Source organism: Acinetobacter sp. FDAARGOS_558 (genome assembly GCF_003937785.1).
GTDB classification, from domain to species: Bacteria; Pseudomonadota; Gammaproteobacteria; order Pseudomonadales; family Moraxellaceae; genus Acinetobacter; species Acinetobacter baumannii.
This window is the reverse complement of record NZ_RKJH01000001.1, coordinates 57,672-288,357: the sequence shown is the minus strand read 5'-3', so window position 1 is coordinate 288,357 and position 230,686 is coordinate 57,672. Positions and strand designations below refer to the sequence as shown.

The following is a 230,686-nucleotide window of genomic DNA, read 5'->3' as shown; positions in this document are numbered from 1 at the left end:
ATAATGAGTGAATTGTCTCTAATAAAAGATAGATCCTGCATGCATAACTCCTAACTTAGCCACCACCGACAGCATGAATAATTTCAATACGGTCAAATTCAGATATATTTGTACATTCCAATTTACTTTTTGGAATAATTCTTGAATTAAATTCAATAGCGTAACGTTTATTTTCCAATGCAAGATATTGAATTAGTTCAAGTAAATTTTTACAATCAGTAGGCGTAATTTGCCCATTTAAATAAATTTTCATAAGTTTATCTCGAGACTTTTATATATTTTTAACTATTCAATATCTTTAATGCTTGTTCATGTAGCAACTGAGAACTAGCAGCGACGATTGTTCCACCTTTGTGTGCTGAAGATCCATCAAGTGTTGAAATCACTCCTCCAGCATTTTCTATAATTGGTATCAATGCGGCTATATCGTATGGCTGTAAACTAAACTCAAAACAAATATCAATATACCCAGCTGCCAACATTGCAAAGGCATAACATTCAGCGCCATAACGTGTCATTAAAACCTGTTCAGATAATTCAGTGAAGTTGATATGCGGGTATAGATTTGATGAACGAGGATGATTGATATGTAATATCGCTTCACTTATTTTTTTATTCCTTTGAATTTTTAATTTTTTTTGCACTTTATTGTATTGGTGAAATGAACTTTCTCCATCAGACCAAAACCGCTCATTGGTAAAAGGTTGGCTTAACATACCTAAGCACATTTTATCATTATGCTCTAATCCAATTAAAGTTCCCCAAACTGGAATACCAAGTAGGTAGGGTCTAGTACCATCAATGGGATCCAAAATCCATCTTATTTCTCCGTTTTCAATCGCTCCAAATTCTTCTCCCATGATTGAATGATCAGGATAATATTCTGTAATCATTTTTCTCATGGCATATTCGGCAGCTTTATCCGCAATAGTTACAGGATCAAAACTCACATTCTTTTTTAGCTTTGTTTGAATTTCTAAATCTATATGAGACCTGAATCTAGGTAATGTCTCTGCATCTGCCACATCAGCCAATTTATGTAAAAAATAAATGTCCGGAAAAATATTAGTCATTTTTAATTCCTATTCATTAGTATGTAGCATCCACCTTATTAATTTATAAGGTGGATGCCTTCTTCTAATTCGCGTTTTGAAGTTTGACAAATTTATTTTTCTTTTTCTCTTTCATTATAATAGGTGTGATGATTACGAAAATTATCATTAGAGCTATAGGGAAATAAAGTAATCTTTCAATACCAAACTGACTTACTATAGTTGAAAGTATTGCAGGAGCTAAAAGCATACCAGAGTACCCAATTCCATTAACGATACTAATATTACGCCCTGCATTTTTAGGGTCTTTCCTACCTGCACTTGATAGCATAATCGGAGCTAAACAGGATAAACCTAAACCAAATAAAGCGTATCCGCAAAAAACAAGCTGTACACTTCCTCCAAATGTTTGTAAAAGTAAACCTAAAATAGCTAATATTCCGCTGCAAAAAACAATTTTTGGAGCACCAAATTTTTCCGTTAAACGATCACCAAATAGTCTTCCAATAAATTGCGCACCTGAGAAGAAACTAATCGCCATACCAGCTACAGCTGTAGTCGTACCCAAAGTACGATGCATATATTCTTGTCCCCAATCACCTACAGCATTTTCCCCAAACATACTTGCAAGCAATAAGATCCCAAAACCAATCATGAGCAGTACAATATAGCCATTAGAGTAATTATTTAATTTATCATCAGAATTTTCAGTATGATTTTCCTGCCAATCATCTTCAACAATCTCATGCTTATCTAATAAGAATCTAGATAAAATAAAGCTAACAATAAGTAACACACCTCCCAATATAGTAAATGGAATTGTGGCGCTATTTGGGCTTATACCTGCAAAATAACTACCTAACATACCAAATATAAATCCCCCTAAAGGATAACAGGCGTGAAAACCTGACATAATTGGTCGTTTATAAAAGCGTTCAACCTGAACTCCATGTGCATTTAATGCTGAATCAGTTGCCCCTCTTAACAATCCCATTACTACACCAGCGGCAAATGCAAACCAAAACTCTGGAATATACCCCATCGCTATGATAGAAATTGGATATAAAATCAGTGTGCACCCTACTACACTTTTTGCTCCAAATAAGTCGATAAATCGCCCAATTATTAGAGCACCAACAGCAGATCCAACCCCTATACCTAACGCAATGATACCGAAACTTGCATCACCTTCAGCTCCATTTAATCCTAGATAATGCCGATAAGCACTAACACTAGTTGACCAAACATAAATCATTGCGCCTATTAGCATGAAGCCACCAAAAGTAGCTAATCTTGCTAAGCGAATTCTTTGTGTAATAAGAGAATTATCACGTTTTTTCATACTTAAATCCCTTTAAAGTAAAGTTAGATACACACCACAAATAGAAATTAAAATATTCATTAACTCATAAAGCACCATCTGAAAAATTGGCACTCTTGAGTTAAATACCATCGGTGCAATAGATTTGTTTTACAAATCAAACGCATTACCGTTAACTGCTTTAAATGTATGTTTAAAAAGTTTGTTTAATGGCTGCTCCTGCTTTAAGTGCTAAAGCCGCTATTGTTAAAGCAGGGTTTACTGCAGCAGACGTTGGCAAAACTGATGCATCAGTAATGTAAAGGTTTGAAATATCATGAGACTGGCAATTCGGTGAGACCACAGATGTTTTAGGATCATTTCCCAGTCTGGCTGTGCCACACTGATGAGAAGTAGTTTTTCGCCCAAATGTGTGTGTCAGTACAATAGGAAAACCTGCTTTTTTCATGACAGCACGAGTACGTTTAATCAATTCATTGTGTGCTTTCATATTGGAACGTACCCAATGCATCACAATTTGGCCATCTCGTACCATAACGCGGCTTTCAGGATTAGGAAGATCCTCACTTGTAAGAAACCAACCATACGAGTAACGAGCAATTAAATTTGATAACCATAGAGGAAATAGTGAAGGCAAATTAGCCTTGAGTATATTTCCTGTAATATGACCAAGTAATTGAACATTTCCTAAAGGGAAACCTGTTTCTGGATCCTTGTTATAGAAGTCATTAAATGCAAGAGTCTTTTGATATACAGAAGTATTTTCTGCTCTTGGATCAATTGCAATCAAAGCGGTTGTATTGTGATTCATAAAATTTCTTCCAACCTGATCTGACCTATTCGCTAATCCTGTTGGATATATTTTATTTGCTGATCTTAGTAACAATGCTGCGGACTGTACCGCCCCCGCGGCAACTGCAAAGATATCAGCATGAATCTGGTACTCTTTGCCATCTTTAATATAAGTAGCTGAAGTTATCTTCTCTCCGCTGATATCAGTTTCAAGGCGTAAAACTCTTGCGTCTGTAATCAAAGAAACGTTTGGATACGTCAAAGCTCGAGCTAAAGGACCAACTTCCGCATCAATTTTCCCTAATCCTGTGTTAGGAAATGCATCCCAGCCTGTTGGGGCGCGATCAAGCCATTTTTCTATATCAATTGCCAAAGGTAAGGTAGTTGGATTCACACCTGCCTGTTTAAGCCGCATACGAACAGAAGCAATCGCTGGTTCATCAGGTACTGGATCATAACGATACGAGTTAGCTCGAGGTGGGTCTGTCTTATCCTCTCCTGCTTTTCCATGAACCTTAAATAGTTCCTCAGCCTGCTCATACCATGGTTCAATCTCTGAATAGGGAATTGGCCAACCGGGAGCACTTCCTTCCATATGTTTTCTTGGCTTAAAATCCTCTGCACGGTAGCGATACATGACCGCCCCATAGAATTTCGAATTTCCACCTACATAATAATAATTACCTGGTAGGAATTTCTCTCCATCAGTACCTTCCCACACTTCAGAGGATTTGTAGAAACCTTTTAAGAAAATTGAAGCATCATCACGAGCTTCGAAGGAATCTTTTAAATATTCGCCACGCTCCAATATCACGATTCGCTTACCAGAATCTGCTAGGCTGTAAGCTAAAGAGCTGCCTCCAATCCCTGATCCGATAATGACTATATCTGCTTCTTTTTCCATACAATATACTTGCTTTGAATTGGATGTTGCAGGTCCACAATAAATGCGAACCTTCCATTAATTCAGGTTTTAAACAACCATTAGTCATGTGATTAACATGTACAAGTGAAGATCTTTTCAAATCAAATTGAAAGATCTTCGACTTGTTTAGTCATTACTTTTAAATAGATTACAAATGCTGTTCAGATTGACGGAACTCATGGTATTCATCCTGACGCTCGTCAGTGATGTATTCCGGAATCGGGAAATCCCACCATCCCGGCACCCATGGACCTGCTGCATCACGGTCTGTCGGGATTTCAATTAATACCGGTTCATTACTATCTAAAGCTGCCTGTAAAACTGGCTCTAACTCTTCAGCACTCTCTACACGCCACGAACGTAAACCAAAGGATTCACCCATAAGCTTATAGTCAGGTGAGTATGGTTCTCCGTCAGGAGTATTAAACTCTGTACCTACATGGCGACTCATCAACTTACGCTGACCACCCCGGATCGACATATAACCTGCATTGTTCTGAATAATGAACACCACTGGAATATTATTGGTTTTACAGATTGCAATCTCTTGTGAGGTCATTAAGAAATCACCGTCACCTAAAATGCAGACTACAGGTTGATCCGGCGCTGCCAGTTTTGCACCAATTGCTGCTGGAACTGCCCAACCCATTGATGAGAAGCCACCAGAAGTTAAATGGGTACGCGGTTCATAAACAGGGAAAGTCTGTTTAACTGCACCTTGAGTGTTACCAGAACCAACAACTACAATCGTGTTGCGTGGGAAGATCTTACGTAATGCACCAAGTGGGCGTTGCGAAGTAAATGGGAAACGGTTCGAATCACGACGGGTTGCTAACTTGGATTCCCATTCATCTTGTGCTTCTTTCAAAGCCTGCATGTATTCACTACGTTCTACCGTATCTTCTTTCATATTCTCAAGAATATGAGCCAAGGCATAACGGGCATCCGATACAATTCCGACTGTCACCGGATAGTTCTTGCCAATCTCATGCGGATCAATATCAATATGAATCAGCTTAGATGGTGGAATAGCAAAGGTGACGCCTTTGGCATAGCTTGATGATGACCAGTCAGTGAAACGGCAACCAACAGCAATGATGACATCAGCAGTTGATGCGATTTTATTACCGCATAGGGTACCTGTTTGACCTACACTACCTGCAAAGAGTTTATGATCTTCAGGGAAACCACTTTTACCATTCCAGGTTGTTACAACAGGGATTTGCAGATGTTCAGCCAGTGCAAGAACTTCATTCCATGCTTCACCAGTAATTACACCGCCACCAATAACCATAACAGGACGTTTGGCATCACGTAATACATCTGCTGCAGCTGCAACAGCTTCCGGATCCGGATAAACTTTGCCGACAGGTAAACGCTCACTCAGTGGATGAAGCGCAACTTCAGCAGCTTCAGCCTGAACGTCCATTGGAATTTCAATATGAACCGGGCCAGGACGTCCGGTAGTCATCGCACTCCATGCACGATGCATGGCAAAAGGTAATTCTTCAACACGGGTGACAACCCAGTGACGTTTAGATACGGCTTCAGCGATTTTAGGGAAATCATTATCTGTATAACGTTCTAGCTCCTGAAGAAGGCCATGGCCACGCATGTGTGTTGGTGGTCCACCCGTAATTAGCATGACACTGGTTGAGTCAGTAAATGCTGTTGCCATACCAATAACTGTATTACTTGCCCCAGCACCGATTGAGGTAAACGCAGCCATTGGTTTACCAGCAACACGGTAATAACCGTCAGCCAAGTGCACGGCACTTTGTTCATGGAAAACCTGAATGAACTTGATTTTTGATTCTTCCTCAAGGAAAGCATCAGTTTGGGTCCAGATACCGTGTCCAGGAATACCGGCTACATATTCAACGCCATAATTCTTTAGGGTTTGGGCAACAATCTGACTACCCGTTAATCTCTTCTTCACAATTTAATCGTCCTTAAATTAAAATCAAAACTCTTCAAAATTTTATTTTTCACAAAACTTTTTTAGCCCAGTTTTAAACTGCAGCTTGACCAAAAGGAACGTCTTTCTTGCCATAACGACGAACACGTAGATTCGCTTGCTCAGCATGTGCAACAAAGCCTTCCATTAGACATAAGCGTGAGCAATATTCCCCAATTTGAGCTGATGCTTCATCTGTAAGTACACGTTGATAAGTACAAGTTTTAAGGTATTTACCAACCCATAGACCTCCCGTATAACGAGCTGCTTTATTTGTTGGTAAAGTATGGTTAGTACCAATAACCTTATCGCCATAAGAAACATTAGTTCTTGGTCCTACAAATAAGGCACCAAAATTCGTTAGATTTTTAAGAAAGTAATCATCATCATGCGTCATAATTTGGACATGTTCAGAAGCATAAAAATCTGATAGTTTCGCCATTTCTTCATTTGATTCACAAAGAATAATTTCACCAAAGTTTTCCCAAGCCGTACGGGCATAAACTGCAGTTGGAAGTAAATCTAATAAGCGATCGATTTCTTTTAATGTTTCTAATGCCAACTCACGAGAAGTCGTCAACATGACGGCTGGTGAATCAGGTCCATGTTCGGCTTGACCAAGGATATCTGTTGCACACATTTCTGCGTCAACACTATCATCAGTAATTAATAATGTTTCTGTAGGTCCAGCAAAAAGATCTATACCAACACGACCAAATAATTGACGTTTAGCTTCAGCAACATAGGCATTACCAGGCCCTACAATAATATCTACAGCAGGAATACTTTCAGTCCCAATCGCCATTGCACCTACGGCCTGTATTCCACCAAGTGAATAAATTGCATCAGCGCCAGCCATATGCTGCGCAGCGACAATATATGGAGCTGGTTTACCTTGAAATGGCGGAGCTGCAGTAATAATGTTGTTAACACCAGCAGCCTTTGCTGTACAAATAGACATATGTGCTGAAGCAAGTAATGGATATTTTCCACCTGGTACATAGCAACCAGCAGCATTTACAGGAATATGCTTATGCCCAAGCAAAACTCCAGGTATTGTTTCAATTTCGACATTTAACATTGACTGACGTTGAGCATCAGCAAAACGACGAACTTGGGTTTGTGCGAATTTAATATCTTCGTACTCACGCTCAGTTAATTGATCCATACATTGTTTGATTTCAGCATCAGTAAGTCGATAATCTTGACGCTCCCATTTATCGAATTTGACTGATAGCTCTCTTACAGCAACATCACCACGATTCTCAATATCTAGTAAAATTCGTGACACGTCTTCCTTTAACTTATCATTCTGCGCAACACGCTGATCTGTCGGTTGTGCTTTCTTAATCCACTCAGCCATACTCTACCCTTGAATTAGGATTAAATATTTGATTGATTTCAATCAAATATTTTCTTGAAGTAGACTCAATTTCACTTTAAATAGCAGGTACAAATCGACTCCTCTACTCTATCCATGAATTAAATTGAGTCACCATATTCATGCTAGAAAGTTTCACTTGAATATGATTTCCCTACAATTTCTCAAGGAAAAGAAAAGTGACGCAAATAGACGCAAATAAATAAAAGAACCAATGAATGTAAACGTTTACATTTATTAGCTCTTTTATTAGAATTTATCATCTTTTGAGTTTATCTAACTATGATCTCTATTCTTAAATCCATTGTACTAATGATTGTTATTGTTGTTTCAGTCCGTGAATTATCTTTAATTTTTATGAACTATTTTGGGCATCCAGAACTTAGTAATCTTGTAGGACTGTTCTTACTATTAATAAGTCTCGTTATATATAGAAAATTTAAAGGTATTCCCTCCTCCTTGATTACTGCTAATCAACTGATAATGAAAGAAAGTGTCTTTGCATTTTTACCCGTATGCGTTGGCTCTTTAATCATGCTTTTTCATCTTGAGGACAGCTTATATCTTTTCTTGAGTATTCTCGTCATAAGCACCCTTTTACCATTGTTACTATTTGCATTCGTTGCAGAAAGAGTACTTTAACATGTTGTTTATACTTTATTTTTTAATTACTGTATTAGGCTATTTAACGGCTAAGCTAATTTATTCATATATTCCTAGAATACCGATAATAGTCTACTCAATGTTCATTATTTTAATTTTACTTGTAATAAGTAAGGTTTCTTATAATGACTATATAGAGACAGTAAGTCCTCTATTTAATCGACTTTTAGGGTATGTCACCGTTGCGCTTGCAATTCCTTTAGCAACAATAAAGTATGAAGATTTTCCAATTTCAAAAATATCAGCTTTAGTTTTATGTGCTAGTACTCTTGCTGTTGGATTACCAGTAGGGCTTGCCTACTTATTACACTTATCAACATCCATGATTATTTCTTTTACAACTAGAGCCATCACTACACCTATCGCTCTAAATATTGCAGAAATTATTCATGCTCCCCCTGCTCTTGTTACCTTAATTGTAATTCTTTCAGGCGTTATAGGAGCAGCATTTTCACCCTTACTACTTAAAAATATTAATGATGAAAGAGCTGCAGGATTAGCTTTAGGTTTAGCAGCACATGCTATAGGCACGGCTCAAGCATGGCAAAGAAGCCCTGTTGCTGGACGCTATGCTGCATTTGGAATGGCGATTAATGGGGTTTTCACAGCTATCTGGTTACCACTCACAATTAAAATACTCATATAAAATGAGTGATAACCTTAACTTCATTCGTTTAATCTGGATTAGTTGACTCTCTAACAATCAGTTCGGTTTTTAACAAATATGACTTTAAAGGCTGTTGATTGTTTAAATTATCCAATACCGCTTTAGCGCTTAGAATGCCCATTTCCTCTGCTGGAATATTTAATGTAGTTAAAGGAGGAGTTAGGTATTCTGCAAATTCTAAATTATCGTAACCAATAACATTTAATTGTTCAGGTATTTTTATACCAAGTTCTTTTGCTCCAGCAAGAACACCAAAAGCAATTACATCACTATTACAGATGATGGCACTGACATTCGGATTAGATATGACTATTTCCTTAAGGATTTCTTTTCCACTCGCAATATTATATTGATTTTTACACTCCCAAACTGAATGCTCAGCTTGCTTAGATGTCATAAAATTTTTAAAAGATTCTACTCGAGCAATTTGTCGATCATTGCCTTTTAAAGGCCCACAGATCATTGCTATTTCTTTATGACCTAAAGAATAAAGGTATTCTACAATAGTGGTTGTTGAAGCGTAATTATCAAATCCAATAAATGGAAATTTAGAATCATGATGATATGAATAAGTACAAATTGTAGGTATTTTAAATTTTAATAAATACTTTTCTAAATTTTTATCAAGAATCTCTCCTACGATGAGTAAAGCCTCTGCTCCTCTTTCCAAAAGTAATGTGACCTTATCAAAGATATCACTTGCATCAAAACCACAAGTTAAGATGTATACAACATAACCTTGCTCAGATAGCTTCTTTTGAAAAGCATTAATCATGGTTGCATAAATCGAGTGATCTAAGGTTGGAATAATTGCACCAATCACTTTAGTCTTTTTTGATCTTAATGATTTTGCTGCAGAATTTGCGGTATATCCCATATTAGCAGCAATTTCTAAGATTTTTTCTCGAACTTCAGGTTTTACCATTTCTGGTTTATTAAAACTACGTGAAACTGTTGCAATAGAAACGTTAGCTGCTTTAGCAACATCAATTACACTTACTGAGTTCAACTTTTCCATAACATTATTATTTTGACCCATAATAAAACCGACTAAGATAAAATCGTACAATAAGAATTACTGCAATTATAACAAAGTAGCCATATTTATCTGTTTATTTTTAAGCCTTAATACATATAAAATGTAAACGTTTACAATAATTGAGGCTTTTTCATGAATATTTCTGAAGTTGAGGTAATTTATGAACAAAATAAATGTCTAACTCTTAAGCGCTTGTCTTTAGGTGAAACTCAAAGCGGTATTCTTTTATTACCTGAAATTTGGGGATTAAATAAACACATCTATGAAGTGGCAGAACAGTATCTTGTATTAGGCTATGAGGTCTTTATTCCAGATATTTATTGGAGACAGCAACAAAATGTATGTCTTGATTATGATGAGGAAAGTACAAAAATTGCTAGAAAACTATATGCAAATTTAGATTTCAATTTAACTGCCGAAGATTTAAACCAAGTTATTGATTTTATTTTTAAATTAGATAAAAACTATAAGTTAGGTGTATTAGGTTTTTGTATGGGAGGTACATTAACTTATCTTTTACATCATAAAAAAATTGCTGCGATTGTCAGTTATTATGGTAGCAAGGTAAGAGAGTACCTCAAGCAAATAGAATTAATTAACTGCCCTACTCTTTTTCATGTAGCGGATAATGATCATCTGATTACACTTCATGAAATTCAAGAACTTGAGCTGCTTAGCCTTAAAAATAATAAATTTAAGATATATCGCTATCCACTTGCTGGTCATGGATTCAACTGCCCTTACCGTCCAAATTTCTCTGCTGCACAGGCACGTCTAGCATTTGAACGTAGTAGTAACTTCTTTATCCAACATTTAAGTTAGAGGAATTTATGAGAATTCTCTCTGACATGTCAAAGTCAGTAAAGGCAGTATTTTTTGTTGTAATCGGTGTTTTATGTTTAGCCTTTCATGACCTTTTAGGTAAAAAGTTGAACCAAAATTATTCAATCATTTTAATTTTATGGTTTAGGTATCTTTTTCATTTTTTATTTGCAACTTTTCATAGTATCAAAATTAAAAAACTTTCTAGGTTTAAGCGCATTCACTTTTTAAGAGCCTTGTTAATGTCTTTGATTGGCTTAAGCTTTATTACTGGATTAAAGTACATCCCATTATCTGAAGCTACAGCAATCAATTTTTTAGCGCCAATCTTCGTTTTGATTTTCTCTTTTTTTATTCTAAAAGAGAAGGTTATTCAGGATGATTTAATAAAGATTATGATTGGTTTTTTCGGAATACTTATCATTGCTAGACCTGGGGGAGATATTTTTAAAATAGAAATTATCTTCCCAATGTGTGCTGCTCTATTTTTTGCTTTTTATCAAGTGCTTACAAAAATAACTAGTATGTATGAAAGCAGCCTTATATCTAACTATTATCTTGGATTCTATGCATTTTTTTTAACCTCCTTGGTACTACCTTTCTTTTGGGAAAAAATCGCTCCTAATGACCTCATATTTTTTCTTTTAGTAGGTGTATTTGGTACGTTCGCACATACCTTATTTAATAAAGCATACGTTCTTGAATCACCTGTAAAATTAGCACCTTACAGCTATATGCAAATTCTTTTTGCAACACTTTTAGGATTTATATTTTTTGGAACAATTCCAGACTTAACAACTTTTTTAGGTATTTTCATCATCTTCTGCTCAGGTCTAAATATTCGCTTGCACAAAAAGGAACAATAATGCTACATTTTAGTTAGAAGAAGTTCTGTTGTGGTGCAACAGTAACTAAATGGAATTTATTACGGTGAGCAAAAGATTTAGGAAATTAGCATTTTTACTTTTGCTTAAAGTGGCATAACAATTGCAATGTTTACTTAAGATTAAGCTGAATCAATCGATCAGTTTTTTTTAAAACATAAAATGTAAACGTTTACATTGCATATGTTTAGTTCACACACAACTGAGGACGCTTGTATTATGCGCGACATATACGGAAGAACAGTACAATCAGCATATGACTATGTTGTGGTTGGTTCAGGATCAGCAGGAAGCGTTATCGCTGCACGTTTAGCTGAAGATAAAGATGTCAAAGTCCTGCTCCTTGAAGCAGGTCCGGTTGACGATAGTTTATATATTCGCATGCCAGCTGCCTTGGGTTTCCCTCTTACAGATGACCGTTTCAACTGGTACATGCATTCTGAAGAAGAACCAGAGTTAAATAACCGTAAGATTTATGAAGCCCGCGGTCGAGTACTCGGTGGTTCTTCATCAATCAACGGCATGAACTGGGTTCGTGGTAATCCATGGGATTACGATAACTGGGAAGCTTTAGGTGCTAAAGGCTGGAGCTATAAAGACTGCCTCCCTTATTTCAAAAAAGCTGAATCTTTCGATAAAGGCGGTGATGAATACCGTGGTGATTCAGGTCCAATGAAAATTGAAACCTGTAAAGCAAATAACCCACTGTATCAAGCCTTTCTTGAAGCGGGTGTACAGGCAGGTTATGAACGTGTAGATGACCATAATGGTTACAAGCAAGAAGGCGTTCATATTACCCAACGTAATATCCATAAAGGTTTACGCTGGAATACATCACGTGCTTATATCCATGAAAATAAGGATATCAGCCGTTTGCATGTGTGTGACAAGTCACAAGTGACCCGTATTGAGTTCGATAAGAAGAAAGCTGTACGTATCCATTTCCATTGGCATGGTATGCCTCAGGTCATTGAGATTAAACGTGAGATTATTTTATCTGCTGGTGCCTTGCATACTCCACACATCCTGATGCTTTCAGGTATTGGTGACAAAGCCCATTTGAAAGAACATGGAATTGAATGTGTTGCTGACTTACCTGGCGTAGGCCAAGGACTTAAAGACCATGTGGCTGCGCCGGTTCAATACCGTGCAACCCAAAATGTTTCGATTGCCAAAGAACTCACCTTGTTTGGTAAAGCAAAGCTGGGTGCCCAGTGGCAGTTCTTTAAGAAAGGTTTGGGTGCAACTAACTTCTTTGAAGTGGGTGCATTTATTCGAACTCGAGATGACATTAAAGTGCCTAACGTTCAGTTTGAGTTCATTCCATTATTAGGTGAATTCCAGCACGGTAGCGTCCAACTGGAAAATGGCTTCCAGTATTTCTTTAGTCTTATGCGTCCGACGAGTACCGGCCGAGTATGGTTAGGAAGTGCCGATCCGTTTGCAGCACCGAAATTCCGATTTAACTTTTTAAGTACAGAAGAAGACAGACGTGATGCCATTGATGCGGTTAAGGCGATCCGTAATGTTGTATCGCAAAAGGCATGGGATCACTTACGTGGTGAAGAGGTTACACCGGGACCGAATGTACAGACAGATGAAGAAATTCTGGCAATGCTAAGAGACAATGCAGGTACCAACTATCATCCGTGCTGTACATGCCGTATGGGGCACGATGAAATGAGTGTGGTTGATGAGTTTGGTCGTGTTCACACCTTAGACAATGTGCGGATTGTGGATGCATCGATCATGCCTGAGATCCCGAGTGGTAATTTGAATGCACCGATCATTATGATGGCCGAAAAAATGGCCGATATCATAAAAGGTACTAAATCTTTAATATCAGATACTGATTATTTTAAAGTGGCATAAATTTCAAGGAGAGAAAAATGCTATATAAAAGTTTACTTTTAAGAGCAAGGTTAGCTACATCCCTTATGTTTTTTATTAATGGTGTTGTACTTGCTATCTGGGCTACCAATATTCCAGAACTTAAACGAAATCTTGCATTAACTGACCAACAGCTTGGTTTTGCACTAAGTGGTTTTGCCGCCGGTACAATGATTACTATGTACATAGCTGGTATCTTGGCCACTAAAATTGGTACACGGAATACTTTGGTGTTAGGAGGGATTCTTTTATCTTTCACTATTCCTTTATGTGCATATGCACCATCGTATACGACTTTTGTTGCTAGTATTTTACTGCTTGGCGTTATAAACAGTATCTATGATGTAGCAATGAATAGTCATGCATGTGTAATCGAGATTGAAAGAAAAAAAGTACTTATGCCCTCTTTCCATGCTTTATTTAGCATAGGTGGATTAATTGGTGCTTCGACTGTTGCTGTTTTACTTTCAGATAAATTAGGGGCAACTTACTGTTTAACCTTAGCTGGAGTGCTCGTATTCGTTGCAACTATAATCTCAGCCTTTTTCTTAGTAGATATTCGTCCTGAAGTCCAAGCTAATGAAGGAAAAGTGAAATTTAGATTACCAAATCGTACTCTACTCTATCTTGCATTTTTAACTTTCCTCGCCTTATTTATTGAACGAACTCTAATTGATTGGAGCTCATTATATTTGACAGATATCAGTCATGTTTCAACGAATATTGCTGCCCTAGGTTTTGCTGGTTTTAGTTTGGCTATGGCACTTACACGTTTATCTGGCGATTACTTTATTAATAAATTTGGTGAATCAAAGGTTCTTATTACTTCAGGTCTTGCGGGTGCAATTGGTTTACTATTAGCAATTATCTTCCCTACTCCTACAGTTTCTATTTTAGGATTCTTAGTAGTAGGTCTAGGTTTGGGTAATATGATTCCTGTATTTTATAGTCGAGCAGGTAAAGTATTCCCGGAATCACCTGCTGTTGGTTATGCTCTAAATGGTACATTAGGTTATACAGGATTTTTAATTGCCCCTATCATTATTGGATCTGTTTCTACAGACTATTCGCTACGCATAGCGATGGTACTTCCAGTACTTGCATTTATATTCTTAACGATAGTGCATATGAAACCAAAACAAGTGAGCATTACTACTCCACATGCGCGCTAAAATTTAGGTAAAAATGTAAACGTTTACATAATAAGGATTAAGGAGCCGACCATGGCAGAGAATACTGAAGATAAAGGTGTGGTGTATTACTTCAACCGCCAGACAGAGAAAAGCTACTGGCAGCCAAAACCAGCAAACGGTTTCGTCACTGTAGCTATCTCACCAGAATTTGCTCAGATGAAACGTGACTTCTCAATGGGAACACAAACTGTTCCTGTCGGTGGACGAGTTCGTGAACATGCTCATCCTGATCATGAAGAGGTACTGCACTTCATTTCAGGACGCGGCAAAGCAATTATTGACGGGAAAGAATACGTATTAGAACCAGGTGTAACCGTATTTCTAGGTACACATAACTCTCATACATTTATTAATGATGGTGAGGAAGACCTGCATTGGGCTTGGTTCATGCAACCAAGTGGGCTTGAGTACTTTTTCCGGGACATCGGTCGTCCACGTAAAGAGGGAGATCCAACTCCAGAGCCATTTGAACGACCTGAAAATATTGAACAAATTGAAGGAACTGATAAAGGAGTATTTGCGTATACGAAAAATTGAATTAATTCCAAAACGACAGACCTCTTAGAAATTTAAGTTTCTACCCATTTATTAAATTTCTAAGATCGATCTAAGTAGCTAGTATCGGATATGATGGGAAATATTCATACATAAGTTACTTAGATCATTTTTTTAAATACGTTATTAGAGGTAATAAGCTATGATCTATGAACTAAGACATTATAAATTCACACCTGAAAATTGGTCGAAATACTTAAAACTATTTAATGATAAATGCTTACCAATCCGTTTAGATAATTATGGGATTCTTAAAGGTAAATGGAATATTGAGCAAGATGGATATATTCACTTTTATCATTTATGGCAATATGAATCATTAGAACATAGACACCTATTAAGGCAAGAATTGGCTAAAATACAGAGCTGGCAAGAAGATTTCATTCAATATGCTGCACCACTTATTCACGAACAAGATTTAAAAGTTTTAAACCTTACTGATCGAAATAATAACTTTAATTTCCAAAGAAATCTCAACATTTATGAAATCGACTGCAAAGTAAGTACATTAAAAAATGTAATTAACAGTGTTGCAGAAAACAACAAGGATAATATTCAATTGAATATAGTTGAGTTTCCTAATCCGAATGAGATTATTTTATTTTCAGAAAGCCAAAAAAATATAGAAAATTTAAATATAAAGAATATTAAACATACAACATTAAAAATGATATAAAAAAAGGCTCTTATGAGCCTTTCTTCTTAGCTATTACCACCAATACTCTACTTGCAATCCGAAATTGCTGCCATTACGTGATGTACCAAAATTACCCGTTGACGATAATGTAGAACCTGCATTGTTCAAATTAGCACGCTCTTGGGCTTCCTTGTTCCAAATCGCATAGGTGTAATACAAACGGAATTCTGGTCTATCCCAAAACCCTTTTCCTTTTGGTGACCATGTAGGTGCAAAGGTTAATTTAGTTAAAGTCGCGGTCTTATCACGTTTAACGGCATCAAAACCCAACTCTCCTACCAGCTTAAATTGATCATTCAATGCATATACCGGTCGTACACCAGCTGAATACCATTCTTGTTCATTTGAGGCTTCTTCACGTTCATCTTTCTGGTAAATCAACTCCGCTTGGGCGCTAAAGTTTTCAGTAATTTGCCCATCAATAAATTCGACTACACGCCAGCTTTTATCCTTACTCGATAAGCTTGTATCACCGGTATAACTTAAGCCAGTTCCTGGACCATAACCATATTGAAAGGCCAAGGTATTGTTGAGTTTACCTAGCTTTTGTTTATGCTGAACGCTAAATGAAGTACCTGAATGGCTATCTGGTTCATCTATTTTTGGGATATAGCTTACCCCTACACTTAGTGTTCCATTTGGGTTGGTATTAAATCCACTTACAGTAATATCATGGCGGTTTACTGGTTTATCCTGAAAGACGTCATCCTTACGAGAGAAAACATATGAATAGTACAAGTCGTTATATTTAAAATTATCTATACCAAATCCTGTCGCACTCTGATTCCAGTAATAAAAGTCTGAAATATGAATATCATTACGGTTGTAGAAACGACGACCTGCCCAAACATTTGCACCATTTAAGTAGCTGATATTATTCCACATGAGATAGGCTTCAGCCCATTTGGCATAATTATTTCCAGAAAAATCTTTATCATCACCAAAATCTTGTAATAACGCCAATGTACCCTTTAGGGCCACTGTAGAATTATCTTTAAATTTATATAATTCCTGAGTACCAGTTAACTCTACATACTGTTCACACTCGTTACCCAAACGGTATTTGCTTTTTGCACCGTCCAGAAAAAAACAGCTTTGTGTATCCCCTTTTTCACTAAAACCAACGCCTGATCTTATATAACCATTAAAATCAAATGCATTTGCTTGAGATATCCCTATTAATGCCATTGGTAATAATGACAATTTACTTAATACTTTCATGTATACGCTCCTATGTAAACGTTTACATAATATTAGCAATAGTTATACCAAGTCAATAAATAAACAATTTTTTATTAAAATTTAAAATAACTTATAATAATCTATTAAAATGATTTAAATTTTATGATTAATATTAAAAACAATATCAATTTTATTTAAAGAGAAAAAATATTTAAAATATTTAATGATAAAAAAAGGAGCATAATGCTCCATTTTTTATCACTTAAACTATCGAGCAGTATATCCACCATCAATAGTAAACATAGCACCTGTTGAGAATGTAGATTCATCTGATGCTAAAAATAGAATCATATTAGCAATATCAATCGGTTCACCCATTTTATTTAAAGGAGAACGTGCTTCTAAGCCTTTTTTAAATGCAACAGGATCTTCAACTTCTTTAAACATTTTATCGTAGTAGCTTGAATTGATAACACCAGGAGCAACGCTATTCACTCGAATACCTTCATTTGCATGATCCAATGCCATAGCACGGGTTAATGCCGCCACACCACCTTTCGCTGCTACATATGCAGCACGATCTGGAATACCAACTACTGAAATAGTAGAAGCTAGATTCACAATAGATCCACCACCGCGTCGAATTAATTCAGGAATTGCGAATTTTGAACAGAGGAATACACCTTTCAAGTTAACATCTATGACGCTATCCCAAAGATCTTCTTCAAGTGTAACAACTGTACCTAAAGTACCAAACCCTGCATTATTAACTAAAATATCCAAACCACCAAAATGCTCTGCTCCAGCTTTAACCATAGCTTTAACATCAGAACTTTTGGCTACATCTACTGCTACAGCAAAAGCATTTTCACCAATTTGATCAGCAACTTTTTTTGCATTTTCAAAGTCTCTATCAGCGACAATAACTTTTGCACCTTCTTTTGCAAAAAGTAAAGCTGTTGCTTCGCCAATCCCTGCGCCTGCACCTGTAATAAGTGCAATTTTGCCTTCAAGTCTCATATTATTTCCTAGAATGTCAAACTATGCAGTTGTTTAGTAACTGCTTCTTCAATACTTAATGCTGCTAACCATGAGGTGCGTGGATTTTCAGGTAATGGGTTATTACTCAAACTGATATCTAAGTTCCCAAAAGATCCTATTGCTGAAACCTCATGAATATTCTTTTCGATAGTCGGATCTGCAATGAGCTCAACCGATGTATCATCAAATCCCAAACCTGATAACGCGACCGCTGCTGTCACATTGGCATTTTTAGGGAACTTAATTGCCGCTTCAGCAGCAGTACCCTTAAAAATACAAGTTGGTTCTTTAATCTGATCTAAATCAAACTCTTGCTCTGCTGGTGACCCTTTCCAAGCTTTTGGAGGTTTTCTACCGCGATATTCAACCGTATTTAATCCCGCAGATTTAGCAGAACGTAATGCATCCAGACCGCCTACGGCACCAGAAACTAAAATTAATCTGGCATCACCTTGCTTAGCAGCGGACTGTAATTGGTCATTAATCACCGTATCTGCTAGAACACCAATTGATGCGATTACAACATCAATTCCTGCTTCTAAGAGTGATGGAACGTGATGAATAACTGCTGAATGCCCTGCACATTCAATAACAAGGTCGGGTTGCCACTGAATTAAATCTTGAACATCAGTTTCAATGTTTATTGGATTAAATTCAGTCAATACATCATTGTCAGGAGTTGAATTCAGCAGTAAACATAATTCAAGATTTTCTGAATGTGTTTGTAGTGAATGGACAACATATTTACCCATTGCGCCAAAGCCAATAACACCAACACGTTTTATGTGACTCATACTCATTACATAGACTCCCAGAACTTATTTACAATCTCAGCATAAGCAGCAGGTTTAACCTTTGGTGTGAAGTGACCACCACTTAGCTCAACTAATTGAGCATTGCTAATTGCTTGAAAAAGTTGCTTTGAATGTAAAAATGGAATGACATAATCATCATTCGCGCCAATGACTAAAGCTGAATGTTGTATTGAATTGAGTTCCTCTAGTCTTGAATAAGACAACAACATATCAATACGCTTTAAAATCATTTCTTTATTAGGGGAATCAGTTGATACCACACCACTTTCCTTTTTAAAGTGATATTCGTAGTATTCCGATGGATATGCGATATAACGAGTTAGCTCGTTATAGGCATGTTCCCCCATTACAGCTAAGGTTTCTTTTCGATAAGTAAAGAAATCAATAAATCGTTGGTCTGGTTTTGCCCAACCACTACTTAAAACTATACTCTTTACTCGATCTGCATAATCCAGAGCTAGGCACTGAGTAACCAAGCTTCCGGTAGAATGTCCTAAAATATGAGCCGAAGGAATTTTGTAATGATCTAAAATCTCTATCACTGCTTCTGCAATTCCAGAAATATTAGGATCACCAATAATTGGGCTTTGACCAACACCCGGATGATCAAGAGTAATGATTTGGTAACGCCCTAATAACTCTTTTTTTACTTCATCCCAAAATGAAGCACGGCCGCCCAAACCAGAAATTAGAACTACTGGTTTGCCACTACCTTCAATGGTATGAAATACATTAATAGTCATATTCTCTACTCACGTATTTTTAGTGTATGCAAATACTCCTTTATCAGTTCCTTCAATTTGTTCAATATTTTCAGGTCGTTCAAATGGCTCTGGAGTTGGATCTCCCTCTTTACGTGGACGACCGATGTCCCGGAAAAAGTACTCAAGCCCACTTGGTTGCATGAACCAAGCCCAATGCAGGTCTTCCTCACCATCATTAATAAATGTATGAGAGTTATGTGTACCTAGAAATACGGTTACACCTGGTTCTAATACGTATTCTTTCCCGTCAATAATTGCTTTGCCGCGTCCTGAAATGAAGTGCAGTACCTCTTCATGATCAGGATGAGCATGTTCACGAACTCGTCCACCGACAGGAACAGTTTGTGTTCCCATTGAGAAGTCACGTTTCATCTGAGCAAATTCTGGTGAGATAGCTACAGTGACGAAACCGTTTGCTGGTTTTGGCTGCCAGTAGCTTTTCTCTGTCTGGCGGTTGAAGTAATACACCACACCTTTATCTTCAGTATTCTCTGCCATGGTCGGCTCCTTAATCCTTATTATGTAAACGTTTACATTTTTGCTTAAATAAAACAAAAAATCAATTCGGTTTGTAATAATCTACAGGTTGATTCAGTGTCAAAGGCTTAACTCCTTTAACAATATCGGCCATTTTTTCGGCCATCATAATGATCGGTGCATTCAAATTACCACTCGGGATCTCAGGCATGATCGATGCATCCACAATCCGCACATTGTCTAAGGTATGAACACGGCCAAACTCATCAACCACACTCATTTCATCGTGCCCCATACGGCATGTACAGCACGGATGATAGTTGGTACCTGCATTGTCTCTTAGCATTGCCAGAATTTCTTCATCTGTCTGTACATTCGGTCCCGGTGTAACCTCTTCACCACGTAAGTGATCCCATGCCTTTTGTGATACAACATTACGGATTGCCTTAACCGCATCAATGGCATCACGTCTGTCTTCTTCTGTGCTTAAGAAGTTAAATCGGAATTTCGGTGCTGCAAACGGATCGGCACTTCCTAACCATACTCGGCCGGTACTCGTCGGACGCATAAGGCTAAAGAAGTACTGGAAGCCATTTTCCAGTTGGACGCTACCGTGCTGGAATTCACCTAATAATGGAATGAACTCAAACTGCACGTTAGGCACTTTAATGTCATCTCGAGTTCGAATAAATGCACCCACTTCAAAGAAGTTAGTTGCACCCAAACCTTTCTTAAAGAACTGCCACTGAGCGCCCAGCTTTGCTTTACCAAACAAGGTGAGTTCTTTGGCAATCGAAACATTTTGGGTTGCACGGTATTGAACCGGTGCAGCCACATGGTCTTTAAGTCCTTGGCCTACGCCAGGTAAGTCAGCAACACATTCAATTCCATGTTCTTTCAAATGGGCTTTGTCACCAATACCTGAAAGCATCAGGATGTGTGGAGTATGCAAGGCACCGGCAGATAAAATAATCTCACGTTTAATCTCAATGACCTGAGGCATACCATGCCAATGGAAATGGATGCGTACAGCTTTCCTCTTATCGAACTCAATACGGGTCACTTGTGACTTGTCACACACATGCAAACGGCTGATATCCTTATTTTCATGGATATAAGCACGTGATGTATTCCAGCGTAAACCTTTATGGATATTACGTTGGGTAATATGAACGCCTTCTTGCTTGTAACCATTATGGTCATCTACACGTTCATAACCTGCCTGTACACCCGCTTCAAGAAAGGCTTGATACAGTGGGTTATTTGCTTTACAGGTTTCAATTTTCATTGGACCTGAGTCACCACGGTATTCATTGCCGCCTTTATCGAAAGATTCAGCTTTTTTGAAATAAGGTAGGCAGTCTTTATAGCTCCAGCCTTTAGCACCTAAAGCTTCCCAGTTATCGTAATCCCATGGATTACCACGAACCCAGTTCATGCCGTTGATTGATGAAGAACCACCGAGTACTCGACCGCGGGCTTCATAAATCTTACGGTTATTTAACTCTGGTTCTTCTTCAGAATGCATGTACCAGTTGAAACGGTCATCTGTAAGAGGGAAACCCAAGGCAGCTGGCATGCGAATATATAAACTATCGTCAACCGGACCTGCTTCAAGGAGCAGGACTTTGACATCTTTGTCTTCAGCTAAACGTGCAGCGATAACGCTTCCTGCTGATCCTGAACCAACCACAACATAGTCATATGCTGATTGTACTGTTCTTCCGTATATGTCGCGCATTTTAAACATCCATATCAATTAATTACGTTCTTTCTTCCATGTATCCCCAAGAGTAAAACCTTCCGGGAATGGATCACTTGCATCCAATACATGTTGATAAAAACCTGTAATCCAAGCGCTACCTGTGATTGATGGAGTAATACTCGTTTGGCCAGCAATAGAACCAATTTCTTCAATAATTCCAGTAAATTTACTGCCAATTACAGACTCATGAACAAACTTTTCATTTAAGCCAATTTGTCCTCTTGCATGCATTACAGCTAATCTAGCACTTGTCCCTGTACCACATGGTGAACGATCTAAACGTCCTGGTGATACAATCACTGCATTCTTTGCAGTTTTTAAACCTTCATTATTTGTCGAAATTGAACCGGCAAATAATGTCTGATTAATAGTATGAATTAACGGTTGCTCTGGATGAATAGCAGGAACTTGTTGTGCTGCCGCTTTTTTAATTCGCTCACCCACTTCAACTAAATCTGCAGCTTCGTCAGGAGTAAGGCTAAAGCCAACTGATTGTGCATCTACGATGGCATATATCATTCCACCATATGAAACATCAACTTTAACTGTGCCTAAACCTTCAACCTCAACGAATTTATCGAGACCAAAAACAAAGCATGGAACATTTTTAAATTTAACATCAATACATTTACCATTTTCACAACGAGCTTCGATTCCCACGAGCCCACCCGGTGCTTCCAAAGTAAACCTTGTAATTGGCTCAACCATCGGAATCATGCCAGTCTCAAGAAGCACTGTTACAGTACAAATGGTATTTGTGCCCGACATCGGAACGTAATATTCCGATTCCATAATCACAAAGCCAGCATCTGCATTAGGATGATTAGACGGTAAAACCAAATTAACGCACTGAGTTACATTACCACGAGGCTCTTGCAGAATGAGTTTACGAATTTCGTCCTTCTGCTCTTGTAAGTATGTCATTTTGTCAAACATTGTTTGACCTGGCACGTCGAGCACACCACCAGTAATCACATCATTACGCTCACCGCCTGCATGAGCACCTACAACATTAATCATTCGTTTAAAGTTCATGTAATACCTGCTATCCCAGTTTTAAAGCAATGAACGTCCCTGTTCATTAAAACAATTACAATGTATTTGGTAAAACTGGTGTACGTGCGCCAAGTTTAATAAATGTAGATTTTACTTCCATATATTCAAGTAAAGCGTCTACACCATTCTCACGACCATAACCACTTTGTTTATATCCACCAAATGGTAATTGTGCAGCTCCTTCTAAGTAAGTATTTACATACACAGTACCACTTTGAAGTTGCTTAGAAACATTGATAGCTTTATCAATATCTTTAGTCCAAAGACCATTACCCAAGCCATATTCAACATCATTAGCCAGATCAACAGCTTCTTCAATTGAATTAAATGTTGTTACGGTAAGTACTGGTCCAAAAATTTCTTCTTGGAAAATTCGATCTGTACGTTTTACATTGGTAAAAATTGTTGGCCCAACATAATAACCATCATTAAGATTTTCACCTTCAGGTTTAGAGCCATCTAATACAAGCTTAGCGCCTTCTTTTTTGCCAATTTCGATGTATTCAAGTACTTTGTTAAAGTGCTGTTGATGAATTAATGGGCCAATTTGAGTATTTTCATCAAGTGGATGACCAATGGTAAGTTTTTTCGCGCGTTCTACTAATTTTTCAACAAAAGAATCTGCGATAGATTCCTCAATGATTAGACGCGTACCAGCAACACATTCTTCACCTTGATTTAGCATTACACCAAATAAAACACCATCTAGAGCTGCATCAAAATCAGCATCCGCAAACACGACATTAGCCGCTTTCCCGCCTAGTTCAAGTGCTACACGAGTCATGTCATCTGCTGCCAAACGTGCGATTGTTTTACCAACACCAGTAGAGCCAGTAAATGAAATCATTTTTACATCTGGATGACGGGTTAAAGCATCGCCAATAATAGAACCACGACCACAAACAATATTAATCAAACCATCAGGCAAGCCTGCTTCTTTAGCAAGTTTTGCAACTTCTAAAGCTGTTCCCGATGTAAATTCAGAAGGTTTGATAACAACTGGACATCCTGCTGCTAATGCATATGGAAGTTTTTGAAAAAGGCATACTAATGGGAAGTTCCAAGGAACAATAAGACCTACTACACCACGAGCTTCACGTGTAACTAAACCTAGTTTGTTTTCACCTAAATGTGTGTGTGCCTCACCTGGAATTTGCCATGCTAAAGAAGCAGCGAACTTAACTAATTCAGCAGCCCATAGAATTTCGCCTCTGGCATAAAATATTGGCTTCCCTACTTCTTCAGCTTCAATTTTTGCCAAACTTTCAGAATTCTTTTCAATTAAATCTGCGAATTTATTAAGTAGTTTTGCACGCTCTGAGGCTGCTAAATTTGACCATTGACCAGAAAGATGTAATTCCTGAGCTTTAGCTACTGCAATATCGACATCCTCTTGTCCACTACGTGGAAACTTAGCTAAAGCAGTACCATCTGCTGGAGAAGTTCTCACGATATATTCAGAAGTTGATGGCGCAGAAGATTGTCCATTAATCCAGTTTTGATACTCACGCATCTTGATACACTCCAAATGTAAACGTTTACATTAAGTACCAATCAAGATAAAAAGTCAATAAAAATTACATTCAGTATGGTGAATAAATATACAGATTATAACCTTTACGTTGATCCACCATAGTCGGATTAGACTCATGTTCGGTCTTATGGTGCATCACATTCTTAGACAAATTTAGTCTCTTCTTAAGAGCTTTTTTAGTAGGAAAATATGTACTCAGAGCTAGGTTCATGAACTAAATATTTTAAAGCTATCAATTTAGCACTCTAAGTTATTCAATTTAATTGATATAAATACATGAATTCTTATGAATCAAACTTTAGGTAAACATAAGTTAAATAAAAGATTTGGAAACCTACCATATATAAGGCTTTGCTACTCTATATATTAGTATGACACTTGATCTTCACTGTGATAAGCATAGTTTGGTTAAGTGTCCTAGGCATACTTAACAAGCAGAGCCTTACACAATGCTGTTCACTGCCATTGTATAAGGCTTTATCGACCCTTCTTAAAACCAATATCCAAACTTCAAACCATAAGCAATTGCATGGTTATTTTTGAAATTTGCCTGTTCTGCGTATGGCTTGATTCCCTCTATTGGCAAGTAATAAGTCCCATCTTCAGTTTTAGTATCACCTAGCCAAAAATATTTTAAACTACCAGTTATAAAGTAGTTTTTAGCTGGGTTAAACTGGACGCCTAAACCAAGTGACCATGAACCTTTTATAGGTCCCATCGTTGATGCAGGATTACCTGTACCTGAATCCCAACTTACATCTGTTGAAGTACTCCATTTTTCTGTAAATTGGTGTGCAATTCCTAAAGTTGCACTATATTGATCGTTTTGGTAAGAATCGAGCTTGAATCCTTGAATATATTCGCCATTGGTTAATTCTTTCATTAAAATTTCAGAAAGAGCTCCATATTGTGGAGGACGAGTTTCAAACTCTTTCCAATTCACCCATCTTAAATTCATATAAACAAGTGATTTTTCAGAAATACCTGTTTGAAAATCAATATTTAATGATGCTGGAGTCTCTAATTGGGTTTTCTCATTTTCAACAAGTTTTAATGGTTCACCAAAAATATCTTCTTCCACTTGAAATTGATATTTGATTTTAGAGCGATATGTAATTGCTGCTTTTAATGCTATATCAGGTAGTTGATAGCTCCCTCCCAACAACCAACCAACTTCACCTTGTTGTTTAAACTTAGCATTATAGCCATTAAAAGCCTGAGTATAGGCATTACCTCTAAGCGCTACATTTGCTTTTACAGTTTGATAAACAGGTCCACCATAAATTTGAAAATGCTGATATGGAGAATATCCGAATAATAAACTTAAATTTTGAGTATCAGCTTTTACTGATGTACCTTCATGGCTAATATCATTATCAAAATAACTATTATTACTCTGTACACGACAAATTTCACAGAACCCTTATCCTATCAGGATTCTGCTTTCTTAAAATTGCCAAAATTTCCTTAAACTCTTCTTTTTTCCCAAAACCAATTAAACGCTGAATCGCCATTTGAACATAGTCTAAACCATAGCGAAATAAACTCATTGAGAGTCGTCCATGCTTCTTTATTTTTATCGCTTTTTTTTGATTATGTTGCCATTCACCCGTTAAGTAACACCAACAGAAGCTTATAGCTAACACCGCAATCAATTTTTTCACTCGTCTAGGGTCTGTCAAGCGCGTATTTTCAAGATTAAACCCGCGTCCTTTGAGACAACTGAATAAGGTTTCAATTTCCCAGCGTAATGCATAATCCTGAATAGCATTGGCATTAAACTGAGGAGAAACGACGAGTAAAAGCTCTCCATTTTCTAACTGTAGTGCACTTATATATAGTTTCACCCGACCAACCAAAATCCGTCGTTTACGACATTCAATTTGACCAACTTTAAGATGGCGAAATAAATCACTAATTTTATGATTCTTTCCTAAATGATTGGTGACAATGAAGTTTTTTTAACACGAATGCAGAAGTTGATGTCTTGTTCAATTAACCATGTAAACCACTGCTCACCGATAAACTCTCTGTCTGCGAACACATTCACAATACGGTCTTTACCAAAAATGGCTATAAAGCGTTGAATCAAAGCAATACGCTCTTTCGTATCTGAATTTCCACGTTTATTAAGCAATGTCCAAAGGATAGGTATCGCTATTCCACGATAAACGATTGCGAGCATCAGGATATTAATATTTCGTTTTCCCCATTTCCAATTGGTTCTATCTAAAGTCAGTTGCACTTGGTCGAATGAAAACATATTGAAAATCAACTGAGAAATTTGACGATAATCAAAATACTGACCTGCAAAGAAGCGCTGCATACGTCGATAAAATGATTGTGGTAAACACTTGATGGGCAAGGCTTTAGATGCAGAAGAAAGATTACATGTTTGCTTTAAAATAATCACAAGCATGATGAGCGCAAAGCACTTTAAATGTGACTTGTTCCATTTTAGAGATTTGTTTAAGATAAGATATAACTCATTGAGATGTGTCATAGTATTCGTCGTTAGAAAACAATTATTGTGACATTATTTCAATGAGTTATCTATTTTTGTCGTGTACAGAGCTATTATTAAAACGTGCCGGATATTTGATGTCTGCTGAAAAAGGTTGATCATATAGCACACCAAAACCTAAACGATCTGTGAGTTGTAACTTTATTGCAGCTGTATAAAATTGCGTACTTTCTGCGATATCACCTGTATCTCGACTTTGATGATCTCTTACAAGATCGGCTCTATCATTGACTATGCCAGAAACAGATGCATCAACTGCAAATAAATTTGCTTCTGCATAATTTCCATTTTCAAGAAATGGCAAGATAGATTGGCCCGATTGTTCAAGTGCTGAAGCGTGACTGATATTGCTAACGAATACACCAAGTACGCCTAATAAAATCGGATTTGCCTTTTTAGTTGTTATCTCATTCATACCTATATCCTTTTTGGTTGTTATTTCCCTAAATCCTTAGGATAGTTTTTTATTCTTAGAGCCATATTTCATCATATGGCTCTAAAATTCTTTACATCTATCTTTGTAATAAACTCAAACCGAAAATACCTAACCAAACTACTTGCACTGGTAATAAGAACAGTTCAAGGAATAAAGCCGCTTGAGAAAAGCCTGAGAAAAGAAGCACAGCAAATCCAACATATCCCAAGCCAACCAGAACCAGTGGGAAACCTAATACGGATTTATTTTTTCTCAAAAGTAGTCCATTGACTATTGCCCAAAAACCTATTGTCGGTCCTTCCATTGGCCATAAACCATTTTGAGAGCCTTGCGAAATAGTGGCCCAAACTGTGCCCGCTGCCTGCTTAGCTATTTCATTTCCAGACATATATGTTTCAGCAAGTGGTCCTAACACGGAGGCTTGTAAAGCAGCCCCTGTTATACCTAACATTGTTGAAATCACAAGGAATAAAATAGCTATATCCGACAATAATCCACCTGAAGGACGTAGCTTTCTCCACAGATATACACCTACAGCCAGAAAAGGAAGATAAAACCCAAAACAATCAGAAATCATTGAGGTTCTGAAAAGAGCTTGGTCTTTTGCCGACAAAGTTAATGCAAATTCAGGTTTAAATATTTGGTGCAAATCAAAGCCAGTAACTGCAAGAAAACAAAGCAGGCATGTCGCAGCCATTACTGTGCCGATTAATGCAACCCACGCTGTAAATACGTGCCCATCATCATATTGTTTAATCGAGTCCAAGGCGTCTTCTCCTAGAAAGTGCTGATACTCGTTCGTATTCGAAATAAGTACGTAGCGCAGCGATGAGACCCGGAATTAATGGGAAACGTTTAAATTTAGCGTGTCCTTTTTCTCCATTGGCAACAAACCAATGCTCGGTAAGCTCCGTTTTACGTTGCAATGCAAGATCAGCTAAAATTCGGCCATAATTTTGTGACATCATTACGCCTGCACCACTGTATCCATAGGCATAAGAAATACGACCATTATGGAGTGTGCCCACTTGAGACCTTACGTCAAAAGGAATAGAACAAGCACCACTCCAACGTTGAGCAATTTTTAATTTCTGAAATGCAGGAAATACCTTTTTATACATTCGCTCAGCGGCATCATAAAATTGCACTTTCTGTGCTTCATCCATAGAACGCCCTTCTCCTACATAGATATCACATAGGTTAAATTGCAATCTTCCATCTACAGTCGTTCTACAGGTTGGAGGACAATAGGTTGTTTTGTCATAAAACTGACCACGATGTTTCCATCCAAGCGCTTTCCAATCTTCATCAGTTAAAGGTTCGGTAATTAACTGATATACAAACATTGGAAGTTGGGCGCGTTTTAGCCCCAATTCTGGTGGCAATAAATGAGTAAAACCATTGGTACCTAATACAATATGTTTAGCTCTAACCTCTCCTTCTGGAGTTTTGAGAATAAAGAACGTTTCCTTATCTTCTATATCCAATACTGGCGTTTGCTCAAAAATTTGTGCACCAGCCTGTTCTGCAATTCGCTTTAGTTCTCGAGAATGCTTTACAGGGTTGACTTGCCCAGAATGTGGCATTCGGCATCCACCAGAAAATGCATCACTATTTAGAGCTTGGCTTACTGTAGCTCTATCCATATAGACGCTGTCTTTAGAGCGAGGTTGATCTTGCCAATATTTAGTAAAGTGCTCTAATCTTTTTTCATGGCCGCGAAGTGTAGTAAATGTCACACCAGGCATTTCAAAATCGCTATCCATATTTTCGCGTTTGATTAAGTCCTGCACATAGTCCAGACCATTCCATGCGAAATTTTGAAGTTCAGTTAATCTTTCTTTTCCATAAAGTACTTTTGCAGTAGTGGGATCAAGTACTGGAACTGGCACAACCCAGCCAGAGGTACGGCCTGAAGCACCAAATGCTACACATTCGCCTTCAAGAACAGCCACTGTTGCAGCAGAATCCACTTTTCTTATGTGATAAGCAGTAGATAATCCAGTAAACCCTCCTCCAATAATCACCACATCTATATCAATGCTACCTCTAAGAGGTGGTGATGGAATATATTCGCCTGAGTGGGCTAGCCAGAATGACTTATTTGCATGTGGAATATTATTCATCTAATGTTCCTTCCTTTGATATTTGATATTGCTCAGCCCACGTACCCACACTTTCGCCTATTAATTTTTTCCAAAAAAAGGCTATCGCATACTCAGTACATAATTTCTTCCCTGAAAAAATGTTGAGTGCTTTATAGCAATGCGTACGAAATCGTAGAGCTGAATATATATTGCTTTAACAATTACACTATGTCAATGACACTGTGTAATTTTAGATTGAAATTTAGTTTGTATTTAAGAGATTGAGAAAGGATGAAAAATATTTTTAAAAATTATCTTAAATATTAAATATATATTTTAATTATAAAAATGAATGAGCAATTCCTTTTGAGCATTCATCAAGTTATAGCTAATATTTTTAATTAGTACGATAAAGTGTAGAAATCCAAATATTATGCAAGACCTGTACAACAACTATAGGATCAGCTTGAGGTGTACGGCCAAATGCTTCTGATAAATAGCGTTCTTCTAACCATACTAATGCACGAGCAGTTTCATCTACATTCAGTTCTAAGCTAATACGCCCATTTTCCTGTTCTTCACATATATGGCGTGCTGTAGCTGTAATAAAATCTTGTATTAAAGATCGATAAATTTGCTCAACCCGCTCATCCGCTCCTGCTGCATCTGATAAAGCTCGTAAAACAGCACCATGCTTCTGATAAACATTGACTATTCCTTGTAATGCCTGAAGAGAATCTTCCGGAAAATTATTTCCCTTTAACCAATGATTGGCTAATGTAAATAATTCCTGACCAATGTCCTGAACAACACGTAAAGCTAAGTCATATTTATCACGAAAATGTACATAAAAAGCTGGACGCTTAAGTCCAGTAAGCTTCATCACTTCATCTACATTTAGTTCACGAAATGGTCGTTCACTTAAAAATTTTTCTGCAGCATTTAAAATTTCCCTTTCAGATTCTTTCGGGTCATGTTTAGGACGTCGGCGATTCACAGTCATAATTACGAGTTACTTTTTAATTTATTGACACTATGTAAGTGTAGAACAATCCTTCTTCCCTGAACAAGCGGGTAAGTGAAAAACCAAACTGGATTCTAATAAAACTTTTTAAATAACTAAATTTTTAAAGTATTCCTTAAATTTATTATTTTCTATTCAATCAATTGATTTTATTAGATAAAAATAATTTTTAATTCTATGATTCAAAAATTAAAACAAGTATAACCTACTGAATTTAATTAAATTTCAATAATTACAATGTGTCATTGACATAGTGTAATTATTGGATTAAAAATAATTAACGGCGTTTCCTTTCACTAAGTCATCTCAGCAAAGTGAGACGTCATAAACATTCGTTCCAGGGAACTTTGGAACTATGGAAATAAATAAAAATCATAATCGGCATGGGTTGCCGATTCTAAGGAGAATTTATATGAGTCGCCGTATTATATTTATTGGCGCAGCAGGTGAAATGTGTCGTTTAGCGATCGAGCGTTTTGCTAAAGCCAAAGGTGATTGGGAACTTGTACTATGTGACATTCGTCCTGAATTACTTTCAAATCTTGTTGAAAAACTCCCTCAAGGGCTAGCAACTACACAGCATTTAGATTTGTATGACAAAGAAAGTTTACAAGCTGTGGTTAATGGTGCTGATTTAGTTGTACTTGGAGCAGGCCCATACATTCGAACTTCAGCGCCTGTCATTGAAGCATGTTTAGAAGCAAAAGTTCCTTACTTAGATTTTGATGATGACGTTGAAAGTACTGAACATGCGTTATCTTTACATGAAAAAGCAAAAGAAGCAGGTATTCCAATCTATGTAGGTTGTGGTGCCTCACCAGGTATGGCAAATGTGTTAGTGGTAGATGCCGCAAATGAGCTAGATACCGTTGAAAATATTGATTGTTGCTGGATGGTTGGTGACGAACGCCCAGGTATTGGTCGTGCCGTACTTGAACATTTCTTACATATCACGGCGGGTGATTGTCTTACTTGGGAAAATGGCAAACGTGTTAATCACGAAACTTTTGTCGAAACAGGCACTGCACCGATGGGAGGTGGGTTGGGTGAAATATTAATGTATGAAACAGCTCATCCAGAACCAGTTACTTTGCCACGCAAATATCCAACTGCTCAACGTATCCGTTGTTTAGGTGGTTTACACCCTGCCCCATTTAATGGACTAGGACGTGGAGTTGGCTTAGCTGTTCATCATGGTGAAATGACAGTAAAAGAAGGTGTGGACTTCCTTGAAGATCTACTTAATAACAAATTAGGTTCAGCTAAAGGCTGGAAAGCTGCAATCAGTGGCATGATCGGCCAAGTTAAACGTAAAGAATCCTCATTCTCTGCCATGGTCGAGTTTTTGACAAAATCTGCTATAGGAAAAACCTATCCATATAAAGGCGGTTTATTAGCTCGAGTCTACGGAACTAAAAATGGTAGACCAGCAGTTGCAATCAGAAGAACTGTTAAATCAGGTGAAGATTCCTATTTAATGCGCGATATGGCCGCTATTACAGGGACGGCTTGTGCTGCATTCATGGTATTAGCGCTCGATGAAACAGGTAAACGTAGCGGAACTTTCGCCCCAGAAGACTGGGCTGAACCAGAAGCTTTCTACACTGCCCTTGAACGTGTAGGAACACCTCGTGCTGAGATTGTGGAGAGTGTGCTATGAAAAAGTATGATTATGATATAGCAGTAATTGGCGCTGGATGTGCAGGTGTTGTTGCAGCACGGGATTTAAGTAATGCAGGTCATAAGGTTGTTTTATTAGAGGCACGTGACCGTATTGGTGGCCGAACCTATACAGGTGAAGCATTTGGCCGACAAGTTGAATTTGGTGGTGGTTACTCACACTGGACTCAACCTTATATTTGGAGAGAACTACAACGCTACGGAATTGGCTTAAATCCTCCTACAGAAGTTGATAAAACGGTTTGGTTTGCAGACGGGAAACTACACACGGGAACTCAAGCTGAATATGCTGCTATTGCTGAACCATTATTAACAGCTTTCTTTAATGACGCTCGTCAGTGGTTCCCTCTTCCTTATGATGTAAATGCTATCGATACGAGTGATATTGAAAAACAAACATTAAGAGATCGTCTTGATACCTTAAATTTATCAACTTATGAACGTGACGTTTTAGACGGCCTATTATCAACACTTGTTCACTCTTGGGATGAGCAAGGAGTCGCACAGCTCTTATTCTGGGCAGCTACCTATTTTGGAAATTGGGGTGCGTTCTTTGAAGTAGCAGGGTCTTGGCCAATTGCCGGTGGAACACAAAAACTCGTAAGAGCTATTTATAATGATTCAGGTGCTGAATTACGACTTACAACTCCAGTTGCAGCCATTGATGATCAAGGTGAACAGGTTGTTATTACGACTCAATCTGGTGAAAAGATTTTGACAAAAAAAGCCCTTGTTGCTGTTCCATTAAATGTTTTATCTGACATCAAAATTACACCTGAGGTTAATAAACCTGCTCGGGATATGATTGTTGCAAAACATCCAATGCGTACTGCTAAATTATGGGCACGTGTACGTGGAAAAATCGAGCCATTTATTGCATTTGTGCCAGTTGAGCAAAACCCAATCAATACCGTTCGAGTTGAATATGAACATGGAGATGACTCAATTTTAGTCTGTTTTATTTCTGACGAGTCAACTATAGATGTGAACGATATTGAAGGTGTTCAAAAAGCTTTACAGATGTTTAAGCCCGACATTGAAGTGCTTGACATCGCATCACATAACTGGGCTAAAGATCCTTATGCACAAGGCACATGGGTACACTATCGCCCTGGGCATTTGTCCGATGCTGCTCCACTCATGCGTAAACCTCATGGGAATATCTATTTCGCAGGAGGAGATATTGCAACAATGAGCATGGGCGGTATCGAAGGTGCTCTAGAGTCTGGTATTGAAACTGCTGCAAGCATCACACATGCATTAGCTCAAAAATTAGCAGGGTGAATATCATGAATAGAAAAACGGATTTTACTCAATCTTTGGATGCAGAAGTTCTTATTATTGGCGCTGGGATTGCTGGTATCAGCGCAGCCTACCATTTAAAGAAATATAGACCCAATTCAACCTTTATTATTCTTGAAGGTCGTGATGATATTGGCGGGACTTGGAGTCTATTTCGCTATCCAGGGATTCGCTCAGATTCAGATATGCAGTCTTTTGCCTTTGGCTTTAAGCCATGGACGCAAAAAAAGACTTTCGGTAGCGCACAAATGATCTGTGATTATTTGCATGAAACTGTTACAGAAAATGGTATTGACCAGTATATTCAATTTGGCAGCTATGTAACCAGTGCAGAATTCTCATCGAATGAAGGAATCTGGACCGTTAAAGTCAAACAGAAAGATCAAAAAAGTTTAGTTACCTTACGTTCTCGCTTCTTACTCATGGGTACAGGTTATTATGACTATAACAATGGATATACCCCTGACTTTAAGGGCACAGAAGAATTCAAAGGACAAATTGTCCACCCACAACATTGGCCGGAAAATCTAGATTATTCAGGTAAAAAAGTAGTCGTCATTGGTAGTGGTGCTACAGCAGTGACATTAATCCCAGCTATGGCAAAAGACGTTGAGCATATTACTATGCTTCAAAGATCACCTGGCTATGTCGTTGCTATGCCGAGTGTCGATCCTATTGCAGTTGCTTTAAATACAGTTTTATCACCGCAACGAGCGTATGAAATTATACGACGTAAAAATATTGCCATTAGCCGCGGGATTTACAAACTATGCCACCGCTTTCCAAAGGTAATGCGTCATCTACTCATTGCAGATGTACGGCGCAGATTACCTAAAGATTTTGATGTATCAACGCATTTCTCACCCAAATATAATCCTTGGGATGAGCGTTTGTGTGTGGTACCAGATGGAGATATGTTTAAAGCGATTTCATCTGGTAAAGCATCAGTAGTGACTGATCATATTGACCGTTTTATCAAAGAAGGCATATTGCTGAAGTCAGGAAAAGTACTAGAAGCAGATATTATTATTACCGCAACCGGCTTAAACATGCTGGCATTTAGTAAGATTCAACTCACCGTTGACGGTAAGAAAATTAATTATCCAGACACGACAATATTTAAATCTATGATGCTGTCAGATATACCTAATTTTGCCTTTGCATTTGGTTATACCAATATTGCATGGACCTTAAAAGTAGATCTGGTATGGCAACATTTCTGTCGTCTCCTTGACTATATGGATGAGAATAAATACGGAACATTTATACCGGTTATTCATAATAAAACCATGAAACGGGTTCCTTTTGTTGATTTGAGCCCAGGTTATGTTCAACGTGGTTTGGCACAATTCCCAATGGCAGGGACCGAAGGTCCTTGGACACTACAACATGATTATAAGGTTGACTTTGAGCGGCTCAATAAAGGGCCTGTGTGTGATAAGGAATTAAAGTTCACTGCATTGGTTCCCAAGAAAAAGTTAGCTGTCGTTACGGAACCATCTTCAGAAGAATTGATGGTCAACGCTTAATCTCCTTTAATCAGCATTTTAGTCTCTTATTTATCGGATCTGGAGCCTAAATAAGGGACTAAATACATGAGCACAATATTATGGAAAATATTAAATTTATCAGTAAAGGGATTACATGCTCGGCATGGTATATTCCTGCCACAACAGATAAGTATATGAACTCTCGTGGGCGGCCCTGTGTAGTCATGGCAAATGGCTTCGGAGGCACCAAAGATACCGGTTTATTAAATTTCGCAGAACCATTGAGTAAAGCGGGTTTTGATACATTTATATTTGATTATCGTGGTTTTGGAGAATCTGGTGGTTTTCCAAGACAGAATGTTTCCTATAAAAATCAGCGAGAAGATTACCATGCAGCAATCGCAGCAGTACGAAGTTTGCCAAATATTGACCGAAACCGTATAGCGCTTTGGGGGACGTCTTATTCTGGAGGGCATGTTCTGGTCGCTGCGGCCCAAGATCAGAAAATATCTGCAGTAATCTCTATGAACCCGGCTACGGATGGTTTAGCTGCCCTCTCACAAATCTGCCGTTACGGTGGTCTAAAACAATTAACCGTTGCAGTCGCTCATGGACTAAAAGATTTAGCTTATTCTCTTTTAGGCCAAAAAGCGCATCTTATTCCAATCGTGGGTCAACCGGGCACGGCGGCCATCATTAGTACACCTGGCTCGGAGATCTCCTATAAAGCCATGGCTGGGCCAACATGGAGGAATGAAGTATGTGCACGAACTGCTTTAGAGGTTGCAAGAAACCGGCCCATTAATTTCGCCCATCAAATAAAGTGTCCTTTATTGGTACAAGTGGGTTCAAATGATCAAGTTACTCCTCCTGAAGCTGCTCGCAAGTCGGCAAGCTTAGCAAATGGAGAAGTTAAATTACTTGAATATCCGATTGATCATTTTGATTTTTATAATGAACCGTGGCAAATAAAAATTTTAGAGGACCAAATTAATTTTTTAACTCAAGCCTTGGCTCGTCCCCGTGTTAGATAACATGATTTCATAGCAATATTAGACCATCTAAAGCAAAAATAAGCTGATTTGGAATACCTCTATCAGCTTATTTTTTTAAGAGTGAAACTTTATTAGACTTTTGATGTTCCTCCTCCTAAAACTTTATAGAGTTCAATCTGGTTATTTAATTGCATTTGCTCAAGCGCAAGCAAGCCTTGCTGTGCTGCGTAAGCAGAACGTTGGGCATCTAAAACCGTAAAATAGCTATCCACGCCCGCTCTGTAGCGCGCCATAGATAGTTTATAGGTTGCAGCAGTCGCAGAGACTAAGCGACGCTGAGCGTCTAATCGTTCACCAATATGCGCATGTGTAGCAAGCGCATCATTAACTTCACGAAAAGCTGATTGAATGGCTTTTTCATATTTAGCTAAAGCAATTTTCTGGTCAGTTTCTGCAATTTTAATATTAGTTTTTCTTGTTCCCCAATCAAAAATTGGTAGATCGATATTAGGTCCAATCGACCATGCAAAATTGCCTGTTTTAAATAAATCTTTCAGTTCAGACGATGCATAACCCGTCGAGCCTGTCAGGCTTATGGTTGGGAACATCCGTGCTTTAGCAGCACCAATATTTGCTCCTGCAACACGTAACTCATATTCGGCAGCTTTAAGGTCTGGACGATGATTTAATAAATCACTTGGTAAACCGGCTGCAAAATTCTTCTCAAGGGTAATGTTTTTAATTGCATCATTTGGAAGTAAGTTTTGAGGAATAGGAGAACCTGCCAATAAATCTAGTAAATTTTTTGCTTGTAAGATCTGAGTTTTATAATTTGCAACATCATTTCTAGCAGTCTCTACCGAAATTTGTGCTTGTTTTAATGGCACTTCACTGTCGATACCGACATCAAAGCGCTTCTTATTTAGATTATAAGCATCGACTTGTGCTTTTAAGGTTTGCTCGGCAAGGTTTAAATTGGCTTGTGCAAAAGCATAATTTAACCAGACTTGTGTGATGTTACTGATTAAACTAATTTGCACAGCCTCTTTCGCGCTTTGAGTTGCAAGATAGTTATTTAATGCAGCATCTTTTAAATTTTGAACACGGCCCCAAAAATCTAGCTCATAAGCAGTCATTCCCAAGCCAACTTGAAATGTAGAAACTGGGTTATTGGGGTTAATCGATGGGCTAACCTGCCGCACTGCATTTCCCGTTACGCCAATGGTTGGGAGCTGGCTATTCTTTGTGATTTAGTATTCTTGCTGTACACGTTCAATATTAAGCGTAGCAGTCCGTAAATCACGGTTGTTATTTAAACTGATTTCAATGACCTGTACTAATTTCGGATCAGAAATAAATTCTTTATAACTTTTTTCTGCAATCGTTTTTCCAGAATGATTTTGACTAAAATTTTGAGGAATATGAGATGTAATTGCAGGCTGTGGCGCTTGCATATTGACACATGCAACGAGTGCAATTGAGAGTGTAGAAAGAATGAGTCCACGAGATACGATTGTCGATTTAGACATAGTATTCTCCAAATAAAGTAAATTTTGAGCATATGAAGCATCAGAGGAAATTGGTATTTCCCCTGATGCATTGAACTTAAGATGAGATTTTTTTCTTAGAGGAAAATAGCTTTTCTACTGCACCCAAAATGAAGATAAAAAACACGGGAACAAAGAAAATAGCCAGAATGGTGGCTGAAATCATGCCGCCAAAAACCCCTGTGCCTAAAGCATGTTGAGTTTCTGAACTTGCACCTGAGGCAATCACCAAAGGAATTACACCACACGTAAATGCAAGTGATGTCATCAGAATTGGCCGTAAGCGAAGTTTGGCTGCGGCAACAGTGGCTTCAATCAAACTCATGCCTTCTTCTTTCAGCATTTTCGCAAATTCAACAATCAAAATTGCATTCTTTGCCGATAGACCAATAATGGTAATTAGCCCGATTTTGAAGAACACATCATTCATTAACCCTCTAGACATAATGGCAATGATTGCTCCAAAAATACCGAGTGGCACAACCAGCATCACAGAAAGTGGAATTGCCCAGCTTTCATAGAGTGCAGCCAAGACAAGGAAGACCACGAGCATTGATAAACCAAGTAAAAAGGCCATTTGTGATTCAGACTGCTTTTCCTGTAAGGAAATACCTGTCCACTCGTAGCCAATACCTTTTGGTAATTTCGCAATCAGTTGTTCCATTTCACGCATTGCTTCACCCGATGACGTATCGAAGTTAGGAATACCAGCAATACTCAAAGATGGTCGTCCGTTATAACGATTATATTGTTGTGGTGCCTTATTCCATTGTGGCGTTACAACTTCTGATAACGAGACTAATTGACCGCTTGAACCCATGACTTTCAGATTCAAGATATCTTTCAATTGCATACGTGATTTAGCCTCAACTTGTACAATGACTTGTTGCATACGTCCTTGATTAGGGAAGTCATTGATATACATTGAACCCATTGATGTAGAAATGATGTCTGAAACATCAGAAAACTTAACACCAAGTGCACTAAGCTTTTCACGGTCAATTTTTAAAGAAATATTGTCACCTTGTGGCAACCCTTCATTCCAAACCATATAGAACTTTTTATTCTTGGCTGCCATTGCCATAAGTTCATCTTGAGCAGCCAGTAAAGCAGGCATACCTAAGTTAGCGCGGTCTTGTAAACGTAAACTGAAACCTGAAAAAGTACCTAACTCATCAATAGCGGGTGGTAATACGGCCATGGTCTCACCTTCCGTACTGTTCGCCATAGAAGTATTAACGGCGCTTGTCATCTTAGATGCAGAGCTAGTCCGCTCTTTGAAATCTTTAAGTGTCGTAAAAGCCACAGCTACGTTTTGTCCTGCGCCACTAAAACCCCATCCCAAAATGGTGGTATTACTTTTTACATCGGGATTATCTTTCAAATTATTTTCAAATTGATTGACTACATTCCGAGTACGCTCTGCGGTTGCATCTGAAGGTAGCTGGAACGAAGTCATGAACCAGCCTTGATCTTCCTCTGGCATAAATGCTGTTGGCCAATATTTCATTCCGGCAAAGGTAATACCGGTAATTACTAAAAAGATCACCATCATTGGAACTGTATGTTTGATGATTTTAAGCAGCATCAATTCATACTTTTTAGTGACTTTATCGAAACTACGGTCAAACCATGCAAAGAAGCCCTTCTTCTGATGATGCCCATCGATTGGCTTTAAGATCGTGGCACAAAGTGCCGGTGTTAAAATGAGTGCCAATAGCGCTGAAAATAAAATAGATACCGACATGGTCAAGGTAAACTGTTTATAGATTACCCCTACAGAACCACTCGCAAATGCCATAGGTAAAAATACTGCCGCCAATACCAGCGTAATACCAATAATCGGGCTGGTAATCTCTTTCATTGCTTTAGAGGTTGCATCTTTAGGCGATAATCCTTCAGTCGCCATAATCCTTTCGACGTTTTCAACTACGACAATGGCATCGTCGACAATAATCCCGATGGCAAGCACCATACCGAACATGGTGAGTACGTTAATTGAAAAGCCGGCAAGCAACATCACGGTAAAAGTACCGAGTAAGGCAATAGGCGCCACAATTGCTGGAATAAGCGTATAGCGGACATTATGTAAAAACAGATACATCACAATGAAAACCAGAACCATGGCTTCAAGTAATGTATGAATTACCTTTTCAATTGAAATTTTGACAAACGGCGCGGTGTCGTAAGGAATACTAAACTCCATGCCTTCCGGTAAATTTAGCTTCAATTCTTCAATTTTTGCTCGAACACCTTCGGCAGTTTTCACGGCGTTAGCACCCGGGCTTAATTGAATTGCTGCCGCGGTAGCAGGCTTACCATTTTCCAAAATGGCAAAGTTATATGCTTGTGAACCTATTTCTACATTGGCAACATCAGATAACTTAATTACGCTACCGTTAGTTTTACTTTTTAAGCTGATATTTTTAAATTGCTCGAGACTAGACAATTGCCCTTGAGCCGACAACGGAATAGTAATGAGCTGGCCTTTTTCAGCTGGTAAATCACCAAGTCGGCCGGGTGCAATTTCGACATTATTTTCACGAATGGCATTATTCACATCACTAATCGATAAACCGTAAGAAACAAGCTTATTCGGGTCAACCCAAATACGCATAGCTTTCTCGGCACCGAAAGATTGAACCTTCCCTACACCTTCGACACGTTTTAGCTCTTCTACAACATTTCGAACCAAATAATCACTCAAATCAACTTCGGAATATTGATTATTTGGAGAGTTAATCCCGACCAGCATTAAAAATCCGGACGATGAAGCCTCAACCTGTAAACCTTGCTGACGTACAACTTGCGGTAAGCGAGCTTCTACAGCCTTGATTTTATTTTGAACGTCGACCTGAGCCATTTCCACATCTGTGCCCGGTTTAAACGTAGCGGTAATCTCTGCTGTACCGGAAGTATCTGTTGTCGCACTATAGTAGAGTAGATTTTTTACACCCGATAATTCGCGCTCAATTAAGGTTACAACGCTATCGTTAATGGTTTTAGCTGTAGCACCAGGATAAGTCGCACTAATATTCACCTGTGGCGGGGCCACACTTGGAAAACGTGCAATTGGCAGTTTAGGAATACTCAGCAATCCAAATATAATAATAAAGATCGCGATAACCCAAGCAAAAACGGGACGACGAATAAAAAATTGTGACATCATGGTTGCGCCCCCTCAGCTATAGAAGTTTTGGTTTCTACACTTGAAGCATGATTTGCGACGGTTGGTGCTTTCCATGCTGCCAATGCCAATTTTTGATTTGGCTTAATACGCTCAATACCTTCAACAACGACTTTGTCACCGACTTTCAAGCCTTTGTTAGCGATATAGAACTGCTCATATTGCTGTCCAATTTCGATAGGACGAATTTCCGCTGTACCTTGGGCATTGATGACATATACCTGAGGCTCGCCACTGATATTACGTTGGATCGCTTGCGCCGGAACCAATAGCGCTTGAGGAATAGAAGCACGGTCAATATTGACACGCACATACATACCCGGAAGTAATTTTCGTTCAGTGTTATTAACTTCAATACGGAATGTGACATCGCCTGTTTCCGGGTCAACATTAATATCTTCAAACAACATTTTTGCTGTGACGTTATAAGGTTGCCCGTGGCTATTGGTAATACGAACGGTTTTATCACTATTTGCTGATAATTCACCGCTTTGTAGCGCAGCTTGTAGGCGCTCATACTCACTAACTGATTGCTTTACATCAACATAGACTTTATCAATCTGTTGAATAGTTGCCATCGTATTGGTATCGCCCTGACCGACCAATGCACCTTCAGTGACAAAAGATTGCCCAATACGCCCAGAAATAGGCGCTCGAACTGTTGCATATTGCAGATTCAAGTTTTGTCTGGCCAGCAATGCTTTCATTTGAGCGACATCGGCTAGAGCCTGACGATATTGAGCTTGAGCATTACTTACTTCTTGCTTACTAATTGCATTACTTGGTAACAGCTGCTCATAACGTTCTAGCTGAACTTTGAGTCTTGCTACCTCAGCTTCAGCTTTATTGAGAGAAGCTCTATTGCTATTTACATCTGCCTCAAAAGTCTCGGAATTAATTTTATATAAAGCTTGTCCTGCTCTAACTTCACTACCCTGTTTAAATAAAACCTTTTCAATGATACCTCCGACTTGCGGACGGATTTCCGCCGTACGGAATGCATGTACACGTGCAGGAAGATTTTCACTAAAATTTACCGATTGCGGTTGAATGCTTAATACACTGACTTTAGCCGGTGGTGGCTCAGCTTGAGCGACTTCTTTTGAATCACACCCCTGTAATATCAGCCCAATAGATAAAAATAAAGGAAGTAAAAGATGCTTTTGCATACTGTCCAAACCTAGTGACTTTTTGATGTTCGTATTATTTTTGATGAGTGTGTAGGGATAATCACTAAAGTGTGGAGTAAGTGTGGAGAAATACGGATAATTTAGCGTATGATGAGTTGAAGCACTTTCTATAGCCAGATTTTCTATGTTTGATCATTCTTTTTCTTTTGATTGCCAAGATAAAGTTATTCTTGTGGTAGAAGATGACTACGATATTGGCGACATTATTGAAAATTATTTAAAACGTGAAGGCATGAGTGTTATTCGGGCCATGAATGGAAAGCAAGCAATTGAATTGCACGCTAGCCAACCCATCGATTTAATCTTACTTGATATTAAATTACCCGAATTAAACGGTTGGGAAGTGTTAAATAAAATACGCCAAAAAGCTCAGACTCCCGTGATCATGTTGACGGCGCTAGATCAAGATATTGATAAAGTTATGGCATTACGCATAGGTGCAGATGACTTTGTGGTGAAGCCTTTTAACCCAAATGAAGTCATCGCTAGAGTTCAGGCAGTCTTAAGACGTACTCAGTTTGCAAACAAAGCAACTAATAAGAATAAAATCTATAAAAATATTGAAATTGATACCGACACTCATAGCGTTTATATACACTCTGAGAATAAGAAAATCTTGCTTAATCTGACGCTAACTGAATATAAGATTATTTCATTCATGATTGACCAACCTCATAAAGTTTTTACGCGCGGAGAACTTATGAATCACTGCATGAATGATAGCGATGCACTAGAGCGAACCGTAGATAGCCATGTAAGTAAGCTGAGAAAAAAACTAGAAGAACAAGGCATATTTCAAATGTTAATTAATGTGCGTGGCGTGGGATATAGGCTAGATAATCCCCTAGCTGTAAAAGATGACGCCTAAATAATATTAAAAAATAGCTAGGGAATATTTTATGAAAAGTAAGTTAGGAATTAGTAAGCAACTTTTTATTGCCTTAACTATTGTAAATTTAAGCGTTACGCTATTTTCTGTAGTACTGGGTTATGTCATTTATAACTATGCGATTGAAAAAGGCTGGATTAGTTTAAGCTCATTTCAACAAGAAGATTGGACCAGTTTTCATTTTGTAGACTGGATCTGGTTAGCCACTGTTATCTTTTGCGGCTGTATTATTTCGTTAGTGATTGGCATGCGCCTTGCAAAGCGTTTTATTGTGCCAATTAACTTCTTAGCCGAAGCAGCAAAAAAAATTAGTCACGGCGACCTCTCTGCTAGAGCTTACGATAACCGAATTCACTCCGCCGAAATGTCGGAGCTTTTATATAAATTTAATGATATGGCTCAAAAGCTAGAGGTTTCCGTCAAAAATGCGCAGGTTTGGAATGCAGCCATCGCACATGAGTTAAGAACGCCTATAACGATCTTACAAGGCCGTTTACAAGGCATCATCGACGGCGTTTTTAAACCTGATGAAGTTCTATTTAAAAGTCTTTTAAATCAAGTTGAAGGTTTATCTCACTTAGTCGAAGACTTACGGACTTTAAGCTTAGTAGAGAACCAGCAACTCCGGTTAAATTATGAATTGTTTGACTTTAAGGCGGTAGTTGAAAAAGTTCTTAAAGCATTTGAAGATCGTTTGGATCAAGCTAAGCTAGTACCAGAACTTGACCTAACGTCCACTCCTGTATATTGCGACCGCCGTCGTATTGAGCAAGTTTTAATTGCTTTAATTGATAATGCTATACGCTATTCAAATGCAGGCAAACTTAAAATTTCCTCGGAAGTGGTATCACAAAACTGGATATTAAAAATTGAGGATGAAGGCCCCGGCATTGCAACCGAGTTCCAAGACGATTTATTTAAGCCTTTCTTTAGATTAGAAGAATCAAGGAATAAAGAATTTGGCGGCACAGGTTTAGGTCTTGCTGTTGTACATGCAATTGTTGTGGCACTGAAAAGTACTATTCAATATAGCAATCAAGGCTCGAAAAGTATTTTCACCATAAAAATTTCTATGAATAACTAAATGACTTCCTGATCCCAAGCTGTCTTTTGACTTTTTACCTTAAAATTTTTATTGAAATGCCATATCTAACCTTACCAAGATTTATAAAATAATTTTTATAATTTAAATAATGGATAACTAGATATGGATCGTTTTAAGGCTATTTTACTTATTACAAGTACATGTTTAACAACAACTCTTTATGCCAAACAACAAGTCGTCTGTGTGTTTGACCCCATTGGTAAATCGGGAGACGCTTTCGCTTTAGCCAAAGATTATGCACTTGAAGCAAAAAATTGGGGAGCTGATCTATCTTTAAAAGCATATGTTGATGAACGTGTAGCTGCCGAAGATTTGAAAGTTGGAAAATGTGATGGCGCTATTATTAGCGGTTTACGTGGCCGTCAATTTAATAAATATACAGGATCTTTAGATGCAGTTGGTGCATTAACAAATATGAAAACGGCAATTAATGCCTATAAGCTGTTGTCTTCACCTATGGCAGCAAAAAACATGGTGGTAGGTCCTTATGAAATTGCAGGTTTAGGCACAATTGGTCCTGCCTATTTATTTGTAAATGATCGAAGTATAAATACTCTCGCCAAAGCTGCCGGTAAAAAAATTGGGGTATTTAAATACGATGAAGCCCAACCAAAGCTTGTTCAACATGTCGGGGGTCAGGCTGTATCGGTAGACGTTACCAATGCCGGTGCAAAATTTAATAACCATGAAATTGATATTGTGCCCGCTCCTATTGTGGCGTTTAAACCTTTTGAACTCTACAAAGGTTTAGGTGAGAAAGGAGCAATTGTTCGTTTCCCTCTGACTCAAATTTCAGCAAACTTCATTATTCGTAAAGACCAATTCCCTGCGGGTTTTGGGCAAAAGTCTCGAACTTGGGTAGCCAGCCAACTCAATAGAACGTTTGGCATTATTGCCAAATATGAAAGTGATATTCCTTCAAAATATTGGATGGATATTCCTAAAAATGAACAATTAAACTATATGAAAATGATGCGCGAGGCTCGTATACAGCTAACCAAAGCAGGTATCTACGACCCAAAAATGATGAACTTTTTGAAAAAAGTAAGATGTAAAGAAAACCCAAGTAATTTTGAATGTGCATTAAACGATGAATGAACACTCAAAACATCTGCATATCTTTTTTAAAGCATTTGTATAGACTTAAAAGGTAGAACTTATAGTATGAAAGTTCTACCTTAACTCATTCATTTCTTCTCTAGCTTGTTGTGGTGTTTTACCCGACCACTCTTTATAAGCCCGTGTAAATGGACTGTGCTCGGCATAACCTAACAGTAAGGCTATTTCTACAATTTGTAGCCTTAGATCTTTTAAATACGATTTTGCTAATTCGTAACGGACAGTATTTAATTCTTTCCGAAAATTCGTACCTGCCTCGGTTAAACGGCGTTGCAAGGTTCTACGTGAATAATTTAATCGCTCTGCAAGCTGTTCAATAGTTGGTTCGCCTTGATGAAGTAAGTAAGCAATCTGTTTACGAACTTGATCTGTAATTTCATCAATATGTGGCAGACTTGCCAGTAACTTGTCAGCATGTTTTTCTAGTATGGCAACTAAGGCCGCGTCGGAGTTTTTAAGCGGTAGACTTAAGATTTCCTTATCGAAACGCATCAATGCCACGGGTTGCTCAAAAAGCACAGGACAACCAAAATACTCTTCATAAGGCTGAACATTTTCAGGCTGTTCATGAATGAAATGTATTTCTTTAAGTCTTTCTTTTCCTCTAATGAGACTACGGCAAAATTGAACTATAACGGTACGGCCAGTTTCATCAGATAAGCCCCCGACTGTTTGATCATCGGTTGTATCCCACGAAAGCTCAACATACTCTGGGTAAATATGTACAGATGCGGGCACCACGTCATATACAAGTCTTTGGTAACGCTCAAATCTTTCTAAAACCGCTCCCAAATTTTCACACGCAAGAAATACAGAACCTAAAACACCCAGATGCTGAGCTGTAATAGTTTGGCCCACATGTAAGCCAATGAAGGGATCATTTAAATAATCTTTAGCGATAACAAGAAGACTTTCCCAATGATCAATATCTACGCCTTCCAAATGATTTGAATCTGTTTTAGGCCACGGTTCACCAAGAACCTTTTCTGGGTCATGTCCTAGTTTTTCGAGATATTCAAACAATAACTGAACATAGGTTTCAGGAATCCTTCTTCTATACAACGGCTTATTCAATCCATTCATTTCGTATAGTTCTAATTTGGCGTTAAATATCAAGTAGTGTACTTAAAGCTTTTAAGCAAAAGCAAATGACTAAAGCACCTGCCCAATCCAAATTTTGGCGCAAAGTGTCAAGCAATATGGCGGCTATCATCAAGCCTTATCTCATTATTTTTTAGATCATAGCGTCATAGCAAATATTGAGAGAAACATGATGAATAAAAATTTAAAGAATGTGCCACAAACGCCACTAGATATTCAGTTTGATTCAAATGGCGTGAAATGCAGTGCCTATTTATATCGTCCTACGACCGAGGCCGCTACTCCAATGATTGTGATGGCGCATGGTTTGGGTGGTACTCGAAGAATGCGTTTAACAGCTTTTGCAGACCGTTTTGTGGCAGAGGGTTATGCTTGTTTAGTGTTTGATTATCGCTATTTTGGGGATAGCGAAGGTCAACCTCGACAATTACTAGATATAAAAAGTCAGCTCGAAGACTGGAAAGCCGCTATTGCATATGCTCGTAGCCTATCAAATATTGATAAAAACAAGATTATTTTATGGGGAAGTTCTTTTTCTGGCGGACATGTGTTGGCTACTGCCGCTCAGGATGCCAACATTTGCGCAGTAGTTTCACAATGTCCATTTACCGATGGCCTTTCTTCTAGTTTAGCCATGAGTCCTATAACTTCAGTAAAACTTACGGCTTTGGCTGTGCGTGACCGTATAGGGGCTGCGCTGAATAAAGAACCACTTATGGTTAAACTTGCAGGACTAGAGCATGAAACGGCGTTAATGACTGCTCCAGATGCCTATTCGGGAATTATGTCCATAATTAAAGATGAACCTAACTACAAAAACTACGTGGCAGCACGGTTTGCATTGGACATTATCCGTTATTATCCGGGACGTAAGACTCCAAAAATTAAAGCTCCAGTTCTATTTTGTATCTGTGAAACGGATACTGTTGCTCCTGCAAAAGCCACGCTGCGTCATGCCAAGCGTACCCCTCATAAAGAAATAAAAACCTATTCATACGGTCATTTTGACATTTACACAGGTCAAGCCTTTGAACATGTGGTGAAAGATCAAATTGATTTTCTTAAACGTACTGTTCCAGTAGCTCAAGCTTAAGTTAAAGGATTTTGAAAATGGCGAAGTATGAATTAAAAGATAAAGTTGTGGTAATTACAGGCTCAACGGGTGGCCTAGGTCTTGCGATTGGTCAGGCATTACAGGCCAAAGGTGCAAAACTCGCACTACTAGATTTAGACCTGAGCAAAGTTGAAAGTCAGGCAAAACAGCTAGGTGGAAAAAGCATTGCCGCAGGTTGGGTAACCGATGTCCGTTCTTTGGAAAGCCTAGAAACTGCTATGGCAAATGCAGCTCAACACTTCGGTAAAATTGATGTGGTAATTGCAAATGCAGGCATAGGCTCAACGGAAGCACTAGAACATATGGCTCCTGAAACCTTTGAGCGAACCATCGATATTAACCTGACTGGAGTATTTCGTACTTTCCGCGCAGCTATACCGTATGTAAAACAAACTCAGGGGTATTTACTGGCAGTATCTTCAATGGCGGCTTTCGTCCACTCCCCGTTAAACACTCACTATACTTCGAGTAAAGCAGGCGTTTGGGCTTTATGTGATAGCCTTCGTCTAGAATTAAAATATTTAAATATAGGCGTTGGTAGCCTTCATCCGACCTTCTTTAAGACCCCAATGATGGACAGTATTCAAAATGACCCAGCAGGTAAAGCTGTGTGGAAAGGCAACTCGGGTATTTGGAAATATATAACTATTGATGAAGTTGTCTCGGGTGTAGTTGAAAGTATAGAACGGCGTAAAGATATGACTGTTGTACCTAAAATAAATACCCCGATTGCGAAAGCACCCGCATTGTTTAGAAATGTGATTGAGTTTCTAGGTTTTAATCGTAAACAGCTTAAACAAACCATGCTCTTGGCAGAGAAAAAGCATCATTCATTTTAGGTCTTTTCGGACACGGATGTTATTGGAATATCCGTGTTTATTTAACTAGTAGCAAAACTCTAATCCTTGGCTCCAACCATAAGTCTTATGAGCAGCTACTTTTTATTAAAATTTTCTTTTAACGCATCAATTAAGATATTTAATAAAGGTGCTTGTTCTCGTCTATGGGGATAATACAGGTGATAAGGTTCATAACTGTGTCGCCAGTCCTTCAACGTTTCTTCCAGTTCACCACTTTCAATATAAGGCTGAACCATATCAATAGGTAGATAAGCGATTCCTACACCGCTCCTTGCGGCTTGAAGCACTGGAGATAAGGTTGTAAAAACGATTTTAGCATTAACAGTAATTATTTGTGTCTTACCTTGTTTGGTAAATTGCCAACGGTAGAGTTCACCATGTGTGGGTAATCTTAAATTAATACACTGGTATTCCACTAGATCTTTTGGATGCTTTGGGTGACCATAACGAGCTAAAAACTCTTTGGTTGCAACCGTTAGCATTTGTATTGGCTTACTCACCTGTAAAGCGATCATGTCTTTAGAAACTAAACCGCCTCTTCGAAGTCCTGCATCAAAACGCCCTTCTACAATATCAACAAGACCATAATCAGATATGATCTCTACTGAAATTTTTGGAAATTGTTGTATGACTTTTTCAACTGCTGGCCATAAAACACTTTGTATTCCATATTCATCGGCACTGATACGTAGTGTTCCTGCTGGATCATTTTTTAAAGCACTAATTTGATTTATGCCATTTTCTATTTCTTCTATTGCAGGTTGAAGCAAATTTAATAGATATTCGCCTGCTTCTGTAGGTGCCACACTTCGTGTTGTTCTTGATAATAGTTTTATGCCAATTCGGTCTTCTAAATTACGGAGTGTTTGACTAATGGCTGACTGTGAAGTTCTGAGTTTTGCGGCTGCGCGGGTAAAGCTCCGTTCTTGAGCAACGACCATAAAAGTGTGTAAATCATTTAAATTTTCTTTCATTATTTATAAGTATTCAATATAAGTGCTATCTGATTATAGTGGATTATCATAATAAATCACCACGGTTATATTAATTTCATCGACCTAGTTCCTCTTTCGGAGAGAATATGATGAAAACTGTAACTTTCAAAATTAAAAACATCGATGTTTCTGCAACTATTCGTTTTCCAAAAGATTTTGATGAAAACAAAACATATGCAGCCATTGTATGTGCGCATCCAATTAGTAGCTGTAAAGAACAAACTGCCGGCGCAATCTATGGTGAAAAACTCACTGAAGCTGGGTTTATTACTTTAGCATTTGATGCATCGTATCAAGGTGCTAGCGGTGGAGAACCTCGCTTTCTTGAAGACCCTGCAACACGTGTAGAAGATTTCCGCTGTGCAGCCGACTATTTAACAACGCTTAGTTATGTTGATGAAAACCGTATTGGTGTATTAGGCGTATGTGGTGGCGGTGGTTATGCTGTTAATGCTGCTATGACTGAACGCCGTTTTAAAGCAGTCGCAACTGTGGTTGCGGCAAACTATGGCCGTTTAATGCGTGAAGGTGACCAAACACCTGAAGCTGCCATTAAAACTTTAGAAGCCATTGCAGCACAGCGTACTGCCGAAGCGCGTGGTGCTGAACCATTTATTACCCAGTATATTCCAAACTCACAGCAAGAGCGTGAACAAGCTGGAATCAATGATATTGATATCAAAGAAGCGATTGATTACTACAAAACCCCGCGCGGTCAGGCAGAAGGTTCACCAAATAAACTTCGCTTTTCAGGTTTAGCCGCTGCTGTTGGGTTCGATGCATTTCATTTGGCAGAACACTTGCTCACTCAACCCTTACAAATTGTGATTGGTGATATAGCGGGTGGATTCGGTTCTTATCGCGATGGTTATGAGTTATATAGCAAAGCTGCTTCTAAAGATAAGAACCTTTTTGTGGTTAAAGGCGCTAGCCACTATGACTTATATGACCAACCTGAGTCTGTTGCTCAAGCTTTAGAAAAAATTATTCCGTTCTTTCAAAAACATCTTTAAGCCAAATATTGGAAAGTTTCTCAATTGGGGGGAGCTTTCCAAATAGATACGTTTTAGTGGTAATCAAACGAGCTTTTTATAATAAATCGCGGTGCCGTTGTAGTTCCCAGATGTTGTCGAGATATCTGTGTTTATTTAATTAAGAGCAAAATTCTAATCATTTCTAATTCATTCTTACTCATACATTCATAAAAATTTAAAATAATGCGGCAAGTAAAAAACCAAACTCTATCAAAACAAAAAAAATAAGAAGACTAACCCTTGTATACATAACAAGGTCGTCACTATCTTCTTTAACTTCGGGAATAAGTGGAAATCTATAATTCTTTAACAATAGAAAAATATTTAAATAGCCGCAAACAGCCCCAATCGCAAAATCAATTTCAAGTTCCCCTTTAAAAAAGATAGCTATCATAAAAGCAATAATAATTAGCCCCACAGTTAATAAAACATATCTTTTTATCAAGGAGTCATATATAAGAAATGACTTCATTCTTACCAACCATCCTCATAAAGTTAATCGAATAAACATTTAATCTCTAAGGAGAATGACATAAAAAATTCTTCAAAAGAATCTTCATGCCTATCTTTTTAAATCACATTATTATTGGTCGTATGAGCTGTGCATCCTGATAAATAAAACTATACAGCACTGTCTACCCCTCTTTGCTATCATTCCACCACTTCATGAAAATAAGAAGGAATAGTTTTGGCGACACCATATATAACTATAGGCTGCCCTACTACTGGCGGTGGTCAAGTAATCTCAGGGAATAGTATGTTCCTGATTGACGGAATTCCCGTTGCCTGTGTTGGCGACAAAGCAACTTGCCCAACTCATAAAGTCGTTGCAACTATTGTCTCCGGTGATCCAAACATGCAGATCTTCGGCAAAGCCGCTGCTCGTGTTAATGATTCACTCTCTTGTGGTTGCAAATTACTGCCTCAACAAAACTTAGTTGTTCAAGACAATGGTGGTGGTGCGGCATCATCAGCTTCAAAATCATCATCAGCTCCAATTTCACAAAAACAGCAGACTACTGATAGTTTTAGAGAAGAAAAATATGAAAACTATTACATTGAGCAGTATAAAACTGATGTCTACATTAGCCATAAGGCTGTTCTTTTAGGTGATGAAGGTGTAACACCTCTGGATGGAGCTGTAAGCTATTTTCTAAACTACAAAGTTCAAGGCAAGGAACTATTTTTAAGTGTCGTTATTAATGCAGCTCCATTAAGCCACAAGGGAACTGTTTACCCTTTTGGGACCGCAATTGTTTCACGGGAAGGTAAAGAGATTGCCAGAACCAAGTTAAAAAGTGATCAAGGATATTGGCCAACAGATAAAAATAAGGCCCCTTTGGGAAGTTGTACTATCAAGTTGCCAGAACCAAATTTACAGCTCGTTGATGTAGAACTTGAATTAGGATATACCGCAGTAATTTCGGATACCGTGGGTTCTGTACATCCCATGCCTCCTATTAAAAAATATAAGTTTTCCTTAAACTCTGCGGCGCGCAAGGTGTAAAAAGTTATGAATAAATTATTAACGATTCTATTATTAAGTGCCTTGGTTGCTGCATGTAATAACCCTAATAGCACAACCAAAATCACCCAAGTGCAGAGTGAACAATCTAATAACCAAAAAGAAGCGTTAAAATCACTTGTGGCAGAGTTCAATGAAATTATGAACTCTCTTCAGACAGAAGCTGACATTACATCCACACAAGCAAAGTTGGAAAAACTTTTAAAGAAATTTCCAAATGACAATGATTCAAGCATAGAAGTGCAAAAGTTGAAATTAAAAGTACTACTGCAACTAGGTTATTTAAATGAAGCCGATATTTTGGCAACAAAAATTCTTGCTTTAGATAGCACAGCAAGCATTCAAGAAACCCAATGTTTAATTCAAAGAAAATTACAAAAGCCAACCAACCAAATTAATAGCTGTTATGAAAAAGCAGCTAAGTTATATCAGGCACAATACGAAAAATTAAGTAATGATAATCCACAAAAGCAATATGCTCTCTGGTCGAGTTACGCTGCCATGTACCAAGCTGGTCATACTGAATATAAGCAAAAGTTGAAAGCTATTGTTAATGCTCAAACCACTGAAGATGAGAAACATACTTTCAACACTATGTATGAAAACGTAGTGGACCCAGCTGTTATTAAAGAAATTCTTGAATCTATGCCATATAAGAAATAACCTCATTGAAGATCATTTCTTATATAGATATGTCTTGAATAGCCCTAATTATTTAGGGCTTTTTCATAGTGCTTTAACTAAATAGAAGCATCTGATTTAAACACTCTAAGCTGGCTATATATTTTGTTATTAAACCATAACCTTCAGCAACATCACTGGCATCGTAGACTTGATTTTTCCCAAACCCTTGTACCATACTGTTCAATGTTAACACTCCTTGTGTTAGCAATCCAAAGCCCTTTGATTCCGCCAAGAATTCTCTGAAGGGCTTTTTTATTGCCTAAATTATGCATTATTGTTTCCTAGAAGCTTTGAAAGCTTGGTTAAACCCTTTGGTGTTACTCTTACCTGCTCCGTGATTTTGATCGTCCCATCAGGCAGCTGAATATCCTTTACTTTATGTTCTAAATATCCCGCTTTAATTTTCTCTTGATAAGCAACCCAACATTTGCTGCCATGACGTTTGTAAATCCAGCCATTCATGTGAAGCCACTTATTAAATTTTTGCGGTTCTTGTTGTAGAGCTTTAGCAGCATCAGTTAGGCACATACTTCCCTCGGCTGTAGCAATACGGTCAAATGCTTCCATGGTAGGTTGCATAACTTCAACTTTGTGCTCTAGCTCAATCACTTTTTCTGAATAAGTCAGTAAAGCATTACGTAAAAAATTTGGATCTGCTAGTAATTGCATTGGATCGGTCAGTTGAATTTTCCCTGTTGCTACCGTGTCATCAGAAAAATAATTTATTAATGAATCATTTTTTAAAACTGTAATACTCATAAAAAAGCCTCATCGTGGTGATAAGACTATTAAAACAAAAGATATGAGGTGTCATACAAGTGCCACCTCATAAAAAAATAGTGACACCTTGTGGTGTCACCTTAATTAAGATTTTGATTTATTAATATTTTTAGGATTAGTGATTGCTGCAATTCTGTCTTGTAATCTTTTAACTGTAAAACCAGATTTAGATAAAAAAGCTTTTATTGCTGGGCTATGTTCTTGATGTGGATATTGCTTGTGAATATATTTTGACTCCCATGCATGTATAGCCAGAAGTAACTCTGGAGCATGATGCTTATTTTTCGGATCTAAAGCTGGATGCATGTCTGTTCTACTTTCTAATTCTTTTATTCTTATTTCAAGATCGGACTTCTCGTCCTCAAGCCACATCATTCTATTGCTTAATCCATAATTTATATATTCCAGCCCCGAACTTTTTTCATTGATTTCATCTGTTAGCTGGTTAAACTCTTCTAGCTTATTCTTTAATTCTTCAATAAATAAATCTTGATCACGTACAAGATTTTCTAGATCACAAATTTTCTTTAATAATAGTTTAATGTCGTCTATAGAATTAAAATCATCCTCTTTAACCAAATCATTATAATTTAAACTTTCTAAATCACATGATCTCAAAAAAACCTCAAATTCATAATAAAAATCTGACTTTTGAAGAGCATAATTATTAAAAATACTACTATCATCTAAATATAAGTCCCCTCTCGCGATTTCTAATAATGTATAGTCAAAATCATTATTTCTATCACTAGGATTTTTCTCAAATAAGCGCATAGGCTTGCCATTATCTAATTGATATTGATTATAAGCATGACATTTTTTAGCTATTGGTATTAACAGCTCAGCTATCTCGAAATCCTTTTTGAGATCTGTCTTTTCTCTTATTTCTTCAAATATTCTCCGCATTGAAATAAATTCACTATTTTCATTTATTTTATCTTTTAATTTAATAGAAACCATAATATCACTTGCAATCAAAGAAGTTACTATCTAAAAGGTGAACTATACCTCAACTTGAGGCATTTGTGGGGGTGGAAATTACAAGTAAGGTTCTGTATTATTTAAAAATCACGACTTACTTACACTCTATTTTTAAATTCCTCTAGAAAAAAATATGAAAACAAAAGTGGATCTAATATGTGAAATGATAGTTCTTTATGGAATTATTCTTATTGTATGTATCTTTATATATCTGATATTTCAATCATTAGTTAGCTTAAACTTATTTGATAAACCTTCTGATTGGTCATCAGTTTTGACAGGATTACTCTCATGGTCAGCAACCATCTATACTCCCATTGTAGCCTACTTGTTGTTTACTGATTGGCGTGAACAAGAACATAAAAAATTGATACGTGATCAAGCAATAGAGTCTATTAAAAATTTACAAAGATATATAACAATTAACCTTCATCTATCTCATAAAGAAGAAATAACAGTCAATGAATTCGAAGAATTACAATCAGTATATTATGCAGCTTACCTCTCAGTGAATATGCTTCATAAGCTTACAAAAAGTGAGGATTTTCTAGTGTATCAAGAAAAAATACAGGGATCTTTTAAGACAGTATTGAGTTACAGAGAATTGATTATGAGTGGAGAAGTTGATTTTCTTGTAGGTAAAGAAATTATTAGGTCGGCTGTAAATTCCACTTCAACTATATACAATAAAATAAGTGATTACATGGATATAAATAAAATTTAATTTATACTTCCGAATATTTTTATGTTTTAACTAACAACCTTTGTCCGATCTATTCCTTACTTCTTTTTATATTGAAGCTAACGTAGACTCAGAGAACATCGCTTCAAATAAAATAGCTGAGAAATTAGTAGGAAATAAAGAGGTTGTAAAAGATAAAAATAGCGTAGAATATTATAGTTATCTAAAGGAATATAAAAAATAGTAAAGAATTTATACTTTGGTTTGTAGGGTTCACCATTGAATAACGGTGGACTATTTTTATATTAGGATAGATAGTCTATTAAGAATTTTTCGACACCTTTTATCATATCTTTCACTTCATCAGAATCGAAATTTTCTGGTTTTCCATGAGCAGCATTATTTCGAATATCTGCATAATAGGTTATTTTTTTCTGTTGTGTTAGTGGGTAAATACCTGCTTTAGTTAACTCTTCATTTAGTTTTTCTAATTTTTTCTCCCTTTTTCCATCAGGAAGATAAATATCTATTCCATTATTGGTACAAAGCTCTTTAATAGCTGTTTCTAATACAACCCCTGCAATTACAGCAGCAGCATTTTTATATCCATTTTCAAGTAGCGATTTAGCTTGCTCAAGTTCACTATCAAAAACTTCAGCCTGTACTATCTGCTTGAAAGATATTAAAAAACCGCCTTTAAGATCATCATATGCTGCTAAAATTACTGGTATAGAGTTCTGTAACTTAATGGGAGCATATAATCCATTTTCTTTTTCTCGTAAAAAAGTTTGATAATGTACTGAGTCCTCCCCACATGCAACACGTAAAAGATTTTCGGTTTTAACCTTCCATGTTAAATATAATTCATTTATTGGCTCTTCAAAATAATCTACTGATTTAGAAATGCCAGCTCTCTGAACTGTTTTATTTCTTTTATGTTGAGCAATAGATTTGGCTTCTTTAATTAGCTCTTCAAACCGATTTAAAATTTTCTGACTCATTCATAGATACTCAAATATTAATTATTAAGAAATTATCTTTTATACATCTAACTTAACATACGCTTAAGCTTTTCAAAAACACCTCAACCATTCTTTCATTCACTTCATCGGAACTTAAACGCTGAATAATGGCGCCTTCGATCATATATAAAAATAATTTGGCATCGGTAAAAGAAGCATCGGGTTTAAGTACTCTAAGTTGGCTATAGATTTCATTCATTAACCATGTTCTATATCTCACGGCGGTTGTATATGCGTTTGGGTAGGTATTTTTGATTTCAAAAATGACTTTAAATAATAGGTAATACAGCCCGTCTACATCGGTATGTAAAACATAGAGTTTCTTGAGTTTGTCGATTGCGTTTGTGTCGTGGTCGTATTCGACCATAGCAACCACTTTTTCTTGGAGTCGCTCTTTTTGCACCATCAGGCAAATTTCAATTAACCGTTCTTTAGAGTGAAAGTAGTTATAAAAAGTTGCTTTGGTAATTTCGGATTCTTTTACAAGTCTGTCGACGCCCACAATATGAAAACCGCGGCGGTGAAATAACTCAATTGATGTATTTACAACTTTTAATGCACGTGTTGGGAGAACTAAATTTGGCATATTTTTACCGTTATAAATTAAATTTTTGTTGTATATAAATGAGATATAAAAACCGCTGGCTTTTTTGGGAGAAAAAAAGGCATAGCAAAGCCGTAAAGACTGTGCCCAGCACATCTCAAGTTTTAGTTGTTGCGAAGTTTTAAGTAATAACGAGCTAAAGCCTGAAATAGCCTTACGGCAATCAAGCTGCATTAAATGTTTTAAGCTGTGTTGTTATAGCTTTTGGCAAGGGTTGCCAAGAAATGATGGATGTGCAAAGCCAACTCCTTATTTATGGAGTTCTGCCAAAGCATAAGATTTATGGTGGCAGAACGGAAGCGGGTTGACAGACTGGTAGGACTCCAGCACACATAAAGTGTCCCTCTCCCGTCCTACCGCTACGGGAGGGAACGAGAAGTACACACAAAACTATTCCTCGGAAGGAATAATCCCGATGCGGTCCTATAGCAGTCTGTCAAAACTGCCTGGCAATGTAGGCCAGAAGCCAAATGTTAATCTCCAATATTTGAAGTGTCAATGTGAAATTGGCTAGAAAATATTTAAATAATTATTATTTTTCATTTAATTACATAATTAAGGATATTCTTAAGTAATATTTACAATCTGCTTTTATATCATTAAGTTAAATTTTAAAGTTGCAAAAAGTTCTTATAAATACCTAACAAAAAATATTTATTAGAAAAATAATGATTTCCTTATAAAAATACGCCCTTCAGGGCGTATTTTTAGGACTGATTCACACACTTTAACTTATCTTGCAAATTGAGTATTTGCTGTTGATATTCTTTAGCTATTACTTCGTTATCTGCTCTGATTTCTTGATCTGTCTTGTTATCAAAAACTGACCTTGCATGACCGTTTCTAGCATTTTGTTTCTTTAATTCAAGATTACTGATTTTTTGGAGAATATCAGCATTTTCCTGATAGTTTTTAAGATGTGCCAGCAACTTTCGGTTATCAGCATAGGCTTGGTCTAATTTTAGGTTCAAAGTTTCTTTTTCATTATTCAATTCTTGAATTTTGTTGTTTAAATTCTGCACATTGTAATGATTTACTGTTAGCTCACTATTACTCTTATTTAAGTTAGTAGTTAGAATATCTTTTGTCTCATCTAAGCTTTTGGACTCACTTTTTTTATCTTCATAGTTTTTTTGCAATAGATTATAGGAAGTTTGCAAACTTGCATTAGCCAATTTTAACGATTCAACTTGAGGAGCACTCACATATTGATTCACAAGGAATAAGCAAGCTGGGAAAGAGACAGCAAATGAAGCAATAAAGGCCGATAAGTTTTTTTTGACAAGTTCAAAAATTTCCATAAATTTTCCAGAATATTTCTAAATTATAGTGTTAACAAATTGTTTTAAAGTTCTAAATGTTGATGAACTAGTACGATATTTTATCATTAGCTACGTCTATTTTGTCTTCTAAAAAAGGCTTTACAGGAATTTTTTATTAGGCTTTAGAAAACTTTATTCTGTTTATAAATCCCATTTATTGTTAATTTTTCTATTAATTAAAATAAGTAAATATTTTCTAAAAAGACTTTTTGCGCATTAATTACTTACGGCGAACCTATCTCAGGTTTAAATACGACCAACCTCTAGGTATTGAACCAGGTTTTTATCAAAATTCGATCATGGGTAACCTTTAAAACGAGTATGCCTACCTTAAGTATTCAGTATAAAATTATTATTTAAGCGGCCCATCTCACCAATTAGGCTGCGTTATATACTCAAAGTAATAAGAGCAAAAAATGACTCAAAATAAAGTTGAATTAGCAGAGAAATTGTCAAAAGAATCTCATCAAGGTCAGAAGTATGGTCCTCATGATTACTTTGATTACCATATTAAAGGTGTGGTCAACTCATTAATTGAGCACCAATTTTCAGAAGTCTATATTATTACAGCCCTTCTCCACGATAGTGTTGAAGACACCCCTCTTACCCTAGCCAAAATCGAAAGCTTATTTGGAAAAGAAGTTCGTGATGCGGTTGATGCATTAACTAAACGAGAAACTGAAACACGCGAAGAATATTTAATTCGTTGTAGTTCAAATCCGATCGCTCGAGTCGTGAAACTTCATGATGCAGCCTTTAATGCGCACAACTCACATAAAGAAAATAATCAATCACGTATCGATTATTACCTTCAAACCATGTTAATTGTTTCAACGGCGCAAGATAAGTTGAGATAAAAGACAACGAAATAAATCCGTTGTCTTTTTATTTTTAAGATTGTGCAAATGCCCAAATGTCTTTTGATGCAATCGTGTCAGATACAAGTCTAAAACTCATAGGTTCTAGGTCTTCATCTACCACAACATAACCTTTCGAGTTATTTTTTAGCGCATCACACTTATTATCGGTCAGTTGATAGTTTGCGGTATTGGCTAATGCACTTTCAGTAATCACACCCGTAAACACACAATTTGAATCTTTCGAGACAATTTTGCCTTGTGCATTCACCTCGGCATTTACCGTCGTTCCATCCGGAAACGATAAATCGTAGGTGCCGACCAATTGATTAAGCAAAAGTTTTTGATCAGCAATTTTTTCATAATGCGCTAATTCGACTGTCATCGCCTGATTAGACTGGTTGCTTCGCCAAGCTTTTGTTTTTGCATCATAGCTCATCACAATCTTGGCACGGTTTTCGTCATCATCTAAAACCAATAATTTAGTCCCATCTGCACCAGAATAGTATTTACCCGCCATAGGTAATTCTTGATCAGTTTCGGTACTAATAATATAAGTTCCGGCATCTAAGCTCGGTGCTAGTGCAGGTTTTTCAGTCGAGACTTGGGCATCATGATCATTGTCATTACAAGCCGCCAATCCAAGCCCAAGGAGTAAAACCAATAAACAACGTTTCATGGTCTTTCTCCTTACTTGTTAAATAAGCTTTTTAAACGGATTTTAAGCCATTCTTGACCTGCTGGTCGTTGGTCATAAGCAACTTGCATTGCAGTCACAGCAATTTTGCTTTGCATTACAGCGCTTTCATCCGACATTTGAGCGGCAGTTGGGGCCGATGGTGCCGCATCGATTCCTAGACCAAACTGGTTATTGCCTTTATTGTCTTTAGTCACTTGGAATTTCAGCTTATATAAGTCATAAGACCCAATTTTTGAAAATGCAAACGGCGTACTGGTTGTTAAATTTTTAGGAAAATTCACATTGAGGGTAATGCCTTTTGGCAACAATTGGCCCTTGCCTGCCTTAGCTTGTAATTCTTTTAATAACACTACAGTTTGCTTTGCCACAATTGCAGAGTTAGGGTTGTTTAAAGTTTTGTCATCTACCGTGTTGGTATCGGCGCTTAATGCAATAGACGGAATGCCACGTCCTGCCGAAAACTGTACATTGCCAATCGTACCAGAGTGTACAACGACTTTTCCGACATTTTGGCCTTCATTCGGGCCAGATAAAACTAGGTCTGGTGCTTTACCCCAGCGTTTTGGTGCAACTACATCTAGTCCATAAACTGTTGCCATGACTGGTGTGCCATGCGTGTAGTTCCAGTCGCCATTGGTATAACCTGCTTTGGTAAAGGTTCCAACCGCAGGTGCACCAATTGGTGCTGCGCCATTGTGACAACCATTTTCAGCCGCAATTTGCTTATCATTATCCGCGGTAATCGTTGTTGAGCTGTACATCACAATCGCGCCACCGCGACCACTTTGTGGTGAACACGGTACAGACACAAGCACGTTATGACCATTTGCTTTTAATTCGTCATAAAGTGCTTTGATATTGCTGGTTAGGCCGTCATCGTTAACCAATAAAATATTTAGCGCAAAAGCTGGAGTTGTACACAAAGACAGAATAAGGCCGCCCAATAAACTCTTTTTCATCACTTAACTACCATGTTATTAAATTTCGGTTTGTATGGTAGTGGTGGTATATGTATGTTTAGTGACTAAGCATAAATATATCAAAAACCCACTTTCGTGGGCTTCATTAAAATTACTTCAAGTTTTAAGTTAAATACGTCCAACCTCTAAGTATGGAATCAGCTTTTTATCAAAACTTGGCCGAGGGTCACCTTCAAAGCTAATAAAACCATGCATACCCGTTAAACGTTCACCTTTATAAAACTGGTTTAACTGATATCGCGGGTCTTTATGGGAAAGCGTAAAACTTACCACACCAACGCCCTGCTGTTTTGACTTGTTATAGGCATCTTCGAGCATTTTATGGTGTAAAGCCAAATCTTCAGGATGGCACATAAGCGTATGTAGCACATGGTACTGAATTGAATCACCCAGCTTAGGCAAACGCATGCCTTTGGTCATTGGCGTCAAAAAGTTATAGACGGGTCTAAGCACAGCTATGGCCGAGCTGTAATTTAAAATTTTGGTTTGTTTAATACTATGCTGATTCCACAAACCAAACATGCCCACCAGTTTTTCACCTTTAAAGTAAAGTGAAAAGTCCGAGAGTGTCATCCCTGAAAAATACCGATGCCCTTGGGCCAGTTCTTCAAAGTTATAGGCAGGAATAAAGTTATAAAACTCTGCCATGTCGCTAATAAACTGGTTCATGGCTGGCACATGTTCTGCTTTCGCTGTACAAGTACGAATCTCTTGAAGATGACTTTGCTGAGAAGTCTGCTTTAGAAAAGCCGTAATTTTCCGTTTTGTGCCAGTGCTCGTCAGACTGAGTGTCTCTATAAGCCCTTCATCATAATAATCAGGCATTCCCGTTTTGCCTGTTTGGATGGCAGCACGCGCCGCGTGGTTATCATCAAAAATAATCATTTGGCTATAGTTTGGTTCATGCATAGTCTGTTTTACATGCTTGCCTAAGACCTTCACCAGTGATTTACCCCGATAGCTGTGATCTACCCGTAAGTCCCCAGCATAGCGTAAGTTTTGAATGTTCCGATTGATATAACACGGACGGTAACCATTGCTATAACAGGCCACTTTCTTTTGACTCTCGGTATCTTCAATCACGACATGCAGTTTATGCCGATAGACGATGTCAGACGCCCTAAAATAACTCGGTTCACGCTGAAAGCTGATTTGTATGCCTTTGGTGGTCATGGGCACCGCAATTAACTCTCGTAAAGCCTCGTCATCTGCCAAAGTCGCTTCACGGGTAATGAGAGTGTTAGCAAGTGGTGTATTTGTTTTATTCATTATTCACCTGTTGTGCGGTCTGCATAGGAACCAAATTGTTTAAACGCCCCATTTGGTCGAGTAGCTGATAAACAAACACCACTTCGTCTTGGTCATTTACGGTTTTCTGGGTTTGCGCATCGAGTAACTTCTGCTCGGTATTAAGCAAATCAAAGGTAGTTTTGGTGCCCACATCGAACTCTTTACGGGTATAGACAAAGGCAATAGACGCTGCCTCTATGGCATTTGCCAATGCATCTTTATTTTGTCGAATGGTTTGAAGCTGCGCATAGGTGGTACGGGTACGCTTGTTCAAGTCTAGCTCAAGACTTCGAATTTTTTGCGTAGCCAAATCTATATCGGCCTGTGCTTTTTTGACATTGGCCCGATTTAAACCATCGTCATAAAGCGGTACATTGAGCTGCACCCCAACCATATAGTTATTACTTTCAGAACCAATATAACTCGCTTCATCTTGCTTTCCGGCACGGCTGGTCAGCATGACCGTTGGCCAAAGTTCGCGTTTAGTTAAAGCATATTGTTTTTCGGCGGCTTGCTTTTCATATTTAGCCCGCATTAACGCTGGATGATTCTTGGTTTGAGCCAATATTTCATCTAGGTTAGCGGGAATAGTAGGTAATTGATTGATTGGAACAAGGTTGTCAGGTGTTGTACCTGTCACTTGATAAAACTGTGCTTCGCTTACGGTCAAGTTAGATTGTGCCTGTGTAATATCGGCTTGACCTTGTGCAACTTGTGCCAACACCTGAGCCAAGTCTGCACGGGTAATCATACCTACATCAAAACGGCGCTTTGATTCATACAAAGACCGTTGCAGATTTGCCATAGTCTTTTGTCTAAGCTCTAAAATGGCTTTCTTTTTTAATACGTCGGTATAGACCATCACGGTATTTAAAATCGTTTCCGATCTTTGATCTGATAAGCCTTGGTTTTGGGCAGAAAGCTGACTTTCGGCAATATCTATCCCTAAACGGTGTCGCCCAGAGGTATAAATCGGATAATCTGCCTGCAATTGCAAACTTCGGCCTTTACGGTTTCCTTCGGTTGGAAACAAGACGTGTGAAGGCGTATTTATTCTTTCATAGTCAAGTTGCCCGACTAAATTAACTTTGAGTCCATCACGTTGCTTGGCCTGTTCAAGCATAGCGGTGGACTGGTTCACACTTAAACGGCTGACTTCGAGCTGACTTTCATGTCTTAAACTGGCTGACAAAGCCTCATCTAAAGTCATGGCATGTGTATTCGACACCAACAACACGCCTAAATACAAGGCGTGTCGAAGTGTTAAAAACCGAGTATTAAATGGCTTCATCCCTTTCATAGTTGTTCCAAACTATTCAGGGTGACTTTTTTGAGTGGCTCAGGTTTGATATTGCCTTCGATAATGCCATCAAACATGACTAGTTTCTTGTACGCATTCCAGCCATTATTGGCTTGGCGAATTTGAGGCTGGTCGAGCTGCCCTAAGTTTCGTGCAAGTTCATAATGGAAGTTTTGACGTAAGATACTGTCGATATATTCATTGTTAATACTGTGATGAATTTCACCTTCAAAAAGCACACAATAAAATGGTTTTACTTGTTGTTGGGTATCAATCGCCAGTAAAGAAATCGCTTTTGACTCGGTTTCGTTTAACTGAGACAACAATTGTTGAGCAGTTTCAGGTGCTAGTTTTTCACCGACCAGATCTACCCCAAAACGACGGCCTTGAAACTCAAAACACGGAATTTGCTCTATAAAGCCAGTCACTTTTAAGCAATCATCCAGACAGTAACGCAGTAAGCCATTACCCGAAGTAATCAGTGGGCTGACCACATCACCTTGTTTAAGCTGCCATGAAGGAACGATTTGACCTTGTTTCTCACCCTCTAAATATTCAAATTCATAGAAGTGACTTTGGTATGCGAGCGGGTATTGATCATTATAGGGAATGGTGACTACACCTTCCGTCGCCCATAAGCCTTTACCTTCAAACTGAACACTGGGCAATTTCTCTTTTAATTTTTCGGCCCACGCTTTTGAACCTGCAGTATCCCAACTCGACACCAGACTTAACTTTGGCCAAAGTTTTTTAAAGTCGATCTGTTCGCCGTTTGAACTTGCAATTAAGGCTTGAGCACTTTCAGGGCTATGCGGTGCAGTGACTTCTTTTAATGAAGCTTGACGGTTGCCCCATTTACCACTTTGTAAAACCTCAACCACGTCTTTTTGCAATGCCTCTAAACGTTCAAGTAATTGCAGCGCAAACGTTGGACTCCATACCGAAATCATGGCTAAGTTACGGTTTGCGACCAAATAACAAATGGTGGCAAACAGTGCATCGTCAGCATTGGCCGCAAATGCAACGTTACTTGGAACCGCTTGGGTAAACTTGGATAAAATTCGCTTACCTACACCGAGTAGCGCACTGTCATCATTTAGGTTTTTGTCTTTTAAAACTTCACGCTGACTTTCAGGTAACCATGACACTGACCAGTAATGTGTACCCGAACTAAGCTCTGGACATTTACGGTATAAACTCGCCATCCACGGTGCAATCGCATGGTCAAGTTCATCTAAAAACAGCTTGGTATATGGAATAAACTTGATTTGTTCACTCGAACCACTGGTCGGCTGGAAACGAACCAGTTTACTGCTCGAGAGTGAAAGCTTTTGTTCACGGTAACGCTGAATGTCTTCTCGCCAAGCGCTATAGCGAGTTGCAGGAAATGCTTTTACAAACTGCTCATAGTTTTGAACTTGTTTATCTTTGGCCAAAGTAGAGGTCTGTAAAATCGAATGCAAAATTTGACGTTGCGTGGTCTCTAAAGCATTAAACTGTTTTTGGAAATTACGGTCAGATGCATCACACCATTTTTTTAAAATAAGATGCGAACCGAGAGTCAACCATTGATTAGATTTCATTGGATAGCCTCTCTACGTTTTGTTTTATGGCTTAACTGCGCTTCAAATTTTCCTTTGCTTGTCGGCTTCGTCATCAGTTTTACAGGGAAACGGGCAATATCTTTCCAACCAAGTCGACCAATACATGGCAGTTCTGTACCGGCTCTCCAAGTTGGATTTTTCTGTTCAAAGAAATGAATATTTGGGTTCTTTTCTCTCATTTCGGCAGTAATCGGTGCGACTTCGCCTTTTAATGGTTGATAGTCATCACCAAAGTTGAGTAAGCCGGCTTCTTTGTCGTAGTATTCGCCAAAGAATTTTTCACAGTAATGTTCAACAACTTCCGAAAGATGTTGGTTTTCATCTTTAATGTTTGGGTAATACACATAATAGTTATTGGCAAGTAAGAGATAAGTCTTATAGCCTTTAGAAATGAGAAGCCAATAAAGTTCGTTAAAAGGATATTTAATTCGAAGCTTGATCATGAGTTTGAGCATGGTACTTTGCAAGGTACGCGTGCCCCAAAACTTTTTCAAAATGACCGTATCACCGCTAAAGAGCACGGTGTAATCTTTACCGTTTAAGTAGAAATGCTGCACAACTACCGTCGAGAAACCGACAATCTCATCTGTTTCTGAGTCAAAAATTAAGATCGCACCGCTTTTATTTTTAAAATCATCTACGAAAATAGAAAATCTGGTATTTTCGTAATACTGCTCGTAAATAGAATACATCACTTTCAATCGTTCAGTATCGATTTGCTCTTTTTCAAAATATTGCCCATAAGTTGCGTTTTTCAGGTTCAATTTTGAAATCAGTTTATATGTTGTATTAATCATAATACTTTAATCTCCCACATCCAGATCTGTGAGTTCCCCTATCTCATACAGCGATATTCGAAACTCATATCAATGTTCTTTTTCTATGAAGGGATATGTTTTGATATGCCCTATTGTTTTCATTCTTTGAAAGCTGCCTTTTATTTTTAAATCGCTACATATTCATTTTCTTCCCCCGATCCATAAATATGGTTAAAAAGGCGGTCACAAACATGATGATTGCGAGCATGCGTAATAAGTCATTGAAACTCGATGTCAGTGCTTGAAAATGAATGTCACGATAGATCACGCTGAGCGCGATTTGCTGGGCATTTGCACCGACTTCTTGATATTGCACCGTAAGCTGGTCGAGTCTTTCTGTAAATATCCAGTTTTGTGGTGTCATCGACTGATTAATCTGGGTAACATGCATGGCGGTTAGCCAATCTAAGGATGAATTGATAAGTGCTAACCCCACTGCGCCGCCAATATTGCGCATCAGGTTATAAATACCGCTGGCATCGGCAACTTTACTGAGTGGCAATGTACTCATAGCCAAATGCGAGACCACAATCAGGCAAATCATGAGGCCAATACCACGGTAAATTTGCGGCCAAAACATAAAGTCATAATCACTATGAATGCTCAAATGTGAATTGAGCCAGACACCAAAGCCCGCCAAAATCATTCCGACAAATACAGTTTTGCGGGTATCGAAATTGGGAATGAGCCACGCAAGAAACGGCGCAAAGCAGAACATGACAATACCTGTCACCATCATGACGTGGCCAATTTGGCTACTGTTCATTTCACGGACTTGCCCAAGAAACACGGGAATCATGTAACCCAAGCCATACAGCGCCATACCAATCACAAACGTTGTAATGGCACTTAAGGTAAAGTTTTTATTTTTAAATACCGATAAATCGAGCAAAGGTTTAGGCTGAGTAAAACTTCGAGAGAAGAAAATCATGCCGCCTACAACGCAGACCATAAAAGCAATACGAACTCCTGTGTCTGCAAGCCAGTCATGTCGTGCGCCTTCATCGAGGAAATATTCAAGCCCACCTAAAAACATCGCCATACCAATGAGGCTAAACCAGTCCATACTTTTGATGAGTGAATAGTTGGCACGGTCGATATTTGGACCTGAGTAAATGACTGTGGCAATGATAATGCCCGGAATAATATTGATCAGGAACATCCAATGCCATGAGAAATTATTGGTAAGCCAACCACCAATGGTGGGGCCAATCGCTGGGCCTAATGTACTGATCATGCCAAACATGACCAAAGGTAATGAGCGTTTTGCTTCTGGAAAAAGTAAGTACAACGCCGTCATGGAAGTCGGAATCATACCGCCGCCCATAAAGCCTTGAATGCCACGGAACACCAGTAAACTTTCCAGGTTCCATGACAAAGCACAAAGTAAAGAACTCACCGTAAAGCCGATTGCACACATGGTGTAATACACCCGTGTTGAAAGCACTCGCGAGACAATACTCGACATTGGAATTGCAATAATTTCGGCAATTAAATAAACCGTTTGTACCCAAGTGACTTCATAACGACTTGCACTCATACCAGCTTGAACTTCGTTTAGAGAACTTGCCACAATCTGAATATCAAGAATCGCCATGAAGTTACCAAAAATCATGGCAGCAAAAATTGCCCATGCAGTTTTTGCGGGAAACCTCCACTCGGCTTCAACATGCTTATTCATTTATGATTACCCAAAATTTTATTATTAAGTTCTTAGGTCAACGGTGGCGCTCACCGACATTCCAGGTTTTATCAAATCAATATGTGGGCTTGAATCTATGGCGATACGTACAGGAATACGCTGTACAACCTTGTTAAAGTTGTCTGTGGCATTGTCTGGTGGCATAAGTGAGAAAGTCGCACCTGAAGCGGGAGAAAAGCTCTCAATTTTTCCGGTAAAGTTGAGGCTCGGATAAGCATCAAGTTTTAATTTAACTTTCTGACCAATATGCATTTTTTCAATTTGAGTTTCTTTGAAGTTCGCTTGTACATACAAACTATTTTCAGGAATGATCGCCATTAAGCGGGTTTGTGGAGAAACACGTGAGCCTTTTTGAATTGCCAGACTACCGATTTTACCGCTTACAGGACTAACCACTTTTGATGAAGCCAAATCGACCTGATACAGGTTTAAGTTTGCATTGGCACTTTGAATATCTGCTAAAAGCTGCGCTCGACTGGCTTGTAAACTCCCCAACTGAGCTTCTGCTGCATTTACGGCGGCTTGCGCTTTGCTGAGCTGTGCCTGAGCCGTTAAAAATTGAGACTGGATCCCTTCAAAATTTTGTCGGGTAATTACGCCATCTTTTAATAAATCTTGATAACGCTCGAACTCTTTTTTCAAACGCACTAGGTCTGCTTGTGCTGCCACTACACCACTATTTGCTTCAATAATTGACGACCGTGCAGACTTTTCATTTTGTTGTTGTACACCAAGCGCTGCTTCTTTTAAGCTGACCACAGAACGGGCTTGGTCATAACGAGCTTGGTAGTCACGATGGTCTAATACCGCTAAAGTTTCCCCTTTTTTTACAAACTGATTATCGTTAATTAATAACTCCATCACTTCGCCTGAAATCTTTGGCATCACCCAAGTGACATCGGCTTGTACATAAGCATTATCAGTAGATTGATAGAATCGGTATACAAAAAAATAATATAAGATGCCAGCAACTAAAAATAACAGCAGGACACTAAAAACACCCCAAGTTATTTTCTTTCGGCTTTGGAAATTAGTATCAGTTTCTAGCTGAGCTACGTTATCCATAATCATTCCGCTTATTTGTAATATTCGATTTTTTATTTAAGCCAATAAAATTATTGGTTTCTTTTTTACGTAACTTTTCACTTGGTTTTATTCAATGAATCGTGACAGCGTAAAATTTGGTGCAAATTATGGTTCTTAAGTGAATTAAATATCATTGACCTCTTTGACATATATTTTTTCTATTTATGTCAATTAATCATATTATATAAACTATGTTTAAAAATTATGTAATTCGAATTTGTCTAAATTTTCGATATAAATTTATTTTAAAGAATTAAATATAAATAATTGTTTTACAAATAAATTACTATTTAGTAGACATAGTTTTTTTAAATTTACTAAATAGCCTTTTATTGCAGTATTATTAAATATAAGTTTAATTATGTAATATTTAAGTATTATTAATTAAAATAATATGTAATTTAAAAATTGATTAACAATCTAAATTGTTATAGTTATACGAATAAGATATATAAGTTATAAATATTATATTTCTTTAAATTAACAACAGTAAAACTGATAGAATGTTTAATCTTATAAGTAATGATTGTTTAATAAATAAGCTACTACAATAAGTAAAATAGCTTATTATTTTTAGATAAAACAAACTTACAAATAAGTTTAAACTTACTATTAAAAGGCGAACAAACCTTTAAAAATAGTAATTTAAGTGATTTTGTTTATTAATTAAACTCTTAAAAATTTCTTCTAAAGTTATTCCAAATGAAACCCACTCATTGAGTGGGCTTTTTTATTGCTAACCGTTTTGCCTGAGGTGGTCTTGGAACTCTTGGTCGTGTATTTTGTTGTAATTAACAGGGTCGTAGACACATCCAGTTAAAACAACAATTACAGTAAGTACAGCAACCAACTTTTTCATTGAGACAGCCTTTCTTTTAACGCAAAAGATTTGCTTTAAGTATACTCCTAGGTGATCACTTTGATTGGACATAATTAAGGCAAACGATTGTTATTTTTAAATTATTACCCTGCTTTAGCATATAAATTGTTTTTTTAACAAAATCAAATCACGGATTAGTACAAAACTTAAGCCTCAATCGCTAAATACCAGTTTTTCCAAGAACTGGTTCCTCTCGTTTCAAGAGGCACCGTTGGAATCAGTTTCTCTTTTAATATTTCGGTTTGTTTAACCGCTTTGGCTAGTCTTGCTTTGACAGAATGAATACATTCACGGTCACCAAATTCACAGCGGTCTAAAGTTGTTCCACCGCAAGGACCATTGGCTAAGCCTTTGGGACATGTTTCAGGGCAAATATATAAAGTGTCACCTAAACGGCACTGACCACAGCTTTCACAGCCGACTAGACTATGTTTACTCAATACTTCTGTTTTGAGTAATGCTTTAGCGACCACAGAATTTTCCCAAAAAGACGCTTTAAAAATAAACCGCCCAACGCCTTTGGCAATTTTGGATCCGAAAAGGGCCTCATGCATCACATGCAGTTGGCGATATTTAATGATTTGTTTAGATGTTGGCTGACGTGAAAAACGAGCAATTTCAGGGGTAAACTCTTTGCCTGTCGTGACTTGCCAAAGTGAACTCCAAAGCTCTTCTAAGGTCTTAAGGTTAAGATGTCTGTATTGCTCGATGTAACTTTCAAGCAGCATTTGCTCTTCTGGCTTATGACAAGCAGATAAATGAATACCCGCAAATCCTAAGTGTTTACATATTAAAATTTGTAAAGCGCAGCGTAAATAAACACGGTCTGTATGTCCTGCCTGTTTTTCTTCTGCCAAGACTTTTAGCATGTGTGGAGTAATCACAATACCCGCAACTTTATGCTTTACCATGAAGTTGGCACGGCCTAAAGTCAGTGGCATGACGCAAGCTAGTATTTGCTGCGAATAATCATGCTTGGTTAAAAATGATTTGGCTTGTTTTAAGGCTTCAATGTCATAGCCCAATTGGGTAATGATAAAGTCAGCACCTGCTTTAATCTTCTTATGCAGTTTTAAATACTGTGCATCACGCTCAGCTTCGACATATTTAAACGGATTAAAAGCAACGCCAATACGAAAACCACCATGTTGCTTAGCTGCCATTACGGCGTTTACCGACTCTAGGTAACGACTACGAGGCTGCCCATCTCGTCCATTATGATGTTCTTTGAGTTTGTCGCCTGTAAGCAATAACAAGTTTTGAATATTGGCAGACTTGGCTTGTTCTAAAAAGCGCTCAAAGTCTTGTATGTCTCTCGCTTTACCTGAAAAGTGTAAGACTTTCTCTATTGAGTCAGGGTAACTTTTGCTGGCTTCCAGCGGCGCGATATCATGATCTGAATGTACACGATCTGCCAATGTCATTGCAGCCGGATATCCTGCAAACTCATGTCTTACAGGATAAATTTCATGTAGTGAAGTGAGGTACTCCACCAACACAAAAAACTGGTTTTGCTGGAAGCAGGGAGAAACGTGTGACATAGGCAAAGTGCTGATCAAAACATGACATCAATCATAAGCGCGGCATTATAAATCAAAAGTGCATCAAGATGCGCTAGTCAGAAAGCTCATTGTTTTGCTTATCTTCACCCTCTTTATTTCTAGGTAATTCGAGTGAACGAGGAAATATAAAATCAAAAGAATCGAGTGCATAGCGGTAAAGCTGAGCTGGCCGTTTGCCTACAATTTTACTGTGGTTGGTTTCTTCAACTGCGCCCGCTTCTATCATACGGCGTCTAAACGCTTTTTTATCTAAAGATTGCCCAAGAATAATTTCATAAATAGTTTGTAGCTCGGTTAGCGTAAATAACTCGGGCATTAGACTAGCTGGCAATGCGGTATAGCGAGTTTTACTGGTTAAACGCTCTAAAGCCAAGCTGAGCAATTCATTATGATCAAACGCCAATGCTAAATCCTGAGCTTTTGCTACAGGTATCCATTCGCTGTATTCAGCCAAGGCTTGGTGTTGATAGGCATTAAAATCGATTAATGCAAAATACAAAATGGTTACTGCCCAGCCACGCGGGTCACGTTTGGCATTGCCCACAGAGGCAACTTGTTCCAAATAAGGTGAACTAATTCCTGTTTTTTCGACAAGCTTACGATAAGCCGTAGCCATCAAATCTTGATCATGGGTTAAATCGGCAAAACCACCCGGTAAGGCCCATTGGTCTTTGGCTGGAAAGTTGGGCCGCTTAATGAGTAATACCTGCAACTGACCATTAAATACCGAGAAAATAGCCATATCTACAGTGAGTAAAGGTGCGTCATAATCTCGGCGATCATAACTGGCAAGGAATTCTTGTTCAGTTTGAATAGTCACGTTCAGTCTCTCAATGAAAATGATGAGCCGATACACATGCAACGGCTCATCTAAACTCAGTTATGCGATGGATAAACGCTCACGTATTTGATCCAAAGTACACTCATACTGAAGTTTACCATTTTCAAAGACGGTTTTAAGTGCTCCGCCTTGTTCTTGTTCGGCTGTTTGCTCATCAAACAAAGTAAAGCCATTTTCACTTTCTTCAATGCGTAATAGACCTTTCGCAGATTTTTTTACGCCGGAGTCAGTAATGGGGTCTTTAAACAACTCTCGGCCTACCCCATTTACTTGCCCCCAAGTCGCTTTCACAGCAAACCCAAAGGTGTCGCGAGTTAAGTAGTTATAGGTAAAACTGCCTATACCAAACACCAAGTTATTTGAAGCGAAACCTTTGGCTTCTAGCCCTTCTAAAATACGCTGTGCACGGTCTAGAGTAATCGAGTCACCGTAAATTAAACCGATACGTTCATTCAGTACTTTATAGCCTTGATCAGTTGTTGTACCACCAAACACTTCCCATAAACATTCAACAGCGCCTTTATATGCTGGGCTGCCGACTTCGGCGTTTGTGTCACCACAAATAATTTTAACTGGGTCACCAGAGTCAGGACGGAAAACCAATTTAGCCAAGCCTAAAGCATTAGGTTGTCTTGCCAGAATTTTAGGTTTTAAAGCCACCGTAAATTCTGTAATGACTCGCCAAAAGTCCCAAGTATCAGACACAATACTGACAACACCCGACGGATAAAGCTCGCAAATTAAACGTTTAAATGTTTCTAGCTCACTGTCTTCTGTACCCATACACATCACACTGTGTTCGGTCGCTGGTACAGATACCCCAATCACACCTGTGGCATTGTAATATTCTTCTGCGTAGTCAATTGAAGCAACCGAGTCTGTTCCAATAAAACTGGTTAAGTGGCCTACTCCTGATTGTGCAGCATCATACATTCCACTCATGCCACGGCTACTAAAATCATGTCCTTGCACAGGTACAAAATCGAGTGGTGCGCCAGTTTTTACGGCATATTGAGTTAATAAACGTTTGTACTCATAGGCAATTGTGGCCGTAGTACAGCTTTTCCAAAGTTCAGCACTTAATACAGTTTCAATATAGTTGGTTAGCCAAAAGAAACGCGGGTCGGTATTAATTACGGTAAGCACGGGTACACGCATATTGACGCGACTGCCTTCTGGCAAAGCTTTAATGCGTAATGGTAAATAGCCCAAGTCATGTAATGCTTCAATGTGATCGACTGGTACAGCACCTTCACCTAATGAACTATCCATACGGCGTTTATAAGCAGCCACGACTTTGTCTTTAGGTTGCTTAAAAAAGCCTTCATTCCATGTATCAATTAAAAAGTGTTTGATAAAACCCTGAAGACCAAAGAACACAACTTTATCGTCGAAGTCAGGCAACATTTTAGCAAGTCGAGATGAACGCGGCGTAAAGTTTGCGTACACGTACTCTGTACCTGCTGGATACTGACGTCTGTGATCCGCTTTATAAAAATCGATAGCGTTTAATGGATTAAGTTTAATCGTCATCTTTGTTCTCTTTATTCTGCTGCAAAAGCAATTACTGAAATTTTGTCTGATGGTTGTTGTGGAAAGCTGTCTGAGGTAAACAGTTGATCTAACAGTCCATCAAAAACCTCTGTTCCTTTACTGAAAATACCGTGGGTCACATATAGAACGACCTTATGGCAATTGAGGCGACGCAGTTCTTTGGCAATACCAATAAAGGTTGCACCGCCGTCGCAAATGTCATCGGTAATGACCGCTGTGAGGCCTGATAAATCAGTCGCATGTACATGTGTACCTAAAATTTTGCCAGTCACCGGATCACGTTTTTTATCGCACTGAATAATAGTGATTGGTTGTTTGCGCTTAGAATTAAAAGCATCTGCGACCATTTGTGTACGCGATTTTGCGCCTTTGTCTGGGCAAACCAGCACTGTTTTTTCATCTTTTAACAATGTGCTTAGCGCTTCACTCTTTGCGATGATGTCTACTGAACTGATGTTTACAACTTCGCTAAAAGAAGTATTGGCAGCAAGTAATGCTGTCGTTACTTCACTATGACAGTCCCAAACAGTGATCTTGCCTTGTTTGCCCGCTTTTTTGTCAGCATTGATGTTGAGTAACTTGGTCATCACATCAAGCGAGAACGCTTGGCCTACTGCACAAATACGGTCCTGACGTGCATATGGAAAATACGGAACTTCTAGGTCAATGGTTAAACCCTGAGTCAGCAATATATTTTCAAGTAACAAATAGTCCATCACATCGTGACTTGAGGCCATCTTTGCACGAACCAATACCTTGCCAGATAGTGAACCTAAGGTTGTCTCATCAATTTGGACATGACGCTCGCCACCAGAAAACTGCGTAAATTTCACTGGAATCTCATTTCTTGCCGCATCTAAAAGCTGGATAGCCATATCATCCTCTTTTTGTCTGATGACCTTCGATGAATATATAGTGGCACAAAGCCACTATATATTTCAAGTCTAATTTTTAAACTTTTTTCAAAGCCCTTTAAGACATAAAATTTGCAGTTTTAGAGCATTTAGAAATTCGATATTTAAAAGAGATTATTCTTCAATTAATTGAAATAAAAAGTTAATTTACAAAAAGCATGATGAGTAGAACTATTATTAAAAGTAGTGGATACAACTTTGCACGCCATAAATCAGGGAGTTTTGAAATAAATTTTTCTGAAAAATATAGCCCGATCCATGTTCCTGCAACCAAGAATAAAGCAGCTTCAAACCAGATTAGACCGATAAATCCGTTGGGTGTCCATGTAGATTGCCAAAGTGACAATACGCAATAGGTCAGCGTTGCAGTGAAAGACAAAGGCAGTGTGAGAATATTTGCGATAGCCGCGGCCTCTGCCATAGAACTACCCCGCCGCCGTAATAAAGGAACCGTCATTACACTTCCTCCAACACCTAAAAGTGCTGCAACCCAACCAATAATGCCCCCTTTAATGAGTTCACTGTTTTGTCCATAGTGTTGCTTTTGCTTTGAGGTCACCATAAAGCCTGGTCGGTAATAACAATCTAGAATGGTTATGAACACATAGCCCATAAATATCCAGCGAAGCCAATTTCCATTAAACAATGAGGCCATTACCGCACCGACAATTCCACCAAGTGCAATACCACCCCATAAAAAGCGGATTTGTTGCCAATCTATATGTCCAGAACGATAGTGCCGAAAGGTTGCAAAACTTGCCGAGCAGAGCATGACAAACGCTGATGTGGCTACGGCGATTTGCATAGCATGTATGCCGATATTACTTTCATTACTCCACTTTTGAATAATGACTGTATAAAGCAAAGGTACAGCCACAAAACCGCCGCCAAAACCAAATAACCAAGTGGTTATGCCTGACAGTAGTCCAAATAAAAATAGCTCATATAGCATCATCATCTTCCTCACGTTTATAGAGGCATGATATAAAATAGCTCTATGGCAAACTAACGTAGAAAAGCCATATTTTTATTTGTTTCAGCCAAAAATATATGCGTAATATTCCAATTAACGATGTAGACCATCTACCACAAGCAGTTCTAGCGTTAGGGTCAGATTATCCTGCTGATACCTTGTTAGATACGCATAGCCATCGCCGTGCACAGTTCTTATATGCACCCGAAGGCCTCATGAAAGTTGAAACTGAAGATGGACAATGGCTCGTATTACCGTACAGCGGTGTATGGATACCGGCAGGCAAACCACATCAGGTATGGTTATCTAAAGTCAGTACTTATAGTTTGTATATAGAAGTGAGTAATGCCCCAAGACAAGCAAACTATTGCGAGGTTATACAAGTCTCGCCTTTGTTACATCAATTGCTCATTCAGGCAAATCAGCTACCTATTGAATACCAACGTGCAGGCCGTGACGGCGCTCTTATCGATTTATTGTTATATGAGTTAGAAGTTGCACCAGCCCTACCTCTGTTTATTCCTCTGCCTCACAATACATTGTTATCTAAACAGTGTGCTGAGTTTATGGAGCATCCTGATATTCATAGTAGCCCTAAAGATTGGGCACATGACCACAATAAAAGTGAACGGACTTTTCATCGTTGGTTTAAGTCAGAAACGGGGATGTCCTTTCAGGCTTGGCGTAATCGAGTCTGCATCATCTATGCTTTAAATGCCTTAAAAGAAAATATCTCAATTACGGAAATTGCTTTTAATTTGGGCTATGAACACTCGGCAGCTTTTACAGCAATGTTCAGTAAAATTATGGGTTATCCACCTACCCATTTTCAAAAAAGATTTCATGCGCATGATAAAACGCTATAAAGATTTACTCATATGAATCGTGTCATACGTATCAATCCATTCCCGTTGAATAACCTCAAAACCTTGTAGAGTCCAAAATTCTTCAGCCGCCGGTAAAAATGGATGAGTATGCAAATACAAACTAGTAATAGCATGGTTTTTGGCATGGCTAAACAACATGTTGCATAGCTGAGTTGCGATGCCATTACGGCGGTATTCAGGCAATACAAACAACTTAACCACCTCAACTGTATTGAACGGTAAATTTAAATCAAAACGATGGTCATACGCTCGATAAGCAATGGTGCCAATAATACGGTTTTGGTCTTTTACCGTAATGAAGCAGCCCAGTGGATCATGGACATAATGCTGCTCAAAATTTTGTAAATCTTTGGGGACTTGCCCATGATAAATTTCTGGGAATAAGAGCTGTCTTGTATAAAGCGCAAATTCTACCGCAGACACATAGTCTGATTTGTCTATTAACTGATAATTCAACATATTCATAGCCAAGAATGATCAGGTATCACAATGGTTTTGTCTTGAATCATGGCTTCATGAAACTCAACATCATAGACACTTTTTAAAAACTTAGGATCGGTTATTCGTGTTTTAGACTCAGGCTTAACCACTTCGTGTTGGCGCATAAAAAACAAATGGTCTGCAAATAAAAAAGCTAAATTGGGATCATGCATAATTGCAATCACCGTAAAATTTTGCCGCGACAACTGACGCAACTTTTTCATTAAATAAGACTGGTAATAAACATCGAGATGATTGGTTGGCTCATCGAGCAAAATGACTTTCGGTGCTTGCACTAAAATACGCGCAATCATAACCAATTGCCGTTCGCCACCCGATAGCTCGGTATAAGGACGGTCACGCAAATGCTCGATGTCTAAATCAAACAAAGCTTGGTCTACACGTTCCCAGTCTGACTTTGAAGGACGATATCGACTAAAAGCAGCACGCCCCGTAATCACCACATCTTTAACCAAAAATGGAAATACGGTTTTATGAAACTGCGGTAAAAAACCGAGTAATGCAGCACGATCTTTCCCTTTAAAGTCCGATAGTGGTTTTCCAGAGTAACGAATCAAGCCATCTTTTACAGGTTCTAGGCCAGCCATCAATTTAAACAGTGTCGATTTTCCGCAGCCATTACGCCCTAAAATCACTGAAAACTGATTTTCGGGAAACTCTAGATGAATATTTTTAAGAACCTGTTTGTGCCCATAGGCATAATTTAACTGATCAATTTGAATCATGCCCAATGAGTCCTCTGTGTTTTCATTAATAATAAGAAAAATGGCGCACCAAGTAACATGGTAAAAATACCAATCGGTATTTCGAATGTCAGTAAAACCCGAGAAAAGTTATCAATCAACAGTAGAAAACTGCCGCCCAACACCATATTGGCAGGAATACTGTAGCGATGATCTGGTCCAACCAACATTCTCACAATATGTGGCATAAACAGCCCATATAAACTAATAATGCCTGCCGCAGCCACAGAAGTTGACGTACATACAGTCACCAGAGCAATTAAAAGAAGTTGTTCCCACCTTGGATTAACACCAACAGCCTGTGCTTCTTCGGCACCAAGTGCCATTAAGTTTAAGCGCCAACGCATCGCAAATAATCCGGCAAGACCAATACAGATCGGTAGTACGGCGTATTGAACCTTTTGCCAAGACGCCTGATGTAAGTTGCCCATCGTCCATTGCACAATCGCTTGTAATTTAAATGGATCACTTAAATATTGAATAATCGTGAGACCTGCTAAAAACAGCCCCGAAACAATCATGCCCGATAAAATTACCATGACTAAAGACGTCTGGCTTTCATGTTTTTGATGCGCAAACAAATATGTTAAGCCAACAGCACAAACACCAAAAATAAAGGCTGATAGGTTTGGTGAAAGCCAACTTAAAGAAAGTGCCAAGGCTGCACCGAACGCAGCGCCAGATGAAATACCAAGTACATAAGAATCAACCAAGGGATTACGAAACAATGCCTGCAAGCCATTACCCGCGGTTGCTAATGCGGCTCCCACCATAAAGGTCAGTAAAATTCTAGGCAGCCTGACATTTACTAAAATGTTTTGCATCAGCCTAAATTGTTCAGCGTCAAAATATGGTGTACCAAAGACCGCTTGTACACCCCAAAACAAATAATCCCATGCACTTAACGTTTGAGTTGGCCCAATAAGCAGCGAGATAAAAATCATGATGACTGGTAACGGGTAAAACCAGTAATACTTCAGTTTTTCCATATTCATTGCATCAACACTTTAGCAAGCTGCTCACCATACAACTTGGTTAAAATACGCTGTTGTAAAGCACTTACTGGTAAATCAGACTGTTCAGGATAAATACTGTGATTTAGATAAATCGCCGTAATAATGATTTTGATGGTGTGCGGGTTATATATAAATGCAGGACTCAAATTAAATACCTTTCGGTTTTGTACAGCGCTTAAACCCTGTAATTCTTTTCGTTCATAAATCAGTTTTGGGTTGGTATTCCAAAGCACAATATTGTCAGGGTTCCATTCAATGAGAGTCTCGGGGTTTACGTTGGGTTGGTTAGCAGCGGTCTGAACAATATTGTAAGCACCCGCTAGCTCAATAAAATCATTGGTAATCGACTGACGTCCCGAGGTAGAAAAAATTCGGCCACCAGACCAAGCATAGTAAATCGATTGTTTATTTGGCTGACGTGCTGTTTTGGCTGCGACTTCTGCCACAATTTCATCAGAGAAATTTAAAATTTCTTGAGCTCGCTTTTGGGCGCCGCTCAGAATAGCAATTTTAGACAGCTCTTCTTTCACTTGCTGGTAGGTACTGGACTCCATTACATATACAGCGATGCCAAACTGCCGTAACAGTTCAATCGTTTGAGTCTGCCCGCTTCCTACAATCACTAGATCTGGTTTTAGCAACACGAGACTTTCAATATTGGTTGCATTGGCTCCTTGCGAAGGTGCTGCAAGCTGCTTATTGGCAATGCGTTTATCTATTTTTGAATAGGCATTAAATAATAAAGGTTGAATGTATACTTCTGCAGGTATACCAATTACTTTGTCGCCTTGCCCTAGCATATAGAGGCCATCTAAACCCGACTCAAACAAAGAGACAATTCTTTGGGCAGGTTTGGCTACACAGACTTTTGTATTTGTACTATCAAAGACACATATTGAAGGAGAGGTTGAGTTTTCTTGAGTTTTTCTATGGTGCTCAGATGAGGAACATCCACATAGAATGAGTAAAGTGAGTAATGAAGCCAATAACTTCATTATGACACCCCGTGCACAAATAGAGTGCACAATAAAAAGATGTGTTTATTTAGTGCATTTTTCATGTGAAAAAAACACCATAAGAGAGCAAGACGGTTTGAATCATCATTTATACAACAATCAAATTAAGTATGTTAGATAACGCCTTAGATAGTAAGCAAAAAAAACGCCAAATTTACCAACTAATAAAAACTATTTAATGATTGGGCAAAAAGTCTATAAAAGCGAGTCAAATAATTTAATCATGTTTATAGCGGTGAGTCTCGTGTTAGGACTCAGCTTACCTGTTTTTGGATTTAGTATTTTATTTAAGCTACTTATCTTTGCTATGCGTAAATATATACCTTCTAAATCATAGCGCTCGCATCAATTAACCTGATGGGCTGTGCACACATAGCTATAGTATGCACAGCTCAAATAATGTCTGAATTAATCTTCAGATAGAGTTTTCATATCAATCACAAAACGATACTTCACGTCGCTCTTTAGCATACGTTCAAAAGCTTCATTAATGTTTTGCATATTAATCATCTCTACTTCAGAAACGATATTATGCTCACCACAAAAATCGAGTAGTTCTTGTGTTTCTTTAATTCCACCAATAACCGAGCCTGCAATTGATTTTCTACCTAAAATCATAGGTACTGAATTTGCGCTAATTTCACCTAAATATCCAACTAATACAATGGTTCCATTTAAAGCTAAAGTTGGAATATAAGGCTTCAAATCATGGTTATAAGGCACAGTATCAACAATTAAATCAAATTGATTTAATACCGACTTCATTTGATTCTCATCTGTTGATAACACTACATGATGTGCGCCAAGTTGTTTTGCATCTTGTTCTTTGTTTGCTGAGCGAGTAAATAGTGTCACTTCAGCGCCTAGAGCATTGGCAAGTTTAATCGCCATGTGTCCTAAACCACCTAAACCAACGACAGCAACTTTACTGCCCTTTCCAACATTCCAGTGACGTAGCGGCGACCATGTGGTAATACCCGCACAAAGTAGTGGTGGTACAGCTTGAGCATCCAGATTTTCAGGTACTTTTAATACAAAATCTTGACTACAGGTAATGCTTTGTGAATATCCACCATAAGTTGGGCGTTGGTCATGGCGATCTACGCCGCCATAAGTCTGGATGTTACCTTCTTCACAATATTGCTCGAGTCCTGAATGACAAGCAGAACAAGTACGGCACGAATCGACCATACAGCCAATGCCCACTAAATCACCAACTTTATACTTTGTGACTTTAGGACCGATTGAGGTAACACGTCCAACAATTTCATGGCCCGGAACTAATGGATAAGCACTAAATCCCCAATCGTTTTTAGCTTGATGTAGATCAGAGTGACAAACACCACAATACTCAATTTGAATGACAACATCATCTTCACGTGGGGTTCTACGTTCAAATTTAAACGGAACTAAAGGAGTTTCTGATGACAGCGCGGCATAACCTAAAACTTCAGTTGTCATATTTTTCTCTCATGTTTAATGTAAATAAAGACGATTTTTTCGCTGGGAGCTCATTTAGAGCGATTGATTGTGAAAACTGGTCAATACATTTTGGAACCTTTGACCCACTTGCAGACTTACTTTTTCAGCAAGTATTTTCTGTATATTTTCAAATTGATGAGAACTAACACCTTGAGTCTTTGCAATATTAAGATGGGATTGAAGTTGGCTATCTACACCTTCTAGAGCCGAAAGCATGCTCAAAGTAGCAATCTCACGATCTTGCCAATTCAGCACATCCCTTGAAAAAATATCGCCAAAAAGATGAGCCTTTAAATACTCATCTATAGCTGGAGCAAACTCAAAAAGTGCACCTTTTACAGGTTGACCCACCAACTGAGTTTGATTCTGAGTACCTTGTAAAAGTGCCTGATAATCTTTCGGTAGAGTGCTGTTAGTCTTACCCTCTATGTCACGAATACCGTTTTCTTTACGCTGCTCTAGCACCTGCATAAATGTTGTAAGGGCATTCAAACTTCGAGGAAAACCTGCATAGGCATAGGTTTGAACTAAAACTTCCTTAATTTCTGCAATGGTTAACCCTAAATCTAAACCATCTTTTAATGATTGACTGAGTTTAGCTAGGTCACCATTTGCAGCATAGGCAGCAATCGGTATGATTGCCTGTTGCTGTTCGGATAAAGAATTTTGCATTTGCGTTATTTCCTTCTTTTGAGATAAAGGAAGCTGGACCATATGGGTAGCTGCATAAATCTGTTGATTCAGCGCCAACAAAATGAGGGATGCAGGATTAAGCGTTGTTTAAACAGTATAAAAATGAAAGTTGTAAGGTGTTGTTCTATTCCTCTCACAGATTTGCCTAATCCTCCGAATTGTTGCACTTCTCACTATTTTTCTTATTTGAAATGCCTACAATAAAAATACAGAGGGTAATCGGTAGAATCTGAATGGCGAATAGGTCTAACCATAATCAAGAATTGGCTCAACTTGTCGATCAATGGACACGAGAAAAAGGCACATTCGAAACAGCTATTACGGGACTGACTTTATATCGTGCAGAGACATTGACCAAACCAAGTAGCAGCATGATGGATGCGAGTCTATGTATGATTGCTCAAGGCAAAAAACAGGTGATTCTTAGCGAAGAAACTTATACTTATGACTCTAACCATTTTCTTTTTACTGCAATTGACCTACCTGTAATTGCTCAAGTGCTTGAAGCTTCTGTTGAACAACCCTATCTCTCAATTGTGCTAAGGCTAGACCCATATTTACTTGCTCAAATCATGCTTGAGGCGCATATTCCCTTTAAAGATGTAAATACTGAGAAAAAAGGAATGGCTGTTGGAGTAGTCAATTCAGAGCTGAATGATGCATTTATACGGTTAATAAAACTACTAGATACGCCACAAGACATTCCCATCTTGTCTCCTCTTATTATTAAGGAAATTTTTTATCGTTTATTGATGAGCCCGCAAGGCGATCGACTTAAACGTATTGTAGCGGCAGGCACTACAGGTCATCGAATTGTGAAGGCGATTGAATGGCTGAAAACAAATTTTGCGAAACCATTTAGTATTGAAGAACTGGCAAGCACAATGGGGATGAGTGCATCAAGTTTTCATCAACATTTTAGGGACATAACCTCAATGAGTCCCTTACAGTATCAAAAGAGAATGAGATTGACCGAAGCACGGCGTTTGCTAATGACCGAAGAATACGATATTTCATCTACCAGCATGCAAGTCGGTTATGAAAGCTTGTCCCAATTTTCCAGAGAATATAAACGCTTTTTTGGGGTTTCTCCGTCAGTAGATATTAAGAATATATAAAAGCGACACGTACGGACCATTAAGGTTATTTCAAGGTATTAGCATCAAGCATAAAAAAAGCGGTACCTGATTATGTCTATCATCAAATACCGCTAAATTTAAAATCAAAGTAACATCACACTGGATTCATTCGCTCAAGTTCACGAATTAAACCAGAATGATCCAACTCACCATCTCCGGCAGCAAGCATATTTTCAAATAACTGACTCACTTGTTGGGCGACGGGTAAATTCAATTCAAGCGATTTTGCATAGCTAACGGCTGTATGAATATCTTTATGCTGATTTCGAGCAGTGCCTCCTGGTTTAAAATCTCGATTTAACATACGTTCGCCATGTTGCTGTAAAATTGGAGAATCTGCAAAACCTCCTGTGAGTGCTTGTTTGAGCTTAATAGGATCAGCTCCAGCTTTACTGGCAAGCAATAAGCCCTCGCTTACAGTTGCAATGGTAGTTGCGACTATCATTTGATTGACGAGTTTTGCCAACATTCCACAGCCGGCATCTCCGACTAAAACTGGTCGCCCCATGGCAGATAGAACATGTTCAGCATGTGAAAATGTTTGAGCATCGCCGCCAACCATAATTGCCAGACTTGCATTTTGAGCACCTTTTTCACCGCCAGAAACAGGTGCATCTAAATATCTAAGTCCTCTTTCTTTACATTTTTCACTTTGTGTTTTTGCAACTTCAACAGGTATCGAACTCATCACTATGACCGTGCTTTCGGGTTTTAGCTGTGAGATTGCACCACGTTCTTGAAATAAAATTTCATTACAGGTTTTTCCATCACTGAGCATACAAATCAGAAACTCTACATCTTTTCCGACTTGTTCAAGTTCACTACAAACATATACACCCGCCTCTTTTAAACTTTCTGCTTTAGATGAAGTTCGATTCCAGACCTTAACTTGATGACCAGCTTTTAATAAGTTCATGGCCATTGGCATTCCCATAATGCCAGTTCCAACAAAACCAATCCGAGCCATTATTTCATCTCCGTAGCAGTCCGCACTTTAAGTCGCTGTTGTTCTACTTTTAGGCTATCAGACTTTAACTTTGCCAAAAGCAGTAACCCTAAACCGCCCATGGCGACAAATCCTGCAATAGCAAGGAACGCTACTGTATAGGTGCCCGTGGTGGTATATAAATAGCCAGTTAAATATGGACCAGTAAAACCACTTAAATTACCTACAGAGTTAATTAAGCCAATACCGGCTGCGGCGCCCACTCCTGTTAAAGTTTGCCCAGGGATAGTCCAGAAAATGTTAATTGCACTAAATACACCAATCGCGAGCAGAATAAAGCCCACAATAATTGCCCAAGGCTGATTCACAATAAGTGCAATCGCAATGGCTAACGCCGCCATAAGTGCAGCACAAGCACCGTGTTTATAACGTTCTTGTTTACGGTCAGAACGGCGGCTCCATAAAACCATACCAACTGCCGCAAATGCATATGGAATTGCTGTAAGTAAACCATTTTGAATAAGGCTAATCTGCATACCAAATGTGTTACGGAATGACTCTAAAACACTTGGTAAGAAGAAGAACATTGCATTTGAACCGGAAGTAATTCCAAAATAGACAATTGCCATAATCCACACTAAAGGATTTTTAAACACTTGTTTAATGAGTTCACCTTTTGTTAAAGCAGCATCGGCAGATTGCTGTTTTTCTCGTTCTTCACGCTCCAGCGTATTCATGAGCCATTGGCGCTGCTCAGCTGTTAACCATTGTGCTTCTTTTGGGTTATTGGTTAAATATTTTAGGCAAACCAGTCCTAAAATAATGGAAGGAATCCCTTCTAAAATATACATTAAACGCCAGCCTTCATAGCCAATGGTATTGCCCCATTGCATAAGACCGACCGAAATTGGCGCTCCAATAATTTGGGCAATTGGTAACCCTAAATAGAAGGTCGCGAAGACACGGGCACGATATTTAGTAGGAAACCATAAGGTTAAATAAAAAATAACCCCCGGAAAGAAACCCGCTTCTGCAATACCCAGTAAAAACCGTAAAATAATAAATTGAGTCCCACTATGGATAAACCCCATAAGCCCGGCAATAATTCCCCAAGTAATCATGATTCGGGCAATCCAGATCCGTGCACCAAACCGATGAAGTAAAACATTGCTCGGTACTTCTGCAATAAAGTAACCCAAGAAAAATACACCCGCACCTAAGCCAAAAATAGTTTGGGTAATTCCAATTGCATCATTCATATGTAGCGCAGCAAAACCAATATTGGTTCTGTCTAGAAAGGCCATAATGAATAAAATAATAAGAAACGGGATGATTCGACTCGAAATACGCTTAATTGTCTGCTCTTCGAGAGCAGTGACATTTTTGATATCTTCCATAATAACTCTCACATGAATTGGCGATCACTGCCATTAATTTTGGGTATCTTCTATATGTGCCTGAATGATGCTTTCAAAATTCTCATCTGCTTGGAAACCTAAAGATTCGGCATATTCAGCTTTCACTTGAACCGGCCAACTTTGAACAATCCTTTGAATCGTTTTATCTTCTTGCCACTGCACTAAATCAGTTGCTTGTTTACCAGCAACTTTTTCAAGAGCCTCAAGCATTTGCTTAACGGTAACGGTCAATCCCGGTAAAGGAATAATTCGGTTATCTTGGAGTGCATCTGAAGAAACTGATGCAGCCTTAATCATTGACTCAACACAACGTCGTGGTGAAGTAATAAAAACCGGAGTATCTGGCGGGACTGGACAAACTGCCGTTTCACCTTTTAAAGGCTCGCGGATAATTGAGCTAAAAAATGTAGATGCGGCTTTATTAGGCTTACCCGGACGAACCACAATAGTCGGTAATCTTAAAACACGGCCATCAATAAAGCCTTTACGTGAATAATCTGAAACGAGCAATTCTCCTACTGCTTTTTGCATACCGTAAGAGGACTTTGGTGTAACCACCGTATCATCTGTTACAACTTCTGGTAATTGACCACCAAATACAGCGCAGCCACTCGCAAAAATGACTCGAGGCGTGGTTTGTTTTTTTCTTAATTCTTCTAATAAATTTAAAAGGCCATAAAGGTTTACATCCATTCCCAAGTCAAAATCGGCCTCTGCTGCCGAACTCACCACGGCGGCTAAGTGCCAAACAACATCAATTTTTTCTGTAATATTTGCCACTATGGTTTTGTCGGTAATATCGCCAATCACCACTTCAATTTTTGGGTCTTGCGGTAAATCATCACCAGCAAACGCATCAAACAAAATAATTTTATCGATGGGCTTAGCTTGTTTACCGTCTAAAGTCAGGCTTCCGGTTTTTAAAATCTCTTTGGCGATTTGCTTTCCAATAAAACCCGTGCCACCAGTAATTAACACATTCATACAGGGATCCTTTCCTAATTCTTATTCACTTAAAGATTTTTAATCATCATGAATTAAACGATAAGGAGTCCCTGCAATAATTTCCAATGAATAATTTCTAAATATTGATAACTTTTTAATATCAGTTTTATGATGAAACTTTGACTAAATTAAATAGGCTTTCTTTTAATTTAAAAGCCCCAAGTCTTCTATGACTTGAGGCTGAGGACTTTACTTACGTTTTGCATTTTTAAGTAAAATATTAATAAATGCTGCGGCTATATCAGACACTGGTTCATCTTTACGTGTCAAAATTCCATAATCTTGGGCATCTAAAATCAGGTCTGTTTCTAAAATCTGTAGTTGTCCTTCTTTCACCTGATCAATCACCATTGCTTCTGGCAACATGCCCACCATAGGTGCCCCTTTTAAGATCTGTAAAAAGGTCTGCATCGACATGGTATTTACCGTATTTAAAGGAATTTTGACTTTAGCTCGGGCAAATGCACCTTCCATACGCTCTCGAATCGGTGTGCCTTTAGGATAAAGTACCCACGGCCATTTTAATAATTCTTCTAATGTACAAAACTTTTTCTGGGCACATGGGTGCGCATTATTGACAACAATACAGAAGGGTTCAGGGCCTAACGGCTGGAAATCGAAAAACTGACTTTGCGTCACATCGGTAAAGCGACCTATGGCTAAATCTAGAGTATGTTCACTCAACATTTCCATTAAATGGTCACTGGTCTGTTCAACAACATCGATAGAAAGTAGCGGCCATTGTTTCTTAATTTCGATAATTGAGTTTGGAATTACCACGGCGGTTGCTGCAAATATTCCCCCTACTTTTAAAAATCCATGTCCACCCAACCGTAAAATCTCGATGTCTTCGACAAAATGCTTTGCGTCATTCAAAACACGCTGGGCATAACGAATAACATGTTCACCCAATGCCGTTACGGGCATATTTCGGGGCAAACGCTCAAAGACCTGAAACCCAAGAAGGCCCTCAATTTCCTTTAGCATTTTACTTACGGCAGGTTGACTTAAATTCATCTGCTCGGCAGCCAAATGCATGTTATTGGTTCGAGCTAACGTCTCTAACAAAACCAAGTGCTTGAATTTAAGCCAGTTATTTAAACTTGAGTAAGTCAAATCTGCCATTTTTAAAATTCCTTTTTGATAACCACTGGTTATTAATAATTAAATTATTACGATTGGTGTTTATTAAATAAGAAACATATCATGATTTCAAATAAAAGAAGGAAGCTTTAAATGAACTTTACGTTAAATTCCCAGAACTCATTACCAGATGATGCAACTCAAGGATGCTTAATTGGCCGTGCGTGGATTCCAAGTCAAATTTCGGGTCCATCCCCTATTATTTTAAGAGGCAATCAAGTTTTTGATATCTCGGAAAAATTTCATACTATTTCCGAGTTACTTGAAAGCACTGATCCTTTAAAAGCTTTATCTGAAATTGAAGGAAGACAAGTTGGTTCAATTGATGAATTATTTGCCAATACTGTCGCCGAGCCAGATAAAAACAAGGCATATTTTTTAGCCCCAATTGATTTACAAGTGATTAAAGCGGCAGGTGTTACCTTTGCTGCAAGCATGTTAGAACGAGTGATTGAAGAGCAAGCCGGTGGCGATGCACAAAAAGCTCAATCGATTCGTGAAGTTGTACAAGGCGTAATCGGTGATAATTTAAAAACAATCGAACCCGGTTCTGAAAAAGCGCTACAACTCAAAGAATATTTAATCGAACAAAAAATGTGGTCTCAATATCTTGAGGTGGGTATTGGTACAGATGCCGAGATTTTTACTAAAGCCCCTGTTTTAGCAGCTGTAGGCACAGGACAAAATATTGGTATTCACCCAAAGTCTGAGTGGAATAATCCAGAGCCGGAAGTCGTATTAGTTGCCAACAGCCAAGGTAAAATTTTAGGCGCGACTTTAGGTAACGATGTGAATTTACGGGACTTTGAAGGACGTAGCGCTTTACTGTTGAGTAAAGCGAAAGATAACAATGCATCTTGTGCGATTGGCCCATTTATTCGCCTTTTTGACCATACTTTTACTTTAAATGATATTCGTACTTGCGATGTTGAACTGCAAATTCAAGGTACAGATAACTTTGTGTTAAATGGGGTAAGTTCTATGTCGCAAATTAGCCGAGATCCTGAAGATTTAATTCAACAAACTCTTAATGAAAACCATCAATATCCAGACGGTTTTGTTTTGTTCTTGGGTACTTTATTTGCACCGACTCAAGATCGAGAACAAGCTGGGGCTGGCTTTACCCATAAAGTCGGAGATGTCGTCCGTATTCATTCACCTAAACTTGGTACTTTGTACAACACGGTTATGACCAGTGATAAAGCAACACCGTGGAATTTTGGAATAAATGCTTTGATGCGTAATTTGAAGCAGCGTGAATTACTATAATTTTCACGTATTATCGATCGGTTGAATTGCAAGATTCATCCCGTAAATAAACTAAATTTCAAAAAGTATGAGTGAAAGGATCAAAAAATGAATGATCAAAATAAACGGATTTTTTTACGTAGCCAAGAATGGTTTGATGATCCTGAACATGCCGACATGACCGCTTTATATGTTGAGCGCTACATGAACTATGGTTTAACCCGTGCCGAGTTACAATCAGGTCGCCCGATTATTGGAATTGCACAAACCGGTAGTGATTTGACCCCATGTAACCGTCATCACAAAGAACTTGCTGAACGCGTTAAAGCGGGTATTCGAGACGCGGGTGGTATTCCAATGGAATTCCCCGTCCACCCGATTGCAGAACAAACCCGTCGTCCAACTGCTGCACTTGACCGCAACTTGGCCTATTTAGGTTTGGTTGAAATCTTGCATGGTTATCCGCTTGATGGTGTAGTGCTGACCACTGGTTGTGACAAAACTACTCCTGCATGTTTAATGGCAGCAGCCACAACAGATATACCTGCAATTGTGTTGTCTGGTGGGCCAATGCTAGATGGCCATTTTAAAGGTGAATTAATTGGCTCCGGCACTGTGCTTTGGCATGCGCGTAATTTACTTGCGACTGGTGAAATTGACTATGAAGGGTTCATGGAAATGACCACCTCTGCTTCACCTTCAGTCGGGCATTGCAACACCATGGGCACTGCACTTTCCATGAATGCTTTAGCAGAAGCGTTGGGTATGTCTTTACCAACATGTGCAAGTATTCCGGCACCATATCGTGAACGTGGGCAAATGGCCTATATGACCGGCAAAAGAATATGTGAAATGGTTTTAGAAGATTTACGTCCTTCTAAAATTATGACCAAACAATCTTTTGAAAATGCAATTGCAGTAGCCTCAGCTTTAGGTGCATCGAGTAACTGTCCTCCTCACCTCATTGCAATTGCCCGTCATATGGGTATTGAGCTGAGTTTAGAAGACTGGCAACGTGTGGGTGAAAACATTCCGCTGATTGTGAACTGTATGCCGGCGGGTAAATATTTGGGTGAAGGTTTCCACCGTGCGGGTGGTGTTCCTGCCGTTTTACACGAATTACAAAAAGCTGGTGTATTACACGAAGATTGTGCATCGGTTAGCGGTAAAACAATTGGGGAAATTGCCAAAAATGCAAAAACCTCAAATGCAGATGTCATTTTCCCTTATGAACAACCTCTTAAACATGGTGCCGGTTTCATTGTGCTCAGCGGCAATTTTTTTGACAGTGCCATTATGAAAATGTCTGTAGTGGGCGAAGCATTTAAAAAAACCTATTTATCAGATCCAAACAATGAAAATAGTTTCGAAGCACGTGCAATCGTTTTTGAAGGTCCCGAAGACTATCACGCACGTATCAATGACCCTGCCTTAAACATTGATGAACATTGTATTTTAGTCATTCGTGGCGCAGGTACAGTGGGTTATCCGGGCAGTGCTGAAGTCGTCAATATGGCTCCACCAGCAGAGTTAATTAAAAAAGGGATTAATTCACTGCCTTGCTTAGGAGATGGTCGCCAAAGTGGAACTTCTGCCAGCCCATCTATTCTCAATATGTCACCCGAAGCGGCTGTAGGCGGCGGCATTGCTTTATTAAAAACCAATGACCGTTTACGTATTGATTTAAATAAACGTTCTGTCAACGTGCTCATTTCTGACGAAGAGTTAGAACAACGCCGCCGTGAATGGAAACCGACGGTATCTCCATCTCAAACACCTTGGCAAGAAATGTATCGCAACATGGTAGGTCAATTATCTACTGGTGGTTGTTTGGAACCCGCAACTTTATATATGCGAGTCGTAAACCAAGACAACCTTCCAAGACACTCTCATTAATTGCAGGATATTTGTTATGACCATTATCGGACACAACTTTATTGGCGGTTCACGCAGCGCACAAAGCACAACCTTATTAAAAAGCATTCATGCTACGACTGGTGAAACTTTGCCTTATGAGTTTCACCATGCAACCGAGCAAGAAGTGAATCAGGCCTGTGAAGCAGCCAGTCAAGCGTTTAAGACTTACCGCCATACGTCTCCTGAACAGCGTGCTGTTTTTTTAGAAAACATTGCAGATGAACTCGATGCTTTAGGTACAGATTTTCTTGAAATTGTGTCACAGGAAACCGCTTTGCCACTTGCACGCTTACAAGGTGAACGTGCCCGGACCAGTGGGCAAATGCGTTTATTTGCCAAAGTGCTGCGCCGTGGTGATTTTTTAGGTGCCCGTATTGATACCGCTTTGCTTGAGCGCCAGCCTTTACCTCGCCCAGACCTGCGCCAGGTTAAAATCGGTGTAGGCCCTGTTGCAGTCTTTGGGGCAAGTAACTTTCCTTTAGCATTCTCAACTGCGGGTGGTGACACTGCTTCGGCACTGGCGGCTGGATGTTCGGTGGTAGTAAAAGCCCATAGTGGGCATATGGCGACAGCAGACTTTGTAGCGCAGGCTATTGAGCGTGCCGTAGAAAAATCAAATATGCCAAAAGGTACATTTAACATGATCTACGGTAATGGCGTGGGTGAACCACTGGTTAAGCATCCTTTAATTCAGGCAGTTGGTTTTACCGGTTCATTACGTGGGGGTCGTGCTTTATGTGATATGGCGGCAGCCCGTCCACAACCGATTCCGGTGTTTGCTGAAATGAGCAGTATTAACCCGATGTTGATGTTGCCCGAAGCCTTAAAAAACCGTGGTGACAAAATTGCACAGGACTTGGCTGATTCAGTGGTTTTAGGCTGTGGTCAGTTCTGTACCAATCCGGGTTTAATTTTAGGTATTAAATCAGCTGAATTTAGTCAGCTCATTAACAACCTGACTGAAATTATGGGGGCTAAGCCTGCACAAACCATGCTCAATGCTGGCACCTTAAAAAGCTATACCGCTGGTCTTGAGCACTTAACCGAGCATCAAGGTATTAAGCATTTGGCAGGCCAAACTCAACAAGGCAATCAGGCGCAGCCACAACTGTTTAAAGCTGATGTTGAATTATTGCTGGCAGGTGATCAGCTTTTACAAGAAGAAATCTTTGGGCCAACCACGGTCATCATTGAAGTTGAAGATAAAGCCCAACTCATTCAGGCCTTACAAAGCATGAATGGACAACTGACAGCGACTTTAATTGCCGATGAAGCTGACTTAACCGAGTTTGCAGATGTGGTTCCTGTATTAGAAGAGAAAGCCGGTCGATTACTTATAAATGGCTACCCAACAGGTGTTGAGGTGTGTGATGCGATGGTACATGGTGGGCCATACCCAGCCACTTCAGATGCACGAGGTACTTCAGTTGGAACCTTGGCCATTGACCGTTACTTGCGCCCTGTGTGTTACCAGAACTATCCACAGAGTTTATTGCCGGAAGCCTTAAAAGACAGCAACCCGTTGCAAATTTTAAGATTGGTGAATGGTGAGATGACTAGAAACACGATCTAAAAAATAAAAAGAGACCACAAGTTGGTCTCTTTTTTATTGATATTCATCTTTATAAAAAAGCTAAACTAATCTCTTGCTTTAATTCAACTTAATTTTTGAAAGATCCTTTAATAGTTCCAATAAATGTTTCATCTTCTCTTCACCATATTGTTCTTGGATTTTTTGATAAGAAGCTTCCATTTTCACTGCTTGAGTTTTAAAACATTCAAGGCCACTTTCAGTAAGACTAATTAAACTAATTCTTTGGTCATCATAATCTTTACGCTTTTGAATCAGTTTTTGCTCAACCATCCGGTTTAAAATTCCGGTTAAGCTTGGTTTTAAAATACACGCCAGTTCTGCTAATTGATTACTCTCTAGTTCTTCATATTGATATAAAATTCGGATAATACGCCATTGTTGTTCAGTCAATCCTACCTCATTGAGTGCTGGACGAAAATGAGACATGATTGCTTCACGAGCTTCCAATAGCGCTAATGTTAAAGATGGACGGATGGGTTTCATTCTGTTCCAAAAAGACAAGTTTGTGAATATATTAACTTATTTTCAAGTAGTGTTAAATCGTTGTCCAGTAGCGGTCATCTGAATTCATGATTAAAAAACTAAAATAATAATTCAATAAAAAATGAAGGGTGTCACCCCTTCATTTTAGTAAGTTTTTTTGTTTTTAAATACCAATCAGATCCTTGAGCATATTTTTAAACAGCTTGCGCTCATCAACCGTATATTTTGCAAAGACTTCTTCTTGGTGGCTTTCTGCAATTTTATACAGCATATGCGCACATGCATTACCTTGTTCAGTTAACTCATAGTGTTGACCGTTATCAATTAATAAACCTTTTTCAGATAAAATTTTAGTCGCTTCTTCAATTTCACGAATTGGCATTGCTACTTCACGTTGCAAATCGCACTTACTAGAAGCTGTTTTGCTTTCTAAAACTAGTAATAAACGTGCTTCACTTGTACGAAAACCACTTGCTAATTGTTTAGGTTGATAATCGTTTTGATAAGCACGTACAGCCTGAGTTAGCAAATAGTACATATTGTCATATAAACGTCCTGGGAATACACCTTCAGCCGTTTCAGACTTCATATTCAGGCTTGGATGAGGTAATACTGCCGAATATGCACCTTGGTGATATAAAAGTGGAGAACGTCCATGATCATGGAACTTCACTACACGACCAATAATAATCCAATGGTCACCGCCTTCGACAATATTATACCGCTCACATTCAAAAGCTGCAGAACAGTTTTTGAAAAGTGGTATGTTGCCCACACCTAAGTCAAAATCAATATTTGCAAATTTATCTTCGCTTCGGCGTGCAAATCGATTAGATAATTCAATTTGAGCAGCAGATAAAATATTCACACCAAAATGGGTGGCTTCTTCGAAAATCCGATAACTAGAAGATTTTTTATCAATACTCCATAAAACTAAAGCTGGATCTAGTGAAACCGAATTAAAACTATTTGCTGTTACACCTACACGCTCACCCGATGAAGTTTGAGCAGTCATAATGGTAACACCTGTTGCGAAATTACCTAAAGCACGGCGAAACGCCATAGGGTCAATCACTTCTTTTTCTACAATAGCTGTATTTAATTGATTCATTGCGTTCATATTCCTTTATCCCTGCACTTAAACCATGGTTGGGTCTGGTTCCATACCCATTAATTCACGCCCCAGAATTTGTGCACATACGTCATAATCTGTGTATGCATGAGCACCAGTCATATGAGCATCACGGAAGAGACGTTGTAGTTCACTGTTGTCCATAAAACTTGTTGCACCAGCAGCAGCCATTAAACGATCAACAGCTTCAATACACATTTTGACAGCATACGCCTGATTTGTTCGCCAAAAAGCCAGTGTTTCCTTATTTGGATATTGATGATTTAATCCGTGAATACGATGGTCTTCCCATGTTTTTTCAAGTAATGCGCGTGCAGCAGCAACTTGATGTGTCGATTCTGCAATACGCATTAATGCAGGTGTAGCCAAACCTACATTAGCACCTGTATAAGCACGAACACGATTTCGTTGTTTTTCTTTAAAGGCTTCGATCATACGTTCTGCGATACCTAAACTCACTGCAGAAAAACCACTTGCGAAGTAAGGACGGTATGGTGTGTAAAAAATTTTTGAATCAGGATATAAACCAAAACCAGCCGACTTTCCTTCCATCATATCTTTAGCTTTGGAAATGCGGTATTCAGGGATAAATACATTCACAAGCTTTAGCATTTTTGAGCCACTACTTTTAATCGCTTGTGCATACCAGTTATCTACAATTTCGTAGTCACTACGCGGAATCACACCAAAACTATAAATCTTATTGCCATCAGCATCAAAACGGTTAAAACCGACAATGGCATATTCAGCATGATCACAACCGCTACTCCAGCCATAATCACCGTTTAAAATAATTCCACCGTCAACTTCTTCTACCTTACCAAAAGGAGCAATAGAACTACTTGCGGTTGCATCCGGATCTTTTAACCAGATTTCATCTTGCAACTGTTTACTAAACATCGCAATTTGATGGCTATGAGTACAAAGAAGACTAAATGCCCAAGCCGTTCCCGCACATGCGCCTGCTAAAGTCACAATACAGTTGGCAAAACCCGGCAAGCTCATTTCTAGACCGCCATAAACCTTTGGTTGGAACGCTCGGTGTAGTCCAATTTCTTTAAGAAGTTTTATATTTTCATCAGGTACACGGCGTAATTGCTCGGCACTTTCTGCATTTTTTGCAATTTGAGGTAAAATTTGTTGAATTTTCTCAAGCATTGAAACTCCAGAAACATCTGGCGTTTGAGCGTGAGTGTATACAAGTCGTATTGGCTGAAAGATTGCTTCGCAAGCATGAATCACATCAGAATCCAGATTTAAAACTGTATTTTCCATAATATTGTTTCCATTCAATTAAAAATCATTCCACTATAGACTTCATTGTCTACATACGATGTTTGATACTCTTAAAGCCATTATTAAGAAATTCACCTCAATGATTAATGCACTTTTAAAAGTTAAAACTGTACTTTTCATAGTTTCAAAAGAAGAATATCTATCCTTTATTTTTCTTATGGCCAAACAAATAAAGCACCAATAGAAATTGATGCTTATTTTTTAATATTCATTGTTTTTTATTTATCGTGATGCCATATCACAGGAGATTTTGATTGTTCCTTTTCATAATCCGGTCCTAAAGGTATACCTGTTCGGTCTTTTAAAGAGACGGTTGAAAGAAAAGCAATACAAGTCATTAATGATAAATAAGCCGTAACGGCTAATGTTGATCCAGTGATATCAATAAGCCAAGCTCCAATCATCGGGGCAAATGCGCCTCCTAAAATTGCACCAAGTGCATATGAAATTGAAATTCCTGAAAACCGGATAGAAGCAGGGAAAAGTTCAGAATAAAAAGCAGACTGCACACCGTAAGTCAGGCCAATTCCCAATGCAAGAAAACATAAAGCTAGAGCGATTAATGGGATTGAAGCTGTATTAACTAATGGAAATAAAGTTAGAACAGCAATGAATTGAACACCCCATCCCACAATATATGTTTTCTTTCGGCCAATACTGTCAGACAAAAAGCCTGAAAACCATGTTGAAATTAACCACACGACAGATGCCAAGGTTACACTGATTAAAATAGGGGTTCTTGATAAAGCTAGAGGTCCTTCGGGATTTGTTGCATAATTTTGAATAAAGCCGCCAGTAGTCATGTAACCACACGCACTATTACCTGCAAAAACAAGAGCAGCTAAAATAACGAGAAGAGCATGATTTTTAAATAGATCACGAATAGGGGTAGCCGAGGTACTTTTACGTTGTTTTATTTCTTCGAAAACTGGGCTTTCTTCAACCGTACGTCGTATCCAATGCCCTACAAATAATAAAACGATACTAAATAAAAAAGGAATTCGCCAACCCCATTCTATAAATGCATCTCCAGGAGAGATAACCCCTGTCATTAGCGCAAACATAACTGAGGCTAAAATAAGGCCCAAAGGTACACCTATTTGGGGAAATGCTCCAAAACGTCCTCTTTTATGTGAAGGTGCATGTTCTACCGCCATTAATACAGCTCCACCCCACTCACCACCTGCGGCTAGCCCCTGTAATATCCTTAAAATGAGTAATAAAATGGGCGCCCAAATACCGATAGACTCATAAGTTGGCAGCAAACCAATACTTGTGGTTGCTAGTCCCATCAGAACTAACGTCATCACAAGCACAAAACGACGGCCATAACGATCCCCCAAATAGCCTGCTAAAAAAGCGCCTAATGGACGAAACAGAAAACTTAATCCAACTGTTGCAAAGGTAAGTATGGTCCCTAAAGAGCTACCAGCAGGTGTAAAGAAAAGATCTTTAAAAATTAATCCAGCGGCTGCCGCATAAATGAAAAAATCATACCATTCGACTGTTGTGCCGATAATTGTAGCGAAAGCAACTTTTCTTTCTTCCGCACTTAAATTTTCCTTTTCAATAGCCGTTATCGTGTCATTCATTGCTTACTCCTTGCATGATGAAATCTTATTGCTATAATTTTATTTCAAATAGTTAATATGTTAACTATTTAATTAATAATATTGCTGTGTCTAAAAAATATTTTGATTACCAGAATTATTAATATATTAACAATTCTGGCATAATACACGTGATTTTTTTAAATCTGTTAGGATTAAATTCCCATACACATATATTTGAGTTCTTGATAGTCTTCTAAACCATATTTTGACCCTTCTCGACCCGTACTAGACTCTTTGATACCACCAAAAGGAGCAACTTCAGTTGAGATAATACCTTCATTAACTCCAACCATACCATATTCCAATGCCTCGCCCACTCGCCAAGCTCGGCTTAGATTTTGTGTATAAATATAGGAAGCTAATCCAAACTCAGTATCATTGGCCATAGCAATGGCTTGCTCTTCTGTTTCAAATTTAAATACTGGTGCTAAAGGCCCAAAGGTTTCATCATTAGCAACTAGCATGTCAGTAGTTACATTGGCTAAAACTGTCGGTTCAAAAAAAGTCTGGCCTAAAGCGTGTCGATGCCCACCATAAATAATTTTTGCACCTTTCGAAGTGGCATCTAAAATATGTTCTTGAATTTTTTCAACCGCCTTTTCATTGATGAGAGGCCCCTGTTCTGCTCCATTTTCGAAAGCTGGTGCCACTTTGAGTTTTGCAACTGCAATGCTTAATTTTTCAATAAATACGTCGTAAACAGAAGCCTGAACTAATAAGCGGTTGGTGCATACACATGTTTGTCCACTATTGCGGAATTTAGATGCAATCGCACCTTCCACTGTACGATCAAGATCAGCATCTTCAAACACAATAAATGGTGCATTACCACCAAGTTCCATACTGACTTTTTTCATTGTTGAAGAGCATTGTTCCATCAACAACTTGCCAATTTGAGTAGAACCAGTAAAAGATACTTTCCGTACTGATGGGTGTTTAGTCAGTACTGCACCAATCATTCGTGCACTACCAGTCACCACATTAATAACACCTTTAGGAATACCTGCACGCTCAGCCAATACAGCTAGGGCAAATGCTGATAGTGGCGTTTCCGATGCCGGCTTTATAATTACCGTACAACCAGCAGCTAAAGCTGGACCAACCTTACGAGTAATCATGGCATTGGGGAAATTCCAAGGGGTAATGGCTGCTACAACACCTACAGGTTGGCGGATAACAACTAAACGCCGACCTTGCTTATCATGGGGAATGATATCGCCATATGCACGTTTGGCTTCTTCAGCGAACCACTCAATAAAACTTGCACCATAGAGAATTTCCCCACGGCTTTCAGTCAATGGTTTACCTTGTTCAAGGCTAAGTAATATTGCAAGATCTTCCTGATTTTCAATAATCAACTGATACCATTTTTTTAACAAAAGTGATCGCTCTTTTGCTGTAGTCAGCTTCCATGTAACCAAAGCCTGTTCAGCTGCTTTGACTGCATGTTCTACCTGCTGTTCTGTTGCGGAAGCAACATTGGCAATAGTTTCACCAGTGGCAGGGTTTGTAACAGTAAATGTTTGTTGATCTGCAGCCGCCAGCCATTCACCATTAATAAAAACCTGTTGTTTTAATAATGATGTATCTTTTAATTGCATGATTCTTTATTCCTTTAATAGACACTTGGTGATGTCGATACTGGTCCATCAACATTTTTGAATTTTGAGAGCAGTTGCTTCATCGATTTCATGAGTAAGCTGGTGTCTACTCCAACAGCAACAAATTCAGTCCCAAGTTCAAGATATTGTTTTGCCAGTTTTTCATCAGCAGATAAAATGCCAGCCGCCTTGCCTGCTGCTCGGATTTTCTGAATGGTCTGTACAATAATATTTTGGACAAATTCATGACCCGGATTACCTCGATAGCCAAGCGCTGCCGACAAGTCCGCGGGGCCAATAAAGATGCCATCAACACCATCAACATTTAATATTTCATCAAGATTATCTAAGCCTTTTTTAGATTCAACTTGAACCAAAAGACAGATTTGTTCATCCGCAGTTTGTAAATAGTCTGAAATATTATTCCAACGTGAAGCTCTAGCAAGCGCAGCTCCAACTCCTCGGATCCCTTCTGGTGGATAACGGGTTGCTTTCACCATCAATTCAGCCTGTTCAGCAGATTCAACCATTGGAATAAGTAGAGTTTGTGCACCAATATCTAGTAATTGCTTAATAAGCGGTACATCACCTGAAACCGGCCGCACGACCGCTTGGCTTGGATAAGCTGCGATACTTTGTAGTTGGGCTAAAATACTGCGCACATCATTCGGAGCATGCTCTCCGTCAATGAGCAACCAGTCATAGCCAGCATTTGCCGCAATTTCTGCACAGTAACCATCAGCTAAGCCCACCCACATGCCTATCTGTTGCTCGGTTTTAAGCTTTTGTTTAAAGTAATTGACCGTATTCACCATGATCATGCTCCTTTATACAAAGCGAAAAGCAATTGAACCAAGTTGATCATAATCAATATGGAATGTATCACCTGCACGAGCTGCTACAGGACGGGTAAATGAGCCACCCAAAATAATTTGTCCTGGCTGCAATGTAACACCATGTGGATGCAGTTTATTGGCAAGCCAAGCAACACCTTTTGCCGGATGATTAAGTACGGCCGCTGCAACACCGGACTCTTCAATGACGCCATTACGGTATAAAACTGCTGAAACCCGGCGTAAGTCGAGATCATTCGGTTTGATTGGTCGTCCACCCATAACAATGCCAGCATTGGCAGCATTATCTGAAATGGTGTCAAAAACTTTACGGGTGATTTGAGTTTCCGGATCAACATTGTGTAAACGTGCATCAATGATTTCAATCGTCGGGATCACGTAACGAGTCGCATCCAGTACATCGAAAATAGTGCAGTTTGGTCCAGATAACGGTTTGTCTAAAATAAAGGCTAATTCAACTTCAACACGAGGCACAATAAAACGTGACATTGGAATATCTGAGCCTTCTTCAAATACCATATCATCTAGCAATGCCCCATAATCAGGTTCTGTAATATTTGAAGAAACCTGCATGGCACGTGAAGTGAGCCCAATTTTATGACCAACTAATTTTCGCCCTTCAGCAATTTTATGCTCTACCCATGCTTTTTGAATGGCATATGCATCATCAATGGTAATCTCAGGATATTGCAGTGAAAACTGGCGTATTTGCTGACCAGTTTTTTCAGCTTCATCGAGTTGAATTGCTAACTCTTGAATTTTGGCTTTATCTAACATACGACTTCCCTGCCTCAAGCCTGATTTTTTAAAAACTGATGGATATTGTTCGATTTAAAATTAAGAACGGGATCAAGTTCTGTCATTTCAAATGAAATTGCCAAAAGTCGCTGCTCTTTCAAAGGTTGGAAAAATTGTTCAATCAGGCCAAAGAGTTCAATAGCAACTTTTTGTCTGGTTTCTAAATCACGCCCTGCTCCTACTTTTAAACTCATGTGTACAAATGCATAGTCATGCTGGCCATCTGCTACACGATATTTCTCTAGACGAATAGCACGGCTGCGTATTCCACCTAAAGGAAAGACACCTGTATTTCCTAAAAAGTCATTTACGGTTTTAAACAAGTCCTGAAAATCTACAGAGTTTTCAAGGTTGGCACTGTACTCAGCAATAAAGTGTGGCATCTTTCACTCCTTGATTATGTATTGGGCATTAATGGAAAAATTGCATTAATTTGCCCTGTTCCTGAACTAGGAAAAGCTGGTGTAATAATTTCAGCAGGTTGGTTATATTTATCCCAGCCTAAAGCGCCTAAAAGCATTGCTGTATCATGCATACCACCCTCACCGAAACAATACTCGGCATATTCTGGCAACATTGCGCAAAACTCTGCCCATTCAGCGTTTTCCCACATTTTCACGACATGTTTATCGACTTGACGATCCCATTCACGTGTATAGGTATCCATTCCACGTTGCGCTTCCCAATCCCAAATGAAGCGATGTGATAGTGAGCCACTGGCGAAAATTGCAACATTGCCATCGTAACGTTCAATTGCTTTGATAAGACCTTCACCGAATTTACGGCTATCTTGTAATGAATGAGATGTACAGAAAGCTGAGACTGAAACCACTTTAAAACGACGGTCTTGATTCATATAACGCATCGGGACTAAAGTGCCATATTCCAGCTCGAGACTTTTAATGTTATGCGCCTGAACACGGACGCCTGTTTTTGCAATTTCCTCTTGCATCAACTGGCCTAAAACCGGGTTGCCATCATATTCAAATTCCATATCTTTAATAAAATGTGGAAGTTCATTACTGGTGTAAATTCCTTTGAAATGTTCACCACAGTTAATGTGAAACGCACTATTCACTAACCAGTGGCTATCGAACACAACAATAGTATCTACATCCAAATCACGACAACGCTGCCCAATTTCCTTATGCCCATCAATAGCTGCTTGGCGGCAACCTTGGTGAGGACCAGGTAGTTCAGACAAATACATAGATGGAACATGTGTAATTTTTGCTGCAAGCACTAACTTACCCATAATATTTCTTCCCTAAACTATATTTATAAATTACACGCCCCAACGCGGAATATGATGTGAACCCATTGAAATACAAACATTTTTAACTTCTGTAAATACTTCAAAACTGTATTCGCCACCTTCACGGCCTGTACCGGATGCCTTCACGCCACCAAATGGCTGACGTAAATCACGTACGTTTTGGCTATTAATAAAGACCATGCCAGACTCAATACCTGCCGCAAGGCGATGTGCCTTACCAATATCTTGAGTCCAGATATATGAAGCCAATCCATATTCAACATCATTTGCAAGACGTAATGCTTCTGCTTCATCTTTGAATTTTAACAAGCACACCACTGGCCCAAAGATTTCTTCTTGGGCAATACGCATACGGTTATCAACATCGGCAAATACTGTTGGCTGAATGAATTGACCATTTTTTAAATGCTCAGGTAAGTTTGCTGGGCGCTCTAAACCACCTGCAACTAGATTTGCACCTTCTTCAATCCCGATTTTGATGTAGCCCGTGACTTTGTTGTAATGCGCTTGGGTAATCATTGAGCCGACTTGGGTATTTGGATCTTGAGGATCTCCAACAATGATATTTTTTGCACGGCGTGCAAACTCAGCTACAAATTCATCGTATACAGATTCTTGAATAAAGATACGACTACCTGCAGTGCAACGTTCACCATTTAACGAGAAGATCGTAAACAATGCTGCATCTAAAGCACGTTCTAAATCGGCGTCAGCAAAAATAACAACTGGAGATTTGCCACCAAGTTCCATTGAATATTTTTTCAAACCTGCATTGGCCATGATTTTACGACCAGTAGCAGTACCACCGGTAAATGAAATTGCACGAATGTCAGGATGTTTTACCAGTGCATCCCCAGCATTTGCTCCATAACCCTGAACTACGTTGAACACACCTTCTGGAATACCAGCTTCTAAAGCTAAACGCCCAAGTTCATTCGCGGTTAGAGGTGATAACTCCGACATTTTTAATACCGCAGTATTACCCAAAGCTAGACATGGTGCTGTTTTCCATGTCGCCGTCATAAACGGTACATTCCAAGGTGAAACTAGTGCACATACACCTACGGGTTGGTGTAACGTATAGTTCAGCATTTGGTCATCAACCGGATATGTATGGCCATCCATGCGGGTACACACTTCAGCAAAGAAATTGAAGTTGTGTGATGCACGTGGAATTAAAACATTTTTCGTCTGATGTATCGGCAGGCCTGTATCTAAAGTTTCTAGCTCTGCGATTTTTCCGACATTTTGATCGATGAGTTCGCCTAAACGACGCATTAGTCGTGCACGTTCTTTTGCTGGTGTTTTGGACCACTTTGGAAATGCTTTTTTCGCAGCAGCAACTGCTAAATCAATTTCTCTTTGGCTGCCACTTGCTACTTCACCAATGGCTTGGTTAGTAGCTGGGTTATAGTTTGTAAATGTCTCGTCACTAGCGACTTCTTTACCATCAATCCAATGCTTAATCATGGAAAATTCCTTTATTTCACAGTATTAAAAAATTCAGTTTCTGAAACGATATAGTTCCGTAGCTTGCCTATACCTTCAATTTCAACGACAACTTCATCTCCCGGAACCACATCAGATAAGCCTTCTGGTGTTCCAGTTGCGATCATGTCACCTGGTTGTAAGGTCATAAATGATGAGATGTACTCAATGAGGAATGGCACATTAAAAATCATGTCTGCTGTAGTGCCTTCTTGACGAAGTTCTCCATTAACCCATGTTTTCAATACAAGGTTATTTGGCTCAGGAACTTGTGCACGGTCGATAATGTATGGTCCAACAGGTGTGGTTGCCTGACGGTTTTTAACGCGTAAGTTTGGACGGTAATAATTTTCCAGATAATCTCGAATCGCGTAGTCATTGCATAAGGTATAGCCTTGTACATATTCCAAGGCATTTTCACGTTTTACATTTTTGGCAGTCTTACCAATTACAGCAACAAGCTCACACTCATAATGCATATATTCAACATGGTCTGGACGCCAGGTTTGTTTGTTATGCCCTATATAAGTATTATTGGCTTTAATAAAAATCAACGGTTCTTTTGGTGGCTCAAAAGCCAGTTCACGTGCGTGATCTGCATAGTTCAAACCAAGTGCAAACATGGTGCCATTTGCAGGTGGTAACCATTCAACTTGCTCTTCCTTAAGAGTTTGGCCAGAAGGTAACTTAACGCTTAAGTCATCATTTACCTGAACATCAAAAATTTGTCCTTCATATTTAATTTTAGCTGTCTTCATAACTATGCTCCCTGTTCCTGAACAGTGTTTGTGACTTTGCCGATTTGTTCAATTTCAACAGTAACGGTATCTCCATCATGAAGATCAGCTCGGCCCAGTGGGGTACCTGTCAAAAGAATATCCCCTTCATTGAGCGTCATATATTCACTAATTTCCTGAATAAGCTGTTCCGGTGTGCGAACCCAATTTGCAGTTGTCCCTTCCTGTACAACTTCATTGTTCACATACACGCGCAGGGTTAATGCATTGACATTTTGTACTTGATCTTTCGCTACGACAGGACCTATAGCGCAAAAACCGTCACGGCATTTCGCTTTGATTGCTGGTCGATAATAACTATCTTCAGGAAGGCTAAATTCATTGATAACGACATAACCCGCAATATAGTCAGCAGCTTCACTTTCCTTTACTCGACTGGTACTTTTCCCAATAACCACACCTAGCGCAGGACCAGCTTGTAAAGTTTCATGCTGCGGTTTTACAACCACCCCACCATTACTATTTCGAGTATTTGGCGTTTTAATAAATAAAACAGGTTTAACCGGCTCTTTTACATAGGGTTTTTCATTAAAACTTTTTTGGAGTGTTTGATATAAACACTTATAATTCAAAGCAATACCAAAAATATTACCATCCAATTTGATCTCTTTTGAGTGATCCATCAGGTACTTACTCCATATTTCTTCTGTTTCATCGGAAATAGACTTTCTAACAATTAGTTAATATGTTAACTTTATAGTTAATATGTTAACTAATTTCAAGTGTTTTTTCATGTATTCTTAAAAAGCATACTTTCCAAGGAACTAATAGTATGAAAAATGGAATGATTCCTAATTTAAAGATGGGTGAGGTCTATGACCAACGCTATGCGGATGCTGAAATTCATTATGAAGCACTAAGCAAGCTTGCTCTGTTTTTTGGAATGCAAATGCCAGCACATCGGCATGACCGTTTTTTTCAAATACATTTTTTAACTAAAGGCACTGTCCGAATTTTTCTAGATGACGTGAAATATGTATGTCAGGCACCTGTTTTCTTTTTTACCCCACCTTCTGTTGCTCATTCATTTATTACCGATCCTAACTGCGAAGGCCATGTACTCACGGTACAGCAAAATATTATTTGGTCGCTCTTAGAAGATGGTTTTCAAATACAAAATTTTATCCCAATTTGTTTACAAAGAAATAATTTAGAACCCATGCTCCAGCAAAGTATGGACCAAATTGAAAGATATTTATATCAGCTCAAACTGGAATTCGAGGCAAATCGGGATGGTAAGGACTTAGCTCTAAAAAGCTTGATCAATCTAATTTTTCTCAATGTATTACGGCTCAGCAATGCTGCTCCACTGCGTGTGAAAAACTGTAAGAATGAATTATCTATTTTTAGAAAATTTAATGAATTGATTGAAGACCATTTTATGGAACATTGGTCATTAGCCCAGTACGCAAGCCACTTGGCAATTACAGAAGCTAGACTGAATGAAATTTGCAAACGTTTAGCTGATATTTCTTCTAAAAAACTTATCTTTGATCGTCAAATGCAAGAAGCTAAAAGGCTATTAATTTTCACAGATGACTCAATCAACGAAATTTGTTATCAGCTTGGTTTTAAAGATCCAGCATATTTTAGTCGTTTCTTCCAAAGACATGCAGGAATTCGTCCATCAGATTTTCGTAATCAGCATATTCAACAGTAATTAATATGAAATCGAAAAATTATGCATTAATCGGACTGTTGGGAGCTTTAGTTGCATTCGGTCCCCTATCAATTGACATGTATCTCTCAAGCCTTCCCCAAATGTCTGTAGATTTAGCGAGTTCTGCCCAGCAGATTCAAAAAACCATTACGGTGTTTTTGGTTGGTTTTAGTATTGGCATGCTATTTTATGGGCCTTTATCGGATATATATGGTCGAAAGAAAATACTAATTATAGGTATTTCGATTTATATCTTTGCCTCCATAGGCTGTACCTTATCTGAATCGGTTGAGCAATTGACTCTTTTCCGTTTTTTACAGGCTCTTGGCGGGGCTAGCGCCTCTGTCATTTCGAGGGCTTTGGTCAAAGATTTATTTGAACAGAATCATATCCCCAAAGTCTTGTCTTTAATGCATATCATTACCATGATTGCCACTCTTATTGCCCCAACTCTAGGTGGTCTGTTAACACAATATTTTGGTTGGAATGCGATTTTTAAACTTTTATCCCTGTTTTCGGCAAGTATTTTATTAGGTGTTTTTCTTAGTATTCCAAATGAATTCCCAAAAAATAGCAGACCTCATTTTATAAAAAATTATATTGCAGTAATTAAAGATAGCAGAGCATGGAGTTTTATTTTTGCTTTAAGCGGAACATTTGCCGGAATGTTTGCATATATCACAGCATCTTCATTTATATTTGTAGATCAAATAGGCTTTAGCCAATTACAGTATGCATTTTTATTCGGATTTAATATTACTGGAATTATTATATTCACGATTTTAAACACTTATTTTTTAAGAAAATACTCATCTTACAAACTTCTTAAGGCATTTACGTTAGTCGCCTGTATTTCAGGTTTTTATTTATTACTAATTAGCTTATTAAATTTTCACCATCCCTTTTATCTCATCATTGGATTACTCATGTTTGTAGGAGTAACAGGAGCTATTGGAGCAAATGCAATCGCAAATTTATTAAATATTTTTTCTCAAGCAGCAGGTACAGTTTCCGGACTCGCGGTATCTTTCCAATTTGGCTTCGGTGCCTTAGCCAGTTATTTTACAGTATTACTTTATCGCCCAGACTCTTCACTAGCCATGACACTCATTATGGCAATTTGTGGATTTATAAGTTTCTTAAGTTTGAGAATAAATAAGCAGCTCAAAAATTATTTATAGTGATATTTAAAATAGATAGAGTGAAGCAATTGTAATTACTGAACAATTGCTTCACATATAATATTAGATACTACTAAGCATTAATCTACAAAAGTAACCTTTGCAATTGCCTTTTTACTACTTTGTATAATGAAAGTCCCATTCTTTTTTACAGAATATGTGGAATCTACTTTTTCCCAGTCAACTTTTACAGCACCGCTACTCAAAGCATCTTTAGCTTGAGCTGCATTTGTAGTTAAACGAGCTTTACGTAAAATAGAAGTAATAAATACTTCACCTCCAAATTCGCTACGTGAGATGAAGACTTCTGAAATATCTGCCGGGATTTCTCCATGAGTAATAATATTACCTGTGCTTTTATTTGCAGTTGCAGCAGCTTCGGGACCATGAAAACGCTCTACCAATTCCAAGGCAAGAATACGTTTAACTTCTTGCGGATTACGGCCTTCAGACATCTCTTGAAGTATGACTTTAATTTCATCTATTGTTTTAAAACTAAGCAAATCAAAATAGCGTTCAATTAATAAATCGGGAAGTGAAAGAATTTTTTGGTACATTGTACCCGGTGTGTCAAATACCCCAATATAATTTCCTAAAGATTTAGACATTTTATTCACCCCATCTAAACCTTCTAAAAGAGGAACAGTAATGCACACTTGTGGTGTTTGCTGATAACGTTCCTGTAATGTACGTCCCATTAACAAATTGAAGGTCTGATCAGTCCCGCCCATCTCAACATCAGCCTCAAGCGCAATCGAGTCATAACCTTGAATTAATGGATATAAAAATTCATGAATTGCGATAGGCTGGTGTTGTTTATAACGTTTATTGAAATCATCACGTTCTATCATACGTGCAACAGTGTGTTGTGAAGCCAATTGAATAAGATCAGCAGCCGTTTTTTGAGAAAACCACTCGGAATTAAAAACAATTTTGGTTTTTGACGGATCAAGAATTTTAAAAACCTGTTCTTGATAAGTCTTTGCATTTTCGAGAACCTGTTCACGTGATAATGGAGGTCGTGTTGTGTTTTTACCAGAAGGGTCTCCAATTCTAGCGGTATAATCGCCAATAAGAAAAAATACCTGATGACCTAAATCTTGGAATACCTTAAGTTTATTAAGAAGAACCGTATGACCAAAATGCAAATCTGGAGCGGTCGGATCAAATCCGGCCTTAATTCTTAACGGGCGATTTTCTCTTAACTTTTTTAGAAGATCATCCTTTGAAATGATCTCATGTGTACCACGCTGTATGAGTGTAAGTTGTTCTTCAGGAGCCAAGAAATTCATCATTCAAATATCCACATCATTCATTAAATAAAGGGTTGTTCAACAACCCTGCTTACTTCCCAAGGAAACTTAAATTCACTAATTTTTAAAATGAGAGATTTAAAACCAGTTGTGCATAAAGATTGGTTTTATCATCTCCATTTTGTAAACCGTTATGTGCCAAATCATATTTCGGTTTATAAATTCCCAATAATGGAGATACTGTGAGGTTGGGTTTCACAAACCATAAAGCATATAAATCAAGCTCTTGGCCCGATAAATCAGTATTATTTTCTTTCTTTAAAGTATCAAAATCATAGGCTTGCAATCCTAATGTTACTTTTTCATGAGGACTGACACTAAAACCGAAATTTGAAATTTGTGTATTGGCATTAAATGGTCCTGAATAGTTATATGCCACTTCTCCCTGAAACCATTTTCCATATTCCAACGCACCAACGAACAAGTTGTCCCATTTTTCTGAAAAACGGCTATATCTCAGCGTAAAAGAAGGCTTCCAAGCGGTATTGAAGGTATAGCCAGTTTTTATATACCAAGCATTTTCAGTATTGGCATCGCGTTTGTCTTGAACCGCATATTCAAAACCAAAAAGTGTATTTTCTATCTCTGTACACGACAAATTTCACAGAACCCTTATCCTATCAGGATTCTGCTTTCTTAAAATTGCCAAAATTTCCTTAAACTCTTCTTTTTCCCCAAAACCAATTAAACGCTGAATCGCCATTTGAACATAGTCTAAACCATAGCGAAATAAACTCATTGAGAGTCGTCCATGCTTCTTTATTTTTATCGCTTTTTTTTGATTATGTTGCCATTCACCCGTTAAGTAACACCAACAGAAGCTTATAGCTAACACCGCAATCAATTTTTCACTCGTCTAGGGTCTGTCAAGCGCGTATTTTCAAGATTAAACCCGCGTCCTTTGAGACAACTGAATAAGGTTTCAATTTCCCAGCGTAATGCATAATCCTGAATAGCATTGGCATTAAACTGAGGAGAAACGACGAGTAAAAGCTCTCCATTTTCTAACTGTAGTGCACTTATATATAGTTTCACCCGACCAACCAAAATCCGTCGTTTACGACATTCAATTTGACCAACTTTAAGATGGCGAAATAAATCACTAATTTTATGATTCTTTCCTAAATGATTGGTGACAATGAAGTTTTTTAACACGAATGCAGAAGTTGATGTCTTGTTCAATTAACCATGTAAACCACTGCTCACCGATAAACTCTCTGTCTGCGAACACATTCACAATACGGTCTTTACCAAAAATGGCTATAAAGCGTTGAATCAAAGCAATACGCTCTTTCGTATCTGAATTTCCACGTTTATTAAGCAATGTCCAAAGGATAGGTATCGCTATTCCACGATAAACGATTGCGAGCATCAGGATATTAATATTTCGTTTTCCCCATTTCCAATTGGTTCTATCTAAAGTCAGTTGCACTTGGTCGAATGAAAACATATTGAAAATCAACTGAGAAATTTGACGATAATCAAAATACTGACCTGCAAAGAAGCGCTGCATACGTCGATAAAATGATTGTGGTAAACACTTGATGGGCAAGGCTTTAGATGCAGAAGAAAGATTACATGTTTGCTTTAAAATAATCACAAGCATGATGAGCGCAAAGCACTTTAAATGTGACTTGTTCCATTTTAGAGATTTGTTTAAGATAAGATATAACTCATTGAGATGTGTCATAGTATTCGTCGTTAGAAAACAATTATTGTGACATTATTTCAATGAGTTATCTATTTTTGTCGTGTACAGAGATTTTCTATACCTAAGCTACCTAGACCACGTAAGCTATATACATTCATTCCTTCTCGGTCAGATAAAATTGATGAAACCTGTTTTGCAAAAGCCTGATCAATAGACTCATTATGTAAATAAGTAAAGCCTAGAGTTCCTTTTTTAGTATCAGTGTAATCTAAGGTAGCCGCATAAAACTTTGAATAGGCTTGAATTGCATTATTTGATTTAAAAGTAGAGAGGCTACCGTGTAAGCCCTCTTGATTTCCAAGTTTAACCACGACGGTATCTTTAAAATTTCGATGCCCTGCCAAGTAATAGGTTCCACCACCTTTACGGTTGAAAGCTTCACCTAAAAGGGGTGAATGGCCGACATTCGGTGCATCTGCACATATCAGAAAACCATCTCCAAAACAGATATTTTGCCGACCAAAAGAAATATCTAACCCATTATGTCCAAGCCATGGAATTAAATCGCCTGATTTCCAGCCAACAAAAGCATCTTCAATTTTTGTTGCCCGTTCACTACCATCAGTAAAACCTGCTGCATCACCATCTCCCCAAGTACCTGCGCTCACTAAGTTGGCTTTACCATATACAGAACCAAATTCCCCAATTTTTTGTTCTGCATTTAGACCATATTGCAGATACCCTTCTTGCCAGCTATAGCTTTCATTTTCAGCATTTGGAATATAATTTTTCTTACTATAAAAGGTCCCTATAGTTGCAATGATATTCGCTGAAATTTGTGTATCATCAGTTTTATAAAGTTCAATATCTGCATGTGTTTTACATGCAGCCATTAATATCCCTGAGAGTGTTATAAAACGGTATAAATTTTTATTCATCGCTCTTATGTCCTTATAAATGAATGGATAAATGCATCCGGAGTAATTATTTTTAGCAGAGCGAGGACAGTTAAATATTGTAAAAAAACGACTTATTAATAAATTATTTTAGTTTTTTCTATTCTTCATAGATGGAGCGATGCATAAGAGACTATACATCGCCTTTTTTATTAAACTCTTTTAACTAAACTATAAATATTATTATAAAGATCAATATGTTTTTTCTTTAGGAAAGCACCAGTCACTAACCCAGCAATAATACTTATAAATAAAACTATAGGCATAATATAAATAGTCGGACTATTACTACCACTCATGATATCTAAATTCTTAATCACAAGATAAAGAATAAAAGCCATTCCTATGCTTGAAATAGTTGGAGCAATTAAGCGGCTCCACATGCTAACTTTGAGGTCTTTATTTTTAATAAAATATGAAATAACCGCCAAGCTTACGCCAAATTGTAAAGCTAAAATTGCCATACTTCCAAAAGCCGAACACCATGAGAAGATATCAATCATCGGATCAAAATGCATAACTGCGAATACGACAATACACATCATTATGATAATGCCTTGAACAATACTGGCAATATATGGGGTTTGATGTTTAGCATGAGTTTTTGAAAGCTTTGACCAAAATAAGCCATCACGACTAATGGTATACATATATCGTGCAAGTGAATTATGAAAAGCCTGAGTAGCAGCAAATAGACTTGTTAATAATAAAACCGACATTACGTCTACTGACCATTTACCCAAAACAGCGGTAGCCACATCATACACATACATTCCCGGATCTTTGCTTGCTATTGCTACAATAGCTCCAGATGAGCTATAAAGGATAAAGCTCCAAGAGGTAAATACAAAAAATATAGCGATTAAACCTACAGCAATAAAAGTAGCTCTAGACACCACTTTTTTAGGATTTATACATTCTTCAGAATAAATTGCCGCTGCCTCAAATCCTATAAATGAACAGATGGCAAATACCATTGAAATACCAAAATGATTGGTAAAAATTGTACTTGGTTGAAATGAAGTAAATTCAAAATTTATGGGCTTCTGGAATATCGCAATATCTATTAGCAAAATAATACCCACTTCAAGAATCATTAAGAGGCCTAGAATTTTTCCTCCAATTTCAACTCTTGCAATACCCAGTAATATGACCACAATTTGCATAGCCAATGCATAAACCCACCAAGATATATCAATTCCCAAGTGAGAAACGACCAAGTGTTGAGTAAAGAAGCCAAACATGGCTGTCACTGATAGTTGAATTGCCGTATATGCCAAAATAGCAACACTTAAACCCGAAATGCCTGGTCCAACACCTAAACCTTGTACAATGTACGTATAAAAAGCCCCAGCATTGACGACATATTTACTCATAGCTATAAAACCAAAACTGAAAATAATCAGTAGTAAAGCAGCTACAATGAAAGAGCCGGGTACGCCTGCTCCATTTCCTAACATAAAATTTAAAGGCATTGCACCCACGACTCCAGTCAATGGAGATGCAGCTGCAACAACAAAAAATACGACCGTCCATAGTCCTAGACTGCCTTTTTTCAGATTATTTCCATTATTCATATAAGCTCCCCGCGAACGAGAATAAAACTATATAGCTCTGTCTATTTTGCTCTTCATTCTCTTAAAGATAAGATTTTCAAAATCGACCTGTCTTGTGCAGCAAATTTATGAACCCAGCAGAAAATTCTTGACTAGAATCTTAAGACTTAAAATTGCTGTCATCAGTTTTAAATTAAATGAAAACACTAAAGATCACTTGTAAAAAAACGACATTCTTAATATTTCAATAAGTAACTAATTTATATAAAAAAAGCCATTTAAAAAACTTAAATGGCGAAAGACACAACTGATGTATTTAAAAAATCAGGCTTCTGTTATATGAACTGATTGCTTATGGGTATATTGCAGCAGCCCCCCCATACCAAAAGAATACCCTAAACCAGAAAGCTTCCAGCCCCCAAAAGCTGCTTCCGGGGAAAGATCTGCATGGCTATTAATCCAGACCGTCCCTGTTTCCATTTTTTCGGCAATTTCCTGCGCTTTTTGCAAGTCTTTAGTCCAGACCGAACCACCTAGGCCAAATTCACTTTGATTTGTAGATTCAACGACTTTATCAATATCACTAAAGCGTAAAATAGGTAAAACAGGACCGAATTGTTCTTGTTCTACAATTGCTGTTTCTTCATTTACATCTACAACAAGAGTCGGGGCAATAAAATAACCTTTTTCAGGAAGTGATTGATGAGCACGGATTACTGTCGCACCTTGTTCAATTGCATCTTCAATCAAACGCTGCACTTTGTCGAACTGCATTTTATTTTGTACTGGGCCAAAAGTTGTCGAAGCTGCCAAACCATCCCCTAATACCTGAGCATTAATAATCTCGGTAAGTTTCTGGACTACCTGATCATAGATATTGTCATGCACATATAGTCTCTTCAGACATGCACAAGTCTGGCCAGCATTTAAAAAAGCGGACATAAATAGCTTCTGGCATGTAGTTTCAACATCTACATCATCCAAAACAATCCCAACATCATTTCCGCCTAATTCAAGTACAACACTTTTTAATGTGTTGATTGAATTTTGTAGTATACGTTGCCCCGTACTTGTTGAGCCTGTAAAAGTCACTTTTTCAACAACCGGATGTGCCGTAAGCGCACTACCGATTTGCCCATCACCCAATACCAGACTACATACACCGGCAGGTAAATGTTTATTGATAATCTCGACCAGCTTAATAGTACTCAACGGCGTAAATTCTGATGGCTTATTAATCACACAATTTTTAGTTTTTAGCGCAGGAAATAGATGCCAGGCAGCGATCATAAATGGCCAGTTCCACGGTGTAATAGATGCAATAACCCCAAGTGGTCGATTATAAACCGTAATCTTTTTGCCATTCGTCTCCTGATAATGCTCGACGGGAATCGTTAAACTTACAATATAATTGATCCACTGCGCTGTAAGCTCAACCTCTAACTGCGCCAAAAAAACGGGTTTGCCTTGTTCTTGAGTAATAAGAATAGCAAGCTCATTTTTTTGAGACAAAATATCTTCGGCAATTGCATGAAATGCCTGTACGATTTTTTGGTCATCTACATTTTTCCAGGTTGCAAAAGCTTGCTTTGCTTTGGCAATACAATCATCTAGCTGTTCTGGTGTCGTTGATGAGACAGTTGCTATTACATCCAATGTTGCCGGATTAATAACATCAATCGTTTTACCTGTCCCTAGTACTGTTTGACCATTTATATACATAGACGTATTCATACAATCTTCCTATGATCATGTATATAAAGCGACTAATTTTAGCTTTTAAAATTGTTCACTTTAATTGAAATAAAAGAATAAAAACATCAAATCAATGACATCTTTTTAATGGGAAAAAGCACACTGATTTGATGTTTAAACGGTTTAGACAACAGCAAAATAATGTTTGATAAAGAAGTCTGATTTGACTTCCCATACCGTTGAAGTTCCTTTTTCGACTACCCAAAAATCACCTGCTTTAAATGTTGTAGTCACCCCAGTTGATTCATCAGTAATAGCTACCTCACCAAAAATAATCACAGCCTGCTCACTGAATGGGTATACCAATCGGTATTTACCTTTTTCTGTACCAAAATAACCTGAGCTAATCGCATCTGTAGGGGCACCTAAAGACATTTTTCCGAAGACCTTTACATTTGGTGAACCATCTAATACTTCACCACCTAGATCTGTAATCTGTCCCCATGCATCTAAATGTTCAAGCTGGTTGAGTTTTCCGATACTTGTTAAAGCCATTTGCTTACCTCTACATTTATTTCAATTTACACATGAAAACTTTTTCAAAAATGCTGAATTCATGCCTGACGTGCTATTAATAACAAACTAAGATTTGCCAATCTTGTAAAAAAACGACATAGGTACACCTTATATATTTCAATCAATAACAATATGTTTTTCAGTACTCTAAAAGCTTTTCCCAACGCTCAAGTAGAGCGTCCCTTGCATATTTTTATTAGATGTATCAATCGTGGTATCAATCCATGATAATTCCGCGTCTAACCCTTTAAGTGTTGCGCGGACTCCTATTTTGTAATCGACGTAAGCTTTTTGAGTTCCCTCACCACCAAACACTTGTAGAAACTTTTCCTTATTTTCAAGTAAGGTATAACCGGCTGAACCAAATAAGTTAAATGTATTGTTTAAAGGGTAACTATATGAAATATTTGTATAATATTCTTTCCCAGAACTGGTTGTGTAATCTGGTGAAAAATAAAGTGCGGCACTAAGTTTATCCTTGGCCATGAACAAATTGACCCGGTTATAAATTAAATTGAACTCATTGAAGTCAGCATTCAATTCACTTGGTGAACCCACATAGTTAACATCTACAACTCCGATGTCTAAGTAGGAATGCTCACTTAAACTCCAGATGTAACCTAAAAAAATATCAGCCTCTATAGAGCTTTCAGGATAGACATTTTGATTTGACGCCCATAAATTCAAATAAGCTCCAGACTTATGAGAGAAATTAATCCCCCCTTGTATAGCTGGTTTCCTATTAGTCATAGATACACCGCGAAAGTTGTATTGATTTGCCAGAAGCACATTCCCAGTTATATGAATTGAGCTTAATTCTTCCATTTGAGATTGAGCATATGTCACGTTTGTCATTAAAAAACTAATTAAAAGAAAAGGCAGCCTTTTATAAATTTCCATCTCAAGCCTCCTTGTTGATATGGTTTGCCTAGCATTCTCTGCATAAGAATCATCCATGTTCTGTGTTCATAAAAAATCACCCGAATGGGTGATTTTTAAAAATTAATTTGCAGCTTAAATAATCAAACAATCTTTTAAATGGAATTAAAGATGTTGTTAGATAAAACGTTAAAGTGGACAGATGCTTTTGCTCTATCAATGAGTGTCTCAGGAGCAATTTTTGCGTCTTTCGGTTTTGCACTCGGATATTTAGGAGCATTTACCGCAATTTTTGTATGGGTTTTCGCAGCTTTAATTGGCAGTTTGCAAAATTGGTTCTTCTTAGAAGCAGCCACTATGTTTCCAGATAAATCGGGTGGCATTGCCCTCATCGCAACTGAAGGCTGGAAAAATAAATTTTCGTTGGCTGGTCCCATTGCATCTTTTGGTTATTGGATGGGATGGTCTGCAGTTCTATCAATTGTTGGTGTAAGTGCCGGTTCAATTATCAAAGAACAATGGTTCCCTAAAAGCCATTTCACTTTGTCATTAGGTTTTACTAGTCTGGAATTACCCCAAATATTTGCAATTGTAATCATCATTTTATTTTGGATCCTGAATCGACGAGGAATTGACCTTGCTGCAAAGGTCTCAAAAATTATGGGGATTTTTCTTTTAATTCCAGTCTCTGTTCTAGCTTTGGCCCCTTTTAGTAGTGATTGGCAATTAGAGCGATTATGGCAAAACTTTCATTTGGAGCACTTTACAACACTAAGTGGCTTTAAAGTTTTAGCTATCTGGTTATTTTTAGTCTGTTGGAGTTCATACGGTACCGAGATGTGCGCGAGTTTTGCACCTGAATATAAAACCACTCGGGATATGAAGCTTTCAATCATTAGTTCTGGTTTTTACACCGTGTTGGTTTTTCTATTTGTCGGTATTGGTATATCAGGACTAGTTGATGCCAAAACAGCTCTAGCTAATCCAAACGGTTTCTATATCGATATGTTTATAAAACTTACTGGTGAACGCTGGGCACCATTATTTAGTATTTCTCTACTCTTTGCGCTATTTATGGGTGTGAATGCAGGTATAGCTGATGGATCGCGTGCCTTATACGGTATGGCACAAGAAGGGCTCACCTTAAAACAATTCAGCAAGTTGAACAAACACAATATTCCAGAAAGATGCATTGTTGTTGCAGTAGTGATTAATGTACTTATGATTATTTTCCTTAAATCACCATTAGCAATCCTAATTGCAGCAAATTTGGGTTATGTACTTTCAATATTTTTTGCATTAACAGGTTATTGCTTATTAAAAAATAAATACAAACAACAAAATCGAGAAATAAAGCTTAGTCAAAAATGGATTCCTTTTGCTTACCTTCTCTCTATTTATACCCTCATTATTTTAATCATTGGTGTGATTTATACAGAAGAAGCTGGCTACGGCTCTATTAAAGAACTACTTAGCGCAGTACTTATTTTATTAACTTCACTCATCTTTTATTGGTTTCGGAAAACCTTTCAGAAATAAGGATATAGATCATGTTATCAGTTGAAATGCCAACAACCTATTATACGACCACAAAAAAATATGACTTACACTTTCCAAATTTGGAGGATGATATTGATGTAGATGTAGTCATTATTGGTGGTGGATTCTCTGGTGTGAATACCGGTCTTGAACTAATTGAACGCGGTATAAAAAGTATCGCCATTCTTGAAACTAATTATATTGGATTTGGGGGGTCAGGTCGTAATGGTGGCCATATTATGGCTGGAATTGGACATGATCTTGATCGTATTAAAAAATTTGTTGGACAAGATGGCTTAAACACAATTTTTGAAATCAGTGATTCCGGCTCGCGTATTATTAAAGAGCGTATCCAAAAATATAATATTGATGCAGATGTGGTATGGGGATACGGCTATCTCGGATTTAACAATCGTCAAGCTAAATTATTAAGACAATGGGAAAAAGAATACAAGAGTATTAACAATGATGTTGAAATTGAGTTTCTTGAAGGTGTTGAAGTAAAAAAAATAGTCGGTTCAGATAGCTATGCCTGTGCGTTAAAACATATGGGCAATGGTCACTTTCATTCTCTCAATATGCTCTTGGGGTCAGCGAAAGCTTTTACCGACCAAGGAGGACAAATTTACGAATACTCTCCTGCTATAGAAGTAACCTACGGTGAAACAATCAGAGTTAGAACACCGAAAGGTTCAGTTAAAGCGAAAAAATTATTGTGGTCATGTGGAGCTTTTTTAAATCGTTTAGAGCCTTATTTACATAAAAAGACCATCAATACTTATGCTTTTCAACTTATGACAGAGCCATTAAGTGATGAACTCATCCATCGCATAAGCCCTATTCGTGGAGCTTTTAGTGATATTCGCCCTGTAATTGACTATTACAGGATAACTAATGAAAACCGTTTGTTATTCGGTTCTGCGACAGCAATCACGGAATATATTCCATCTGACTTAAAGAAATGGAATAGACAATTAATGCTGAAAATCTTTCCTTATTTAGAAAATGTTCATATCGATTTAGCATGGGGTGGCCCTATGGAATGTTCAGCCACCCTCTTCCCACAGATTGGCAATCATCCTAAACATAAAAATGTTTTCTTTGTACAAGGATATTCTGGCTTTGGTGTAACACCGAGCCATGTCATCAGTCAGGTGGTCGCAGATGGAATGATGGAAGGCTCTAAATATTGGGACGTCATTAGCGCTATCCCTAAAGCAAGTGTTTGGGGTAAAGAACACTTCAAATCACTATTACTTACAACTGCGAAATTTATCCACCAATTGGAAGGCTATGCCAACGGGAGACGTTAAATCATGCCTAAAACAATTTTGAATACCAAATTGGAGCTCCTACAAACGCTTTGGAAGCAAAAAGATGTACAAGGAATCTTTGATCATCTTTATGTAGATAAAACCGAGATTAGTGGGCAAGGTACGACTGAGTTATATACAGGTAAAAATAAACTAATCAACTTACTAAAAGATCTTGTAGAGGGATCTTGTGATGTTAATCTTCGTATTTTTAAAAGCACTGAATTAAGCAAGCAATTAATACTCACATGGGTAAATTGGACAGTTTATACCGATGATAGAAATGATCATTTTACAATGAAAAGTCTCTTTTTATGGCAAGAAATTGATCAAGACTGGAAGATTATCGCTGATATGTATGCTGATGACGCAATAAATTAATGAATTAAGGACAATCTCTCAGATTTGGGAGATTGTTATTTTTTTATTATCGGGATAATTTTCTGATGCTTAAATTCTTATTATGTATTGCTATATTAATCGAAACAATTGCTACAACTTTTTTTAAAGCTTTCTGATGGCTTTACCAAACCTCTTTTTAGTTTCATTACAATCCTCGGTTATATAGTTTCCTTCTATTTGCTCTCTATAATCGTAAAAGAATTACCAATTGGAATTGTTTACGCAGTATGGTCTGGTATGGGTATCATCTTGGCAAGCTTTTATTGGCTATTTTTTGTTTAAGCAAAGCCTAAATATTTCAAGCCTAACTAGTATCACTTTTATCATTACAGGTGTAGTTATTGTTAATTTTTATTCGACATAATTCTAAATAAAATCATATAGATAAAATAAAAAATCAAGCTTAAAGTTAAATAATTTCAAACGAATATAGACAAAATTAGTTAACATGTTAATATTTATTCATTGCTGAAGGACTTAGCAAGTAGATGAATAAGGGACATACCAGTATTTCTTTAAGTAATTAATTCTTGAGTTTGGGAAAATTCCAATTTTAATAAGAAGTTAATTAAGAAATATAATGATCGCTCTGAATTCATCACGTAATTTAATATTACAGGATGACTGATTATGTTGAGCCGCTCAAACTATATGAAAGTTTTTAATGAGCTTGATGAGATTTATACCTCTAAATCTTTTGAACATCTCAGTCTTTTAACTTTTTTAAATAAAAATGTATATGAATCTCCAATGATTTATTGGAATATCAATACGAAAAATGAAATTAGCTATGACTGTTCACTAGGTATTGATGATAATTTTATAGAGCTTTATCATTTATATTATAAAGATTTAGATAATTTACATCCAAAAAAAATAGGAAATTACTTTTTAAATCATAGCAATATAGTATGCGAACTTGACTATATGAATAAATCTGATTATGAGAAATCGACTTTTTATAATGAATTTTTAAAGAAACAAGATGCTTATAATATTATACAATTACATCTAACTCATAAAAATAAAGCATTTGGAATAATTAATTTTTTAAAAAATAAAAATAAAAACAATGACTACCTGAGTTTAAGTTTTTTAACAAAAATTATTTCCAACCATGAATTTTATAAAAATAATTGCAAAACAATTAATCAATACGATCTCACAAAAAGAGAGTGTGAGGTTTTTAAATTATTAAAAGATGGTTTTTCATATAATGAAATTTCATCAAAACTATTTATTAGCTTGAATACAACGAAAACGCATTCAAAAAATATTTTTTCAAAACTTAATATTCAGTCACGTTATGATTTAAAAGACTTTTAAAAGGAATATCAAAAGATATTCCTTTTCTAGTATCCACTTTCTTCTAACGGCGTCCCTGCCCATAGCCTTTAATTTGGTGCAATACCTTACCTAACGTGCACATTGTTGCTCTCATTGAGTCTTTAAAAGGTATTTCTGGTTTAGAGACTGAACTCAGTAACTTAAAGTGCTCACTTCCCCCTAATATCCCTTGAGCAAGAATTTTGCAAATAATCTGACTTGGGGTGACACCAAAACCACAGTAACCTTGAACAAAAAAGACATTATCGTGGTCTTTTAAAGTACCAATTTGTGGAAATAAATTTTTAGTTGATGCCATTGGCCCACCCCAAGCAAGATCGATTTTTACATGCTCCAGATAAGGGAATACCTTAAGCATTAATTGGCGGTTCCACTCTTTTAAGTCTTGAGGAATATAATCTACTAGCGGTGTTGCAGCACCAAACAACAACCTGTTTTCTTTAGTTACACGGTAATAATCAATTACTGGGCGAATATCGCTATATGCCCCACGAATCGGACTTATCCTATTTATTAATTCATCACTTAAAGGCTCAGTCATTAGCTGAAATGCATATGTATTAATTGTTGTTTTATGTAATTCCGGTTCTAACTTGTTTAAAAAACTATCGCAGGCCCAAACCATTTTATTAGCCTTTACACAGCCTTTTGCTGTTCTCACTGTAATTTTTTTTCCATACGTCACTTCAACTGCTGGTGTATGTTCAAAGATTTTTACCCCATAAATTTCACTACATGCTTTAGCTTCGCCCAAAAGTAAATTTAATGAATGAACATGGCCTCCCCCCATATGGACAAGCGCACTGCCATAAACTTCAGAACCAATAACCCGTTGGACATCTTTTCCTTCAAGATAATAAATCTCGTCCCGGTTATTCATGGTCTTAAATTGCTTTTCCCAGCTTTTTAATGTCTTAGCTTGACGAGAGTTAAAACCTAAATATGTATAGCCATTGGTAAAATCAGCATCAATATTATATTTTTGAATACGCTCACGCATAATTTGTGGGCCAAGCTCACTAAGTTCAAATATTGTTTTCAGCCCTTCTTCACCTACTTCATGTTTAATATTATCGAGGTCATGGCCTATACCAGCCATAACCTGTCCACCATTACGACCTGAACCACCAAATCCTAAATAACGGCCTTCTAATACGACAATATTCTTTACCCCCTGTTCAGCTAACTCCAATGCCGTATGAATACCGGAAAAACCACCACCAATAATGACAACATCTGCATCAATATCCTGTTCAAGCTGTGGAAAATTCAAAAAGTACTTTTTAGTCGCTGTATAGTAAGTCGCTGTTTCATCTGTATGCATCGTCGTCTTCATCCATAATCAATTTATTTGTTCTCATTATTCGTAAATTGTAGATTTTAAGATTGTAAAAAAACGACATCCGATAAATAAATGATTTAATAGATTTTATTGAATTTAACAATTTAAATTTGCACTATTTCAGTTATTATTTGCCCTAATTCAAGGCACAAAACGATAGGTGGTGTTGTAAAAGACAGAAAAATAGTTAATATATTAACTAATAAAAGGACTTTACTTATTTGGCATGTAACTTGCTCAGCTAAGTTCAATGTAGTGTTATGAGATGACTTCAATGGATATGAGTTCTTGCACTAAAGCAGGCGAGCAGCTAGCTCGATTCTACTGTGAACAACCTTTTTTTAAGAAAAGGATACATAGTTATCAACGATGTGATGCTTTTTCACATATCATCTCCGAATTTTATCGGCTAGATATATCTAATATTGAATACCCTGTTTTAGCCGTTCCAGATGGATGTATTGATATTTTATTTGAGTGTAGCCCACAACAACCGCAGGCCCGTATTTGTGGTTCTACTCTTAATTCTCAGGTAGTGCCACTTAAAGAAAACACCCCTTATTTTGGTATCCGTTTTTTACCGGGCATTATCCCCAACTTTATTGAGGTATCTAGTGAAGAAATTTTAAATCAATGCCTTAATTTTAACGAACTTGTATCAAATAAAAACTGGCTTATTGAAAAAATTTCTTCTGAAGGATCTATTGATCAACAAATTAATCTATTTTTAAATACTTTTTCTGAAAGGCTCAGTAGAAAGTTCTCTACAACAACCCAAGAAGTTCTTCATTTTATTATTACCCAGAATAATGAAATAAAGATTAAAGACCTTGAAAGATTGACTGGTTATTGTAGCCGCCATATTCAAAGAATGTTTAAACATGATGTTGGAATGAGTATAAAAACCTTTGCTTGTATCATCCGTTTTCAATCGGCAATACAAGCTATGAATACATCAAAAAGTTTAAAACTATCTGATTTAACTTATGATTTAGGCTATAACGATCAAGCTCATTTTCATAAAGAGTTTAAAAAATTTAGTCAAATGTCTCCATCTGATTTTATAAAATATTTTAAGAATTAGTGTGAAGTCAATTTTGATAAGCTTATAATATGGGTGCCTTTACCTTAATTTTATGGCACCTACCTTCTCTTTCAGGTCATAATAAATAAACTGCCCAGAAATCAATCTAGTTTGTAATTAATATTTTTTAAAAATAAATCAACAGCGTATTCAACCCAAGTACTAATTTCATCAGCTGAGATTAAATAATCAGGATGAGTCAAACATTTTAGGTGGGCATCACTTCTTAAAAGCGATAAAAATATATTTGCTGCGACTTCCGAAGAAGATGTTAATTCAATTTCTCCTTGTTTAACCGACTTTTCAAGATAACCTGCAATAATATTTGCTAGACGTTGTGGTCCCACTTCAAAGAACTTTTCGGATAATTCCGGGAACCTTACAGCCTCTGCAATACAGACTCTAAAAAAAGCCAAACCTGAATGCGATAAGATAAAGCACAGATAAGTTTTCCCAATTTCGGTTAAAGCTGAACGTAAATTTTTGGCTTTTGTCTCGACCGACATAATTTGTTTTTGCATGTTGGTACATTGACGTTCAATGACCGCAGCAAACATCGCTTCTTTATTTTTAAAACAACCATACATAGTCGCTTTTGAAACGCCCGCTTCTTTTTGAATCATATCTGTGGTTGTCCCACTAAAACCATGGATCAGAAAAAACTTTGTTGCTGCATCCAGAATTTTTTGATCTTTCTCATTCGTTTTAGTGCAATCAGACATACAACCCTACAAACATATTTAGCAATTTCATTCTTAGTGTAACTCATCGAAAAGTTCAAAATCGAGAATTGACGTAAATTTAATAAGATAGTAGAGTACCGATCGGTACAGTTGAGCTTAATCACCGCTATAAGCATTAAGCTCATTTTTAAATTTAAGGTAAAAGATGAATATACGACCACTCATCGGTTTGGCAGGTGCAATTTTTGCAGCCATGACTGTCGAATTTAATAACCGAATTAGCAGCATTACCTTGGTCGATATTCGCGGTGAGATGGGTATTAGTGTCGACTCTGGTTATTGGGTCAGCAGTATTTATGCCAGTGCCATGATTATTGGGATGATCCTGTCCACCAGTTGGGCGGTTATTTTTTCTATGCGTCGGGTTCTTCTTTTTGCGATAGGACTTTGCCTCTTCTCTAGCGTTTTAATTCCTTTTAGCCCAAATATCGAAATATTTTATTTATTACGGGGCTTACAAGGACTCGCCAATGGTTTAACTATTCCTTTATTAATGGCATGTGCACTTAGATTCCTAGGACCTGAAATTCGTCTATGGGGCTTGGCCTGCTATGCATTAACAGCAACTTTTTTCCCAAACTTAAGCGCTGCGCTTGCTGCCTTTTATTTAGATGTGATTGGTTGGAAGATGATATTTTTCCAAACCATTCCTTTTTGTGCTTTAAGTGCTGCGTTAGTTTACTTCGGTATTCCGCAAGATCCGTTAAATTACTCAAGAATAAAAACTTACGATTGGACTGGCGCGATTCTAGCCATTATTGGTTTGGCAAGCCTTAGCACCATGCTTTTGCATGGCAATCATTTGGACTGGTTCCATTCAAAATTGATTTGTGTTTTGGCTTTAATGAGTGCCATTACCCTACCTTTATTTTTAATACATGAATGGCGCTATCCAACACCATTAATTAAACCGCAAATGCTCGAAATACGAAATTTTGGTTATGCTGTTATTGCATTGTTCTGCTTTGTTGTTATTGGTATGTCAACCAGTACATTACCCCTTAATTACTTAAGCGCTGTGCATGGTTATAAGCCTACTCAAACCATGTGGATTGGCTTACAAATTGCCGCATTACAATTTATCTATATCCCGATTGTTATTAAAGTTTTGAACCAAGCTTGGGTTGATAGCCGATATGTACATGGGTTTGGTTTGCTTTTGGTTATGGTTGGCTGCTTAGGTGCAAGTCAACTTGATACGACTTGGAACCAAGACCAATTCTATTTTTGGCATGCAATCTCATGTTTAGGCCAAACCTGTGTAGTGCTTTCGCTCCTCATGATGGGTACAAATAGTGTCCACCCAACTATGGCAATCTATGCTTCACCTATGATTAACACCCCGCGTGCTATTAGCGGCGTACTTGGTGTGTGCCTTTTAGACTGGGTCAATCGAGTACGTGGTGAATACCATTCAACACGGCTGATTGAAAATACCGCACAACATGTTTTTCAAAATATTCAAGGTCCTGTTATTAATCCTCTTACCCCGCCTGTGCTGAGTGCAGATGGTACCGAACGTGTCTCCGGTGGTTTATCTGCCTTAAATTCTGCGATTCAGGCACAGCAATCAGTGTTAGTCATTAGTGATCAATATCTGATTTTAGCGGGACTTACTGCACTTTTATTTATCGTTATGCTGATTTTGCCAGTTAGAACTTATCCACCACGCATTGCTCTCATTAAGTTAATGAATAGTCATAACTCAGGAAAATCTTTATGAGTACTCTCGAAGCCCAAGATCACTCCATGACCGAGTCACCCAAGTTAACAAAGATGCAATATCTTAAGAAACACTGGGTTATGGTTATTGCATTTATTATCGTTCTAGTTTCCATTTTATGGATTTTAAAAGTTATATTTTTACCTTCTTCCATTGTTAAAACTGACGATGCACGGGTAGATGTCGAGTACTCAACCATTGCTCCCAAAGTGTCAGGTAATATTGAAGAAATTTATATTAAAGATCACCAGACCGTAAAAAAAGGCCAGCTTTTGGCACGAATTGATGCACGTGATTATCAGGCGGCTTTAGCTGAAGCTGAATCTAATTATGCCAAAGCACAAGCTGACTTAAATGAAGCAATGCTGGCAGTAGAAAGACAACCAACTGTTATTCGAGAAACAGAGGCCCAGCTTAGAAAAGTAGAAGCCGGCATTAAACTCACTAAAGATAATACCGCACGCTATGAGCAATTACAGGCACTTGGCGCTGAATCTAGATTGATTACACAACAGTCAAAAACCACACTAACCGAGCAATATGCCGACTTAGACAGCAGTAAAGAAAAAGTCATTGATGCGCAGTATCAGCTCAACCAATATAAGATTCAGGTTCAAGCTAAACAAGCGGCTTTGAAACAAGCCCAAGCTGCGCTTGATAAAGCAAAACTGAATCTGAGCTATACAGAAATTCGAGCGCCTATTGATGGTATGATTGGGCAGAAGTCTGCAAATGTGGGCAACTTTGTTGGCGCAGGTAATCCACTCATGGTGGTTGTGCCTTTAGATCAAGTGTATGTAGAAGCAAACTTCCGTGAAATTGAGCTAAAACAAATTAAAATCGGCCAGCCTGTCACTGTTTATGTCGATGCTTATAACGTTGAGTTAAAAGGTGTAGTAGATAGTTTTTCACCATCGACTGGTGCATTCTTCTCGCCAATTTCAGCAACAAATGCGACGGGTAACTTTACTAAAATTGTTCAGCGTTTACCTTTACGCATCAAGCTCCTTGAGAACCAACCTGATATTAAATTGTTGCGTCCTGGTCTATCTGTTGTGGTTTCTGTAGATACGACTAAAAAATAAATTTGAGGATGCTAGTATAATTAAGAAAAAAGAGACCATTCACTGGTCTCTTTTTAATTAATCTAAATTCATGGCTTACCACCACGCCACCCAGTGGAATAGCGCCGTTGGTAATTTGTTTGGCAAAATTTAAAATATCTGGCGTGATATCAAAATATTCTGAAGCCGTCCATTTCCCCATTCGCCCAAAACCAGTAATGACTTCGTCAAAAATAAGTAAGATATCGTGTTGATCGCAGATTTCTCTTAAGCGTTTTAAATAACCAGTCGGCGGCACAATACATCCTGCCGAACCTGACACTGGCTCTACAATAACTGCGGCAATATTCGAAGCATCATGTAGCTCAATTAACTTAAGCATTTCATTGGCAAGCTCTACGCCACCTGTTTCAGCACAGCCTTTGGTAAAACTTAAATCGGGCTGCAAGGTATGCGGTAAGTGGTCTACATCCATAAGCTGACCAAATATTTTACGGTTGCCACCAATACCGCCTAAGCTTGTTCCCGTAACGTTTACACCATGATAGCCACGGGCACGACCAATCAATTTAGTCTTGCTTGGTTTACCTTTAATGCGCCAATAGGCACGCGCCATTTTAATTGCGGTGTCGGCAGACTCTAAACCTGAGTCGGTAAAGAACACATGCTGCAATTTTTCAGGCATAAGCTGAATAATTCGTTCAGCCAATTGAAACGACAATGGATGGCCAAACTGAAATGCCGGTGAGTAATCCAACTTTGCCAACTGAGTACTTACGGCTTGCTGAATTTCAGAAAGTGTATGCCCAGCACCACAAGTCCATAGACCTGATAATGAGTTGTAGACTTCACGACCAGTGCTATCAATTAAATATGATCCTTTAGCACCGACAATCATGCGCGGATCTTTATGGAAATTACGATTTGCAGAAAATGGCATCCAATGCGCTTGATAATTTAAGCTCATCTGAACATTTGATTGAACGGTTTCCGATTTTGATATTAAATTACTTAAAATATTTAAACCGGTTTGTGACTGTCACAGCTTTACGTCTGCCGAAAGTATTCTCGGCATTAGTCGTTCTGGAATTAGTTTACATATGAGCGATTTAGAAAATCGTTTAGGCATTCGGCTATGCCAACGTGGCCGCGCAGGGTTTGCACTAACTGATGAAAGTCGTGAAATTTTAGAATATATAGAAGTCCTCACCGCTTCTATCGAAGACTTTCGCTCCAAAGTCAATCAAATGCATAACCGTCTAAAGGGTGAGTTTAATATAGGTATTATTAATAACCTCGTGACCATGCCAAGTGGCTACATTACCAATACGCTGGCACAACTTGCCGAAGAACATTCTGAAGTGATCATTAATATTAGCATGAGTACACTTTCAGATATTGAGTGCCGTGTGCTAGACAACCGTTTACATGCGGGAGCAATTCCCCTTGTGACTCCGCTGTCTGGCCTAGACTATTTTGACTTAATATAGCGAAAGTTCATTTTTATATTACGGTAAAAACCATCCCTTTTTTAGCAAATGTAGCAAGATGGATTTAGATGAATTAAAAAAATGGAAAGCTGCACTTCCCAATTATGCAATCACACCTGAAGCAGCAAAGTTGCACCAGCTTTTAGACTGTAAAGCGACAGCAAGTGACCGTGAAGGAATTGCATTTCTAATTTTAACCGGAAAATTTTTAGGTTTTTTACCCGATTACTATACAAAGAAATGGGTTGAAGATGGTTTTATGCAAGCCATTTCAAAAGAAAAAATGCATTACAGCACACCCATTTGCTTAATTACTCACAAAGGCAAAAACCATAATATTATTTTAAAAACCTTTATGGAGATGCTTGAGAAGCGGATCGTTGCGAGTTAAAAATCTTTATATTAATAGAGCTGTTCTATTAATTCATGGATGTATAAAATAGTAACTTATTAAGAATAAGTTACTATTTTATAGGGCGAAGCCCATTTAAAATGGACTTCGTGTAATTAATTTTCTTTAAGTGTTTAGCTAAATATTTAAGAGTTTAACTCCAAGTGACGAGATTTTAAGTTAATATCGCCATCAAAATATTTACCAGACAATAATTTAATTTTGAAAAAAATCATAAGAATTGTAGATTTAACCTTTTAGCTTCAGCTTTATCACCATACCACCAGACCGTTTTGTTTTTTACTTTAGCTGACATCTCTTCATCAACCCCATAATATTCCTCTGGATATTTTGGAGCTGGACTACCATCTTCAAATCTAGTTAATGTCGTATTATTAACGAATAAATCATATGCCTGTTGATGACAATTTGGGCAGGGAGGTAATGAGCTTAAAAACCGTTTTAGTTTATTTTTATAGTACTCTCTGTAAATTGGTCCACTGTCAGGTATATTACTATCATCTTCATTCAAAATAGGATCATTACGACCTGTTATCCATACGATTGTATAGCAGTTTCCACATTGACCACCTGCCGGTTCTGCTTGTGAATCTCTTTGAGGCTGATATTGTAAACCATGTTGCTGATATTTATTTAAATAATAAGGTATCACTCCAATCATATTCGCTGCTACTTGATGTAAGGCTCTCATTGTCTCACTCCTTATTTCTTTAAAATCGGTTTATCTAGTACTGGTTTAATCTTTTCAGCATCATAACGTCCACCAAATAGAATCACTGCTCGATTATTGCTGGATCCAGTATTACGACTGCTATTATAAATAATACCAGAGTAACCTTTATCGTAAGCTTGATTAGCTATCTTGTTTGTATACGCATATACAAAATCTTGTTCAGTAGAGGTATTCACAATTTGAGTCAACTTCTTCTGATCAATACCCATTTGTTTTAATATTTTAGGGTCAGTTAAATCCAACATGTTCTTAACCTCTACCTGTCCCACAAATAAAGACTTACCATTGACAGCCTGTCTAACTTCGAAATAAGAGGTCGCAATATTTTCACCAAAATAGACATCCCCCCCAGTTTTTCTATGCGTAGGATCAGAGAATCTATAAGTTGCTCCAGGATTTGTACTCAATGGAGTAAATTGAGGGTCATAGATTTTATGACCATCTAAAGTAACTGGAATACCCTTATCGGAAATTATGATAGGATCTTTCAAGACTTTATAGCCTACTTTTGCGGCTACTTTTTCTGTTAGAATCACTCCACCTTTAGCAATACTAGCCCCACCAGCAAATAAACTCGCTACATCAGCTGTAAGTTTGCCTGCTTCTAAACCTGCATTATATGAACCTTTAATACCAGCTTTTTCATATTCTGATTCAAGCTTATTAATACGGTTCGTATAATCTTGTTTAATAGCATCACTAATATTACCTAGAGCGTTTTCACTATTGATAACTTCTTTGATCGCTTTATAGGTTTGTATTGGGCTAAGAGCCATTTTTGCCAAACCTACTACCGACTCAGCAACAGAGGTCGGAATACCTACTGCAAAGCCTGCTGCATAATTTGCATCTTGTCCTGCACTAATTGCAGCCCATTTAACAACGACTCCACCACAAGTAAGAACATTACAATCTTTAAGTTCTTGACTTTTTTGCTTCTCTTGCACATGGTTCAAATAATTATTGCTTACGGCTATATCCGCTGCATTTGCAGCAGCAGTCACATTATACCCCGCATAGGCAGCAACAACTCCAGTGGTAAGTTTAGTGATGTTGAGAATTTTTGATTTTTCCGCTTCCGTATATTCAATGCCATTCGCTGGTTTGAACATATTTTCCGCAATAACTTCCCCTAAAGCAGCTCCAAGAGCCCGTGATTTACATTCATTATCAACCACTCCTGTTGCACAACCCGCTGCAGCATGCGCAGCAATAGCAACAACTTTACTCACAAAGGCATTACTACTCATCCCTAATGTGTCACCAATTGCGCCTGCTAATGGTGCTTGCAATGAGTTTGCTAATCCTGCTAATAAAGCTTTTTCCAGGCCTTCGCTTAGGTCTCTACCATTAACCGCAGAATCTATCAACGTACTGCCAACGCCTTGTATCATTCCAGTTGCCATATTATTGGCAATGTCATTCACAATAGCATTACTACTAATATTTAAGTTTGTCGCCACCCCGTTCAACAATCCAGCAGTGACTACTGAAGCTGCTAAATTCTTAACCGAGTCTTTACTCCCTAAATCTTTTAGTGTTTTACCGATATCTCCACCGTTGTTAATCAATCCTACACTTGCTTGAGTTGCTAAACTTGTAATAGCAGCATTTGCCATAGCCCCAAGCGTAGAAACGCCTGTAATTGTTGTAACACCTCCAACTGTTGCTGTTGTAACACCAGCTGAGCCAATCATACTTGCACCCAAGCCTACAGTAGTTCCACTTGCTGCTGTTCCACCAGCAGCTCCTGCGGCTGCAGCAGTTCCTGAACCCATCGTAGCAATCGTTACAATAATGACAATAAGAGCAGCACCCGCAGCTGTTAACCCTTGTGACTTATAATCCCAATCCTTTTGAGCAAGAAGTACTTTCTGCCAATCAACATCTTTTCTATTAACTAATTCTTTGAGATAAGCATTACCTGGCTGATTTGCCAGTTTTAGGATTTCATCTCTCAATTCAACTTTATTAACATCTTTTTCACTGATTGGAACTTGCACACTCAAACCACCTGCCGCTTTAAAGGTAGGTAAAACTGGCCCATTAAAACTTGGTAGCTGAGCAGTTTCAGTAATTGAGCCTTTATCTTGCATTGACTGCCAAACTACAGAGTTTTTATCTCTTTTTAAAGTTTGTTCAACTATATTAGAAGCACTTTCAAGAGAAATTACACCACCAGCTTCAATAGTTGCTCCACTTAAATATTCAAATTCAGGACCTTTTAAACGTGTGTCTAAACCTGATTTAGTACCAATATAGTCTGCTTTCAACGTCGCAGGTAACTCAGCCTTAATATTACGTGTAGCTGTAGTCTTTGATTTATTAAGTTTCACCCCTAAAAAAGATGACTTTTTTGTTATATCATCGGTGTTTTGTTCAACATCAAGTGCAGTAAGAAAATTTAAATCTCCTCCAGCTTGAATGCTAATTTTTCCACCAGTTGCTGTAAATTGACTAGAATACATATCAATACTTGTACGGTTTTTCCCCGTCATTTCTTTTGTATTCTGTTCTTTACTCTTAATATTAATATTCTTTGCATTAATGTTTACAGAAACCCCTTCACTTTTATTTGAAGTATTTACCGTAGTTGTGGTGGTTTTTTTACCATACCATTTCTTTTTAGTTTCCGTCGTTGTACTCTTATCGTAACCACTTTCCACAGCCACATCAAAAATGATATTTTTATGGGCTTCGATATTAACATCACCTTCCGAACGAATATCTACTCCTTGTAATACTAAGTTGTCTGTAGTATTGGTTCCTGTAGCTTTAATCTTTACACCCTTTTTCCCATATATGCTTGGAGCATCTACAGGACTTCTCCAAGCATATGTTGTATCTGTTTCATTTCCAAATTCGTATGAATCTTGATTGGCATCAATAATAATACTGCTAGCTATAGCGCCTTGTTTAACACTATTTTCAGTGGCGCTATCATATTGACCTTGAATATTATAAATATTATTTGTTAATGTTCCTGCCGCTTCTATCCGGACTTCTCCTTGTTGAGCATTGACTTTTGAACCACTTAAACTCAAACCTTTGGCCGAAACTAAATTAATATTTCCATCAATTGATTTTATATTTACCGAAGCATGTTGTTGTCCTTTTAAGTTTTGCTCGTAAAAACTAATATTTGCCCCTGACTGATCAATATTTCGTTGCAATCCATTCAAGTTTGTAATTAAAGTTTTATATGTCTCGTTAACCTGAGCTAATTTTCTCTCACCCTCATCTTTCAGTCTTTTTGCTGTTAATGCAATTGATCCTTGTGCTGTTCTCATCCAATCTTCACCAGCTTTTATCTGATCATTTGCATCTTTTAGTGCTTGCTGATAATTTAGATATTCTTGGGTTGCTTTCAGCACATTAAGTTCTTGAATAAAATCAGTTTGTACTATTTTTTCTCTATTGGCCTTATCTGGAAATTTTATATTAGAGAAAGAATTTCTTACACCATCAATTAAAAGATCATCCTTAGTTGATACCACTTGAATATCTTTTTTTGCTATTAGTTGTGAACCTTGAATATCAACTTTAGTACCCTCTAAATTAATACCACCATTTGCTGTATCCAGCTTAACAACTTGTTCCGATCCATTTCCTTTAGCTCCTTCATAGCCTTTTAAAGTCAAAGTACCAGCTTTAGAAACGAGCTCGATATCACCAACAGCCTTTAAGCTGTAAACTTTTGGGTCAATCGTTAAGTTAGAATTTGTTTGAATAGTTAGGTCACCATTTAAACTATTTAACTTTGTATCATTCTTAAGTAAATCACTTCCGACTGCATTTAAGTTCAATCCAGTCTGGCCTGTAATAAAACCACCCGCTTCTAATAGAACAGCTCCGCCGGTTAAATTTGTATTTTGTAATACTTGGTTTCCTGTAGCCGTTACAGAGGTGACACCCTTAGATGTTAAGTTTGTTACTTTATTCGCAATCCATTTGGTCGCTGGCGTATACTCAGCATTGCTATAAACCGTACGGCCAGAGCTTACTGCCAGATGCTGGTCTGAAGTAGCATTCACGCCCTGTAAAGTCAGTAAATCTTTTGCAAAGAGTTCAGTATTACCTTTTGACGTTAATACGCTATCGATAATTGTACTCATGCCTGCTCTACTATTGATCGCAAGTTTACCAACCGTAGAGCCTAGATCTGTATTTTGGATTTTAATATCGGATTTGCTATTTTCTATCGAAACGGTTTGTCCCTTTAGAACATTATTGACTATTTTGGTATAACCAGTGTCTCCTTTCACAGAAACATCACTATTAGCCTTTAGATTGATTCCATTATTACTCGAAACTAATATATCACCCTGATTCGCATTAACTTGTACCGATTGCAAGTTAACAGTGCCATCACCAATCGAGCCAAGTGTTACGCCTTTTAAACCACTAATAACCGTCTGATCAGTTGCTAATTCATCTTTATCAGCTGAAGGCATCGCCTTGGTTGTTTGGGTCGAGTTTAAATTCAGATTTTTATTCGCGAGTATAGAAATCTTTCCAGCCGAAGATGTGGCCTTTAAGCTATTTGCAGTAACTCCACCAGCAAGTGCTGTAATATTAATATCATTTTGTGTATTTAAATTTTTTTCTAAAATTAGATCATCTTTTTTAGAGGTAATATTAATATTTTTTTGACTATCTAACTCAGAATCTAATTTAAGCTGACTTGCTTGTAAATCAATGCCATCTAATGCAATTAATTTCTTTCCACTTAATGTTAATTTCTCACCAGCTTCTGCTTGTATTTTACCCACGAATTGAGGCGGGGCTTTCGTTAAATAATCCCAAAGTAAGTTATTCTTGCTATACAGTTTAAAGTTTTTAATTTTACTATTACCATCATTTAAAGTTGTAATATCCAAATTTTTTAATAAAGTATTCCCCGAGCTATATAAACTTACATTACCTACCGCATTTAATATTGTTTCAGAAAGATTAATATTACCTAAATTTCCATCATCACTATTGCCTACAATATTAATATTTCCTTTATTTGCAACTAAGCTAGAATATGAAGAATCAATTTTTTGTGCAGAAACATCTAAATCATAAATTGATGTAATACTTGAATTATTTTTAAGTATTATACCATTTTTTGCAATAACAGAATTAGCACCATTACTGCTAATACTTGATTTATTCTCTAATTCAATATTATTAGCATTCAAATACATATTTGAACCTAATTTTAAATTAGATATAGATGCCCTTTCTGAAAGTTTGATATCTCCTTTAGCCTCTATTATTACAGGCACAGGTTTTATAGCGGTACTTTGAATTCGCCCACCATTAAGGTTAATACCACCATTAAGGTTAATATTATTGGATGATTTAATACTTAAAGGTCCTTTGCTAACAATTGCCCCACTGTTTAGAATATCGCCATCTGTAGCTACTCCTATTGTTTCTATATTTAACCAACTCTCTGTCGGGCTGGTTGATTCTAAAGTCCCCTTATTTTCAATTTTCCCGGCACTGGTAATCACCAGGTTGTTTACTGCCTGAATAGTCCCTGCGTTTGTCACGCCTAAGCCTTTTTCAGTTCCCATCAAATAAATATTGTTGGCATACATCCCACCCAGTGCTTTAACATCCACAGCCAATGTTGGTGCTGTTCCAGTACCTGTTTTAGCTGTAACATCCTGTAAATCTGCACTGATATTATTTGCCCCGGCAATCACCTGAATATCATTTTTGGCACGTAGTTCCGCACTGAGTTCTAATGCACGCGCATAGAGATCCACATAATTTGCATCGTTATTATTTCCACCCAAGCCAAATTTAGAATTAGGGTTTGCTGAAACCGTAATTTTTCCTTGGTCAACCGTAAACTGTTTGATGCTGCCATCGGCATTTAACTGAGGTTTACCTGTGGTAAAAATTGCCTTATTGGCATTAATAAAACCACCACCTTTAATATTAATACCGGATGGGTTGGCAATAATCACATCTGCCATTTGCCCGGCAACTTCCAAGTTCCCTTCAAAACGTGAGGCAGCGCTGGAATTTACTTCGTTGAGGATGACACGGGCTTCACCAGTCGCTAAAAACGGGTTTGCCCCCACGGCTCCTACCGTTTTAGTGGTAGCTCCTGTTCGGCTGTTATTTAAAACAGTACCTTCAGCCAACACATCAAACTGTTTATAAATATTATGGGATATACCATTTTTTGGAGTTTGAATATTAACTACCGGAACAACTGTACCTGCCGAGTTCTTACCAGCACCGATGACTGCTCTATTCGCAGCATTTGCGGCACTGTCCGCCACAATACCCGCATAGACAGGTGCTAAAGGCATCCACAAACTTATACTTGCAACCAGTGCTTTCACTTGCCAAAGTTGATGAAATGCCTGAGATTCATTGTTATCAATATTGTTCCGAGTACTTGCTTCACTTTGACCAGAAGTCTTGGTTTGGCTTCGTACATTTTCAGCCACAGCCACAAACATTTGACGTGCTTTGCTATAAATAATGCGATAACTATTCTTGTTCATGAATAAAGTCTTTTCTAAAGTAAATTAATAAGAAAGGTTGATACTAAAACCGGTAACCCAGTCTTTTTTTATGCTGTCAGGTGCAATCAGCCCCCGACCTGTAAAGGCATCCAGATAAAAACTATTTTGATAAGTGCGTAGCCCTAAAACACTTCCGAGTAAATAACGCTGACCCGGTATGCTATTGCGGCCATTGACCCAGCCCTGATCGACTGCCATATAAAACTGGGTATTAGGAATTGGTGCATTCAAGCTGATTTCTTGCTGTAGATACTGTCCGTTATCGCCAGAGAGCATGAGTTCACCATCAAAGCCACGCACGCTATAGCGTCCACCAATATAGAAGCGGTCATTGGGTACTAAAATTTTCGGTGCATATTGTCCACGCCAGTTAAAGCGATATTGAGCTGGCTTATCGAGCAAAAGGAACGGTGTAGTAAAACGCAGATCTGCACTCCACAGTGGAGCACGGGAGTAACCTTCAACAGGAAGATGGTTTCCATAAACATCCGTAATGTTTTCTTCAGGGGCAGTTCGGGCTTCCACCCCCATCCCACGACGGTAATCAATACTACCGTCTAATACCGCATTTCCTAAATATTGACGGTGTTGAACCCCTAAATTCCAGCCTGAGGTTTTACGGTGTAAGACATTAATTTCAATATCATTTAAAAAACTTTGGCTTTCTTTATGATAAAGCTTTCCATACACGCTGGTTTTATGTTGTCCGCTACGGCTAATCACACGAGATAAATTCAGGTTGGCTTGTTGGCTATTACCATGATAAATAACTGGATAGCCAGATTCAGGTGCTACAGTTCCTTGTCTATATTGATAATCGTTATAGCTAAAACCTAAATCATAATAACCAACAGGCAACTGATAACTAATGAAATAACTTCGGTTTAAACTTTCATGAAAGTCATCTAAAGAGTGACTCACATTTAACGATAAAATATCATTTAAATGAAATGGATTATTGACGCCTAAGCCGATATTTCCCATATAGGTGCCGGTGTCCTGATTACCCGAGTCATCTACACTTAAATTGAAATTAACTTTTTGTAGGGGTTGAAGTTTGAGTATTAAATCGCTATAGCCCGTTAATTCTTTATCTTGAGCAGTTGCGGGAGTAATTTGCATATCTACCGCATAGACACGTTTTAGATTTTCTAGACCCTGATCGAGCCTTTTTAGGTTCACAATGTCGCCCGCTTTAAAGGGCAAGCCTGTCTTAAGCTGTAATGAGGAAATTTTACCTTCCTGAATTATGATTTTATTCAGACGTCCAATTTGCACACTCAGGTTTAAATTACCCTGATTTAAGTCTTGCGGACTCACGACAATTTGACTGGTAATAAAACCCTTTTTTAAAAGTTCATTCTGGGCATAGTTCACAATGTTATGTAAGCTTTGGGTTCCAATACATTTGCCTAGAATATTTTGTGGGTGTTTTTTTATAGCCTTAACCACAAAGTTAAATTGCTGTAAGTCAGATTCCGACTGACCAATTAAAGGGATAAGACTAATTTCTTTAACCGCTACACAGGGGCTTTCTTTAACAGCTAAATACTTAAAGTCCTGTAATGGCTTGGTGTTTTGATAAGGAGTTTGCTGAGCAAGCTGGTCTTGTAATTGCTGGTTAAGCTCTTTTAAACGCTGATCTTGCAATACCTGACTGGGTAAAGAGACATCTTCAATCGCATAAACATATTGGTGAAAACCCGCAAAAAGAATAATAGAAGAATTTATAAAGTTCTTAGTTAACATCACATATACAGAATTGTACGTATAAAAACTTTATTTTACACAAAAAACACATTATTCAATTTTTCTTTATATTTGTATAAAATTAAATTTATCAAAATTAAGTAATCTTCCTCTATTTAAGTCATATCCATTAGAATTGATGAAGATCTTGTTAGTATCTCGATAATCTTAGATAGAAAAATTTCTACAATATTATTAATCCTCGCTACAATATAAATTATTTTAAAATCAATTACTTTAATTAATCTCTTATAAAAGATCCAAAAACCTCTAGCTTTTATTTAATTCATTTAAATATAAAGCTGAATTACTAAAAACTTTTATGGAGATGCTTGAGAAGCGGATCGTTGGGAGTTAGAAATTTTTGTTTTTTAATTTATTGAGCTCAAAAATCATATTCTTATATTCAAGGTATACCTTTTCACTGATTAGAATCACAGCATCTTTCTCTTTTCGTGTAATTCCAACGGCTAACTTAATATTAAGCATGGCCTCATTATTGGTAGGCTTTACGACTAACAATGAGACCTATATTAATTTCAATCTTAAGCTTGTATTACCCTTCTACCTTTTTATCCTTACTGCTTGAATAAATAAAATATAAAGCAATCCCTAAGCAAATTAGCGCCCCTAATCGATACAGTGAAAAAGGAAGCGTTTCGTTGCCAAACCAGCCAAAGTTATCAATTAAGATACTCATCAAAAGTTGCCCAAAAATCACAGCAACAGTAGCAACTGCAGCCCCAATTCTTTGTACAGCCAGTACCATAATGACAATATAAGGTACGCCACACATGGCGCCTAATAACTGCCATTTAGGAACATCTAATAACGTTAAGGTATGTTTAGGTTCAAAGTAAAAAATAAGGAGAGCCGTAATTAGAGCACCGACCGAGAAAGTCAAAAAAGCACTACGAAATACACCAACTTTTGCTCCAAGTTGCCCATTAATTGCAGCCTGTACACTCAGCAAAGCACCGCCAATGACGGCGAGAAGAATCATTAAAATTGTCATGGCTGTCTCCTACGCTTTTGACACAAGTACAAGTGCGACAACAATAAAGATGAGTGCCACTACCCGTTTACGGTCTACTTTTCGATGTGGAGTCCCCAGTAAACCATAGTGGTCGATAATCAGACTTTTAGATACCTGTCCCGCTAAAATGCCAATCATGGTCATTGCAATGCCAATAATTGGAGTGGTAATGGTCAAAATAATGACGTAAGCAGGGCCAAGAACACCACCCAGCAATTGCCAAGATGGAAGTGTAAAAAATGAAGGGCTATTGCGTGGGCTAAAAAACAACATGAGTAAAAAAGTAAGTGCTGCACCCACACCAAAAATACTAAAAGTGGCCCACAACTCACCTACTTCCTTTCCTAACGGCCCTAAAAGCCCAGCTTCGACCGATAGCCCCATTCCTCCTAAAATGGTTAGGAGTAGTAATAGAATTTGCATCTACATTGCCTCATCTGTATCTAGGCAACGAATACTAAGGTAGCCAATTCATCAGAAAAACAGCATAATTCATGAATCACTTTTGCAGAAATTGCACAAATGGATTTAACAAATTCGATTGATATCCGCACGCTTCGCTTCTTTATTAGTGTTTACAATGCTCAAAACTTCTCAAATGTAGCACGTAAAGAAGATGTGTCTGCCTCCATGATTTCTCGGACTATTCAACAACTTGAAGATGCGTTGGGGCAACAACTTTTCTACCGAAATACACGAGCAATCACACCGACCGAATCGGGTAAATTATTTTTTGAATATGCAAAAAGAATTACCGAACAATTTGATGAAGCTCAAAAGGCTTTACAAGATAAAACCATAGAACCATCTGGACTCGTCCGAATTAATGCCCCTGTGTTTTTTGGGCAACGGCATATTGCGCCGTGGTTGGCGGGTTTATCAGAGCGTTATCCAAGGCTTCTAATAGAACTAATTCAAACCGATGAATTTATAGACCCATTACGCGAAAGCACAGATTTAATATTTCGTATTGGAGCACTGACTGATTCATCATTTCATGCCCGTATTTTTGGTACACAAAAATATCATTTAGCCGCCTCTCCTCAATATATTGCCAAATACGGTACGCTCGACCACCCAACAGAACTTAATCAACACAAGTGCCTAGTCTATAAAGGTTTTGAAGGTCCTAACCGCTGGTTAGTGAGAAAGCCCAATGAAGAATGGGTACATTATCCAATTACCCCGTTACTTTCTTCAAACAATGCCGAGAGTTTAATGACAGCCGCGCTTCATGGCATGGGGATTGTTTTATTTCCTGATTGGCTGATCGGCGAAGCTTTAAAACAAGGTGACTTAATAAAGCTTTTACCTGAATATGAAGCCGCGATTAAATCGCACCCCCAGCATATCGCAGCCATTTATCCCAATGTCCGCCATCCACCACTTAATATTAGAGCAGTGATAGATTATTTTGCAGAAATCTATGGTGACACACCGTATTGGCAGAATTAATTTTCTTACCAAGGCCAGCAAAGTATTCCAATATCGACATACTTTGCTGGTGTCTCACCAGTGATGAAAATAAGACTAAAAACTTTAAATAAATAAGAATTTAATTTGCACTCAAACTTAAATTATCAACTTGTTCTGATTTTTCTTTTTTAATGAGATAACCCAATATAATTTGTAAAATCACGCCAATAAACGCGCAACATGACATTAAGAGAAAACACCAGATATACCCCTGATGACTATGCCAGCCACCAAAGCTCGTAAGCAAATATCCCATAATAATCGGTGCGACTGCCCCACCTACATACTGAGCAACTGTAATTAAACTATTTGCAGTTCCAATTGCTCCGGCTGGCGCATAATCTGATGCTGTCGCATAGAAAATAGGCCAAATTGCGTTGGCAGATAGACCAAAAAACAGTTGTATTGCAATGACGGAAACCACGCCTGAGGTTAAACAAAAACTTGCAATGCTGACCGCCATCCAACAACCACATAAAATCAATGTGAGTCGTCTGCCAATCTTATCGGACAAAGTCGGCCAAATAATTTGCCCCATCATGCCGGTAATTGTAAATACAGCGCTCAAGCCAGCCGATTTCGCCAGATCTAACCCGACAATATTGTATAAAAATGCAGGAAAGATAGTTAAAAAACCAATATAAACTACATGGGTAATTAAAGTACTGGCTGCGGTAAACACAATTCCTCGAGAACTTAGAGTTTGTTTTAAACGTTCCCATGTACTATGCGTACTTGTTTTTTCTTCTCCTTCATCGTGCACAAAATCTGTTGGTGGTGTGAATTGATTATCTACACAAGATTGGTGAAACTCTGAATAACGTTTACGGGTCGAATAAATCGCCCAAAAAGTTAATGCCGGTACAGCAAATATAATTCCAAGAAAAAAGGCATAGCGCCAATTCTGCGGACCAAAATAAGTAATGATGGTGGCCATTGCAACACCGCTAAGTAGCGCTCCAACCGGATAACCTGAGTGATGAGCGCCTATGGCAAAACCGCGATGTTCCTTGGGCCACCATTCAGCGGTATTACTCACCCCAACTGGCTCTGCCACCCCACAACCCAAAGAAACCATAATACGTAAGGTTACAAACTTATAGAAACTTGAACTTAAAGATGTAATACCTGAAAGCAACGAAATAAAAGTAAATCCGATTACTAAGGGCCACTGAAAAATTCCTCGCTTCCAACCGGACGCATGTTTATCACTTAAAGCAGCAACCGGAATACTAAGAACGGCCAAAGAAAGTGTAATTGCAGCAATGGTGTATCCCCATTGCGTTGGAGATAAATTAAATTCATTACAAATCATATTGGCTGCGCGGAAAATCAACTCTCGGTCGTATGCAACAACCACCCAGATAATCCAGCAAATCACTAATGATACCCAAGAGTGGCGATGAACTTTTTTTAGGCTCATTTCTAATTCCTTTTTAATTAAAATGCATCCACATGCTTTTACGTATAACGCTATGTCATTTGTCCACTCTTAAACTATCAAGTCGATTTAGAATTACTAATGATATTTCTACACCACGTAATAACTTATATTTATCAATTTAGTTTTAGCTATTTATCTCCATACATTTTTAATTCACAGGACTAATAACAATCCTTTATTAGGTAAAGAAAAATTTTCATTGGTTTTTATATTTAGCTTTCATTAATTTAGTTTCATCGATGAATGACTGAATAAAAGGACTAAAAAAGGAATTATGGAAATTAAAGTATTGGTAGATGTAAAAACAAAACTTGGAGAATGCCCAACTTGGGATGCTGTTCGCCAACGCCTATTTTGGGTAGATATTGTTGATGGACGATTATTCTGTTGTGATGAATTCGGTGGGAATATACGGGCGTGGGAAGTTCATAAAAAAATAGGTTCTTTTGCTTTACAAGAAAATTATAACGGCGCAATTGTTGCGCTCGAAGACGGGTTATATCAACTCGACTTTGAAACAGGCAATTTAAAATTTATTTGTAACCCTGAACCAGACCTACCCCAAAATAGATTAAATGATGGTCGTGTTGATCGGCAAGGTCGATTCGTTTTTGGCTCTATGAATCGCCTCGAAGATGGAAATACCGCATCTCTTTATCGATTAGATGCAGATTATAAAATAGAAAAATTAGAAAATAATATTAATACTTCAAATAGTATTTGCTGGAGTCCTGATGGTACTAAGCTCTATTTTGCAGACACATGGCAAGGTGAAATCTGGTCTTATGATTATGATCTTGAAACAGGCCAAATCTCAAATAAAACCATTTTTTGTAAGATAGATACATCAGACGGTGGTTCAGCAGACGGCTCGACAGTAGATCGTGAAGGTTATTTATGGAATGCAAAAGTATATTCGGGTCAGTTAGTACGTTATCGACCTGATGGAAAAATCGATCGTATTATTGAAATGCCTGTAAAAAAAATTACCAGTGCAGTTTTTGGCGGAAAAAATCTTGATGTCTTGTTTGTTACATCTATGTCACAACCGCCTCTTCCGAGGTTCCCTGATGACAACCAATTGCGAGGCAGTGTTTTTGCCATTTATGGGCTAGGCATTCAAGGAATAGCCGATGCTCGATTTATGGGGTAATGACTCACTTCCTACAAGAAATGCTTAACTATAAAAGATAGTGAACCAGCTCTGCAGCTCAATAAGGAAATCTTTATTAAGCTGCATAAAGAATTAATTAATTGTTATTTCATAATGAAAATTATCGGCCAAACCATAAGACTCACGGTATTCGACCGCTACACCTTCAAGATTTTTTGCAATACGGCATACCTTCACTAAAGGGTCTTCAAGGTGATTATTTAAATAGCTATCTTTGATATTTTTCTCAAAAGTTAACCGTTCTGTTGCAGAAGAAACAAATTGACCGCAATGCTGATAATAAAAAGGATAAAGTAAGTTACCAAACTCAGCGATTGGAATTTCTTCAAGATTTTTAAATAAGCGTTCAGGTAGCCAGATTCTCTCACTTAATACAACGACATCTTCATGCTTACGGACACGCTCGATATAAAGCAACTTGTCAGTGTGCCCAAGCCCTAACTCGGCGTTTACTTCCGGTATTGCATCACACACTTCAACTTTTTTGATTTGTCCTTGTGGCTGAATGAACTCGCCTTTTTTATTACGTAATCTAAAAAAACGAATAAGCGAATTTTCAAAATTAGGTTGTTTGAGGAAAGTTCCTTTTCCTTGCTGTTTAACTAATAAGCCATCTTCAACCAGCCCTTCAACCGCCTTTCTAACAGTTCCTACCGATACGCTATACATTTGCGCAAGCTCTTGTTCACTTGGAATAGGCTCTTCAACTGTCCATTTTGACTGGATCAGTAGTTTTTGAAGTTCCCAACGGACCTTTTCATATCTTGGCAATTTAAAATTTTTAAATGCAGTCTCATCAAGCATTTGCGTTAAACATTATGAAATCGATTTGACAATATTAGCATAGTTCTGTGTAATACAAAAAACCAAACATATATATGTTTAGATGTTTATATATTTATCAAGGAAGATAATATGACTGCATTGATGCTGATGGCTTTAGCCGTATCGATAGGTTTAGGTTATAAAACGAAAATTAATATCGGATTTTTTACGATAGCGTTTGCCTACCTGATTGGTTGCTTTGGCATGGGTCTTAAACCTTCCGAAGTTATTGAATTATGGCCTGTCAAAATTTTCTTTATTATTTTATCTGTCACTCTGTTTTATAACTTTGCTTTGGCAAATGGCGCACTAGAGAAGCTTGCCAGCCATCTTCTATATAAATGCCGTAAGTTTCCTCAGTTTTTACCTTTAGCGATTTTTTTCGCAGCAACCATTATTGCTGGCCTAGGTGCTGGTTTTTATACAGTACTTGCCTTTATGGCACCCATTACACTGCTGCTGTGTAAAAAAACCAATATGAATATGATTATTGGTGGGATGGCTGCAAATTACGGCGCTTTAGCTGGCGCAAATTTTATGACATCGCAAAGTGGCATTATTTTCCGAAGCTTAATGGAAAATACTGGCATTAGCTCACAAACAGCTTTTTCATATAGCAGTGGCATTTTTATCTTAACTTTAATTATTCCAATTGCGGTGCTGGGAATTTACACCCTGTGGAATAGAAAAAGTAATTCAATTGTAATTGAAGATCAAAAGCCTGAGCCATTCGACAAAAAACAGAAACAATCTATTTTCCTTATTATTTTAATGATGTCGATTGTTTTAGTTTTTCCAATCTTGCATCTTGTTTTTCCCGATGTAAAAACGATTAGCTTTTTAAACTCCAAAATTGATATTGCCTTCCTTGCCATTACCTTCTCGCTCATTAGTTTACTTATGAAACTTGCCGATGAGAAAAAGGTCATTGCACTTGTACCTTGGGGAACACTGATCATGATTTGCGGTGTTGGTATGCTCATCGCATTAGGTGTGAAACTTGGCATTATTACTACCCTATCTGAATGGTTAGCAAACAATGTTCCTGTGTGGGTCATTCCAGTATTGTTATGTCTGATCAGTGCCATTATGTCTGTATTTTCAAGCACTCTAGGCGTGGTTGCTCCTACCTTATTTCCAATTGTTCCTGCGCTTGCACTTACCTCTGGCCTAAACCCACTAGTGCTGTTCATTTGTATTGTGGTTGGCGCTCAGTCTACAGCGATTTCTCCTTTCTCGTCTGGCGGTAGCCTCATTATGGCTTCAGCACCAGCAGACATCGACAAAACCAAATTCTTTAATCAACTGTTATTTAAAGCAATTCCTGTAGGAGTCATTGCCGCTTTAATCGCTATTTTCGCTTTAAAATTTGTAATGTGAGATGAAAATGAACTTTATAGATACACATGCACATGTTTTTTCGACTCAGGACCACAGTATCGAAACAGCACGTTATGCTCCTGATTATGAGGCAACTGTACAAAGTTTTATCTCTCATCTTGATGAACACAATTTCACGCATGGTGTTTTGGTTCAACCCAGCTTTTTGGGTACCAATAACCAAGCGATGTTAAACGCAATTCAGCAATACCCTGACCGTTTAAAAGGGATCGCCGTTGTTCAACATACGACGACTTTTGATGAGCTAGTGAATCTCAAGGCACAAGGCATCGTTGGTGTTCGTTTAAATCTATTCGGTCTTAACCTTCCTGCGCTAAATACGCCTGACTGGCAAAAATTTTTACGAAATGTAGAAAGCCTCAACTGGCAAGTTGAATTACACGCACCGCCTAAATATCTGGTTCAGCTTTTACCACAATTAAATGAATACAGCTTTGATGTCGTAATTGACCATTTTGGCCGAGTTGACCCTGTTAAGGGGATTGAAGATCCGGATTATCAGAAGTTTTTAAACTTACTTAACGTAAAACAGCACTGGATTAAAGTGTCCGGTTTCTACCGTTTGGGCACTACTCCAAACAACATAAATACGGCACAACAGGCCTATAACATTTTTAAAGAAAAAGGCTTTTTACACAAACTCATTTGGGGAAGTGATTGGCCACATACCCAACATGAATCCTTAATAACTTATGAAGATGCGATTAAAGCTTTTAAACAGATTGTGTTTGATAAACACGAGCAATGTTTAATTTTAAATCAGAACCCTACCGAGCTGTTTGGTTTCTCACGTACATAAGGAGTATGTATGAAAAATGATATATCTATATCGGAAGTAGAAAAGACAACGATCCGTAAACTTTCTTTTCGTATTCTTCCTTTCCTCATTCTTTGTTATTTCATCGCATATATTGATCGAGTGAATATTGGTTTCGCCGCTTTAACCATGAACCAAGAAATTGGTTTAACTGCTACTGCCTTTGGTTTCGGTGCAACATTATTTTTTATTGCATATGTCATATTTGAAATTCCAAGTAACATGGCAATGGAAAAGCTAGGTGCACGTATCTGGATTGCCAGAATTATGATTACTTGGGGAATTGTGGGTTGCTGTACCGCCTTCATTACCGGCCCAATTTCATATGCAATTTCACGCTTTTTACTTGGTGCTGCCGAAGCCGGATTTTTCCCAGGCGTATTACTATATTTAACACTATGGTTCCCTAAACGATATATGGCTCGAATTGTTGCCGTATTTATGGTTGCCATTCCTTTATCTAACTTTATTGGTTCACCATTATCTGCCTTACTGTTGGGCTTACATGGTTTACTGGGTTTAAGTGGATGGCAAGTGCTTTTAATACTTGAAGCATTACCTGCAATCCTTCTTGGTTTGTTATGCCTTGTATGGCTGCCGAATACCGCGAACAATGTGAAATGGTTAAATCAAGAAGAAAAGGACTGGTTATCAAGCACTTTAACTTTTGAAAAAAATCAATTGTTGAACTCTGAAAAACAAAACAGTGCCGAACAGAAAAAGAGTAAGTTCAAGTTGCTGATTACCAATAAATATTTATGGTTCTTTGCAATTATTTATGCAGGAAGTTCAGCAACCAGCAATATTTTATCGTTATGGATGCCTCAGATTTTAAAAGCCTTCCATTTAACTGCCATGCAGACGGGACTTTTAAATATGATTCCGTTTGGTTTAGCTGCCGCTTTCATGATTGTTTGGGGCGTACATGCCGATAAAAGTGGCAATAAGAGTCTCAACACAGCCATTCCATTATTTGTAACCAGTTTTGGTTTGCTCCTTACTATTTTTACTTCATCTTTAACCTTGAGCTTACTTTTATTCTCACTTGTTTTGATGGGTAACTATGCTATTAAAGGTCCTTTCTGGGCGTTGGTTTCTGAGCGCTTACCGCCTACTTTAGTGGCTGTAGGTATTGCAGCAGTGAACACCATTGCGCATATCGGTACTGGGCTTATGAACTCTATTATGGGTATTGTAAAAGATTATTCGGGTAGCTTCCCTATTTCTCTTTTACCGTTATGTATGCTTACATTTACGGGTGCCATGATTGCGTTGTATTTAGGAAGAAAACCGACATTGCCAAAAGCGCAAAAGGTTCAAAAAGCAGTTTAGGTTTTAGAAATAAAAGATTTAATCAAAAGAGACCATTAATGGTCTCTTTTTGATTTATAACAAATCTTAAAGACTAAGATGTATCAATGTTTTCCTATTCTTATACGAAAACTATGCGGGCTTACATCCGTAATTTTAATCGTATATAGATATTTAAGCTGTCCTTGATCTTTTCTCATATCAATTTCAACTATTCCATCAGCTTTTTCACCAGTTATATCAACCTTATAAGAGTAAGCTGGTCGCTTAGGGCTAGAATAATGGTCCGATCCAAAACTACGAATACTATAACTTTTAATTTCTCCAAATTTCTCGCTTATCGTTTTATCGGTATATATTACTAATTCAACTTTTTGAATATTTCTCTTATTGTTAATAATGAAATATGCCCCACCAAAAATAAGAAAAATTACAATTAATAAAGCGATGTTTCGCTTTTTCTTCAAATCTTTAAATTCTATAAACATGTTATTTTATGGTTACTTAGAAGAATCAATTATACAAACTATAATGGTTTAATAGACCAACTAACAAATTTAATTTCAATTGGTAGATTTGGATTTTTCCAAAGAGATTGTACTTGATCAACCTTCTTTAAATTTTCAACAGTACTTTTTCCTTTAACTTCAACAACTATATTCCCATTTTTTTCATTGTAGCTAACAGTTTGAATGTTTTTAAAATAATTTTTTACAAGCTTTAGTACTTTATTTATCTGAACTCTAGCCTCTTCTCTAGTTTCTTTAGCCCCGTATTGAATATCAATAGGCAGATCATCTTTAGAAATTGCTTTTCCTACTACTATATTTCGCTTTTCATTCTGGCCATAACCTTTGACTCTGACCACAATTTTATATGTAGGCAAGTTTTCAATATAAATACCAGCGATACGTCCTTTAAATTCTTCTTCAATAGCATCTAATGCAGAGTCTCGGTTAGCTTCTAAAAATAATGCTTTGTTTGCTTCTGCTGTGCTAACCCCATGCAATAAAGAATAACTACGGACGTCCTGCTCAATTCCTTCATTTGATGCAGCAAATGTACAAGATGATGAAATTAAAATTGTTAACGCTAATCTTTTTTTCATTTTTTACCTTCTGGTCAAAAAAATAAGATTTAAATATAACGATATATTGTTTATTTAAAAATGAATCAATATATAAGCGTGAACTACTTATCCATAAGTATTTTTTCAAAACACCTTCATTAAATATAATATTTATAAGAGAAAATTAAAAAATTACAATTCATAAAACAAAATCTTATGAACCGTTCATTTTGTTTATTTTTAAGTTAGCCGCACATACTAGCTATTATGCGTTTTGTTTTTTGGATCGATAACTATAGTGACTCTGTCTGGGCGAAATTCTTCTGTAACTGGCTCCCCAACATAAGCACTTCGGTAAACTCTCGCATTAGTAATCGAAAGAACCTGTTTTTCGGTTAAGTCAGTAATGAATTCCGCTTAAATAATTTTGTAAGTTTTGTTCACCAGTTCGATAATTTTCTATCATTTTTACATAAGCTTCGATTTTCTCTTTTCCTAATTTTTCAGCATATAAGAAGCAAGTAGAGCTTGAACAAAACAAGATAAGGATAATCGAAGATAATTTCATTTTTATTGGACGTAAAAATTCTTTAGATTTAAATTATAAATCAAAAGCTCTAGTCTTAATAAATACTATTCCAAAAAAAGCCCATCTTCCGATGAGCTTTTTATTTAATTAAGATTATAAATGCATTAGGCTTTAAATTCTGCTAACACAAAGTTTTTTACTATTTCATCGAAATTTGGTTTTAGTAGAGTTGGCTTGCTATTTTTTATAGTTTTATACCAATAACTCGCTGCAACTCCCATGCTAACCAAAGCTAACAATTTCATAGCTCACCTCACTTATTGGGAAGAGTGGAGTTTAAAGTATCATTCGAGTTTGTAGCGTTCTAACTCGTTTTAAAGAGGTTTCTGTATATTTTTTAAGCAATGTGTAATAAAAAAGCCCACATCTTTGTGAGCTTTTAAGCTTCAGAATGAAAATATCTTTATATTAATTCGAATCATATTAACTGTGGATTCTATAAATAACATAACAGAAAATAGTTTATTTGTAAGTTCATCCTTTCTACAAAGAATATTCCCCTTCTATTTAAGTTAGTCTTTACACTTAACTTTCAAAATCGCTGCTTTTGTACTCACCGGAATAATCATTCCTGAATTATAGGCAGTATGATGGTTTACAATTTTGTTATTACTATCTAACTCATCAAAGCCTTTATTCTTACATACTTCTTCCGCCTTAGTGATGAGCTTTGATCGTAAAGCATCCCTTGAACCAAATGCATTGCTTTGAGCATGAAGTTGATAAATTCCAGGATTTATCTCGGCTACGGTAGGTGGAAACATTTGCAGACAACCTGACAACATGAATGCAACTATGCCCAGAATACTTATTAATTTAATCTTTTTCATTTAACTGATCTTCAAAAATAATTAAGCAAAAATAAAGTTTAAAAATGATAATATAATTTCAATACTGTAAAAATCTTTACTCTTTCAAGTAAGCTTTATCCTCATGAGTTTTCTACTCAAGAATAACGATGAGTCTAATCCTAAAAAGACTAGACTCGATTCAAATTAAATTATCAATTTTAGAAATGAAATAATCTGAAAATTAATTCACTAAGCTCTGATTAATCAATGATTCAATTTTTTGAGAAGCAACTGAATTATAGTAAGTACATTCATTCTTTGCTTCTTCAATTGCGCTTTGGAAAGAAATTACATCCTCATAATTATTAAATGAATCAAGTGATCTTTCATAACCTGCAACAATACTATCAATTGAAGTGTTAGGATTCTTTTGCCAATAACCTGAAGCTAATTTATTGTCTATATTCATATAAACTGAAATCGTATAATACTTTGGATCATTTGCCTCGGTATTTAAATAAGCCCACTGTACATTGCCCCATTTTCCAGTAACGGCATTACTTCCAGCTAAAGAAATATAATTTGAAAGGTTATTAACACTAACACCATTAATAAAAGCCAAGCTGTCCGTATTTGTAATTACATAATAAGGTACTGAATAACTTGTTCTTTCAACCTGAAAACATTTCGCTCCTGCTGGAAATGTATTTTTCTTGGTTAAAGCTAAAAAATCTTTAAACTGATCACCAATAAGTTTTGGATGAAAAAATACACTTGTAGGAATTTTCTCTGCAAGAAGATTCCAATATACAGCGGTTCTGTCACTTATCCTGACATTTTTTAAATCAATCCAGCGCCCTTTCTCCTCTATAACAATATTTTTTAGACCATCTTTGTTATAAGGGGTTTTTCTAAGTGTCGTTCCATCTTGCGAAGTCGATCTCAAAATATAACGTCTATAACCCAATAGATACTTCGTCTCATCTGGTCTATAAAGGCCATCTGTACTTAACATTAAGCGTCCTATATCTGGTTCTGTACCTTTATCTAACTTAGGATAATCAGCATACCAAATATTTCCATTTCTTGAATTCTTTGTAATCTCAACAAATGTTGTATCAAATTGAATAGATCCCCATTTGTAAGAAGTAGTATTATCAAACTCTGTATTAAGAATTTCATCTTTTGTTGTGGCAACAGTATCGCTACTTCCTCCACCACCACAGCCCACTATAAGAGCTGAAAGTAGAAAAAGAAAAATAGTTTTATTAAGTGTCATCAAATTTACTCTTTTTTATTGAATGGTATAAAATACTTTTAAATATAATAATTTAAAATTTTATTATATGAAATAATTAATTCTCAGCTTTAACTTATTTAATAGCAGACGTGATAATAAAAACTATTAACGGCCCAACCTGCCAAAAAACCCCTCCACCACCATATCCCTTTCTTCCAAACTCTTTGAGCTTAAAATCTGGAACATCAAGCCATCAATTAGGTTTAAAACCAAATTGGCATCGGGTTTTAATGCATGGGTTTCTAAACTAAAAATAAGGTCAAAAATCTCATGAAGTAGCCATTTCCTATACTCAACCGCCATACGGTAAGCGCTCGCATACATATGTTTAATTTCGAAAAAGGCTTTAAGCAAAAGGTAATACAGGCTATTAAAGTTAACATGTAAGTTTATAATTTCTTTGAGTTTGTCCTTTGAAGTGCGATAACGGTTTGAGTAAATAATGGCAAGTACTTCTTCTTTCAGCAGGCTTTTTTGAAAAGCAATGCACATTTCAATTAACCGTTCTTTTGAGTGAAAGTAATTATAAAAAGTCGCCTTGGTTATTTTGGCTTCTTTAATAATTAGGTCTACGCCCGTCGTGTGAAAACCGTAAGTAACAAATAGGCGTATGGCAGTATGAATAACCTGTAATTTTTTGGAAGAAGTTTTTAAATTTCGCATAGTTTTACCGTTATAAATTCTTGTTGTTTCTAAAAGAGATTAAAAAGCCTGTGCCTTTTCTGGGAGAAAAAAAGGCACAGCAAAGCCGTAAAGACTGTGCTTGGCACATCTCAAGTTTTATTGTTACTAAGTTTTAGACGTAATGATTTAAAGCCTGAAAAGCCTATGGCTCATCAAACTGCTTTAAAATTTTAAGTTGTGTCGAGATAGATTTTGACAGTGACTGCCGATAATTTATGAATGTGCATAGCCAACTCCTTCTTTTGGGAGTTCTGCCAAAGCATTATAAATTATGGTGGCAGAACGGAAGCAGGTTGACGGACTGGGTAAGACTCCAGCACACCCGAAGGTGTCCCACTCCCGTCCTACCGCTACGGGAGGGAACGGGGTGTGCACATATGAGTATCCCTCAGAAGGAATAGCTCTGATGTGGTCTTACAAACTCGGTCCGTCAAAACCGACTGGCAATGTAGGCCAGCCCGCAAATGGTAATCTTCAATATTTGAGCTGTCAATGTGAAATTGGCTAGAAATTATTTAATTAATTATTGTTTTTCATTGTATTAGGTACTTTATCTAAACATTATATAAAGTAATATTGAACACTGTTTTATAAGTACAAGCTTCCGCCTCTATTTTTTCAAATGTTGTATACGCCAAGTCCCCTTATACGCCTATAAGCTTAACTTAATAAAAATGATTAAGAAGTATTAGATAAATATTGCATTTTTTTTAATAAATAAGCTATTTTTATATGCATAAAGTTGTATATACATGTTAGGTTGTGACTATACATATAAACCATACATAGCCCTAACGCCAAATACGCTTTATCACAAAATTTAATATTGAGAACCGGGCATTTTGTCCGTTTGTTCTCTTCTAAATAAGAACTGACTATTGAGGCAAAACATGGATTGTTTATTTAATAAATCTTTCAAAAAGATGATAAAAGGATTTCAAAAACTGGTGTTGGTGACACCCCTAGTCATTACCACCCAGACAAGTTTTGCCGATTGGATTAAAGATTCTGTTTCTAAAAATGAATTAAAAACTATTCAAATTCGCCATTATATTCATGAGCATCCAGAACTTGGGAACATGGAGTTCAACACTTCAAAATTAGTGCAAAATGAGTTGAAGTCTTATGGGATCGAAGTTCGAAAAGGTTTTGCAAAAACTGGTGTTATTGGAATCTTAAAAGGCGATCTGCCTGGTCCCGTTATGGCATTAAGAGCAGACATGGATGCCTTGCCCATCGAAGAAAAAACAAATTTGAGCTATGCAAGCAAAGTAAAAGCACAATATCAGGGTGAGTTACAACCTGTTATGCATGCATGCGGTCATGACGCACATACGGCTATGCTATTAGGTGCAGCAAAAATACTTGCAGAAAACAAGAATAGACTCGCGGGCACTGTTGTTTTTGTTTTCCAACCTTCTGAAGAAGGAGCTGCTGATTTGGCTGGTTTTAGCCAAGGTGACCAAATCGGCTCAAGAAAGATGATTACAGACGGCGCACTTAAAAAGCCAGAACCTGAAGTCATGTTTGGTATCCATGTCGTTTCAGGTATTCCAAGTGGCAGCATTTTCTATAAAGATGAAGCTATGCTTAATAGTGCTGATGAATTCCGCATTAAACTGACTGGACAGCAAGTCCATGCTTCTATGCCATGGGCTGGACGAGATCCAATTGTGGCATCTGCTGCCATTATTAATAATATTCAAACGATGATCAGTCGCCGTTCTGATCTTACTAAAGGTATGGCCGTGATAACGGTAGGACATATTTCCGGCGGAACTGCGGCCAACATTATTCCGAAAGAAGTTGATATGGAAGGTACTATTCGCACCAATAACGAAGATATCCGTCAAAATATTCTTCAACAATTGCCTGAAATGGTCACTCATACTGCGCTTGCAAACAATGTAAAAGCTGATATTGAACTCTCGCCTTATGCACCTGTAACTTATAACAATAAAATGTTAACTCAATTAATTTTGCCTACATTAGAAAATACGGTTGGTAAAAATAATTTGCATCGTATGGAGACTAATGCAAGTGCAAGTGACGACTTCGCACACTATGGCAAGCTTATGCCCTCGCTTTATATTTCACTCGGAGCGACTCCTAAAAATCAAGATATGAGTAAAGCAGCTCCTAATCATAGTCCAGAATTTATTGTAGATGATGCAACCTTAAAAACAGGTGTTGAGTCTCATATACGTTTTGTTATGGATTATCCTGCTATCGCTAGTCAGGTACAAAAAGCTTGGAGAGATGATAAGAAATAATTTTTATTAGTTAATCGCTTCACTCATTTTATATGGGTGTGAGCGATTAATATAAAAATATTAGATTTCTATTTATGAATCATAATTAAAATTATAAAAACAATGCATAAAAACAATAAATTACAAGAAAAACAATATTAAATTGATTTTATCAAAACAGCTATATTCTATATGAATATATAGTAAAAAATTATACAATATTGATACCTGTTTTTTAATGTTATTAATTAATCTCTTAACTAATAAAATAGGTAAAATTGTAATGTATAAATTTTTAGCACTTTCTTTTTTTAGTATAGGTCTGGTTGCTTGCAATAAAACTAGTGAGGATTCTGCATTATCTATAAATAATCAGGAATATATGCCGAAACACCAACTAACAGCTAATAAATATATTTATGAATACAACAATATTATTTATAACTTACCTAACAATCATGATCAAAAATCAATCAATTTAAAATTAAAAAAGTTATTAAATACTATGCCATCTAATGAAGATAATTTAGCCATTTTAAAAACTAAAAGGAAAATTCTTATTCGTCTAGGTTGTCTTGAACAAGCATATGCCATTACAGAAAAAATGTTAACGAAAGCTAATAATTCCAAGCTTCAAGAAACGCAATGTATTTTCTTAAAACGGATGAAAAAAGATATATCACTTATAAAGCAATGTTATGAAAAAACTGCGTCTAGCTATTTAAACGAAATAAACCTAATTCCTAAAGCACAGTTATGGTACCAATATGCATTATGGGGAAATTATGCGGCAATGTACCACGCTGGTCATAAAGAATATAAGTTTAAGTTACTCGAACTTATTAACTATCATAATAATGAAGATCATCGTTTAACGTACCGACAAATGTATGAAAGCGTAGTGAATCCGTCAATTTTACAAAAAAGAATCGACCGGATTCCTTATAGCCCTGAGTGTCGTTAACAACTCTTTAACCTCCAGATTTTCACCTAAAAATTTTGGAGCGTTTACCCATCCATATTTTCATTATCCGAAGCATCATCTTTATTTAAAATACGCCCTTCCTGTTTTGGCCGAATTAATGGTGCTGTTGGTCTCGGATGATGTGCATGCGTATATTGCATACCCGCTCCGGCATATACATCATCGGCGGCAATTTCAGTTTCAAAACGCTCATTGTCCAAATCCCGAATTTCTTCGGTAATTCGCTCTACCTCGTCTTCATCTACACCTAGCTCTTGTAAAATAACGCCCCCAAATTTAATGGCAGACTCAAAAGTTTCACGAATCATGTAGTCTACTTTTTGTTTGACTAAATGTAATGAATGCTCACGATCATATGAACGAACTAATAATTTTGCTAACGGAAATTCATGAGTCACAAGTTCTACAATTCTATTGGTAGTTTCTTTACTATCTACACATACTACAATTGCTTGTGCGGTTGCGGCTCCAGACGCATGTAGAATATCTAAACGGCAACCATCGCCATAATAGATTTTAAAACCAAATCTTTCAGCATTTCGGATCATGTCGGTATTATTATCAATAATGGTGACATCTACTCCTCTTGCCAACAATAATTGACTGGTTACCTGCCCAAATCGCCCGAAACCGATCATTAGAACATTACCAGTTAAACCCTCGGCAATATTGATGTTTTCTAATGAAACATTCGCCTTAGATTGAGTAAAACGCTTAAAAATAATACCTACAATTGGGGTTAGCACCATTGAAAGTACAACAATAGCAGTTAGGTTTGATTTAATAGTACTATCAATGACTTGTGCACTTAATGCGGCAGAAAAAAGTACAAAGGCAAACTCGCCACCTTGAGCCATCAATAAGGCACGATCTAAGGCCTCAGTATGAGAACTTTTAGTTAATCGCGCGACCATATAAATCATGATGGCTTTAGCAAACATGAGAGCAATTACGCTACTTACAATAAGCTGCCAGTTTTGAGCAACCACTGATAAATCCAGTGACATGCCAACCCCAAGGAAAAAGAGGCCTAACAGGATTCCACGGAAAGGTTCAATATCAGCTTCAATTTGATGCCTAAAGGTAGATTCAGATAGCAACACACCAGCCAAGAAAGCGCCCATTGCCATAGTCAAACCGCTCACTTGCATGAGCAATGCCGCACCCAATACCACCAGCAAAGCGGCAGCTGTCATCACTTCTCTTGCTTTAGCGGCAGCCAAGATTCTAAATAATGGATTAAGTAACCAATGCCCTGCTGCAATAAGACCCGCAATGGCCAATAAACCAATTCCTATATTTTCTAAACGTACCGATGTGCTTTCGACCACATGATTCGGTGCCATAAAAGCAACAATAGCCAGCAATGGCACTATCAATAAATCTTCAAATAATAAGATGGCTACAATTTTTTGCCCGCGAGGCTGAGTTAAGTCACCACGATCGCCCAGTAGTTGCATCACAATAGCAGTCGATGTTAATACAAACCCTGCTGCGCCGATAAAAGCAACTTGCCACGTAAAACCAAATAGCAAACCTACGCCTGTTAATGCCACAGCACAGCTTATGATTTGTAGTGTTCCTAGCCCAAAAATTTCCCGTCGTAGACTCCATAAATGTGATGGCTGCATTTCGAGACCAATCACAAATAGGTACATCACAATGCCCAACTCAGCAATATGTAAGATTGCGGTGGAATCTTGGAAAAATGCAAAACCGAAAGGGCCAATAATCAGACCCGCAATGAGATAACCTAATACCGAACCTAAACCAATACGTTTAAAAATAGGGACTGCAATTACCGCGGCCGCCAATAAAACTACAGGGGCAATCAAGCTAATTGAATGTGCTTCTGAACTCATATACTACTCATCTTTTGATTTATCTTTTTGTATTTATTTAAATTCTCACCCTCTCCTTGCTGTAAATTAAACGTAATTTCCTATATAAAAAAGCACGCCTTTCATTCTTAGTAACTTATAAAAAGTACTTTTTAAATATTATTAGGCACCCTCTACAACTAGTTAAAAAGCCCGATAACCTTATATAGATATACAAAAGAATCTAAAGGAATACCTTTAGATTCTTGTCATTATTTTACTTAGCTTTATAGGTAAACTTAATTAAAGCCCCTGGGTTTTCCAACTGGTTTGTAACGGAACCATCATCTTTTTGAACATTACCTTCCGGATCAGTTAAGACATATAAAGTATTCCCTTCAGGGTTTGCAATAACATCACGATAGCGATTGTTACTCTTGAACATCGGAATAGCATCATCATAGGTCGTGCTATATGTCTGATCCATCTTAATACGGAAAATAACCCCACGTTTTAAAGATGGAACAAGCAAAGTATTTTCCCAACCAGGAATTGCTTTTTTACCGCCCGTATAAACATAAGCCGAAGATGGAGCTACCGTTGGCCAGCAGATATAAGTCATATCGCCACACATCGGGTCGTTATAGTTATAAGTATCCTGAACGGTAAATAAGGTCTTCAAAGGTGCAATAAAGTTTTTACCAGTCCATTCAGACTCTTTTGTTACTGGAACACCCGCTGCTACTTTTATGCCGTTTTGTCCTAAGTCTTTAATTTGAGATTTATTGGTTGCGGCTGAATAGTTTGCATAGGCATAACCACTGTCATCTTTATAGCCTGCCACATTAGGCCAACCGTAGTTCCCGCCCTTAACAACCAAATTAATTTCATCGTCAGAATTTGGGCCTTGCTCAGCTTGTAAAAGCTTACCATTTGGTGCAAATGCCAAACCTTGTGGGTTACGATGACCTAGTGTGTAAACATGACTTGTAACACCATTAAAACTTGGGTTATCACGAGGAATACTACCATCCAAATTTAAACGCAGGACTTTACCAGAATAGGCATGGAAGTCTTTATTCTTTAATTCTTGTTGGGTTGGAAGACTTTGGGCATAGTTAGGCTCAAACAAATACGTTAACTGGTTATGGCCTTGGTCACCCAAAGTGTAATAAATCTTATGGTCCGGTCCAATCACTAAACGACCAGCCTGATGGTCTTTAGAAGAAGGTAACCCTGCTAATAAATCAACTGGGTTTTGTAAGGTATCTGTTGATTTATTATAGGTGTATCTTCTAATAATTGTCTGATTTGGAGAGTTCTTGTCTGTTGCCTGAGGATTTTTAAAAGTTCCAGAGATATAAATATATGGGTTATTTTTAAAATCAGGATGAAATGCAAAACCTAATAAGCCGTTTTGTGCATGCGGATCATTAATAATACCAGGTACTTGAAATATTGTTTTAACTGCACCTGTTTCCGGATTTACTCGTAAGATTTTGCCTGTCACAAGTTCAGTCAACCAAATCTGGTTATCCGGTCCCCAGACTAAAGCATGAGGTTTATTTAAATTTGATAAAAGAACCTTTTTTTCAAAATTTTCAGTTTTTGCTTTTGCAAATTGCGCTGGAGTTAAGGGAACATCAGCCAATGCATTAGACATTGTAAAAAGCTGGACCGAACCTAAAAAAGCAATGTTTAGTAATAAGTGTTTATTCATAATTTTCACCGTATTCAAAGTTAATGCTTTCGTTTTTAGCACTTTAGTCTGTAGTTAAACTTTCATTATTATGAAATTATCAAAAACCGAATAAAATCCATATTAATGAGACACACTATCTCAAAAATGACTTAATCTTGAGTTGAAGACCAAATCTCATTAAGAACAAATTCACTTGTCTTGAATATTATTCAAAACCGGGTCTTTCATTAATAAGTGTTTCGAACTCCTCCGATAAAAAATCTAATAGTGCTCGAACGCTTGGCAATAGTCCTTTTCGCGAGGGGTAAACTGCATGCATAATGCTATTTTTTAATTCCCAATTTGGCATTAAATTAATTAATTCACCACGCTCAATTTCTTTATAAATCAGGGCAAAAGGTAATTGAGCAATCCCAACTCCTCTTAATACCGCATCTCGTACACCAATCATGTCGTTCACAATCAAACGTGGCGTATGTATAACTTTTTCGATTTTACCATTCTCTCGGCTGTATAGTGTCCATATACTTTTTTGTTCCGAGTTACCTAACCCAATTGAAGGATAACCACATAGATCTAATGGGGTTTCGGGCATACCATGTTGCTGGACCAGCTCACAATGCCCCACTATACATTGCGGATTTTTTGCAAAAATCTTCATGACCTGATCGGAATCTTCCAAGGGCGGAAATCTAATTCTTAACGCGATATCTATTCCGTCATTTAACAGGTCAATATTCTTATTGGTTACTTCAAGATGAATATTAACTTGGGGATACAACCTCATAAATTTTGAAATCATATCTGCAATGTGGTCATATAACCATGCAGGCGGGCAACTGACTCTTATTACCCCACAAGGTTCTGCCTGATTTCTTTCAATGACTTGCTGTGCAGCTTCTGCACCTAAAATCATATTTTGGCATTGATGATAGTATTCTCGTCCTAACTCGGTTACATCAAATTGACGAGTATTTCTATTGATTAATCTTACCCCTAACCTTTCTTCTAATAATAAAATGCGGCGGCTTAACTTAGATTTTGGAATATCAATTTCGCGACTAGCAGAAGCAAACCCTCCATGTTGTACAACTTTTACAAAATAATAAAGATCATTTAAATCTGTTTTCATGCAATTACCACTGTTTCAATTTTAGGATTCTTTAGCCTAATTTTGTGTAGTTCCGTCCTTTCTCACTTAATTATATAGTTCATAAGTGACCAAACTTATGGCACAAAAATAATATTTGTATTATTTAATTATATTTAATAAAGGTGAAAAAAATGACTAGTGAAAACATCCGTGACCCAAAACAAGATCATCTTTTAACTCCAGAAAACTCTGCTTTTATTGTCATTGATTATCAACCGGTTCAAGTAAACTCAATTGCTTCGATGGATCGTCAACTGTTGATTAATAATATTGTAGGCACGGCAAAAGCTGCCATTGTTTATAATTTGCCAATTATCCATTCAACCGTAAATGTTAAGACTGGTTTAAATAAACCACCGATTCCACAATTGAGTAAGGTTTTGAAAGATTACCCTACCTATGACCGTACAAGTATTAACTCTTGGGAAGATACCGAATTTAAAGAAGCCGTAAAAGCAACAGGCCGTAGAAAACTCATTATGACAGCGCTTTGGACTGAAGCTTGCTTAACATTTCCTGCACTAGACGCCCTAGCTGAAGGATATGAAGTATATGTTGTGGTAGATGCTGTAGGTGGTACTTCTGTTGCAGCGCATGAAGCTGCTCTACGCCGTATTGAACAAGCTGGCGGCAAAATGATCAGTGTTGCTCAGTTATTCTGTGAACTGCAACGTGATTGGAAACGCTCAGAAACTGTACCTCAATTTATGAAATTATTTATTGAGACTGGTGGTACAGCGGGTATCCAATTCTCTTACGACAAAGCTGAATAAAAGTTTTGTATTGTCCCTATTCAAAGGATACACATCAAAATGAGTGCTGTTTATTTAGTAGTGGGACTTCGAGCAAAACCAGAAAAGATTGATCAGGTCAGAAGTGATCTTATTGATGTGGTAGCTCCATCCCGCAAAGAAAGCGGCTGTATCACTTATGAATTATTCCAAGATCAAAATGATCCTAGTCTATTTATATTTTATGAACATTGGGCTAGTGAAAAAGATCAGGAACATCATCATAATTTTGGACCACATATCCAAAACTTTCAAAAAGAAGGCATGGGTAACGTTGAAAAAATAGAATTTTTTCATCGGCTTCAAGCGCTGGCTTAGTATCAATTTAAATTATTAAATTTTTAATCTTTTGTACCTCCTTTTAAGGAGGTACTTTTATTTAAAATAAAGAAAGACCGTCAATTTTTTTATTGAAACCCCTTCGTTAAGAGCTTTTTATTTAGCTTGCATTATTTCCATTTTTATTTATGATTGAGTAATCACTCAATTATTTTATTTGTATATGGCTCGTCCTCGTAGTGAAGATAAACGTAATGCAATTTTAAGCGCTGCTATCGAAACATTGGCAGAGCTTGGCGAGCGTGCGTCTACCTCAAAAATTGCCAAAGTTGCTGGCGTAGCAGAAGGTACTTTATTTACCTATTTTAGTAATAAAGAAGAACTGCTTAACCAATTATATCTTTCACTAAAGGCTGAACTACGTCAGGTGATGATGCTTAGTTACCCCACTAACGCTGACCTGCAAACACAAATGTCGCACATTTGGCAAAGCTATTTGGACTGGAGTTTAGAAGCTCCCCTTAAACGTAAAGTGATGGCGCAGCTTTCAACATCGGAACAAATTACTGAGCAAAGTAAACAAATTGGTATGCAAACCTTTTGTGACCTCACCCAAAACATTCAAGAATGTATTAACGATGGCAAATTAAGAGATTACCCGCCGTTATTTATTGCTTCAATTTTAGGTGCGCTTGCCGAAGTTACCCTCAATTTTATTGCCCAAGACCCTTCTCAAGCCGAGCGTTACCGCAAATCTGGTTTTGAAGCATTTTGGCATGCAGTTTCAATATAGACTAAAGTAAGGATGCACGGCGTCCTTATTTTTAAATCAATTAATGAGTGAGTAAATACTCATTTAAATGAATCGAAATAAGCACTTAATTCAAGTTCTTATTTGCACATTAGGTTTGTTCCAATAAGGAAAAATAAGATGACTATTTCAAATACAACAGACTTATCTTCTCCCCTAATGCCATCTCAACAACACAATGGCAAATTTAGAAATACACGTCCAAACCAACACCAGCCTTCTTTTGGCAAAACGCTTCAACTCATGTGGAAGTTTCTATTTAACAAACCTAAAGACACTGTTCCAAACACCGCAATTCCTGTTTTAAGTTTGTCAAAAGAACAATTATTAAGTGCGCCTGACCGGTCTCTATTTCGTTTGGGCCACTCAACCATTTTGTTAAAACTGCAAAATGAGTTTTGGTTAACCGACCCTGTTTTTTCGGAGCGTGCCTCACCTTTTCAATGGATTGGTCCAAAACGTTTTCACCAACCACCGATTAGTATTGCAAACTTACCACCCATTAAAGGCGTGATTTTGTCGCATAACCACTACGACCATCTAGACTACCATGCGGTCATGGAGCTTAACGATAAAGTTGAGCATTTCTTAACACCACTTGGTGTAGGCGACACCCTTATTAAATGGGGAATTCCAGCAGAAAAGGTTCAGCAGCTCGACTGGTGGGATACCACACATGTAGATGGACTCGAACTGGTGGCTACCCCTGCCCATCATTTTTCAGGCCGTGGAATGGGTGATAGCAATGCGACGCTTTGGGCGTCGTGGGTGATTATTGATAACGACTTACGTGTATTTTTTAGCGGTGATACGGGATATTTTGACGGTTTTAAAGAGATTGGACATCGTTACGGTCCTTTCGATCTGACCATGTTAGAAACTGGTGCTTACGACCCCGAATGGCCCGATGTTCATATGCAACCAGAGCAAACTTTACAAGCACATCTCGATTTAAAAGGACGTCATTTGTTGCCTATCCATAACGGTACTTTCGACTTGGCGCTTCATGCTTGGGACGATCCTTTTGAACGTATCGTCGCTTTGGCTCAACAAAATAATTTAGCGATTAGCACACCGCAAATGGGTGAATTATTGAACTTAGAGGAACCAAATATTGAAAATTATTGGTGGCGTTCGTAAGTTTTTCGATAATTTTTTAAATTATTTATCCTATTAAATTTCAATTTAAAGGTATTTAAATTCAGTTATATACCCTACACATCTAGCCTCAATACCACTTCCAAATAAAACTAGGACTAACTTTATCCTAGTTTTATTATTGACTTAAAACGCAGACTACATTAGTCTGTGTTTATAGTTGATCAATTATGAAATTAAATGGCTTATATCACTAGTAGCGTCGAGTATGCGATTCACTGTCTTCTTTTTCTTGTGAACAATGAAGATAAACCTTTGAGTAGTAAGGATCTTGCTGAATTACAAGGAGTCTCTCCGAGTTTTATGGCTAAGATTTTTCCTAAACTTGAAAAGGCAGGACTTGTAGTTGCACAAGAAGGTGTTCGCGGCGGCTATTTACTGGCTCGATCTGCTCACGAAATCAGCTTTTTAGATATCGTGAATGCAATTGAGGGTGAAAAACCGCTTTTTGAGTGTCAAGAAGTTCGCGGTAAATGTGCAGTCTTTAACAATGCCCCACCAGATTGGGCAACCAGTGGTGTGTGTGCCGTACATGCTGTCATGCTACAAGCCGAAAAAGCTATGCGAGACGCATTAGGTGCTCATACACTTGGCGATATTGCAGACCGTTTTGGCCGTTATGCCCCCGACGTATTTTTTAGTGATGTAAATGGTTGGATCAATGAACGCATTGAAGGAAGAACAGCAAAAATGCGGAAAAGTAAAATATCGCGGGATACTCCCGACTAATGAGCTAATAACCCTCAAATACTAAAGTAAAACATCCCTAATCCGTTTTAAACGCCTTCTCAGATTTTTTCGGACAATCAGAGAATGGATTCGCTCACCCTAAATTTTATGATGAGCTGGAACGTGTTGTCCGAAAAATCGATCAAAAGGATAATCCAATGAGTAAGCGTATTATTATTGCTGGTTCTGGCTTTGCAGGTTTATGGGCTGCACTCGCTGCACAAAGAGCAATCCATTTAGCATCACAAGAACAAAACATTGAAGTGATGATGGTTTCCCCTAGTCCAAATGTCGGGATTCGTCCTCGTCTTTATGAGGCCGTGCTTGAAAACATGAACCCTGATATTTCAGAGTTATTAAGTGTGGTGGGAGTTAAATTTCTGGCAGGTTGGGTAAATAAAATTGATTCAAACCAACAGACCATCGAAGTTGCAACCACCGATGGTAACAAACAAAATTTAAGCTATGACCGTTTTGTTCTGGCAACTGGAAGTACGACTTTTATGCCACCTATACCAGGTCTAAAAGAATATGGATTTAGCGTAAATACATTAGAAGATGCTGAAAAACTAGATCATCATCTTAAAAACTTAGCCACTAGACCTGCAAATGCAGCTCGTAATACTGTAGTCGTTGCTGGTGGTGGTCTTACTGGGTTAGAAACCGTGACCGAAATGCCTGAACGTTTGCGTAGCATTTTAGGTGAAACTGATGTCCGTGTGGTTTTGGTTGACTCCTCAACAGAAATTGGTGCAGCAATGGGCGACCAAGCTGCTAGTGTTATTCGAGAAGCCCTTAGCGAACTCGGTGTTGAAGGTAAAGCTGGGCTAAGAGTTACTGCGCTAGATGCCACTGGCGTAACGCTTTCTAACGGCGAAAAAATTGAAACAGAGACCGTGATTTGGACTGCCGGTATGCGGGCTAATCCACTCACCTCTCAAATTGCTGGTGAAAAAGATAATTTAGGTCGTTTGATTGGGGATACTTATTTACATGCACCTGAAGCAAAAAACATTTTTGTGACTGGTGACACTGTAAAAGTTCCAACCGATGATTTAGGCAATTTTAATGTGATGTCGTGCCAGCATGCTATGAGCTTAGGCCGTGTGGCGGGTTATAACGCTGCGGCAGAATTGGTTGATTTACCACTTCATCCATACAGCCAACCAAAGTATGTCACTTGTGTTGACTTAGGTCCTTGGGGCGCACTTTATACCGAAGGTTGGGATCGACAAGTTCAATTTGTGCGTAAAGAAGCGAAAAAAATTAAACAGGAAATTAATACTGTATGGATTTATCCACCAGTGGCAGACCGTGAAGCAGTTTTTGCAATAGCAAACCCTGATTTTGTGATTGTTCCTTAAGCTTAATTTTTGCACCAATCCATTTATTTAAAACCCTAAAAGCAAGCCCATCGCTGTTTTGCTTTTAGGGTTTATATTTGAATCATTAAATTATGACTTTTCTAGCTCTTCTATTATCGCTAAAGCCGTCTTTTTAGCTGAAAACGGGTTTTGCCCCGTAATTAACTTACCGTCTTGAACCACGTATGGTGCAAAAGGAATAAAAGCCTTTTCATAACGAGCACCATATTCTTTCGCTAACTCTTCGGCATTATATGGCACTTTTTTTGCCACCCCTGCCAAAACTTCTTCACTCCATGCAAAGCCTGTTAACTTTTTGCCTTTTATAAGTCGTTCACCATTTGAAAGTCTGACATTGAGTAAACCGCAATAACCATGACAAACACTTGAAACAATACCGCCTTTTTCATAAATATTTTTGGTGATTTCTTGCAGTTCAGGGTTATCTAAAAAATCCCACATCACACCGTGACCACCCGTATAGTAGATCACGTCATAATCTTGCCAATTAATATCGGAAGGCTTAAAAGTATTTGCCAGCAGCGTAATAAAAGCTTGATCTTTTTCTCGGTCTTTAACAGATTTATCCGCCACCAAAGGCACAAGCGATTTTGGTTCAATTGGAGTTTTTCCACCATTTGGACTCACAATATCTTGTATATAGCCTTGCTTTTCAAACTCATCATAAGCATGGGTGAGCTCACCTAACCACAGTCCTGTTTGTTGATCTACATCCTTATAGCGTGAAACATTGGTCACGATGTGTAATATACGTTTAGACATTTTCTCACCTCATTCTTCTTTATAGTTCTATCTTTTATCAATCAAAGCATAGAAAGTTGTTACTGAAAACGTGTGCTTGGTAAAGTTATGAACCTTGCTTTTATGTTACTATAAGTCTAAAGTTAGCTTGAATGTCAAGAGAGTATGTGGCTATGAATATTAGCGAGTTATCAAAACTAAGTGGTTTAAGTACCCCTACAATTCGTTATTACGAGCAAATCAAACTCTTACCCAAAGCCAAAAGGAAATCGAATGGCTATCGTGAATATACCGATAACGATTTGAAACAACTTTCTTTAATTCAGCAAGCTCAGCAAGTCGGGTTTTCTTTAGCAGAAATTAAAGCATTTTTGCCCTCGAAAGTTGCTGTTTGGGACCATGATGCCCTTATTCAAACGATTGAAACCAAAATTCAGGAAATAGAGCTTTTAGAACAAAAGCTAAAAATCAGTAAGCAAAACTTACATACCATGATTGATGCAATCAACAACAAACCTGATGAAATTACATGTGAGCAAAATGCAGAACGTCTTATGAATCTGTATTTTGACAAGGTAAAAACACCCTAGTTTTTAAGTTCAAAAGGAGTTAAGGCTTCTCACATTGAAACTATGATACGTATTGTTATCAACCAAGTAATTCAAGCGATTAAGTAGCATTTCATAAATTTAAAAAACGAATTACAGAATTAATCAGTAATTCGTTTTTTTATATACATGTTATAGAAAAAATCAGCTTATCTTTTGATAGTGAAGACCGATAGCTCCAGAAGCAAACGTTTTATTTTCAATAAGTTTAAGACTGGTCTTTTGCTCAATACCTTGAAATAGTGGCAAGCCACTACCAAGCAGCACGGGCGAAACTGTAATTTTATATTCATCAATTAAACCAAGTTGCATCAGATAGTGCGCGAACCGTGGACTACCCAAAATCACCATATCCTTACCCGGTTGCTGTTTGAGTTTATTAATTTCTTCTTCAACATGGTCTTTTACGAGTCGGGAATTATTCCATTCAACTGTATCTAATGTGGTTGAAAAAACGATTTTCTCTGTCTTTTCAATCCATTCTGCATGATTTCGTTCATGCTCTGAAGCTTCTGGGTTTGAAAGCATAGCTGGCCAATAATTATGCATCATCTTGTATGTCGCACGTCCCCAAATTACCGTATCAGCAGAGTTCAAGATTTTATTTGCATGATTTGCCAAATCGGCATCGTAAGCAATCCAACCTATATCCATTGCCCCATTTGGCCCTTCAACAAAACTGTCAAGCGATGCATGTAGAAATAGTATGAGTTTTCTCATTATTCTCATTCCTTTGTTATAAAAAATTTATCGTTTTTAGTATATTCAATTTATATGATTTCTTATGGAGTATTTTGTTTTCTGTTTTTCTTATACTTATGCACTGTATTCTTTTGAAATATTTATAAATTCCCCGAACAAGAATGACTCCTTATTCGGGACGATCTATAAACATGCTGTTTTAATAAAAGCTTTTAATTAATGACCAGCGGACCAGAACCCGGTAACTCGGTCACTAGCTTATAACCCATCAGTTTTGCAGGTGTATATGTACCGCCTTTAACGGTATTGTTGAGTAAATAATTCACCACAGTCAATGACCCATTTACGGTAAGGCTATAAGCGTTTTCCGTTTGGATGCGGGCGGTTTTTATTTCCCCACGCGTATTTCTTGCTTCTCCCCAAACATAGGTGGGTACTTTCGCGCGGAGTTCCTCATTTGGTCCAACAACCGTTTTTTCAATACGTGATTTAATAAACTTTTGGACGGCATTGAGTTTTAATACAGGGCGGAAGCAGTTCATCATTTTCGCACCAAAAATCATTTTGGGAGGCGCAGGAACAAATACTTCAATGTTTGGAATACCCGTTGTATAAAACGCTGTAGATACATCTCCCCACGGAACGCTCATAGCACTTTTTTTACCATCACCGAAATCGATAGTACGGACATAATGTGCTAATGGAACAGTGGTAATTTTTCCGTTTTTACGAATTTTGCCGCCTTCGGCCATACCTTCTGTACTTGTTTTTGCAGTACCCGGTGAAAGCCCTGTTTTTGAGTCAAAACCAAGCGCCAAATGGGTCGCATCTGGCAGAGCTTCTTTGAGCGCAGCGGCAACGCAATCTGTCGGAATCACATCAAAACCAACACCCGGACAAAGCACAATATCGGCTTTTTCGGCTTGGCTGTTAAGTGACTGTGCTAACTCAAATACTGAGATTTCGCCCGTAATATCTAGATAGTGAGCACCTGCCTTTATACAAGCTTCCATCATGGGTTTCGATGTCGCGGAAAATGGCCCTGCACAGTGCATGACCAGTTTAAAGCCTTGGAGTTGTTCACTTACCGCATCCACGTTATCGAGTCCAAAAGCCTTATAACCAAGCCCCAACTCTTGAGCAAGTGCTTCAACCTTAGCTTTGTTACGACCAGCCAAAGTTGGTTTTAGACCTTGGCGTACAGCTTCACGAGCGATTAACTCGCCCGTGTAGCCATTTGCTCCATAAATTATCCAGTTTGAATCGTTCACATTTGTCATAACACAACTCACTTATTAAGAAGCAAATGAATAGTCACGCATGCCTTTTTTGTATTGACGAGTACGGCATGACATAGCTGATTGTTGCAAAATTAAAGCCCAAGCTGGTGAAACATTTGGTTTTGTTTTTTTACCTGCGCTTAAATTACGTAACTGGAATTTGACCACAGCCATATTGGCAAGTGAAGCAAGTGTTTTGTTCTTCCAAGTAATTGGTTTTAACTCAGGAGTAAGATTCTGGCCTTGTTTCCAAGCATTTGGCAAATTAGGTTCAATGGCTAAAGCTGTGGCAATACCGACCATATCTACACCACTTTCAATCACTTTCTCTGCCACTTGTTTACGGCGTATCCCACCTGTCACCATAACAGGCATTTTGGCAACTTTACGAATCTCTTGCGCAAATTCTAAAAAGTAAGCTTCACGAGCAAGTGTACGGCCATCACGTGCTTGACCTTGCATTGCAGGTGCTTCATAGCTACCACCTGAAAGTTCAACCAAATCGACTGCATGCTCATTTAACATTTTAACCACTTGTTGAGCATCTTCAGCGCTAAACCCACCACGTTGGAAATCGGCTGAATTTAGTTTCACTGCAACAGTAAACTGAGGCGAAACCACCTTACGAACAGCTTCAACAATCTCAATTAAAATGCGAGCGCGGTTTTCTAAAGAACCACCCCATTGATCTTGGCGTTTATTACTCAGTGGAGAAAGAAACTGACTTAATAAATAACCATGCGCTGCATGAATTTCTACACCGGTAAACCCTGCTTTTTCACCTAAACGCGCCGTGTTTGCAAAACGCTGAATCACCTCTGCAATCATAGATTCCGTCATTTCGATTGGCGTGTTAAAGCGATTTGACATTTTGCCAAGATCAAGTGAAATAGCGGATGGTGCCCACGTCTGCTGACCAAGATTGGCTTGCATTTGGCGACCCGGATGGTTAATTTGAAGCCACATCTGAGCGCCTTTTGAGCGCCCAATTTGTGCCCATTTTTTAAAAGTATCTAGATGCTTTTCATCTTCAAGCACTACGCCGCCCGGTCCAGTCATCGCTCGGCGGTCTACCATTACATTTCCGGTAATGATTAGACCTACGCCACCATTTGCCCAAGCCTGATATAAACGCATTAATTCTTCTGATGGTGCATGGTTTAAATCAGCCATGTTTTCTTCCATTGCTGCTTTAGCAATACGGTTAGGAACATATGAGCCATTTGGGAATACTAATTTTTCGAACACTTTCATTGGAATGACCTCATTCAGTATGGCTTTACTTTAAGATTAAAGCTAACTTTAATGTCAATACCTTTTATTATTCTCCTATTTAAAGAGTTGTATTCATTAATTTTTTAAGTAAAAAAGAGGCCTTCAGATGCCTCTTTTTTTAAAGTTTAAAGCTTTAAACTATTTGCAGATAAAAATTATTTTCAGTTAAAGAAAACTTTATAAATCTTCCAATAATTTCAAAGAAAGCTTTCTCAGCATAGTCAGCTCCTCATCATTCATATGCATTGAACATCGCAACTGATTGGGTAGATCAATCACTTTTTCTTTTATCTCTAAAGCTTTGTCCGTCAATATTACTTTTTTTACCCGCTCATCTTCTTTGATTGATACCCTCTTCAAAAACCCTTTTGCTTCAAGTTTTTGAACCAACGGCGTTAAGGTGCCTGAGTCAAATAAGGTCTTTTCACCGAGTTCTTTTAGGGAAATATCATCTTCTTCGTAAAGAGCTAAAAGAACGATGAACTGAGGGTAAGTTAAATCGAAATCTTTAAGTAATGGACGATACTGCCGCGTAAGTGCATTTGCTACTGAATAAAGCGAAAAACAGAGTTGATCACCTAATATCTTGTTTTCTTTCATGTTTAGACCAAAAAATAAAATTATCTAAAAATTATTATAAATAATTCTTGACCATAAGTATCTTGCGTGCAAGTATTATATACACAAGATATTTATTGAACTGAGCTTTCGATAGAACCAGCTTGATCTTGGACGAAAAGCCTTGGCTCAAAGTTGTATTTCAAATTTTTAACTTAAAGTGAGTTTTCACCATGAAAATCGCAACAGCTTTATTAACATCTGCTCTTTTCACTACAGCTGTTTCAGCTGAAGCTATCAATACTCCTGCTCCAACTGCGGGTGTACAAGCATTCCTAGACGTACTCAATTCGGGTAACGGTAAACCAATGGAATTGATGACGCCAACCGAAGCTCGTCAAGTTTTAATCGGCGCACAAAAAGGAGCAAAACTACCACCAGCACAAGTTTCAGATAAAACTATTCAAATAAATGGTCAAAGCATTCAGCTAAAAATTGTTAAACCAGAAAATGCTAAAGGCGTTCTTCCTGTATTCATGTTCTTTCATGGTGGCGGTTGGGTGTTAGGTGACTTTGCTACCCATGAACGCTTAATTCGTGATTTAGTTCGTGAGTCTGGTGCAGCGGCTGTATACGTGAACTATACGCCTTCCCCAGAAGCTCATTTCCCTGTAGCAATTAATCAGTCATATGAAGCAACCAAATGGGTCGCTAAACATGGTAAAGAAATTGGTGTTGATGGTAGCCGTCTAGCTTTAGTAGGTAATAGCGTTGGCGGCAACATGGTGGCTGCTGTTGCCCTTCAGATTAAACAATCTGGCGGTCCAAAAGTGCGTTACAACGTAATGTTATGGCCTGTTACCAATGCTGGTTTCGACAATGCGTCTTACAATCAGTATGAAAAAGGATACTTCTTGACTAAGAACATGATGAAATGGTTCTGGGACAACTACACAACCAATGCCAATGATCGCAACAATATTTTGGCATCACCACTTCGTGCTACAAGCGAACAGTTAAAAGACTTCCCACCTACATTAATTCAAACAGCTGAATTAGATGTATTGCGTGATGAAGGTGAAGCTTTTGGCCGTAACTTAGATAAAGCTGGTGTTCCAGTGACTGTAACTCGTTATAACGGTTTGATTCATGACTATGGTCTTTTAAATCCATTAAGCAATGAACCATCTGTGAAAACTGCGTTATCACAAGCTGGATCTGAACTTCAAAAGCATTTGAAATAATGATTTAGTGCGGTGCTAATTAATGTAAATCTTATAAAGAAAGCATGTCATCATGCTTTCTTTATAATTTACCTGAATCATTAACTTCCTAATCTCTGACTAATCATTTTTCCATTCATCGGTCATTTTTTAAAAAAGCTTGACCTTAAACCTAACTTTAATCTTAGCATTCCTAATAGGTAAATATGAGGATCCTACCGTGTCTAAAGTTTGGAGTTTTCAGCGTTGGTTGATTGCCTTTTTTATGGCTTTTTTCTATGTACACGACAAATTTCACAGAACCCTTATCCTATCAGGATTCTGCTTTCTTAAAATTGCCAAAATTTCCTTAAACTCTTCTTTTTTCCCAAAACCAATTAAACGCTGAATCGCCATTTGAACATAGTCTAAACCATAGCGAAATAAACTCATTGAGAGTCGTCCATGCTTCTTTATTTTTATCGCTTTTTTTTGATTATGTTGCCATTCACCCGTTAAGTAACACCAACAGAAGCTTATAGCTAACACCGCAATCAATTTTTTCACTCGTCTAGGGTCTGTCAAGCGCGTATTTTCAAGATTAAACCCGCGTCCTTTGAGACAACTGAATAAGGTTTCAATTTCCCAGCGTAATGCATAATCCTGAATAGCATTGGCATTAAACTGAGGAGAAACGACGAGTAAAAGCTCTCCATTTTCTAACTGTAGTGCACTTATATATAGTTTCACCCGACCAACCAAAATCCGTCGTTTACGACATTCAATTTGACCAACTTTAAGATGGCGAAATAAATCACTAATTTTATGATTCTTTCCTAAATGATTGGTGACAATGAAGTTTTTTAACACGAATGCAGAAGTTGATGTCTTGTTCAATTAACCATGTAAACCACTGCTCACCGATAAACTCTCTGTCTGCGAACACATTCACAATACGGTCTTTACCAAAATGGCTATAAAGCGTTGAATCAAAGCAATACGCTCTTTCGTATCTGAATTTCCACGTTTATTAAGCAATGTCCAAAGGATAGGTATCGCTATTCCACGATAAACGATTGCGAGCATCAGGATATTAATATTTCGTTTTCCCCATTTCCAATTGGTTCTATCTAAAGTCAGTTGCACTTGGTCGAATGAAAACATATTGAAAATCAACTGAGAAATTTGACGATAATCAAAATACTGACCTGCAAAGAAGCGCTGCATACGTCGATAAAATGATTGTGGTAAACACTTGATGGGCAAGGCTTTAGATGCAGAAGAAAGATTACATGTTTGCTTTAAAATAATCACAAGCATGATGAGCGCAAAGCACTTTAAATGTGACTTGTTCCATTTTAGAGATTTGTTTAAGATAAGATATAACTCATTGAGATGTGTCATAGTATTCGTCGTTAGAAAACAATTATTGTGACATTATTTCAATGAGTTATCTATTTTTGTCGTGTACAGAGCCTCCATATATAAAATTAGAGGCCTCCTCTCCCCGAGAAGGCCTCTATATTTCTGCACCGAAACAAACTTATAGTTATATATTGTTTATTTTGAAATTGTTTTTCTTGCTACCAAGAATATACAGACCTGTATATATACACAATTGAATTTTTCTCACTAATAAAGTTAATTTAATTCAGCATGACTTTCTATAATTAAGATTAAATTATCTTTTTATAATTTAAACTTTATAAAATCAGTAAAATGTAAACTCAAACTAAACAAAAAGTTAATCTTATAAAGACTAACTTATTAAATGACTTTATTTTAAAGTTATATTAACGAACACCAACTGATCAGTTATTAATCAGATAAGTTATTTTGAATCTTAAAATTCAATTTAACTGAAAATTTTTCTTAATACCTAAACCTAAAATAAAAGGCTGGCTTTCTCTTCTTTAAATAACTGAATAAGCGGCTTAGTTAAAAGCTCATAGCGCCAACCCAATAAATAATCTGGGAGATCCTGTTCATCACCTTTAGTAAGCACATGCTGATGAATCGCATTTAACCATTTCTTACGTAGTAAAACTTCTTTAGGTATAGAGGTTTGTTCTATCGTTTTAGCAATCAATGCATCCATTTTATTCAGGGTTTCTTTGGATGTAATTTTAAAAGGTTTAGCAATTTTAGCTGGCCAGTGCCCTTCAACAGGTAAGTCTTTTAAAAGATCAAGAATAACCTTGCCGTATTCACGAACAACATTCGGACGAATATCTTTTACTTGAGATAATTGGAAACTATTGCGTGGATTTTTTTCGACTAAATCAATCATCGTCGAATTTCTAAGGATAAAACTACGTGGCTGGTTTGTTGCTCTAACCACCTCTTCACGCCACTCACTTAAATTTTGCAATTGCATTAATTGACGACGTGAATGACGATAATTGCCCACATCTGTATATAACAACGGGGTTGGTGTTTCACTAATAATTTCTTTGGTTAAACTACTACAATCCTCAAGAACATACTCATAAAGCCCTTTTTGTTTGAGCTGATCTTTAATATGGTTAGCCAATTGCATAAGGTATAAAACATCATTTGCCGCATAACATAGCTGTTGCGGAGATAAAGGACGTGCCAACCAGTCTGATCGAGTCTGGTCCTTTTCAATATCAATCTCTAAACAAAGCTTTAATGCACCTTGATAACTTACTTGTAAACCATGTCCCAAAAAGGATAATCCAACTTGAGTATCAAAAACATTTAATAGGTTTTGTTCATCGGCATAGTGATAGATTAAATCAATATCTTCACCACATGCATGAAAAATATTTTGTTGAGCAAGAAAGATTTTTTTCCAAAACTCGCTTAAATCTAAAGACACTCCATCCAGCAAATATACATTTCCGTTGACATTGACTTGACATACTCCAAGTTTAGGCCAAAGGGTATCAACCTTAATAAATTCTGTATCAAGTCCATAAGTTGAACATTGATCCATTTGTTGAAGAACATCAACCAATTCGGTTTGCTGTTGGATAAACTGAAACATGCTTTCTCAAGTAAATGCAAAGAGTGCTTTAAACTCTGGTATATATAACATAGGATTAAAAAAATGCTACTGAATCCTTGATGAATAATCTATTTTTGAACAATTTTCCAAAAAAGAGATAATTTTTTGATCATTATTTTAAATTTTTCAAATTTAATGTCCTTTTAAATGTTTATTTTTTACAAAAGCTTTTTTTAATTTATATATTCACTGAGTCATTTTTAAAAATATGTTTTTGTCTTTTAAAAAGATTTTTTGATAATACGATATTATTCAAAAAATCTTTGAAATAAGCACCGAGGTACTTATTTCATACGCATACGGTTATGAACAGCCTGACTTAAGGTATGACTATCCACATATTCAAGCTCGCCACCTTGTGGTACGCCTTGCGCAATACGTGTCATGTGAATAGGTAAATGCTTCGTCGCTTCAACCAAATAATGCGCTGTCGCCTGACCTTCCACAGTAGCATTAGTTGCCAAAATGACTTCTTCGATCGTACCTTGGCTTAACCGTTGGATTAGATAAGGAATACCTATTTCTTCTGGCCCGATTCCATCTAATGGAGAAAGGTGCCCACCCAACACATGGTATTTGCCACGAAAACTACCACTTTGCTCGATTGCCATAACATCTGCCGGAGACTCAACTACACAAAGCAATTGGTCATCTCTTTCTGTTGAAGCGCAAATATCACAAATTTCGTGCTCTGTTAAAGAGTGGCAAACACTACATTCATGAATATAACTTGATGCTTCATGTAGAGCATGTGCTAAAGCAAATGCACCTTCACGATTTTTCATCAAAAGATGTAAAGCCATACGTTGGGCCGACTTCGGTCCAACGCTAGGCAAAATACGTAAAGCTTGAACGAGTTGTTCAAATCTATCACTAAACACTGATTTTCCTTAGAACATGCCTGCTAAACCAGGAGGTAAACCCATACCCGAGTTAGCTTTTTGCATTTTTTCTTCTGAAACTACTTCAGCTTGACGCACAGCATCATTCACCGCAGCTGCGATTAAATCTTCAATCATGTCTGGTTCGTCTTGAAGTAATTCTGGATTAATTTCGATACGTTTTACGATATAACGGCCAGTCATTGTTACTTTAACTAAACCACCGCCCGCTTCAGCGTGTACTTCAGTTTGAGCAAGCTCTTCTTTAGCCTTTTTTATATTTGATTCCATATCTTTTTGCATGCGCTGCGCTTGCTGCATGAGCATATTGATATTCATAAACCTAACTCCGTATCTCTATCAAATATTTCAAGTATTATTGATAGTCATATAACACTTCGGAACTTAAACTCTTTGAACGCCCCTATCGATCAGTAAGATCATTGAGGTCAGTACGTTTAAATCAAAATTAATCCGCAATTCTGACACAATAAATTAATGTTTTCTATTGGTATCTATGAAACTCTTTTAGGTAACTCATCCATTTAAAGCTTTCTATACGAAACTTTTTACTGTGAAGGCCGGTTCTAAAATTTAAGTTAAGCTACTGCGAAGCTTGGAGGGTGCTATTGTCGGGTTTATATTCATTTAAAGGAATTTTCTGAAAAGAGGCATTCGCTTTTTCTATTGTATGATCAGCTTCTTCAACTGATTTATTTGCATCATTAATCAATAAAACAGTTTCGTTAATTTGAGTCGGTTCATCCTTTTGGGCAAATACTTTGTATCCAACCAAACCAATTGCCCCTATAGCAACTAAAATAATTATAGGCTTAAGCATGGTTACAAACTCACTTTGTTATTTTTATTAAATTTAGAACTTTTATACGTTGTGATTTTTAATTCATTTACAACAAAATGTAGCTTTTTTATTTCAATCGTTGTTTGTGAGTAACTCACCTTAAAGTAAAGCCACACTAAAATGAGTGTGGCTTAATTCTTAGATATATAAATTTTATTAGATCAAATCTAATCCACGTGAGATATCACCAATAATATCGTTAATATCTTCTAAGCCAACCGAAACGCGGATTAAGCCTTCTTGAATACCAGCAGCTTGTTTTGCTTCAGCAGAAAGTTTGCCGTGTGTGGTTGTAGCAGGATGCGTAATTGTTGATTTCACATCACCTAAATTACCCGTGATAGAAATAAATTTGGTGTTATCAATAACCTTCCATGCGCCTTCACGCTCACCTTTAACTACAAAAGAAACAATCCCGCCAAAGCCATTTTGCTGTTTTGCTGCAAGTTCATGACCTTCATGAGTTGGAAGCCCGCCATAATAGACCTTTTCTACTTTTTCATGGGTAGACAACCACTCGGCAAGTTTTTGAGCATTTTCACAGTGCGCTTTCATACGTAAACGTAAGGTTTCTAATCCTTTTAAGAAAACCCATGCATTAAACGGACTCATAGATGGTCCTAAAGTACGCACTACGCTAAAAACTTCTTCTAGGAGTTGATGTTTACCTACCACTGCGCCACCTAACGCACGGCCTTGACCATCTAAATATTTAGTCGCAGAGTAAATCACGAGATCTGCACCCAACTTTAACGGTTGCTGTAAAACAGGTGTACAGAAACTATTGTCAACAGCAAGTAATGCGCCATTTGCATGCGCAATATCTGCAAGCGCTTGGATATCTGCGATTTCAGCTAATGGATTAGACGGTGACTCAACAAATAATAGTTTAGTTTCTGGACGTACTGCATTTTTCCATGCATCTAAATCGCGTAGATCAACAAATGTGATATCTACACCAAATTTGGCAATGTATTTTTCAAATAAAGCGACAATAGAACCGAAAACTGCTCTTGAGCAAATAACATGATCACCTGCTTTTAGATACGCCATAGCAATCGATAGAATTGCTCCCATACCTGAGCTTGTAGCCACGGCACGTTCAGCCCCATCTAAAGCCGCTAAACGTTTTTCGAACATCGATACAGTCGGATTAGTAAAACGAGAATAGATATTTCCTTGAACCTGACCAGAAAATTTTGCAGCTGCTTCAGCAGCGTTTTCATATACAAAAGATGAAGTCAAAAAAATTGGTTCGCCATGCTCACCTTCAAAACTACGAGTGTGTCCGGTACGAATGGCTAAAGTATCAAGTTGGTATTCTAAATCATCAGACTGGTTCATTAAATGTTCGCCTTTACTGGTCATGTACTAAAAACTATCATCATTTTGAGTGCCTAAGGTATTTAAGGTCAAGGTAAACCTGAAAATTATCGCTTAGACTTCAATCAATCTTTAGTATAGTTGGTAAAACAAGATGAAACGCTTAAAGTCCCTTGTCTCAGAACAAAGTCAAATCAAGCACCTCTCTACCCGACTATTTCGTCCTCAAACATTAGTATTGTCACAAAGCACTCCATTTGAAGTGATTGGTGAATTCAACCAAACCCGTGTTCGTTATTATGCAGCTACAGAAAAGAGTTTTAGAGAACCATTAGTATTTGTGGCGCCTTTAGCCATTAATATGGCGATTTATGATTTATATCCATATCGTTCTCTTATCAAATACTTCCAAAATGCAGGTTTTGATGTATACCTTATCGATTGGGGGCGTTTAGGCTTTAAAGATAGACATCTTAACTTTTTATCGTTTATTGAAGATTTTATTCCTAAAGCTATAGAGCTTGTTCGCACACATTCAGGCAGTGATCAAATTTCTCTACACGGATGGAGTATGGCTGGCATATTCGTTACTTTATATACAGCGCATAATCATCCGAATTATGTCAAAAACCTTATAGTTTTAGGTAGCCCAATCGATAGCTATGCTTCTGGTTATATTGGAAAACTCTACCGAACCATAAACAACACTATTGCCCGCAATAAAAAGCTTCAGAAACGTATTTACTCAGGTTTACCGAAGCGTTTGATTCATACTCCGGGCATTTTAAACTCCTTAGGCTTCAAAATTCTTGACCCTAAAGGCTGGTTCGATGGTCATATTCAATTACTTAAGAACCTTAATGACCTTCAGTTCGTACAAGAACATGCCACATTAAGCAGTTTTTTAAACAATATGATTGATTATCCGGGAGGTATTAATCAGGACATGTTATTTAATGTTTGGCTGCAAAATCCATTAAGACAAGGTTCTATTCAGTTAAAAGATAAAAAAATCGAATTAAAAAATATCGACTGTTCACTCTTAGTTGGAGCTGGTCGTAGTGATCAATTAGTGACGGCAGATGCAGCTCAGCCATTAAGTCAGTTAACCAGTAGCCAAGATGTTACATTTACTCTTATTCCTGGCGGTCATTTAGGTCTAATGTCAAGCCAAGCAAGTGCGCAGGAATTCTGGCCAAAGCTAGCAACATGGCTGAGTGAGCGTTCAACAAAAATCTAAATTTAGGCATAAAAAAGTCCTCTATATGAGGGCTTTTATCTAACGCTTTCTCTATGAACACAAACCCAAGCTTAGACTCATTAGAAGGATAGTTTTTTAAATACAAAGTACCCGACCTTACTTTCAAAACTTCCATCTTTTTGAATATTAAAATACTTTTTAACAACATCTGCTGCATTTTCTTGGAGATACCTAAGCGTTTTTATTTGATCTTCAGGTGTCTTCATGCGCTGTACCCAACTATCAAAATCTAGTTTGAGAGTTTGTTTTTCTAAAATTGTTAATTCAAAACCAGCATCTTCAATAAAGTGAACCCAGTCTTTAATACTGTAATTTCGTACATGACTAGGGTCTCGAATCACTTCTATAGTCTGTAAAAATGTATCTAAAATAGGGAAACTTGAGCTAATAATATCAACAAAAATAACAGTGCCATTTGGCTTTAATACACGATTTATTTCTTTCATTGCTGTTGGGACATGCTGCCAATGATGGGCAGAATATCGACTAATAATTACATCAAACTGTTCATCAGTAAAAGGCATATCTTCAGCAATGCCTTGTTGTACAAAAATATTTTTTATTTTTCGAGCATTGGCAGCTTTTGAAACTGTATCGAGCATTTCATGAGATAAATCATAAGCAAAAACCAGATCTGCATGGCGAGCAACGTTATAAGCTACATGGCCACCACCGCAACCTAAATCTAAAACAACAGCATTTGGATATTCATCAATTTCTTTAATGAATTTATCAAACTCGACCCCTTCAGAGTGAGCGGTGCTATTCAAATAACTTAAAGATTTATTTTGATACTGTTTTAAATTTATCTCATGTTGATTCAACATGGCTTATTCCTCTTCTTTGATGAGTTAACCATAAAAGAAAAAGTAGATAAAAAATAATGATTAGTTTTTCAATAATTAATAAAATAAAGTTATAATTTGTATCTCTATCAATTCTTAATAAAAAAACCACCAAATGGTGGTTTTTTATGTAAGGCCAAGTTCATATTTAAAAATTACTTTGCAGTAAATTTAATATTGAACTTTCTTACTTGTTTTCTAGCTTCCGGATTAGAAGGTAAAACAAAGGGACTTGCACGCCATATCGCCTTTTCAATACTCGACTTAAACTTTTGGTCTTCTTTATCTAGAAAAATAATTTGCTCAATCTCACCAGTATCACTTAAAAAGACTTTAACGCTAGCACTCATTCCCACTGAAGAAGGCGGAACATTCCAAATTTTAAAGATCTTTTTTTGATATTGTTGCTTGTACTTTTCTGCTTCTACAATAATTTTGTCATCATCACTTTTTGCTGGTGATAATAACTTAGAATTAATTGTGCACCCACTTAATAACAATATAGAAGTTAAAATAATGACGTTTTTCATTTATAAAACCAATTTTTTCAACGATTAAAATTTAACATTTTATCTTTTTAAAAACCACCTAAATGGTGGTTTTATGCTAAATAGCTACTACTAAATATGTTCTTAGCAAATTCTAAATTTCAGCTAATTTACGATGATTATTTAGTTTAACTATTTAATTATAATTTTCAGCATCGTTTTAAAAAGATATTTTATAACGTGAATTTATATTTGAGTGTTCAGGCATATCAGCAATATCCTGCTCAGTAAAAATTCCATGTTCAAGTACTTTAGTGCCATTAAAGGCAGTATTGACCGGAGTAACAGGCGATTTAGTAATATAATTTTCATCTGCTTTTTGTGTTAACGATGCACACCCATCTAAACCAAATCCTGTAGCCAATACAAGTAACAATCTCTTCATCTGTCTCACCTGTTATTATAAAAATCAAACAATCTAACAAATTATCCACTGATTGTCACATTTTTAAAACGATTGAGACTAAGCCAATTCTTTACATAAGCTCAACGAAATGTAAAGTAATTTGCATAAAGTGTTAAATTGTGTAAAATACCTAAATAATTTAATGATATGTTTTAACTTATGATCTTTTTACTTTTCTTATTTTTGATATTTACCTTTGTACTCCTCTTAAATGCTCATTACAAACACTAGGTATTTGTATCTGTTCTTCTCATCTGCGAAATATTTTTGAAAAATTAATTATTTTCTTAAAAGCGTTCACTTACTTTCTTTAGTCTAGATTTTTATAAATACAAAAAAAAGCCCGCTTTGTAAGCAGGCTTTACCCTTTTTGATTTTTTGCGCTGATCATTCAGGACTTTTTGCTGTTTGTGACAGCGCTCGGATATTACACTTATACTTAAAGATTAAAAAGACTAATCTTTTTTAAACTGATGCATTTACTCATCAATTTCAATCGGATCGCCGTCTTCAGGACGAATATGCCGTGTCCCATCATCAGCAGGATCGACACTAGAGCCATCCTTAGTAATCGAGTTATACATTTCGTCCTCTTTTTTATCGTCTATGAATTCTTCATCTTCAAAATCAAGAGGCTCGTCATCATCTTCAAAATTTAAAGGCTTTTCTTCATCTATCATGTGAACCATCCTTTTTAAGCTATGTGATTTCATGCTCAAATAAATATCGGATATATTCAACAGTGAACACACATCATTTATGTAAAGAATACTTAAAAATTATTAAAATATATAAAAAGTTAAATAGTGTTATTCAAAATATTTTAAGAACTCTTCTAACTCAGGTAAATGTGCAAAGTTTTTATGAGCATCCCCTAACATAACCCAATCATGTTTTGACTCTATACAAAAATTAAGTTTTAAATCTGGTTTAAACGGTTGTTCAAGAAGCCCCAACGGTATCCACATATAGTTTGTACCATTAATTTTATTAGGGACAGGCGAGCCACATCTATTACAAAATGATGAAGTAAAACCAGTTTCTTTTTTATAGGTAGCCACATATTCCTTACCTATCAACCAGTTAAACTGATTTTCTTTTACTAAAGTAGCGGCATTTGCTCCAGTACCTGTTTGTTTTCGGCATAAGCTGCAATGGCAGTGATAAACCGTTTTGATTTCACAAGGTACAGAGAATTTTACTTTATGGCATAAACAAGAACCGATGTTACTCATATAACGTACTTATTTCATTACTATAAAATTTTAATCATGACTTTAAATATTGGTTAAGTATATATTTTAATTGTTTAATATAAAATATATCTAATCTTTTGATTTAAAAAAGATTATAAAAAAGATCTTGATATATAAAGCTTTTTTATATTATAAGGTGAAATATGACTTTAAATAACACTTGAGTAATTAATAGTCATTGAAATATTGGGAATAAACCTTATATTGAGTACAGGTTCATACCTTTAACTGAGGAAAAGCTCATGAATAAATTAATGGTTGCGGTATTCGCTGGAATGGTGACCCTTGCCGGTTTCAGTGCTCAAGCTGCAACACCTGAGCAAGAATGTCAAAAATTGCAAGATGATTACAATTTGATTTATGCGTCAAAAGGCTTTTGTTTTAAAGACCAAGATGCTAAAGAAAAATATGGTAATGAAAACTGTCATACGACTAAGCCAAAATTCTCTGATAAAGAGCAGCAACGTCTAGACGCAATTAAAGAACGTCAAAAAGAATTGAAGTGTAAATAGTATTTAAAGGAATAATACATGGCATATGATGATCAAAATATCTTCGCAAAAATTTTACGTGGTGAACTTCCAGCGATAAAACTCTATGAAGATGATCAAGTTCTAGCTTTTATGGATATTATGCCCCAAGCCGATGGTCATGCATTAGTTATTCCAAAAACTCCTGCAGTAACTTTACTTGATTTACCTCCTGAAGCGGCAGCTTATACCATCCAGATCGTGCAAAAAATTGCTAAGGCAATGGAAACTGCATTAAATTTGGATGGAATTGTGCTCATGCAGTTATCAGGAGCAGCTGCCGGACAAACTGTCCCTCATGTTCATTTTCACCTAATTCCGACAAATGTTCACCAACTTGGCAAACATGCGGCGCAATTAGGAGACCAAGATAAAATCAAAGCTTTGGCTGAGAAAATTAAAGCAGCACTTTGATTTTAAGAGATAAAAGCGGAGTTTAAACTCCGCTTTTTTTATTTAAAAAGTGTAATAAAATCAAAAGAAAATAAAGTATTTCCAATTTTTAATTGTCATAAAACTGTCATTTCTTCTTCACTCCATTGTCACAAAGTTTACAGATACTTCTTAGCAAGTTGGTGAGCTTCTGTAACTTTTTGTACATAAGCCAACTAAAAAATAAAAGTTAGCTAGGCATACGCCATTTAAAAATACCTTTTGGAGAAATCTCAATGAAGAAATTGCTTCTCGCTGCCGCAGTTGCAACTTTGAGCGTAAACGCGGTGCAAGCAGCGCCAACTTTGTACGGCAAACTAAACGTTTCCATTAACCAAGTTGACAACAAAAATTTCGATGGTAAAAGTGACGTTACCGAAGTTAACTCAAACTCTTCTCGTATTGGGGTAAAAGGCGAAGAGAAGTTGACTGATAAGCTATCTGCTGTTTATTTAGCTGAATGGGCAATTTCTACTGACGGTTCTGGTTCAGATACTGACCTTAGTGCCCGTAACCGTTTTATCGGTTTAAAAACTGAAGGCGTCGGTACGTTAAAAGTAGGTAAATATGATTCTTACTTCAAAACCTCTGCTGGTAGCAACCAAGACATCTTTAACGATGACACACGTTTAGATATTACAAATATTATGTACGGTGAAAACCGCTTAGATAACGTGGTTGGTTTTGAATTAGACCCTAAATTATTAGCTGGTTTAACATTCAATATCATGGCTCAAACTGGTGAAAGCACTTCTGATAGCAAAAAAGGCGAAACTGGTAAAGACAGCAAAAATGATAGCTTCGATTCAGTTTCGACTTCTCTAGGTTATGAAAATAAAGACTTAGGTTTAGCAATCGCTGCTGCTGGTGACTTCGGTATCAAAGGTAAATATGCTGCTTACGGTTTGAAAGATGTTTATACAGACGCTTACCGTGTAACTGGTTCTTATGACATTGCTAAATCTGGTTTTGTAGTAGGTGCTTTATGGCAACATGCTGAACCTACTGATGACTTGACTGCATATGGTCAAACATATAAATCAGATGGTTCAATCGATAAAGCTGGTAAAGCTTACCGTGGTTTAGAAGAAGAAGCATACGCGGTAACTGCTGCTTATAAAATTCCTAACACTAAACTTAAAGTAAAAGCAGAATATGCTTCTGCTGAAACACAAGTAAGTGGTCAGGCAGATCGTAAAATTGACTTGTATGGTTTAGGTCTTGATTATCAAATCAATAAACAAGCTCGTTTCTACGGTATCGTTGCTCAACAAAAACGTGACTGGTTGAATGACGACGACAAACAAACTGTTGTAGGTACTGGTATTGAATATAACTTCTAATCAGTTATGTTCGATTCAGATCTAAAATAAAAGGGCTTATGCCCTTTTATTTTATTGTGCTATCAAAAAAACCGATATAAAAATATCGGCTTTTAAAAAATTTATATCTTATTTTAAGAAACCACTTACAAGATTCATCACATTTTGAATATCTTGGTTAGCTTCTTGATGATCTGTACTCTCACCTTGAGGTGTTAAAGAATCAATGACTTGAGGTAAGACAGAAGCGATTGCACCATAAACTTGTTCTTTTGGTGCTTGAGCTTGCTGAGCAACTTGTTCAATGTCTGCTGGATTAAACAGACTTTGTAATTGCTGGGTCGGAACTTCACTATTACTTTGGTTTGGATCAACCCAACTTTGAACTTGGCTACCTAAACCCGCACCCTTTAACTTTTCTAAAGCAGCCTGTAAGCCACCTTGTTGCTGAACCCAACCTAAGATTAAAGGTACCACTGCAATTAATAAACTTTGCACACCACCACCAGCTTGAGGTGTGTTGTTATTACCAGTGACTTGTCCTAATACAGAACCCAATACTCCACCAAGACCACCTTGGGCACCAGATGAAGTATTACCACCCATTTGTCCTAATACAGAACCTAAAATTCCACCTAAACCACCTTGACCTGACGCTTGCTGATTCCCACCTAAAGCTTGCTTAGCCAAAACTTCTACAATGTTGCTTAAATTTGTCATGAGTAACTCTTATGTATGGTTTATACATGAGCATACGCGTTTTTTTGTTAAGACAGCAAAAATCAAATTGTTAAATTTTGAAAGAGATTGCAAGGTCTTTTACCAACGGAATTTATTCCAATTTTCTGGATTTGCCCAAAATTTGGAATTAAACCAGTCTGGGACATGCTTATAGGTCAAAATATTAAATTGCCATAAAGCAAAATCACTATCATGTGAAGTCTTATCAATAAGTTGGGTAAAACCTAAAGAACGCAGAAGCTGTTCATCACTGCGTTTGCTCACGACAACAATTCGTTTTGCTAATAAATCTCTTAGCTTTACTAATAATTGTGATTTTTGCACATCGCTGATGTCCTGCATTTCATCAGTATCAAACAATACAAAACCCAAATCATAACGCTGAGTAAAAGGCAGACTTAACAGCTCAGTTACGGTAAAATAGTGCCATTGAATTGCGTTATTCTGGTCAATTTTCTGGCCAATACAAAGTGCAGTATGAATAGGCTGTTCGTTTGATAAATCGTCTAGCATAGAAGTGATGACATTTTGTTCAGCCATAACTGCAACCCTTAATTGAAAGATGTGAGTTTAAACTTTATGGAACTACAAGGCATTTGCCATAAAATGCATGCAGGCCTAAAAGATGCTAGTGTAACTGATCAACAGACAACCAAGGCAAATGTTGAATACAAATTTGTATTAGACCGTTCAGAAATTGATCTTCCTTTTAATTTAGGACAAGAACTAGAAATCGAATGGACAGGTAATATTTATTGCACCTCTTGTGGTGCTAAAACACCAAAGTCTTATTCGCAAGGCCACTGCTTTAAATGCTTTAAAACGAAAGCGGAATGTGACCTTTGCATTATGAAACCTGAAACATGCCACTACCATTTGGGTACATGTCGTGAAGATAATTTTGCCCACAGCGTATGTTTCCAGCCTCATATTGTGTATTTGGCAAATTCAAGTGCTTTAAAAGTAGGTATTACTCGCGTTAGCCATATGCCTGGTCGTTGGTTAGATCAAGGGGCAACTCAAGCCTTACCTATTTTAAAAGTTGGTTCACGTCGTTTATCTGGCCAGCTTGAAACCATGTTTGGTTCCTTAATTGCGGATAAGACAGATTGGCGTAAACTTCTCAAAGGCGAAGCTGAACCTCTAAATTTGATAGAACAACGTGATCAGTTAATTGAAGAGTTCGCCCCTAAAATTCAAACTATTCGTGAAGAATTTAGTCAAAACCTTGAATTTAACGAAACGGTTGAATTACTAGAAAATGAATTGCCACGTGAGTTTGTTTACCCGGTTGAACAATATCCTGAAAAAATTAAGTCTTTAAACTTAGATAAAACACCAAAAATTCGTGGAGTATTGCAAGGTATTAAGGGCCAATATTTAATTTTTGATATTGGTGTTATTAATATCCGTAAATATACAGGTTACGAGCTGATTGTACGTGCATAAAAGTCGATTTAAAAAAGCCCCATAAAAATGGGGCTTTTTAATCAATATAATTAAGATAATCTATTTCTAAACAACCAAGCTGCTAAAGGTAAAGTTACTATCCCCAGCACAATCATTGGTAAAAAATTCAATTTGACTTGGGCAAAGCTTGCACCTTCTAAATAAACCCGCTGTACTAAGTTAATTCCAAATCTTAATGGATTTGCATAAGTTGCTACTTGTAATGCTTTTGGCATATTTTCTACAGGTGTCAGTAAGCCTGAAAGTAACATTAAAGGCATAATCAATAAAAATGTAAAAAGCATAGCTTGTTGCATATTTAAAGATAAAGCTGAAATTGATAAGCCCACACCAACTACAGCCACGTTAAAGCTGAATAATCCAAAATAAAGCAGTCCAATAGAGCCATTCATTGGAATTTTAAACCAGAACAAAATAATCAATAAAATAATGGTCGATTGCATCAAACCTACAAAAATCGGCGGCAAAGCCTTACCAATCATAATTTGTAATGGTGTATACGGTGTCACTAATAATTGATCAAACGTACCCTGCTCACGTTCACGCGCAACTGATAAAGCAGATAAAAGTAATGTCTGCATCATACTTAATGCTGCAATTAATGCAGGCATTAAGCTCCAACGAGACTCTTGATTTGGGTTGTACCATGTTCTTGTTTCAAGGCTAATCGGTAAAGCTGAACTAAACTTTTGCTGATTGAACTGACCAATAATTTTATTTAGATATGACCCTGCAACCATAGCTGTAGATGAATTTCTACCATCAACAATGACCTGTATAGGAGAGCTTTGGTTATTGTTTAATTTACTCTCGAAATCATTGGGGATCGTAATTATGAGCAATGCCTGACGATTATCAATAACCTGTTTGATTTGTTCGGTATATTCCAGTGTTGCAACACGCTTAAAAATACCAGAGCCATCGAGCTTCGAGATCAGCTCATGTGAAACCTGCCCGTTACTCTGATCTAAAATTGCATAAACTACATGGTTAACGTCATAAGTAGCCGCATAGCCAAATAAAAGTGCTTGCATCAGAGCGGGTACAAATAGAATAGCCCTATTTGCAGGATCACTAAAAATGGTTAAGAATTCTTTTTTGACTAAAAAACTTAAGTGTTTCAGCCACGTGATTAATTGCTGCCACATAACTTTATCTCAACCGTTTTTTCAGTGAAAAGTTCACAGCACATATCAAAACAACGATATATCCCAATAAAATACCGCATTCTTTAAACCATAGCCTCCAATCATCACCTCCCATAAATAAAGTTTTAATTAAAACCATAAAATGCGTCGCTGGAAGTAACTGGCTAATAATTTGTACAACCAAAGGCAAGTTGCGTGTATCAAAAACAAATCCGGAAAGCATCAGCGCTGGCATAAAACTTGCCAACAAAGCAATTTGACTCGCCTGAAACTGACTTTGGGCAAAGCCAGATATAGTTAAACCAAGTAATAATGAAACGATTAAATATAGAAATGAAGCAAATAAAATTGAGAATAATGAACTCCGCATAGGGACTTCAAAAATAAAATGTGCAGCAACAATACAAATAACGATATCAATCATGCCGACAACAACGTACGGAATGAGTTTTGCCAACACAATTTCAAATGGCCGTACTGGTGTGACAAATAAGGCTTCTAATGTTCCCCGTTCCCTTTCACGGGCAATAAGCAGACCCGTTAAAAATGCGCCAATTAAAGTTAAAATGAGTACCATTAAACCCGGCACTAAAAACCAAGTACTGTTACCAGATTCGTTAAACCATATTCTTTGTTCAATTTTAACGGCGCTTGCAGATGCTAATATGAGGCTACGATCAATTTGTATTGATGGCGCGGTAGCCAAAGCACCCGCGACATACCCCTCTAAAGCAGTTGCTATGGTGGTCGATCTACCATTTAATAGCAATTGAACCTTTGCGTTACCTTGTTGGGCCTGATTTGCAAAATCGGAAGGAAAATGCAAAATCGCATCAATTTTGCCATTTCGAATGGCCTGTTCTGCTTCAGGCAAATTATGAAATTCTAGACTGGTTAAATATCGCGATCCATTTAAGCCAGCTAAGACCTGATTGACCTGCGGCGAGGACTGATCAACTACAACACCAACTCGTGCTTGGTTCAAGTCAAAAGAAAGTCCATAACCAAACAGTAAAATTAAGATAACAGGCAAAACTAGGCCAATTCCGAGACTGCTTTTGTCACGAAGAAGCTGTTTAGTTTCTTTCCGAACTAAGGCTTTCAAGCGACTCCAAAATGCAAAGCTCATTGTAGGTCTCCTAACCCGCATGCCTTAATGCACGTGCTTGTTCCACAATTGCAATAAAAGCCTCATTCATATCAACAATATGTTTATCTTTACTTGCCAATTCGCGGACCTGTTGAGGAGAACCTAGGGCTAGTAACTTTCCTGCATCTTGTATGGCAATGCGGTCACAATATTCTGCTTCCTCCATAAAATGGGTGGTAATAATGATGGTAATGCCTTGATTTGCGAGTTTACCAATGCTGTACCAAAATAAACGCCGTGCAAGCGGGTCTATTCCACTCGTAGGTTCGTCTAAAAATAAAATTTCTGGTTCATGTAATAATGCAGCCGCCATAGATAAGCGCTGTTTATAACCACCAGGTAAATCACCGCTTTTAATTTGCGGCTTTAAATCATATTGTTGTAAAGCTTTATCAATTTGTTGATCTAGTTTTTTGCCCGATAAACCATAGGCTCCACCAAAGAACTTTAAGTTTTCCAACACAGTTAAATTGCTATACAGTGCAAATTTTTGAGAGACGTAGCCTACTTTAGCTCTTGCTTCAGCACGGGCCGTCCGTAAGTTTTTACCTGCAACTTCTAGGTAACCGCTACTTGCCGGTAGTAACCCACATAACATGCGAAATGTCGTGGTTTTACCAGCTCCATTTGGTCCAAGTAACCCAAAGATCTCTCCACGCTGTACAGTAAATGACGTATTGGCAACAGCAGTAAAATCTCCAAAAGTTCTGACTAAATCTTTAACTACAATGACCGCTTGGTCTGATTGCGAATTATTGTTTTGTTCTGATCGAAAAGTTTGCTGAGAAATAGAGATTTGTTGTTTTTGATTTTGTTGTAACAACATCATAAAAGCATCTTCGAGTTCAGCTGGTCGCCTATTTGCCACTAGCCCCAGAGGTAAAATATTTGTTGATAGTTCTTTTTGGCGGCTAATAAAGTTTACTTGCTCTCCCCTTGGCACTGCATCAATAATCTCTCCAGAATTTCCAAGTAACTGGGCTTGTACAATCCGAGTCTTAATCTGCTCTGAAGGTTTTATTTTCCATGTTTGCTCATGTACTAACGCTTTTAATTGCTCAGGTGAACCTTGTCTTAAAATTTTGCCTTCGTGCATGATATACACGTAAGCGCACTTTTCTGCTTCATCCATATAAGCGGTACTTATAATTACACTTAAATTTTCTTCCTGAACAAGTTGTTCAATAATGATCCATAAATCCCGTCGTGATAAAGGGTCTACTCCAACACTAGGTTCATCGAGCAACAGTAACTCTGGGGAACGAACTAGAGTACATGCCAATCCTAGCTTTTGCTTCATTCCACCAGAAAGTTGTCCTGCTAGACGTTGAGTAAACTGAGTAAGATTCGTTATCTCCAATAAACGTTTAAATCTTTGGTTACGTACATTTTTTGGAACGCCGTGTAAGTCGGCATATAAATCTAAATTCTCTTGTACACTTAAGTCTTCATAGAGTCCAAAACGTTGTGGCATATAACTAATACAGTCTTGGACAACTTGAGGATGTTTTTCAATATCAAACCCAAGCACATGAAGAGAACCTGAACTCGCTTTATATAATCCTGCAATTAACCTTAATAAAGTTGTTTTACCCGCACCATCTGGACCGACTAAAGCGGTAAGTTCTCCTTTTTTGATTTGCATATTCAAATCAACAATTGCACTAATATCTGCTGAATTTTTATTTTCGGCTTTAAAAGTCATGAATAAATTATGGGCTTGAACCACTGCTTTACTATCAATCATGGGCTTTCTCACTTAAAGCAAGTGGGACTTTTACTGTCACAGGTTGACCCATTTTTAATTGATCATTCGGATCATTTACATACACCCGAACTTCGTAAACAAGTGTTGTTCTAATCTCTTCTGTCTGTACTGTTTTAGGTGTGAACTCAGCCACTGAAGATATATAGCCAATTTTTCCATTAATAGGCTGATTGGGATAAGCATCACGAATAACTTGAGCCGTGCCTCCCATTTTAATTGAACTTAAATCTTGTTCATTTACATACACACGAATCCATTTTGGATTGGTCAAGGCTAATGTATAAACGGCCTTTTGAGCAGTTGTCATGTCGCCAACTTCTTGCAACCGAGCTCGTACCACTGCATTTACAGGAGACCTTAGTTCTGCTTGAGTAAGGTTATACTTAATTAAATCTAAATTAGCCTTAATCACTTCATATTGTGCTCTGGTTGCTTCACGATCTTCTTTTCGTGCACCTTTAATTAATAATTCTAAATTGGCTTGTCTTTCACGGACCGCTGCCTCAGCACTATGTTGATTACTTTTGGCATAGTCGAGTTCTTGTTGGCTAATTGCTCGACCATCGGTACTACTTACCAAAATTTGTAAGCGTTGCAAGTTTTTATTGGTTTTATCAAGCTCAGCTTGGGCAGACGCAAGTTGAGCTTTTGCTTGGGTGATTTCTTCAGGGCGAGCTCCAATCTCTTGTTTAATAATTGCCTCTTGTTGAGCTTTAAGTTGTGCTTGAGCTTGCTTTGCCTGAATTTGTAATGCATTAGTATTAAGAGTCGCCAGTACTTGACCTGCTTGAACTTTATCGCCCTCTTGAACTAAAAGTTTCTGAATACGGCCAGACTGTTCAAATGCAAGTGAAACTTGGCGGATATCCACATTTCCATATAAAGTTAATACATTATTATCTAATTGTTTTTTATCATTATATCCCCATACCCAAAAGCCGATGGCAACTACAGCTATAACAACTAAAATGCCGGCAATCACTTTTTTATTCATCTTTTTGGCCTTCTTATTAAATTCAAATTTACATAGTTTAAATTCAATTTAAATTTAAATTACCTTAATCTTTGAATAAAAGATATACTTTTATGATGAAATAAAATTAGGTTTAAACATGTCCAGATCTAGACGAAGTGATGGTGACTTAACAAAGACTAAAATTATTGAGGCAGCAGGACCCTTAATCGCCCAATATGGTTTTGCAAAAACAGCAAACAAAACAATTGCCAAAGTAGCAAATGTCGATTTAGCGGCAATTAATTATCACTTTGATGGTCGAGATGGGCTATATCAAGCAGTGTTAATGGAAGCTCATGCCCATTATCTAGATGAACAATACTTACTAGAACTTGTTGAAAGTACTTACCCTCCCGAAGAAAAATTGAGTTTATTACTTGAAACTTTATTACATAAGTTGACGGAAAAAGATGTTTGGCATGGCAAAGTTTTTATTCGCGAACTGTTTTCACCTTCTGAGCATTTATTAAATTTTATTGAATTAACTGGTATGAGAAAATTTTTTCTTATTCGAAAGTTGATTAGTCAAGTGGCGAACTTAGATGAAAATGATCCGGCCGTTTTACCTTGTATTTTAAGCGTGATGACCCCTTGCATGATGCTTATTATTGCCGGGCCTAATGCTCAAGCACCTGAGCCACTTAAAAATATTGCTCAGATGCCCTTACATGATTTAGTTGAACACTTTAAAAAATTTTCATTAGCTGGATTAAAAGCAATTAGCCAATCAAATCTTAAAAATTAGCTATTCAAACATTGCAAAATGGCTTGAACCGGATCTTCTGTATTTCCAGAAATAAGCTGTTTATGCATAGTTAAATGTTGCATTACTTGAATTTGAGCAGTTTCAACATTCATTAGTTTTTCTATTTCAGCCGCTAAATTTTCAGGTGTTGCATCTGCCTGAATCAGCTCTTCAATTACTTTTTTACCCGCGATGATATTTGGCAAAGAGTAATAAGGTATTTTCACCAAGAATTTAGCAATTAAATAAGTTAACCAATGCAGTTTATAGAAAGTGACCATTGGTCTATGCATGAGCATGGCTTCTAATGTCGCCGTTCCAGACGCTAAGGCAATAATGTCACTCGCGTTCATGACCATACGACCAATTTTCGATTCGCTATCCGTATTTTCTAAAATATGAATTTTTGCTTTTAACTGCGGTGCTAATTGTTCAACCCCCTGCTCAATCTGCTGTTTGCGCGCATCATTAATTGCCGGAATTAAAAACTGAATATCTGGATATTTTGTATGCAAAATATTGGCTGCCCCCAATAGCATAGGAAGAAGTCTTTCTACTTCACCTTTGCGGCTACCAGGCAACAAAGCAATATGTTTTTGATTTTCATCAACACCCAATTCTTGTTTAGCAATTTGAATAGGGTTCTCAAGCGGTAACTGTTTAGCTAATGGATGGCCTACAAATGCCGCTGGAACTTCATATTGTTCATAAAAACCTTTTTCAAAAGGAAATAAGCAAAGTACTAAATCTATACTTTGTTTGATGCCATGTACTCGCCCTTGGCGCCATGCCCAAACTGACGGACTCACATATTGAACTGTTTTTATTGGTAGATTCTTTTCTTTGATACTTTTCGAAAGTCTGAGGTTAAAGTCTGGTGCATCAATACCAATAAAAATATCAACTGGATGCTGAGTCCATTGATTAATTAAGCCATCACGTACGGCGAATAGTTTTTTTAAGTCTTTTAATACCTCAACAATGCCCATCACAGACAGAGTTTCCATTGGGTAATAACTGTTAAAACCTTCCGCAATCATTTGAGGGCCACCGATTCCCTCAAATTCAGCATCGATTCCCTGCTCACGAAAACTACGCATGAGTTTTACGCCGAGCGTATCTCCAGAAACTTCTCCAACTACAATGCCTATTTTAAGTTTTCGGTTTGCCAAGGCGATTTACCCAAGAATTTGAAATAATGCATTCTAGCATAGAGACTTATTAATCTTGAACTTGCCTAATCAATCCCAGCTAAACCTAGCCCTAGCACATCACTATCTAAAATTACATTCATACACTATCTTTTAATCTAAATTAACAATGTTATTTGAATTGTAGCTTACATTTACAAACAATAAAATAAATGAGAATTATTTACATTATCTTTAATCTTATGAATATCCCACTTCGACCATTTAAGTTGTCTGTAATCGCCTGCGCGATTTGTTATGCCAACCTCACCTATGCCCAAGATGCACAGGTACAAGCTTTGCAAACGATTCAAGTCAAAGCATCAAATGCAGAACAGTCTTCTGAACAGACCAAGGCATATAATGTTAAAAACTCAAGTAGTGCAACCAAGCTTAATATTGAGGCTAAGGAAACACCCCAAACCATTAATGTCGTTACTCGTCAGCAAATTGAAGATTTTGGCCTTACCAGTACTCGTGATGTTTTAAGTAATACACCAGGTGTGACAGTAACTGGATTAGAAACAAACCGAACAACTTATACTGCTCGTGGTTTTGATATTTCAAATATTTTGGTTGACGGAATCGGTATCCCTCAAGTTGATAGCTATAATTATAATAATAGTGATGCAGATAGCTATTTCTATGATCGCATTGAAATTGTAAAAGGTGCTGATGCTCTAACAAATGCTCTAGGTGATCCTGGGGCTACAATTAACTATATCCGTAAACGCCCTACTAAAGAATTTCAAGCAAATGCTGGGGTGAGCTATGGTTCATGGGATACGCAGCGCTATGAAGCTGATATCTCAGGTTCTCTTACACAAGATGGGCGAGTACGAGGACGTCTCGTAGGTTATGAGAAAGTCGGAGATTCTTATCTAGACCGCTATTCAGAAGAAAAAAACGGTTTTCAAGGAATTTTAGAAGCTGACGTTACAGACACTACAAATATTTCAGCAGGATATTCAAAAACTCGTCAATACGCTAATGGTTCGCAATGGGGTGCACTACCCTTAGTTAACTCAAAAGGAGAACCATTAAATTATTCACGCAACTATAATTATGCACCATCATGGACATACTACGATTGGGAAATTGATAATTATTTTGCCAATATTGAACAAAATTTATGGGGAGACTGGAAGCTAAGGTTAGGTTATAACCTTAAAAAATCAGAGGTTAAAGATAAAATGCTTTATCTCAATGGTTCTCCTTCTGCTACAGACAATACATCTGGTATTTCACTATTACCAGAAATTTATAATCAAAAATTTAAAGAAACTACAGCAAATGCAGATATTCAAGGTACGTTTAATTTATTAGGGCAGCAACACGAAGCAAATATTGGTTATAACTGGTCAAAGTATAATGCTCAAAGTGTTTATTCGTATGGTAGTAGTTTAGGCGTTATTACTACAGACTTACCAAGCTGGACACCTGAAGAACCGACTTGGGGAGACTTTACCTATGCTGACCCAGAAGAAAGAGTAATGAAGTCTGTTTACGGTGCCACACGTCTTCATCTAGGTGAGGATCTGAAATTTATCTTAGGTGCTAACTATACTGAAATCGAAACTTTGGATTATAAAAAGAATAAAGTTTCCCCGTATGCGGGTATTACATATAACTTTACTCCTGAATACACAGGTTATATGAGTTATACCTCTATTTTTAGGCCACAAACGGTTATCGATCTTTCTACTAAACAAACCGCTGTACCAGTAGAGGGTGAAAGTTATGAAGTAGGTGTAAAAAGCTCTTGGTTAGATGGTGCTTTAACTGGAAATATCGCTATCTTTAGAACAGACGAAGATAACTTTGCACTAAACCCATTATGGGATCCGCTCTATAATAAATACTCGTCACCAATAGGAACGATTAGATCGCAAGGGGTTGAAGTTGGATTAACTGGAAAATTAACTGATAACTTAGATTTAGTTTTTGGTTTCTCAACATTTAGTCTAAAAAATATGGAATCAGGTGAAAGAGGTAGACCAAATATCCCAACTCAAACACTTAACGTTTTAGCTTCTTATACTGTTCCCCAAATTCCAAAATTGAAAGTTGGTGCAAGCATTAAATGGCAAGATGATATACATGACACCTCTTATTCAACTGTAAAACAAGATGCTTACGCATTGCTTAATGTTATGGCCAGCTATGATTTAAACGAACATGTAATGTTCCAAGTGAATGGCAATAATCTAACAAATGAAAAGTATTTGACCGGTTTATCTGGTGGTCAGGGTTACTATGGTGCCCCAGCCAACTATACAGTTGCTGTAAAGTTTAAATATTAATAGCGTAGCCAATCCCAATTTGGGGTTGGCTTTCTTTTTATTTTTTATGTGTCAGTAAATATGTCCAGAACTTTAAATCTTCCGATGTTATATCGCATAAAAGTTTTCTATCGATTCTTAATTGTTTTCGGTATGGGTTATGCCTGTATGGCGTACTTAAGTCTTGGACTAACTGAAATTTTCCATTTGAACTTAGACAAACCAGAAGCTATCTATTTGGCGGCCTTTATTTCTATTTTGTTTTATGTATTTTTCGTGATTGTTGGTTTCTGCATCCAATCATTATTGCGACTGACCATTTTATCAATCGCATTATTTGCCCTTTTCTTTATTGTGACACGGACGGTAGGTTATGCATAAAGGTATACGTCAATCTATGGCATGGCTCCACTCGTGGACTGGTTTAATTTTTGGATGGCTCGTATTTGCTATTTTTTTAATGGGAAGTTTGTCTTATTACCGCCATGAAATTAATTTGTGGATGCAACCACCCCTTGCACAATTTGAAATAAAACAAGATGTGGCAATTAAAACGGCATATCAATACTTACAAGAACACGCTTCAGATGCTAAATCTTGGTATTTAACTGTTGCTACATCTGAAAGTCCGGTAAATACGATGTATTGGGAAAAACCAGATGGTAGTTATGGAAATGCAACCCTCGATGCAAACACTGGTCAAGAATTAAAACTTTCTGCGACTGAAGGCGGTGACTTTTTCTACCGTTTCCATTATCAACTTTTTGGTGTCCCGATATTAATTGGGCGGTTGGTCGTATCTTTAGCAGCTTTTATTATGTTGATTGCCTTAATCTCAGGCATTATTACTCATAAAAAAATCTTCACCGATTTTTTTACCTTGCGCACCTTTAAGTCGCAGCGCTCATGGTTAGATTTTCATAATGTTTCATCTGTTATTGCACTGCCCTTCTTTTTAACAGTTACTTTTACTGGCTTGGCTATTTTCTTCTATTTATATTTACCTTGGGGAATGCAAAAACTCTATCCAGAGAATCCATATCAATATTTCAATGATATACGTACAAAAACAGTCACAGAAAGTACAACACCGCATCCTGCACAGAATTTACCAGTTTAAAAGCTATTAGCCCAACTTAAACAGCGTTGGGGAAATCAAACTTTAGCAACTATGAGTGTTAAAAACCCAAATACGAATCAGGCTCAAATTACGTTTATTCAGCAAGAAGACCATTCTATTACCCGTAATCAAGCACAAATCACATTAGATGCTACAACTGCTAAAGTCTTGGGTGATACACGTAATCATAGTCCTATTGCCACACTTTATGCGGGAGTATATGGCCTACATATGGCAACTTTTGCTCAGCCTCTACTTCGCTTAGGATTGTTTTTCTCTGGCATTTTAGGCTGTGTAATGATTGCCTCTGGCTTGTTGCTTTGGAGTCTTAAACGCCAACTTCAAAGTAAAAATAGTCAGTTTCATTTAGGGCACTATTTAGTTGACCGTTTAAATGTTGCTACCTTTGTAGGTTTGCCTTGTGCAACTCTTGCTTATTTGTATGCGAATCGATTGTTTACTGTCACGGCCACCACTGTTAATTATGAAATTTATAGTTTCTTCTTCGTGTGGCTCATGAGCTTTATTATTGCGCTCATCACTAAAAAACAATATTTATGGCAAACTCAGCTAGGTATTTTTATTCTACTTTGTATTGCACTCCCTGTCTTGAATATAAGTTATTTACTAAAAAACAATTATATTCAAAACTTTAGTAGTTATTGGGATTTTGCACGTATAGATATATTTTTCTGGTTATTTGCAGCTCTAGCCTTTTTTATATTTCTTAAAATTAAGCCTATTCAACATAAAGCTTCAGATAAAATTCAAAAAAAGCTGAGTAAGTTAAATATTGAGGTGAATTCATGATGTTCTTTGTGTTTATCCTAACTTTACTAGGCATGTATTTACTATTCATATCGACTGAAAAATATCGCTCACCGAAATCAACTGGTCATTTCAAACCTCTAGCTCAAAAATATTATTCATTGTTAAAGATAGCGGCTTTTCTATTATTTGCTTTGAGCGGGTTTATTCTCATCAAAAAATATGGTTTTTCAATTGGTTTTGTCAGCTGGTGGATCTTTGCAACACCCTTAACCTTTTTGCTGATACTTTGGCTTAATCCGCTCAAGCCATCAAAAACTTCCTCTAAGTCATCAATTTGAATAAAATTTCCTCAAGCTAAGCATGATTTTGATTGCTTAGCTTTTTTTTGCATAAGTAAATCATTATTCATGACAACTGTTTATCTCTAAAAGGAATAAGATATCTGCGTTTCGTGATAAGTGGCGATAAAGATGTCTGGTGCTTTTGAATTTATCTTGGCAGGTATGTTAGTTGGCTTCTGTGTAGGTATTACAGGAGTTGGTGGTGGATCATTAATGACACCAATTTTAATTGGTCTTTTTAGGATTGAACCGCATATCGCAATTGGTACTGATTTACTTTACGCCGCGATCTCTAAGTTCTGTGGATCGATGGTTCACGCAAAAAAACTTAATATCGTCTGGCCGATTGTTTTATGGCTAGCGGTCGGTAGTATTCCTGCATCTTTTGGTACTGCGTGGGTACTTGAGCATTATTTAAGTCAGTCAACTCATTATAAAGCTGTATTAACCATGGTATTAGGCTTTATGTTGACCTTAACTGGTGTTTCTATCATTTTCCGTACTCGGATTGAAAAGTTCTTTAATAAATTCCGAAATAAAGAGAATACTCAAACTGAAAATGAGCAATTAGCTGTTCAAAATAAACGCACCTATATTGTGATTATGGGTATTATTTTGGGCGTATTCGTAACACTATCCTCAGTCGGCGCTGGTGCCTTTGGAATTATGGCACTTGTAATCATGTTCCCTAACTTACCAATGATTCGTATTATTGGTTCCGATGTCGTACACGCTGTACTCTTAACCCTAGTCGCAGGTCTTGGGCATATGAGTGCCGGTAATGTCGACTTTGTGCTGCTTATGTGGTTATTAGTAGGTTCAATTCCGGCAATTATTATTGGAACATTAATTAGCTCACGTATGCCGGAACGTTTAATCCGTAAAATTTTGGGTATTACACTATTTGCTCTTGGTGTTAACTTTATGGTCCACCCAGTCAAAGCCAAACCAAAAGCAGCTGTGGTACAACAACAAGCAGTAGTTGCTGAAAAAACAGGCAACTCGACCGAAAGATAGTAAAATCAATGGGATTTTTCCAAACTGAATTGCCATGAGATGTAGTATTTTCATAATTATTTCATGGTATATTCAGTACACAAAACAACCTTTAGTATGATCGAACCAGTGACAGCAATGACTACACATTCAAATTCCGTTTCCAAGCCAGATATCGACGACGTTAACATTAAAAGCATCCAAACTCTTGTAACACCAGCTGAGCTTAAATCAGAACTTCCGTTATCTGATATTGCTTCACAAACTGTTCTAAAAGGCCGCGAAACTATTCGTAATATTTTAGATGGTTCAGATAAACGTTTATTTGTCGTTATTGGTCCTTGCTCTATTCATGATCCAAAAGCTGCTCACGAATATGCTGATCGCCTAAAAGCGCTAAGCGAAAAGGTTAAAGATACTTTATATCTGGTTATGCGTGTATATTTTGAAAAACCACGTACTACAATTGGCTGGAAAGGCTTAATTAATGATCCGGATATGAATGACTCATTTAACATCGAAAAAGGTTTACGTATTGGTCGTAAACTTTTGCTTGAGTTAAATGAAAAAGGCTTACCTTGTGCAACAGAAGCACTTGACCCTAACTCTCCACAGTACTATCAAGACTTAATTTCTTGGTCTGCGATTGGTGCACGTACAACCGAAAGCCAAACTCACCGCGAAATGTCTTCTGGTCTATCATCACCAGTAGGTTTTAAAAATGGTACAGACGGCGGTTTAACTGTTGCAACCAATGCCATGCAGTCTGTTAAATATGGCCATAGTTTCTTAGGCTTAAATGAAGACGGTCAGGTTTCAATCATTAATACAAAAGGTAACCCTTACGCACATGTGGTATTGCGTGGTGGTAACGGTAAACCAAACTACGATGCTGGCTCTGTTGCAGAAGCAGAAAACGCTTTAGCGAAAGCAAAAGTGAGCAACAAAATTATGATTGATGCAAGCCACGCTAACTCGAATAAAGACCCTTACTTACAGCCGCTTGTTCTTAAAAACATTACTGAACAGATTTTAGACGGCAATAAGTCAATTGTAGGTATTATGGTCGAAAGTCATCTAAAAGGTGGTCGCCAAGATATTCCTGACAATCTTTGTGACCTTGAATATGGTAAATCAGTAACTGATGGTTGTATTGACTGGGAAACTACTGAAAAGACCTTGCTTGAAATGCATGAAGCTTTAAAAGAAGTTTTACCAAACCGCTAATTCATCTTTTTAAGATTGAAAATTAAGCCCTCATTTTTTGAGGGCTTTTTAATTTTATTGAGGTGGAATTTAACATCAAACTAAATAAAAATAACTTACGACAAAAGTAAAAATCAGTACAGTTTCACCTATGTCAATCGCTGCACCGACGGTATCCCCTGTAATACCGCCAATCCTTTTTATAAACACATGTCTTAAATAAACAAGACTGATTAAAAAACCAATGATGGCAATAAGCCCTTGCCACCCCCAATACAAAGGTAATAGCAGAACGAACCCAGTTATTATCCATGAAGCAGTTTTGGGTAAATGGTCTGTCAAAGAACGGCCTAAGCCTTTTTCGCGGACATATGGTGTAGTTAAAAACAAAATAGATGGCACCACACGCCCAAGGATAGGAATACATATTAAAAATAAAGATTGATGCTGTTCAATCAACACATAAACTAGTGCAAATTTGAGCAAACATATGATAACTAAGCTGAGGACTCCAATTGGACCACAACTTGGATCCTTCATGATTTGTAAAGTACGTAGTTTATCTCCAAAACCACCTACCCACGCATCGGCAGTATCTGCTAGCCCATCTAAATGCAATCCACCCGTTAGCCAGATCCATAAAGCGAGTACGGTTGCCGCAAGTAAAAGAGCGGGTAATTTAACAAAAATACAGGTAACAAGAAAAAGTATGCCCCCAATAATCAGACCAACTAGAGGATAAAACAGAATAGCTCGACCATTTTGTTGCGCCGTTGGTATTGTTTTTAGCTCAATAGGCAGAACAGTTAAAAATTGCAATGCTATCCAAAAAGGTGTCATATCCAAGTCTCTAACTGGTCTATATTTAAAAACAAATTGAATTATGAAGAAATAAAAATGGGAATAGCAATCCCTATTCCCATTAAAGACTTCAAAAACTGAAAATCTATTGCATTTGATAGCACTGTTTCAATTTGATGTAGTCGTAGTAAAAACTGGTTGGTGTATAACGTGCATAGTTACATGCAGATTTGAACAAAGTTTCTTTTTCGTTATAAAGCATTTTAACCAAAGTAGAGCCTTGGCTATTTTGGTAAATATCCCACTGTACATTTGCCGCCATAGGTGAAACTACTTCACCACGCCATGCACTTGTCGAGTAATTATAAGTCTGGCGTAGTGGTAACGGCTGCATCATATTATGCAAATCTAAGCTAGTTGCCAGAGGAATAACAATTTCAGCATGGGCAAACCGTAAAACTGCTTTGTAAGGTTGAGCTTTATTCACTACGGCGTCAACTTGTTGGAACAGATCCTGTTTAAGTCCTTGAGCGATTTCACTGGTGACTTGATTTGATTCTGTAAAGCTTGGACCTTTTTCGTAAAAATCATTGGCATCATTAAATTCAGCATAAAATTTTGCGGCTTCCAAAGGCATATATTTATCAAAATCAATACCTTTTAACTCATCTTTCATACCACCAGAAATTGAATAGAGTTCATAAATATAAGCCGCTGCATCAACTGCGCTGGCAATTGTATTTTTCCCCTTACCTTTTTCTGTAATTTGCTCACCTTTAGGCGAAGTTACTGTAAAGGATCCGGTATTGCTAAAGCTATAACCAGTGGTACCAAGCTTTTTAATGAAGTCAGCTTTAAAAATCGGGCTGAGTACCATTTGGGCAGTTTTTTCAGCCTGAGTATTTTTAGATAACTCATCTAACTTTTGAGCTAAATCTTTATTATTTTCTTCAAAATCTTGATAAGCCTGACTTGCATCATAAATTTTTTGTTGGCTAACACTCAGTGGTTGAGCTAAGTCTTCGTCTGCATTCAAGCTATGAAAATAAAGTTTAAAACGATCAACGCCACCATCTTCAATACTTGGCACACTTTCACTCGATAAATTGGTATAAGACAATGGAACAATTTTATCTTTCAGTTGGGGTTGTTGTTTAATGAGTTCAGCAGTGAAAAATTTAGCACTATCTACCGCACGGTCTACTCCTGAACTTTGTACCAATATAGACGCCTGCGTATTTAAAAGAGTTGGTAAGCGCTGTAATAAGCGATCGGCAATACCGCGGTGTTCTAAAATACCAGTCATGGTTTCATTTCCATAACCGTACTGACGGATCCCTTCAACACCATAACCTAACAAAATATTCGCTTTCATCATTGCTTCTAAATCAGCACCTAATTGCTCACCTAGTGGCGTTAAGGCATTTTCAGCTTTCGCCTGTTTCCATAAATTATAAAGTGCTAAATCATATTTCAGACTTGATAAACCTCTCGAACCGTGACGTGCCACTAACTCTGTAAAAACTGGCTGGAACCCAGTCGGCGCTTGTTCATAGCTTTTTAAGTCTTGTTGAGGTTGGTAAGGCGTTTTCGTTTGATAATATTTTGATGGGTTTGTAGATGGTGCAGTTTGAGCTTCTTGATCATCATTGTTATTACAAGCCGCGAGCAATAATGATGCTGCAAGCACAGTTGTTTTAAATAAAATATTCATAAGCCAGATGTGTGATTAATAAGAAATGCCAATAGCTTAGATACTAGCAATGACAGTTCTATTACACAGGCTAAAATAACATTTTAAAAATAATAACTTACAAGTGTATAAAAATATAAAACTACTATCTTAACTTAAAAGTTACTTGACCATCTGTTTCAGAAAATTCGAGTGAATATAATTTTCCAAGCTCTGCCGGCATTTTAAGTAAGTCATCTAGAGGCTGTTGTCTGGCTAAACAAGCCAATAGCTTAATCACACCGCCATGAGTAACAACTAAAGCATGCTGTAAGTTTTGCTTTTGCATATGCTCCAGCAAATCTTGAAAACCTTTAAGAACTCTTGTTTGAAACTGGTTTAATGTTTCTGCACGAGGTGGACAATATTGACTTGGTTTTTGCCAAAAGTTTGCCAGTAATTCGGGTGAAGTTTCATAAATTTGCTGAGTTGAGACGCCTTCCCATTCACCAAAATACATTTCTTTTAAGTCATGATTTACAAGTAAAGGGAGTTCTGCTGTTTTGGCCAGTTGCTCGGCAAAACAAGCACAACGTTTTAATGAAGAGCTTACAATGACATCCCATGTCTGGTCTGTAACTTGCTCAATGGTTGCCTGCATTTGCTGCCAACCTTTTGCTGTTAACTCATCATCTAAATGACCACGTAAGGTATGGCTATACTGGCTTTCTCCATGTCTAAGCAAATCAATCCTAAATTTAGCCAATTTTATTCCCGCTTACAGCCGCTTGAGCGAAGGTAGCCATTTGGTTATGTAAAGCGCAAGCCATTTTAACCAATGCTAAGGCAGTACCAGCACCGCTACCTTCACCCAAACGCAAATTCATATTTAAAATCGGCTCAGCATTGAGTTCTTGTAAAATACGACGGTGTCCATATTCCGCCGATTGATGACCAAAAAGCATCCAGTCACGCACTTGAGGATTCATCCGCACAGCACATAAAGCCGCTACAGAACTAATAAAACCATCGACAATGATAGGTAAGCCCACCTGCGCACAGCGAATGTAAGCACCGACAATTGCCGCAATTTCCAAACCACCTACAGCACATAGTGTTTTGAAGACATCACCAATGACATGTTTATGATGAAGTTCAATTGCCTTTTCAATTACTTCAATTTTATGTCTTAACTGATCAGCACCAATTCCTGTACCTACTCCAGTCAATTGCTCGGCAGTATCATTTAATAAAAGGCATGCTAAAGCAGAGGCAGAACAGGTATTTCCAATACCCATTTCACCCGCAATATAAATATCTGCTCCATTCGCTTTAGCAGTATCTACACTTTTTTTCCCTAACTCTAAGGCAGCACGGCACTCGTCAGCATTCATTGCAGCTTGTTTGGCAAAATTTGCTGTGCCGGCACGAATACAATGACGTTCAACACCTGCATATTCGTATGCTTCGCCTGCTGTACCGCAGTCAATCACTTGCAAATGAGCTTGATGATATTTGGCAATGACACTAATTGCCGCACCGCCAGTTGTGAAGTTTTGCAACATTTGACGGGTAACAGCTTGGGGATATGCAGAGATATTTTCTTCAACTACACCATGATCACCTGCAAAAATTGTGATCCATGGATGGCTAACTTGTGGATGTGCATTTGACTGTAAACTGGCAAGTGTAATTGCAATTTGCTCTAGATCGCCTAAGGCACCTGTAGGTTTGGTAAGTTGGAGTTGATGTTGCTCAGCTTGTTGTTTTGCATCTAAATTAGGTTGCTGTACGGATTCTAACCACCAGTTCATTTTACTTATCACCTTTTAAAATCATTGGAAAACCAGCCACACAAAACACAACTTTATCTGCAATTTGTCCTAAAGCCTGATGTAGCCTTCCTGCTTCATCGACAAAACGGCGGCTAATTTCACCAAGTGGCACAACGCCTAACCCCGTTTCATTACTTACTAAAATGATTTCTGACTCGAGTGTGGGTAAAACTCTTAACAGTTGCTCACACTCAAATTGTTGAATATTTTGATCTTCTAAAAGTAACAAATTGGTTAGCCAAAGTGTTAAACAATCCACCAGAATAATTTGGTTAGGTCGATCAATTTCTTGCAGAGTTTTTGCTAAAAATAATGGTTCTTCAACCAAAGACCAGTGAGCAGGACGCTGATTTTGATGATGGACGATTCGGCTTTGCATTTCTGGATCAAGCGCTTGTGCCGTAGCCACATAAGTGACAGCTAATTGCATAGATATGGCCGTTTGTTCAGCCAGTCGGCTTTTGCCAGAACGGGCACCACCTAAAATCAATTGCAACATGAATCACCTAAAAACAAATGCTGATACGAATACAGCTGACCTTGTAAAGTTTGAGCTTGATAATAGCCAAAGCTTAAATGCTCAACTTTAAGATCAAATTCAGCCTGTGTGTATTGTACAGGTAATTGAGAAATTTTTTGTAAAATCAAATTACTACTATAGTCTTTCTTATACAAACCCAATGTAATATGCGGACAGTAATCTAAAGCGGCAATTTCATTAGAAACTGTACCTAATTTTTGCCGTATGAGAGATAAGTTATTTTCGGTGTCTTGGACTTCTACAAATAAAGCACTACTAAAACTATCAACTGATCCAATTTTTAATTGAAATGGTGCAATATCTTCTTTTCTTAAAATTTCCCTTTGCTGCACAAAGTCACTAAAACAAAAGTCATCACCATGAACTTTATTTTCATGGGTCAAGAATCCACATATAAACAGCGTGACATGATATTGACGGTGATTAGGTTCTACTAGAAATTCTGAAAAATGCGCACGCAATTGATCTAGATAATGAACTAATTTCTGATCATTAATTTCTAGATACCACAATGCGTAATTTTGACGCCCAAGGTGCCATTCGGGATAATCCCGTATAGGTGTTGGCACCATGAGTGTGGAAGGTTTTAACAGCACAATTTTAATTCAAAATCATTCAAATTTTGTATTAAAACATGTTTGCCTTTCAATTGTTGAGGTTAATTCAATAAACACACTCAAATATATTGAGTTGGTGTAGTTTTGGTATTGTTCGACTTAATGTCCAAAGGTTGTTTACCTTGTTCAGAAAACAAATATTGGATAAGTTGAACCAACTCAGCTTCAAGCTGTCTTCTTTGAGTTGTACTCAAGTCTAGGTTCTGAATTTGTTGCTGCAAATGTTCAACTGCTTTAGTCTCTTCAACTTCTAAGAATTGAATCGCATAGGCATAACCTAAAGCAGCACCTTTTAATAAATTTTTATAAGGCAAATCATGACAAATATTCACTGCAATTGATGCCATGACACGTTCATTATGAGTGAGTTTGCGTAGTGGATCTCTAGCTACGCGTTGACAAGGATCTTTAAATGCATATTCACATGAGTCTAGAAAACTTTGTGACATTCGATCCAGATCTTTTGCATAGTTAGGTAATACAATTGCAAGTCCCTGCTTCACTTCTGCAATTAAGTTCTCTGCAAATGCTTTAACTAAATGATCACCCATGGCAATACCAATAGATTCATAACCCATTAAAGATGCATACCAAGCAAGCATCGCATGTACACCATTCCATAAACGATTTTTAATGAGTTGAATGTCAGTAATTTGGTCAACCAATACCACCTGACGCAACTTTTCAAGTAAAGGACTGCCTTTCTCTACATAGATTGGCATATCAGTTTCACTATGGAACAAGATTAAATCCATGCTTTGTAAGATATGTCCCGGCTGGAAATTACGGCGCATGTTATCAACATAGATAGAAGCCTGATTTAGTTGATCTGGAGTTAGTTTATTACAGTCTTCAATTTCGATTTGGTCTTCTTGCTCCACATCTTCTAAATGCTGTTCAAGAAAATTATGCTTAATACGAAGTTGACGATATAAATTCTGATTAGAAAGTTTTGAAACCATACGGTTTACAACGGTGTCGCAAAAGTAATGCTCTTTTAAAATATGCTCGGTTACATCTTCATCGTTGGTTAACTCTAGTAGAGCTTCTTTAAGATGCTTCATAACCAAATATTTCGCACCAACCTTATTTAAAATAATTAGAAAGGTTAAAGGTTCTATACATGTTTCAAGTTGCGAATTAAAACGCGCATATAACCCTTTTGCAATTATCTTTGATTCAGGTTCGATCGCTTGCTCAGGCAAACATAATGCAATCAAACTTGAATGAGTATACATCTCTAACATTTGTTGTTCATTGTCAGAATCAACAATGGTCATATTCTCAATACGTTCATCATAAGAAAATTGCCCATAGCGAATACTATAGGTTCCAAACGCATTTACAGCTTCGCGGAAAAGACTATTTCTTGTTGACGCAATTATACGTTTTGGTTTCGTATAACCATCCCAATGCGACAAGATCTGCGCTATATAACCACCGCCAATAGCACCGAAACCATGTATTCCAACCGTAAGCTGATTCAGACTTTGCGGAAAAGGTTCCTGTATCTCTGGCATATCCATAACAGGAATAAACTGGTCAAGATCTGTTAAGAAGTCATACATCTGATCATAATAAAAATGCGCTTTATCTAACATTTCATCATTTGGTTCTTTAATATCTTTTAATAAAATTGTTAGGCCTTTCGATGTATGCGCTGAAGTTAAACCATTTTCCGAATCTTCAAACATAAGACACTGGTTAGCGTCTAAATGAAGTTGACTAGCCGCTTTTAAAAAGATTTCTGGATGTGGCTTCCCTTGTTCTACTTCATCCCCACAAGTAATGACATCAAAAAATTTATAAACATTTGCATTAATTAAATATTCTTCGGCAATTGCTCTACGGCTTGAAGTAGCCACAGCCATTCTTAAACCAGATTTTCTTAAACGCTCTAGAACTTGAACCAAACCTTTTTTAATAGGTACGCCGTGTTTTCGAATATGTTCTAGTTCCATCTCATCGGCACGTTTTCGAATTTCCCTATATGGAACATCTACTCCGTATAAACGTTGTGCAAGCTTTTCCGCTGTAGTCGCACTTAACCCCAAACATTGCATTAAATATTCGTGTGAAAACTCCTGCCCAATGAGTTCTTGAGATGCCTGTTGCAATGTTTGAAACCGTAATCGCTCAGTGTCAAACATTGTCCCATCCATATCGAAGATAGCTCCATGAACAGGTTTTCCATGAAAAATAAGCACGTTTTTACCTCTTTTTTGATCATGTTTTATTCAGGGTATACAAAAAATTGCTAAAAAAGGCAGGATGATAATAAATGAAACATTAGTGGTTATTTTTTAATCAAAAATATAAGCAATCTGTTACTGAGAAGAATTAAACACTCAAAAAGGTTGAACAATATAGATAATTCTGAAACTGAGTTTAAACACAAAAGTAGCAAGCCTTCCTCGCTTACTACTTTTGCTTCTTCTTTTTATGCGCTGATCATGGTTATTTTTCTTAGGTCCATTTACTGCTAAACAAACCTGCATTGTTTTTATTATGTCTTGCAGGTCTACCCATACCAGAAATTAACTCGCTTTTTGCTGTAATTTTTGTTGCGATGCCTGGTATAACTCAAAAAATCTGTCATAGAACTTTTCACGGAAACAGTAATACAACATTGCCGTTTTTTCCGGCATTGGAATTAAGCCCTGCTCTTCATAGCACATGTCTTCTACTACAGCCGCATAAGGCTTCACTGTATGATCTGGCTCTCCTACAATTCTATTTGTTGGGGAATTTTCAAAAATATAGAAATTCAATAAACGAATTGTTGGGCGCAAAAAGCCTTGACCAAAAGCAGATTTCTCCCCAAATAGTAAATGCCAACCTAAATCATTGTCTTCACCTTTATAATAACGAGCTAGGCGATCACGCTTCCCTTCATAAATTTCGGCATACCCCACGTCTTGACCATTGATTCCTACAATCATTAAACGTTGATGATCATCAGCTAGCATTTTTTCAAAATAAACTTTGAGTTCTATTTCGCTTTTATTTAATTGCCACTGAGGAATAACGTGTGGCTCATGCATCCAACGGTGTAATAGTGGTATATCTTGAGGATACTGAACCTGACGTAATGAGTAGCTAACATCATTTTCAATATATTCAAAATAATCTGGGAGCTTTTGTGAAAGCGTAAGCATTATAACGGTCCTTGCTATGACATAACCTATAATTGATAATGATAATCATTTTTATTTAAGATGCAAGCTTATTTTTACTATTTTTTTTATTGCATAAATTATGGACAAAAAATTCAGCTTTCCCCCTACTAATATTTAAGGTACCCACTCAACAATCGAGAAAATAATTGCAACGACGATTACCATTAACCAAATAGGAATAAAATATTTTCTAAAAAAATAAAAAACAATAATTTGAAAAAAGAAAGCGGTTGTGATTATGGCAAAAAACCATGATAAGACTCCTACAGAGCTTCCTTCAAAGGAGCAATTCCAAAACAATGAACTAAGCAAAAATAATATGGTTGTTCCATATAAAATTCGTCTAGATGTACTTTTAAGCCAGCTATATTGAAGCTTTTTCTGAGCAAATTGGCTGAGCATGCATGCTTGCATCATGGCAGCAATAGCCCAAAATAATGATGCAAAGCTCATTTAGCCTCTCCTAACGTAATAAATTTGGTTTGGTAGAAGCGTAGTACTATTAAATAGAATAGCCCGAGCAGTATGAGCGCCAGATCGACACCAGCAAGAGACCAATGCACAGACTTTAAACTATTTAATAAAGAAGCTTCTGGTACCAGAACGACACTAATAACTGGAATAAGGAATAAAACAGCAGCCGTACTATATAGCATGATGATTATTCCCTTCCTTATTGAGCAGCTAAAGCTAATCAATAAGCTTAATAGCCATGCTATATAAAATGCTGAAACCTCGTATAGTTCCCTCGGCTCAAATGAAGCAGGTATAATCCGACTAACCATTAAATAAAAGGCTGAGGCAAAAGGCAGCCCTAAGAAAGTAAAAAAGTTCAAATGTCTTACTAATCTATATCCAAATTTCTTTTGTTCTTTGATGCGCTTTTTTTGCCATAGTAATGCGCCTGCAACCAACATGACACATCCGATTATTCCTAAACAAGCAAAAATAAAACGCATCCAGATAGAAGCAAAGTAACCTAAATGAATCCCATAACTTGATGAACCTAATTGTGCTATTGCACTTAAATTTCGTGGCTGATTGAGTCGTTCAGCCGTATTTGTTGCAAAAATATATTGAGGAGTATTTAAGGTAATAATATTTTTATAGTTATAGTCAAATGTAATCACGCCATCGGCTGTATTAGGCTTTTGAACTTCAAATTTATCTAAAATAGCTCCAGATTCTGTTCGCTTAGGCATTTGTGCCATGAATTGATTAAAAGGTTGCATCGCTTCTGTTAAGGAAGGTTCTCGAGGTTTTGCCACCTCGGTAAACTGCATTTCATTATAGAACTTAGGTATACCAGCTTTACCATATTGTTCCGATAACCCCCATGGTAAAACTAGATAAAATAAAATCAACAGTCCAGTAAAGGCCATCACCAAATAAAAAGGAAAAGTGATAACTCCTGTTATGTGATGAAGATCTAATAAAGAACGCTGTCCTTTAAAAGCCCTAAAGGTAAAAAACTCTTTAATAATTTTCTTATGCGTAATCACACCTGTGATTAAACTAATTAATAGAATTAAGGCAACAACTGCTACAACTAAGCTACCGAACGTGCTTGGCAAAGGATAAAGCGTGTAATGTAGTTTGAAAAAGAAATCTCCACCCAAAGTCTTCCGTATAGGCCCCAATAGCTCTCCGGTATTAGGGTTTTGTAGCTCTTGATGTTTCCCCTCTTTATCCTGCCATTGAAGTAGGTTCACAGGCATCCGCTCATTGGCTACTGTGACTCGCCATCTTTTGGCATTTGGTGCATGTTGGTTGAGATAGTTAAAAGCAGTTTGCGCAGAATGTTGTGCAGAAGGGATTGTTTGAATATGGCTGATTGCTTCTGGCTGTGCCCAAACATTAATTTCCGTCCGAAAATAAGCAATAGAGCCTGTAAAAAAAATGAAAAAGATAACCCAAAGAACAATAATTCCAAACCAACTATGTAGTATTGCCTGAATTTGACGAAAATTCATTTAAGCCACTCCCCATTTAGCTAATAGCCAATAGCTCACTAATAACACTACACCTAAGCTATTGATCATCCAAAACCATAGTTTTGATAAAATGGAACTCGTAAAGACAATATAAAAAATAAAAAAGATAAAACTGATAAATACCGAAAAATAAACATTCTCTGCTTTAGCAAAAGGTAACCATTTAGCCAAAACAAGGCTGAGCCATGAACTGTAGCAATAAGCGGCTAAACAGATAAAAAAGATCCTGCTATACGTAAAATTAAAATTTTCTTGTTTTTTTAGATGACTCATTTAAATGGCCTTAAAAATTTAAATATGCCAGATTTGATTGAAAGAAATACCTGCTCTATACAGGTATCTCTTTCGTTAGTTGCATTAATAGTTAAAAGTATAACTTAAACCATAAGTACGGCCTTCTGCAGGGATTGCTAACAACGGATTAGCATTAGAGACGGCTGCTTGCTGAGCAAATACTGTTCGATACTGACGGTTCCACACATTATAAACACCAAAATCTACACGACCTTTCCAAGCCGGGAAATGTGCTAATACATCCATAGTGGTATAACCTTTGATTTGCGCAGCACTATTCGCATCATTCTTTACAGCGTTTTGGAAAGCTTCATCTTGAGTTGTTGCAAATGCTGCTAATTCACGGTCATCTTTATAAGCTTTATTTGTTCCTTTAATAGCTTGCATCTGAACACGAACACCATACCCTTCATTATTATCCCATTCAGCAAAAAGGGTTCCTTTCACTGGAGCAACCGTAAATGAGTTTAATTCATGCCATTTATTCGCCACGTCTTTATACTGACCACGGGTATATCCTAAAGTGCCACCGACCTTATAATTTTCCATAAATGGATAACTAATAGTTGCTTCCGCCCCGTATACTCTTTGATCTGTATCTACAACCTTTGCTGCACGATTGTTGAATTGGACAGTTTTATCCGAAGTATTGTAAAAACCAGTCAATCCCAGATTTAGGCCATCATCCTGATTCAAACGCCAACCTAGTTCATAACTATTTACTGTAATTGGCTGTAGATTTGCTGTTGAAACGGTATAAGTAGAAACATCGCGCAACATACGTTGTACGTCAGGGAAACTAAAGCCCTGAGAGAAATTAGCATACACCTGCTGTGCATCTGTAAGTTTATAAACTGCACCTAAATTAAATAACGGCTTATCATCATGTGTTGATCCTGCCGGAACCATTGTTGTCTCTCGGCTAGGAATATAAGCATCGGTATCCGCTTGAATATATTGGTAACGAATACCTGCTTGCAAGTTCAATTTATCCGTAACTGCATAATCGCTTTGAACAAATGCTCCAATATTTTGAATTTCAGTGTTTGGTCCATAACCTTTACGTTGGCCTGTTGGTGTATACACTAAATAAGGATATTGAGTTGCCAAAATATCAACAAATTGCTTATCTTTTTCCCAATCATAATCAAGGCCATAGGTTATTTTCATATCCCGATTGGCAATATTAAGATCGGTTTGCATAGTTGAACGTAATCCAGCTACTTCAATTTCTGATTGAGACTGGTTTACAGAAGTCACGGATTTATTTGATAGGCCATATGGGAAGAAACGTGATTTTTCATTTCTATAATATGCTTCAACATTTAGTATTTGGCCTAAAAAGTCTTGATTTTGATACTGTGAATTAACAGCATAACGCTCGGTAAATAATGGATTACTAAGCTTTAAACCTTTAATTGCCTTATAAGTTGGCGTTGTAGCATCATTACTCTTAGAGGTTGTCGGTAAATAAGAGTAATCCGGTCCGTAGTCAGTATCCTGCTTATCTTTATAGTACTGGGCACCAAAGCTCAATGTCTGAGTATCATTTAAATTGAAATTTAAACGCCCATTTACATCGATAGTATCAGTGTCCATCGTACTACCTTGCCAAGGGCTTAAGGAAATTCTATCGCCATTTCCATCAAATTGAGACCCTCTACTTGTAAAATTAGCTCCTAAGAAACCATCCATATTGCCTTTATTAAATGAGACAGATTGTCCGACTTCATAAGCTAAGCCGTCACTACGGAATGTATCTGAAGATGTAATGCCTACTTTTGTTTCAAAGCTAAGTGGTTTAGATGTATCTGCTCTTTTAGTAATAATATTAATAATACCGCCAGTAGCACCTGACCCATAAATACTAGTCGCACCTGAAATTACTTCAATGCGTTCAATCATACCAGGACTAATACTATTTAATTGACGAGAAACATCGCGAGAACCTGTTTGCGAAACGCCATCGATCATGACTAATACGTTTCGTCCACGCATTGTCTGACCATAATTACTTGTTGTTCCACTACTTGATGCAAGAGATGGTACAAGTTGAGCAAGAATATCAGCAACTTTACGACCCGCCGTAGCTTGCTGGATAATTTGTTTCTGATCAATAGATTGAACTGTACCTGCAATCTCTGCAATATTTTTTGGTGTACGAGTCGCAGTTACTACAATCTTTTGCAATTGGGTTACTGGTTTTTGTGTTGCATTTTCGCTTACCTCAGCCGTTTGAGTTACGGTTTCTGCATAAGCCTGCTGTGCAAAAATAGCCGATATGGCAAGACAACAAGGTGTCATCTTAAAAAGTACTTGTTTTGAACGTATGTGATTACGTGATTTAACCCCAATCTTATTGTTTACATTCATTTTTTCCATTTCTCCCTAGCCCAAATGTTACTCAACGATTTTTCAAGAGGCACGACATCATACTAAATACAAACATTAATGAGAATGATTTTTATTAAAAATAATAGTCATCTATCTTATTTTTTAAAAAGAATTCATTTTTCTTATTTTGTTCATTTTGCTCAAGCATTTGAAATTCTTTTAAATATTGCTGTGCCACATCCATTTTTATTATAAATATTCCATCTGCATCCCCTACAATCAGATCTCCAGTTTGTATAATGGTATGATTAATATGAATCTTGGCATCTATTTCAACGAGACTTTCCCCTTCATTACGAGTGGTTAAACAACTGGTTGTATGAGCAAATATAGGAAGTTTGAGTTTAAGTAAAGCCTGCCGATCTGTAATAGCACCTAAGACCACAACCCCAGCCAGACCACAGTGTATAGCAGCTACGCTCCTTTGCTCTCCCCAGCAAGCACGTTGTAGATCATATCTTGCATCAATAACGAGAACTTCATTTGGTTGACAACTCATCAAGACTTGTCTTAAACCACTCGCATTGATCGACTCAATCCGAACTGTACGTACAATCCCCACCACCTTATCTTCAGGTCTTAAGGGGAATACCTGAGGAATATATCCCTGATCAAGTACATGACCAATAGTAGAGGTTGCTATTTCTTTATATGCTGTAACAAGTGCTTTATAAGTATCAATTTGATTCATCTTTAAATTTTCCGATTTCTTTTAAACGTAAGGGACAATTACGGCATAAGGTCTGCTCAGCCTCTTCGAGCTGAAAATAGAAACAGCATTTTTGTCTCATAAAAGTATTAAATTCTGGATGCCATCCATTCCATAAACGCACAAATGGATTTTCAGTTAAATAAAAACTTTCGGCAGCTTTTGACTTAAAGAATTGTTTTTGCTGTTCTAACCGAGACTGTATATCCGGATTTAGATTTTGATTTGTAAAAGAATGATAAAACTGTACTACTCGAACAGCTACATTTTCCCAGAGTAATACATAAGGTACGCGACCTATTTTCGCTAACTGCTTAAATAGCACATTCAGTTGTTCTATCAAGTCATTAAACTCTTGCAAATGTATAATCTGAAAAGAATAAAAACTTGTTTGGTTTAACTGTAAAGTCCTATCCCAATACCATTGTTCCGGCAAGTCTATAACTAATGCTGAACTATCCCATTTTACAAATGGCAAAACAGCCACATGGCAATATAAAAAAGGTAAGATCCAACTTGTACACCAATATTTGACAAACAATGAGGTCGCACAAGTTAGATTTTTAGCATGAATACGTGTTGCAAAATCCTGTAACACCTGTCGACATACATCATCATTCAACAGACAATCTAAGGTTGTTGAACTTTCAGGTAGTATTTGAACATTTAATTTCAGACGCTGTTGCAATATAGGCAGAGTTGCGCACTTCTCTGCCTGTATTTTAAAAGACGTATTCATCGTCAGATATCACTAACAATTTAAGGCATACCAAAGTGGGTTTCGGGTTTTCCCAATTCCCGATGGCATACTACCAATCCGTGTATCTTGTTCTAGCAAAGGTCGAAGTAACTGCTTATATGGCCATTCAGGCACTTCAAATAGTAAATGTTGGAGCTGAGTCAAAATCTCTGGCTGGAAATTTAGATTTTGAATAACTTGCTGTAACGCATGAGCAAGTACAGACCATAGATTCTTAACTTCAATTTGATAATGACTCGCTAAATTATCAACAATACACCCTAGATTAACCTGAATACCTAAAGTTTGAATATAAAATAACAGAGCCTCTACCGATTCATGATAAAGCGTATTTCTAAAATCATGTGGACTCAAATAATTAGGATCTTTTAATCCGTTTTGCTCTACCCAAGGTAAATAAATACGTAATGAATCATGATCACGGAACATCAATCCATCAAATTCGCCATTTTTCAACACAAGACATATGTTTTGCCCATGAATTTCACCCATAAGCCCTAAGCTGAATAATCGCAAATTTACATCAAAGAAACATGTACACAGTTTCTCAAACTCGATAAGTATCTGCTTGGAGTTTATTTCCTTGTGTTGAAGCTGCAAAATATAATCAAAAATGGCAGGCTGACCCGTAATTGTATGTCCAAGACTTGCCATTGGTATAAGTTGATAAGGTTCTTGCAATAATTCAGCTGGAATATGACGGCGCTGAGCTGCCAAATGGGTAGGTTTCTCTACAAATAACCACTCATTGTCTGCTGTCCGGTCATTTTGCTTCTCGGGTAAATATGACCACCATTGTGTTTCTTCACAAAGCCATAATTTTTGTTTTAAGACAGCATCTTTTGCCTTGGCTTGCTGTAATAATTTCTGATTTTTTTCACCATTAATCATTTTCACAATAGGCAAAAATCTTAATGAACCAAGAGCTTTAATTCCTATCGGTAATTTTAGACTTTCTTCTAAAACATTTTTTGATAAGAGGCTACGCATAGACGCACTGGCATACATTCCTTTAGAGATAAAATTCAAAGGATGACAAACGCCGTCGGCAATATCATCCGCATAGAACTTAGGAAATAAATGCTCAAATTGCCAAGGATGAATTGGCATTGCAATGTGGGTTTCATTTAACCCACGTTGAAACATTTCCTGTTTTAATTGATATCGCTCAGCACGAGGAATAAAAATTTCGCTTGGCTGTTGTTTAAAAATATTTTCTACCCCTTCACCAAACATCATTTTATCTTTATGTACAGCCACCCAATGAATAGATAATTCTTGAGCGAATTCCGGACAATATTGTATATACTCTTGCTGACTGAGACCTTCTTTTAATTTGGCTAAAGGATGATATGGGCGGTCCCGATAACCTGCATATTGTTCTAAAATGCGGAATCTATGTGCCAAGCTTTGATTCAATAAATCATGTGCATTTACCCGATGCTGTTGTAATAAATGATATTGCTTTAAACATTTTTGCAGCTGCTCATAAAAGGCTTGAACTTTATCAGCACTACAATGATTAAAAAGACCTATCGCTTGAATAAACTCAAAAAGTTCTATTATCCCAATCACATTGATCTGAACATGATCATTTGTGCGTTCCAATAGAAAAACTTCTGTTTCATTAGCAAACTTCCAGGCTTGAGTAATACCTTTTTGTACCGTAAACATGACCAAGCCTTGCCGATTCTCTTCGTGTAATAGCACAAAAGAAAATTGTTCAGACGTGTTTTTAAATACTTCTTGAAGATTTTTGCCATGTTGATTTAGCGCAGTTTGGGCAGTCGCAAAATCAAAAATAAACTGTTCAGGAATAATCGTTTCAACCAGTAGGCTATTGATAAAATCCTGTAAGATTCCTTGGTTCATTACTTGATAAACGGGCTGAAGTGCATTCATAGATAAATCTCACTTCACCTGCAATTTAAAAGGAGCTAACGGGTTATCGACAAATTTAATTTGTATACTACGATCGCCAAATAAACGCCGTTTAGTTAATGACTCAATGCGCAATTTTTCGGCAAAAACATCAAATAATTGGTAACGTGAAGCATGCTCTGGATGTTGCTGTTGGTAATTTTGGATGACTTCCGCAGCCCATTGCCAGAATTTTTTTTCTGGAAGATCAAAGTTTTGATTTAAAAATATTGCAATATCGGTTAAAGCCACAAAAAACAGACAGGCACAGCTAAAATCACGAATACCATTTAAATCATCTGTCAAAATAAATGACATACTGTTGGTTTTTGCATGCTCAGGCGGCAACTGATCGAGTTCAGGAGCCAATTCAGGGTGTGCTAAATGTGCTGGACTATAGCGCACACCATCATGGAAGTCCTTTAAAAGAACTCGCGTTGGCCAACCTTGTTTATGTACAAGAATAATATTTTGGCCATGTGATTCAGTTGCAATTCCCTCCGCAAAAAGTAAATGAATCAAAGGAGTAATCACAACTTTCAAAAGTTGACGTGTCCATGATTCAACACCATATTGCTGTAACCATGGTGCAATTAATGCTTGCCCATCTTTTTGGATATGACTCACGCCATTTAACGGTATTGCATCTTCACCTTCACGTAAATATTGATGCACACTCTCACGCCATAGACATCCAATTGTGCCATAGGCCTGTTGAGCATGTGATTTTGGCAATTTAGTAAAATCCACGCTTAAACCATACACTTCACGTAATACAGCAAAATCAAGCTCTTGGGCGGTTTTGCTCTGTTTAATTAAACGTTGCAACCAGTCTGTAATAATTGGCCCATTCATTACTGTATGTTTTGCCAGAACACGTGAGCTTGATGTGTTTGTTAGACTCATGGACAGTTTGATATAAGGCTTTTCCGGATGCTGCAAGTTAGTCATAGTGCGTAGAGATTGTTGGGCTAAATAGCGATCCTGACTTTGCCCTAAATAAACAATTTTGCCATTTAGAATTTCTTCAGCAAAAATAGAAATTAAATGGTTTTCCCATTGCCAAGGATGAACCGGAATCCAAATATATTCATCAGCCTTCAAATCACGATCTGAGAGATGTTGCAGGAATAGCTCTTGGTCTTGTGAATTCAATTGCTCCTTAAAAAATAAATCTGGCTCTATATCTTCTGAATGTTTTTTTGCAACAATGTCCTGATGCACAGCCAACCAGACCAAGGCGATTGGTTGGGCGAACTCTACACCATAGCGTACATTGTCTTGTAAACTAAAACCTACACGTGACTTGTAACACGGATGATATGGATGACCATCCATTAAATATGATTCTAAAATATCATATGGATATTGAATTGCCGGCAAAGCATAGTGATCAAAACATGCTTGAGACTGTAAATCATGAATAAATGTTCGTTTTAATTCAAAAATAAAATCTTCAACTTTTGCTGCATCGGTTATGGTTCTAAGAATTTCATCAATAACTAAATTTAAAGTAGCAATCTGATAATGACCGTTTTCATCTTGACGAAATACATCCTGATTACGGGCGAGGCGTACCAGTTTGTAACTATATTGTCTTTGCCCTGCAGCGACATAACGAATGGTTTGGCGCTGACTATTTTGTACTTCTATAATAAAATTTTTTCCATCATATTCTGAATGAATAATATCTTCAAAAATTAAAGCTTGAAGTAATTGTTTAATAACACGTTGCTCAACATATTTTGCCTGATCCGAATTTGGATGCTGCCAAGCCTGTAAAGCATTTTGAATCGCATGTGTATTTGATAAAACTGGATGTAATTGTCCCATTTTTATGAATCCTATTTCTTTAATTGGTCGATTCTGTACTGTTCAGGAAAATGCCATGCGAAAGGCAAAGTGCAAAGTATAAGAATTGCACAACACACAAAGATTTCCTGCATAGTGTGAAATGATGTAAATATTGCTTGAGTATTTAACGGCAATGATTGTTGTCTTAGCTGAAGATATAACGCGGCAATAACGACTGCCACTGCAGCAAAAATACGTCGGAATAAATTATTTAGAGCGGCCGCTTGAGTAACTAGATGCTGTTGCTGCTGGCGTAAGCTGTTCAAACCTGCCGTAGTCGATGGCATATAAGAAAGTCCCATTCCTAAGCCATGTAATATCATACAAAACACAATGAACCAGACATTTTGTACAGGTGCCCAAGCAAGCAAAAGAAAAGAAGCCACAGTAATCATTAGTCCAAGAGACATGATTTTTGCAGCACCGTAACGATCTAGATATTTTCCGGCAGGTTGACTACAAATACTGGTAACTACTGCACTGCTCATTAGCGCAAAACCAGTCCAAAGCGGACTTAACTTTAGAAGGTGCTGTATCCATAGTGGAATGAGCAACATGCCAATAAATAAGCCTACTGTTTGTGCCACACAAATGACTAAGCTGTAGCGGAAACCCTTCGTAGCAAACAAAGCTGGCTCGATTAATGGCATAGACTTATTCTTTTGTACAAAAATAAATCTTATAAAAAGCAGCACACTTAGAACTAAAAGCGCACCATATAGAGGTTGAAGTAAGTCCTGAATTTGATGGATTTGGCTCAGTGTCCCAAGTAATAAAACTATGCTTGAACCGAGAAAAAAGAATCCTGCCCAGTCAAACTCTTGCTTATTGTCCCCTTGCTCTTTAGGTAGAAAAATATAGCCTAAAATTAATGCCAGACAAGCAACAGGTAAATTGATAAAAAATAAGGCTTTCCAATTAAGCCATACCAAAACCAGTGCTCCGAGCATAGGCCCAACTGCTAAGGTTAGCATGATCATGGCACCCCATAATCCTGTTGTCCTTCCCCGTTGTTCACTTGGCGTAACAGAAAAAATTAGTCCAAGAGATAATGGAATCATTAATCCGCTACAAAAGCCTTGCAGAGCTCTAGCAATCAACACCGATTCAAACTGATTAAATAAACCACCTGCTGTAGAAGCCAAAGCAAACCCCAATAAGGCAATTAAATAAATTGATCGCTTACCAAAACGCTGGCTTAGGAACCCAGCTAAAGGCAAACTGATACTCATTGCTAATAAAAAGGCAACAACGACCCAACTTGCCCATACCTCACCTACCTGAAAATAGGACATTAAATGAGGTATTGCAGGGTTGAAACTACTGTTATTTAAACTAACCGTACCTGTACCAAGCATAACCGTCAGAAGTACGTAGCGTTGTAAACTTTGCTCATGAGGTTGAGCCGCGGACACAGAAGAACGTTCCATACACATATCCTCTGTTCAGCTTATTCAATATGCTCAGATAATTTACTTCGTGCATACGCTCTCAAAGCAGAATGATGCATTGGCCCTGATTTATTTAAGGGTCTTGAAAACTCGGTTATTTTTGAGGCTGCAATATTGCGAATAGAAACTTCTTCTTGCGCTGATGCATTCACTCCAAATTGTTGGAACGACTGAGAATGATCAAGTTTGAATAACTCTTCACCAACCAATTGATTTGCAATTGTGGCTGCCCTATATGCTCCTAAGCCTAAATCAGGTGTACCTACGCCGTGGTGATAAACTTCCATATTTTGAATAAATATAGATCCCTCACCTTGATAATTGACTTTAAAGTTTGAAGCCACCTGCCAATGGTCGGCCTGATCTCGTATGATCAAAGATTGTAAATTTTGTAGAAACTTAGGGTTTGGATAACGATAACCCGTTGCTGCAATAACACAATCAGCCTCCAGAATATAATTCTTATTTTGCTGACGGTGTTCAAAACACAACTTTGTTTTCTGGTTTTCTAAGAGCTCTGCATATTGCAGTTGATGATGTCCAGCCAACGTAACATCTGTAGGCATTCCACCGATACTACGATGATATAAACGCTCATAAATATCACGTATCGTTTTACTGCTAATACCTTTATATAAATTTGCTTGTTGCGCTGGTAACTCTGCCTTTAAACCTGATGGTAAATGGTAAAAGTAATGCATGTAATCCGGACTAAAATGTTCTAAACCGAATGGTGTATTTTCCATTGGAAAGAAACCAGCAGAACGGGTTAACCAATAAAGATGAAAGTCTGGTGTAGTTCGACCATTCATATACTGACGATCAAATAGATCTAAAAAAATCTCTGCTGCGGACTGTCCAGAACCAATTAAAACTACATTTCCTGATAACTTCTGAGAGCTGTACTGTAAATATTCTGATGAATGCAGGCAGGTTCCTGATTTTGAGTAAATCTGTTGTAAGCTTTCTGGTAAATGTGGTGTTGTACCCACTCCCAATACCAATTGTCGAGTACGATAATGTTGGTGGTGCCCATTACACACTACCTCCACATCAAATCCACCTTTAATCGGTTTAATATCCAGCACATGACTACTAAACTCAATATGGTTAAGTTGTTCTACAACCCATTGACAATAATGATTATATTCCTGACGCGGTATATACAAATTTTCTCTAAAATAGAATTTATATAAACGTTGATGGTGTTTTAAATAGTTTAAAAAACTAAAAGGGCTGGTTGGCTCAACCATACTAACCAAATCAGCCATAAAAGGAACTTGTAACATCGCGTTTGGCAATTGCATACCAGCATGCCAGTCAAATTTCTCACGCTGATCAAAAAAGCGATATTGCAGCCCGCTTTTATCATGTAACAGACTAGCCAGACTTAAATTAAACGGCCCCAGTCCAATTCCAATAAAATCAAGCATAACTCACATCCTTCTGTTCAACGTACAGTGGATTTGGTAGCTGCACATACACGGACTGATGTTCTAATGGTGCAATAAGCTCATCTAATTCATGTAAACGTGTAAGTAAATTGCCTTTATACGGTAAAGAATCGTTAAACAATAAACCCTGTAATAATGTGCTATCTGGATATTGCTCTAATAATTGAAGTAAATTTTGTTGCAAATGGATTAACAGTTCATCTTCAGAGATATAGCCAGTTGCTCCAATTGCATTAATCAAACCAAATAAAGTGTTGCCAAAGAAATAATAACTAAAGCGTTCATCCACAAAATCTTTAGGACCAACCGCATGAGCTTTTTCTAGTAAATCAGGTAATGCTTCTACAATTTCAGTTGCAAACTCTTCAATATAATAAAAGCCTTGGTTGTCACGTAACCAGAGATTTTTCGGTAAACCATCTTCTAGCTCAAGCAATACATTTTGTTGATGCGATTCAAAAGCCATACCGTATTTATGATAAACATACATTAACGGAGCCAAGCCAATCTTCAAGAAATGATCAAACCAATCCAAAGCAATTTCTTTAAAATTCATTTGTTGATTTTTCTGAGCAATTTGGCCAAATAAAGCATTAAAACGATTTAACTCTTTATTTGGATGGTCTTGACATAAAGATGCAATACAAGTGACTTGTTGCTGTACTGCAAATGGTTGATCACGGAAAATACAAATTGTCTCGTTAATAATCTCGCCGTCTATTTGCAGAGCTATCCAGGCTGGATCATTAACTGCTTTCAATGTTGGGCACTGTTTTAATATTTTTTTACCTAAATCACTGTGCCATAAACGATAAGAAATTTCGCCACGATGACACTCTTTTGCCAAATTCACTCGAATTGAATTAGTAATCATGACTGATAGTGAGGTTTTAACCATCCAAGGGGCGTTAAAACTTGCCAAGGTCCGAATTGATGTAGTCGGTGAAAATTGCCATCCACGTAAACCGATATCAATTAACTGTCCTGTTTGTTTTAATTGCTCAAACCAAGGTTTACCTTGTAAATAACGAGCTTGCCAAGGATGTAGTGGCAATAATTTAAATTCAACATGAGTCTTTAACAGGTTTAAATCGCTTTCGGACAAATACCAACGGATTGCGTCTTTAACTTGATCTGAAATTGGCTGCTCAGTTGCACAACCTTCAGCAATATAATTCTGATGAACAAGCCAATAATGTAACTGAGTTTTTCCAGCATGTTCAGGTGAAAACTTCAACCAATCTTCATGAACAAAACCATTCCGGCTTTTAGGCGCTGGGTGCATACTATGACCCAAAATTAATGCCTGTTCACTTTCAATAAAATTCTGTCCAGCCTTTACTAAATCATCGAAATCATTGTGGCGTTGTTTTAAGAATTGTAGTAGCGCGTCCCGGCTTTGTATCCATTTCTCTAACAATGAAGCAGCATCTAATTTGAATTGAGATTCAATAACCAACTCTTCAAGTAAAAGACTAACAATGGTTCCTGCACTGATTTTTTGCCATTGACCATCAATACACATTTTCGGTAAAGCAGCGAGACGATGGCGTCCTACACGACTCACATAAGATAAAGGTACAGAACATTCTGCTTGTATAGAAGGAAGAGGAAGAGTTAACAGCGTCAAACCAGAGCTAAACGCTTGTTGAGTTGAACTTTGTTGGTCAAAAGAAAGTAAATATCCTTTGCCGGTCTCTTGCATATAAGCGTTGACGAAATTTTGTATCGCCAATCGGTTGGCAAGTTCTTGCATCTGACTACATCCTATTCAGAATCTTAAGCTTTTGTTTAAAAAAAATTTCTTTTTAACAATTTGTTAAAAACAACTGCTTAATCATATTTAGTTTATGATTTTTCTACTCAGCCAATGTAAGGCTAAGAATAATATTAATGATAATTATTATCATTTAATTATTCAACATGCTGAATAATTTTAATTTTTTTAATAAATTTTTGAAATTAAATATGTTTATTCTAAGAGTGACTACTTAATGTAAATTTCTTCACTAAATTTAACAATAGTATTAAATGATAATATTCTCATTTACAATAGGTTTTCATTATAAAACCCGACTTGAGCCAGTCCACTCCTGCTTAAATTAATAAGTAGTCACCTTTTCATAAATTTAATCAAGTACGTCTACAAATTGCGCCGTTAATATTTGTGCTAAATCTTTAGGATTTACACCAATATCTAACCCTCTCTTACCGCCACTTACATAAATTTTGCTGAGCTCTTGTGCAGAGGCATCAATTACTGTCTTCAAACGTTTCTTTTGGCCTAAAGGACTAATTCCGCCCACTAAGTACCCTGTTAACCGTTCGGCATCTTTAGGATTTGCCATCTGTAATTTTTTACACCCCACTGCCGTAGCTACTTTTTTTAAATTGAGTTGATGGTTAACTGGTATAACCGCAACAAAATAATTTTTCTCATCGGTAACCAGAAGTGTTTTAAACACCTCATTTACATTAAGGTTTAATTTTTCCGCAGCTTCTAAGCCAAAACTTTTAGCATTTGCGTCATGTTCATACTCATGGATAGAAAATTCGATTTTGTTACTTTTTAACAGTCTACATGCAGGAGTCATAGGAGTTTAAATTTTAATGAAATGATATTGATTATATTTATTTTAAGAAAAGTTTAAAATTTGCTTAGGCTATTTACATCATTTACATGAAAAATCAAACCTACACCGAACAAAAAACAATCTAAACTTGATATTGAGTAGATGACTCCAATATATTTAGTTGAGATTTAAAGTCTGAACTGGCGAATTTATGAGTTACAAACACAATAATCTGATGGCAATGCGTCACCGTTTTTGGGATGAGTCTTCAGATCATGTATTAAATGAAAAGCAATTTTTACAGCAGACCTTAATCGAACAAGGCATTTTTAATAATGCGACTTTTGATGATGTTAAGTACTTTTTCTATACACTGCCTAGCATCGTTATTGTAAAGGCTCATGCGCTTGGTTTTATGCATGATTCCGTCAAGCAAATGGTTATTCAACATATTCAAGCTAATCGTATGCATTTAATGCAAAAGGCTGAATTGAAAATTCAGTTTAAAATGTAATTTTACGGTTAGCATCTGATACGACGTTTTATAGTGGTTTATTTTTCTGAGTGGTGGATATTTTAATTTTCTCTCTAACGCTTAGGCTATTTTTAGAAAATTAAAATCTAAAATGAGACTTTCAACTCACCATTCAGTCTGAGGGAACTATTTTAATACGTTCAAAACATGTAATATTCGTTACAATTTTAGATCACCAGCGTTTGGCTGCATGATGCGCATAGGATTCTATTTTCATGTCAAATCAGAACGATAAGCTTAAGAGTTTAAAAACTTCTTCCATGGATCGACGCTTATCAATCGCGAAAGCTTCTTTACTGGCAGGAACACGTTGGGCTACTGCAAGTGCCTCTTCCCTCTTTTCTAGTGAAGAAGAAAAAGAGAAGAAGCGTAAAAAGGCAATGAGCGAGCAAGCTAATTATCTTGTTTCTGAAATTGGCAAACTAAAAGGTTCTATTGTCAAGATTGGCCAAATGATGGCGCTTTATGGTGAACATTTTTTACCAGAAGAAATTACTCAAGCTTTAAATACCTTAAATAACCAAACTGTTGCTTTAGACTGGCCAGCAATTAAACCTCATTTACAAGAACAACTAGGTTCTAAGTTAAATGATCTAACAATTGACCATGAGCCTATCGGTACGGCTTCTCTGGCACAAGTTCATCGCGCAACACGTAAGTCAGACGGTTTAGAGTTAGTTTTAAAAATTCAATACCCTGGTGTTGCGAATGCAATTGACTCCGATATGAGTCTGTTTAAAAACATGCTTAAGCTTACACGTATGGTTCCTCAAACTCGTGAGTTTGATCAGTGGTTTGATGAAGTACGTGAAATGATGCATCGTGAAGTCAATTATCACGTAGAGGCAGCCACAACACGTCGCTTTGCTGAGCGTTTAAAAGATGATGAGCGCTATATCGTCCCTACAATTGTAGATGAATACTGTACCGATCAAGTCTTATGTATGACCTTTGAACGTGGCGTGCCAATTAATAGTCCAGTCATGCTTTCCCTTCCTCAAGAACGCCGCAATCAGCTCGGTGAAGCTTCACTAGAGATTGCAGTTCGTGAGATTTTTGAATGGGGCGAAATGCAAACTGACCCTAACTTTGGTAACTACCTTGTTCGTTTAGGTAATGGCCAAGATATTCAGGATAAAATTGTACTATTAGACTTTGGTGCGATCCGTCAGTTCGATGAACATTTACTCTCAGTTGCGCGTAATCTTATACAAGCGGGTTATCAGCATGATAAACATGCGATGGTTCAAGCAATGACTGGATATGAGTTTTTCGATGCAATGCCTGAAAGTATTAAACCCGGCATGGCCGATGTCTTTTTACTTGCGACAGAAGCATTCAGTACCCCTGCAAATAATCCAGATATGCCAGCTGGGCTGATGGATGAACATGAACGTTATGACTGGAAAAAGAGCCAGTTACATAGTCGTGTTATGCAGCAAGCAAGCAAATCAATGGCGTCTCGATATTTCTCGGTTCCTCCAAAAGAATTTATGTTTATTAGCCGTAAGTTTATTGGCGCATATACATTTATGACTGTTATTGATGCCAAAACAAATGTACGACGTATGATTCGTAACTTTGCTTAATATTATTAAGACTAGAATGACTCCGTGTCATTCTAGTCAATCCAATCAAAATAGTTCTTTTTAAAAATTTATTTTATTTTTTGAAATCAGAAACATAAACCAAAACCTATTTTGCTTTTACCATTTATCTACTCATTTTTTGAATGTCAGCAACGACATAGTTTTTTCTTATACAGCGTGTCAGCATAAAACAATAACAATGTGTTAGGACACCATAATCATGACAAATATGATCAATAAAGCCCAAGGGTTGGGTTTATCGCTGATCACAAAACTAGCTGGAAGCGATGTACTTGATCAACTCAAACTACGTAAATTTCTTGAAAGGTCTCTTTACCAAGGTTCAAAAGTTGGTTTTAGAGCATTAAGTCAGACTCAGAAAGCATTTAAACCTAAGCAAATTCCCCAACAACGCCTGCCTCAACAGAAGAAAAACCTATTTGATTTAAGCCTAACTGAAGAACAACAAATGACTTCAGAGGCAATGTCACAATTTGCTCAGGAAGTTTTATTGGGATTAGCTCATGATGCTGATCAGACAGCTCAATTTCCAGAAAGCCTTTGGCAATATGTAGAAGATTTAGGATTAAACTATTACGCTCTTCCAGAAGCACTAGGTGGTGTCGCCGCTGAACAAAATATTGTAAGTAACTTATTGATTGCTGAAAAACTAGCTGAAGGTGATTTTAGTCTTACAGCAGGGCTCTTAAGTACGTTTAGTGTTATTAATGCCATTACACGTTGGGGTTCTACTGAAGTTCAGTCAATGTATTTACCTTGCTTTGCAGAAGACTCCGATATTACCGCCACTTTCGCTGTACAAGAAGCTACTCCAGCATTTAACCCTTATGTTTTAAAAACAAAAGCTTCTCTTGAAAATGATCAATATTTTATAGAGGGCGAAAAAACATTGGTCATTTTAGGAGATTTGGCTGATGTGTTCTTGGTGAGTGCAGACTTTAATGGCAAGCCGGATGTATTTGTAGTACAAGCTGGCGATACCATTTCTATTAAAAGTACTCCTGCTATGGGTCTCAAAGCAGCAGAGACAGCTACATTAAAATTCAGTCATACACCTGCTCTACGACTAGGTGCAACAGATTTTGATTACACCGCCTTTTTAGATTTAGGCAACTTAATGTGGTGTGCAATGGCTGTAGGAACCTGTGAAGCAGTAAAAGCCTACTGTATTAAATATGCCAATGAGCGAACTGCTTTCGGAGAACCAATTTCACATCGTCAAAGTGTCGCATTCATGATCGCAGATATGGCAATTGAAATTGATGCTATGCGCATGCTAATTCTAAATGCCGCAAGTCTTGCCGAAGCAGGTAAACCTTTCCATCGTGAAGCATATTTAGCTCGTCTTCTTTGCGCAGAAAAATCCATGAAAATAGGAACAGATGGCGTACAAATTTTAGGTGGTCATGGGTTTACAAAAGAACACCCTGTTGAACGTTGGTATCGTGATTTACGCGCAACCGCAATTTTACATTCTGGCCTACATGCTTAAGATCAATCAGAGGATATTTCCATGAATTTACAAAATCCAAAAAAATTCAAAATGATGATTGATCAGGCACATGATGTTGCGATCAATGTATTACGCCCTATTTCCCGTAAATACGATAAAGCAGAACATGCTTATCCGAAAGAACTCGATATGCTCGCTTCACTCATTGATGGCATGAATGAAGGTGGTGAAGGAATTAATGCAGGTGCTGCCGGTGCAGGAAAACGTGGTGAAACTGATAATGAAGGAGTCCGTAATGGAACCAACATGTCAACAGCGTTAGGCATCATTGAAATGTGTTATGGCGATACGGGTTTATTGCTCAGCATGCCACGTCAAGGTTTAGGAAATTCTGCAATTGCCGCGGTCGCAAATGATGAGCAGCTAGAACGTTTTAAGGGTACTTGGGCAGCTATGGCCATTACCGAGCCAGGTTGCGGTTCTGACTCTGCTGCGATCCGTACTACGGCAACTAAAGATGGTAATGACTATATTTTAAATGGTGAAAAGATTTTCGTAACTTCTGGTGAACGTGCGGACTCGGTAGTTGTATGGGCTACACTTGACCGAAAACTTGGACGTGCAGCAATCAAGTCATTCGTAGTGCCTAAGGGTACACCCGGAATGAAGGTTGAACGACTTGAACATAAGTTAGGTATCAAAGCTTCTGATACAGCCGTTATTAGTTTTACTGACTGTCGTGTTCCGGCTGAAAACTTGCTCGGTAACCCTGAAATTGATGTTGCAAAAGGTTTTGCCGGTGTAATGGAAACCTTTGATAATACACGTCCATTAGTCGCAGCAATGGCAATTGGCTGTGCCAAGGCTTCTTTAGAGCGTATTAAAGAAATTTTTAAAGACCAGTTAGACTCCAATTACTCTACTCCATATTTACAAACTTCTAACCTTGCTGCACAAATTTACCGAATGGAAGCCGAATGGGAAGCTGCACGGTTACTTATGCTGAAAGCCACCTGGATGGCCGACAACAAGAAACCAAACTCAAAAGAAGCTTCCATCGCTAAAGCAAAAGCAGGTCGTGTAGGCAATGAAATCACTTTGAAGTGTGTCGAGTTAGCAGCAAGTGTTGGCTATAACGAAGATGAACTACTTGAGAAGTGGGCACGTGATTCAAAAATTCTTGATATTTTTGAAGGTACTCAACAAATCCAGCAACTTATTATTGCTCGACGTGAGCTTGGAAAATCTTCAAGTGAACTAAAATAGAAATATTGCAAGGGAGTTTTTTAACTTCCTTGCTTTTTAGCACTATGACTTATCGGCAAAAATAAAACCCTCTAATCACATGATTAGAGGGTTCGGTATTTCAGGAATATATTTTTTAATTATTCAGCCTGTGTAGCTTCTAAGGACTTATCGACTACACCAAATTTTTTGAAGATTTTTGCACGACGTTTTGGTGAAATATTTGCTTTATTTAAATCCCCTTTGTAGTGATCAAATACACGCTTATCCATCATTTTAAACCACCATGAAGGAATCATGGCTGGTAGCAGCATACTTGCATAGCCACTTGGCAACTCTGGTGCTTCATCAAAATGACGTAACGCTTGGAATGGACGAGTTGGATAAGCATGATGATCTGAGTGACGCTGTAACTGATATAAGAATAAGTTGGTCACTACATTGTTATTATTCCAGCTATGCTCTGGCATTGTACGTTCATATTGGCCATTTCCTTTTTTCTGACGCAATAAGCCATAATGTTCAATATAGTTAATAATTTCGAATAGGCTAATCCCGTAAAATGCTTGTGTTGCCAAATATGGAATCGTACCTTTACCAAAAATTCCTACCATAGAAGCATGGAAAGCAGCACTCATACCCCAGCCTTGCAGCAATTCATTATCGAGTGACCAAAACTCTTTACCTTTACGTTTTAAACGATTTTTCTCAATTTCAATTGCTGATTTAAAAGAACCGATAACAGTACGTGGCCAAAATTCATAGAATGTTTCACCCATACGTGAAGATGCCGGATCTTCAGGAGTCGCTGCACGCTTATGATGGCCATATGGATGCTCAATACGGAAATGGTTGTAACCTGTAGGCACCAGAGCAAGATGAGATAAAATATGGTCTATACGATCATGTTTATGGCTTAATTCATGGGCTGTATTAATTGCAATACCATTAATGGCACCCATCGAAATACCAAGCAAAATTTTGTCAATAAATGAAGTATCTTTACGGCTTGTTAAATAACATGCATAAATATTTGCCGCATACTGCAATGGAATAAAACTTTTTACCAAACGCGAATAATATGGATCTTTCTCAAGAAGTTTAATTTCTTCATCGGTTGGATTACGCGCATCTTTACCAATAATTGTATCAATTGCAGGAATCACAACGTGTAATAAAAGTGGGCCACCTAAAGCAAATACTTTCTTTAATGGGCGTGGACCAAAATGGTATCCAGCTAAAATACCTAAACCAATTACAGGTAGAGCCGGACTAATCATCCATAAATAGCGCTTACGATCTATCTCACGCATAGACGCTGGCACTGGCATAAGTTCTTGCTGAACATTTACTGGTGCATTCATAGTCATATTTCCTTTTTCTATATATCTATATAGTTAAAGAAATACTATTTTCTTAACAGTTGTAACCGTCCAAAAAACCTATTTCAAAGTCTTTGGCATTTTCTTCCACTTTTTTGTCCTAAAAACACATGTTGATCTATTCTTATAGCTCACTATAATTTTATTAAAATAATGATTGATCACGTAAACATGGATGCACTAAGTAAATTTTTTGATGATATCCACTTAAATAAGTCTGAATATATTTATATAAAAGCACAAGGTGAATGGGCTTTTAAAACACAAGATCAATCTGCTTTACTGGCTTATATCGTTTTAACGGGTTCTGTATATATCCAATTAAATGTGTCAGAGAAAATAACAGCAAGAGCTGGAGATATTATTTTAATTCCTTCTGGAAAAGCGCATCATGCTACAGACTCAAAAGCTACTGCGAGTAAACTTGTAGATCCAGTCGATATTACCCCATTATTTAATGGACATCGCCACGATCCAATTGAGTTAGGCTCATCAACATCTGAAAATACCCTATTACTCTGCTTGCGCTGTCAAGTCGATACTTATATGGCAGGGCCACTTATTAATGCATTACCCTCTATTATGCATATTCAACATGAGAACCAGGCCACTCCTCCTGAATGGTTGCAAATAGGTCTCTACTTTTTAGCGGTCGAAACACAAAAAATCCAACCAGGTCATGACAAAATTATTGATCACTTAGTCAGTATTCTTTTAATAGAATGTATTCGTGATCATATTCAACAAATGTCAGATCAACAAAATTGGTTAGGTGCCCTCACACATCCTGAATTAAGTAATGCTTTATCCGCAATTCATAGTCAACCTGAAATAAGCTGGACTGTTGAATCATTAGCTGAGCAATGCTGCATGTCACGATCTAAGTTTGCCAATCTTTTTAATAGTATTATTGGTGAACCACCTCTTACTTATTTACAGCATTATCGTTTCCGCTTAGCTAGCCAATATCTACGCACAAGTAATTTATCAATACAACAAATTTCAAATAAAGTGGGCTATTCTTCCGAAACCGCATTTAGTCAGGCATTTAAAAGAGTATTTGATTTATCACCTAAACAATATAGACAAAATTATATTGGCACTAATCTCGATGAATAATAAAAAAAGCGCCGAAGCGCTTTTTTTATTACATAGATTTTATTTGATTTTAGCGTGTGACTTTAAGTATTCGCTGTAATCTTCAAGTATCTGTTGACCACGAGATTGGCGGTAAAGCTGTTTTAATTGTTGCAACTGATCAGCAGGCATAGCGTTAACAGCAGCTGAATTTACATTAGAAACAGCCACAACCACTAACTCATTTGGTAAGTTCGCGATAGTTACAGACCACATACCTGGTTTTGGCGCAGGAACACTAAATGCTGCACGCTCAATTGCACGTTTTAAACCTTGTGAACGAGTAAATACACCCGCTGATTCAAAAGCAACTTTATTTTTCGCGACAACTTGTTCAGCTGGCTGAGTTTTGAATTCTGTCAGCATTGTAGCGATTTTCGCTTGAGCTGCTTTACGTGCTTTCTCATCAATTACTTTAGCTTTTACTTCATTCATTGCTTGGGCAAGTGGTTTAACACCAGCCGCATGATAGTCACGTACTTTAACCCAAACAGTATCTCCGTTCGCTAATTGAATATTAGATGAAGCATTACGATCGCCATTTTTCACATCATCATTAAACAATTTAATTTTTACGTTAGGATCACTTAAATATGGATTTTGAGTAGCTAAAGTTACACCATTTAATGATTCGATTTTTGTACCTTTAACCTGCTGTACAACAGCATCTAAAGAATCATTACCAACAATCGTTTCGTTCAAACTATTTACGGTATCTGAATAAACAGAAGCAACTTTATTCTTTTCAACTTCTGCAATTAAACGTGGTTTCTCAGCTTCAAATGAAGGAATTTGGTTCGCCTGAGTCTCCGCTTCAATAATATGATAGCCATATTGTGTTTTTACTGGCTGAGAAATTTGACCATTTTTCAAGCTTAGAACAGTTTTATCAAATGCATCAGAAAAAACACCAGGTGCATATGCTTCAACTAATCCACCTTTCGTTTTAGAAGTTGGATCTTCAGAGAACTGAGCTGCTGCTTGAGCAAATGAAAGTCCACCCTGAATTTTTGCATATACATCTTTAGCAAGTTTTTGAGCTGCGGCATCATCACGAGCGTCTGTCGTAATAAGGATATGTTTCACTATGCGTTTAGCATCTTTTTGCTGAGTTTCTACAAACTTTGCATAAGCTTGTTTAAGCTCGGCATCTGTTGCTGGAGCTGGCTTAGCCATTAAAGACGGAGATAAAACAACATAATCTACATCAACAGAAGCAGGCTGTTTAAACTCATTCTGATGTTTGTTGTAGTAATCAGTAGCCTCTTGGTTCGATGCAGTTAAACCAGCTTTATAAGGGTCTAACTTAATACTAGCCAAATGCAATGTACGCTGTTCAGTTTGCAAATTCGCAATTTGCATTAAATCAACTTTACTCACTAAAGAATAATCTGCAAAAGTTGAAGTCAACATTTTTAAAGCGTGATCTTGACGTAAGCTAGCAAT

The 230,686-nt window shown here is 37.4% G+C and carries 205 protein-coding genes and 10 pseudogenes (2 of these 215 only partly in view); 71 read left to right on the top strand and 144 right to left on the bottom strand.

Annotated elements, in window-relative coordinates; translation table 11 throughout:
- From EGT34_RS01345 to hisD, 7 genes are all read right to left on the bottom strand, one after another.
- Window positions 1–23, bottom strand: the beginning of a protein-coding gene (locus EGT34_RS01345; protein WP_024437036.1) for a thiazole synthase. The gene continues 763 nt to the left of window position 1, outside the view; only the first 23 of its 786 coding nucleotides appear in the window; the start codon lies at window positions 21–23; the stop codon falls past the left edge of the window.
- 32 nt (window positions 24–55) lie between these two features.
- On the bottom strand, window positions 56–253 hold the full coding sequence (thiS, locus tag EGT34_RS01340) for a sulfur carrier protein ThiS (protein WP_024437037.1): 198 nt from the start codon (window positions 251–253) through the stop codon (window positions 56–58).
- 28 nt (window positions 254–281) lie between these two features.
- Window positions 282–1,073, bottom strand: a complete 792-nt coding sequence (locus EGT34_RS01335; RefSeq protein WP_024437038.1) for an inositol monophosphatase family protein — start codon at window positions 1,071–1,073, stop codon at window positions 282–284.
- A gap of 64 nt (window positions 1,074–1,137) precedes the next feature.
- Window positions 1,138–2,394, bottom strand: a complete 1,257-nt coding sequence (locus EGT34_RS01330; protein ID WP_024437039.1) for an MFS transporter — start codon at window positions 2,392–2,394, stop codon at window positions 1,138–1,140.
- 172 nt (window positions 2,395–2,566) lie between these two features.
- Window positions 2,567–4,069, bottom strand: coding sequence for an FAD-dependent oxidoreductase (locus EGT34_RS01325; RefSeq protein WP_024437040.1), 1,503 nt, complete (start codon window positions 4,067–4,069; stop codon window positions 2,567–2,569).
- A 169-nt stretch (window positions 4,070–4,238) separates the two neighbouring features.
- Complete coding sequence (locus EGT34_RS01320) at window positions 4,239–6,029, bottom strand: thiamine pyrophosphate-binding protein (protein ID WP_024437041.1); 1,791 nt, start codon at window positions 6,027–6,029, stop codon at window positions 4,239–4,241.
- A 73-nt stretch (window positions 6,030–6,102) separates the two neighbouring features.
- Complete coding sequence (gene hisD, locus EGT34_RS01315; RefSeq protein WP_024437042.1) at window positions 6,103–7,410, bottom strand: histidinol dehydrogenase; 1,308 nt, start codon at window positions 7,408–7,410, stop codon at window positions 6,103–6,105.
- Between the two features lie 300 nt (window positions 7,411–7,710).
- Here hisD and EGT34_RS21190 point away from each other — a divergent pair, with 300 nt between their 5' ends.
- Together EGT34_RS21190 and EGT34_RS01305 are read left to right on the top strand one after the other, a co-directional pair.
- The gene (locus EGT34_RS21190; protein WP_024432740.1) at window positions 7,711–8,070 is read left to right on the top strand and encodes a hypothetical protein; all 360 of its coding nucleotides are present in this window, start codon (window positions 7,711–7,713) and stop codon (window positions 8,068–8,070) included.
- A 1-nt stretch (window position 8,071) separates the two neighbouring features.
- Entirely contained in the window at window positions 8,072–8,737 is a 666-nt protein-coding gene (locus tag EGT34_RS01305; RefSeq protein ID WP_024432739.1) for an LrgB family protein, read from the top strand.
- A 28-nt stretch (window positions 8,738–8,765) separates the two neighbouring features.
- Here the strand turns inward: EGT34_RS01305 and EGT34_RS01300 are convergent, their stop codons facing one another.
- A complete protein-coding gene (locus EGT34_RS01300) occupies window positions 8,766–9,797 on the bottom strand; it encodes a LacI family DNA-binding transcriptional regulator (RefSeq protein WP_024432738.1) in 1,032 nt (343 codons plus the stop codon).
- A gap of 132 nt (window positions 9,798–9,929) precedes the next feature.
- On the opposite strand from EGT34_RS01300, the gene EGT34_RS01295 reads away from it, so the two are divergent.
- From EGT34_RS01295 to EGT34_RS01270, 6 genes are all read left to right on the top strand, one after another.
- Window positions 9,930–10,619 carry a dienelactone hydrolase family protein gene (locus EGT34_RS01295; RefSeq protein ID WP_024437043.1) on the top strand — a complete coding sequence of 230 codons (690 nt, stop codon included), beginning with the start codon at window positions 9,930–9,932 and terminating at the stop codon, window positions 10,617–10,619.
- A gap of 26 nt (window positions 10,620–10,645) precedes the next feature.
- Window positions 10,646–11,485, top strand: coding sequence for a DMT family transporter (locus EGT34_RS01290; RefSeq protein ID WP_158315915.1), 840 nt, complete (start codon window positions 10,646–10,648; stop codon window positions 11,483–11,485).
- A gap of 237 nt (window positions 11,486–11,722) precedes the next feature.
- Complete coding sequence (locus EGT34_RS01285; RefSeq protein WP_024432733.1) at window positions 11,723–13,375, top strand: choline dehydrogenase; 1,653 nt, start codon at window positions 11,723–11,725, stop codon at window positions 13,373–13,375.
- 17 nt (window positions 13,376–13,392) lie between these two features.
- A complete protein-coding gene (locus EGT34_RS01280) occupies window positions 13,393–14,565 on the top strand; it encodes an MFS transporter (protein WP_024432734.1) in 1,173 nt (390 codons plus the stop codon).
- Window positions 14,566–14,616: 51 nt separating this feature from the next.
- Window positions 14,617–15,123, top strand: coding sequence for a cupin domain-containing protein (locus EGT34_RS01275; protein WP_024437034.1), 507 nt, complete (start codon window positions 14,617–14,619; stop codon window positions 15,121–15,123).
- Window positions 15,124–15,283: 160 nt separating this feature from the next.
- Window positions 15,284–15,817: an NIPSNAP family protein gene (locus EGT34_RS01270; protein WP_024432732.1), complete on the top strand. Its 534-nt coding sequence runs from the start codon at window positions 15,284–15,286 to the stop codon at window positions 15,815–15,817.
- Between the two features lie 33 nt (window positions 15,818–15,850).
- On the opposite strand, the gene EGT34_RS01265 is transcribed toward EGT34_RS01270, so the two are convergent.
- The 14 genes and pseudogenes from EGT34_RS01265 to EGT34_RS01200 form a co-directional block, all read right to left on the bottom strand.
- On the bottom strand, window positions 15,851–17,059 hold the full coding sequence (locus EGT34_RS01265; RefSeq protein WP_042791608.1) for a maltoporin: 1,209 nt from the start codon (window positions 17,057–17,059) through the stop codon (window positions 15,851–15,853).
- 228 nt (window positions 17,060–17,287) lie between these two features.
- Window positions 17,288–18,040 carry an SDR family oxidoreductase gene (locus EGT34_RS01260; RefSeq protein ID WP_024437597.1) on the bottom strand — a complete coding sequence of 251 codons (753 nt, stop codon included), beginning with the start codon at window positions 18,038–18,040 and terminating at the stop codon, window positions 17,288–17,290.
- A gap of 8 nt (window positions 18,041–18,048) precedes the next feature.
- The gene (locus EGT34_RS01255) at window positions 18,049–18,861 is read right to left on the bottom strand and encodes an aspartate dehydrogenase (RefSeq protein ID WP_024437598.1); all 813 of its coding nucleotides are present in this window, start codon (window positions 18,859–18,861) and stop codon (window positions 18,049–18,051) included.
- Entirely contained in the window at window positions 18,861–19,619 is a 759-nt protein-coding gene (locus tag EGT34_RS01250) for an alpha/beta fold hydrolase (protein WP_024432728.1), read from the bottom strand. The genes EGT34_RS01255 and EGT34_RS01250 overlap by 1 nt, the downstream gene beginning before the upstream one ends.
- Before the next feature lie 9 nt (window positions 19,620–19,628).
- Window positions 19,629–20,138: a cupin domain-containing protein gene (locus tag EGT34_RS01245; protein WP_024432727.1), complete on the bottom strand. Its 510-nt coding sequence runs from the start codon at window positions 20,136–20,138 to the stop codon at window positions 19,629–19,631.
- 61 nt (window positions 20,139–20,199) lie between these two features.
- Window positions 20,200–21,858, bottom strand: a complete 1,659-nt coding sequence (locus tag EGT34_RS01240; protein ID WP_032020784.1) for a choline dehydrogenase — start codon at window positions 21,856–21,858, stop codon at window positions 20,200–20,202.
- An 18-nt stretch (window positions 21,859–21,876) separates the two neighbouring features.
- Window positions 21,877–22,917, bottom strand: a complete 1,041-nt coding sequence (locus EGT34_RS01235) for a proline racemase family protein (RefSeq protein WP_024437091.1) — start codon at window positions 22,915–22,917, stop codon at window positions 21,877–21,879.
- A 55-nt stretch (window positions 22,918–22,972) separates the two neighbouring features.
- Window positions 22,973–24,451 (bottom strand): aldehyde dehydrogenase family protein, encoded by a 1,479-nt coding sequence (locus EGT34_RS01230; protein ID WP_024433870.1) that lies wholly within the window; start codon window positions 24,449–24,451, stop codon window positions 22,973–22,975.
- Window positions 24,452–24,962: 511 nt separating this feature from the next.
- Window positions 24,963–25,871, bottom strand: a pseudogene (locus tag EGT34_RS01225) (transporter); the annotation flags it as partial.
- A 13-nt stretch (window positions 25,872–25,884) separates the two neighbouring features.
- A protein-coding gene (locus tag EGT34_RS01220; protein ID WP_085940648.1) for an IS4-like element ISAba1 family transposase occupies window positions 25,885–26,975 on the bottom strand; the annotation gives its coding sequence in 2 pieces (ribosomal slippage) (window positions 25,885–26,435 and window positions 26,435–26,975; 1,092 coding nt in all).
- Window positions 26,976–27,045: 70 nt separating this feature from the next.
- A pseudogene (locus tag EGT34_RS01215) lies at window positions 27,046–27,411 on the bottom strand (transporter); the annotation flags it as partial.
- Between the two features lie 97 nt (window positions 27,412–27,508).
- Entirely contained in the window at window positions 27,509–28,198 is a 690-nt protein-coding gene (locus tag EGT34_RS01210) for a hypothetical protein (protein ID WP_000377263.1), read from the bottom strand.
- Window positions 28,185–29,558 carry an NAD(P)/FAD-dependent oxidoreductase gene (locus tag EGT34_RS01205; RefSeq protein ID WP_024437093.1) on the bottom strand — a complete coding sequence of 458 codons (1,374 nt, stop codon included), beginning with the start codon at window positions 29,556–29,558 and terminating at the stop codon, window positions 28,185–28,187. The genes EGT34_RS01210 and EGT34_RS01205 overlap by 14 nt, the downstream gene beginning before the upstream one ends.
- Window positions 29,559–29,916: 358 nt before the next feature.
- Window positions 29,917–30,522 carry a TetR/AcrR family transcriptional regulator gene (locus EGT34_RS01200; protein ID WP_000217818.1) on the bottom strand — a complete coding sequence of 202 codons (606 nt, stop codon included), beginning with the start codon at window positions 30,520–30,522 and terminating at the stop codon, window positions 29,917–29,919.
- A gap of 433 nt (window positions 30,523–30,955) precedes the next feature.
- Here EGT34_RS01200 and EGT34_RS01195 point away from each other — a divergent pair, with 433 nt between their 5' ends.
- From EGT34_RS01195 to EGT34_RS01180, 4 genes are all read left to right on the top strand, one after another.
- Window positions 30,956–32,203 carry a saccharopine dehydrogenase family protein gene (locus EGT34_RS01195; protein WP_024437094.1) on the top strand — a complete coding sequence of 416 codons (1,248 nt, stop codon included), beginning with the start codon at window positions 30,956–30,958 and terminating at the stop codon, window positions 32,201–32,203.
- The gene (locus EGT34_RS01190; protein ID WP_024437095.1) at window positions 32,200–33,507 is read left to right on the top strand and encodes a flavin monoamine oxidase family protein; all 1,308 of its coding nucleotides are present in this window, start codon (window positions 32,200–32,202) and stop codon (window positions 33,505–33,507) included. The genes EGT34_RS01195 and EGT34_RS01190 overlap by 4 nt, the downstream gene beginning before the upstream one ends.
- Before the next feature lie 5 nt (window positions 33,508–33,512).
- A complete protein-coding gene (locus EGT34_RS01185) occupies window positions 33,513–35,054 on the top strand; it encodes a flavin-containing monooxygenase (protein WP_024437096.1) in 1,542 nt (513 codons plus the stop codon).
- An 80-nt stretch (window positions 35,055–35,134) separates the two neighbouring features.
- Window positions 35,135–36,049, top strand: coding sequence for an alpha/beta hydrolase (locus EGT34_RS01180; RefSeq protein ID WP_024437097.1), 915 nt, complete (start codon window positions 35,135–35,137; stop codon window positions 36,047–36,049).
- A 92-nt stretch (window positions 36,050–36,141) separates the two neighbouring features.
- On the opposite strand, the pseudogene adeC reads toward EGT34_RS01180, so the two are convergent.
- The 3 genes and pseudogenes from adeC to adeA all read right to left on the bottom strand — a co-directional run bounded on the left by adeC (window position 36,142) and on the right by adeA (window position 41,913).
- Window positions 36,142–37,539 (bottom strand): annotated as a pseudogene (adeC, locus tag EGT34_RS01175) (multidrug efflux RND transporter outer membrane channel subunit AdeC).
- 76 nt (window positions 37,540–37,615) lie between these two features.
- Window positions 37,616–40,726, bottom strand: coding sequence for a multidrug efflux RND transporter permease subunit AdeB (adeB, locus tag EGT34_RS01170; protein ID WP_000987604.1), 3,111 nt, complete (start codon window positions 40,724–40,726; stop codon window positions 37,616–37,618).
- On the bottom strand, window positions 40,723–41,913 hold the full coding sequence (gene adeA / locus EGT34_RS01165) for a multidrug efflux RND transporter periplasmic adaptor subunit AdeA (protein ID WP_001169091.1): 1,191 nt from the start codon (window positions 41,911–41,913) through the stop codon (window positions 40,723–40,725). Before adeA ends, adeB begins: the two co-directional genes overlap by 4 nt.
- Window positions 41,914–42,058: 145 nt before the next feature.
- Between adeA and adeR the strand changes: the two genes are divergently transcribed.
- The 3 genes from adeR (at window position 42,059) to adeT1 (ending at window position 45,026) form a co-directional block, all read left to right on the top strand.
- Window positions 42,059–42,802, top strand: a complete 744-nt coding sequence (gene adeR / locus EGT34_RS01160; RefSeq protein WP_024437099.1) for an efflux system response regulator transcription factor AdeR — start codon at window positions 42,059–42,061, stop codon at window positions 42,800–42,802.
- Window positions 42,803–42,833: 31 nt separating this feature from the next.
- Window positions 42,834–43,907: a two-component sensor histidine kinase AdeS gene (gene adeS / locus EGT34_RS01155; protein ID WP_031975145.1), complete on the top strand. Its 1,074-nt coding sequence runs from the start codon at window positions 42,834–42,836 to the stop codon at window positions 43,905–43,907.
- A gap of 123 nt (window positions 43,908–44,030) precedes the next feature.
- Window positions 44,031–45,026, top strand: a complete 996-nt coding sequence (gene adeT1 / locus EGT34_RS01150) for a putative multidrug efflux protein AdeT1 (protein ID WP_000373596.1) — start codon at window positions 44,031–44,033, stop codon at window positions 45,024–45,026.
- A 75-nt stretch (window positions 45,027–45,101) separates the two neighbouring features.
- Here the strand turns inward: adeT1 and EGT34_RS01145 are convergent, their stop codons facing one another.
- Window positions 45,102–46,130, bottom strand: a complete 1,029-nt coding sequence (locus EGT34_RS01145) for an AraC family transcriptional regulator (protein ID WP_024437101.1) — start codon at window positions 46,128–46,130, stop codon at window positions 45,102–45,104.
- Between the two features lie 190 nt (window positions 46,131–46,320).
- Here EGT34_RS01145 and EGT34_RS01140 point away from each other — a divergent pair, with 190 nt between their 5' ends.
- Together EGT34_RS01140 and EGT34_RS01135 are read left to right on the top strand one after the other, a co-directional pair.
- Entirely contained in the window at window positions 46,321–47,241 is a 921-nt protein-coding gene (locus EGT34_RS01140) for an alpha/beta hydrolase (protein ID WP_024437102.1), read from the top strand.
- A gap of 17 nt (window positions 47,242–47,258) precedes the next feature.
- Window positions 47,259–48,101 carry an SDR family NAD(P)-dependent oxidoreductase gene (locus EGT34_RS01135; protein WP_024437103.1) on the top strand — a complete coding sequence of 281 codons (843 nt, stop codon included), beginning with the start codon at window positions 47,259–47,261 and terminating at the stop codon, window positions 48,099–48,101.
- 95 nt (window positions 48,102–48,196) lie between these two features.
- On the opposite strand, the gene EGT34_RS01130 is transcribed toward EGT34_RS01135, so the two are convergent.
- Window positions 48,197–49,096, bottom strand: coding sequence for a LysR family transcriptional regulator (locus EGT34_RS01130; protein ID WP_024437104.1), 900 nt, complete (start codon window positions 49,094–49,096; stop codon window positions 48,197–48,199).
- Window positions 49,097–49,206: 110 nt separating this feature from the next.
- Here EGT34_RS01130 and EGT34_RS01125 point away from each other — a divergent pair, with 110 nt between their 5' ends.
- Entirely contained in the window at window positions 49,207–50,130 is a 924-nt protein-coding gene (locus EGT34_RS01125) for an alpha/beta hydrolase (RefSeq protein ID WP_171456079.1), read from the top strand.
- A 196-nt stretch (window positions 50,131–50,326) separates the two neighbouring features.
- Here the strand turns inward: EGT34_RS01125 and EGT34_RS01120 are convergent, their stop codons facing one another.
- Window positions 50,327–50,623, bottom strand: a complete 297-nt coding sequence (locus tag EGT34_RS01120) for a hypothetical protein (RefSeq protein ID WP_024437106.1) — start codon at window positions 50,621–50,623, stop codon at window positions 50,327–50,329.
- 216 nt (window positions 50,624–50,839) lie between these two features.
- Between EGT34_RS01120 and EGT34_RS01115 the strand changes: the two genes are divergently transcribed.
- Together EGT34_RS01115 and EGT34_RS01110 are read left to right on the top strand one after the other, a co-directional pair.
- Window positions 50,840–51,658 carry a PAAR domain-containing protein gene (locus tag EGT34_RS01115; protein WP_024437107.1) on the top strand — a complete coding sequence of 273 codons (819 nt, stop codon included), beginning with the start codon at window positions 50,840–50,842 and terminating at the stop codon, window positions 51,656–51,658.
- 6 nt (window positions 51,659–51,664) lie between these two features.
- Window positions 51,665–52,339, top strand: coding sequence for a hypothetical protein (locus EGT34_RS01110; RefSeq protein WP_024437108.1), 675 nt, complete (start codon window positions 51,665–51,667; stop codon window positions 52,337–52,339).
- Window positions 52,340–52,624: 285 nt separating this feature from the next.
- On the opposite strand, the gene EGT34_RS01105 is transcribed toward EGT34_RS01110, so the two are convergent.
- Window positions 52,625–53,119, bottom strand: coding sequence for a phage antirepressor KilAC domain-containing protein (locus EGT34_RS01105; RefSeq protein ID WP_024437109.1), 495 nt, complete (start codon window positions 53,117–53,119; stop codon window positions 52,625–52,627).
- Between the two features lie 105 nt (window positions 53,120–53,224).
- Window positions 53,225–54,118 (bottom strand): hypothetical protein, encoded by an 894-nt coding sequence (locus tag EGT34_RS01100; protein WP_123794380.1) that lies wholly within the window; start codon window positions 54,116–54,118, stop codon window positions 53,225–53,227.
- Window positions 54,119–54,254: 136 nt separating this feature from the next.
- Between EGT34_RS01100 and EGT34_RS01095 the strand changes: the two genes are divergently transcribed.
- Complete coding sequence (locus EGT34_RS01095) at window positions 54,255–54,845, top strand: hypothetical protein (RefSeq protein WP_024437562.1); 591 nt, start codon at window positions 54,255–54,257, stop codon at window positions 54,843–54,845.
- A 263-nt stretch (window positions 54,846–55,108) separates the two neighbouring features.
- On the opposite strand, the gene EGT34_RS01090 is transcribed toward EGT34_RS01095, so the two are convergent.
- From EGT34_RS01090 to EGT34_RS01080, 3 genes are all read right to left on the bottom strand, one after another.
- The gene (locus EGT34_RS01090; RefSeq protein ID WP_024437563.1) at window positions 55,109–55,804 is read right to left on the bottom strand and encodes a HEPN domain-containing protein; all 696 of its coding nucleotides are present in this window, start codon (window positions 55,802–55,804) and stop codon (window positions 55,109–55,111) included.
- A gap of 52 nt (window positions 55,805–55,856) precedes the next feature.
- A complete protein-coding gene (locus EGT34_RS01085) occupies window positions 55,857–56,411 on the bottom strand; it encodes a TetR/AcrR family transcriptional regulator (RefSeq protein WP_024437564.1) in 555 nt (184 codons plus the stop codon).
- 725 nt (window positions 56,412–57,136) lie between these two features.
- Complete coding sequence (locus tag EGT34_RS01080) at window positions 57,137–57,730, bottom strand: hypothetical protein (protein WP_024437565.1); 594 nt, start codon at window positions 57,728–57,730, stop codon at window positions 57,137–57,139.
- 437 nt (window positions 57,731–58,167) lie between these two features.
- On the opposite strand from EGT34_RS01080, the gene EGT34_RS01075 reads away from it, so the two are divergent.
- Entirely contained in the window at window positions 58,168–58,608 is a 441-nt protein-coding gene (locus tag EGT34_RS01075; protein ID WP_024437566.1) for an HD domain-containing protein, read from the top strand.
- 34 nt (window positions 58,609–58,642) lie between these two features.
- Here the strand turns inward: EGT34_RS01075 and EGT34_RS01070 are convergent, their stop codons facing one another.
- The 14 genes from EGT34_RS01070 to EGT34_RS01010 all read right to left on the bottom strand — a co-directional run bounded on the left by EGT34_RS01070 (window position 58,643) and on the right by EGT34_RS01010 (window position 74,791).
- Window positions 58,643–59,287 carry a hypothetical protein gene (locus tag EGT34_RS01070; RefSeq protein ID WP_024437567.1) on the bottom strand — a complete coding sequence of 215 codons (645 nt, stop codon included), beginning with the start codon at window positions 59,285–59,287 and terminating at the stop codon, window positions 58,643–58,645.
- Between the two features lie 11 nt (window positions 59,288–59,298).
- Window positions 59,299–60,270 carry a 5'/3'-nucleotidase SurE gene (gene surE / locus EGT34_RS01065; protein WP_086241990.1) on the bottom strand — a complete coding sequence of 324 codons (972 nt, stop codon included), beginning with the start codon at window positions 60,268–60,270 and terminating at the stop codon, window positions 59,299–59,301.
- Between the two features lie 126 nt (window positions 60,271–60,396).
- Window positions 60,397–61,557 (bottom strand): hypothetical protein, encoded by a 1,161-nt coding sequence (locus EGT34_RS01060; RefSeq protein WP_024437569.1) that lies wholly within the window; start codon window positions 61,555–61,557, stop codon window positions 60,397–60,399.
- Window positions 61,550–62,878: a TolC family protein gene (locus EGT34_RS01055; protein WP_024437570.1), complete on the bottom strand. Its 1,329-nt coding sequence runs from the start codon at window positions 62,876–62,878 to the stop codon at window positions 61,550–61,552. The genes EGT34_RS01060 and EGT34_RS01055 overlap by 8 nt, the downstream gene beginning before the upstream one ends.
- Window positions 62,875–64,461, bottom strand: a complete 1,587-nt coding sequence (locus EGT34_RS01050; protein WP_024437571.1) for a GH3 family domain-containing protein — start codon at window positions 64,459–64,461, stop codon at window positions 62,875–62,877. The genes EGT34_RS01055 and EGT34_RS01050 overlap by 4 nt, the downstream gene beginning before the upstream one ends.
- Window positions 64,458–65,246 (bottom strand): hypothetical protein, encoded by a 789-nt coding sequence (locus EGT34_RS01045; RefSeq protein ID WP_075874782.1) that lies wholly within the window; start codon window positions 65,244–65,246, stop codon window positions 64,458–64,460. Before EGT34_RS01045 ends, EGT34_RS01050 begins: the two co-directional genes overlap by 4 nt.
- 187 nt (window positions 65,247–65,433) lie before the next feature.
- Entirely contained in the window at window positions 65,434–66,981 is a 1,548-nt protein-coding gene (locus EGT34_RS01040) for a DHA2 family efflux MFS transporter permease subunit (protein ID WP_024437572.1), read from the bottom strand.
- 24 nt (window positions 66,982–67,005) lie between these two features.
- Entirely contained in the window at window positions 67,006–68,067 is a 1,062-nt protein-coding gene (locus EGT34_RS01035; protein WP_024437573.1) for an HlyD family secretion protein, read from the bottom strand.
- Window positions 68,068–68,824: 757 nt separating this feature from the next.
- Window positions 68,825–68,947 carry a hypothetical protein gene (locus EGT34_RS21425; protein ID WP_000737387.1) on the bottom strand — a complete coding sequence of 41 codons (123 nt, stop codon included), beginning with the start codon at window positions 68,945–68,947 and terminating at the stop codon, window positions 68,825–68,827.
- Between the two features lie 167 nt (window positions 68,948–69,114).
- Window positions 69,115–70,509, bottom strand: coding sequence for a methylenetetrahydrofolate reductase C-terminal domain-containing protein (locus EGT34_RS01030; RefSeq protein ID WP_024437574.1), 1,395 nt, complete (start codon window positions 70,507–70,509; stop codon window positions 69,115–69,117).
- A gap of 73 nt (window positions 70,510–70,582) precedes the next feature.
- Complete coding sequence (locus EGT34_RS01025; protein WP_024437575.1) at window positions 70,583–71,350, bottom strand: NUDIX domain-containing protein; 768 nt, start codon at window positions 71,348–71,350, stop codon at window positions 70,583–70,585.
- 60 nt (window positions 71,351–71,410) lie between these two features.
- A complete protein-coding gene (locus EGT34_RS01020; protein ID WP_024437576.1) occupies window positions 71,411–72,904 on the bottom strand; it encodes a nicotinate phosphoribosyltransferase in 1,494 nt (497 codons plus the stop codon).
- 11 nt (window positions 72,905–72,915) lie between these two features.
- The gene (locus EGT34_RS01015) at window positions 72,916–73,800 is read right to left on the bottom strand and encodes a phosphoribosyltransferase family protein (RefSeq protein ID WP_024437577.1); all 885 of its coding nucleotides are present in this window, start codon (window positions 73,798–73,800) and stop codon (window positions 72,916–72,918) included.
- A gap of 181 nt (window positions 73,801–73,981) precedes the next feature.
- Window positions 73,982–74,791 carry a sulfite exporter TauE/SafE family protein gene (locus EGT34_RS01010; protein WP_024437578.1) on the bottom strand — a complete coding sequence of 270 codons (810 nt, stop codon included), beginning with the start codon at window positions 74,789–74,791 and terminating at the stop codon, window positions 73,982–73,984.
- 98 nt (window positions 74,792–74,889) lie between these two features.
- Between EGT34_RS01010 and EGT34_RS01005 the strand changes: the two genes are divergently transcribed.
- Window positions 74,890–75,678: an AraC family transcriptional regulator gene (locus tag EGT34_RS01005; protein WP_024437579.1), complete on the top strand. Its 789-nt coding sequence runs from the start codon at window positions 74,890–74,892 to the stop codon at window positions 75,676–75,678.
- Here the strand turns inward: EGT34_RS01005 and EGT34_RS01000 are convergent.
- The 4 genes from EGT34_RS01000 to EGT34_RS00985 are packed head-to-tail and all read right to left on the bottom strand — an operon-like array spanning window position 75,673 to window position 78,954.
- On the bottom strand, window positions 75,673–76,164 hold the full coding sequence (locus EGT34_RS01000; RefSeq protein WP_031972125.1) for a GNAT family N-acetyltransferase: 492 nt from the start codon (window positions 76,162–76,164) through the stop codon (window positions 75,673–75,675). The genes EGT34_RS01005 and EGT34_RS01000 overlap by 6 nt on opposite strands.
- The gene (locus tag EGT34_RS00995; RefSeq protein WP_000614439.1) at window positions 76,161–76,925 is read right to left on the bottom strand and encodes an ABC transporter ATP-binding protein; all 765 of its coding nucleotides are present in this window, start codon (window positions 76,923–76,925) and stop codon (window positions 76,161–76,163) included. Before EGT34_RS00995 ends, EGT34_RS01000 begins: the two co-directional genes overlap by 4 nt.
- Window positions 76,922–77,932: a FecCD family ABC transporter permease gene (locus tag EGT34_RS00990; RefSeq protein WP_086241991.1), complete on the bottom strand. Its 1,011-nt coding sequence runs from the start codon at window positions 77,930–77,932 to the stop codon at window positions 76,922–76,924. Before EGT34_RS00990 ends, EGT34_RS00995 begins: the two co-directional genes overlap by 4 nt.
- Window positions 77,933–77,934: 2 nt before the next feature.
- On the bottom strand, window positions 77,935–78,954 hold the full coding sequence (locus tag EGT34_RS00985) for an ABC transporter substrate-binding protein (protein ID WP_024437581.1): 1,020 nt from the start codon (window positions 78,952–78,954) through the stop codon (window positions 77,935–77,937).
- Window positions 78,955–79,210: 256 nt separating this feature from the next.
- Here EGT34_RS00985 and EGT34_RS21485 point away from each other — a divergent pair.
- A pseudogene (locus EGT34_RS21485) lies at window positions 79,211–79,312 on the top strand (hypothetical protein); the annotation flags it as partial.
- Between the two features lie 71 nt (window positions 79,313–79,383).
- Here EGT34_RS21485 and EGT34_RS00980 read toward each other — a convergent pair.
- Together EGT34_RS00980 and EGT34_RS00975 are read right to left on the bottom strand one after the other, a co-directional pair.
- Complete coding sequence (locus EGT34_RS00980; protein ID WP_000206303.1) at window positions 79,384–80,436, bottom strand: NAD(P)-dependent alcohol dehydrogenase; 1,053 nt, start codon at window positions 80,434–80,436, stop codon at window positions 79,384–79,386.
- Window positions 80,437–80,490: 54 nt separating this feature from the next.
- Window positions 80,491–81,129 (bottom strand): carboxymuconolactone decarboxylase family protein, encoded by a 639-nt coding sequence (locus tag EGT34_RS00975; RefSeq protein ID WP_024437582.1) that lies wholly within the window; start codon window positions 81,127–81,129, stop codon window positions 80,491–80,493.
- Window positions 81,130–81,383: 254 nt separating this feature from the next.
- On the opposite strand from EGT34_RS00975, the gene EGT34_RS00970 reads away from it, so the two are divergent.
- Window positions 81,384–82,268, top strand: a complete 885-nt coding sequence (locus EGT34_RS00970) for an AraC family transcriptional regulator (RefSeq protein WP_000013631.1) — start codon at window positions 81,384–81,386, stop codon at window positions 82,266–82,268.
- A gap of 115 nt (window positions 82,269–82,383) precedes the next feature.
- Here EGT34_RS00970 and EGT34_RS00965 read toward each other — a convergent pair whose 3' ends face one another.
- The 4 genes from EGT34_RS00965 to EGT34_RS00950 all read right to left on the bottom strand — a co-directional run bounded on the left by EGT34_RS00965 (window position 82,384) and on the right by EGT34_RS00950 (window position 86,783).
- Window positions 82,384–83,256 (bottom strand): NAD(P)-dependent oxidoreductase, encoded by an 873-nt coding sequence (locus EGT34_RS00965; protein WP_024437583.1) that lies wholly within the window; start codon window positions 83,254–83,256, stop codon window positions 82,384–82,386.
- Window positions 83,256–84,632, bottom strand: coding sequence for an MFS transporter (locus EGT34_RS00960; RefSeq protein WP_024437584.1), 1,377 nt, complete (start codon window positions 84,630–84,632; stop codon window positions 83,256–83,258). Before EGT34_RS00960 ends, EGT34_RS00965 begins: the two co-directional genes overlap by 1 nt.
- 33 nt (window positions 84,633–84,665) lie before the next feature.
- The gene (denD, locus tag EGT34_RS00955; protein ID WP_024437585.1) at window positions 84,666–85,637 is read right to left on the bottom strand and encodes a D-erythronate dehydrogenase; all 972 of its coding nucleotides are present in this window, start codon (window positions 85,635–85,637) and stop codon (window positions 84,666–84,668) included.
- Between the two features lie 210 nt (window positions 85,638–85,847).
- Complete coding sequence (locus EGT34_RS00950; RefSeq protein WP_000774594.1) at window positions 85,848–86,783, bottom strand: LysR family transcriptional regulator; 936 nt, start codon at window positions 86,781–86,783, stop codon at window positions 85,848–85,850.
- A 111-nt stretch (window positions 86,784–86,894) separates the two neighbouring features.
- Between EGT34_RS00950 and EGT34_RS00945 the strand changes: the two genes are divergently transcribed.
- The 3 genes from EGT34_RS00945 (at window position 86,895) to EGT34_RS00935 (ending at window position 91,539) form a co-directional block, all read left to right on the top strand.
- Window positions 86,895–88,070: a fumarylacetoacetate hydrolase family protein gene (locus EGT34_RS00945; RefSeq protein WP_024437586.1), complete on the top strand. Its 1,176-nt coding sequence runs from the start codon at window positions 86,895–86,897 to the stop codon at window positions 88,068–88,070.
- Between the two features lie 87 nt (window positions 88,071–88,157).
- Window positions 88,158–89,945 carry an IlvD/Edd family dehydratase gene (locus tag EGT34_RS00940; protein ID WP_016140942.1) on the top strand — a complete coding sequence of 596 codons (1,788 nt, stop codon included), beginning with the start codon at window positions 88,158–88,160 and terminating at the stop codon, window positions 89,943–89,945.
- Window positions 89,946–89,961: 16 nt separating this feature from the next.
- Window positions 89,962–91,539 (top strand): aldehyde dehydrogenase (NADP(+)), encoded by a 1,578-nt coding sequence (locus EGT34_RS00935; RefSeq protein ID WP_024437587.1) that lies wholly within the window; start codon window positions 89,962–89,964, stop codon window positions 91,537–91,539.
- Window positions 91,540–91,617: 78 nt separating this feature from the next.
- On the opposite strand, the gene hpaR is transcribed toward EGT34_RS00935, so the two are convergent.
- From hpaR to EGT34_RS00875, 12 genes are all read right to left on the bottom strand, one after another.
- On the bottom strand, window positions 91,618–92,043 hold the full coding sequence (hpaR, locus tag EGT34_RS00930; protein WP_017816809.1) for a homoprotocatechuate degradation operon regulator HpaR: 426 nt from the start codon (window positions 92,041–92,043) through the stop codon (window positions 91,618–91,620).
- 163 nt (window positions 92,044–92,206) lie between these two features.
- Complete coding sequence (locus tag EGT34_RS00925) at window positions 92,207–93,154, bottom strand: p-hydroxyphenylacetate 3-hydroxylase reductase component (protein WP_024433913.1); 948 nt, start codon at window positions 93,152–93,154, stop codon at window positions 92,207–92,209.
- Between the two features lie 27 nt (window positions 93,155–93,181).
- The gene (locus EGT34_RS00920) at window positions 93,182–94,450 is read right to left on the bottom strand and encodes a p-hydroxyphenylacetate 3-hydroxylase oxygenase component (protein ID WP_024437588.1); all 1,269 of its coding nucleotides are present in this window, start codon (window positions 94,448–94,450) and stop codon (window positions 93,182–93,184) included.
- A 239-nt stretch (window positions 94,451–94,689) separates the two neighbouring features.
- Window positions 94,690–96,063 (bottom strand): MFS transporter, encoded by a 1,374-nt coding sequence (locus tag EGT34_RS00915; protein WP_024437589.1) that lies wholly within the window; start codon window positions 96,061–96,063, stop codon window positions 94,690–94,692.
- Window positions 96,064–96,236: 173 nt separating this feature from the next.
- A complete protein-coding gene (locus EGT34_RS00910; protein ID WP_024437590.1) occupies window positions 96,237–97,685 on the bottom strand; it encodes an NAD-dependent succinate-semialdehyde dehydrogenase in 1,449 nt (482 codons plus the stop codon).
- A gap of 14 nt (window positions 97,686–97,699) precedes the next feature.
- Window positions 97,700–98,500, bottom strand: coding sequence for a 4-hydroxy-2-oxoheptanedioate aldolase (gene hpaI, locus EGT34_RS00905; RefSeq protein ID WP_002047249.1), 801 nt, complete (start codon window positions 98,498–98,500; stop codon window positions 97,700–97,702).
- 12 nt (window positions 98,501–98,512) lie between these two features.
- Window positions 98,513–99,316: a 2-oxo-hept-4-ene-1,7-dioate hydratase gene (gene hpaH / locus EGT34_RS00900; protein WP_002047348.1), complete on the bottom strand. Its 804-nt coding sequence runs from the start codon at window positions 99,314–99,316 to the stop codon at window positions 98,513–98,515.
- A 14-nt stretch (window positions 99,317–99,330) separates the two neighbouring features.
- On the bottom strand, window positions 99,331–99,720 hold the full coding sequence (locus EGT34_RS00895; RefSeq protein ID WP_023896685.1) for a 5-carboxymethyl-2-hydroxymuconate Delta-isomerase: 390 nt from the start codon (window positions 99,718–99,720) through the stop codon (window positions 99,331–99,333).
- A 14-nt stretch (window positions 99,721–99,734) separates the two neighbouring features.
- Entirely contained in the window at window positions 99,735–100,592 is an 858-nt protein-coding gene (gene hpaD, locus EGT34_RS00890) for a 3,4-dihydroxyphenylacetate 2,3-dioxygenase (protein ID WP_002047303.1), read from the bottom strand.
- A gap of 30 nt (window positions 100,593–100,622) precedes the next feature.
- Window positions 100,623–102,083, bottom strand: coding sequence for a 5-carboxymethyl-2-hydroxymuconate semialdehyde dehydrogenase (hpaE, locus tag EGT34_RS00885; protein ID WP_002047228.1), 1,461 nt, complete (start codon window positions 102,081–102,083; stop codon window positions 100,623–100,625).
- Between the two features lie 11 nt (window positions 102,084–102,094).
- On the bottom strand, window positions 102,095–102,859 hold the full coding sequence (locus EGT34_RS00880; RefSeq protein ID WP_002047484.1) for a fumarylacetoacetate hydrolase family protein: 765 nt from the start codon (window positions 102,857–102,859) through the stop codon (window positions 102,095–102,097).
- A 2-nt stretch (window positions 102,860–102,861) separates the two neighbouring features.
- Complete coding sequence (locus EGT34_RS00875) at window positions 102,862–103,521, bottom strand: fumarylacetoacetate hydrolase family protein (RefSeq protein ID WP_005123999.1); 660 nt, start codon at window positions 103,519–103,521, stop codon at window positions 102,862–102,864.
- A 149-nt stretch (window positions 103,522–103,670) separates the two neighbouring features.
- Between EGT34_RS00875 and hpaA the strand changes: the two genes are divergently transcribed.
- Both hpaA and EGT34_RS00865 read left to right on the top strand, forming a co-directional pair.
- Window positions 103,671–104,558 (top strand): 4-hydroxyphenylacetate catabolism regulatory protein HpaA, encoded by an 888-nt coding sequence (gene hpaA, locus EGT34_RS00870; protein ID WP_024437592.1) that lies wholly within the window; start codon window positions 103,671–103,673, stop codon window positions 104,556–104,558.
- 5 nt (window positions 104,559–104,563) lie between these two features.
- Window positions 104,564–105,739, top strand: coding sequence for a multidrug effflux MFS transporter (locus EGT34_RS00865; protein WP_024433906.1), 1,176 nt, complete (start codon window positions 104,564–104,566; stop codon window positions 105,737–105,739).
- Between the two features lie 80 nt (window positions 105,740–105,819).
- On the opposite strand, the gene tyrS is transcribed toward EGT34_RS00865, so the two are convergent.
- The 10 genes from tyrS to EGT34_RS00825 all read right to left on the bottom strand — a co-directional run bounded on the left by tyrS (window position 105,820) and on the right by EGT34_RS00825 (window position 114,443).
- Complete coding sequence (gene tyrS / locus EGT34_RS00860; RefSeq protein ID WP_024437593.1) at window positions 105,820–107,034, bottom strand: tyrosine--tRNA ligase; 1,215 nt, start codon at window positions 107,032–107,034, stop codon at window positions 105,820–105,822.
- 82 nt (window positions 107,035–107,116) lie between these two features.
- Window positions 107,117–107,650, bottom strand: a complete 534-nt coding sequence (locus EGT34_RS00855) for a hypothetical protein (RefSeq protein ID WP_024437594.1) — start codon at window positions 107,648–107,650, stop codon at window positions 107,117–107,119.
- A 3-nt stretch (window positions 107,651–107,653) separates the two neighbouring features.
- Window positions 107,654–107,791, bottom strand: a complete 138-nt coding sequence (locus EGT34_RS21420) for a hypothetical protein (RefSeq protein WP_267285288.1) — start codon at window positions 107,789–107,791, stop codon at window positions 107,654–107,656.
- A 101-nt stretch (window positions 107,792–107,892) separates the two neighbouring features.
- Entirely contained in the window at window positions 107,893–108,087 is a 195-nt protein-coding gene (locus tag EGT34_RS21415) for a transposase (protein WP_025464875.1), read from the bottom strand.
- A 73-nt stretch (window positions 108,088–108,160) separates the two neighbouring features.
- On the bottom strand, window positions 108,161–108,658 hold the full coding sequence (locus EGT34_RS21410; protein ID WP_222110443.1) for an IS4 family transposase: 498 nt from the start codon (window positions 108,656–108,658) through the stop codon (window positions 108,161–108,163).
- Window positions 108,659–108,792: 134 nt separating this feature from the next.
- A complete protein-coding gene (locus EGT34_RS00845; protein WP_225489048.1) occupies window positions 108,793–109,596 on the bottom strand; it encodes a hypothetical protein in 804 nt (267 codons plus the stop codon).
- Between the two features lie 215 nt (window positions 109,597–109,811).
- Complete coding sequence (locus tag EGT34_RS00840) at window positions 109,812–111,236, bottom strand: APC family permease (protein WP_002047437.1); 1,425 nt, start codon at window positions 111,234–111,236, stop codon at window positions 109,812–109,814.
- A 303-nt stretch (window positions 111,237–111,539) separates the two neighbouring features.
- Window positions 111,540–112,949, bottom strand: a complete 1,410-nt coding sequence (locus EGT34_RS00835; protein ID WP_024437449.1) for an aldehyde dehydrogenase family protein — start codon at window positions 112,947–112,949, stop codon at window positions 111,540–111,542.
- 144 nt (window positions 112,950–113,093) lie between these two features.
- On the bottom strand, window positions 113,094–113,465 hold the full coding sequence (locus tag EGT34_RS00830) for a cupin domain-containing protein (RefSeq protein ID WP_024437450.1): 372 nt from the start codon (window positions 113,463–113,465) through the stop codon (window positions 113,094–113,096).
- Between the two features lie 168 nt (window positions 113,466–113,633).
- Entirely contained in the window at window positions 113,634–114,443 is an 810-nt protein-coding gene (locus tag EGT34_RS00825; RefSeq protein ID WP_225489006.1) for a TorF family putative porin, read from the bottom strand.
- Between the two features lie 93 nt (window positions 114,444–114,536).
- On the opposite strand from EGT34_RS00825, the gene EGT34_RS00820 reads away from it, so the two are divergent.
- From EGT34_RS00820 to EGT34_RS00800, 5 genes and pseudogenes are all read left to right on the top strand, one after another.
- The gene (locus EGT34_RS00820; protein WP_002047297.1) at window positions 114,537–115,904 is read left to right on the top strand and encodes an APC family permease; all 1,368 of its coding nucleotides are present in this window, start codon (window positions 114,537–114,539) and stop codon (window positions 115,902–115,904) included.
- Window positions 115,905–115,915: 11 nt separating this feature from the next.
- Window positions 115,916–117,217 (top strand): NAD(P)/FAD-dependent oxidoreductase, encoded by a 1,302-nt coding sequence (locus EGT34_RS00815; protein ID WP_024437451.1) that lies wholly within the window; start codon window positions 115,916–115,918, stop codon window positions 117,215–117,217.
- Window positions 117,218–117,220: 3 nt separating this feature from the next.
- On the top strand, window positions 117,221–117,598 hold the full coding sequence (locus EGT34_RS00810; protein WP_002047467.1) for a hypothetical protein: 378 nt from the start codon (window positions 117,221–117,223) through the stop codon (window positions 117,596–117,598).
- 65 nt (window positions 117,599–117,663) lie between these two features.
- Window positions 117,664–117,983 (top strand): annotated as a pseudogene (locus EGT34_RS00805) (DMT family transporter).
- 266 nt (window positions 117,984–118,249) lie between these two features.
- A complete protein-coding gene (locus EGT34_RS00800; protein ID WP_024437452.1) occupies window positions 118,250–118,945 on the top strand; it encodes a helix-turn-helix domain-containing protein in 696 nt (231 codons plus the stop codon).
- 43 nt (window positions 118,946–118,988) lie between these two features.
- Here the strand turns inward: EGT34_RS00800 and EGT34_RS00795 are convergent, their stop codons facing one another.
- Window positions 118,989–120,290, bottom strand: coding sequence for an NAD(P)/FAD-dependent oxidoreductase (locus EGT34_RS00795; RefSeq protein WP_023896675.1), 1,302 nt, complete (start codon window positions 120,288–120,290; stop codon window positions 118,989–118,991).
- A 292-nt stretch (window positions 120,291–120,582) separates the two neighbouring features.
- Between EGT34_RS00795 and EGT34_RS00790 the strand changes: the two genes are divergently transcribed.
- The gene (locus tag EGT34_RS00790) at window positions 120,583–121,392 is read left to right on the top strand and encodes a helix-turn-helix domain-containing protein (protein WP_000367644.1); all 810 of its coding nucleotides are present in this window, start codon (window positions 120,583–120,585) and stop codon (window positions 121,390–121,392) included.
- A 101-nt stretch (window positions 121,393–121,493) separates the two neighbouring features.
- Here EGT34_RS00790 and EGT34_RS00785 read toward each other — a convergent pair whose 3' ends face one another.
- Window positions 121,494–122,114, bottom strand: coding sequence for a TetR/AcrR family transcriptional regulator (locus EGT34_RS00785; protein ID WP_001278392.1), 621 nt, complete (start codon window positions 122,112–122,114; stop codon window positions 121,494–121,496).
- Between the two features lie 166 nt (window positions 122,115–122,280).
- Here EGT34_RS00785 and EGT34_RS00780 point away from each other — a divergent pair, with 166 nt between their 5' ends.
- Together EGT34_RS00780 and EGT34_RS00775 are read left to right on the top strand one after the other, a co-directional pair.
- Window positions 122,281–123,858 (top strand): MFS transporter, encoded by a 1,578-nt coding sequence (locus EGT34_RS00780; RefSeq protein WP_001026287.1) that lies wholly within the window; start codon window positions 122,281–122,283, stop codon window positions 123,856–123,858.
- Complete coding sequence (locus EGT34_RS00775) at window positions 123,855–124,943, top strand: HlyD family secretion protein (RefSeq protein ID WP_000105392.1); 1,089 nt, start codon at window positions 123,855–123,857, stop codon at window positions 124,941–124,943. The genes EGT34_RS00780 and EGT34_RS00775 overlap by 4 nt, the downstream gene beginning before the upstream one ends.
- Before the next feature lie 67 nt (window positions 124,944–125,010).
- Here EGT34_RS00775 and EGT34_RS00770 read toward each other — a convergent pair.
- Window positions 125,011–125,940: pseudogene (locus EGT34_RS00770) on the bottom strand (aminotransferase class III-fold pyridoxal phosphate-dependent enzyme); the annotation flags it as partial.
- On the opposite strand from EGT34_RS00770, the pseudogene EGT34_RS00765 reads away from it, so the two are divergent.
- A pseudogene (locus EGT34_RS00765) lies at window positions 125,924–126,803 on the top strand (LysR family transcriptional regulator). The pseudogenes EGT34_RS00770 and EGT34_RS00765 sit on opposite strands and share 17 nt — an antisense overlap.
- Window positions 126,804–127,035: 232 nt before the next feature.
- On the opposite strand, the gene EGT34_RS00760 reads toward EGT34_RS00765, so the two are convergent.
- From EGT34_RS00760 to EGT34_RS00735, 6 genes and pseudogenes are all read right to left on the bottom strand, one after another.
- Window positions 127,036–127,515 (bottom strand): hypothetical protein, encoded by a 480-nt coding sequence (locus EGT34_RS00760; protein WP_024437453.1) that lies wholly within the window; start codon window positions 127,513–127,515, stop codon window positions 127,036–127,038.
- A gap of 11 nt (window positions 127,516–127,526) precedes the next feature.
- A complete protein-coding gene (locus tag EGT34_RS00755; protein ID WP_024437454.1) occupies window positions 127,527–134,072 on the bottom strand; it encodes a DUF637 domain-containing protein in 6,546 nt (2,181 codons plus the stop codon).
- 24 nt (window positions 134,073–134,096) lie between these two features.
- Window positions 134,097–135,842: a ShlB/FhaC/HecB family hemolysin secretion/activation protein gene (locus EGT34_RS00750; protein ID WP_024437455.1), complete on the bottom strand. Its 1,746-nt coding sequence runs from the start codon at window positions 135,840–135,842 to the stop codon at window positions 134,097–134,099.
- Between the two features lie 354 nt (window positions 135,843–136,196).
- Window positions 136,197–136,313: pseudogene (locus tag EGT34_RS00745) on the bottom strand (hypothetical protein); the annotation flags it as partial.
- Window positions 136,314–136,398: 85 nt separating this feature from the next.
- Complete coding sequence (locus EGT34_RS00740; RefSeq protein WP_000153881.1) at window positions 136,399–136,857, bottom strand: DMT family transporter; 459 nt, start codon at window positions 136,855–136,857, stop codon at window positions 136,399–136,401.
- Window positions 136,858–136,866: 9 nt separating this feature from the next.
- Entirely contained in the window at window positions 136,867–137,301 is a 435-nt protein-coding gene (locus tag EGT34_RS00735; protein WP_001166494.1) for a DMT family transporter, read from the bottom strand.
- Window positions 137,302–137,400: 99 nt separating this feature from the next.
- Here EGT34_RS00735 and EGT34_RS00730 point away from each other — a divergent pair, with 99 nt between their 5' ends.
- On the top strand, window positions 137,401–138,333 hold the full coding sequence (locus tag EGT34_RS00730) for a LysR family transcriptional regulator (RefSeq protein WP_017725443.1): 933 nt from the start codon (window positions 137,401–137,403) through the stop codon (window positions 138,331–138,333).
- 100 nt (window positions 138,334–138,433) lie between these two features.
- Here EGT34_RS00730 and EGT34_RS00725 read toward each other — a convergent pair whose 3' ends face one another.
- Window positions 138,434–139,777 (bottom strand): MFS transporter, encoded by a 1,344-nt coding sequence (locus EGT34_RS00725; protein WP_000053789.1) that lies wholly within the window; start codon window positions 139,775–139,777, stop codon window positions 138,434–138,436.
- 295 nt (window positions 139,778–140,072) lie between these two features.
- Between EGT34_RS00725 and EGT34_RS00720 the strand changes: the two genes are divergently transcribed.
- Window positions 140,073–140,951 carry an SMP-30/gluconolactonase/LRE family protein gene (locus EGT34_RS00720; RefSeq protein WP_005128604.1) on the top strand — a complete coding sequence of 293 codons (879 nt, stop codon included), beginning with the start codon at window positions 140,073–140,075 and terminating at the stop codon, window positions 140,949–140,951.
- A gap of 93 nt (window positions 140,952–141,044) precedes the next feature.
- Here EGT34_RS00720 and EGT34_RS00715 read toward each other — a convergent pair whose 3' ends face one another.
- Window positions 141,045–141,776, bottom strand: coding sequence for a GntR family transcriptional regulator (locus EGT34_RS00715; RefSeq protein WP_000883494.1), 732 nt, complete (start codon window positions 141,774–141,776; stop codon window positions 141,045–141,047).
- Between the two features lie 111 nt (window positions 141,777–141,887).
- Here EGT34_RS00715 and EGT34_RS00710 point away from each other — a divergent pair, with 111 nt between their 5' ends.
- From EGT34_RS00710 to EGT34_RS00700, 3 genes are read left to right on the top strand one after another with little or no spacing between them, the layout of a single operon-like run.
- The gene (locus EGT34_RS00710; RefSeq protein WP_000126038.1) at window positions 141,888–143,177 is read left to right on the top strand and encodes an SLC13 family permease; all 1,290 of its coding nucleotides are present in this window, start codon (window positions 141,888–141,890) and stop codon (window positions 143,175–143,177) included.
- A 7-nt stretch (window positions 143,178–143,184) separates the two neighbouring features.
- Window positions 143,185–143,997, top strand: a complete 813-nt coding sequence (locus EGT34_RS00705; protein WP_024437457.1) for an amidohydrolase family protein — start codon at window positions 143,185–143,187, stop codon at window positions 143,995–143,997.
- A 9-nt stretch (window positions 143,998–144,006) separates the two neighbouring features.
- Window positions 144,007–145,347: an MFS transporter gene (locus EGT34_RS00700; protein ID WP_024437458.1), complete on the top strand. Its 1,341-nt coding sequence runs from the start codon at window positions 144,007–144,009 to the stop codon at window positions 145,345–145,347.
- 83 nt (window positions 145,348–145,430) lie between these two features.
- Here EGT34_RS00700 and EGT34_RS00695 read toward each other — a convergent pair whose 3' ends face one another.
- The 6 genes from EGT34_RS00695 to EGT34_RS00670 form a co-directional block, all read right to left on the bottom strand.
- On the bottom strand, window positions 145,431–145,814 hold the full coding sequence (locus EGT34_RS00695) for a hypothetical protein (protein ID WP_000469446.1): 384 nt from the start codon (window positions 145,812–145,814) through the stop codon (window positions 145,431–145,433).
- A gap of 38 nt (window positions 145,815–145,852) precedes the next feature.
- Entirely contained in the window at window positions 145,853–146,434 is a 582-nt protein-coding gene (locus EGT34_RS00690; RefSeq protein ID WP_000746496.1) for a hypothetical protein, read from the bottom strand.
- A gap of 654 nt (window positions 146,435–147,088) precedes the next feature.
- A complete protein-coding gene (locus tag EGT34_RS00685) occupies window positions 147,089–147,229 on the bottom strand; it encodes a hypothetical protein (RefSeq protein ID WP_000770269.1) in 141 nt (46 codons plus the stop codon).
- Between the two features lie 267 nt (window positions 147,230–147,496).
- On the bottom strand, window positions 147,497–147,814 hold the full coding sequence (locus tag EGT34_RS00680) for a hypothetical protein (protein WP_000721410.1): 318 nt from the start codon (window positions 147,812–147,814) through the stop codon (window positions 147,497–147,499).
- A 202-nt stretch (window positions 147,815–148,016) separates the two neighbouring features.
- Window positions 148,017–149,054, bottom strand: a complete 1,038-nt coding sequence (locus tag EGT34_RS00675) for a hypothetical protein (protein WP_024437459.1) — start codon at window positions 149,052–149,054, stop codon at window positions 148,017–148,019.
- A 126-nt stretch (window positions 149,055–149,180) separates the two neighbouring features.
- Complete coding sequence (locus tag EGT34_RS00670; protein WP_024437460.1) at window positions 149,181–149,738, bottom strand: TetR/AcrR family transcriptional regulator; 558 nt, start codon at window positions 149,736–149,738, stop codon at window positions 149,181–149,183.
- 911 nt (window positions 149,739–150,649) lie between these two features.
- On the opposite strand from EGT34_RS00670, the gene EGT34_RS00655 reads away from it, so the two are divergent.
- The gene (locus EGT34_RS00655; protein ID WP_024437461.1) at window positions 150,650–152,032 is read left to right on the top strand and encodes an amidohydrolase; all 1,383 of its coding nucleotides are present in this window, start codon (window positions 150,650–150,652) and stop codon (window positions 152,030–152,032) included.
- A gap of 262 nt (window positions 152,033–152,294) precedes the next feature.
- Window positions 152,295–152,975, top strand: coding sequence for a hypothetical protein (locus EGT34_RS00650; protein WP_024437364.1), 681 nt, complete (start codon window positions 152,295–152,297; stop codon window positions 152,973–152,975).
- 44 nt (window positions 152,976–153,019) lie between these two features.
- Here EGT34_RS00650 and EGT34_RS00645 read toward each other — a convergent pair whose 3' ends face one another.
- From EGT34_RS00645 to EGT34_RS00635, 3 genes are all read right to left on the bottom strand, one after another.
- Window positions 153,020–154,858, bottom strand: coding sequence for a monovalent cation:proton antiporter-2 (CPA2) family protein (locus EGT34_RS00645; RefSeq protein WP_000093488.1), 1,839 nt, complete (start codon window positions 154,856–154,858; stop codon window positions 153,020–153,022).
- A 235-nt stretch (window positions 154,859–155,093) separates the two neighbouring features.
- Window positions 155,094–156,536: a glucose/sorbosone family PQQ-dependent dehydrogenase gene (locus EGT34_RS00640; protein ID WP_024437363.1), complete on the bottom strand. Its 1,443-nt coding sequence runs from the start codon at window positions 156,534–156,536 to the stop codon at window positions 155,094–155,096.
- 187 nt (window positions 156,537–156,723) lie between these two features.
- Window positions 156,724–157,650, bottom strand: a complete 927-nt coding sequence (locus EGT34_RS00635; RefSeq protein ID WP_000845355.1) for a LysR substrate-binding domain-containing protein — start codon at window positions 157,648–157,650, stop codon at window positions 156,724–156,726.
- A 152-nt stretch (window positions 157,651–157,802) separates the two neighbouring features.
- Between EGT34_RS00635 and EGT34_RS00630 the strand changes: the two genes are divergently transcribed.
- The 6 genes from EGT34_RS00630 to EGT34_RS00605 all read left to right on the top strand — a co-directional run bounded on the left by EGT34_RS00630 (window position 157,803) and on the right by EGT34_RS00605 (window position 162,803).
- Window positions 157,803–158,444, top strand: a complete 642-nt coding sequence (locus EGT34_RS00630) for a hydrolase (RefSeq protein WP_000200064.1) — start codon at window positions 157,803–157,805, stop codon at window positions 158,442–158,444.
- A 39-nt stretch (window positions 158,445–158,483) separates the two neighbouring features.
- On the top strand, window positions 158,484–158,780 hold the full coding sequence (locus EGT34_RS00625) for a putative quinol monooxygenase (RefSeq protein ID WP_024437362.1): 297 nt from the start codon (window positions 158,484–158,486) through the stop codon (window positions 158,778–158,780).
- 184 nt (window positions 158,781–158,964) lie between these two features.
- Window positions 158,965–159,534: a TetR/AcrR family transcriptional regulator gene (locus tag EGT34_RS00620; protein WP_000113715.1), complete on the top strand. Its 570-nt coding sequence runs from the start codon at window positions 158,965–158,967 to the stop codon at window positions 159,532–159,534.
- 138 nt (window positions 159,535–159,672) lie between these two features.
- A complete protein-coding gene (locus EGT34_RS00615) occupies window positions 159,673–160,692 on the top strand; it encodes an MBL fold metallo-hydrolase (RefSeq protein WP_005138975.1) in 1,020 nt (339 codons plus the stop codon).
- A 198-nt stretch (window positions 160,693–160,890) separates the two neighbouring features.
- Complete coding sequence (locus EGT34_RS00610) at window positions 160,891–161,439, top strand: RrF2 family transcriptional regulator (RefSeq protein WP_000323486.1); 549 nt, start codon at window positions 160,891–160,893, stop codon at window positions 161,437–161,439.
- Between the two features lie 158 nt (window positions 161,440–161,597).
- Window positions 161,598–162,803: an NAD(P)/FAD-dependent oxidoreductase gene (locus EGT34_RS00605; protein WP_024437361.1), complete on the top strand. Its 1,206-nt coding sequence runs from the start codon at window positions 161,598–161,600 to the stop codon at window positions 162,801–162,803.
- A gap of 90 nt (window positions 162,804–162,893) precedes the next feature.
- Here the strand turns inward: EGT34_RS00605 and EGT34_RS00600 are convergent, their stop codons facing one another.
- Window positions 162,894–163,586 carry a type 1 glutamine amidotransferase domain-containing protein gene (locus EGT34_RS00600; RefSeq protein WP_000044203.1) on the bottom strand — a complete coding sequence of 231 codons (693 nt, stop codon included), beginning with the start codon at window positions 163,584–163,586 and terminating at the stop codon, window positions 162,894–162,896.
- Window positions 163,587–163,738: 152 nt separating this feature from the next.
- Between EGT34_RS00600 and EGT34_RS00595 the strand changes: the two genes are divergently transcribed.
- Complete coding sequence (locus EGT34_RS00595; RefSeq protein ID WP_001026785.1) at window positions 163,739–164,155, top strand: MerR family transcriptional regulator; 417 nt, start codon at window positions 163,739–163,741, stop codon at window positions 164,153–164,155.
- Window positions 164,156–164,317: 162 nt separating this feature from the next.
- Here the strand turns inward: EGT34_RS00595 and EGT34_RS00590 are convergent, their stop codons facing one another.
- The 4 genes from EGT34_RS00590 to EGT34_RS00575 form a co-directional block, all read right to left on the bottom strand.
- On the bottom strand, window positions 164,318–164,893 hold the full coding sequence (locus EGT34_RS00590) for a dihydrofolate reductase family protein (protein WP_024437359.1): 576 nt from the start codon (window positions 164,891–164,893) through the stop codon (window positions 164,318–164,320).
- Between the two features lie 194 nt (window positions 164,894–165,087).
- On the bottom strand, window positions 165,088–166,155 hold the full coding sequence (locus EGT34_RS00585) for a saccharopine dehydrogenase family protein (protein ID WP_024437358.1): 1,068 nt from the start codon (window positions 166,153–166,155) through the stop codon (window positions 165,088–165,090).
- Between the two features lie 15 nt (window positions 166,156–166,170).
- Window positions 166,171–167,409, bottom strand: coding sequence for an NADH:flavin oxidoreductase/NADH oxidase family protein (locus tag EGT34_RS00580; RefSeq protein ID WP_000862286.1), 1,239 nt, complete (start codon window positions 167,407–167,409; stop codon window positions 166,171–166,173).
- A 198-nt stretch (window positions 167,410–167,607) separates the two neighbouring features.
- A complete protein-coding gene (locus EGT34_RS00575; protein WP_024437357.1) occupies window positions 167,608–168,030 on the bottom strand; it encodes a MarR family winged helix-turn-helix transcriptional regulator in 423 nt (140 codons plus the stop codon).
- A gap of 191 nt (window positions 168,031–168,221) precedes the next feature.
- Here EGT34_RS00575 and EGT34_RS00570 point away from each other — a divergent pair, with 191 nt between their 5' ends.
- The gene (locus EGT34_RS00570; protein ID WP_024437356.1) at window positions 168,222–169,232 is read left to right on the top strand and encodes an alpha/beta hydrolase; all 1,011 of its coding nucleotides are present in this window, start codon (window positions 168,222–168,224) and stop codon (window positions 169,230–169,232) included.
- 273 nt (window positions 169,233–169,505) lie between these two features.
- Here EGT34_RS00570 and EGT34_RS00565 read toward each other — a convergent pair.
- The 6 genes and pseudogenes from EGT34_RS00565 to EGT34_RS00540 all read right to left on the bottom strand — a co-directional run bounded on the left by EGT34_RS00565 (window position 169,506) and on the right by EGT34_RS00540 (window position 175,308).
- Window positions 169,506–170,594: pseudogene (locus EGT34_RS00565) on the bottom strand (IS4-like element ISAba1 family transposase).
- A gap of 481 nt (window positions 170,595–171,075) precedes the next feature.
- On the bottom strand, window positions 171,076–172,200 hold the full coding sequence (locus EGT34_RS00560) for a ribonuclease D (protein WP_000486125.1): 1,125 nt from the start codon (window positions 172,198–172,200) through the stop codon (window positions 171,076–171,078).
- Window positions 172,201–172,505: 305 nt separating this feature from the next.
- Complete coding sequence (gene recR, locus EGT34_RS00555; RefSeq protein ID WP_000490551.1) at window positions 172,506–173,102, bottom strand: recombination mediator RecR; 597 nt, start codon at window positions 173,100–173,102, stop codon at window positions 172,506–172,508.
- Between the two features lie 9 nt (window positions 173,103–173,111).
- Window positions 173,112–173,441 carry a YbaB/EbfC family nucleoid-associated protein gene (locus tag EGT34_RS00550; RefSeq protein WP_001024697.1) on the bottom strand — a complete coding sequence of 110 codons (330 nt, stop codon included), beginning with the start codon at window positions 173,439–173,441 and terminating at the stop codon, window positions 173,112–173,114.
- A 265-nt stretch (window positions 173,442–173,706) separates the two neighbouring features.
- The gene (locus tag EGT34_RS00545; protein ID WP_000917295.1) at window positions 173,707–173,943 is read right to left on the bottom strand and encodes a hypothetical protein; all 237 of its coding nucleotides are present in this window, start codon (window positions 173,941–173,943) and stop codon (window positions 173,707–173,709) included.
- Between the two features lie 177 nt (window positions 173,944–174,120).
- Window positions 174,121–175,308, bottom strand: a complete 1,188-nt coding sequence (locus tag EGT34_RS00540; protein ID WP_001076385.1) for an O-succinylhomoserine sulfhydrylase — start codon at window positions 175,306–175,308, stop codon at window positions 174,121–174,123.
- Window positions 175,309–175,441: 133 nt separating this feature from the next.
- Here EGT34_RS00540 and EGT34_RS00535 point away from each other — a divergent pair, with 133 nt between their 5' ends.
- The gene (locus tag EGT34_RS00535) at window positions 175,442–176,527 is read left to right on the top strand and encodes an alpha/beta fold hydrolase (RefSeq protein WP_000825828.1); all 1,086 of its coding nucleotides are present in this window, start codon (window positions 175,442–175,444) and stop codon (window positions 176,525–176,527) included.
- A gap of 80 nt (window positions 176,528–176,607) precedes the next feature.
- Here EGT34_RS00535 and EGT34_RS00530 read toward each other — a convergent pair whose 3' ends face one another.
- The 5 genes from EGT34_RS00530 to EGT34_RS00510 all read right to left on the bottom strand — a co-directional run bounded on the left by EGT34_RS00530 (window position 176,608) and on the right by EGT34_RS00510 (window position 179,582).
- Complete coding sequence (locus EGT34_RS00530) at window positions 176,608–177,375, bottom strand: class I SAM-dependent methyltransferase (RefSeq protein WP_000934174.1); 768 nt, start codon at window positions 177,373–177,375, stop codon at window positions 176,608–176,610.
- Between the two features lie 173 nt (window positions 177,376–177,548).
- Window positions 177,549–177,923: a TonB C-terminal domain-containing protein gene (locus tag EGT34_RS00525; protein ID WP_002108091.1), complete on the bottom strand. Its 375-nt coding sequence runs from the start codon at window positions 177,921–177,923 to the stop codon at window positions 177,549–177,551.
- Between the two features lie 178 nt (window positions 177,924–178,101).
- On the bottom strand, window positions 178,102–178,326 hold the full coding sequence (locus EGT34_RS00520; protein WP_000826150.1) for a hypothetical protein: 225 nt from the start codon (window positions 178,324–178,326) through the stop codon (window positions 178,102–178,104).
- 500 nt (window positions 178,327–178,826) lie between these two features.
- Window positions 178,827–179,027, bottom strand: a complete 201-nt coding sequence (locus EGT34_RS00515; protein ID WP_000564581.1) for a hypothetical protein — start codon at window positions 179,025–179,027, stop codon at window positions 178,827–178,829.
- A gap of 129 nt (window positions 179,028–179,156) precedes the next feature.
- Window positions 179,157–179,582: a GFA family protein gene (locus EGT34_RS00510; RefSeq protein ID WP_000065215.1), complete on the bottom strand. Its 426-nt coding sequence runs from the start codon at window positions 179,580–179,582 to the stop codon at window positions 179,157–179,159.
- Between the two features lie 263 nt (window positions 179,583–179,845).
- On the opposite strand from EGT34_RS00510, the gene EGT34_RS00505 reads away from it, so the two are divergent.
- The 3 genes from EGT34_RS00505 to EGT34_RS00495 all read left to right on the top strand — a co-directional run bounded on the left by EGT34_RS00505 (window position 179,846) and on the right by EGT34_RS00495 (window position 181,908).
- Complete coding sequence (locus EGT34_RS00505) at window positions 179,846–180,115, top strand: YARHG domain-containing protein (protein WP_001037927.1); 270 nt, start codon at window positions 179,846–179,848, stop codon at window positions 180,113–180,115.
- A gap of 18 nt (window positions 180,116–180,133) precedes the next feature.
- Window positions 180,134–180,547, top strand: a complete 414-nt coding sequence (locus tag EGT34_RS00500; RefSeq protein ID WP_000312749.1) for an HIT family protein — start codon at window positions 180,134–180,136, stop codon at window positions 180,545–180,547.
- 254 nt (window positions 180,548–180,801) lie between these two features.
- On the top strand, window positions 180,802–181,908 hold the full coding sequence (locus EGT34_RS00495) for a porin (RefSeq protein ID WP_000734917.1): 1,107 nt from the start codon (window positions 180,802–180,804) through the stop codon (window positions 181,906–181,908).
- 108 nt (window positions 181,909–182,016) lie between these two features.
- Here EGT34_RS00495 and EGT34_RS00490 read toward each other — a convergent pair whose 3' ends face one another.
- Window positions 182,017–182,607, bottom strand: coding sequence for a YidB family protein (locus EGT34_RS00490; protein ID WP_000183448.1), 591 nt, complete (start codon window positions 182,605–182,607; stop codon window positions 182,017–182,019).
- 99 nt (window positions 182,608–182,706) lie between these two features.
- Window positions 182,707–183,168 carry a DUF6231 family protein gene (locus tag EGT34_RS00485; protein WP_000840537.1) on the bottom strand — a complete coding sequence of 154 codons (462 nt, stop codon included), beginning with the start codon at window positions 183,166–183,168 and terminating at the stop codon, window positions 182,707–182,709.
- Between the two features lie 39 nt (window positions 183,169–183,207).
- On the opposite strand from EGT34_RS00485, the gene EGT34_RS00480 reads away from it, so the two are divergent.
- On the top strand, window positions 183,208–184,077 hold the full coding sequence (locus tag EGT34_RS00480; RefSeq protein ID WP_000422839.1) for a DUF2797 domain-containing protein: 870 nt from the start codon (window positions 183,208–183,210) through the stop codon (window positions 184,075–184,077).
- Between the two features lie 50 nt (window positions 184,078–184,127).
- Here EGT34_RS00480 and EGT34_RS00475 read toward each other — a convergent pair whose 3' ends face one another.
- Genes EGT34_RS00475 through EGT34_RS00460 form a run of 4 tightly spaced genes read right to left on the bottom strand, consistent with a single transcriptional unit; the run spans window position 184,128 to window position 189,158 of the window.
- The gene (locus tag EGT34_RS00475; protein WP_000267842.1) at window positions 184,128–185,246 is read right to left on the bottom strand and encodes an ABC transporter permease; all 1,119 of its coding nucleotides are present in this window, start codon (window positions 185,244–185,246) and stop codon (window positions 184,128–184,130) included.
- A gap of 4 nt (window positions 185,247–185,250) precedes the next feature.
- Entirely contained in the window at window positions 185,251–186,375 is a 1,125-nt protein-coding gene (locus EGT34_RS00470; RefSeq protein ID WP_000006386.1) for an ABC transporter permease, read from the bottom strand.
- 10 nt (window positions 186,376–186,385) lie between these two features.
- Window positions 186,386–188,143 (bottom strand): ATP-binding cassette domain-containing protein, encoded by a 1,758-nt coding sequence (locus EGT34_RS00465; RefSeq protein ID WP_024437332.1) that lies wholly within the window; start codon window positions 188,141–188,143, stop codon window positions 186,386–186,388.
- On the bottom strand, window positions 188,136–189,158 hold the full coding sequence (locus EGT34_RS00460; protein ID WP_001036883.1) for an HlyD family efflux transporter periplasmic adaptor subunit: 1,023 nt from the start codon (window positions 189,156–189,158) through the stop codon (window positions 188,136–188,138). The genes EGT34_RS00465 and EGT34_RS00460 overlap by 8 nt, the downstream gene beginning before the upstream one ends.
- Window positions 189,159–189,276: 118 nt before the next feature.
- Between EGT34_RS00460 and EGT34_RS00455 the strand changes: the two genes are divergently transcribed.
- Complete coding sequence (locus tag EGT34_RS00455) at window positions 189,277–189,924, top strand: CerR family C-terminal domain-containing protein (RefSeq protein WP_000091620.1); 648 nt, start codon at window positions 189,277–189,279, stop codon at window positions 189,922–189,924.
- On the opposite strand, the gene lpxB is transcribed toward EGT34_RS00455, so the two are convergent.
- On the bottom strand, window positions 189,921–191,096 hold the full coding sequence (lpxB, locus tag EGT34_RS00450) for a lipid-A-disaccharide synthase (protein WP_125305475.1): 1,176 nt from the start codon (window positions 191,094–191,096) through the stop codon (window positions 189,921–189,923). The genes EGT34_RS00455 and lpxB overlap by 4 nt on opposite strands.
- A 221-nt stretch (window positions 191,097–191,317) precedes the next feature.
- On the opposite strand from lpxB, the gene EGT34_RS00445 reads away from it, so the two are divergent.
- From EGT34_RS00445 to EGT34_RS00420, 6 genes and pseudogenes are all read left to right on the top strand, one after another.
- Window positions 191,318–193,417 carry a TonB-dependent siderophore receptor gene (locus EGT34_RS00445; RefSeq protein ID WP_001025083.1) on the top strand — a complete coding sequence of 700 codons (2,100 nt, stop codon included), beginning with the start codon at window positions 191,318–191,320 and terminating at the stop codon, window positions 193,415–193,417.
- Window positions 193,418–193,477: 60 nt separating this feature from the next.
- Window positions 193,478–193,777, top strand: coding sequence for a hypothetical protein (locus EGT34_RS00440; protein WP_000091759.1), 300 nt, complete (start codon window positions 193,478–193,480; stop codon window positions 193,775–193,777).
- Window positions 193,770–195,326 (top strand): annotated as a pseudogene (locus EGT34_RS00435) (PepSY-associated TM helix domain-containing protein). The gene EGT34_RS00440 and the pseudogene EGT34_RS00435 overlap by 8 nt, the downstream one beginning before the upstream one ends.
- Window positions 195,323–195,625: a hypothetical protein gene (locus EGT34_RS00430; RefSeq protein WP_000971112.1), complete on the top strand. Its 303-nt coding sequence runs from the start codon at window positions 195,323–195,325 to the stop codon at window positions 195,623–195,625. The pseudogene EGT34_RS00435 and the gene EGT34_RS00430 overlap by 4 nt, the downstream one beginning before the upstream one ends.
- A 132-nt stretch (window positions 195,626–195,757) precedes the next feature.
- Window positions 195,758–196,645: a sulfite exporter TauE/SafE family protein gene (locus EGT34_RS00425; protein ID WP_000011876.1), complete on the top strand. Its 888-nt coding sequence runs from the start codon at window positions 195,758–195,760 to the stop codon at window positions 196,643–196,645.
- Window positions 196,646–196,741: 96 nt separating this feature from the next.
- Complete coding sequence (locus EGT34_RS00420; RefSeq protein ID WP_000572395.1) at window positions 196,742–197,851, top strand: 3-deoxy-7-phosphoheptulonate synthase; 1,110 nt, start codon at window positions 196,742–196,744, stop codon at window positions 197,849–197,851.
- Window positions 197,852–197,926: 75 nt separating this feature from the next.
- Here EGT34_RS00420 and EGT34_RS00415 read toward each other — a convergent pair whose 3' ends face one another.
- The 20 genes from EGT34_RS00415 to ybaK all read right to left on the bottom strand — a co-directional run bounded on the left by EGT34_RS00415 (window position 197,927) and on the right by ybaK (window position 221,899).
- A complete protein-coding gene (locus EGT34_RS00415; protein WP_024437166.1) occupies window positions 197,927–198,670 on the bottom strand; it encodes an adenosylcobinamide-GDP ribazoletransferase in 744 nt (247 codons plus the stop codon).
- 106 nt (window positions 198,671–198,776) lie between these two features.
- The gene (locus EGT34_RS00410; RefSeq protein ID WP_001023040.1) at window positions 198,777–200,345 is read right to left on the bottom strand and encodes a histidine-type phosphatase; all 1,569 of its coding nucleotides are present in this window, start codon (window positions 200,343–200,345) and stop codon (window positions 198,777–198,779) included.
- Window positions 200,346–200,469: 124 nt separating this feature from the next.
- Entirely contained in the window at window positions 200,470–201,069 is a 600-nt protein-coding gene (locus tag EGT34_RS00405) for a histidine phosphatase family protein (protein ID WP_001051571.1), read from the bottom strand.
- The gene (gene cobT, locus EGT34_RS00400; protein ID WP_001104718.1) at window positions 201,062–202,117 is read right to left on the bottom strand and encodes a nicotinate-nucleotide--dimethylbenzimidazole phosphoribosyltransferase; all 1,056 of its coding nucleotides are present in this window, start codon (window positions 202,115–202,117) and stop codon (window positions 201,062–201,064) included. The genes EGT34_RS00405 and cobT overlap by 8 nt, the downstream gene beginning before the upstream one ends.
- Before the next feature lies 1 nt (window position 202,118).
- The gene (gene cobU, locus EGT34_RS00395; protein WP_000939711.1) at window positions 202,119–202,637 is read right to left on the bottom strand and encodes a bifunctional adenosylcobinamide kinase/adenosylcobinamide-phosphate guanylyltransferase; all 519 of its coding nucleotides are present in this window, start codon (window positions 202,635–202,637) and stop codon (window positions 202,119–202,121) included.
- The gene (locus EGT34_RS00390; RefSeq protein WP_000249275.1) at window positions 202,625–203,251 is read right to left on the bottom strand and encodes a 2'-5' RNA ligase family protein; all 627 of its coding nucleotides are present in this window, start codon (window positions 203,249–203,251) and stop codon (window positions 202,625–202,627) included. The genes cobU and EGT34_RS00390 overlap by 13 nt, the downstream gene beginning before the upstream one ends.
- Before the next feature lie 104 nt (window positions 203,252–203,355).
- A complete protein-coding gene (gene mtlD, locus EGT34_RS00385; protein WP_031971901.1) occupies window positions 203,356–205,503 on the bottom strand; it encodes a bifunctional mannitol-1-phosphate dehydrogenase/phosphatase in 2,148 nt (715 codons plus the stop codon).
- A 330-nt stretch (window positions 205,504–205,833) separates the two neighbouring features.
- A complete protein-coding gene (locus EGT34_RS00380) occupies window positions 205,834–206,454 on the bottom strand; it encodes a GNAT family N-acetyltransferase (RefSeq protein WP_000956973.1) in 621 nt (206 codons plus the stop codon).
- A gap of 135 nt (window positions 206,455–206,589) precedes the next feature.
- Window positions 206,590–206,928, bottom strand: a complete 339-nt coding sequence (locus EGT34_RS00375; RefSeq protein ID WP_000006582.1) for a hypothetical protein — start codon at window positions 206,926–206,928, stop codon at window positions 206,590–206,592.
- Entirely contained in the window at window positions 206,925–208,448 is a 1,524-nt protein-coding gene (locus EGT34_RS00370) for a PepSY-associated TM helix domain-containing protein (RefSeq protein ID WP_001011338.1), read from the bottom strand. The genes EGT34_RS00375 and EGT34_RS00370 overlap by 4 nt, the downstream gene beginning before the upstream one ends.
- Window positions 208,449–208,742: a hypothetical protein gene (locus EGT34_RS00365; protein WP_000018791.1), complete on the bottom strand. Its 294-nt coding sequence runs from the start codon at window positions 208,740–208,742 to the stop codon at window positions 208,449–208,451. It lies immediately after the preceding gene.
- 84 nt (window positions 208,743–208,826) lie between these two features.
- Entirely contained in the window at window positions 208,827–211,145 is a 2,319-nt protein-coding gene (locus tag EGT34_RS00360) for a TonB-dependent receptor (protein WP_000413998.1), read from the bottom strand.
- Between the two features lie 85 nt (window positions 211,146–211,230).
- A complete protein-coding gene (locus EGT34_RS00355) occupies window positions 211,231–211,848 on the bottom strand; it encodes an RraA family protein (protein ID WP_001071709.1) in 618 nt (205 codons plus the stop codon).
- A complete protein-coding gene (locus EGT34_RS00350) occupies window positions 211,835–212,605 on the bottom strand; it encodes a (2Fe-2S)-binding protein (RefSeq protein ID WP_001097748.1) in 771 nt (256 codons plus the stop codon). Before EGT34_RS00350 ends, EGT34_RS00355 begins: the two co-directional genes overlap by 14 nt.
- A 12-nt stretch (window positions 212,606–212,617) precedes the next feature.
- On the bottom strand, window positions 212,618–214,528 hold the full coding sequence (locus EGT34_RS00345) for an IucA/IucC family protein (RefSeq protein WP_000993053.1): 1,911 nt from the start codon (window positions 214,526–214,528) through the stop codon (window positions 212,618–212,620).
- A gap of 9 nt (window positions 214,529–214,537) precedes the next feature.
- The gene (locus EGT34_RS00340; protein ID WP_024437169.1) at window positions 214,538–216,379 is read right to left on the bottom strand and encodes an IucA/IucC family protein; all 1,842 of its coding nucleotides are present in this window, start codon (window positions 216,377–216,379) and stop codon (window positions 214,538–214,540) included.
- 11 nt (window positions 216,380–216,390) lie between these two features.
- Window positions 216,391–217,830, bottom strand: coding sequence for a DHA2 family efflux MFS transporter permease subunit (locus EGT34_RS00335; protein ID WP_000442379.1), 1,440 nt, complete (start codon window positions 217,828–217,830; stop codon window positions 216,391–216,393).
- Window positions 217,831–217,850: 20 nt separating this feature from the next.
- A complete protein-coding gene (locus EGT34_RS00330; RefSeq protein WP_000883684.1) occupies window positions 217,851–219,284 on the bottom strand; it encodes a lysine N(6)-hydroxylase/L-ornithine N(5)-oxygenase family protein in 1,434 nt (477 codons plus the stop codon).
- A complete protein-coding gene (locus EGT34_RS00325; RefSeq protein WP_001156889.1) occupies window positions 219,277–221,061 on the bottom strand; it encodes an IucA/IucC family protein in 1,785 nt (594 codons plus the stop codon). Before EGT34_RS00325 ends, EGT34_RS00330 begins: the two co-directional genes overlap by 8 nt.
- 373 nt (window positions 221,062–221,434) lie before the next feature.
- Window positions 221,435–221,899 (bottom strand): Cys-tRNA(Pro) deacylase, encoded by a 465-nt coding sequence (ybaK, locus tag EGT34_RS00320; protein ID WP_000186520.1) that lies wholly within the window; start codon window positions 221,897–221,899, stop codon window positions 221,435–221,437.
- Window positions 221,900–222,089: 190 nt separating this feature from the next.
- On the opposite strand from ybaK, the gene EGT34_RS00315 reads away from it, so the two are divergent.
- From EGT34_RS00315 to EGT34_RS00300, 4 genes are all read left to right on the top strand, one after another.
- The gene (locus EGT34_RS00315) at window positions 222,090–222,392 is read left to right on the top strand and encodes a hypothetical protein (RefSeq protein WP_000120631.1); all 303 of its coding nucleotides are present in this window, start codon (window positions 222,090–222,092) and stop codon (window positions 222,390–222,392) included.
- Between the two features lie 236 nt (window positions 222,393–222,628).
- Window positions 222,629–224,002 carry an ABC1 kinase family protein gene (locus EGT34_RS00310; RefSeq protein ID WP_000070798.1) on the top strand — a complete coding sequence of 458 codons (1,374 nt, stop codon included), beginning with the start codon at window positions 222,629–222,631 and terminating at the stop codon, window positions 224,000–224,002.
- Between the two features lie 229 nt (window positions 224,003–224,231).
- Window positions 224,232–225,515: an acyl-CoA dehydrogenase family protein gene (locus EGT34_RS00305; RefSeq protein WP_171059669.1), complete on the top strand. Its 1,284-nt coding sequence runs from the start codon at window positions 224,232–224,234 to the stop codon at window positions 225,513–225,515.
- A 21-nt stretch (window positions 225,516–225,536) separates the two neighbouring features.
- The gene (locus EGT34_RS00300) at window positions 225,537–226,742 is read left to right on the top strand and encodes an acyl-CoA dehydrogenase family protein (RefSeq protein WP_001053244.1); all 1,206 of its coding nucleotides are present in this window, start codon (window positions 225,537–225,539) and stop codon (window positions 226,740–226,742) included.
- A 119-nt stretch (window positions 226,743–226,861) separates the two neighbouring features.
- Here the strand turns inward: EGT34_RS00300 and EGT34_RS00295 are convergent, their stop codons facing one another.
- Complete coding sequence (locus EGT34_RS00295; protein ID WP_000993546.1) at window positions 226,862–228,085, bottom strand: alkane 1-monooxygenase; 1,224 nt, start codon at window positions 228,083–228,085, stop codon at window positions 226,862–226,864.
- Window positions 228,086–228,274: 189 nt separating this feature from the next.
- Here EGT34_RS00295 and EGT34_RS00290 point away from each other — a divergent pair, with 189 nt between their 5' ends.
- The gene (locus EGT34_RS00290) at window positions 228,275–229,222 is read left to right on the top strand and encodes an AraC family transcriptional regulator (RefSeq protein WP_000339569.1); all 948 of its coding nucleotides are present in this window, start codon (window positions 228,275–228,277) and stop codon (window positions 229,220–229,222) included.
- Window positions 229,223–229,261: 39 nt separating this feature from the next.
- On the opposite strand, the gene EGT34_RS00285 is transcribed toward EGT34_RS00290, so the two are convergent.
- Window positions 229,262–230,686, bottom strand: the 3' portion of a protein-coding gene (locus tag EGT34_RS00285) for a SurA N-terminal domain-containing protein (protein WP_000443420.1). Its footprint extends 441 nt past the window's final position; only the last 1,425 of its 1,866 coding nucleotides appear in the window; its start codon lies off the right edge, out of view — the gene reads right to left on this strand; the stop codon is at window positions 229,262–229,264.

Excerpts from the sequence above, each read along its gene's own strand:
- thiS (WP_024437037.1), bottom strand. The coding sequence starts at position 253 with ATGAAAATTTATTTAAATGGGCAAATTACGCCTACTGATTGTAAAAAT.
- EGT34_RS01335 (WP_024437038.1), bottom strand. The coding sequence starts at position 1,073 with ATGACTAATATTTTTCCGGACATTTATTTTTTACATAAATTGGCTGAT.
- EGT34_RS01330 (WP_024437039.1), bottom strand. The coding sequence starts at position 2,394 with ATGAAAAAACGTGATAATTCTCTTATTACACAAAGAATTCGCTTAGCA.
- EGT34_RS01325 (WP_024437040.1), bottom strand. The coding sequence starts at position 4,069 with ATGGAAAAAGAAGCAGATATAGTCATTATCGGATCAGGGATTGGAGGC.
- hisD (WP_024437042.1), bottom strand. The coding sequence starts at position 7,410 with ATGGCTGAGTGGATTAAGAAAGCACAACCGACAGATCAGCGTGTTGCG.
- EGT34_RS21190 (WP_024432740.1), top strand. The coding sequence starts at position 7,711 with ATGATCTCTATTCTTAAATCCATTGTACTAATGATTGTTATTGTTGTT.
- EGT34_RS01305 (WP_024432739.1), top strand. The coding sequence starts at position 8,072 with ATGTTGTTTATACTTTATTTTTTAATTACTGTATTAGGCTATTTAACG.
- EGT34_RS01300 (WP_024432738.1), bottom strand. The coding sequence starts at position 9,797 with ATGGGTCAAAATAATAATGTTATGGAAAAGTTGAACTCAGTAAGTGTA.
- EGT34_RS01295 (WP_024437043.1), top strand. The coding sequence starts at position 9,930 with ATGAATATTTCTGAAGTTGAGGTAATTTATGAACAAAATAAATGTCTA.
- EGT34_RS01290 (WP_158315915.1), top strand. The coding sequence starts at position 10,646 with ATGTCAAAGTCAGTAAAGGCAGTATTTTTTGTTGTAATCGGTGTTTTA.
- EGT34_RS01285 (WP_024432733.1), top strand. The coding sequence starts at position 11,723 with ATGCGCGACATATACGGAAGAACAGTACAATCAGCATATGACTATGTT.
- EGT34_RS01280 (WP_024432734.1), top strand. The coding sequence starts at position 13,393 with ATGCTATATAAAAGTTTACTTTTAAGAGCAAGGTTAGCTACATCCCTT.
- EGT34_RS01275 (WP_024437034.1), top strand. The coding sequence starts at position 14,617 with ATGGCAGAGAATACTGAAGATAAAGGTGTGGTGTATTACTTCAACCGC.
- EGT34_RS01270 (WP_024432732.1), top strand. The coding sequence starts at position 15,284 with ATGATCTATGAACTAAGACATTATAAATTCACACCTGAAAATTGGTCG.
- EGT34_RS01265 (WP_042791608.1), bottom strand. The coding sequence starts at position 17,059 with ATGAAAGTATTAAGTAAATTGTCATTATTACCAATGGCATTAATAGGG.
- EGT34_RS01260 (WP_024437597.1), bottom strand. The coding sequence starts at position 18,040 with ATGAGACTTGAAGGCAAAATTGCACTTATTACAGGTGCAGGCGCAGGG.
- EGT34_RS01255 (WP_024437598.1), bottom strand. The coding sequence starts at position 18,861 with ATGAGTATGAGTCACATAAAACGTGTTGGTGTTATTGGCTTTGGCGCA.
- EGT34_RS01250 (WP_024432728.1), bottom strand. The coding sequence starts at position 19,619 with ATGACTATTAATGTATTTCATACCATTGAAGGTAGTGGCAAACCAGTA.
- EGT34_RS01245 (WP_024432727.1), bottom strand. The coding sequence starts at position 20,138 with ATGGCAGAGAATACTGAAGATAAAGGTGTGGTGTATTACTTCAACCGC.
- EGT34_RS01240 (WP_032020784.1), bottom strand. The coding sequence starts at position 21,858 with ATGCGCGACATATACGGAAGAACAGTACAATCAGCATATGACTATGTT.
- EGT34_RS01235 (WP_024437091.1), bottom strand. The coding sequence starts at position 22,917 with ATGAACTTTAAACGAATGATTAATGTTGTAGGTGCTCATGCAGGCGGT.
- EGT34_RS01230 (WP_024433870.1), bottom strand. The coding sequence starts at position 24,451 with ATGCGTGAGTATCAAAACTGGATTAATGGACAATCTTCTGCGCCATCA.
- EGT34_RS01205 (WP_024437093.1), bottom strand. The coding sequence starts at position 29,558 with ATGAATAATATTCCACATGCAAATAAGTCATTCTGGCTAGCCCACTCA.
- EGT34_RS01200 (WP_000217818.1), bottom strand. The coding sequence starts at position 30,522 with ATGACTGTGAATCGCCGACGTCCTAAACATGACCCGAAAGAATCTGAA.
- EGT34_RS01195 (WP_024437094.1), top strand. The coding sequence starts at position 30,956 with ATGAGTCGCCGTATTATATTTATTGGCGCAGCAGGTGAAATGTGTCGT.
- EGT34_RS01190 (WP_024437095.1), top strand. The coding sequence starts at position 32,200 with ATGAAAAAGTATGATTATGATATAGCAGTAATTGGCGCTGGATGTGCA.
- EGT34_RS01185 (WP_024437096.1), top strand. The coding sequence starts at position 33,513 with ATGAATAGAAAAACGGATTTTACTCAATCTTTGGATGCAGAAGTTCTT.
- EGT34_RS01180 (WP_024437097.1), top strand. The coding sequence starts at position 35,135 with ATGGAAAATATTAAATTTATCAGTAAAGGGATTACATGCTCGGCATGG.
- adeB (WP_000987604.1), bottom strand. The coding sequence starts at position 40,726 with ATGATGTCACAATTTTTTATTCGTCGTCCCGTTTTTGCTTGGGTTATC.
- adeA (WP_001169091.1), bottom strand. The coding sequence starts at position 41,913 with ATGCAAAAGCATCTTTTACTTCCTTTATTTTTATCTATTGGGCTGATA.
- adeR (WP_024437099.1), top strand. The coding sequence starts at position 42,059 with ATGTTTGATCATTCTTTTTCTTTTGATTGCCAAGATAAAGTTATTCTT.
- adeS (WP_031975145.1), top strand. The coding sequence starts at position 42,834 with ATGAAAAGTAAGTTAGGAATTAGTAAGCAACTTTTTATTGCCTTAACT.
- adeT1 (WP_000373596.1), top strand. The coding sequence starts at position 44,031 with ATGGATCGTTTTAAGGCTATTTTACTTATTACAAGTACATGTTTAACA.
- EGT34_RS01145 (WP_024437101.1), bottom strand. The coding sequence starts at position 46,130 with ATGAATGGATTGAATAAGCCGTTGTATAGAAGAAGGATTCCTGAAACC.
- EGT34_RS01140 (WP_024437102.1), top strand. The coding sequence starts at position 46,321 with ATGAATAAAAATTTAAAGAATGTGCCACAAACGCCACTAGATATTCAG.
- EGT34_RS01135 (WP_024437103.1), top strand. The coding sequence starts at position 47,259 with ATGGCGAAGTATGAATTAAAAGATAAAGTTGTGGTAATTACAGGCTCA.
- EGT34_RS01130 (WP_024437104.1), bottom strand. The coding sequence starts at position 49,096 with ATGAAAGAAAATTTAAATGATTTACACACTTTTATGGTCGTTGCTCAA.
- EGT34_RS01125 (WP_171456079.1), top strand. The coding sequence starts at position 49,207 with ATGAAAACTGTAACTTTCAAAATTAAAAACATCGATGTTTCTGCAACT.
- EGT34_RS01120 (WP_024437106.1), bottom strand. The coding sequence starts at position 50,623 with ATGAAGTCATTTCTTATATATGACTCCTTGATAAAAAGATATGTTTTA.
- EGT34_RS01110 (WP_024437108.1), top strand. The coding sequence starts at position 51,665 with ATGAATAAATTATTAACGATTCTATTATTAAGTGCCTTGGTTGCTGCA.
- EGT34_RS01105 (WP_024437109.1), bottom strand. The coding sequence starts at position 53,119 with ATGAGTATTACAGTTTTAAAAAATGATTCATTAATAAATTATTTTTCT.
- EGT34_RS01095 (WP_024437562.1), top strand. The coding sequence starts at position 54,255 with ATGAAAACAAAAGTGGATCTAATATGTGAAATGATAGTTCTTTATGGA.
- EGT34_RS01090 (WP_024437563.1), bottom strand. The coding sequence starts at position 55,804 with ATGAGTCAGAAAATTTTAAATCGGTTTGAAGAGCTAATTAAAGAAGCC.
- EGT34_RS01085 (WP_024437564.1), bottom strand. The coding sequence starts at position 56,411 with ATGCCAAATTTAGTTCTCCCAACACGTGCATTAAAAGTTGTAAATACA.
- EGT34_RS01080 (WP_024437565.1), bottom strand. The coding sequence starts at position 57,730 with ATGGAAATTTTTGAACTTGTCAAAAAAAACTTATCGGCCTTTATTGCT.
- EGT34_RS01075 (WP_024437566.1), top strand. The coding sequence starts at position 58,168 with ATGACTCAAAATAAAGTTGAATTAGCAGAGAAATTGTCAAAAGAATCT.
- EGT34_RS01070 (WP_024437567.1), bottom strand. The coding sequence starts at position 59,287 with ATGAAACGTTGTTTATTGGTTTTACTCCTTGGGCTTGGATTGGCGGCT.
- EGT34_RS01060 (WP_024437569.1), bottom strand. The coding sequence starts at position 61,557 with ATGAATAAAACAAATACACCACTTGCTAACACTCTCATTACCCGTGAA.
- EGT34_RS01055 (WP_024437570.1), bottom strand. The coding sequence starts at position 62,878 with ATGAAAGGGATGAAGCCATTTAATACTCGGTTTTTAACACTTCGACAC.
- EGT34_RS01050 (WP_024437571.1), bottom strand. The coding sequence starts at position 64,461 with ATGAAATCTAATCAATGGTTGACTCTCGGTTCGCATCTTATTTTAAAA.
- EGT34_RS01040 (WP_024437572.1), bottom strand. The coding sequence starts at position 66,981 with ATGAATAAGCATGTTGAAGCCGAGTGGAGGTTTCCCGCAAAAACTGCA.
- EGT34_RS01035 (WP_024437573.1), bottom strand. The coding sequence starts at position 68,067 with ATGGATAACGTAGCTCAGCTAGAAACTGATACTAATTTCCAAAGCCGA.
- EGT34_RS21425 (WP_000737387.1), bottom strand. The coding sequence starts at position 68,947 with ATGAAAAAGTTGGTTGCTGTACTTACTGTAATTGTTGTTTTAACTGGA.
- EGT34_RS01030 (WP_024437574.1), bottom strand. The coding sequence starts at position 70,509 with ATGTCACACGTTTCTCCCTGCTTCCAGCAAAACCAGTTTTTTGTGTTG.
- EGT34_RS01020 (WP_024437576.1), bottom strand. The coding sequence starts at position 72,904 with ATGACGATTAAACTTAATCCATTAAACGCTATCGATTTTTATAAAGCG.
- EGT34_RS01015 (WP_024437577.1), bottom strand. The coding sequence starts at position 73,800 with ATGGCTATCCAGCTTTTAGATGCGGCAAGAAATGAGATTCCAGTGAAA.
- EGT34_RS01010 (WP_024437578.1), bottom strand. The coding sequence starts at position 74,791 with ATGCTATATGAGCTATTTTTATTTGGACTACTGTCAGGCATAACCACT.
- EGT34_RS01005 (WP_024437579.1), top strand. The coding sequence starts at position 74,890 with ATGCGTAATATTCCAATTAACGATGTAGACCATCTACCACAAGCAGTT.
- EGT34_RS01000 (WP_031972125.1), bottom strand. The coding sequence starts at position 76,164 with ATGAATATGTTGAATTATCAGTTAATAGACAAATCAGACTATGTGTCT.
- EGT34_RS00995 (WP_000614439.1), bottom strand. The coding sequence starts at position 76,925 with ATGATTCAAATTGATCAGTTAAATTATGCCTATGGGCACAAACAGGTT.
- EGT34_RS00990 (WP_086241991.1), bottom strand. The coding sequence starts at position 77,932 with ATGGAAAAACTGAAGTATTACTGGTTTTACCCGTTACCAGTCATCATG.
- EGT34_RS00985 (WP_024437581.1), bottom strand. The coding sequence starts at position 78,954 with ATGAAGTTATTGGCTTCATTACTCACTTTACTCATTCTATGTGGATGT.
- EGT34_RS00980 (WP_000206303.1), bottom strand. The coding sequence starts at position 80,436 with ATGACAACTGAAGTTTTAGGTTATGCCGCGCTGTCATCAGAAACTCCT.
- EGT34_RS00975 (WP_024437582.1), bottom strand. The coding sequence starts at position 81,129 with ATGCAAAATTCTTTATCCGAACAGCAACAGGCAATCATACCGATTGCT.
- EGT34_RS00970 (WP_000013631.1), top strand. The coding sequence starts at position 81,384 with ATGGCGAATAGGTCTAACCATAATCAAGAATTGGCTCAACTTGTCGAT.
- EGT34_RS00965 (WP_024437583.1), bottom strand. The coding sequence starts at position 83,256 with ATGGCTCGGATTGGTTTTGTTGGAACTGGCATTATGGGAATGCCAATG.
- EGT34_RS00960 (WP_024437584.1), bottom strand. The coding sequence starts at position 84,632 with ATGGAAGATATCAAAAATGTCACTGCTCTCGAAGAGCAGACAATTAAG.
- denD (WP_024437585.1), bottom strand. The coding sequence starts at position 85,637 with ATGAATGTGTTAATTACTGGTGGCACGGGTTTTATTGGAAAGCAAATC.
- EGT34_RS00950 (WP_000774594.1), bottom strand. The coding sequence starts at position 86,783 with ATGGCAGATTTGACTTACTCAAGTTTAAATAACTGGCTTAAATTCAAG.
- EGT34_RS00945 (WP_024437586.1), top strand. The coding sequence starts at position 86,895 with ATGAACTTTACGTTAAATTCCCAGAACTCATTACCAGATGATGCAACT.
- EGT34_RS00940 (WP_016140942.1), top strand. The coding sequence starts at position 88,158 with ATGAATGATCAAAATAAACGGATTTTTTTACGTAGCCAAGAATGGTTT.
- EGT34_RS00935 (WP_024437587.1), top strand. The coding sequence starts at position 89,962 with ATGACCATTATCGGACACAACTTTATTGGCGGTTCACGCAGCGCACAA.
- hpaR (WP_017816809.1), bottom strand. The coding sequence starts at position 92,043 with ATGAAACCCATCCGTCCATCTTTAACATTAGCGCTATTGGAAGCTCGT.
- EGT34_RS00925 (WP_024433913.1), bottom strand. The coding sequence starts at position 93,154 with ATGAATCAATTAAATACAGCTATTGTAGAAAAAGAAGTGATTGACCCT.
- EGT34_RS00920 (WP_024437588.1), bottom strand. The coding sequence starts at position 94,450 with ATGGAAAATACAGTTTTAAATCTGGATTCTGATGTGATTCATGCTTGC.
- EGT34_RS00915 (WP_024437589.1), bottom strand. The coding sequence starts at position 96,063 with ATGAATGACACGATAACGGCTATTGAAAAGGAAAATTTAAGTGCGGAA.
- EGT34_RS00910 (WP_024437590.1), bottom strand. The coding sequence starts at position 97,685 with ATGCAATTAAAAGATACATCATTATTAAAACAACAGGTTTTTATTAAT.
- hpaI (WP_002047249.1), bottom strand. The coding sequence starts at position 98,500 with ATGGTGAATACGGTCAATTACTTTAAACAAAAGCTTAAAACCGAGCAA.
- hpaH (WP_002047348.1), bottom strand. The coding sequence starts at position 99,316 with ATGTTAGATAAAGCCAAAATTCAAGAGTTAGCAATTCAACTCGATGAA.
- EGT34_RS00895 (WP_023896685.1), bottom strand. The coding sequence starts at position 99,720 with ATGCCACACTTTATTGCTGAGTACAGTGCCAACCTTGAAAACTCTGTA.
- hpaD (WP_002047303.1), bottom strand. The coding sequence starts at position 100,592 with ATGGGTAAGTTAGTGCTTGCAGCAAAAATTACACATGTTCCATCTATG.
- hpaE (WP_002047228.1), bottom strand. The coding sequence starts at position 102,083 with ATGATTAAGCATTGGATTGATGGTAAAGAAGTCGCTAGTGACGAGACA.
- EGT34_RS00880 (WP_002047484.1), bottom strand. The coding sequence starts at position 102,859 with ATGAAGACAGCTAAAATTAAATATGAAGGACAAATTTTTGATGTTCAG.
- EGT34_RS00875 (WP_005123999.1), bottom strand. The coding sequence starts at position 103,521 with ATGGATCACTCAAAAGAGATCAAATTGGATGGTAATATTTTTGGTATT.
- hpaA (WP_024437592.1), top strand. The coding sequence starts at position 103,671 with ATGAAAAATGGAATGATTCCTAATTTAAAGATGGGTGAGGTCTATGAC.
- EGT34_RS00865 (WP_024433906.1), top strand. The coding sequence starts at position 104,564 with ATGAAATCGAAAAATTATGCATTAATCGGACTGTTGGGAGCTTTAGTT.
- tyrS (WP_024437593.1), bottom strand. The coding sequence starts at position 107,034 with ATGATGAATTTCTTGGCTCCTGAAGAACAACTTACACTCATACAGCGT.
- EGT34_RS21420 (WP_267285288.1), bottom strand. The coding sequence starts at position 107,791 with ATGAGTTTATTTCGCTATGGTTTAGACTATGTTCAAATGGCGATTCAG.
- EGT34_RS21410 (WP_222110443.1), bottom strand. The coding sequence starts at position 108,658 with ATGCTTGTGATTATTTTAAAGCAAACATGTAATCTTTCTTCTGCATCT.
- EGT34_RS00845 (WP_225489048.1), bottom strand. The coding sequence starts at position 109,596 with ATGGCTGCATGTAAAACACATGCAGATATTGAACTTTATAAAACTGAT.
- EGT34_RS00840 (WP_002047437.1), bottom strand. The coding sequence starts at position 111,236 with ATGAATAATGGAAATAATCTGAAAAAAGGCAGTCTAGGACTATGGACG.
- EGT34_RS00835 (WP_024437449.1), bottom strand. The coding sequence starts at position 112,949 with ATGAATACGTCTATGTATATAAATGGTCAAACAGTACTAGGGACAGGT.
- EGT34_RS00830 (WP_024437450.1), bottom strand. The coding sequence starts at position 113,465 with ATGGCTTTAACAAGTATCGGAAAACTCAACCAGCTTGAACATTTAGAT.
- EGT34_RS00825 (WP_225489006.1), bottom strand. The coding sequence starts at position 114,443 with ATGGATGATTCTTATGCAGAGAATGCTAGGCAAACCATATCAACAAGG.
- EGT34_RS00820 (WP_002047297.1), top strand. The coding sequence starts at position 114,537 with ATGTTGTTAGATAAAACGTTAAAGTGGACAGATGCTTTTGCTCTATCA.
- EGT34_RS00815 (WP_024437451.1), top strand. The coding sequence starts at position 115,916 with ATGTTATCAGTTGAAATGCCAACAACCTATTATACGACCACAAAAAAA.
- EGT34_RS00810 (WP_002047467.1), top strand. The coding sequence starts at position 117,221 with ATGCCTAAAACAATTTTGAATACCAAATTGGAGCTCCTACAAACGCTT.
- EGT34_RS00800 (WP_024437452.1), top strand. The coding sequence starts at position 118,250 with ATGTTGAGCCGCTCAAACTATATGAAAGTTTTTAATGAGCTTGATGAG.
- EGT34_RS00795 (WP_023896675.1), bottom strand. The coding sequence starts at position 120,290 with ATGCATACAGATGAAACAGCGACTTACTATACAGCGACTAAAAAGTAC.
- EGT34_RS00790 (WP_000367644.1), top strand. The coding sequence starts at position 120,583 with ATGGATATGAGTTCTTGCACTAAAGCAGGCGAGCAGCTAGCTCGATTC.
- EGT34_RS00785 (WP_001278392.1), bottom strand. The coding sequence starts at position 122,114 with ATGTCTGATTGCACTAAAACGAATGAGAAAGATCAAAAAATTCTGGAT.
- EGT34_RS00780 (WP_001026287.1), top strand. The coding sequence starts at position 122,281 with ATGAATATACGACCACTCATCGGTTTGGCAGGTGCAATTTTTGCAGCC.
- EGT34_RS00775 (WP_000105392.1), top strand. The coding sequence starts at position 123,855 with ATGAGTACTCTCGAAGCCCAAGATCACTCCATGACCGAGTCACCCAAG.
- EGT34_RS00760 (WP_024437453.1), bottom strand. The coding sequence starts at position 127,515 with ATGAGAGCCTTACATCAAGTAGCAGCGAATATGATTGGAGTGATACCT.
- EGT34_RS00755 (WP_024437454.1), bottom strand. The coding sequence starts at position 134,072 with ATGAACAAGAATAGTTATCGCATTATTTATAGCAAAGCACGTCAAATG.
- EGT34_RS00750 (WP_024437455.1), bottom strand. The coding sequence starts at position 135,842 with ATGTTAACTAAGAACTTTATAAATTCTTCTATTATTCTTTTTGCGGGT.
- EGT34_RS00740 (WP_000153881.1), bottom strand. The coding sequence starts at position 136,857 with ATGACAATTTTAATGATTCTTCTCGCCGTCATTGGCGGTGCTTTGCTG.
- EGT34_RS00735 (WP_001166494.1), bottom strand. The coding sequence starts at position 137,301 with ATGCAAATTCTATTACTACTCCTAACCATTTTAGGAGGAATGGGGCTA.
- EGT34_RS00730 (WP_017725443.1), top strand. The coding sequence starts at position 137,401 with ATGGATTTAACAAATTCGATTGATATCCGCACGCTTCGCTTCTTTATT.
- EGT34_RS00725 (WP_000053789.1), bottom strand. The coding sequence starts at position 139,777 with ATGAGCCTAAAAAAAGTTCATCGCCACTCTTGGGTATCATTAGTGATT.
- EGT34_RS00720 (WP_005128604.1), top strand. The coding sequence starts at position 140,073 with ATGGAAATTAAAGTATTGGTAGATGTAAAAACAAAACTTGGAGAATGC.
- EGT34_RS00715 (WP_000883494.1), bottom strand. The coding sequence starts at position 141,776 with ATGCTTGATGAGACTGCATTTAAAAATTTTAAATTGCCAAGATATGAA.
- EGT34_RS00710 (WP_000126038.1), top strand. The coding sequence starts at position 141,888 with ATGACTGCATTGATGCTGATGGCTTTAGCCGTATCGATAGGTTTAGGT.
- EGT34_RS00705 (WP_024437457.1), top strand. The coding sequence starts at position 143,185 with ATGAACTTTATAGATACACATGCACATGTTTTTTCGACTCAGGACCAC.
- EGT34_RS00700 (WP_024437458.1), top strand. The coding sequence starts at position 144,007 with ATGAAAAATGATATATCTATATCGGAAGTAGAAAAGACAACGATCCGT.
- EGT34_RS00695 (WP_000469446.1), bottom strand. The coding sequence starts at position 145,814 with ATGTTTATAGAATTTAAAGATTTGAAGAAAAAGCGAAACATCGCTTTA.
- EGT34_RS00690 (WP_000746496.1), bottom strand. The coding sequence starts at position 146,434 with ATGAAAAAAAGATTAGCGTTAACAATTTTAATTTCATCATCTTGTACA.
- EGT34_RS00685 (WP_000770269.1), bottom strand. The coding sequence starts at position 147,229 with ATGAAATTGTTAGCTTTGGTTAGCATGGGAGTTGCAGCGAGTTATTGG.
- EGT34_RS00680 (WP_000721410.1), bottom strand. The coding sequence starts at position 147,814 with ATGAAAAAGATTAAATTAATAAGTATTCTGGGCATAGTTGCATTCATG.
- EGT34_RS00675 (WP_024437459.1), bottom strand. The coding sequence starts at position 149,054 with ATGACACTTAATAAAACTATTTTTCTTTTTCTACTTTCAGCTCTTATA.
- EGT34_RS00670 (WP_024437460.1), bottom strand. The coding sequence starts at position 149,738 with ATGCGAAATTTAAAAACTTCTTCCAAAAAATTACAGGTTATTCATACT.
- EGT34_RS00655 (WP_024437461.1), top strand. The coding sequence starts at position 150,650 with ATGGATTGTTTATTTAATAAATCTTTCAAAAAGATGATAAAAGGATTT.
- EGT34_RS00650 (WP_024437364.1), top strand. The coding sequence starts at position 152,295 with ATGTATAAATTTTTAGCACTTTCTTTTTTTAGTATAGGTCTGGTTGCT.
- EGT34_RS00645 (WP_000093488.1), bottom strand. The coding sequence starts at position 154,858 with ATGAGTTCAGAAGCACATTCAATTAGCTTGATTGCCCCTGTAGTTTTA.
- EGT34_RS00640 (WP_024437363.1), bottom strand. The coding sequence starts at position 156,536 with ATGAATAAACACTTATTACTAAACATTGCTTTTTTAGGTTCGGTCCAG.
- EGT34_RS00635 (WP_000845355.1), bottom strand. The coding sequence starts at position 157,650 with ATGAAAACAGATTTAAATGATCTTTATTATTTTGTAAAAGTTGTACAA.
- EGT34_RS00630 (WP_000200064.1), top strand. The coding sequence starts at position 157,803 with ATGACTAGTGAAAACATCCGTGACCCAAAACAAGATCATCTTTTAACT.
- EGT34_RS00625 (WP_024437362.1), top strand. The coding sequence starts at position 158,484 with ATGAGTGCTGTTTATTTAGTAGTGGGACTTCGAGCAAAACCAGAAAAG.
- EGT34_RS00620 (WP_000113715.1), top strand. The coding sequence starts at position 158,965 with ATGGCTCGTCCTCGTAGTGAAGATAAACGTAATGCAATTTTAAGCGCT.
- EGT34_RS00615 (WP_005138975.1), top strand. The coding sequence starts at position 159,673 with ATGACTATTTCAAATACAACAGACTTATCTTCTCCCCTAATGCCATCT.
- EGT34_RS00610 (WP_000323486.1), top strand. The coding sequence starts at position 160,891 with ATGGCTTATATCACTAGTAGCGTCGAGTATGCGATTCACTGTCTTCTT.
- EGT34_RS00605 (WP_024437361.1), top strand. The coding sequence starts at position 161,598 with ATGAGTAAGCGTATTATTATTGCTGGTTCTGGCTTTGCAGGTTTATGG.
- EGT34_RS00600 (WP_000044203.1), bottom strand. The coding sequence starts at position 163,586 with ATGTCTAAACGTATATTACACATCGTGACCAATGTTTCACGCTATAAG.
- EGT34_RS00595 (WP_001026785.1), top strand. The coding sequence starts at position 163,739 with ATGAATATTAGCGAGTTATCAAAACTAAGTGGTTTAAGTACCCCTACA.
- EGT34_RS00590 (WP_024437359.1), bottom strand. The coding sequence starts at position 164,893 with ATGAGAAAACTCATACTATTTCTACATGCATCGCTTGACAGTTTTGTT.
- EGT34_RS00585 (WP_024437358.1), bottom strand. The coding sequence starts at position 166,155 with ATGACAAATGTGAACGATTCAAACTGGATAATTTATGGAGCAAATGGC.
- EGT34_RS00580 (WP_000862286.1), bottom strand. The coding sequence starts at position 167,409 with ATGAAAGTGTTCGAAAAATTAGTATTCCCAAATGGCTCATATGTTCCT.
- EGT34_RS00575 (WP_024437357.1), bottom strand. The coding sequence starts at position 168,030 with ATGAAAGAAAACAAGATATTAGGTGATCAACTCTGTTTTTCGCTTTAT.
- EGT34_RS00570 (WP_024437356.1), top strand. The coding sequence starts at position 168,222 with ATGAAAATCGCAACAGCTTTATTAACATCTGCTCTTTTCACTACAGCT.
- EGT34_RS00560 (WP_000486125.1), bottom strand. The coding sequence starts at position 172,200 with ATGTTTCAGTTTATCCAACAGCAAACCGAATTGGTTGATGTTCTTCAA.
- EGT34_RS00550 (WP_001024697.1), bottom strand. The coding sequence starts at position 173,441 with ATGAATATCAATATGCTCATGCAGCAAGCGCAGCGCATGCAAAAAGAT.
- EGT34_RS00545 (WP_000917295.1), bottom strand. The coding sequence starts at position 173,943 with ATGCTTAAGCCTATAATTATTTTAGTTGCTATAGGGGCAATTGGTTTG.
- EGT34_RS00540 (WP_001076385.1), bottom strand. The coding sequence starts at position 175,308 with ATGAACCAGTCTGATGATTTAGAATACCAACTTGATACTTTAGCCATT.
- EGT34_RS00535 (WP_000825828.1), top strand. The coding sequence starts at position 175,442 with ATGAAACGCTTAAAGTCCCTTGTCTCAGAACAAAGTCAAATCAAGCAC.
- EGT34_RS00530 (WP_000934174.1), bottom strand. The coding sequence starts at position 177,375 with ATGTTGAATCAACATGAGATAAATTTAAAACAGTATCAAAATAAATCT.
- EGT34_RS00525 (WP_002108091.1), bottom strand. The coding sequence starts at position 177,923 with ATGAAAAACGTCATTATTTTAACTTCTATATTGTTATTAAGTGGGTGC.
- EGT34_RS00520 (WP_000826150.1), bottom strand. The coding sequence starts at position 178,326 with ATGAAGAGATTGTTACTTGTATTGGCTACAGGATTTGGTTTAGATGGG.
- EGT34_RS00515 (WP_000564581.1), bottom strand. The coding sequence starts at position 179,027 with ATGATAGATGAAGAAAAGCCTTTAAATTTTGAAGATGATGACGAGCCT.
- EGT34_RS00510 (WP_000065215.1), bottom strand. The coding sequence starts at position 179,582 with ATGAGTAACATCGGTTCTTGTTTATGCCATAAAGTAAAATTCTCTGTA.
- EGT34_RS00505 (WP_001037927.1), top strand. The coding sequence starts at position 179,846 with ATGAATAAATTAATGGTTGCGGTATTCGCTGGAATGGTGACCCTTGCC.
- EGT34_RS00500 (WP_000312749.1), top strand. The coding sequence starts at position 180,134 with ATGGCATATGATGATCAAAATATCTTCGCAAAAATTTTACGTGGTGAA.
- EGT34_RS00495 (WP_000734917.1), top strand. The coding sequence starts at position 180,802 with ATGAAGAAATTGCTTCTCGCTGCCGCAGTTGCAACTTTGAGCGTAAAC.
- EGT34_RS00490 (WP_000183448.1), bottom strand. The coding sequence starts at position 182,607 with ATGACAAATTTAAGCAACATTGTAGAAGTTTTGGCTAAGCAAGCTTTA.
- EGT34_RS00485 (WP_000840537.1), bottom strand. The coding sequence starts at position 183,168 with ATGGCTGAACAAAATGTCATCACTTCTATGCTAGACGATTTATCAAAC.
- EGT34_RS00480 (WP_000422839.1), top strand. The coding sequence starts at position 183,208 with ATGGAACTACAAGGCATTTGCCATAAAATGCATGCAGGCCTAAAAGAT.
- EGT34_RS00475 (WP_000267842.1), bottom strand. The coding sequence starts at position 185,246 with ATGTGGCAGCAATTAATCACGTGGCTGAAACACTTAAGTTTTTTAGTC.
- EGT34_RS00470 (WP_000006386.1), bottom strand. The coding sequence starts at position 186,375 with ATGAGCTTTGCATTTTGGAGTCGCTTGAAAGCCTTAGTTCGGAAAGAA.
- EGT34_RS00465 (WP_024437332.1), bottom strand. The coding sequence starts at position 188,143 with ATGATTGATAGTAAAGCAGTGGTTCAAGCCCATAATTTATTCATGACT.
- EGT34_RS00460 (WP_001036883.1), bottom strand. The coding sequence starts at position 189,158 with ATGAATAAAAAAGTGATTGCCGGCATTTTAGTTGTTATAGCTGTAGTT.
- EGT34_RS00455 (WP_000091620.1), top strand. The coding sequence starts at position 189,277 with ATGTCCAGATCTAGACGAAGTGATGGTGACTTAACAAAGACTAAAATT.
- EGT34_RS00445 (WP_001025083.1), top strand. The coding sequence starts at position 191,318 with ATGAATATCCCACTTCGACCATTTAAGTTGTCTGTAATCGCCTGCGCG.
- EGT34_RS00440 (WP_000091759.1), top strand. The coding sequence starts at position 193,478 with ATGTCCAGAACTTTAAATCTTCCGATGTTATATCGCATAAAAGTTTTC.
- EGT34_RS00430 (WP_000971112.1), top strand. The coding sequence starts at position 195,323 with ATGATGTTCTTTGTGTTTATCCTAACTTTACTAGGCATGTATTTACTA.
- EGT34_RS00425 (WP_000011876.1), top strand. The coding sequence starts at position 195,758 with ATGTCTGGTGCTTTTGAATTTATCTTGGCAGGTATGTTAGTTGGCTTC.
- EGT34_RS00420 (WP_000572395.1), top strand. The coding sequence starts at position 196,742 with ATGATCGAACCAGTGACAGCAATGACTACACATTCAAATTCCGTTTCC.
- EGT34_RS00415 (WP_024437166.1), bottom strand. The coding sequence starts at position 198,670 with ATGACACCTTTTTGGATAGCATTGCAATTTTTAACTGTTCTGCCTATT.
- EGT34_RS00410 (WP_001023040.1), bottom strand. The coding sequence starts at position 200,345 with ATGAATATTTTATTTAAAACAACTGTGCTTGCAGCATCATTATTGCTC.
- cobT (WP_001104718.1), bottom strand. The coding sequence starts at position 202,117 with ATGAACTGGTGGTTAGAATCCGTACAGCAACCTAATTTAGATGCAAAA.
- cobU (WP_000939711.1), bottom strand. The coding sequence starts at position 202,637 with ATGTTGCAATTGATTTTAGGTGGTGCCCGTTCTGGCAAAAGCCGACTG.
- EGT34_RS00390 (WP_000249275.1), bottom strand. The coding sequence starts at position 203,251 with ATGGTGCCAACACCTATACGGGATTATCCCGAATGGCACCTTGGGCGT.
- EGT34_RS00380 (WP_000956973.1), bottom strand. The coding sequence starts at position 206,454 with ATGCTTACGCTTTCACAAAAGCTCCCAGATTATTTTGAATATATTGAA.
- EGT34_RS00375 (WP_000006582.1), bottom strand. The coding sequence starts at position 206,928 with ATGAGCTTTGCATCATTATTTTGGGCTATTGCTGCCATGATGCAAGCA.
- EGT34_RS00370 (WP_001011338.1), bottom strand. The coding sequence starts at position 208,448 with ATGAATTTTCGTCAAATTCAGGCAATACTACATAGTTGGTTTGGAATT.
- EGT34_RS00365 (WP_000018791.1), bottom strand. The coding sequence starts at position 208,742 with ATGAGTCATCTAAAAAAACAAGAAAATTTTAATTTTACGTATAGCAGG.
- EGT34_RS00360 (WP_000413998.1), bottom strand. The coding sequence starts at position 211,145 with ATGGAAAAAATGAATGTAAACAATAAGATTGGGGTTAAATCACGTAAT.
- EGT34_RS00355 (WP_001071709.1), bottom strand. The coding sequence starts at position 211,848 with ATGAATCAAATTGATACTTATAAAGCACTTGTTACAGCATATAAAGAA.
- EGT34_RS00350 (WP_001097748.1), bottom strand. The coding sequence starts at position 212,605 with ATGAATACGTCTTTTAAAATACAGGCAGAGAAGTGCGCAACTCTGCCT.
- EGT34_RS00345 (WP_000993053.1), bottom strand. The coding sequence starts at position 214,528 with ATGAATGCACTTCAGCCCGTTTATCAAGTAATGAACCAAGGAATCTTA.
- EGT34_RS00340 (WP_024437169.1), bottom strand. The coding sequence starts at position 216,379 with ATGGGACAATTACATCCAGTTTTATCAAATACACATGCGATTCAAAAT.
- EGT34_RS00335 (WP_000442379.1), bottom strand. The coding sequence starts at position 217,830 with ATGGAACGTTCTTCTGTGTCCGCGGCTCAACCTCATGAGCAAAGTTTA.
- EGT34_RS00330 (WP_000883684.1), bottom strand. The coding sequence starts at position 219,284 with ATGCTTGATTTTATTGGAATTGGACTGGGGCCGTTTAATTTAAGTCTG.
- EGT34_RS00325 (WP_001156889.1), bottom strand. The coding sequence starts at position 221,061 with ATGCAAGAACTTGCCAACCGATTGGCGATACAAAATTTCGTCAACGCT.
- ybaK (WP_000186520.1), bottom strand. The coding sequence starts at position 221,899 with ATGACTCCTGCATGTAGACTGTTAAAAAGTAACAAAATCGAATTTTCT.
- EGT34_RS00315 (WP_000120631.1), top strand. The coding sequence starts at position 222,090 with ATGAGTTACAAACACAATAATCTGATGGCAATGCGTCACCGTTTTTGG.
- EGT34_RS00310 (WP_000070798.1), top strand. The coding sequence starts at position 222,629 with ATGTCAAATCAGAACGATAAGCTTAAGAGTTTAAAAACTTCTTCCATG.
- EGT34_RS00305 (WP_171059669.1), top strand. The coding sequence starts at position 224,232 with ATGATCAATAAAGCCCAAGGGTTGGGTTTATCGCTGATCACAAAACTA.
- EGT34_RS00300 (WP_001053244.1), top strand. The coding sequence starts at position 225,537 with ATGAATTTACAAAATCCAAAAAAATTCAAAATGATGATTGATCAGGCA.
- EGT34_RS00295 (WP_000993546.1), bottom strand. The coding sequence starts at position 228,085 with ATGAATGCACCAGTAAATGTTCAGCAAGAACTTATGCCAGTGCCAGCG.
- EGT34_RS00290 (WP_000339569.1), top strand. The coding sequence starts at position 228,275 with ATGGATGCACTAAGTAAATTTTTTGATGATATCCACTTAAATAAGTCT.